We start from the raw sequence: 166,807 nt of genomic DNA on the forward strand, positions 1-166,807 counted from the left end.
CCGCAGAAGCCGCACAACGAGGACGAGGTGTACGTCATCGTCAGCGGCCGGGCGTCGATCACGGTAGGGCTGGAGACGACGCAGGTGGGGCGGGGCAGTGTGGTGTACGTCCCGGCCGGTGTGCCGCACAAGTTCCACCACATCACCGAGGACCTGCGGGTGCTGGTGGTGTTCTCTCCGCCCGAGAGCTGACCCCGGCCGCGAAGCCGCCCTGGATCCGTCAGACCCTAGGGGAAGGATCAGGGGAGAGCGAGGGGCGCGGAGCCCCCGCCGGCCGCCCCTGCGCGCCTAGCATCGAAGACGTCAAGGTCCACAGATCCGGCGGCGCAGAGAGACGAGGCAGGGACGATGGCGGTGAAGGAGCTTCTGGTGGGGCTGCCGTGGTGGGTGAAGTGGGTTGCCATACCCCTCATCGCGGTGCTGGTCTTCGGTGGCCTGATCGCGAGCGCGGTCGTCATGCTGGTCGGGCTGCTGTTCAAGGTGCTGGTGTTCGTCGCGCTCGTCGGCGGACTGATCTACGTCGTACGGAAGTTCACGTCGTCCTCGTCATCCTCGTCGTCCCGCAGCGACTGGTGACGGCGGCGGTCTTCCCCCGCCCCTTCCCGTATCCGGCCACCTGCCCGGGTGTTAGCCCGGGCGGGGGAACGGCCCCCGCGAAACCCCGCCCCGGCAGGAGGCTGCCCATAGAGTGGCAGCCTTCCTCGGCGACACGGCGCGGCTGTGCAGAATCGTCGCAGCAAGATCGAGTCGCCCGCAGTACCAGAAAACTCACTCCTTGTGATCCTCTAGTCCCTCCAGGACGATGACGATTAAACCAAGAGGGCGTTGTTCACCACTGCTTCATCCACTGCGGGGTACATGATGCGCGAGTCGGTTCAGGCCGAGGTCCTGATGAGTTTCATCGTTTCCGAGGAGCTCTGCTTCAGGATTCCGGTCGAGCTCGGGTACGAGACGAAGGATCCCTTCGCGGTCCGGATGACCTTCCACCTGCCCGGGGACGCCCCGGTGACCTGGGCGTTCGGACGCGAGCTGCTGCTCGACGGGATCAACGCACCGAGCGGCGAGGGAGACGTCCACATCACGCCGACCGGGCCGGAGGACCTGTCGGACGTCAGCATCCGCTTGCAGGTCGGCGCCGACCGGGCGCTCTTCCGCGCGAGCGCGCCACCGCTGGTGGCGTTCCTGGACCGCACCGACAAGCTGGTGCCCCTGGGGCAGGAGCTCACGCTCGGTGACTTCGAGCAGGACCTGGAGGATGCGCTCGGCCGGATCCTCGCCGAGGAGAACGCCGGCTGACCCTCCAGGGCCGGTCACCTCTTGCGCCGGCGGCCCCGGCCGCCCCGGCCCGTCGTGGCCGCCGCGGCGGCGGGCCCCGTCCCTCCGGCGGTGCCCGGCCGGTCGGCGGAGACGACGAGCGCGGCCAGCGCGGTGGTGACCGGCACCGAGGCGACCAGCCCGATCGAGCCGACCAGCGTCCGTACGATCTCCTGGGCCACGATCTCGCTGTTGGCGACCGTCCCCACGCTGCTCTGCGCGATGGAGAAGAGCAGCAGCAGCGGGAGCGCCGCGCCCGCGTACGCCAGCACCAGCGTGTTGACCACCGAGGCGATGTGGTCGCGGCCGATGCGGATACCGGCCCGGTACAGCGCCCGCGGGCCCATCGACGGGTCCGCCTGGTGCAGTTCCCACACGGCTGACGTCTGGGTCACCGTCACATCGTCGAGCACGCCCAGCGAACCGATGATCACGCCGGCCAGCAGAAGACCGGACATGTCGATGTTCGGGTAGAGCCCGTGGATCAGGCCGGTGTAGTCGTCGGTGTTGCCGGTGAGCGACGCCCAGCCGATGAAAGCGGAGCCCAGCAGGCCGATCAGCAGCAGTGAGATGAGCGTGCCCAGCACCGCCACCGATGTCCGCGCGGTCAGGCCGTGGCACAGGTAGAGCGCCATCAGCATGATCGCGCTCGACCCCACCACCGCGACGACCAGTGGGTTGGACCCCTGCAGGATCGCCGGGAGGATGAAGAGCGTCAGGACGAGGAAGCTCAAGGCGAGGGCGGTCAGCGCCATCAGACCGCGCATCCGGCCGACGGCCACCACCGCCAGCGCGAAGACGCCGGCGAGCAGCGCCACCGGGATCCTGCGGTCCACGTCCGTGACGGAGTACTGCAGATCGCGGGGGGCGTCGGGCGCGTACGCCACCACGACGCCCTGGCCTTCGTCCAGTTGGCGGGGCGAGTCCGGCTGGACCACCTCGACGAACGTGCGGCCCTTGTCCTCGCCCGTGGTGACCTCGACCGTCGCCTTCGCGCACTTGCCCTGCTGGGCGTTGACCGCCTCGCGCCCCTGGGGTGTCGTCGTGTCACCGGTCGGTGGGACCTGAGCGGCGTTCACGTCCTTGCAGTCCACCCGCTCGACGCGGACGACCGTGCCTTGCTCGGTCTGCCGGTCGAAGCCCACACCGGTGCGTTCGTGGGCCGGGGCGCCGCCTGGCCACAAGATGGCGAGACCGACGACGACCGCCGTGGCGAAGGGGATCAGTACGGCCGCGATGACCTTGCGCAGATGCCGGGAGACCGGCGCGGCAGGGCCGTGGCTGTGCGCATGGCCGTGCGCATGACCGAGTGCGTGCCGGTCCGGCTCAGGTGTCTCGTGCGAGGAAGTCACGGACCGATCATCGCAAGAACGTGGGGCCCCCTCTGTTCAGCGCGGCCGCAAGGACGCTAGCGTGGTGACACCTTTGCACACGCGGGAGCTCGGAGCACCGGGCTGAGAGGGCGCTGATCTCCGTACGAGACGTACGGGAAACGCTGCGTCGACCGCCGAACCTGTTACCGGGTAATGCCGGCGTAGGGAGTAGGTCACGATGACCGTTCAGGACGCACGCACGCCTGCCTCGAACCAGAACGACGAGGCCGGGAAGTCCATCGGATGGCACAAGGGGTACCTCGAGGGCTCGCGCCCCGACCTCCGTGTGCCGGTCCGCAAGGTGCACCTCACCAACGGCAAGGACGTGACGCTGTACGACACGTCAGGGCCGTACACCGATCCGAATGTCGAGACCGACGTACGCCGCGGCCTGCCACCGCTGCGGGAGAACTGGATCATCGGGCGCGGCGACACCGAGGAGTACGCCGGCCGCCCGGTGCGCCCCGAGGACGACGGGATCAAGCACACCTCGCCGCGCGGCGGGCTGCGCAACCTCGACGCCGTCTTCCCGGGCCGTCCGCGCCAGCCCCGCCGGGGCCGTGACGGACAGGCGGTGACGCAGCTCGCGTACGCCCGCCGTGGCGAGATCACGCCGGAGATGGAGTACGTCGCGATCCGCGAGAACGTATCCCCGGAGGTCGTCCGCGAGGAGATCGCGGCGGGCCGCGCGGTGCTGCCGGCGAACGTCAACCACCCGGAGATCGAGCCGATGATCATCGGCAAGCGGTTCCTGGTGAAGGTCAACGCCAACATCGGCAACTCCGCGGTCACCTCGTCCATCGAGGAGGAGGTGGAGAAGATGACCTGGGCCACCCGCTGGGGTGCCGACACGGTCATGGACCTCTCCACCGGCCGCAACATCCACACCACCCGCGAGTGGGTGCTGCGCAACTCGCCCGTCCCGATCGGCACCGTGCCGCTCTACCAGGCGCTGGAGAAGGTCGACGGCAGGGCCGAGGAACTGACCTGGGACATCTACAAGGACACGGTCATCGAGCAGGCCGAGCAGGGCGTCGACTACATGACCGTCCACGCCGGCGTGCTCCTGCGGTACGTGCCGCTGACGGCGCGCCGCAAGACCGGCATCGTCTCACGCGGCGGCTCCATCATGGCCGCGTGGTGCCTGGCGCACCACAAGGAGTCGTTCCTGTACGAGAACTTCGAGGAGCTCTGCGAGATCCTCGCCGCGTACGACGTGACGTTCTCGCTCGGTGACGGCCTGCGGCCCGGCTCGATCGCGGACGCCAACGACGAGGCGCAGTTCGCGGAGCTGCGGACGCTCGGCGAGCTGAACCAGATCGCCAAGCGGCACAACGTCCAGACGATGATCGAGGGCCCGGGCCATGTCCCGATGCACAAGATCAAGGAGAACATCGACCTCCAGCAGGAGATCTGCGAGGAGGCGCCGTTCTACACGCTCGGCCCGCTGACCACCGACGTGGCGCCCGCCTACGACCACATCACCTCGGGTATCGGCGCCGCGATGATCGCCTGGTGGGGCACCGCGATGCTCTGCTACGTCACGCCGAAGGAGCACCTCGGCCTTCCGAACCGGGACGACGTGAAGACCGGTGTCATCACGTACAAGATCGCCGCGCACGCGGCGGACCTGGCCAAGGGGCACCCGGGCGCGCAGGAGTGGGACGACGCGCTGTCGGACGCGCGGTTCGAGTTCCGGTGGGAGGACCAGTTCAACCTGGCCCTCGACCCGGACACGGCGCGGGAGTTCCACGACGAGACGCTGCCCGCCGAGCCGGCGAAGACCGCGCACTTCTGCTCGATGTGCGGTCCGAAGTTCTGCTCGATGAAGATCTCGCAGGACATCCGGCGGGAGCACGGCGGGGATCTCAAGCAGGACGAGATCGAGGCGGGGATGGCGGAGAAGTCGGCGGAGTTCGCCGCCGCCGGGAACCGGGTCTACCTGCCGCTGGCGGACTGACACCGCGGACCCGCTCACGCGGGTGCGAACGGATGTTTCACGTGAAACACACGCCCCGGTGCACCGGTCATTCCGACCGGTGCTCGGGGCCGCCGAAGTCCCGGCTCCCGAACTCCGGCCCGGCGAAGTCGGGGCTGGTGAAGTCCGGGCTGGTGAAGGCCGGCCGCGACGCCGAACCGCCCTCGCTCGGGCTGGAGAAGTCCGGCCCGCTGTAACCGACCTTCGGGATCCGCCCGAGCGGGCGCGGCGGGACGCCGGAGGTCGGGTCGGCGCTCGGGTCGGCCAGGGCGTCGCGCAGGAACGGCAAGATGCCCCGCTCCAGGAGGGCATGCCGCCATGCCTCTCGCGCCCGGCCGATCTCGTCCGGCAGTTCACCTCCGGGCTCCTGGGCGGACACCTGCGTCGAGCTGTTGCGCAGGGCCGTGACCAGCAGGCCGACGGCGGCGACCAGAATGCCGAGCGCCGTGACGCCGGCGAAGAACCACCCGGCGGTGAGCAGCGGCTTCGCGAACGACGGCGCCGGGTCGAGGGCCATGAGCAGATAGCCGACGAGCAGGAAGATGAGCGCGGCGGTGCCGGCGAGCACCGGTGCGAGCACGGTGACGACGACACCGAGCCCGGCGCCCGGGCCGTCCGCCGACTCGTCGTCGGAGCCGGACAGCAGGGAGTCGATGGCGGACAGGCGCGTGGGCGTACGCGACTCCTCGCGCACCTTCACGAAGTGGTCGTACTCGGCGGCGGCGGCCGCGGTGATGAGCGCCGTCGCGTTCAGGGCCATGGTGCGCAGCTGTTCGGCGTTCAGCCGCTGCCCGATCGCGGCGAGTTCCGGACGTTCGTGCGCGTTGCGCAGTGCCTCGTCGAGGAGGCGCTCGTACTCGGAGCGGTCCTCGGTCAGCAGGTGCGGAGCGCTGTTCATGTGCATCCCCCGATGCTCCGTAGGGCCGGTTTGCCCGCGTAGAACGGGCAGTTGGGCGGAAACGGAGGAGAGCCTGCTACGGATAACCCGATGGTAGAGCGGTTATGGCGGGGGGTGACAGAGGAATTCCGGAAAACGCTGGTCCGGCTCGGGACGAGTTATGGCTCAGTTGTACAAGGGGAGCTGAACGACCAGCAGCTTTCCGGCCATGGTCACCCCGCCGTCCATGGCGATCGCGAGCCCGTCCGCGTACACGTGCGGCCCCTCGACGGACGGGCCGCCGCCGTCCTCGCCGTCCTCGGAGCCGACTTCCCCGAGCAGGTACGGGATCGGGCTGTGGCCGTGGACGATGCGCTGTCCGCCGTAGGCCGCCAGCAGCTCGCGTACGGCCATGGGGCCGCCCTCGTCCCGGAAGGCGAAGCGCTTGGTGAGCTTGCGGAACAGGTCCCAGCACTCGTCGGCGTCGTTGCGGGTGAGGATCTCGTGGACGGTGTCGTTGACGTCCTCGATGGTGGAGCCGTACTCCAGGTAGGCGGTGGTGTCGGAGTGGAGCAGCAGGTGGCCGTCCTCCTCGACGATCGCGTCCAGCCGGGACATCCACTGGAGGTGGACGTCCTGGAGCCGGTCCATGTCGCTCTTCTGGCCGCCGTTGAGGAGCCAGGCGGCCTGGAAGGTGGCGGTGCCCGCGCCGGAGTTGACCGGGGTGTCGCCGAACCGCTTGGCGCCGATCAGCAGCAGCTCGTGGTTGCCCATCAGGGCCTTGCAGTAGCCGCCGGCAGCCGCGGCCTCGGCGGACAGCCGCATGACGAGGTCGATGACGCCGATGCCGTCGGGGCCCCGGTCGGTGAAGTCGCCGAGGAACCAGAGGCGGGCGTTGCCCGCGGACCAGTGCCCGTCGGCGTCGATGAGCCCCTGCTCGCGCAGCGCGGCGATCAGCTCGTCGAGGTACCCGTGGACGTCTCCGACCACGTACAGCGGGCCGGGGCCCGGGACGGGGGCGGGGGCCTGCTCGGGGAGGGGGGCCGGAGCCGGCGGCGGGGCGGTGGCGACCTGCACGGTGTCGCCTCGGTTGATCACCGGGAGGTCGCGCTCGGTGGGCGTGTACCCCTCCGGGAACTCCCCCTCCGGGAACGCGTTGCCGGGGTGCCCGGCGTGACCCTGCACCGGCACCTGCGCGTACGGCGGCACGCGGAAGTCACGCAACGTCGCCGTCCGCACCACGGGTCCTTGACCGGCCCCCTGAGTCATCGACCCCTCCACCACCGTCGCGACGCCCTACACCTGGCAGACCGGCCTGGTCGGGGCGGCCCGCGGTGTCGTCCGCCCATCATAGGAATGAGGCCCCAGCTGTGTGACGCACCAGGGGTGGTGAATCCGGGTCCACCCCTGAGCTACTGACTGTTTCGCCCCAATTGGGAAGATCTGCCCCTGGTCTTGGCGCGGGGCGGGTCCGCGTTCACTCCTGGGAGGGCGATCGGGGAGGGCTGACAGTCGTACGGGTGGAGCGCCGCTGGGACGACGTCCGCACGATCAGCTCGGTCGGTATGACCTGCTCGACCGGGCGGTCGGAGTCGATGCCCTCGATGGCGTCGATGAGGAGCTGGACGACCGCGGTGCCGATCCGGCGCGGCTTGAGGGAGAGCGTGGTGACGGGCGGCTCGGTGGCGGCGTACACGGTGGACTCGCTGCAGCACACCAGGAGCAGGTCGTCGGGGACGCGCAGTCCGTAGCGCCGCGCCGCCGCGAGCAGGTCGGTGCCGTTGGGGTCGAAGAGGCCGTAGACGGCGTCGGGGCGGTCCGGGCGGGCGAGCAGCCGGTCGGCCGCGACGGCGCCGGCGCACGGATCGTGGGCCGGGTACGCCTCGTAGACGGGGTCCTGTCCGACCCGCTCGCACCAGTTGAGGTACGCGGTAGTGGAGAGCCGGGTGTAGGTGTCGGTGCTGGTGCCGGTGAGCAGGCCGATCCGGCGGGCGCCGGCGGCGGCGAGGTGGTCGAGCAGGTCGAGGACGGCGGCTTCGTGGTCGTTGTCGACCCAGGCGGTCACCGGGAGGGTGCCCGCGGGGCGGCCGTCGGAGACGACGGGCAGGCCCTGGCGGACGAGCTCGGTGACGACCGGGTCGTGGTCGGAGGGGTCGATGACGACGGTGCCGTCGAGGGCGACGTTCGACCAGACGTCATGGCGGGAGGTGGCGGGCAGGATGACCAGGGCGTAGCCGCGGGCGAGCGCGGCGGAGGTGGCGGCCCTGGCCATCTCGGCGAAGTACGCGAATTCGGTGAAGGTGAAAGGTTCATCCCCGTAGGTCGTCACGGTCAGGCCGATGAGGCCGGACTTGCCGGTACGGAGCGTGCGGGCCGCGGCGGACGGGCGGTAACCCAGTCGCTCGGCGACCTCGCGGACATGGCGGCGGGTGGCGTCCGGGAGCCGGCCCTTGCCGTTGAGCGCGTCGGAGACAGTCGTGATGGAGACCCCGGCTGCGGCGGCCACGTCCCGGATGCCCGCTCGCCCCTGCCGGCTTCCCCGGGTCTGTGCCCGGCTCACCTGGTGCTTCCCTGCTGCTGTCATGGCGAGCCGATAGTAGGGCGAGGGGGGCCGGTTGAGCCGGTCGCATATTCACCCGTTGACAGGGACGTTTCTGCATGGTCTGGACCCCCCAACACCCTTGGAAACCAAGGCTGTTCGGCGGATAGGCATGGCTCCGCAACTTATCGGTGGGTACGAGCCTGCCACATGCCCGACGTCGGGGGGAGGGCTCAACTCACCACTACGGGGGATGCGCGCCACGGCGTGAGCCACCGGCGCACGCCACCCCGTCGAGCGCCCCCCGGGCTTCCTCCGCGTCTCCCTCCCCCTCTCCGCCCGTGTGTCACGACGGGTTGTCCACAGGGCATTCGCAGGGCGGCGGAATCCTCATAAGGTGAGCAGTATTGGCGGTACGGACGGTCGAGGAGGATCACGGTGAGCGAGACGAGCGGGACGAGCGGCGCGAGCGGTACGGGCCCGATGCTGCGGGCCGCGCTGGACGACATCCCCACCTACAAGCCGGGCAAGCCCGCCGCGGCGCCCGTCCCTGGTGGCCCGGTCGCGTACAAGCTGTCCTCGAACGAGAACCCGTACCCCCCGCTGCCCGGCGTGATGGAGGCCGCGGTCGCCGCCGCGTCCGGTTTCAACCGCTACCCGGACGCGACGTGCGCCGGCCTGATGGCCGAGATCTCCGAGCGGTTCGGGGTGCCCGTGTCCCACCTGGCGACGGGCACCGGCTCGGTGGGCGTGGCCCAGCAGCTGGTGCAGGCGACCGCCGGCCCGGGCGACGAGGTGATGTACGCGTGGCGCTCCTTCGAGGCGTACCCGATCATCACCCGGATCAGCGGTGCCACGCCGGTGCAGGTCCCGCTCACCGACGGCGATGTGCACGACCTGGACGCGATGGCGGAAGCGATCACCGACCGGACGCGGCTGATCTTCGTCTGCAACCCCAACAACCCCACCGGCACGGTGGTGCGGCGGGCGGAGCTGGAGCGGTTCCTGGACCGGGTGCCGTCCGGTGTGCTGGTGGTGCTGGACGAGGCGTACCGCGAGTTCATCCGCGACAGCGACGTGCCCGACGGGATCGAGCTCTACCGCGACCGGCCGAACGTCTGCGTGCTGCGGACGTTCTCGAAGGCGTACGGCCTGGCCGGGCTGCGGGTGGGCTTCGCCATCGCCCACGAGCCGGTCGCCACGGCCCTGCGCAAGACGGCGCTGCCCTTCTGCGTCAGCCAGCTGGCGCAGGACGCGGCGGTGGCCTCGCTGCGCGCCGAGGACGAGCTGCTGGGGCGGGTGGGCTCGCTGGTGTGCGAGCGCACGCGGGTGTACGAGGGGCTCGTGGCCCAGGGGTGGACGGTGCCCGAGACGCAGGCGAACTTCGTCTGGCTGCGCCTGGGTGAGGCGACCGTGGCCTTCGCGGAGGCCTGCGACGAGGCGGGCGTGGTCGTGCGGCCGTTCCCCGGCGAGGGTGTGCGGGTGACGATCGGCGAGAGCGAGGGGAACGACATCTTCCTGCGGGTGGCGGAGTCGTTCCGCAAGGAGCGGTTCTGACGGAACCGGAGGCGGAGGCCGCGGGCTAGTCGCGGACTAGTCGCCGGCGAGCTCGACGCGGATCGGGTCGCCGTCGCGGACGGTGGCGAGGACGCGCGGGTCGCCGTCGAGGCTGCCGAGCAGGTTGCACGGGCTCGCGAGGCGGCATTCGTCGCCGCGCGAGATCGGCGTGGGCCCGTACGGGAGGGCCAGCGCGTCGCCGTCGGTCCAGAAGGCGACGGTGCCCGGCTCCACGACCTGGCGGGCGTCGGGCTCCCGAGACGCGGAGACGGGAGTGTCGAAGTAGACCTCCTCGCCCCAGGTGCGGGCGGTGGAGGTGATTGGGAGGACCCCTGCGAGCGCCTTGCTCGTAGGGGTTTCTTCGATGGTCGCGGTGGTGTGGCCGGCGGGCCAGGAGATGCGGATCTTCATACCTGGAAATTCAACAATATGTTGAAGTTCTAGGGAAGGGGTACCCCCGGGTGCGGCTACGGATTTCGTTTGAGTCATAATTGCTTGTGATTGTGAACGCATTCACAAGCTCGCCTGGTTCCTCCCAAGATCCACCGGAATCAGAGGGCGGGTGAGGGCGCAAGACCGTAGATGCAAGGCCGTAAGGAGAAGATGTCGTGGACCTGGCTCTGGCGCCAGAGACCCTGGCGCGGTGGCAGTTCGGTATCACTACCGTCTACCACTTTCTCTTCGTTCCGCTGACGATCTCCCTCGCCGCCCTCACCGCCGGTCTTCAGACCGCCTGGGTGCGGACCGAGAAGGAGAAGTACCTCAGGGCGACGAAGTTCTGGGGGAAGCTCTTCCTGATCAATATCGCGATGGGTGTCGTCACCGGCATCGTGCAGGAGTTCCAGTTCGGCATGAACTGGTCCGACTACTCGCGGTTCGTCGGTGACGTCTTCGGCGCGCCGCTCGCCTTCGAGGCGCTGATCGCGTTCTTCTTCGAGTCGACCTTCATCGGCCTGTGGATCTTCGGCTGGGACAAGCTGCCCAAGCGGATCCACCTGGCCTGCATATGGATGGTCTCGATCGGCACGATCCTGTCCGCGTACTTCATCCTGGCGGCCAACTCCTGGATGCAGCACCCCGTCGGGTACAAGATCAACGAGGCCACCGGGCGGGCCGAGCTCACCGACTTCTGGCTGGTGCTCACCCAGAACACCACCCTCACCCAGGTCTTCCACACCATGTCCGCGGCCTTCCTCACCGGCGGCGCGTTCATGGTCGGCATCGCCGCCTTCCACCTGGCCCGCAAGAAGCACGTGCCGGTGATGCGCACCTCGCTGCGCCTGGGCCTGGTCACCGTCGTCCTCGGCGGCATGCTCACCGCGATCAGCGGTGACTTCCTCGGCAAGGTCATGTACGAGCAGCAGCCGATGAAGATGGCCGCGGCCGAGGCCCTGTGGGACGGCGAGAGCCCGGCCCCCTTCTCGGTCTTCGCGTACGGAGACGTCGACAAGGGCCACAACAAGGTCGCCATCGAGGTCCCGGGCCTGCTGTCCTTCCTCGCGCACAGCGACTTCGAGTCGTACGTCCCCGGGATCAACGACACCCAGAAGGCGCTCCAGGAGAAGTACGGGCCCGGCGACTACCGGCCCAATATCCCCGTCGCCTACTGGGGCTTCCGCTGGATGATCGGCTTCGGCATGGCGTCCTTCTCGCTCGGCCTCCTCGGGCTGTGGCTGACCCGGAAGCGGTTCCTGCTGCCCGAGCGGCTGCGGACCGGTGACGACCAGGTGCCGAACCTGGTGCTCTTCCGCAAGCCGCTGAGCGCCAAGTTCGCCAAGCTGTACTGGCTCGTCGCCCTGTGGACGCTGGCCTTCCCGCTGATCGCCAACTCCTGGGGCTGGATCTTCACCGAGATGGGCCGCCAGCCCTGGGCGGTGTACGGCGTGCTGCGCACCCGTGACGCCGTCTCCCCCGGTGTCTCCCAGGCCGAGATCCTCATTTCGATGATCGTCTTCACCGCGCTGTACGCGGTGCTCGCCGTGGTCGAGGTGAAGCTGCTGGTCAAGTACGTCAAGGCCGGGCCGCCCGAGCTCACCGAGTCCGACCTGAACCCGCCCACGAAGATCGGCGGCCACGACCGGGGCGCCGGTCAGGACGCCGACCGGCCGATGGCCTTCTCGTACTGATGGCCCTTCACTCAAGGACTGGGAGCTGAGGCATGGAACTCCACGACGTCTGGTTCGTCGTCATCGCCGTCCTGTGGACGGGCTACTTCTTCCTGGAGGGATTCGACTTCGGAGTCGGTGTCCTCACCAAGCTGCTCGCCCGCAACCGGGTCGAGAAGCGGGTGCTGATCAACACCATCGGGCCCGTCTGGGACGGCAACGAGGTGTGGCTGCTCACCGCCGCCGGCGCGACCTTCGCCGCCTTCCCGGACTGGTACGCCACGCTCTTCTCCGGCTTCTACCTGCCGCTGCTGCTCATCCTGGTGTGCCTGATCGTGCGCGGTGTCGCCTTCGAGTACCGCGCCAAGCGGCCCGAGGAGCGGTGGCAGCACAACTGGGAGCAGGCGATCTTCTGGACCTCGCTGATCCCCGCGTTCCTGTGGGGCGTGGCCTTCGGGAACATCGTGCGCGGCGTGAAGATCGACGCCACCAAGGAGTACGTGGGCACGCTCGCGGACCTGTTCAACCCGTACGCTCTTCTGGGCGGGCTCGTCACCCTGACCCTGTTCACCTTCCACGGCACGGTCTTCACCGCGCTGAAGACGGTGGGGGACATCCGGGTGCGGGCACGCAAGCTGGCACTGACGCTCGGGCTGATCACCGCCGCCCTCGTCCTCGCCTTCCTGAGCTGGACACAGGTCGCGCGGGGCGACGGGGCGAGCCTGGTGGTGATGGTCGTCGCCGTGGTGTCGCTCATCGGTGCGGTCGTGACCATCAAGGCGGGGCGCGAGGGCTGGTCGTTCGCGTTGTCCGGCGTCACGATCGCGGCCGCGGTCGCGATGCTCTTCCTGACCCTCTTCCCGAACGTCATGCCGTCCTCGCTGGACCCCCGGTGGAGCCTCACGGTCACCAACGCGGCGTCCAGCCCGTACACGCTCAAGATCATGAGCTGGTGTGCGGCGATCGCCACGCCGCTGGTGCTGCTGTACCAGGGCTGGACGTACTGGGTGTTCCGCAAGCGCATCGGTACGCAGCACATCGCCGACGCCGCTCACTAGTGATGCCGCTCATCCAGTAGGGGATGTTTCACGTGAAACCGATCGACCCGCGCCTGCTCCGGTACGCCCGTGCCACCCGCCTCTTCCTGGCGGCGGTGGTGGTGCTCGGTCTGCTCGGCGCGGGTCTGGTCGTCGCCCAGGCGATGCTCATCGCCGAGGTGGTGGTGGGCGCCTTCCAGCAGGGGCTGGATGCGTCCGACCTGGCGACGCCGATGCTGCTGCTGGCGGCGGTCGCGGTGGGGCGGGGGCTCGTGTCATGGCTGACCGAGCTCGCCGCCCACCGGGCCAGCGCGGCGGTCAAGTCCGAGCTGCGGGGGCGGCTGCTGGAGCGTGCGGCCGAGCTGGGGCCGGGCTGGCTGAGCGGGCAGCGGGTCGGGTCGCTGGTGGCCCTGGCCACCCGGGGCGTGGACGCCCTCGACGACTACTTCGCCCGGTACCTGCCGCAGCTGGGGCTGGCCGTGGTGGTGCCGGTGGCAGTCCTCGCGCGGATCGTCACCGAGGACTGGGTGTCGGCGGCGATCATCGTGGGGACGCTGCCGCTGATCCCCGTCTTCATGGTGCTCATCGGATGGGCCACCCAGGCCCGGATGGACCGGCAGTGGAAGCTCCTGTCGAGGCTGTCCGGGCACTTCCTGGACGTGGTGGCGGGGCTGCCGACCCTGAAGGTCTTCGGGCGCGCGAAGGCGCAGGCCGAGTCGATCCGGGCGATCACCTCGGAGTACCGGCAGGCGACCGTGCGGACCCTGCGGATCGCCTTCCTGTCGTCGTTCGCCCTGGAGCTGCTGTCGACGCTGTCGGTGGCGCTGGTGGCCGTCGGCGTCGGCATGCGGCTGGTCCACGGGGACCTGGATCTGTACACGGGTCTCGTGATCCTGGTGCTGGCGCCCGAGGCGTACCTGCCGCTGCGGCAGGTCGGGGCGCAGTACCACGCGGCGGCGGAGGGGCTCGCGGCCGCGGAGGAGATCTTCGACGTCCTGGAGACCCCGGTGCGGGCGGGCGGCACCGGTGCCGTGCCCGCCGGGCCGGTGCGCCTGGAGCTGGACGCCGTGACCGTACGCCACGCCGGGCGCGCCGAGCCCTCGCTCGACGCGGCCTCCCTGGTCGTGGAGGAGGGCGAGACCGTGGCCCTGGTCGGGCCGAGCGGAGTGGGGAAGTCGACGCTGCTCGATGTGGTGCTGGGCTTCGCGGAGCCGGCGGCCGACGGTGGCCGCGTGCTGGTCGGGGGCGTCGAGCTCGGGTCGCTGGACCTGGAGCGGTGGCGGGAGCAGGTGGCGTGGGTGCCGCAGCGGCCGTACCTGTTCGCCGGGACCATCGCGGAGAACGTGCGCCTGGCCCGGCCGGACGCGGACGACGCGGCGGTCGCGCGGGCGCTGCGGGACGCGGGGGCGGCGGAGTTCGTCGACGCGTTGCCGGCGGGGCCCGGGACCGTGCTGGGCGAGGACGGCGCCGGGCTGTCGGCGGGACAGCGGCAGCGGCTGGCGCTGGCGCGGGCGTTCCTGGCCGACCGGCCCGTGCTGTTGCTCGACGAGCCGACGGCGGCGCTGGACGGGGAGACCGAGGCGGGGGTGGTGGCCGCGGTGAGGCGGCTGGTGGCGGGGCGGACGGTGCTGTTGGTGGTGCATCGGCCGGCGCTGCTGGAGGTGGCGGATCGGGTGGTGGCGCTGCGGGGCTCTTCCCCCGCCCCTCCCCTTCCCGGAACCGGGGCTCCGCCCCGGACCCCGGGGCAGGAGTTGTTCGTGGGGGCTGACGCCCCCACGGCCTCGGGCGCGGGCGCTGCGCGCCGCGCGGAGGTGGAACCTGCTGATGCGAGCGCGGGTGCCGAGGCTTCCGCCCGCGTGGGCGCGAAGTCTGCGGGTGCGCCGGCTTCAGGCGCAGGAGCGGCCGCCGGGCCGGGTGCTGCCGCGTTGCGGTGGGTGCGGGAGTTGGCGGGGGAGTGGCGTGCGCGGTTGTGGGTGGCGTTGGGGTTGGGGAGCCTGGCCCTGGGGTCGGCCGTCGGGCTCATGGGGGTGTCCGGGTGGCTCATCTCGCGGGCCTCGGAGCAGCCGCCCGTGCTGTACCTGATGGTGGCCGTGACGGCGACTCGGGCGTTCGGGATCGGCCGGGCCGTGTTCCGGTACGCCGAGCGGCTCGTGGCGCACGACACCGTGCTGCGGGTGCTCGCCGAGGTCAGGGTCGCCGTGTACCGCAGGCTGGAGCGGATCGCGCCCGCCGGGCTGCGTACGGCCCGCCGGGGTGACCTGCTGTCGAGGCTCGTCTCCGACGTGGACTCCCTCCAGGACTACTGGCTCCGGTGGCTGCTGCCCGCCGGGTCCGCCGTGGTCGTCGGCGCCGGGGCCGTCGGCTTCACGGCGTGGCTGCTGCCCGAGGCGGGAGCCGTCCTGGCGGCCGGGCTCCTCCTCGCGGGGGTGGGTGTGCCGCTGGTCAGCGGGGCGACCGCCCGGCGGGCCGAGGGCCGGCTCGCGCCCGCGCGTGGTGCCCTGGCCGTGGCCGCCGTCGACCTGCTGCGCGGCTGCGCGGAGCTCACGGTGGCCGGAGCCCTCAAGGGGCGTGCGGACCGGGTGCGTGAGGCCGACGCCGCGCTGACGCGCATCGCGTCGCGGCAGGCGTCCGCCACCGCGCTGGGCGGCGGGCTTTCCGCGCTGCTCACCGGGGTGACGGTGGCGGCGGCCGCGCTCGTGGGTGTGCAGGCGGTACGGGACGGCCGGCTCGACGGCGTGTCCCTCGCCGTCGTCGTCCTCGTCCCGCTCGCCGCGTTCGAGGCAGTCATCGGGCTTCCGCTCGCCGTCCAGTACCGCCAGCGCGTCCGGCGCGGCGCCGAGCGGGTGTACGAGGTGCTCGACGCCCCCGTCCCCGTACGGGAGCCGGAACGGCCGGCGGCGGCACCCGAGGGACCCTTCCCGGTGGAGGTGCGCGGGCTTTCCGCACGGTACGCCGGGCAGGAGCGGGACGCCCTCGCCGACTTCGACCTGCGGCTGGAGGCCGGCCGGCGGGTCGCCGTCGTCGGCGCGTCCGGGGCGGGCAAGACCACCGTCGCGCAGGTGCTGCTGCGGTTCCTGGACGCGCGCTCGGGCACGTACCGGATCGGCGGCGTGGACGCGGGCGCGCTCGACGGCGACGACGTGCGCCGCATGGTCGGGCTGTGCGCCCAGGACGCCCACATCTTCGACAGCACCATCCGGGAGAACCTGCGCCTGGCCCGTCCGGGCGCGAGCGACGACGCGTTGCGCCGCGCGCTGGACCGGGCCCGGCTGCTGGAGTGGGCCGACGCGCTGCCGGACGGCCTGGACACGCTCGTCGGCGAGCACGGCGCCCGGCTCTCGGGCGGTCAGCGCCAGCGGCTCGCGCTCGCCCGCGCGCTGCTGGCCGACTTCCCCGTGCTCGTGCTGGACGAGCCCGCCGAGCACCTGGACCTGGCCACCGCCGACGCGCTCACCGACGATCTGCTGCGCGCCACCGAGGGCCGTACGACCGTGCTGATCACGCACCGGCTGCACGGCCTGGAGGCGGTCGACGAGGTCGTCGTCCTGGAGGGCGGCCGGATCGTGCAGCGGGGCCCGTACGCCGAACTGGCCGCCAACGAGGGGCCGCTGCGGCGCATGCGGGAGCGGGAGCAGGCCGCCGATGTCCTGCACGCGGCGGCACGCGCCTGACTTTCGCTCCTAAAAGGGACTTATTACGCTCAAGTCCATGACGGATCCTCGCGTGCCGCGGTTGCTGGAGGCGATGCGGTCCGTCGGCACCGGGCTGGAGCCGGACGCCACCCTGGAGCGGATCTGCCGGACCGCCGCCGAGCTCGCCGGCGCGCGTTACGCCGCGCTCCGGGTGCTCGACGAGGAAGGCGGGGGCGGGGTGTCCGCCTCCGTCACGTACAGCGTCCCGGATGGCGTGCCGGACGGTTCCCCGCCGGCGCACCCGCCGACGCGGAGCTTCGTCCGGGCTCCGGTCCGCGTCCAGGGCGAGGCCTTCGGCACCCTGTACCTGGCGGGAAAGCGGGGCGGCGGCGAGTTCAGCACATCCGACCTGCGCATGGTGCGGGTCCTGGCCGCCGAAGCGGGGATCGCGATCGGCAACGCCCGGCTCTACGAGGCCGCCCGCCGGCGCGAGCGGTGGATCGACGGATCGGTCGCCGTCACCACGGCGCTGCTGTCGGGCGGGGACACCGACGACGCGCTCACGGTCGTCGCCGAACAGGCCCGGCGGCTCGCCGAAGCCGCCGCCGGAGTCGTGCTGCTGCCGGCGGATGAGGGTCTGGAGATCGTCGCCGTCGACTCCGACGACCCCGAGGCCGGCAAGGCGCTGGGCGTGGTCGTCCCGCGCGCGAGCCCGGTCGTGGAGCGGCTCTTGGCCGGGGAGGCCGTGTACGTCGGGGACGCGGCGGGCGACCCGCGCATGCGGGAGGTGAACGCCGCTCTGGCACGGCCGTACGGGCCCGGCATGCTGTTGCCGCTGTGGAGCGGCGGCCGGGTGCTCGGCGCGCTCGCCATCCCGCGCGCGCCCGGTGCCCGCCCGTTCACCGGGGCGGAGCGCGCGCTGGCGGCGCGGTTCGCCTCCCAGGCCGCGCTGGCGCTGATGGTGGCGGAGGCGCAGCGGGACCGGGAGCGGCTCGCGGTGTACGAGGACCGGGACAGGATCGCCCGTGACCTGCACGACCTGGTCATCCAGCGGCTCTTCGCGACGGGGATGACGCTGGAGAGCGTCCAGCGAGGCTCGGCGGTGCCCGCCGTCCGGGACGGTGTGGCGAAGGCCGTGGAGGAGCTGGACACGACCATCCAGGAGGTGCGTACCGCCGTCTTCGCGCTCCAGCAGGGGCCGGGCGAGGCACCGGCGGGGCTGGGCACGCGCGTGCTGCGGGAGATCAACATGGCGGCCGTACCGCTCGGCTTCAAGCCCTCGTACCGCTTCGTCGGTCCGGTGGACGCGGCGGTCGGCGAGCTGACCGGCAAGAACCTCGTCGCCGCGCTGCGCGAGGCGCTGTCCAACGCCTTCCGGCACGCGCGGGCGCGGCGGATCGAGGTGGTCGTGGACGCGACCGCGCGGCTGGCGGACGGCACCGAGGGCGTACGGCTGACCGTCGCCGACGACGGGGTGGGCGTCCCGGAGGGCGGGCGGCGCAGCGGCCTGCGGAACCTGGCCCGGCGGGCGGAGTCGCTGGGCGGGTCCAGCCGCCTCGAACCGGGCCTGGGAGCGGGCGGCGCCGGTACGACGGTGGTGTGGGAAGCACCGCTGTAGGCACCGCGGTAGCGCCCGCCGTAGTGCGCTGCCGTAGGCGCACTGCTGTACGTCGGTGAGGGGGCGTAGTAGGCCGGCCGGGCGTAGGGGCGTAGGCCGGACGGCGGTACGGGGCCCTTCGGGTCCACGAGAACCGGCGGGCACGGCGTCACCATCCCTGCATGGTTCTCCGTCCCCGCGCGTCCGCCGGCCGGCCGTTGCTCGTGCTGGTGGTGGCCGTGCTGGTCCTGCTGCCGCCGCCCCCGCAGGCCGCCGGGCACGAGCGGCACGACGGCCCCGTCGCCGTGGGGGCCGAGGTGGCGCGGTTGTACGACGAGGCGGGGCGGGCCACCGACGCGTACGAGCAGGGCAGGCGCGCGGCCGCCGCGCAGCGGGCGACGGCCGCCCGGCTCCAGGAGGAGCTCGGCGAGAAGCGGCGTGAGGTGGCGCTCCTGTACGACCGGGTGGGCGAGGTCGCCCGGGTGCAGTACCGCACGGGCGGCTCCCTCGCGATGACCGCGCGGTTGCTGCTGGCCGACGACCCGAACGAGGTGATGAGGGCGCAGCGGCTCGCCGGACAGGCGGCCCGGTCCGTCAACCGGCTCATGGAGCAGGCCCGCACGGCGGAACGCCGCCTGACGGTCGCCGAGCAGAACGCGCGGGCGGCGTGGCACGCGCTGGACCTGCGCACCTCCCGGCTGGCGGCGATCAAGCGGGGCATCGAGGCCCGGCTGGTGAGCGCCCAGCAGCGGCTGCACGCCGAGGCGCAGCGCAGTGTGGCGACAGGGCGGTGCCGGGGCACGGTACGGATCGGCCGGCGCGACGGAAAGGCTCCCGGAGGTCGCGGAGCGGGCGGCAGGGGCCCCGCCTGGGTGGCCCCGGTGACGGACTACCGGCTGTCGGCCCGGTTCGACAGCGCGGGCGGGCGCTGGTCCCACCGGCACACGGGCCAGGACTTCGCGGTGGACCTCGGCGCACCGGTGCGGTCGATCGGCGCGGGGCGGGTGCAGTCGGTGTCGTGCGGGGGCGCCTTCGGGATCGAGGTGGTCGTACGGCACGAGAACGGCTGGTACTCGCAGTACGCGCACCTGTCCGCGCCCGGCGTGGGCAAGGGCGAGCGGGTGCGGACGGGGCAGTGGATCGGGCAGGCGGGCACCACGGGCAACTCGACGGGGCCGCACCTGCACTTCGAGGTACGGCTCACTCCGCAGTACGGCTCCGCCGTCGACCCGGTGCGCTGGCTGCGCGAGCACGGGGTGCGGCTGCGCGAGTGAGCCCGGGCGAGGGGGTCAGGCGCCCGCGAGGATGGACTCGATGACGACGGCGACGCCGTCCTCGTTGTTGGCGACGGTACGGCCGGAGGCGGCGGCGACGACGTCCGGGTGGGCGTTGCCCATCGCGTACGAGCGGCCCGCCCACGTCAGCATCTCGATGTCGTTGGGCATGTCGCCGAACGCGACGACCTCGTCGGCGGAGATGCCGCGCTCGGCGCAGCACAGGGCGAGGGTGCTGGCCTTGGAGACGCCGAGGCCGCTGACCTCCAGCAGCGCGGTGGTGCTGGAGCGGGTGATGGCGGCGCGGTCGCCGGCGGCGGCGCGGGCGAGGGCGAGGAAGCCGTCCGGGGTGAGTTCGTCGTGGTGGGCGAGCATCTTCAGTATGGGAGCGCCGGTGCCGGGCTCGTCCTCGTGCAGCAGCTTCTCCACCTCGGCGACGGTGGCGCCCGCGTCGATGAAGACGGGGGTGTACTGCGGCTCGTGGTGGAAGCCGGTGGTGAGCTCGACCGCGAACGCCGTGCCGGGCGCCTCCCTGCGCAGGGCCTGGACGACGTGGAGGGCGGCGTCCCGCCCCAGGGGGCGGACCTTCAGGAGCCTGCCGCCGGCGTGGAGGTCGACGACGGCCGCGCCGTTGGCGCAGATCGCCAGGCCGTGGCCGTGGACGTGGTCGGCGACGACGTCCATCCAGCGAGCCTGCCGGCCGGTGACGAAGAAGACCTCGATCCCCGCCTCCTCGGCGGCGGCGAGGGCCGCGACCGTACGGTCGGAAACGGACTTGTCGTCGCGCAGAAGCGTGCCGTCCAGGTCGGTGGCGATCAGGCGGGGACGTCTGTGAGCCGTCGGCCGCAGTCGGGGAGAGGTCGCTGAGGAGGTCACCGTTCCATTGTCCCGTACCGGATGCACGGTCGTGCAGGCATATGCACATGTGAGCCACCGGGATTGGCCGAGAGTGACCGGATGGTGACAGGTGTTCGGGAGGGGGAGCGCCCGCACGCCACGGTCGGCGGGGTTGTCGGTGGTGCCGCGTAGGGTCGTCGTATGCGTCTGAGTACCGTGATCCTTCCCTACCACCGATGGCACGAAGGCGGCCGCGACGCGTGGCTGCGGGCCGAGCAGCTCGGTTTCCACGCGGCGTACACCTACGACCACCTGTCCTGGCGGGTGCCGTTCCGCGACGGTCCCTGGTTCGGCGCGATACCGACGCTGACCGCGGCGGCCGGCGCGACCGAGCGGATACGGCTCGGCACGCTGGTCACCTCGCCGAACTTCCGGCACCCGGTCACCCTCGCCAAGGAGCTGATCACCCTCGACGACCTCTCCGGCGGCCGGGTCACGCTCGGCATCGGCGCGGGCGGCATCGGGTTCGACGCGACGGCGCTCGGGCAGGAGGCGTGGTCCCCGCGTGAGCGCGCCGACCGGTTCGGGGAGTTCCTGCCGCTGCTGGACCGGCTGCTGAGCGAGGACACCGTCACGCATGAGGGCCGGTTCTACTCGGCGCGCGAGGCGCAGAACATCCCCGGGTGCGTGCAGCGGCCCCGGCTGCCGTTCGCCGTGGCGGCGACCGGACCGCGCGGGCTGAAGCTCGCGGCGCGGCACGGACAGGCCTGGGTGACGACCGGTGACCCCAAGGTGTCGGAGACGGGCACGCCCGAGGAGTCGCGGGAGGCGATACGCGGGCAGCTGGAGCGGCTCGCCAAGGCGTGCGCGGATGTCGGGCGCGAGCCGGCGGAGCTGGACAAGGTCCTGCTGACCGGGTTCACACCGGAGGGCAGCGCGGTGTTGGAGTCGGTCGACGCCTTCGTGGACTTCGCGGGGCGCCACCGGGAGCTGGGCTTCACCGAGATCGTCCTCCACACGCCGATCCCGGGCACCCGGTTCGCCGCCGACCCGGCGGTCTTCGAGCGCATCGCGGCCGAGGCGCCCGCGCAGCTGGGCTGACGCGCATCCCGGATGACGCAAATCCCGGATGACGCGCATCCCGGCTGACCCGCCCCAAGGCCGATCAGCCGGGGAAGCGCAGGTACGCGGGGGGCACGGCGTCGGTGAGCCAGACGCCGTTGGCCGTCACGTGGAAGACATGGCCGTCGCGCGCCATGGCCCCGGCGTCCACGGCGAGGACGACGGGCCGGCCGCGCCGGGCTCCTACGCGCGTGGCGGTCTCCCGGTCCGGCGACAGGTGGACGTGGTGCCGGGCCATGGGGCGCAGGCCCTCGGCACGGATCGCGGGCAGGGCGCGGGCGACCGTGCCGTGGTAGAGGTACGCGGGCGGAGTCGCCGGCGGCAGGTCGAGGTCGACGTCGACCGTGTGGCCCTGGTTGGCGCGGATCCGGTCGTGCTCGGTGTCGATCGTGAAGCGCTGCTTGTCGTTGACGGCGACGACGTGCTCCAGCTCGGCCCGGCTGATCCGCACGCCGTGTTCGGCGGCCGCCCGCAACAGGTCGTCGATCGCGACCCAGCCGTGCGGGTCGAGGGTGAGGCCGATCCTGTCGGGTTGGTGGCGCAGGTGCTTCGACAGGTACTTCGACACCTTCACGGTGCGCCTGTCGTCCATGCCGCTCGTCGCGTTCATGCGCGCAGCGTGTCAGGGATCACGCATGTCTTGCCATAGAAATTACGGTCGGTAGGTTTGGTCCACAGCCAACCCCGGTTATCCACAGAGGAATTGACGAATCTGTGGACAACCAACCCCGTCCGTCAGGGTATTTGATCAACTTCACGGCTCTTGCCGTGGTGTGACGCGAGGGCGTCCAACGTCCGTGCCCGAACCTCCCGTTCGGCCGCCGCCGCGATGAAGGCCGAAGCGTTCTCGGGGCCGACGAGCCGGTGGACGGCGCGAATCGTGTCGGCGGGAAGAGGCACCGCCCTCGACTCGACGTCCTGCGGGAGCGAGGCCTCCGGCGCGAGGTGCTGCTGGAGGTGCCGGGTGGCGAACGTCCGCATGGCACGAGCCAGTTCGGCGTCGACCGTCTGCTGGGCGAGCGGGCGCAGCCGCCGCACCAGCGTCGCCGCCTCCGCCGCGTCCGCGTCCGTCGGCGGCCGGTGCTCCAGGTACCGCGCGAAGACGTGCTCCGTGGTGAACTCCAGGAAGCGGTGCGCTATGTGCTCCACCTGGCCGCGAAGTTCCCTCAGGTGCCCGGCGATTGCCAGCAGCGGGACCCCGGCGGCGTACAACTCGGCCGCCACGGCGAGCTCCTGGGGGCTCGGGACGAGGAACTCGTCGTCGCGCCCCGGGACGCGTTCGAGCACGCCGAGCTCGATCGCCTCCTCCACGGCCCGCTCGTCCGGCGTGCCGCCGAAGGCGGCGTCCAGCTCGGCGCGCGTGATGCGGTCCGCCTTCTCGTCGGTCCACGGGCCGTTCACCTCCGCGACCAGCCCCAGCACCCCGCCGAGGCCCCGGCCCGCGTCCCACGCCTCCAGGAGCTCCTTGATGGAGGCGAGAGTGTAGCCGCGGTCCAGCAGGTCGGCGATCTGCCGGAGCCGGGTCAGGTGGGCTTCGCCGTAGACGTTGGACCGCCCGCGCCGCTCCGGCTTTGGCAGCAGCCCCCGGTCCTGGTAGGCGCGGATGGTGCGGACCGTGGCACCGCTGCGATGCGCCAGATCCTCGATCCGGTACTCGATCCGGTACTCGGCCCGGTTCTCGGCCGGGTTCTCGGTCCGCTCGTCCACACCCGCTCCCTGCCTGCCTGCGGTCCCGACACCCGGGCATCCGTGCGAGGGATCGTACGTCCCCACCCGGCCTACACCGGGGGCTTCACCCTGGCCAGCGCCCGCAGCGCGCGGGGCGCGAGGCGGGACAGGAGGTGGGCGCCCCTGGCCTCCGGGGTGACCGGCACCACCGCCTGGTTCCCGGCGACGGCGCGCAGGATCGCGTCGGCCACCTTCTCCGGCGGGTAGTTGCGCAGCCCGTACAGCCTGGCCGTCCTCTTCTGCCGGCGCTTCTCCTCGTCCTCCGACACCCCGGCGAAGCGCGCGGTGGCGGTGATGTTGGTGTTCACGATGCCCGGGCAGATCGCCGTGACCCCGATGCCCTGCCCGGCCAGCTCGGCGCGCAGGCACGCGCTGAGCATCAGCACCGCTGCCTTGGAGGCGCTGTACGCGGGCAGCTCCCGGGAGGGCTGGAAGGCGGCCGCCGACGCGATGTTGACGATGTGGCCGCCCTGGCCCCGCTCGGCCATCTGCCCGCCGAACAGCCGGCAGCCGTGGATGACACCCCACAGATTGACGTCGAGGACCTTTTTCCAGTCCTCGCTCGTCGTGTCGAAGAAGGAACCGGCCATGCCGATCCCGGCGTTGTTCACGAGCACGTCCACGACGCCGTACTCGGCGGCGACCTTCTCGGCGAGCTTCTCCATGGCCTGCTCGTCGCTCACGTCCGCCACCTCCGCCCAGGCCTGCGGCGCCCCGATCAGCCGTGCCAGTTCGGCCGTGCGCGCCGCGCCTTCCGCGTCCCGGTCGACCGCCACCACCCGCGCGCCCGCCTCGGCGAACGCGAAGGCGGTGGCCCGCCCGATGCCGCCCGCCGCGCCGGTGACCAGCACCAGCTGCCCGCCGAACCGGTCGGCGTACGGCCGCCCGGAGGCCACCGGGCCGGGCAGCTCGGCGCCCTGGTCCCGCTCCTCGTGGGCCGTCACGAACTCGGTGATCCAGGCGGCCAGCTGGTCGGGCCGGGTCCGCGGCACCCAGTGCTTCGCGGGCAGGGTGCGCCGCACCAGCCGCGGGACCCACGCGCCGAGGTCGTCGTAGAGCCGCTCCGACAGGAACACGTCACCGGTCGGCACGATCAGCTGCACGGGCGCGTGGGCGTACGCGTCGGAGCGCGGGTGCCGCAAGCGGGACCGGACGTTGTCCCGGTACAGCCAGGCGCCGTGCGCCGCGTCCGAGGGCAGGGACGCGGTCGGATAGCCGGTGTCCGGCAGCTTCTCGACGCGGCGCAGGAGCGCCGGCCACCGCTTGCCGAGCGGCCCGCGCCAGGCCAGCTCCGGCAGCTTGGGCGTGTGCAGCAGGTAGACGTACCAGGACTTGGCACCCTGACCGAGGAGGTGGCCGATCCTGCGCGGAGTGGGCCGGGCCATGCGCTGCTTGATCCAGTGCCCGAAGTGGTCCAGGGACGGGCCGGACATCGAGGTGAAGGAGGCGATCCGGCCCTCGGTGCGCTTCACCGTGACGAACTCCCACGACTGCACCGAGCCCCAGTCGTGCCCGACCAGGTGCACCGGCCGGTCCGGGCTGACCGCGTCCACGACGGCCAGGAAGTCGTCCGTCAGCTTCTCCAGCGTGAACCCGCCGCGCAGCGGCTTGGGCGCGCTCGACCGGCCGTGGCCGCGTACGTCGTACAGCACCACGTGGAAGTCGCCGGCGAGCCGGGACGCGACCTCGGACCACACCTCCTTGGAGTCCGGGTAGCCGTGGACGAGCACGACCGTCGGCCGTGAGGCGTCCCCCAGCTCGGCGACGCACAGCTCGATCCCGCCCGTACGAATCCGGCGCTCGCGCGCGTCCAGCGACGTCATCACACACCCTCCGCCCAGCGCCGCACGTGCGGCAGATCGTCGTCCAGCCAGAACGCGCTCTCCTCCGGGTCCCGCGAGTCCGTGACCACCAGGAGCTCCTCGAACTTCGCGCCCGTGCCCCGGAAGCCGAGGTGCGGCTCGACCGCCCACAGCCCCGGCCGCGGCGGGTGGTCGGAGAAGGCGTACGGCGACCACAGCGGCGACCAGCCCTCGCGGTGGCCGTGCAGGGCGTCGCTCGCCAGCCCCTTCAGCGCCTGCGTACCGAAGCCGAAGAGCGTCGGCGACCAGCGGCGCTGCGCGACCCGGTCGACCTTGTGGGCGATCACGCCGAAGGGATAGGCGCGGTGCCGGTTGGCGTACCCCTGCCGCACCATGAGCCGGTCGACGTCCTCGTAGATCTCCCGCAGGGGGCGCCGCTCCCGCACCTCGCGCAGGATCAGCTCCCGGTGCTCGCGCAGGTCGGCCAGGAGCTTGTCGTGGACCGGGTTGAGGCCGAGGCAGCCCGAGTAGCCGATGTCGGCGGTGAAGCCCTTGTACACCGGCGCCATGTCGAGGATGAACGGCATCCCCGGCTCCAGCCGCCGGTTCGTCGGGAAGAACTGCAGCGGTATCCGGAAGTTCACGAACGCCGTGCGGTCGCCGAACCAGGCGAAGGGGAGGTGGAACCAGTCCCGCACGCCCCGCTCGCGCAGCCACGCGCGCTGCATCCGCGCCGCCTCGCGCTCGGTCACGCCGGGCGTGAGCCGCGCGGCGACCGCCTCGGCGCACTCGTACGCCAGGCGCTGCACTTCCCTGAAGCCGCGCAGCTCCGCGCCGCGTTCGACTGCCACTACCGACGTCATGCCACCGTCCGTCCCGTGTGTGCGGTGCTGGATGCGCGCTACGCGTCCGTAACGTGACACTGATGAATGTGACAATGCCCGACGGCTGCGTCAAGGGTCGTGCACCGCCTGTGGAAAACCCCGACCCGGACCCCACCCGGACCCGACCCGTGCCCGACCCGGACCCGGCCCGTAAGCGACCTCCCGACGGGCTCCCCTACGGGCCCGTACGCCTTGAGTCGGACACCGATCCAGCCGCCAGGTCTGACGCCCGCTGTGGTGTCCGCCACTACCGTCGAAGCGTGACTGTGATCGCGACCGAAAGCCTCAGCAAGCGGTTCCCCAGGGTGACCGCTCTCGACCGGCTCTCCCTGGACATCGGGCCCGGTGTGACCGGACTGGTGGGTGCCAACGGAGCCGGCAAGTCCACCATGATCAAGATCCTGCTGGGCCTGTCCCCCGCCACCGAGGGCCGCGCCGAGGTCCTCGGCCTCGACGTCGCCACCAGCGGCGCCGCCATCCGCGAGCAGGTCGGCTACATGCCCGAGCACGACTGCCTGCCGCCCGACGTCTCGGCCACCGAGTTCGTCGTGCACATGGCCCGCATGTCCGGCCTGCCGCCCACCGCCGCCCGCGAGCGCACCGCCGACACCCTGCGCCACGTCGGCCTGTACGAGGAGCGCTACCGCCCCATCGGCGGCTACTCCACCGGCATGAAGCAGCGCGTGAAGCTCGCCCAGGCCCTCGTCCACGACCCGAAACTGGTCCTGCTCGACGAGCCGACCAACGGCCTGGACCCGGTCGGCCGCGACGAGATGCTCGGCCTGATCCGCCGCGTGTACACCGACTTCGGCATCTCGGTCCTGGTCACCTCCCACCTCCTCGGCGAGCTGGAACGCACGTGTGACCACGTCGTCGTCATCGACGGCGGCCGGCTGCTGCGCTCCAGCTCCACCAGCGACTTCACCCAGGTCACCACCACCCTCGCGGTCGAGGTCACCGACTCCGACACGCACCCCGACGGCACGGCGGCGCTGCGCGCGGCGCTCACGGCCGCCGGAATCAGCCTCCACGCGCGCGTGGAGGACGGCCTGCCGGGCGCCGGGCACATCCTGCTCCTGGAGGCGACCGGCGAGGAGACGTACGACATCGTGCGCGACACCGTCGCCGAGCTCGGCCTCGGCCTCGTACGGATGGAACAGCGCCGCCACCACATCGCCGAGGTGTTCCGGCCGGAGACCGCCAAGGCCCCGTCCCTGGAGGCGCAGCCCCGATGAGCACCGAGACCCAGAACCAGAACCCGTCCCAGACCCAGACCCAGATCCACAACATCGGCTACCGCGGCTACGACGGGCCGCGCCTCGGCCGGGCGTACGCGCGCCGCTCGCTCTTCTCGCAGTCGCTGCGCGGCGCGTACGGACTCGGCCGCAGCGCCAAGTCCAAGGTCCTGCCGATGATCCTCTTCGCGGTGATGTGCATCCCGGCGCTGGTCGTCGTCGCCGTGGCCGTCGCCACCAAGATGACGCAACTCCCCATGGAGTACACCCGGTACGCGATCTTCACGCAGGCGCTCATCGGGCTCTATCTGGCCGCCCAGGCGCCCCAGTCCGTCTCCCGCGACCTGCGGTTCAAGACCGTACCGCTGTACTTCTCCCGCCCGATCGAGCGCGTCGACTATGTGCTCGCCAAGTACGGCGCGATGGCGTCGGCGCTGTTCATCCTCACCGCCTCGCCGCTGCTCATCCTCTACATCGGGTCTCTGCTGGCGAAGATGGACTTCGCCGATCAGACCAAGGGCTTCGCACAGGGGTTGGTCTCCGTGGCGCTGCTGTCCCTGCTCTTCGGCGGCATCGGGCTCGTCCTGGCCGCGCTGACCCCGCGCCGCGGCTTCGGCGTCGCCGCCGTCATCGCCGCCCTCACCATCTCGTACGGAGCCGTCTCCACGCTCCAGGCGATCGCCTGGGGCACGGACTCCCTGGACGCCATCCCGTGGCTGGGCCTGTTCTCGCCCATCACCCTCGTCGACGGCGTACAGACCGCCTTCCTCGGTGCCACGTCGTCCTTCCCCGCCGAGGCGGGGCCGGGCGCCGGTGCCGGCGTGGTGTACCTGCTGGTCGTCCTCGCGCTCATCGCTGGTTCGTACGGCGTCCTGATGCGCCGCTACCGAAAGGCCGGGCTGTGACAACGCTCCACATCGACCACGCTTCCCGCTGGTTCGGCAATGTCGTGGCCGTCAACGACGTCAGCATGACCATCGGGCCGGGGGTGACCGGACTGCTCGGCCCGAACGGCGCCGGCAAGTCCACCCTGATCAACATGATGGGCGGCTTCCTCGCCCCCTCCACCGGATCGGTCACCCTCGACGGGGAGCAGATCTGGCGCAACGAGTCCGTCTACCGCCGGATCGGCGTCGTACCGGAGCGGGAGGCGATGTACGACTTCCTCACCGGCCGCGAATTCGTCGTCGCCAACGCCGAGTTGCACGGCCTGGGCGCGGCCGAGGCCCAGAAGGCCCTGGCCACGGTGGAGATGGAGTACGCACAGGACCGCAAGATCGCGACGTACAGCAAGGGCATGCGGCAGCGCGTGAAGATGGCCTCGGCCCTCGTCCACGAGCCGTCGGTGCTGCTGCTGGACGAGCCGTTCAACGGCATGGACCCGCGCCAGCGCATGCAACTCATGGAGCTGCTGCGGCGAATGGGCGCCGAGGGGCGCACGGTCCTGTTCTCCTCGCACATCCTGGAGGAGGTCGAGCAGCTCGCCTCCCACATCGAGGTCATCGTCGCCGGACGGCACGCCGCGAGCGGCGACTTCCGACGCATCCGCCGCCTGATGACGGACCGCCCGCACCGCTACCTGGTCCGCTCCAGCGACGACCGCGCGCTCGCGGCCGCGCTGATCGCCGACCCGTCCACCGCCGGCATCGAGGTGGACACGGCGGAAGGCGCCCTGCACATCCAGGCGGTGGACTTCGGCCGGTTCACGGAACTGCTGCCGAAGGTCGCCCGCGCGCACTCCATCCGGCTGCTGACGGTCTCGCCCTCGGACGAGTCCCTCGAGTCGGTCTTCTCGTACCTCGTCACGGCCTGAAGGGAGCCTCACGACCATGTACGACCCCACTGTCGCCCGGCTCACCTACCGGGCCCTGCTCGGCCGCCGCCGGGCCGCGATCCTCTTCGTGCTGCCCGCGCTGCTGCTGCTCATCGCGGCCGCCGTCCGCACCTTCAACGGCGCCGACGACCAGATCGCCGCCGACGTCCTGGGCGGGTTCGCGCTCGCCACCATGGTGCCGCTGATCGGCGTCATCGCCGGAACCGGCGCGATCGGGCCGGAGATCGACGACGGCTCGATCGTCTACCTGCTCGCCAAGCCGGTGAAGCGGCCCACCATCATCTTCACCAAGCTCATCGTGGCCATCGCCGTGACCATGGTCTTCTCGGCCGTGCCGACGTTCCTCGCCGGGCTGATCCTCAACGGCAACGGCGGGCAGGTGGCGGTCGCGTACACCGTCGCCGCGCTCGTCGCCTCGATCGCGTACAGCGCGCTCTTCCTGCTCCTCGGCACGGTCAGCCGCCACGCGGTGGTCATCGGGCTCGTGTACGCGCTGCTGTGGGAGGCGCTGTTCGGCTCGCTGATCGCCGGGGCGCGCACGCTGAGCGTCCAGCAGTGGGCGCTCGCCGTGGCCGAGGAGGTCAGCGGCGCGGGGCTCATCGCCTCGGACGTCGCCCTGCCGGTGGCGACGGTGCTGCTGGCCGGGGTGACGGTGGCGGCGACGTGGTACGCCGGGCAGAAGCTGCGGACGCTCACCCTGGCCGGGGAGGAGTAGGGCGTACGTCTCAACGGCGGGTGGCCGCTTCTCCCCGGGATTACTGTGGGGCCGAACGACTCGCACGCACTCACAACCTGGGGAGCAAGCCATGTCAGACCGCTTCGACGTCGTCGTACTCGGAGCAGGCCCCGGCGGATACGTCGCCGCCATCCGCGCCGCCCAGCTGGGCAAGCGGGTCGCGGTGGTCGAGGAGAAGTACTGGGGCGGTGTCTGCCTGAACGTCGGCTGCATCCCCACCAAGGCGCTGCTGCGCAACGCCGAGCTGGCGCACCTCTTCACGCACGAGGCGAAGACGTACGGCATCAAGGTGGACGGCGAGGTGTCCTTCGACTACGGCGAGGCGTTCCGGCGCAGCCGCACGGTCGCCGACGGCCGGGTCAAGGGCGTCCACTTCCTGATGAAGAAGAACAAGATCACCGAGTTCGGCGGCCGGGGCACCTTCCTGGACGCGAACACGATGCAGGTCGCGCTGACCGACGGCACCACGACCACGATCTCGTTCGACCACTGCATCATCGCGACCGGCGCCACCCCGCGCCTGCTGCCGGGCACGCGCCGCAGCGAGCGGGTCGTGACGTACGAGGAGCAGATCCTCAGCGACGAGCTGCCGCGCTCGATCGTGATCGCGGGTGCCGGCGCGATCGGCATCGAGTTCGCGTACGTGCTCCACAACTACGGCGTGAAGGTCACCATCGTCGAGTTCCTCGACCGGATCGCGCCGTTGGAGGACAAGGACGTCTCGGCGGAGCTGGCGAAGCAGTACCGCAAGCTCGGCATCGACGTCCTGACCTCCACGCGGGTCGAGTCGATCGACGAGTCGGGCCCGCAGGTACGGGTCACCGTGACCGGCAAGGACGGCAAGCAGCAGGTCCTGGAGGCCGACAAGGTGCTCCAGGCGATCGGCTTCGCTCCGAACGTCGAGGGGTACGGCCTGGAGAACACGGGCGTGCAGCTCACCGAGCGCGGCGCGATCGACGTCGACGGGCGCTCGCGCACGTCGGTGCCGCACATCTACGCGATCGGCGACGTGACGGCGAAGCTGATGCTCGCGCACACCGCCGAGGCGATGGGTGTCGTGGCGGCCGAGACCATCGCGGGCGCGGAGACGATGGAGCTCGACTACCCGATGATCCCGCGCGCCACGTACTGCCAGCCGCAGATCGCCAGCTTCGGCTGGACGGAGGAGCAGGCGCGGGAGAAGGGCTTCGACGTCAAGGTCGCGAAGTTCCCCTTCATGGCGAACGGCAAGGCGCACGGGCTGGGCGACACCACCGGTTTCGTGAAGCTGATCAGCGACGCGAAGTACGGCGAGATCATCGGCGCCCACCTGATCGGGCCGGACGTCACGGAGCTGCTGCCCGAGCTGACGCTGGCGCAGCAGTGGGACCTGACGGTCCACGAGGTGGCGCGCAACGTCCACGCGCACCCGACGCTGGGCGAGGCGGTCAAGGAGGCCGTGCACGGCCTCGCGGGCCACATGATCAACTTCTGACCCCCTAGGGATCCCGCGGCGTCACCGGTGGTTAATCCGGTGGCGCCGCGGCGCGTGCGCGGGGGACATTGGTGGGGCAGGCCACCGAGACCGGGGGCGGCCGCTTCGAGCGCGCGTCCCGCGATGCGGGCCGCGCGGGCCGCCCCCTCCCGGGGTTCCGTTCGCCTCAGGCGCCGGCGCCGGCCAGCAGCGCTTCCAGCGTCACCGCGATGCCGTCCGCCTCGTTCGAGGCGGTGATCTCGTCGGCCACGGCCTTGAGGTCCTCGTGGGCGTTGGCCATGGCGACGCCGTGCGCGGCCCAGGCGAACATCGGGATGTCGTTCGGCATGTCGCCGAACGCGATCGTGTCCGCGGCCTTCACGCCCAGGCGGCGGGCCGCCAGGGAGAGACCGGTCGCCTTGCTGAGGCCCAGGGGGAGGATCTCCACCACGCCGGGGCCCGCCATGACGACGTCGACCAGACCGCCGACCGTCTCGCGGGCGGCGCGGGCGAGGTCGTCGTCGTCGAGCTCCGGGTGCTGGATGTAGACCTTGGTCAGCGGGGCCGACCAGACCTCGGTCGGGTCGTCGTAGGCGACGTACGGCAGCGGGCCCTCCTGGACGCGGTAGCCGGGGCCGACGAGGACCTCGCCGTCGAGGCCGTCACGGCTCGCGGCGAGCGCCAGGGGGCCGACCTCCGCCTCCAGCTTGGAGAGGGCGAGGCCCGCGAGCTGGCGGTCGAGGGTCACGGAGGTCAGCAGGCGGTGCTCGCCGGCGTGGTAGACCTGCGCGCCCTGGCCGCACACCGCGAGACCGTCGTAGCCGAGGTCGTCCAGTATGTGGCGGGTCCACGGCACGGCCCGCCCGGTCACGACGATGTGCGCGGCGCCCGCCGCCGTCACGGCGGCGAGCGCGTCGCGCGTACGGGCCGAGATCGACTCGTCGGAGCGCAGCAGCGTCCCGTCGAGGTCGGTCGCGACGAGTTTGTACGGGAAGCCGTACGGACGGGAGGTCACTTGGCGACCGGCTCCAGGATCTCGCGGCCGCCGAGGTACGGGCGGAGGACCTCCGGCACCCGCACGGAGCCGTCCGCGAGCTGGTGGTTCTCCAGGAGGGCGACGATGGTGCGCGGGACCGCGCACAGCGTGCCGTTCAGGGTCGCCAGCGGCTGGACCTTCTTGCCGTCGCGCATGCGCACGGACAGGCGGCGCGCCTGGAAGCCGTCGCAGTTGGACGCGGACGTCAGCTCGCGGTACTTGCCCTGCGTCGGGATCCACGCCTCGCAGTCGTACTTGCGCGAGGCGGAGGCGCCCAGGTCACCGGTGGCGACGTCGATCACCTGGAACGGCAGCTCCAGCGAGGTCAGCCACTGCTTCTCCCACTCCAGGAGCCGCTTGTGCTCGGCCTCGGCGTCCTCGGGCGCGACGTACGAGAACATCTCGACCTTGTCGAACTGGTGCACGCGGAAGATGCCGCGCGTGTCCTTGCCGTACGTGCCGGCCTCGCGGCGGAAGCACGGCGAGAAGCCGGCGTAGCGCAGCGGCAGCTTGTCGGCGTTGATGATCTCGTCCATGTGGTACGCGGCGAGGGGCACCTCGGACGTACCCACGAGGTAGTAGTCGTCCTTCTCCAGGTGGTACACGTTCTCGGCGGCCTGGCCGAGGAAGCCGGTGCCCTCCATGGCGCGCGGCCGCACCAGCGCCGGCGTCAGCATCGGGGTGAAGCCGGCCGCCGTCGCCTGCGCGATCGCGGCGTTGACGAGGGCGAGCTCCAGCAGGGCGCCGACGCCCGTCAGGTAGTAGAAGCGCGAGCCGGAGACCTTCGCGCCGCGCTCGACGTCGATGGCGCCGAGCGCCTCGCCGAGCTCCAGGTGGTCCTTGGGCGCGAAGCCCTCGGCGCCGAAGTCGCGGATCGTGCCGTGCGTCTCCAGGACGACGAAGTCCTCCTCGCCGCCGACGGGCACGTCGGGGTGGACGAGGTTGCCGAGCCGGAGGAGGAGCCGGCGGGTCTCCTCGTCGGCCTCGTTCTGCTCGGCCTCGGCGGCCTTGACGTCCGTCTTGAGCTGCTCGGCCTTCGACAGGAGCTCGGCGCGCTCCTCGGGGGAGGCCTTGGGGATCAGCTTGCCGAGCGCCCTCTGCTCGGAGCGGAGTTCGTCGAAGCGGACGCCGGACGACCTGCGCCGCTCATCGGCGGAGAGCAGGGCGTCGACGAGGCCGACGTCCTCTCCACGGGCGCGCTGGGAGGCGCGAACACGGTCGGGGTCCTCACGGAGCAGGCGAAGGTCAATCACCCCCCCAGGCTACCGTCGCGTGCTCGTGCCACCCCACCCGATATCGCCGGAATGAAACAACGCGGGGGGTGGGTGACGGGCGATAAAGGCGGATTTCCTTCTCCGGAAGGGGCGATTCCCGGAACGGGTCCGGAGGGCGGAGGCGTCACGCGGCCGTGCGGGGGCGGGTGTTGTCCACAGGGAGGTGTCCGCATGCTGAGTTATCCACAGACTGTGCGGAAGTTCTGTGGACTCAGGAAAAGATCACGGCGAATGCCGCAATCGGACCACAGGATTCCTTGGTCAAACCCCGTTCCAGCACTCATTCGAGTGGGAATTCCACCCCCTAAGGGGGTGATCAAGGGAATGAGGGTGACGAGGGGCGACATGGCACCCCGTGGGGGTACCTGGGGGCACCTACGGCGACTGGGGCGATTTGTCGACGTTGTCGGTGTGTGTCGGCTTGGCTGTGTCGACTTGTCCCCAGGTCGAGAAGCAGCCCTGTGGATAACTTTTGACGGCGTGAGGCGGCGTGAGGCGGCGTGAGGCGATGCGAGGCCGCCCGAGACGGCCCATGCCTCAGGCCCGGCCGTCCAAGCAGCGGGCCAGCCAGTCCGAGGCGGCCGTGAAGTCGTGGTCGGACGTCCCGGGACGCAGGGCGGCCACCTCCTCGGGAGTCATGCCCGCGCGGGGGTACGACCCCAGGAACCGCACCTTCGGGCAGATGCGCTTCAGGCCCATCAGCGCCTCGCCGACCCGCCGGTCCGCGATGTGGCCCTCGGCGTCGATGGCGAAGCAGTAGTTGCCGATGCCGGCGCCGGTCGGGCGCGACTGGATGAGCATCAGGTTCACGCCCCGTACCGCGAACTCCTGGAGCAGCTCCAGCAGCGCGCCCGGGTGGTCGTCGCCCAGCCAGATGACGATCGACGTCTTGTCGGCGCCCGTCGGCGCGGCGGGCCGGCCGGGGCGGCCCACGAGCACGAACCGCGTCTCCGCGTTCTCGGCGTCGTGGATCTCGGTGACCAGGGCTTCCAGCCCGTACGTCGCCGCCGCGAAGGCGCCCGCGAAGGCGGCGTCGTACCGGCCCTCCTGCACCAGCCGCGCCCCGTCCGCGTTGGAGGCGGCCGACTCCCACACCGCCTCCGGCAGATGGGCCCGCAGCCAGTTGCGCACCTGCGGCTGGGCCACCGGGTGCCCGGTCACCGTCTTGACGTCGGACAGCTTCGTGCCGGGTCGCACCAGCAGCGCGAACGCGATCGGCAGCAGCACCTCGCGGTAGATCATCAGCGGCTCGCCCGCCGCGAGCTCGTCGAGGGTCGCGGTCACCCCGCCCTCCACCGAGTTCTCGATTGGTACGAGCGCGGCGGCGGCCTCCCCGTTGCGCACGGCGTCCAGGGCCGCCGGTACGGAGACCATCGGCACGAGCTCCCGGGTGGCGGCTTCCGGGAGCGTACGCAGGGCTGCTTCGGTGAAGGTGCCCTCGGGACCGAGATACGTATAGCGCGTGGCCGACATACCGTCACCATAGTCCGCTCGGCCGAGTGCGCCGCGAGGGTGCTGGAGGACTAGCCCTCCAGCAGCCCCTGCCCCACGTACTCCCCCTCGGCCGGGCCGCCCGGGACCGCGTACAGGCCGCTGGACTCGTGGCGGATGAAGGGCGACAGCGCGTCCCCGCGGTCCAGCTTGCGCTGCACCGGGACGAAGCCGGTCTGCGGATCGGCCTGCCAGGCGATGAACAGCAGCCCGGCGTCCGGTGTCCCGTCCGGGCCGATCCCGTCGTGGAAGGAGAACGGGCGCCGCAGCATCGCCGCGCCGCCGTTCTGCTCGGGCGCGGAGATGCGGGCGTGGGCGTTGTCCGGGATGACCAGCTTGCCGTCCGGCCCGGTCTTGTCGAGGTCGAGTTCGGTGGTCTCGCTCCCGCCCGTCAGCGGGGCTCCATCCGCCTTCCGGCGCCCGATGACCCGCTCCTGCCGGGCCAGGGGCAGCTTCTCCCAGTCGTCCAGCAGCATCCGGATGCGGCGGACGACGGCGTACGAACCGCCCGCCATCCACGGCTGGGGGCCGCCCTCCGGGACGAAGACCCGCTCGTCGAAGTCCGGGTCGGACGGCTTCGGGTTCCCGGTGCCGTCGACCTGGCCCATCAGGTTGCGGGCGGTCATCGGGTGGGCGGTGGCGCCGGGTGAGCGGTTGAAGCCGTTCATCTGCCAGCGCGCCTTCGCGGCCGCGCCCGTCTCCCGCTGGATCACGCGCAGCGCGTGGAAGGCGACGAGCGCGTCGTCGGCGCCTATCTGCACCCACAGGTCGCCGTTCGACCGCTTCGGGTCCAGCCGGTCGGAGGAGAAGGCGGGCAGCGGGTCCAGCTCCGCCGGGCGCCGCGCCGCCAGCCCCGTACGGTCGAAGAAGGACGCGCCGAAGCCGAAGGTGACGGTCAGGGAGCAGGGCCCCGCGTCCAGGGCCACGCCGCTGTCCCCGGCGCCCACCGGCTCGCCCGCCATCAGCAGCTCGGCCGCCGCCGACCAGCGGCGCATCAGCGCGGCCGCCTCCCTGCGCCCCGCGCCCGGTGCCAGGTCGAAGGCGACCAGGTGGCCGCGCGCCTGCAGCGGCTGGACGATGCCCGCCTGGTGCGCGCCCCGGAACGGCACGGCGGTCCGGCCCACCGCCGCGAGCGGCGTGCCCGGCTCGGCGCCCGATGTGGCGGCGTACGCGGCGGCGCCGCCGGCCGCGCCGAGCACCAGCCCGGTCGCGCCGGCCGCCCCGACGGTGCCGAGCAGCCGGCGCCTCGAAAGTTCCAGGTGGTCGTTCACGGTCAGCCGATCTTCACGTTCTTGTCGATGGTCGTCTGGTCGATGTCCGAGGTGCGGACGGTGACCTGGAGCCGCCACTCGCCGGGCATCGGGATCTGTACGCCCTCGGCGCTCCAGTGTCCCGCCGCGATCCGGTCCGGCGTGACGGGCAGCGGGCCGATCTGCTGGGCCTCCAGGGTGAAGGACACCTTCAGCTCGGGTACGTCGAGGGGCCGGCCGTTCGCGCCGTCCACGAAGACGTGCAGGGCGTTCGCACCGGAACGGGCGGGCGTGAGGCTGAGCCGTACGGTGCCCTTTCCGTTGGCGCCGCCCGTGTCGAAGGGCAGCCTCAGATCGACGGGCCGGTTCGGTACGGGGGTGGACGCCGCCGACTGCGTACGGCCCGCCTCCTCCTCCGTACGGCCCGGCTCGGTCGTCGTCAGTACGGTGGTGACGGCGAGCAGGACGACGGCGATGGCCGCCTCGGCGAGGACGGAGCGGCGCAGCCCCGCGCGCCCGGGATCGGCGTCACGCGACCGCTTGGCGCGGGCGGCCGCCACGGCGGCCCGCTGGCGGGCGAGCTGCGCTGCCCGCTCGCCGTCCTCCGGGACGGTGACCGGCTGCTCCTCTTCCTCCTCGGGCAGGGCGGCCGGCGCCTCCGTCAGCCGCTCCGTCCAGCGGCGCGAGGTCCACGCGACCCCGACGAGCACGCCGACCAGCGCGACCTTGACCAGCAGCAGCCGCCCGTACGAGGTGCCGGTCAGCGCCGACCAGGAGCCGACCTGCCGCCACGACTGGTAGATCCCGGTCGCGGCCAGGACCACCACGGACCCGAACGCGATCCGCGAGAACCGCCGTACCGCCTCCCGCTCGATCGACGGGTCGCGGTACAGCGTGACGAGCAGTGCGGCGAGCCCGCCCAGCCAGGCGGCCATCGCCAGCAGGTGCAGGACGTCGACGGGCATCGCGATGCCCGGCTGGAGCCCGGCGGAGGCGTGCTCGGAGAGCGCCCAGGTGCCCGCGATGCCGGCGGCGATCACCGTGCCGCCGATCGCGAGCCCGAAGGTCAGGTCCTTCGTCTCCGCCTCGTCCTCGCGCCGCGTGTACGCGCCGAAGAGCACCGCCACGAAGAGCGCCGCCGCGCCGAGCAGCAGCAGCCGCGAGACGAGCGCCGCGCCCGTCTTGGTCTCCAGGACGGAGCCGAGCGCCGCCAGGTCGAAGGCGTCGCCGAGCGTCCCCGACGCCGTGTACGGCGCGCGCAGCAGCAACAGCGCGAGCGTGGCGGCGGTCAGCGTCACCCAGCCGCGTACGACGAGCCGCTGCAGCGGACGCAGGGACGCGCCGCGCGGCCAGCAGGCCAGGATGAAGGCGGCGCCACCCGCCAGCAGGATGAAACCGGCGTACGAGACATAGCGAGCGATGTCATACAGGATGCCGACGGCGCCGCCGCCCGCCTCCTGCTGCGGCAGCGCGACGCTTGTCTCCGACGGCGCTCCGATGGAGAAGGTGAACGCGCCGGCGATCGGATGGCTGTCGGCGGAGACGGCGCGCCAGGCGACGGTGTACGTGCCGTTCGGCAGTCCGGCGTGCAGGTCGACGCCGTACCTGACGACCGCTCCGGTGCTCAGGTCGCGCAGCTTCTTGGTGTCGGCGCGCTTGCCGCTCGGTTCGAGCACCCGGATCGAGTCGTCGTCCATGGCGACCTGCTCGGAGAAGGTGAGCGTGACGCCCTTGGGCGCGGTGGCGACCACCGCCCCGTCCTTCGGGTCGCTCCCGGTCAGCGCCGCGTGCGCGGACGCGGGCGCCGCGCCGGTGAACAGCGCGCCGAGCAGCACGGCCGCGACGAGCAGCAGCCGGGACAACCCGCGCGGCCGGGACAGGGCGGTGGTGGCTGTCATGGTGGTGTGTCCCCCGGATCCCTAGTGGTGCGCCGGATTGTGGTTGGCCGCTTCCACCGGGAGGTCCACCGTGATCGGGCCGGACCTCTCGAAGTGCAGCTCGACGGCGACCTTGTCGCCCTGCTTCGGCTCCTGCTTGATGTCCATGAACATGAGGTGGTTGCCGCCGCGTTCGAGGCGGAGCTCGCCGTTCGCGGGGATGTCGAAGGACGCCACCCGCTTCATCTTCTGGTCCTTCACCTCATGGATCTGGACGTCGTCGGAGAGCGGGCTGGTGACGGAGGTCAGCTTGTCCGCCCCGGTGCCGCTGTTGCCGATGGTGAGGAAGCCGGCGGCCATGTCGCCGACGGGCTGCGGCATGAAGGCACCGCTGACCTTCAGCTCCGGCTTCTCCTCGACGTATGGGGTGGAGCAGCCGCCGAGGGTGAGGGCCACCGCCAGGGATATGACGGCGGCCACGGCGGTACGGGGCCGGGTCGCGGCGCTTGCGGCGCTCACGGGGTCTCCCCCTTGATGATCTTCGGCAGGTCCTTGGCGTACTCCTGCCACGTGGTGTTCTCGCCGTACAGGACGTAGCCCTGGTCGGTCGTGGGGGAGAAGGCGACGACCTGCGCGCCGTGCATGGAGACGACCGAGCCGTCCTTCTCCTTCTTCGGCGGGTCGATGCCGATGCCGAGCTGGCGCGCGCCCGCCTGGATGGTCGGGAAGTCGCCGGTGAGCCCGGTGAAGGACGGGTCACCGGCGCCGGGCAGCCACTTGGCGAGCTCGGCGACGGTGTCCCGCTCGGGGTCGGTGGTGACGAAGACGACCTGGAGCTTGTCCTGGTCCGCCTTGGGGAGCTTCTTCTTGGCGAGGGCGATGTTGCTCATCGTCATCGGGCACACGTCGGGGCAGTGCGTGTAGCCGAAGTAGATCAGCGTCGGCTTGCCCTTGGTGCGCTCGCGCAGGTCGTACGGCTGCCCCTTGGTGTCCGTGAGGACGAGGTTCGGCTTGGTGAACGGCCGGTCGAGGACGGTCGCGGCCTTCTGCTGCGACTGCCCGCCGGAGACGACGACGGGCCCGTTGGCGGACGGGTCGGACTCGTCGCCTCCGCCGGAGGCGCAGCCGCCGGCGAGGGCGAGCGCCGCCACGCCGGCGACCGCCGCGATGAGCGGGGTGCGCCGGCGAGGACGGGCCTGCACGTCGGACTTCTGGAGGTGCATCAGGTTCTCTCTCGGGAGGTGCGGGCGTGGTGGGCCGCGCCGTCAGGCCGACACGTCGGTACGGCGCCGCCCGGCCAGGACGCCGAAGGCGACACCGGCGGCACCGACCAGGATGCCGACGATGCCCAGGACCCGGGCGGTGGTGTCGGAGGAGCCGGCGGAGTCGGCGTCGGAGGCCTTCGTCTCCGTGCCGTGGCCCTTCGCCTTCTCGTCGTCGGAGGCCTCGGCGGCCGCGCCGCCCCCGTGGTGGTCGTCCGTCGCGGCGGACAGCTTCAGGACGGGCGCGGGGGTCTCCGGCTCGGCGGCGCCTTCCTTCGGCTCCTCGATCCAGCGGACAACCTCGTTGTTGTCGTACGTCTGGAGGGCCTTGAAGACGAGCCGGTCGGTGTTCTCGGGGAGCCGGCCCATCGAGACCGTGAACTGCTGGAACTCGCCGGGCGCGATCTTCGAGCCGGCCGCGGTCCAGGTGATCTTCGTGGCGGCCTCGGTGATCTTCTTGCCGTGCACCTCCAGCGGCGTGGCCAGCTTGGTCTTGGTGACCTCGGCCTTCCAGCCCGGGACGGGCTGCGTCGACACGGAGGCCAGCGGGTACGCGGCGGGGAGGGAGACCTCCAGCTTCACGGTCGAGGCGTTGTCGCGCTCGTTCGGGACCTTGAAGCTGACGGTGGCGTACCCGCCCTTCGCCGCCTCGCCCTGCGGCTGCACGCTGACGTGCGCGAAGGCGGTGCCGGAGAGCAGGACGACGGAGGAGACGGCGACGCCGGCGGCGAGGGCGACACGGGACACGGCGGACCGGGACACGTTCGTACGCGAAACGTTCATGGGGGACACACTCCACATGCGGTGAGAGGTAGGCGGCGTGCGCGCGGGCGCGCACCACGGCCCGCTCCCGTCGAGTGGGCCGTGTCAGGCTGCGAGGACGCAGGTGGATACGGCCGGGGGGCCGCGCCTGATCACCGTGTGGAGAAGTGCTTCCGCCGCGGCGGGCACCGGCCGGTCGCCGTCGGTACGCGGCGGACGCGACCCGCCCGCGGGCAGCGCGGGCAGCCCGGAGACCAGGGCGCGTACGAGGACGAGGGCGGCGCGCAGGCCCCGTACGAGGGCCGCGTCGGCGACCTCGGCGGCGCCGTGCGCGGAGAGCCGGGCGAGCTTCAGCAGCGCGAGGTCACCGCGGCGCAGCAGCCAGCCGGTCACCAGGGCCGCCAGCAGGTGGCCGAGGACCATGGGCAGGCTGGGCCACAGCCCGGCGGCGGGCTCGGCGGCATGGCCGACGTATCCCGCGTGCCCCGTGTGCGCCGCGGCGGCGGTCGCCGGGTCGATGCCGGCCAGGGTGACGATCCGCCGGGCGTCGGCGGGGCTGAGCGAGGAGGCTCCGGCTCCGCACACCAGCTTGGCGGCGGTCCGGATGAGCGCCTCGTCCGCCTGGGCTCCGCCGAGCGCGAGGTGCCGGCCCTGTCCGAGCCCGAAGAGCGTGTGGAGCGCCAGCTGCCCGCCCGCCAGCGAGGCCGCGATCACGGGCAGGGACCGCTGCCGCCCGGCGAAGGGCGCGACGGCGGCGAAGACGCCGGCGAACCCGACGGCCAGCGTCCACCACGGGACGGCCGCGCAGGCGGCGAGCGCGTGCCCCACCCCGGACAGCACGACGCAGACCGCGGCGAACACCGCGGCCCTCAGCAGCCGTGGCGCGGCGGGAAGGGCAGACATGGCCGGGCCATCATCGCACCGCGCCCCGCGCGCCCACACGGCAGGTCCGGAAGATTCCCTTTGCGACATACAACGGCGTACGGGCTACGCACATCCGCCGAATGAGGGTTTGCGCGTCAACGCGGCGCTTACGACCGACAAGTGGGGGCAATACGAATCGATATGTCGAGCCGCAGCCAGGAGGCTGGAGCATGAGCATCTGGTGGTCTCTCCACTTGCGGCGCGAGGCTGCGAGCGTGCCGCTCGCCCGTCGCCTCCTCCTGGGCACCATGGAAACCGCGGGCGTCGATCCGGAGATCTCGTACGACCTGTCGCTCGCGCTCAGCGAAGCCTGCGCGAACGCGGTCGAGCACGGCTGCGGGGACGGCTCCGCCGAGTACCGGGTGACCGCGTATCTGGACGGCGAGAAGTGCCGCATCGAGGTGGCCGACTCGGGCCCGGGCTTCCCCGCGGGTCCCCTGCGCCCGCCCCGCAGGGCGACCCCGGAGGCCGAGCACGGCCGGGGCCTGAGCCTCATCGAGGAGCTGGCGGACCACGTCCACATCGGGAACAGATCGGGACGGGGCGGCGCGGTCGTGAGCTTCGACAAGATCATCAAGTGGAAGCCGGACGCGCCGCTGGTGGCGTCCTGACCTGCCTGGACCGACCGGCCGGCGAACGGCCCCCGGCCGGTCAGGACGCCAGGCTCAGCCCTGGAGCTCCGCCATCCACGCCTCGACCTCGTCCGAGCGGCGCGGCAGCGCGGCGGAGAGGTTCCGGTTGCCGTCCTCCGTGACGAGGATGTCGTCCTCGATCCGGACGCCGATGCCGCGGTACTCCTCCGGCACCGTCAGGTCGTCGGCCTGGAAGTACAGGCCCGGCTCGACGGTCAGGCACATGCCCGGCTCCAGCACGCCGTCGACGTACGTCTCCGTCCGCGCGACCGCGCAGTCGTGGACGTCCATGCCGAGCATGTGGCCGGTGCCGTGCAGGGTCCAGCGGCGCTGGAGGCCCAGCTCCAGGACGCGCTCGACCGGGCCCTCGACCAGGCCCCACTCGACGAGCCGCTCCGCGAGCACGCGCTGCGCCGCGTCGTGGAAGTCGCGGTACTTGGCGCCCGGCTTCACCGCCGCGATGCCGGCCTCCTGGGCCTCGTACACGGCGTCGTAGATCTTCCGCTGGAGGTCGGTGAAGCGGCCGCTGACGGGCAGCGTGCGCGTGACGTCCGCGGTGTAGAAGGTGGTCGTTTCCACACCGGCGTCGAGCAGCAGCAGGTCGCCCGCGCGCACGGGGCCGTCGTTGCGCACCCAGTGCAGCGTGGTGGCGTGCGGGCCGGATGCGCAGATGGAGCCGTAGCCGACGTCGTTGCCCTCGACGCGGGCGCGCAGGAAGAAGGTCCCCTCGATGTACCGCTCGCTGGTCGCCTGCGCCTTGTCCAGGACGCGTACGACGTCCTCGAAGCCGCGTGCGGTCGACGCGCAGGCGCGCTCCAGCTCGCCGATCTCGAAGGCGTCCTTCACCAGGCGAGCCTCGGAGAGGTAGCCGCGCAGCTCCTCGTCGCGCTCGGCGGTGACCTTGTCGGTCAGGGCCGCCTCGATGCCGGCGTCGTGCCCGCGCACGACGCGCACCGGGCCGGTGGCCTCCTTGAGGGCGGCCGCCAGCTCGCGGACGTCCTTGGCGGGGATGCCGAGCCGCCGCTCGGCCTCGGTCAGCGAGTGCCGGCGGCCGACCCACAGCTCGCCCTGGCCGTCCAGCCAGAACTCGCCGTTCTCGCGGTTGGAGCGGGGCAGCAGGTAGAGCGTCGCGTCGTGGCCCCCACCGCGCCTCGGCTCCAGCACGAGCACGCTGTCGTGGGTGTCGTCGCCGGTGAGGTACGCGTACTCGGTCGACGGCCGGAAGGCGTACTCGGTGTCGTTGGACCGCGTCTTCAGGTTGCCCGAGGGGATGACGAGGCGTTCGCCGGGGAAGTGCCGCGAGAGCGCGGCACGCCGCTCGGCGGTCCGGTCGGCCTGGGGGATCGGCTCCAGGTCACGCAGCTCGGTGTCGGCCCAGCCGCTCCGCATGTTCTCGGCGAGCTCGTCGGACACGCCCGGGTACAGTCCGTTCTTCCGCTGCTTGATGGGCTCTTGGGCCTCTTCCGGGGTCTCCGGGGTGAGCTCTTCGGCCACGGTCCGCCTCCTGTTGTACGACGCTGAACTATCCCCATCGTACGGTTGTGCGCAGGCCGCCCCCAGGGCCGTAAGTCACCCGTGCGGATCAGTCGAAACGGGCCGCCAGCAGCACCACGTCCTCCGCCTCCCCGCCCTCCTCGGGCAGCAGCGTCCGCAGCACGTGGTCGGCGATCGCCCCCGGGTCGGCCCGGTCGGCCCTCGGTACGGACGCGGCCGCGGCGTGCAGCCGCGCGAAAGCCCGGTCCATGGACTCGGCTTCGCCGGACTCGCCGGTGCGCCGCAGCAGGCCGTCCGTGTAGAGGAGCACGGTCTCGCCGGGCTCGACGGTGATCTCCACGCTCGGTGCCTCCCAGCAGGCGAGCATGCCCAGCGGCGCGGAGAGCGAGGTCTCGACGTACTCGGTGCGCCGCTCGCCCACGATCAGCGGCGGCGTGTGCCCGGCCCCGGCCAGCAGGAGCTTCCTCAGCGCGGGCTCGGCGTACGCGAACAGCGCGGTGGCGGAGCGGGCCGGCTCGGTCAGCCGCAGCAGCAGCTCCAGGTCGGAGAGGACGGCGACGGGGTCCTCGCCCTCCATCACGGCGTACGCCCGCAGGGAGGCGCGCAGCCGCCCGGTCGCGGCCAGGGCGCTCGGCCCGGTGCCGGAGACGGAGCCGACGGCCAGGCCTAGGCCGCCCTCGGGCAGGGGCAGCGCGTCGTACCACTCGCCGCCGCCGCGGGCGGAGGTGCGGCGCCGGGCGGCGAGCCGGACGCCCGGGACGCGCGGGAGCCGGCTGGGCAGCAGCTCCTCGGTGAGGGTGGCCACGGTGGCGCGGGCGCGTTCCAGTTCGAGGAGGCGGGCGAGGTGCTCGGAGGCGTGCCGGCCGTAGAGGCCGACGAGGTGGCGGGCGCGCTCGGGCGGTTCGGCGGGCTCGTCGTAGAGCCAGACGGCGGCGCCGAGCTTCCCGGCGGCCTGGGTGGCGAGCGGGACGGCGTAGCTGGCGGCGAAGCCGAGGCGGGCGGCGACCTCGCGGTGGCGGGGGTCGAGGTCCTCCTCGCCGAGCAGGTCGGGCACGGCGACCGGGTCCGGCGGCCGCCCGTCGGGCAGGCCCTCCAGGATGCGGCCGTACGAGGTGGCGCTGCGCGGCACGGTTTCGATGGTGCCGAGGTCGGCGTGGGCGAGGCCGAGCCCGACGGTGGTGGCGGGGCCGAGGCCGTCGGCCGGCTCGAGGACGGCCATGCCGCGGCGGGCGCCGACGAGGGCGGCACCGGCGCGGAGCAGTTCGTGCAGGGCGTCGTCGAGGGTGGCGGTGCGGGTGAGCCGCTCGGTGAGCTCGTGGAGGGTGGTGAGGTCGGAGACCCAGCCCGCCAGGCGGTCCTGGATCAGCGCGGCGGGCGCGGGGCCGGGCGGCGGGCCCGTGGCCGCGCCGGGGGCGGTCGGCGGGGGCGGGATGCCCGGCAGGGAGGGCGTCGCAGTGTGCGCGGGGGCGGGGACCGTTGGATCGATTCCAGCCACTTTCGGCACGTGAGGGGCGCTCATGGCAGCCGGCTTTCCGGCTGGTGCGTTTCGCTCAATAGCATCGCAAACCCCCATGTCATTCTGCGCCGCTATCACTGCAACCACATGTACACGCAGAAGTAAGGGGATGTCCAGCATTGTCCCGGCGGGACGCGCGGTGTTCACCGACGTATTTACAAGAGGCCGAACTTGGCTCAAAAATGCCCCCTGTGGGCGGCTTTTGCGGTCGACTGAGCCCGTTCGAAAGGGGCCCTGCCCGGGACCCGAGTCGGGGGACGACGGTCCGGGCCGAGCGTCATTCCGAGCGGGCTGGGTACGTAAACGGTGACGGCCAAGGGCAGTTGGGGCGGGCTCGGAACCTTCGAGGGAAGCCCTGGCGTCCTTACCACCAGAGGCCTCACCCCGTCCCCGAGTGCGGGGCGGAGCCGAACGGGGCGGCGGCGAGCGCCATGAGCGTGCCACCCCTCGCCACGCGCGAAACGGACGACAGCCCACGGGACGACGGCCCGGGGGGATGACAGCCCCCGCTCGGCCCCCAGCGGTGTTGCTTGCCGCAGGCGAAGAGGGGCCGGCGTATGCCACCGGCAGGAGCACCAGGCCGGGTGGCGCGACAACGGCTCGTACGCACGGTGAAGAAACGCTCACGTGCTGTCACGCACGCACGACGCACGACGCACGCACGCACGTGATGATGTGGACCTCGGCGTTCAACGGAAAGGAACGAGCGCTCATGCGCGAGATCCTCGGAAGGCGACGCAGGCTCCGGTTCCGGCGCAAGAGGAGGCCTGCCCACGTGGACGCGGCGCTGCTGTACGCCACCGAATGGCGCTGGCCCGTACTCCCCGGCGTGGGACTCGCGGCGGCCGGCGGACGCGGTGAGCGGCAGCGCGGCCGCGCCTGCGCCTGCCCGGACCCCGAGTGCGTCGTACCCGGCGCACACCCCTTCGACCCGGAGCTCCTCGCGGCCTCCACGGACGCGCGCATGGTGCGCTGGTGGTGGGCGAACCGCCCCGACGCCCCGGTCGTGCTCGCCACCGGGGGCCGCGCGCCGTGCGCGCTGAGCCTGCCCGCGGTCGCGGGGGCGCGCGCCCTGGCGGCGCTGGACGCGATGGGCATCCGGCTCGGCCCGGTGGTGGCGACACCCACGCGGTGGTCGCTGCTGGTCGCCCCGTACACGCTCGAACAGCTCGGTGAGCTGCTCTACGCCAAGGACCGGGTGCCGAGCTCGCTGCGCTTCCACGGGGAGGGCGGCTATCTGCTGCTGCCGCCGTCCGACACCGGGACGGGCCAGGTGCGCTGGGAGCGGGCCCCGCTCGCCGGGTCGGCGACGCCGTGGCTGCCGGACGTCGAGGCGGTGGTGGACGCGCTGGTCGAGGCGAGCACGAGCACGCCCGACGGCGGAAGCCGGCTGCGGTACTGACCCACGGGACCGGATGGCTTCACTCGTACGGGTGCGAGCCGGGCCCAGTTGTACGGGAATCGGGTGCGCGGCCCGCCGGGCGGCCGCCGTCCGTCGATATCGTCGGCGTTCGTCGGCGCACCGTCGAGAAGGGGCCGCCATGAATCTCCGTACGATCGGGATCGGGGCCGTCGTGGTGTTCGCCGCGTCGCTGCCGCTGGCGGCGTCCGCGGGCCCGGCCGGGTCTCCGGACCCCGGCTCCTCCGGCTCCTCCGGCTCATCCGCGCGCGGCGGAGCGGCCGTACGGGGTGCCACCGCGCGGTGCGGCCCCGAGCTGGTCTCGCCGGACGGCGTGGAGGCCCAGACGTGCGTCCTCGCCGAGGGGCGCGAGACGTGGGCGCGGACGTACTACCGCAATGCGACGGGCGGCGAACTGGCGGCGGTGCTGGCGCTGATGGGGCCGGGCGGCCGCACTCTGCAAACGCATTGCGCGGTGCCGGCGGACGATGAGCCGGGCGCGTGCGAGACGCCGAGGGCGCCGCGGCGGGGAATGCCCGGCGAATACGCGGCGGTGGCAGAGTTCGCGGCGAGCGGTGACGCGGAGACGAGTCCGCTGCTGCTGCGATCGGGGAGCGCGGTGGCCAACTCGCCCGCGCGGCCCGCCGGTTGACGCGACCGGCGACGGAGAAGCGGAAGGCTGCATTCCGCAGAAAGTGAAGCGCCCGGTCGCTGGCGACGGGGGATGCACCAGCGACCGGGCTTCCAGCACCGTAACAAGAGATCGGCTGTTCGCAAATTCGATCTCTCTTATTCGGTCAGGTATTTACCCGCGATAGAGGAAATTGTGGCGGAGGTCACCGACCGGTCGGGATGGGGCGGCCGGCCGCCCGCCGTTCAGCTCAGCGTCACCTGGCGGTTGGTGAGACCACCGCGCGCCCGGCGCTCCTCCGGGCTCAGCGGCGCGTCCACCGCGAGCGCCCCCGCCAGCCGCTCGGCGAACTCGGCGGCCGGCTGCTCGCACTCCTTCGCCCCCATCGCGCTCGGCAGGTCCCACACCGGGACCACCAGGCCGTGCGCGCGGAACGAACCCACCAGGCGGGTGTCTTCGCCCAGCGAGGACGTACCGGCGGCGTGCAGCCGGGCGAGCGCGTCGAGGAGCTGCTCCTCGGGGTGCGGCATGACCCAGCGCAGGTGGTTCTTCTCGGGCGTCTCGCACCAGTAGGCCGCGTCCACGCCGGAGAGCCGGACCGTGGGGATGGCGGCGGCGTTGGCCCGCTCCAGGGACGCGGCCACCTCGGGCGACGCGCTCTGCTCGGAGTCCGGCACCCAGAACTCGAAGCCCGTGTGGACGGCCGGCTCGAAGGAAGCGTCCGGATCCAGCAGGTCCTGGAGGCGCGGACCTTCGGCCGAAACCCTCTGTGCGGCGACCGGCGTGCCCGGCTGGGCGGCCAGCGCGCGCTGGAGGGTGTCGGCGAGGTCCCGGCTCAGGTCACCGGAGGAGGTGTCGTTCTGCAGCGCGAGGAGCACCGAGCCGTCGTCGCGGCGCAGCGCCGGCCACGCCATGGGCAGGACGGTCGCGAGCGTCACGGACGGCACGCCCTCCGGCAGCCCGCCCTTGAGGTGCAGCGCGGCGGTCGCGGCCGGGACCAGCTCGCGCAGGGCGACCCAGTCGCACTCGCCGGGCAGTCCCTCGAAGGGCCGCTGGACGAGCTCGGTCACCGCGTGCGCGGCGGCGCGGCCGTGGCAGGCCTTGTAACGGCGCCCGGAACCGCACGGGCAGGGCTCGCGGGCCCCGACGACCGGAATCTCCCCATCGGTCAGCTGAGCCTGTGGCTTCCCGGCCTTGGTCTGGGGTCGCTTCTTGCCCATGGTGTGGCTTCTCCCGTGGTGGCGGTGCGGCAGTGCTGTGTCGGCCGCGAGCCTAGCCGCATGCGGCGGCGGGGAGGCTCAGCGACCGACTCGTCCGCCGACCGCGGCGTCCACAGGGGTACGGGATCAGAGCTACGGGGTCAGAGCTACGGCTCACAGTGGGTCGTACGCCTCGTACGCGTCCAGGAAATCGAAACCGGGTCCGGTCGTCGCGGTGGCCGGCCCGGTGACGCGCGTAGCGAAGTCGTCGCGGCGATGCCCTTCCGTAAGCAGGACCCACACGGTGACCTCGCCGGCTGCGCCGTCGCGTACGCCCCAGTCCTGGGCGAGGGCGCTGATGATGTTCAGCCCGCGGCCGCCGCGCGCGGTGACCGAGGGCGTGGCCGGAACCGGCCGGGTGGGACCACCCCCGTCCGTCACCTCGACCGTCAGCGCACCGCTCGCGTCGACTCGCCAGGCGGCGAGGACGTCACCGTCCCCGACCTCCCGCCGGTCGAGCGGCCTGCCGTGCCGGCAGGAGTTGCTGAGAAGTTCGGATAGGACGAGTACGGCGTCGTCGACGACCGATTCGGACATCCCGCTGCGGCGCAGTTCCCGCCGCATCCGGTGTCGCGCCTCACCCACGCCCGCAGGGCCATGGGGCACGGCCATGCTCGACGACGTGGGCACTTCCTGTGCCACCACCAACGCCACCCCCGAGACCTCCTTCGCCCCACGCCACGTTGTGGATGCCCCAATGGCCTGGACCGGAAACCGGCCAGTCCGGATACGGTGACGCACTCGACACGCGCGCCTACGGCCCGAACGCGCCGGAGCACTCCCCGTAACGGGAGTGGCTGCCGTTACAGCCGGCCCAGCTGGGACAGCACCTGCTTCGGGCGGTTGGTGATGATCGCCTCCACGCCGAGCGCCACGCACAGCTCGACGTCCTGCGGCTCGTCCACCGTCCAGACGTGGACACGGTTCCCGGCGCGGTGGAGCCGCGAGATGTACGCGGGGTTGTTGCGCAGGATCCGGATGGACGGCCCGGCGATCCGCGAACCGGCCGGCAGCCGCCCGTCGCGCACCCGGGGCGACAGGAACTGCATCAGGTACACGGTCGGCAGGGCGGGCGCGGCCGCCGCGACCCGCTGCAGCGAGCGGGCGGAGAAGCTCATGACCCGTACGGGAGAGGTCGTGCCCGGCCGGGGCTGGGTCAGCCCGAAGCGGCGGAGCAGCTCGATCAGCCGCTCCTCGACCTGGCCGGCCCAGCGGGTGGGGTGCTTGGTCTCGATGGCCAGCTCGATGGGGCGGCCGGCGTCGGCGACCAGCTCCAGGAGCCGCTCGAGGGTGAGGACGGAGGTGAACTGGGGGTCGCGCCAGTCCGGGCTCTCCTCCATGTCCTTCCAGGCGCCGAAGTCGAGGGCGGCGAGGTCGGCTAGCTCGAGGGCGGAGACGGCGCCGCGGCCGTTGGAGACCCGGTTGACGCGGCGGTCGTGGACGCAGACGAGGTGGCCGTCGGCGGTGAGCCGCACATCGCACTCGAGGGCGTCCGCACCGTCCTCGATGGCCTTGATGTACGCGGCGAGCGTGTGCTCCGGTGCGTCCTCGGAGGCGCCTCGGTGAGCGACGACCTGGATCGGGGGCTGCTGCCGTGCGTGGGTCACCGCGTCATGGTGCCAGATGGTGCCGGACGCCGGGCGGGTGCCCGATTCGCCCTAAGTAAAGGAGGGGGGCGCAACACACAGGTCCGGCTTACAGTGGCCTGACGGCCTGTGGGAAAAGCTGACTGGAACCCTGGAACCCTTGCCCGAAGACGACGTGGAAACCGAGGAGACCGAGCTGTGAGCACCGAGAACGAGGGCACCGCGTCCACACCTCCCGTGCCGCCGTCCCCGCCCTCCCCGCCTTCCCCGCCTGCCGCGCCTTCCGCGCCTTCCGCGTCCACGCCCTCCGACCCGGCGCCCGCGTCGGCCGCGACGGAGACCACCACCGCCGTGCCCGCCGGGGGCGCCCCCCTGCCCCCGCCGCCGCCCGCCCCGCCCGCCTCGCCCACCACCGGCGGCTGGGGCTCCCTGGTACCGCCGGCCCCCGCCCCGGCAGCGCGGTCGGGCCGGGGCGGCCGGGGCGGCCTGGTCGCGGCCGTGCTGGTGGCGGCCCTGGTGGCGGGCGGTGTCGGCGGAGGCATCGGTTACTGGGCGGCGGAGCGCAACGACAGCTCCGTCACCTCCACCACCGTCGCCGCCGGTGACGCGCCCGCCTTCAAGCGGGACCCGGGCACGGTCGCCGCGGTGGCGAACAAGGCGCTGCCGAGCGTCGTGACCATCGAGGCCAAGTCCGGCGGCTCTGACGGCGAGGGCGGCACGGGCACCGGCTTCGTGTACGACAAGGAAGGCCACATCCTCACCAACAACCACGTGGTCGCCTCGGCGGCGGAGGGCGGCACGGTCTCCGCGACGTTCTCGAACGGCAAGAAGTACGACGCCGAGGTCGTCGGCCGCGCCCAGGGCTACGACGTGGCGGTCCTCAAGCTCAAGAACGCCCCCTCCGGCCTGACCCCGCTCCCCCTCGGCAACTCCGACCAGGTGGCGGTCGGCGACTCGACGATCGCGATTGGCGCGCCCTTCGGCCTGTCCAACACGGTCACGACGGGCATCATCAGCGCCAAGAACCGCCCGGTCGCCTCCGGCGACGGCTCCAGCGGCAAGAACTCGTACATGAGCGCCCTGCAGACCGACGCCTCGATCAACCCGGGCAACTCCGGCGGCCCGCTCCTGGACGCCCGCGGCGCGGTGATCGGCATCAACTCCGCGATCCAGTCCCCGGGCAGCGGCGGCCTCGGCTCCTCCCAGGCGGGCTCGGTCGGCCTCGGCTTCGCGATCCCCGTCAACCAGGCCAAGAACGTCGCCGAACAGCTCATCAAGACCGGCCGCCCGGTCTACCCGGTCATCGGCGCGACCGTGAACATGACGGACGAGGGCGAGGGCGCCACCATCGCCGAACAGGGCGCCGGCGGCACCCCCGCGGTCACTCCGGGCGGCCCGGCGGCGAAGGCGGGCCTGAAGCCGGGCGACGTGATCACCAAGTTCGGCAACCGCGTGATCGACAGCGGCCCCACCCTGATCAGCGAGATCTGGACCCACAAGCCGGGCGACACGATCCCGCTGACGTACCAGCGCGGCGGCAAGGAGACCACGGTCCAGGTCACCCTCGGCGAACGCGAGGGCGACAGCTGACACCTCACCACCCAACCCCCGTCAGCCGGTAGGCTGTAGCCGGCTCCGCAGCCGCTTACCGGCGGCTGGGGCGGAGCATGGTGGGTTGCCCGAGCGGCCTAAGGGAACGGTCTTGAAAACCGTCGTGGCAGCGATGTCACCGTGGGTTCAAATCCCACACCCACCGCCAGCTCAGAGATGTAGCAGGTCAGAGGGCGGGCCCCCACCGAGGGGGCCCGCCCTCTGCGTTCACCCTGTCTCACCCTGGCGCACCCGTATCCCGGCTCTGACCAGTGCGTGTGGGCCAGCTGTGGGCCAGGATTCGGCCCTACTCCTCCGCCCGGAGACCCTGCTCGATCAGGCGGTTGGCGGCTGCCGACCCGCCCTTGAGGATCTTGGCGTAGAAGCGGTAGAGCACCGCCAGACTGTGGCCTGCTCGGTACGCGGCTTCCACGGGGTCCACGCCCGACTTGATCCACAACGAGATGCCGGCATGGCGCAGGGCGTACGGCACCTCAGCGAGCTTCGTCCCCACTTCCGCCGGGGCGAGCACGGCTTCCCGCGCCGCTTCCCAGAGGTCGCAGTACTCCGTCGACGCGACGCGCCCACCCTGTGCGGCGCGGAACAGCCGTCCGTCCGGCGCCACCCCGAATCTCGCGATGTGGGAGCGCACCATCCGCACGAACACAGGAGGGATCGGCACACCCCGGACGGCGTTCCGCGCACGGTGCTTAAGGCCACGCTCATCGTGGGACTTTCCGCTGTCGGTCCATCCCGCACCGACCTCCGGGTGGCTCTCCGACACCAGGACTTCCCCCCACGCGTCCGGCTCGCTCTCCGGAGGAAGGACGAAGTCGGTGTCCCGCAGTGCCGCGGCTTCCCCAGGGCGCGTAGCCGCGTAGTAGATGCTCCCGAAGAAGGTCTCCAGGTGCTCGCCTCGCGGACCCTGCTGCGCGACACCGGCGATCAACTCGCGTGCGAGGCGCGGTCCGGGGACGAACCGGAAGTCCACTTCGTCGGAGGTAGTGGGGGCGGCCCAGTCGACCGCGAGGAAGGGGTGGCGTGTGAGCAGCGCCCGCTCCTCGACGGCGTAGCGGAAGGCGTTGCTCAGCACCATGCGCTTTCGCTTTGCCGTGTTCTCCGCCGCAGGCTTGCCGTTCAGCAGCTTGGAGAGGGCGGCGAGCGCGGCGCGTACGTGCTCGGGCCGCGCGGCTTCCTCCACCTTCATAGAGTGCTCAGCCACCCACGCGAGGGCACGCTGAACGTCGCTGGGCGGCTCCTCGGCGTCGCAGCGCGACACGAGCTCCCCGTCCGGACTTTCCGCCGCGCGGAAGGCCCACTGATACAGGGCGGCGCGCAACACCCTGGCGTCCGGGCGCCTGCTCTTCGCGGTCACCAGGACGGGAGTGACGACCGCGAGCGACTCCGCGATGCTCGCTCGATGCTTCGCCGCCGCTCCCGGCCACTTCATCAGCGCGTACGCCTTCGCGTGTTCGTACCACGTTGGCATGGCGAGCGCGGCGAGTTCCTTCGCCGGTAGCCCGGTCTCCTCGTCGAACTGCTGGCCCTCCCGCAGCGCCGCCATGAGCTGGGATCGGCGACCATCTGCCTGCGGCTTGAGGGCGTAGCTCTTCGAGTGCGGCTGGGAGCCGACGCGCCACCGGAGCTCCCACGGCTTCGGGCGGCCGGCGCGCTGCCGGATGGACCAGATGACAACGTCGTAGGTGAGCATGTCTCTCCAATGAGGGAGGGTGCCCGCCGTGTGGCGGGCACCCTCGGTCTGAGCAGATCAGGCGGCGGTTTCCTCGCAGGCGGCAAGCCACGCGTCCAAGTCGTGCTGCCGGACGCGGAGCTGCCCGTTCGGCAGCTTGATGAGGCGCGGGCCCTGGCCACGGGCCCGCATCCGGTAGAAAGCGGCCCGGCTCATGCCGAGCTCCGTCAGCACTTCGGGGAGCTTGAGCATCTGGGAACGTGCCATCTGGGAGTGACCTCCGAAAGGTGGAGTGACATCGGCTCCGGGCGTCTCGGACGTCGTGTGTGTCCGAGGTGAGGATTTCTGCGTCACTGCGTCATCAGCGTCACTCGGCGCGCTGACCTGCGGGTTTGAGTGACGCAGAGGGTTGCGGGCTGCGTCACTGGTGACGCAGCAGTCCGTCATGGGGTGACGCAGGTGACGCAAGGTGACGCAGAGATTTGAGGTCTGCGTCACCCCTGTTTGTGCAGCTCAGGCACCGTTTTTGGGCTCGTAGTGACGCAGGTGACGCAGCGTCTTCCTACTTAGGAAAAAAGAGGGCCCTGTGCCTGTTGTTGCGCGCCTTCGAGCGTGAGAAAGGGGCCGCAGAGCGGCACGCCTTTTGAGCGGCGGCAAGCCGCCGAAGAGCAAGAGGAGCACCGCGCGCCGCCGGGCGGGGTGCTCCTCTTGCTTGTGCGGAGGCCCGTGCGGCGCGGGGTCTAGAACATCTGCTGCGGCTCGCCCTGCGGGGGCTTGGGCCGGGCCATTTCGATGTAGCGGGCGGTGTTGCTCCGGCCCCAGTCGATGAGGACGCCGCGGGCGGCGAGGACGGGCTGGAGGCGCTTGAGGCGGTCGGAGAGGATTTTGCCGGTGGTGGGCCAGCCCTTGGGCAGGGGCCGGAACTCTCCCTCGCCGGTGTAGAGCTGGGTCAGACCGTGCAGCCACTCGGCGGACGTCATCCGGACCTCGGTGCCGGGCTCGATGTCGGCGGCGCGCTTCAGGACGGTCTGGGCGAGGAGGTCGCCCTCGATGACGTCGTCGTTGAGGTCGTCCAGGCTGGCCCGGTAGGCGTCCAGGGCGCCGAAGTTCTTGGCGGCGTCGAGCTGCGCACACAGGTGGGCGAAGTCGGCCATCCGCAGGTCGGTGGGGATGTCGGCCTGGGTCGCACGGACCTCGACGGCCAGGTCGAGCACGGACCCGAGGATCACGGGCAAGTCGCGTGCGAACTCCGCCCACAGCTCCGCCTCGGTCCGCCGTACGCGGGGGCGTTCCAGGCGGAGGGGGAGGAGGCGCTCGGCAAGGTCCGGGCGGATGACGCCGACGTCGATACCGGTCAGCAGCATGGGGCGGCGGTAGCGGGCGCGGACGACGTCGCCGTCGGTGAACAGGGCCCGCTTGATGTTCTCGGCGCCGGTGACGATGCAGCACATCAGGTCGGACAGGTCCGGGCCGAGGTGGGAGAGGTTGTCCAGACCGGTGACCCATCCGGCCGCGACGGCCGTGATGAGGTTCTCCTCGTCCTTCGGCGCGCGGCGCAGGTCGCCGCTCATGCCTTCGATGATCCGCACGAGCATCTTGCCCGCGGTGGACTTGCCCGCGCCCTGGGGGCCGGTGAGGAACGGGGCGGGGACGGGGGCGTCGGGGCCGAGGCAGCCGATCAGCCACGCGAGGGCCAGGGACTCGGCGCGGGCGTCGGAGAAGTTGCACAGCCGCATCAGCAGGTCGATGCCCTTGCCGTCGGTGTCCTTGACCGGCAGCGGGAGTTCGCCGGTGAGCTGGGTGCGGCGCCAGCAGACCTCGCGCGGGTCGGGGGTGAGGATGTCCCAGCCGGTGGGGTGGATGCGGATGGACTTGCCGTCGTCGCGCCCGAGGTCGAGCCAGGTGGCGCCGTCGAATCCGGGGGCGACGCGGATGTGGACGGGCTGGACGTCCTCGGTGAGCGCGAGTGCTTCGATCAAGTCGAGTGCCTCCTTCAAGGCGGTTCCGTTGAAGACGCCGAGCCCGTCCTTGAACAGGCCGACCATGAGTTCCTGGCGGTGGCTGCCGGTCGTGCCCTGGGAGCGGATCGGGCGGGCGACGGGGTGCCCGTTGCGCTGGGCGTAGACGGTTCCGTCGACGGTGCGGAAGTACCGGAAATGCTGCTGGGCGTAGTCGGTGATGATCTCGCGGGCCGGGTTCTTCTCGTCCTCGGACATCTCACATCCCCAAGGCGGCATGGGCGTTGGACCAGGCCGTCGTGCAGTGCCGCAGGGACTCCCCCTTGGCCTGCGCGGCGGCGAACAGCCGCTCCATGTGCGCCTCGGTCAGGCAGCCACACCGACCGTGGGCCGACAGCACCGCCAGGAACGTCCCGTACACCGTGTTGTGGACCGCGCTGGTGGCGTCGGCGATGCGCTGCTCCGCCATGGCGATACCGCGCTCCAGATACGCGGGCGAGCGATGCGGGCACTTCCCGCCCCCGGCCAGCGCGGGCACCATGGTCGGCATCGGCCGGACGGTGGACGGCTTCTTCTCGACCAAGGCCCGGACGACCGACGGTAGCGCCGCCATGTGTCCGGTGCCGGGACCGACCCAGCGGACGTAGGACATCGTGGACTTGATGTCCACACCCGCTCGCACACCGTTGGCGGACTGCATCGTTCCCCGGTAGATCCAGTGCTCCCCCCGCGTCGTCGCCACGGTCCGGGTGGGCGGCAGAGTGGTGCGGGCCCACGCCATCGCGTCGGCGTCGTCCAAGTCCACCACGGTCACCCCGGCATCCCCAGGGTGGTAGGCGACGGCCCCCGCACGGCGCCAGACGGCCGCCCAGGGGGCGGAGGACAGCACGGCGGGGTCGGTGGTGGCGGCGGCCCATCCGTGGCACGGGCGGGGGCACTGGCACGGTCCGGGGGTCTTCATGTTCGGCCGGCCGCCGCAGCGGTTGTCGCGGCAGTTGGAGCAGTTTCCGAACGGGCGCTTGTCGGCGCTCAGCGGCAGTACCGGCAGGCCGCTGGCGGCGAGGGTGAGCGCGCTGTCTCGCCGGACCGGGGTGGCATGGGTCATGCTGGGTGTCTCCAGTTCTCTGAGTGGTGCTGGACGAGGGCGGCCCCGGGTCTTGGCGGATTCAGGGGGCCGCCCTTGGCGTTGTTAGAAGGGCGGTTCGTTGCTGTGGCCGGTGGCCCACGGGTCGACGTGCGGCTGGTGGCGGCGCGGGAGTCGCGGCAGGGGTAGGAGGAGCCAGGAGCGGTTCTCATCCCAGCAGGGGCACGGGTCCCACTCCGTCCCGGCGTACTCGCCGGTCTCGTAGTCGCCGTAGTCCCGGTTGTGTCCTCCCTCGCCGCCGCAGTCGCGGCAGTCGGGGCGGGGCGTGTCGGTGAGGGTCAGGGCCTTGCGGGGCCAGTTCGTGACGCGCAGGCGCAGGCGCAGCATGGTTCTCCTTCAGGCCGCGTCGCGGGTGCGCGAGGGCAGGAGCGGGCGGTTGATGTGCCGGTGGGTGACGTGCACGTGGTGGCCGCGGGTGTGCAGCGCGATGGCGAGGAGTTCGGCGACGACGACGGAGCGGTGCCGGCCGCCGTAGCAGTGGACGTGCACGTCGATCTGCTGCTCGCCGCCGGTGGCGCGGTGCTCGATGTCGGCGAGGGCGGAGTCGAGCAGGTCGTGAGCCCCGGGCGTGGTGAGGACGTAGGCGGCCACGTCGGGGTGCAGTCCGGTGAGTGTGGCGCGCACGGCGGGGTCGTCGGGCGGGTTGTGCAGGGTGGTGGTGTCGACGACGACCGGGTCGGGGGCGGTGGGGCTGTCGTGGTGTCCGGTGCCGTAGGAGGTGATCCGGATGGTGGCCATGGTGGCTGCTCCTCAGCGGTTGTTGATGGTGCCGCCTGCGCGGCCGAACAGGCCGGTGGCGGTGATGTTCTGGGTGATGTGCGTCGTCCCGCCCGTGCCGGTGCCGCTGCTGCCGACGGTGCGGCGGGCGGTGCGGATGAGGACGGGGACGGCGATGACAGCGGCGACGACGAGGGCGGCGGCGGACCACAGGGCGTGGCTCATGGCGATGAGTCCCGGGGCGGCGTAGGAGAGTCCGATGCCGGCGGCGGCGATCCCGCCGCCGACGGTGGGGGCGAGCAGTGCGGTGGTCTTGGCCCACGCGGGGATCGGCTGCGCGGGCGTAACCGGAATCTGCGGCGGAGGCGCCGTGTGGGTGTAGGCGAGGGTCCGCACGCCGTTGGGGAGGGTGACCCAGTCGACCCCGGGCGGGATCTCCGCCGGGAGGATCACCGGCCGGTTGGCGGTGGCCGGCGGCTGGGTCCACGGGTGCGGGGTGGTGATCTCGTACGCGGTCGGCTCGTGCACAAGGTGCCCCTTTCAGCGCTTCGGGCAGCACCCCGCTGGTGGGGTGCTGCCCGGTGGCCTGCTTGTCGTGTCGCTTGTCGTCTGGCTTGTCGTGCGGCTTGTCGCTTGTCTTGTCTTGTCGCTTGTCGCCTTGCAGGTCACAAGCCGTTTCCGGCCCTCGGCGAAGCACCTGACGACCTCCTTGGCGGGTGTGCACGACAGGCGACAAGTAGCGTGCGGCGCAGCAATGACCTCGTTACGCTTCGCTCGTCAACGGCAGTGCTGCCGTTGTCTGGTGGGGGGGTTGAGAAGTGAAGTCCAGTCCGCGTGTTCGGTTGGTGGGGAACGTCGTTGCGGCTGCCCTTTGGGTGGTGGCTGGCTACGTGATGGCGACGGAGGACCCTGTTGTCGACAGCAGCTGGTTCTTGTGGGTTGTCGGACTTGGCGTGGCGATCGGGTTCCTGAGCGCGTTGCGGGGGGTGTACCTGGCGCACCAGGAGCAGGCATCTGCGCGATGACGCCTAGCTGGGGGCGTGGCGGTGGTGGACGTAGCGGGTCTTGGTGCCGGTCCCGATCCGTACCGCGGTGCCGTCGTCGGCCCACTCCTTGAGCCACCCGACGACGGTCTGTCGGCTGGTGCCGTGCCGCTCGGCGAGCGCGCGGGCGATCGCCGATGCGCCGGTCCCGTCGGATCCGGCGGCGAGCAGCACGGCGAGCGCGGCCTGACGGGCCTCGCTGTCGGTCTGCTCGATCCGGAACGCGGACAGGTTCAGCCCGGGACGTTCCTCGCGCCCCTCCCGCTCGTCGGGGTTGGGCTCGGTGGTGGTGCCGAACTCGGCGTCGATCTGTGCCATGAACCGGGCGGCGAGGGCGTCCTCGTCGCTCACCGGCGCGGCCGGTGCGGGGGCATCGCGCAGGGCGGACAGGTTCAGGCCCCCCGGTCGGGCGGACCGGTCCTCGGCGGCCGGGACGGTGGGCTGCTCGGCGGCGGGGGTGCCGTCGCGCATCCATGCGGTGCGGGTGGTGTCCCAGCGGCGGGCGTAGTCGGGGCCGGCCGCCTTTGCGGACGGCTCGTCGAGCCGGGGGTGCAGCGTGCTGGTGGCGCGGACGATGTCGGCGATCTGGTTGGGCTTGATGCGCCACGACTTGAACAGGCCCGGCGCCGTTTCGGGGGTGCCGATGAACCCGGCGCCCTTGTAGGGGGCCTGCTCCGGCTTCAGTCCCTGGGAGCTCTGGAAGATCTTGGCGAGGTCCATGCCCTCGACCTCGCCGCCGGTCAGGCACACGCGGGCCTTGGCCTCACGGCGGATCATCAGGTTGCCGAGCACGGAGCCGGTGGCGCCGAGCGCGGTCAGGACGGTGCGGATGCCCATGGCGCGCATGAGCCGGATGACCTCCAGGATCTTCGCGGCGAGCTTGCGCATCTTCGGGTCGTTGCTGGCCAGGATCTCCGCGCCCTCGTCGATCAGGATCATGATCTGCGGAATCTGCGCGGAGATGGGAAGCAGGTCGGTGTTCGCCTTCGCCATGAGCTCCTGATACGCGACCTTGCGGTGCTTCCCGACCTTGAGCGCGGTGTCCAGCATCAGCTCGGCCTCTTCCGGGGTGGAGGCGAGCCAGTCGATCCCGGGGCGGGTCTCGCCGTGCGGGTTGCCCTCACCGTCGAACGCGGGGCGGATCCAGGGCAGGCCGGCCGATCCGGCGTTGAGGTCGATGACCCAGCTCAGGATGTCCGTGGCGCGGGAGAATCCGGCGAGGACGTCATGGACCATGTTGGTCTTGCCGGACCCCGTAGGGCCCACGATGAGCGCGCACTGCTCGCGCAGGTAGACCGGGACTTCCCGCCCATCCGAGCGCACCCCCCACGGCAGGCCCGTGTGAATCGACAGGGGCCCGTAGTCGGTCGGGTAGGGGATCTCACCGGCGAGCACGTTCACGGTGGACACGTCGATGAGGACGCGGCCCTGGTGGATGCCGGGGGTGGCGGCCACGGTGCAGCCGTGCGGCAGGCGGGCGTCGGCCGACAGGCGGGCGGATTCCTTGGCGATTTGGTTGTAGGTGGTCCCGCCAGGAAGCTCGGCGTCGATGGTGAAGCCGGTGCCGGTGGGCCACTTCTCGATCGCCAGGACCGTGAGGGTGACGCCGCAGACCCGCTGGACGCGGTCGACCCACTCGGCAGCGAGGGTGCGGCGCTCCGCCTGGAGTTCGGCGGCGACCTGCCGGTCGGCCAGCGCGATGAGCTCCAGCTCGCGGGCGTCCTCGTAGAGGCTGGTGGAGCGGGCGGCGGTCCCGATGCCGACGCCGAGGACGGCGAGCGAGCCGAGCGCGGTCCACGTGAGGGGGCCGGTGGTCATGGCCCAGGTGGTCCATCCGGCGCCGAGCAGCCACGAGGACGCTCGGAGGGTGAGGGTGCGGGCGGAGAGGCGTTCGCGGAGGGTGGAGATGGTGTGGCCGATGGCGCCGGCGGTGCCGACGGCGAGGGCCCAGGCGGGCGGCATGCCGGTGGCGGCGCCGGTGGTCGCGAGGGCGAGGGCGCCGGTGGTGGCGGACAGGGCGCCGGTCACGGGTCCGTGACCGGCGCTCCAGTCCCACACCGGCCCCGTGGTGGTGGGGTTGTCGGTGGTGGTGGCCATGATCAGACGTTCCAGCCCTTCTCGGCCTGAATGCCGTTGCGGGGGTCTTCGTGGCGGGCGATGTCGTGGTCGTGGACCTGCCGGAACAGCGGCCCTACCTGCTCGGAGGAGTCGACGGCGCGCATCAGGGCGCCGTAGATCTCGTCGAACGCGGCGGCGATGTCCTTCTCCAGAGGGAACTCGCTGTCGGACCGCTCGGCCAGGATCTTGAACGTCTCCGCGACGTGGTTCAGGGCGTTGGGCAGGTTGTCGACCATGGACAGGATCTCCATGGCCGTCTCGGGCTCGTAGGTGCGGGCCGCGTTCTCCATCTCGGCGGCGGCCTCTTCGAACTTGAATCCGGACACGTTCACGACCTCCACAGGAGACGACGGGGTGGCAGGGGTGAGGAACGAGGGACGCTCGGCGGTGTCGCCGATGGGCTGCTGCTCGTCGGCGAGGTCGGCGTCGATCGCGGCCTCGGCGGCGGCCTGCCGCTCGCGGATCGCCGCGTCACGGGCGGCCTGTTGCTCCTCGGCGGTGCGCATCAGCCGCCGGTACAGGCGCCGGCCGGGGTGCTGCAACGCCTTGATGCCGAGCTTGCGCCCGAGCGGTGTGGTGAGCAGTCCGAGCGCACCGACCGGGGCCGCGGCGAGGGCGGCGAGCAGGCGGCGGCCCTGCTTGCGGGCAGCGGACTTCCACAACGCCCGCCGGGCATCCTTGCGGACGGCCTTCTTCGCCGCCCTGGCCTGCTTCGCGGTCAGGGCGGTGCGGATCTTCTGGCGGGCCCCGTCGACCGCACGCGCGGCCGACCGATCCCGCGCCGTACGCGCCCGCTGCACCGCAGCGTCCCGACCGGCCCGGACCTTCCCGCCCAGCCACGAACGGCCGTTGCTGGTACGGCGGTTGGCCGATGCGCCGGCGGAACGGCCACCCCCCGCGGTGGGGAGAGAGGAGCGGGGCGAGGGGGTGTTGCGGCGGGTGTCGGCGACCGCCCGGCGGTTGTGCACACCCTGTGCCCGCCGCTCCGCTCGCGGCGTCGACCCCGAACCGGGGGCGGTACGGGCCGACTGCCGCAGGGCCTTGACCTGACCGATCCGGCTCTTCGGCTGCGTCCGCGCGGTCGAAGGGGACGTTCCGGCGGAGCCGGTACGGGCCTTGGGCGTCCGGGACGAGCCTGAGCCGCCCTTGGCCCCGGCCGCACGGTGGCCGCCAGAGCTGCGGGAGCCGGTCGTGGTCTGCCGGGACGGACGCGGGGTCGGGACCTTCTTCGCACCGGCTCGGCTGGTGGTCTTGGCGGTGCGGTTGCGTACGCCGCGGCGGGCCAAGGCGGCGCCGCCGACGAGGGCGGCACCGGCCAGCGCCACGGCGGCACCGGGCGGACCGGCCACAAGCGCGGCGGCAGCGACCCCGCTCACGGTGGTGTTCACACCGGTGGTCGCCAGCGGCACCACGGGCCAGCCGCCCGGGGTGTGCTCCACCTTCGGAGCGTCCTTCACCAGCTGCTCGGCGACCGGCGACGGGGGCGGAGAGATGGGCGGGGCCGGCGGCGGGGCAGTGGTGCCCACTACCGGCTCCGTGCTGATGTCCGTCATCCTTGCTACCTCCCTTAGGGGAGATCAGGGGCCCGACCAAAGCTGTGGAAGGTTGATGGTCGGGCCCTGCCAGATGTGCAGGTCAGAGAGTGTTCGGCTCCAGGCAGAAGAAGACGACCGTCCCGCTCTGCAGCGACGGATAGGCGCGGATCGCGTGCTGGCGGATGGCCTCGTAGGCGTCGAACCGGGACGCCCCGGAGGGCGGCGTGTACGTGCCGCTGACGGTGCCCTCTCCCCGCCCGTCGGACAGGGTCATCACGTACATGTAGGAGCCCTGCGGCTGGCCGTATGCCATGGGATTCCTCCAGTTCAGGCAGCGAGCTGGGTGGGGGCGTCCGCGCACGGGACGCACATGCCGAGCGAGACCGGGATGCGGTAGCCCGCGTCCCGGCCGCACTCCGGGCACACCCGACGGGCGGCGTTCGCCCGCGCAAGGGCGGCCCGCCGGGCAGCGGTCATGGGCCGGACCGGTTTGGCCAGGTCGACCCGGTACAGGTAGGCGACGAGCGGCCCCCGCCGGCGGCGGGGCCGCTCCACCTGGGCGGCGACGTCCTGACCCCCCGGGCGCAGCCCTCGCGCGCGGAGCTGCCGGAACGTCGCCAACCCGTCCGGGGCGCACCGCCACCGGTAGATCGGGATCACTGAGCAGCCCCTTCCAGAGCACGGGTCGGGGTGTTGTCGCGGAGTTCCTGGTAGCGGGTGGAGACCCAGCCGACGGACCAGCCGCACAGCTCCGCGGCCTGCCGCACCGGCAGCCCGGCGTGGAACGCGGCGGTCACGGTCTGGCGGGCGCGATCTTCGGGGAACTTCTCGGTCGCGGGGCCGGCGGCGAGGAGAGCGGCGCGTTCACGCTCGGCCCGGGCCTCGCGCTCGCGCTGTTCACGCAGGGCGGCTTCCTCGCGTTCGCGGCGCTGCCGCTCGCGCTCCTGGGCGGCCTGCCGTTCACGGGCGAGACGCTGCTGTTCACGGTCGCGCTCAGCTTGTTCACGGGCCCGCTGCTGTTGTTCACGCTCACGCTCGGCGCGTTCACGGGCCTCTCGCTCCGCCCGCTCGGCGGCCTCGGCCCGCTCCCGCTCCTCGCGCCGTGCCCGCTCCTCCCGCTCGACCTGTTCACGGAGCAGGGCGGCTTCGTGCTCGCGCTGTTCACGGGCCATCCGGGCCTCGAACTCCCACTGCTCGCGCATCCGCTTCTCGGCGGCTTCCGCCCGCTCGGCGGCGGCCCGCTCCCGCTCCTGCCGCTCGGATCGTTCACGGTCTTTCAGGGCGGTGAGCGCGTTCGTGATGGCGCGGCGGTAGGCGAGACCGGTCTCTGCCGTGACGATGAGCAGGAGCGGCGCCACGGCGTGCACTGCGACTCCGACCAGGTCTTTCTTCAGGGCGGAGTCCGCCACGTTCAGGGCGAGCGTCATGCCGCCGGTCATCCACCGCAGCGCGATGGGCCACCGACCGCCGTGCCCGCCGAGCCGGGCCAGGACCGAATCGAGGCGGACCACGATCACGACCGCCGCGTCCACCACCAGGGGCAAGATCGGCGCTGTCCAGTCCCAGCCGTCTGCCGTGTGGTCCCGCATGAGCGGTGTCACGGTGAGGACCGAGTAGAGCATCGCGCCGCCCACGATCAGCCACGTGCCGACCGACAGGGCCCGCTCTGCTGAACGGATCTGAACGTCGTTCACGCGGGCACCTCCACCCGTGAACGCGTCTCCTCCACGGCGGGGACAGTGCCGAAACCGGTCAGGTGCAGCTCGGCACCGGCGTAGTCGACGTGAACACCCAGGACGCAGGTCCGGCCATCGCCGTGAACGTGGTGGGCCACGTTCAGCGGCTCGATGCCCAGCGCCTCCCGCCACGCCTCGAAGGCGCCGAGGTCGTTGTGGAACGACAGCTCCAGCCGCTCCGGGTAGACGGTGGAGAGGGATACGCACGGCGCCGGCAGGTGCGGGTAGTCGACGCTCAGCAGACGCAGCGCGAGCAGGGGGGCGCCCATGTCGCCGAGGATCGTGGCGTTCATGCCGCCCCGCCCGTCGTCTCCGTGGCGCGGTTGGTCAGGTTCCGGCGCTCGGCCAGGACCCGGTTGCGGGCCCGGCGGATGCGCCGCTCGTCCAGCACCGTGGCCGGACGGTCGAGCAGGTCGATCTCCACGTCGAGCAGGTCGATCTCCGCCTCGATCAGCGGCATCTCCAGCTCGATCACGTCCAGCTCCGCCGCCGACGGCTCACCGTCGAACGCCAGGGCCTCGGACGTGGCCGGGAGTGTGATGATGGACCGCATTGGGTCGGCTCCTTCCAGAGAGGAACGGCCCGAACGAGGTCCCGGAGTAGCCGCTCCGGGACCTCTCGCCGTTTGGAACCATCCGGCTCCCCTCGGCCCCGCCCGTACGGCACCCCGCGAAGGGACCGGACGGGCGGGGGAGGCAACCGGCCGCAGCCGACGGCTGCGGAGGAGTTGAGCGCGCGGACCTTCGCCGCGCCAGCCGCCTTATCGGAGGAGGCGGCGACCTCGTCACGCTGTTGAGTTCTCAAGCACCAGTCGCTTCCTTCGAGCCGTTTCACGGGCCCTCCGGGCGTCGGGGGCAGGCCAAAGAAGACCCTCCCTGCACCCACTGTCCTAGGACTGCGGGTGCTTGAGAAGACAATGGCGCACAGTCCCAGGACTGTTAACAGTCCTGGGACTGTGTTTGACTGGACTCATCGAGAGGAGTTGCGCGTGGCACCCAAGTGGCGCGAGTTGGCAGACAAGCTGGCTGAGCAGATCAGGAGCGGCCAGTACGCCCCTGGCCAGCAGCTTCCGCACATCCGAGACCTGGTGGAGGCCGGTGAGGGCTCGAAGTCCACGGTCCATGCGGCGTACAAGGCTCTGGAGGCAGAAGGCCTCGTGACCTCATCGCGTGGTCACGGCACCGTCGTACGACAGAAAGCCCCGCTGAAGCGGCTGGGGATCGCTCGTTACGACAAGGCCAAATGGCGTGATGGCGATGAAGTAGCGTTCATCGCCGACCGCGTCGCGTCAGGCCGGTCGTACCGCCGTAACGAGCAGACGCAGACGGTCAGCCGCGTGCCTGCGCCGCCGCTCGTCGCAGCAGCGCACGGCTTGCCCGAAGGCGCTGACGTGTACGCGAGGGCTCGTCTCGTGAAAGAGGGAGACCAGCCGACGCACACCCTCACCAGCTACTACCGACCCGAACACGTCGAGGGAACCCGCCTGGTGGACCCGACTCCGGGACCGGCCGGCCGGGGTGGCGGCTTCCGGGTGCTCTACGACGCCGGATACGAGATCGACCGCATGCGCGAGGAGCTGTTCGCGAGAGCCGCCACCTCGGAGGAAGCGGCGCTTCTCCAGCTGGCGCCCGGCGAGTGGGTGGTAGAGCTGCACCGCACCACCTACACCGCCGACGGGACCGTGGTTGAGTTCGCCATCGGCATCCACGCCGCGACTCGGTTCGCGTGGGCGTACGACTTCAAGGTGCCCGATTCAGCGAAAGACCAGGAGGGGCAGTGACCTCGGCACAGAACTGGTCCGATGCCCAACGGCTGTGGGACTTCCAGCAGATGCACCACGAGCCGCGCCCGTGCTCAGTCGGCATCGGTCTCGGCAGCCACGACCTTGGGGTCGCGGACACCGCGGTCGACCTGTACCGGCGCGGCATGATGCCGCTCATCGTGTTCACGGGTGCCACGAGCCGCACGACCCGCGATCGCATGCCGCGCGGCGAGGCCGAGCACTACCGGGAGCGCGCCCTGGAACTGGGCGTCCCGGCCGAGGCCGTGCTCGTGGAGCCGAACGCTCGCAACACCGGCGAGAACATCCGGTTCTCCCGTTCCCTGCTCGAAGAGCGCGGGCTGGACGTGTCTTCGGTGCTGTTGGTCAGTAAGCCGTACGAGGAACGCCGGGCATACGCCACCGCTCGCAAGCTGTGGCCGGAGGTGGAGGTCGTGAGCGCGTCCACGCAGATGACGCTGCACGAGTACGTGGAGGCCATCCAAGACGCCCGCCTTGTGATCGACATGCTCGTTGGCGCCCACCAACGGCTTCTGGTCTACCCGGACCAGGGGTTCACGATCCGGCAAGAGGTCCCCGAGGCCGTGACGGCGGCGTATGAGCGCCTCTGCGCGGCTGGGTTCACCAGTCGCCTTGTCGGTGGCCAAGCGGAAGCTTCCTGAGGCGCTCCCTGGACGGCCGCGGGCCATGTGCGGGCAGCGAAGACGCCAGGCATAGCGCTCCTGAGGACCGCCCGTTGTCCGAGGCGGTGGAACTTTCCCTACTTCATCAAGGCCCGCGCACGGCGCGGGAGCGCGCCGCCTCGGCGGCGCGGCCACTGTCTTCGCCCGGCCTGGCCGCGCCAGGCGGCGCGCCGCGTGCTGCGGGCGAAGGGCGGAAACCCGCTGTGGCTGGGGCGGTCGGCTCCACGGCTTTAGGCAGCCACCATGGGGCGAGCCTCGAAGATCAAGGCCCCAACGTCGTGCTTTACCGGACAGGTCCACAGACTGCCCGACGCGCCGGAAGCTTACGGGGCTACGATCTCTCGCCCCATGGCAGCTCCCGCCCAAAGCCGCTCCACCGACCTGGGAGGTTATGCATACGAGCGGCTACGTTGCTGCCGAATCGGTGTCACCAGATCTTTCATCATCGGATTCAAGTGAGTTAATAAGGCGGAGGATTTCTCTTTCTGACATCCCTGTTGCGTCAATATGAATATTGCGATCCTTGCCCTTGATTGAGATCGAGACTGTCCTGTTTCGATTCTCTCTAATCTTCCGTAGAGCGACGATAACAGACGCAAAAGCGGCGGCAGCGGTAACTCCGCTCAGGGAAATTGCAAGGGTCTCGAAGATCACTTTTGCCTCAACTCCGCACGGATAATGCTCATGCCGCTGGCCAGGAAGCTGACGATGAACATGGTTGTCGACCATGTCGCGATGAATTCCTGATCAACTTTAGACTTCTCATCAGCGAGTGCCGTTAGGTACCCGAACCAGAGGGTGGTGAAGATGGCTAGCGCAGTGTTCAGGCATGCCAGGGCTGTCGTGAGCCACTCTTTGGCCGCCCCTTTGGCCCAGAGATCCCCAGCGGCTGCGGCGGCCATCCCAGTCGTAATGATCAGAAGCTCGCCCTTCCCTGCCACCTCCGCGTAAGTTACTGCCTCTCCTTTTGTACTCTTGAAAACGAAGGCTGCACAGAGCGGGAGGAGTGAAAGAACGACAGAGAATGAGAACCAGAGCATTGCCCTGATGATGGCCCTTTCCCAAGGGGGTGTGGTTAACTCATGCTCCGCTTGGGTCGCAACTAGTGTCGTATCGCTGGATCTGGCGTCTTCCGTGCTGGAAGTTTGCGCAGCCTCGGCTGCCGTATGGGCGTCTGTCATGTTCTTCCAGGATCATGGAGAGGGCCCGTTGAGCAGGCTCACGGAGCGCCCCTTCTTCGCGTGCGAGCTTTCACGGTCTCCACGCAACAGCGACGGGGCTGCCCATGTCCGTATCTGCCGAGCCGCCTGTCTGTCCGCACAACATCACCAGAGCCAACCGGTCCCCAATTGAGACTAATCGGGCTTAACTCGTTCGCCGCTCACAGCGTCAAGGAACACATCGGGCTCCTGGGCATCGGACTTCACGCCGACCATCCAGACCGGTCGCCAATGACTTCCGATCTTCTGTGCCAGCAGCACGGTGGCTTCGGCCTCTGCACCGGTCTCTTTCTCTGCCAGTCGCATGGCGTCTTCCTGGCTGATTTCGGTTGCAGGCAGCACGGGGTCGGGCACGGGCTTAGAGGCGAACCCCATCATGCGTCCGCTTGAGGTAATGGTGATGTCCAGCCGCATCGGCATCATCACGGCGTTCTTGTATCGCCGGTACGTCAGCACGTATACCTTGGCATTACCTTCGCCGACCCCCTCAATGGTCTCGCGACTGCTGGCCACGCTGTCGGGGAACCACTTCTGAGCAAATCTCTTGCCGATCGCGCGAACCTGGTTCTCTGACAGTTCGCCATCCTCCACCTTCTCATCGGTGGTCCATGCTCGTTCCAGTGTCCGGTCAGGCCACCAGCCGGTCACCTCTCCGCGGTTGGTGGTCATGGTGATCCGCGTCCGGCTGCCGCTCTTGTCCATAACCGTCGTCGTCGCCTTCGTGCCCACGCCGAATACGTCTGTGATGGCTCCTGTCATCCATTCGTCTGACCCGTCCAGGGACTGCATATACGTATCCCGCCGGTTCTCTGTGGCGACAACATCAACGGGGTGGACTGACGAGTGGAAAAGTCCTGCTAGGGCTGCCGTGCCGACTACGGCGAGGCAACCAGCCCAGCACACATCCCTCAGGAGGCCTTCAATTCGCTTCTCGTGGAGCCACAGCCACACTGCTCCGGCACAGGCCCCAAGTAGCGCTCCCGACGCGTTGGCAGCGATATCCGTGAAGCTGCACGATCGCCCCAGAGCGCCAGTCGCCTGGATGAGTTCCACTGTCCCGCTACACAGCATCGAGGCGGCAGCGACTGTGACGGGACGGTGGAAGACAAGTACTGCCAGCAGTGATGTCGGAATGAACAAGGCGATATTGAGCAGTGCGCTGGAGGAGGTGAGCATATGAGCCGGCGAGCCCATGTCGCACATGTTGTCCATGGCCGAGCCTGCGTTACCAGGCAGAAGGGTGACTGCTAGGACGCCGGAAAGAGAAGCGGCAAACAGGCTGGGGATGACTACCGGCCGTTGCCGGGCCTTGGCTATGAGCGCTGTGGGCACGGCGAACAGGGTTGCCATTATGAAGAAGGATGGCAAGAGGCCCGAAACGGCCCGAATTGACGCTTCGATCATCAGGGTCGGCCTTACGATGCAAGACCGGGGGCGCATGGCACACGCGCCCCCGACCGAGTGGGTGCAGGATTAGCAGAAGGTCACGGTGGGGGTGGTGTACTTCCCCGAGGAAGCGATCAGGTAGCCGGTCGCCTTGCAGTCCGGAGCGTACTTCGCCTTGGACAGTCCACCCCAAGACTTTGACTTGGTCTGACCCGCCGATATCGACATCGCGTCAGTCTTGAAGATTGCCTCCGAGGTCCAGAGAGCCAGCTGGATGCTGGTCGTGCTGCCACCCGTCTTCTTGTACTGGGTGACGGAGTAGAAGAGGCTGCCGTTTCCGCTCACGGTGGCGCCATCCTGTGCTTCGAAGTAGAGCGTGCCGTTGGACAGGCTGGTGCTCGTCGAGGCGGCGAAGGCCGTGTTGCCGACAAGAACAAGCGTTGCGGTCATTGCTGCTGTGGCTATGGCGCGTATGTACATGATGGTGTGCCCTTCTCTTCGCTGCGTCCCCCCTAGGTCAAACCCCCTAGTCCTCGGCAGCGAGTAGGGACGTTATGTGGTCGCCTCGTCCGCCACTGAGATTTACGCACAGAGTGTGGCGGAAAATGATCTAGAGAAGCCAGCCTACTCAGGACGAACAGGGCGGCGGGTGTGTCCCTCGGTGACACACCACACTCCAGCCAGTACTTCACGGAGCCTCTAGCCACCCTCAGGTGAGACGGACCCGCGAGGCCCGGCACGCCGCAACACCGACGCAGTGACCAACCGCATCTGAACACCCCCAGCTCAGGGCCGACGTCCAAACGCATCAAGCTGCCGCTGGGCATACATACGAGCGACATGCCTTCTGTCTACAAACTGGGTTGGCGTGAAAACGCCTAAGACGGCGTCTCACGTGGTGGTCTCGCCCGCTGCAGGGCCGTGGACGCTCAGGGCGGGGCCGGTCTGGCAGGCTGGCCAGCTGAGCCGGCCGTTCACCATGGCCGGGAGAGACGTGGGCATCTCGTCGGTACCCAGGCGGACTCCAGGGCTGCGAGCGTGGCTCCCCGGTCAGTCCAGACGAGGATCTCGCCGACGTAGGCGCCGGACGGGTCATGGACGTGACCGTCTACGGGCACGAGCGCTTCCGGCAGTGCTGCATGCTCGCAAGGTTCCCGGACCTGTAGGTCGGCGCTTACGGAATCGGACCCCCAGACGGCGATCACCTCTGTGCGGTCCAACTGGTACACCCGCGCCGGACTGCACCCTCACCGGTCGGGTCCGAGCTGGGGGAGGCCATGCGCTTTCGTGGGAAGTCGATCCGCAGGAAGATCGTGGCGTTGCTGCTCGTGCCGCTCGTCTCCCTCCCCTTCGACGTCGGCTACATCGTCGAAAAAGTCGGCTACCTCGGCTCACCGGAGTTTCCCGCCTGGACCGCATCCGGGGTGTGGTGTCGGCTGCACCGCGTGGTCCGGTCTGCTGGTGCGAGAGCAGTCCAGCGATGGCTCTGACGGTATCGGTCATGTGCTCGCGGCGGCCGTGGGTGGCGAGCAAGGGTCCGCCAGTCAGGTGGGTGATGCCGTGCTCGACGCAGATGCGGCGCGAGGAGTGGTCCTTCATCGGCCATCTCGGTGCGAGAGGCAGACCGGGATCGACGGCTCCGAGTTCCGGGTACGCTGCCCAGCCGCGGGGCGCAAGGGCCGGGGGAAGCTCATTTTCGGCAAGAGCAAGTAGAAGGCTGTCCCGTCGTTCGCTGACCGCTGTTCTGCCGAGGCAGTCGGGTAGGCAACCCTGATGTCGGAGCGCCGTTCCTCCACCCTCAGGAGGTGGGGTCCGCCGCGCCCCTACAACTTGAGGCGGAGCCCGGTTCGGGACCTGCGGGCGATCCTGCGGGGTAGTACCCGAACCTAGCGTGGACCCATGACCGCGACCGCCGGCCCCGTCTGCACCGGAGCCTCCACCGCCGCCACCGGATACCCGTCGTTCTCCTCGTACGTACGGGCCCGGGGCCCCGTGCTGCTGCGCACCGCGCGGTCGCTGACCGCGAACCCGAACGACGCCGAGGACCTGCTGCAGACCGCGCTCACCAAGACGTACGTCGCGTGGGAGCGCATCGAGGACCATCGCGCCCTCGACGGCTACGTGCGCCGCGCCCTCATCAACACCCGTACGTCGCAGTGGCGCAAGCGCAGGGTCGAGGAGTTCGCCTGCGACGAGCTGCCGGAGCCGCACGGGCTGCCCGAGCCCGACCCGGCCGAGCAGCAGGCGCTGCGCGACGCGATGTGGCGGGCGGTGGTGAGGCTGCCCGACCGCCAGCGGGCGATGGTGGTGCTCCGGTACTACGAGGACCTCAGCGAGGCGCAGACTGCCGAGGTGCTCGGGGTGTCGGTCGGCACCGTCAAGAGTGCCGTCTCGCGGGCGCTGGGCAAGCTCCGCGAGGACCCGGAGCTGTCGCCCGTACGGTGAGCCCCGCCGGATCTTCTACCGCCGAGTAGCTCCCGGGTAGTGACATACCGCGTGGTATGTGCGCAGAATCTGCACACCCTTAACGCCACGTTGCGCCCAACGGGAGGACGCCGTGCTGAGCACCATGCAGGACGTACCGCTGACGGTGACCCGCATCCTGCACCACGGGATGACGATCCACGGAGCGTCGCAGATCACCACCTGGACCGGCGATCCCGCCGCGCCGCACCGCCGCAGCTTCGCGGAGGCCGGTGCGCGCGCCGCCCGGCTGGCGGGCGCCCTGCGGGACGAGCTCGGCGTCACGGGCGACGAGCGCATTGCCACTCTGATGTGGAACAACTCCGAGCACATCGAGGCATACCTGGCGATTCCCTCCATGGGAGCCGTCCTCCACACCCTCAACCTGCGGCTGCCCGCCGAGCAACTGGTCTGGATCGTCAACCACGCCGAAGACCGCGTCGTCATCGTCAACGGCAGCCTGCTCCCGCTCCTCGCCCCGCTGCTCCCGCACCTCCCCACGGTCGAGCACGTCGTCGTCGCCGGCCCCGGCGACCGCTCCCTCCTCGACGGCGCGGCGCCCCGGGTCCACGACTACGAGGAGCTGCTCGCGGACCGCCCCGACACCTTCGACTGGCCCGAGCTGGACGAGCGGGCCGCCGCCGTCATGTGCTACACCTCCGGCACCACCGGCGACCCCAAGGGCGTCGTGTACTCCCACCGCTCCGTCTACCTGCACTCCATGCAGGTCAACATGACGGAGTCCATGGGCCTCACCAACAAGGACACGACTCTGGTCGTAGTGCCCCAATTCCACGTAAATGCGTGGGGTTTGCCCCATGCGACCTTCATGACCGGCGTCAACATGCTGATGCCCGACCGCTTCCTCCAGCCCGCCCCGCTCGCCGAGATGATCGAGCGCGAGAAGCCCACGCACGCCGCCGCCGTCCCCACCATCTGGCAGGGCCTGCTCGCCGAGGTCACCGCCCGCCCCCGCGACCTCTCCTCCATGGCCCGCGTGACCATCGGCGGCGCCGCCTGCCCGCCCGCCCTCATGGAGGCGTACGACAAGCTCGGCGTACGCCTCTGCCAGAACTGGGGCATGACGGAGACCTCGCCCCTCGGCACCACGGCGAACCCGCCGGCCGGCCTCTCCGCCGAGGAGGAGTGGCCGTACCGCGTCACCCAGGGCCGCTTCCCGGCCGGCGTCGAGGCCCGGCTCGTCGGCCCCGGCGGCGACATCCTGCCCTGGGACGGCACGTCGGCGGGGGAGCTGGAGGTACGCGGGCCCTGGATCGCGGGCGCGTACTACGGCGGCCCGTCCGGCGAACCGCTCCGCCCGGAGGACAAGTTCAGCGCGGACGGCTGGCTGAAGACCGGTGACGTCGGGGTCATCAGCCCGGAGGGCTTCCTCACGCTCACCGACCGCGCCAAGGACGTCATCAAGTCGGGCGGCGAGTGGATCTCGTCGGTCGAGCTGGAGAACGCCCTCATGGCCCACCCGGAGATCGCCGAGGCGGCCGTCGTCGCCGTACCGGACGAGAAGTGGGGCGAGCGCCCGCTGGCGACGGTGGTCCTGAAGGACGGCGCGAGCGCGGACTACGCGGCGCTGCGCGCCTTCCTCGCCGACGAGATGGCGATCGCCAAGTGGCAGCTGCCGGAGCGGTGGGCGACGGTCCCGGCGGTCCCGAAGACGAGTGTCGGGAAGTTCGACAAGAAGGTCATCCGCCGCCAGTACGCGGCCGGGGAGCTGGACGTCACCGAGCTCTGACCGGGCCCTGACGGGGTGCCCCGCGCAGGGGCACCCCGACTAGTTCGTACCGATCTTCGCCAGCAGGTCCACGATCCGCGACTGCACCTCGGGGCTCGTCGAGCGCTCCGCGAGGAACAGCACCGTCTCGCCGGAGGCCAGCTTCGGCAGCTCGGCCTCGTCCAGACCGGCCGAGGTGTAGACGACCAGCGGGGTGCGGTTCAGCTGCCCGTTCGCGCGCAGCCAGTCGATGATCCCGGCACGCCGGCGACGTACCTGCATCAGGTCCATTACCACCAGGTTCGGCCGCATCTGCGCGGCGAGCGTGACCGCGTCGGTGTCGGCGTCCGCCCGGGCCACCTGCATCCCGCGCCGTTCCAGCGCCGCCGTCAGCGCGAGCGCGATCTCCTCGTGCTGCTCGATCAGCAGGACGCGCGACGGATGCTGTTCGCTGTCGCGCGGAGCAAGGGCCTTGAGCAGTACGGCCGGATCGGCGCCGTACGCCGCCTCCCGCGTCGCCTGCCCGAGCCCTGCGGCGAGCAGCACTGGCACCTCGGCCGCCACCGCCGCCTGGCGCAGCGACTGCAGGGCCGTGCGCGTGATCGGCCCGGTCAGCGGGTCCACGAACAGCGCCGCCGGGAACGCGGCGATCTGCGCGTCGACCTCCTCGCGCGAGTGCACGATCACCGGCCGGTAGCCGCGCTCGCTCAGCGCCTCCTGCGTGGAGACGTCCGGCGCGGGCCAGACCAGCAGCCGACGCGGGTTGTCCAGCGGTTCGGGCGGCAACTCGTCGTCGACGGGCTGCGGGACGGGCTGGTTGGCCACCTCGACCGCGCCACCAGGGCCGTCGAGCGGCTCGGGGCCCTCGTCCGCGTTCGCGTCGGGCGCTCCTATCTCGTAGGCGCGGCCCTCGGCGGGCGGGGACAGCAACGGCTGCGGCTGGGCCTGCGGCTGCGGCTGCGGGGGTACGGGGCGTTCGCCCTCCGGGGGCGGCGTCGCCAGCTTGCGGCGGCGCCCGGACGGAGTGGCGGGGGTGGCGGGGGTGGCGGCGGGCTGGGCGTTGGCCTGCGGCGGGGCGATCTGCTGCGCGAACGGCACGCCCTGCCCGAGCGTGCGCACGCTGAACGCGCGCCCCTGCGTCGAGCTGCCGCTGTCCTCACCGGCAGCACCGGCAGCACCGGCAGCACCGGCAGCACCGGCAGGGCCGGAAGCACCGGTCGGTGCCTCCGGCGGCAGCGGTACGGAACCGGTGCCGGTGCCGGTCCCAGTGCCGGCCCCCGTCCCCGTTCCCGTCCCGGAGGCCGTCTCCGGCACCGCGCGGCGCCGACCCGACGGCGCGGGCGCCGGGGGCTGCACCGGGTGCGGCTGCGGCGGCGTGTGGTCGGCGTCCGGTGCGGTCCGTACGGGCGCGGCGGCGTCGACGTCGGCGGCGTCGCGCACCGCGTCGTGGCGGCCTTCGTCGTGGGCGCGGCGGTCCGCCTGGGCGGGCGGCAGCGCGAACGCCGTGCGCGCGCCCTCGGGCGGCGTCGCCGGACGCTCCTGCGCGGTGCCGAGCGCCCGCCGGGCACGGCGCCCGGTCGGAGCGGCCTGCGGGGCCTGCGGGTGCTGAGCGGGCTGGGCGCCGCCGGGCGCGGGCAGGGCCGCGAGCCCCGCCGCCGGGACCGGCGCCGCCTCCACGGGCACGCCCTGCGGCGGCACGGTCTGCCCGCGCGCCGCGCGTCCCTGGGCGCTCTCGGCGGCCGTCATGACCGCGCCCTCGGCCGGGGCCTCGGCCTCCGCCGGGCTCGGCTTCCCGCGCCGGCGCCCGGTCGGCTGCCCGGCCACCGGATCCTCGGCGTGCACCGGACTCTCGAGGAACGCGTCCGTCGAAGCGCGCCGAGCCCGCCGCCGCCCGCCGCCGGAGGTACCGCCCCCGGAGGTGTCACCGGACTGCTGAGCCGGCAGGACGGGCGCGGGCGCGAGCGCGGGCGCCGGACCGGCCGGCGCGGTCTCGGCCCCGGCCCCGGCCCCGGCCTCAGCCTCCGCCGTAGCCTCGGCTTCGGCGGGTTCGGCCTCCGCAGGGCCCGCCTCCGCGGGTTCGGGCCGCGCGATCGCCAGCGCCGACGACGTCGGCTTCACCGCCCCGGCTCCGGCCCCCAGCGGCACCTCCAGCACGTAGGCGTGGCCGCTCATCCCCGGCACGTCGTGCGTCTGGAGCACACCGCCGTGCGCCCGTACGATCCCGCGCACGATCGGCTCGTGGACCGGGTCGCCCCCGGCGTACGGCCCGCGCACCTCGATGCGTACGACATCACCGCGCTGGGCGGCGGCCACGACGATCGTCGAGTCGACGTACCCCCCGCCCGCGCCCGGGGCGACGCGGGCCTTGCCGGTGGAGTCGACCCCGGCCACGTCCGCGATCAGGTGCGCGAGCGCCGTGGAGATGCGGACGCCGTCGACCTCGGCCTCGATGGGCGGCGCGTGCACGGCGAACTGCACGCGCCCGGGGCCGATCAGCTCCACCGCGCCCTCGACACCGGCCGCGACGACCGCGTCGAGCAGCGCCTTGTCCTTGCGCAGCTCCTCGTCGCCGACGTCCAGCCGCTGGTAGCCCAGCACGTTGTCGACCAGGGTCGTCATCCGGGCGTACCCGGCGGCCAGGTGGTGCAGGATCTGGTTGGCTTCCGGCCACAGCTGCCCGGCCGGATCGGCGGCGAGCGTGCCCAGCTCGGTGCGCAGCTCCTCCAGCGGCCCGCGCAGCGACTCGCCGAGCACGGCGGCCAGCTGGGCGTGGCGGGCGGCCAGCGCCGCGTACCGCTCCTCGCGCCGCTCGACCTCGACGGAGAGCCGCTCGCTGAGATTGGCCATTTCGGTGGCGTGCTTCTCGGTCAGCTCGGTGACCTCGGCCGTGTGCTGCTCGACGAGCTCCTCGTACGGCCGCCGGTCGGTGAAGGTCATCACCGCGCCGACGAGCTGGTCCCCGTCCCGCACCGGCGCCGTCGTCAGGTCCACTGGCACCGGCGAACCGTCCTTCGCCCACACCACCTGGCCGCGCACCCGGTGCTTGCGCCCGGAGCGGAGCGTGTCGGCGAGCGGCGACTCGTCGTACGGGAACGGCTCGCCGTCCGCGCGCGAGTGCAGCATCAGCGGGTGCAGCTCCTTGCCGCCCAGGTCGCTGGCGCGCCAGCCGAGGATCTGCGCGGCGGCCGGGTTGACGAGCACGATCCGCCCGTCGGTGTCCGTGCCGACGACGCCCTCGGAAGCGGCGCGCAGGATCATCTCGGTCTGGCGCTGCGAACGGGCCAGCTCGGCCTCGGTGTCGACGGTCCCGGACAGGTCGCGGACGACGAGCATGAGCAGCTCGTCGCCCGTGTACGGCCGCGGGTTCGCGCCGTACGAGTCGTACGCCTCGCGTCCGTCCTCGAGGTTCGCGCTGGTGACCTCGACCGGGAACTCGCTCCCGTCCGTACGCCGCGCGATCATGCGGGCGGGCTTGGTCCGTCCGCGCGCGTCGGCGGCCTCGGGACGGCGCATGGAGCCGGGGATGAGCCGGGAGTCGAAGGCGGGCAGCAGATCCAGCAACCCGCGCCCCACCAGCGCGGTCCCCGGGGTCTCGAACATCTCCAGGGCGATGGTGTTGGCGTTGACGACCGTGCCGTTCGCGTTGACGAGCACGAGCCCGTCCGGCAGCGCGTCGAGTATGGCTGCGAGGCGAGCAGCGCCTCGGGATGGCCTGCTGCTCACGACGACGCTTCCTCCCACTGACCTACTGCCACCCCCCGGGCCGGGGCCTGTCACTGGAGGGAGTCTAAAGGCAGGCGCGACGGGCGCGGCGGAGGTTCTGTGCGGGTTCCGGCCAGGACCGGCACGATTGTCGCCCCTATATCGGCCTTATGCGCCGTCGCCCTTATGCGCCGGGCTTCGGCAGTACGGGCTCGAGGGCGTCCCACCGCTGGATCTCGCAGCCGTCGGTCCGCTGGAAGTGGGCGTCGACCTTCTGGCCGTGCCAGGTCCCGGTGATGTGCGCGGTCGCGTCACCGCCGTGCTGCATGGTGCACAGCTGGTTCTTGCCGACGGGGGCGAACGGGTCCTTGCCCTCCTGCGACAGCTCCTCCAGCCGGTCGCAGGAGCCCTGCACCTTGGGGTGGGTGCCGCTGGCGGTGCGCGCCCCGCACTCCAGCTCGAAGGTGCCGTCCAGCGCGGCGTTCCCGGAGTCGGCCACGGTGACGGTGAGCTTGTCGGTCGCCGCCGCGAGCAGCGGCACCGTCGGCAGCTCGGGGACCAGGGGCCCGGTCGTACCGGCCAGCGCGGCGGGCGCGGCGGCGCCGAGGGCGGCGAGGGACGCGGCGGTGGTGAGGACGAGACGGCGCAGCATACGAACTCCAGGGGTACGGAACCACGAGACCGTCGGGACGCCCGGCCCACGGCACCCGGAGGTCCGGAAGCCCTGGCATCCCTCACGTCACTAACGCTCCACCACACCGCGCGTTGCGCAACCCGTAAGCCTTTGCTCTGCGCCCTGCGCGCCTAGTACCGTGGGGAGCGATTGGTGACACCCCCCTGGGCTGTGTCATCATCTGCACGCACGCACCACTCGCGCTCGCGCGGGTGTGCAGCTATGGAGGCGTCGCCTAGTCCGGTCTATGGCGCCGCACTGCTAATGCGGTTTGGGCCTTAAAGCCCATCGAGGGTTCAAATCCCTCCGCCTCCGCCAGCTCCACCCGAAGCCCCGGCCCCACGGCCGGGGCTTCGGCCGTTCCCGGGGCTTGATCACCGCGCGGCGACCGGCGCGCGACCGGTTCACCCGATCGCCTGCCGGCCGGCTCACCCGATCGCCTCCGGCCGGGTGGCCGCGGGGAGTGCCCGCGCGGCCCTCTTCTGCCGCGATCCGGGGCGCCCGGACCCCTGATCTGCGACCCCGTGGATCTTGGGGCGGGGTGATTTGCCCAGGTCAGAGGCGGTTTGGACAATGGATTTCGCGTCACGGCGCAGGTCATGTAATGTTGTTCCCGCAACGCCGACCGGGAAGAAAAACCCGGGAAGCACAAGCACTCGTAGCTTAACGGATAGAGCATCTGACTACGGATCAGAAGGTTGCAGGTTCGAATCCTGCCGAGTGCACAGCAGGCAAGAGGCCCCGGAGAGATCCGGGGCCTCTTGCGTTGTCGGGGTGTACAGCAGCGAAGTACAGCAACCGGGTGTCAGCCGGTCCCGCCCATCGCTTCGGACAGTTTCCCGAGCGCATCGCGCACGTCGGCGTCGCTCGCCTCCGTGTACGCCTCCATGGTCATCGCGAGCTGCGAGTGCCGGAGGATCCGCTGCGCGCGCTGCGCCGACGCTCGCCCCTCCTGGCGGGATGGACCCAAGGGCATGAGTGGAGCCCCAACGGCCCGCGGGTCCATATGTCACCGACATGGCTCCGGCGGGGGCGCTCCGTCTCCGGGGGAGCGGCCCGTACGCGGGTGCCGGCTGGTGGGCCACGGGGTCGCGCGGCTTCATGCCCAGCCACCGAACGCCCCTCTTAAGATCAAAGTCATGACGAGCCCCTTGGCACCCGACGATCACATCGGCAATCTAGAGGGCTTTAGCGCGTTTCTGGCCCGACTTCGCGCCGACCATGCAGCTAACGGCCAGCAGTGGGAACGCGACGCTGGACAGCTTCCTGGAAGCTTTGGAGGCGTGGGTCAAGGACTCTCCGGGGTGGTACCGGGACTTCGGGCACGAGATGTCTAGCGAAAGTGACCACTGGACGTTCTTTGCCCGTGCCCTGACCGCCGCCCGGATCTACGAATAGCTTTCCTCCGCCGATCCTGCTAGAGCTACGGATCGGAAGATTGCAGTCGAATCCTGCCGAATGGACACAGGCGAGAGGCACCCGGAGAGATCCTGGACCTCTTGTGTTGTTGGGCGTACAGCAGCGAAGTGCAGCAACCGCGCGTCAGCCAGTCGCACCGATCACTTCGGCCAGTTGCCCGAGCGCATGACGTACGTCGGCGTCGCTTGCCTCCGCGTACACCCCCATGGCGATCGCGAGCTGCGAGTGCCGCAGGATGCGCTGCGCCACCTTCGGGCGGACGCCGAGGACGACGAGCGGCGCGCCGGCTGGCCTGCCGGACTCTCCGGGCCGCGACCGGCCTCGACAGGCCGACGATGCCCTCGCAGGCCACAACGGGTTCGGCCTATATCGCCCAGGCTTCGAAAATGCCCCACTTCCGGCCGATGAAGAGCGCTGCCGAAGCAGGAACCAGCAAGCACATGCCGATGCCGCCGAGCACATATGGCGCCACTCGCATCACTTTCGGGAAGTGGCCATTGGGTCGAGGCTTGCGCGCAGTAGCGAAGCGCCGGATGAACAGAGCGGCACTCAACATGAGCAGGAATGAGCCGGCAATCTGCAGCGCCATCAAACCGCATGCAACAAGGAAAAGCAGCAAGTACGAGAGCAGTACTCCCACGACTACCCTCACTTACTCGGATTTCGGTATGAATCAGAATCCGGTCGGTCGGCTTTCCTTGCTGTCGGCTGCAACCGCGCGCAAGGCGGACAGTAGGATCAGGGCCTGGAGCGCGTCAACCCGTGCAGCTGACGCGTGCCCGATGCGGGGCATCTGGCGTTGTGCGGGGCCAAACGTGCTACCGCCACCAATCACCCACGCCCGCGAGAGCTCGGCCCAAGTAGTCCTTCAGTCCTCCGGCCGCCCATACACGGCTGTCGGTTTCGTGGTCCCAGACGAATATGTCCGGGCGCTCGGGCGTCAGGACGAAGGCGAACTGGTCGCCGCCGCCGTTGTCGCCGAAGAAGAGCAGTGGATCGAAGGGCATGTAGAGGTCCGGGAAAGCGTCCGGGGACCAGAAGAGCAGGTTCTGCTCCACGATCCGGTCCAGGGGCCAGACGACGTCCGTTCCGTGTGGACCGGTGATCCCGTCCGTTTCGCTCAGCAGCGCGATCAGCCGCGGTGGCAGGCTCCGCCCCAGGCGCCGCTCCGCCTCGGCCAGGGCCGGCGGCTCGACGGGTGGCCGGAACCGGGCGTCGGGCAGGGATGCGGCAGCGGCTTCCTTCCACATGGGGCGCAGCCTAAGGGAGGGGTGTGACAGCTCCGGCGGTTAGGTTGGCCGGCATGCGAAGTGATCAGCTGCCCTCCCAGGTCCTGCGTGTCGCCGCCGCGCAGGCGTGCCCCGTCGCCGGGGATGTCGAGGCGAATGCCGCGGTCGTCGCGGACATGGTGCGGGAGGCCGCCGGGAGCGGGGCGCGGGTGGTGGTGTTTCCGGAGAAGTTTCTGACCGGGTACGAGCCCGGGCTGATCGCCGCCGAGCCGGAGCGGTGCGCCGTGCAGGGGGAGGACGGGCGGCTGGAGCCGGTGCGGGAGGCCTGTCGGGACGCTGGGGTCGTGGGGGTGGTGGGGGCCGCCGTGTACGAGGCGGGGGAGCTGTACGTGTCGGCGCTCGTCCTGGACGACCAGGGGCGGCTCGCCGGGCGGTACGACAAGCAGACGCTGTTCGCCGGGGAGCGGGAGGTGTACCGGCAGGGGGCGGCCGGGTGCACGGTCGAGGTGGACGGGTGGCGGCTCGGGATCGGGGTCTGTTACGACTCCGGGTTCCCGGAGCACGCCAGGGCCGCCGCGCTCGACGGATGTCACGCGTACGTCGTGGGGGCGCTGTTCGGGGTCGGGAACGGGTACCACGAGTCGCGCATGTGGTTTCCGGCCAGGGCGTTCGACAACACCATGTACACGGTGCTCGCCAACCACGTGGGAGTGACGGGCGGCTGGCACACCTGCGGCGGCAGCGGAGTGTGGGGGCCCGACGGGCGGCTGGTGGCCGAGGCCGGGCCCGAGAAGCGGGAGATCGTCGTGGCGGACCTCGATCCGGAGATGCTGCGCGAGGCGCGGGAGGCGCGCCCCGTGCTGCGGGACCTGCACGACACCGGGTCGGCGCCGCGCCTGCGGTACCGGGGGTGACCAGGGCCGTCGGGCTGCGGTGGCAGGAGCGCCGGCCCGTGCTGGTGTGGGAGCGGGGGCGGGTCAGTCCGCTGTCGTACGGGCGCGAGATCGGTTTCCGGGCCGTCGGGGAGCGGCGGTGCGTGGGGGCGCGCGGGCGGCCGTGCGTCGTGGGGGCCGTCGTGGCCGGGCGCAGTACCGGGGGCCGCTGCGCCGAATGCGCGCGCCTGGACCGGGCGCACTCCGTGGCGGCGGACACCGCGGTGGAGGACCCGAGGACGTACCGCGTGTACCTCGCCTGGTTCGGGCCCGGCATGGTCAAGGTCGGCATCACCGCGGAGGAGCGGGGCGACGCGCGGCTGCTGGAGCAGGGGGCCGTGGCGTACACCTGGCTCGGGCGCGGGCCGTTGATGGCGGCGCGGCGGACCGAGGAGGTGCTCGGTACGGCGCTGGGGGTGCCCGACCGCATCCCGTACGCCGCCAAGCGCGCCGCGCGCGTACGGCTGCCGGACGCGGCCGACCGGGCGGCGGAGGTGGTGGCGCTGTACCGGCGGGCCGCGGGGGTGCCCGGCTGGGGCGAGACGCTGGAACGGGCGGCCGAGCCGCGGGTCGTCGACCACGCGGAGGTGTTCAACCTGGGTCGGGTGGACGCCGTGGACGGCGTCGTCAGCGAGCTCGTCGCCGGAGGGAGCGTGCGCGGGGCCGTCGTCGCCGTAGCGGGGCCGGACCTGCATCTCCTCACGGGCGACGGGCGCCGCGTGGTGCTCGACACCCGGCTGATCAGTGGGTGGGACCTCGTGCCGGGCGACGGCGAGGACGACGTCACGATGCCCGTCGTACGGACGCCGCGAGGGGAGCAGGGCGGGCTGTTCTGAGGACGTACCGCTCAGGAGCTTTCTCAGGGAAATCACAGGGACGGGCAAGGTTCCTCTCAGGCGTGGTCGCGATCGTGGACTCATGCCTACCGAGACCGGACTTAGGGTCCTCGTCGTCGACGACGAGGCATCGCTCACCGAGCTGCTGTCCACCGCCCTGCGGTACGAGGGGTGGGAAGTGCGCTGTGCCGGGGACGGCGTCGGGGCGGTACGGGCCGCCCGGGAGTTCCGGCCCGACGCCGTCGTGCTGGACGTGACGCTGTCCGACAGGGAAGGGAGCGAAGGGAGGGAGGGGACGGCCGTGGCCGGCGGCTTGCGGCGCGAACTTCCCGGCGTGCCCGTGCTGTTCCTGATACCGCCGAGAGACGCGGCCGGGGCGGCGGTGGAGCGGATCGCGGGGCTCACGGCCGGCGCGGGCGACCAGGTGACGAAGCCCTTCGGCATCGAGGACGTCGTGGCGCGGCTGCGCGCGCTGACCCGGCGCTCGGGCGCCGCGCGCCGCTCGCGGCTCGTCGTCGGGGACCTGGTCCTGGACGAGGACAGCCGCGAGGTGTCGCGCGGCGGGCAGGCCATCCACCTGACGGGCACCGAGTTCGAGTTGCTGCGCTACCTGATGCGCAATCCGCGGCGCGTGTTGGGCAAGGCGCAGATCCTCGACCGGGTCTGGAGCTACGACTTCCGGGGACACGCCAACGTCGTGGAGCTCTACATCTCCTACCTGCGCAAGAAGATCGACGCCGGGCGCCCGCCGATGATCCACACCCGGCGGGGGGCGGGATACCTCATCAAGCCGGCGGCCGACCCGGGGGCGGACCCGGCCGACCCGGGGGCGTAAATCGTTGTACGCCGTATAGGAGCGGCTTGTACGGTGCACCGGAAGCCCCTCCCATACACCGTACAAGGAGCACTCGCGATGACGGCGACAAGCGCCGATCCCCTCTCTACCGCACCGCCCACCGGCGGCGGCCACCCGCAGCGCTGGCTGATCCTCGGCGTCATCTGCCTGGCCCAGCTCACCGTGCTGCTCGACAACACCGTCCTCAACGTCGCGATCCCCTCCCTCACCAACGAGCTCGACGCCTCGACCTCCGACGTGCAGTGGATGATCAACGCGTACTCCCTCGTCCAGTCCGGCCTGCTCCTCACCGCCGGAAACGCCGCCGACCGCTACGGCCGCAAGAAGATGCTCCTCATCGGCCTCGCCCTCTTCGGGGTGGGCTCGCTCGCCGCCGGGCTCGCGCAGTCGTCCGCGCAGCTGATCGCCGCCCGCGCGGGCATGGGCGTCGGCGGCGCGCTGCTGATGACCACGACCCTCGCCGTCGTCGTGCAGATCTTCGACGAGGGCGAGCGGGTCAAGGCCATCGCCCTGTGGTCGACGGTCAGTTCGCTCGGCTTCGCCGCCGGGCCGCTGCTCGGCGGGTTCATGCTCGACCACTTCTGGTGGGGTGCGATCTTCCTCGTGAACATCCCGGTCGCGGTCCTCGGGCTCGCCGCCGTCGCCGCGCTCGTACCGGAGTCGAAGCACAAGCAGGGCGACCGGCCCGATGTGCTCGGTGCCGTGCTGTCCACCATCGGCATGACCGCGATCGTGTACGGGATCATCGCCGGGCCCGAGCACGGCTGGGCCTCCGGCCGCGTCCTGGCCGCCGCCGGGCTCGGCGCGGTCGTCCTGGGCGTCTTCGCGGTGTGGGAGCTGCGCACCCCGCACCCCATGCTCGACATGCACTTCTTCCGCAACCAGCGCTTCGTCGGCGCCATCGCGGGCGCGATCCTCGTCGCCTTCGGCATGACCGGCTCGCTCTTCCTGCTGACGCAGCACCTGCAGTTCGTCCTCGGGTACGGGCCGCTCGACGCGGGCCTGCGGACCGCGCCGCTCGCGCTGACCATCGTCGTCCTCAACCTGACCGGCGTCGGCGCCCGGCTGCTGTCGAAGCTCGGTACGCCGGTGACCATCGCGCTCGGCATGGCCATGGTCGCGGCCGGGCTCGCCGCGATCGCCGTCCTGGGCGGGGCGCACGGGTACGGCGGCATGCTGCTCGGGCTCGTGGTCATGGGCGCGGGCGTCGCGGTGTCCATGCCCGCCATGGCCAACGCCATCATGAGCGCGATACCGCCCGAGAAGGCGGGCGTGGGCGCCGGCATCAACGGCACGCTCGGCGAGTTCGGCAACGGGCTCGGCGTCGCCGTCCTCGGAGCCGTCCTCAACGCGCGGTTCACGTCGGCGGTCGCCGTGGCGGGCGTCACGGGCGTCACGGCGGTCTCGCTCCCGGCGGCGCTCGCGGCGGCCGACGGGCCGGCCGACCGGGCGCGCGTCGCGGACGCGTTCGCCGCCAGCCTGGAGACCAGCCAGCTGGTGGGTGCGGCAGCGGTGCTGGCCGGCGGCCTGCTGGCGGCGGTGCTGCTGCACCGAGCCGAACGGGACCGGGCATAGCATCAAGGCCCGGAGACCGAGGAGGGGAACGCCCATGGTGTCGGCAGCCGACCGCGCGAAGCACCCGGCCCGTGCGAGCGTGTGGCTGGAGGGCGGCAGGACCGCGCGGGCGGCCGGGCGCAAGGCGGCCCGCAAGGCCGAGACCGAGCAGCCCTCCGGGCTCGACCGGGACCGCATCACGGCCGCGGCGGTCCGGCTGCTGGACGCCGAGGGCCTCGCGAAGTTCTCCATGCGGCGGCTCGCGGCGGAGCTGAACGTCACGGCGATGTCGGTCTACTGGTACGTCGACACCAAGGACGACCTGCTGGAGCTCGCGATCGACGCGGTCTTCGGCGAGCTGGAGCTCCCCGACCCGGCCGCCGGCGAGGACTGGCGCGGCGAGCTGCGCGCCCTCGCCGCCGGCTACCGCGCCCTGCTGGTCCGCCACCCCTGGGTGTCGCCGCTGGTCGGCCGGTTCCTCAACATCGGCCCGCACTCGACCGCCTTCGCCCTCCGCGTCCAGCGCGTCATCGGCAACACCGGCCTGCCCGCGTACGCCCAGACGGGCGCGACGCAGGCGGTCTTCCAATTCGTGTACGGATTCGGCACAGTCGAGGGCCAGTTCATGCAGCGGTGCGCGAGCGCGGGCATGAGCCAGGACGAGTACTACCGCGAGGCGCTGGCCGTCATCCAGGAACAGCCCGGCCTGGAGGAGGACTTCCGGCGGGCCACCGAGCTGATGGAGGCCCGCGGCGGCGACACCGTCGACGAGATGCGCGAACGCGACTTCGACTTCGCGCTCAAGCTCCTGATCGCCGGCATCGAGGCGATGACCGCCACGCCCGGCACCCAGGGCTAGCCCCAGCCCCAGCCCCAGCCCCAGTCCTAGGCCTGGGGCAGCTGCTCGCCGCGTACCGCCTGGATGTCGAGCTCCACCCGCACCGTCGTGCCGATCGCCGCGATGCCCGCCTGCACCACCTGGTTGTAGTTCATCGCGAAGTCCTCGCGCCGCAGCTCCGCCGTCGCGTGGAAGGCCGCGCGCGTACCGCCCCACGGGTCCGGCCCCGTCCCCAGGTACGTCAGTGACAGGTCCACCTCGCGGACGATGCCGCGCAGGGTGAGGGAGCCGTGGACGGTCCAGCGGTCCGGGCCCGCCGGGGTCAGGCCGTGGCTGCGGTAGGTGATCTCCGGGTACGTCTCCACGTCGAGGAAGTCGGGCGATTTCAGGTGCTTGTCGCGCAGGCCGTTGCCCGTGTCGATGGAGGCCGCCGAGATCACCGCGTCCACGCGTGACGCCGCCAGGTCCGGCGCGATCTCGACACGGCCGCCGAAGTCGGTGAAGCGGCCGTGCACGCTGGAGATGCCCAGGTGCTGCGCCACCGCGCCGACCGACGAATGCGCCGGGTCCAGGGTCCAGGCACCCGGAGGCGGCAGCTCCACGCCGCCCGCGCGGGCCAGGACCACCGTGCCGAGCTCCGCCCGGCCGTGCCCGGCGACCAGCGCGGTGCGCGCGGCCGGGGCGTAGCCGAGCGCCGTGACCACCACGGTGTACGGGCCCGGCGCGAGCGGCTCCTGAGAGACGACGGCTCCGTCCGGGTCGGCGTCGGCCCGCAGCACCTGGGCGCCCGTCATGTCGGTCACGGTCACCACCGCGTGCTGGACCGGCCAGCCGTCGCGGGTGCGTACGTGTGCGTGCAATGGCATGCGGTTTCTCTCCTCGTACGAAAAGCGGGGCGGCAGGCCGTCCCCTGCCTGCCGCCCCCTTCATCGGGTGTCTCCGCTCGATCCACCCGAGCTGTGGGTCACTCGCCGGGGTGGGCGAGCTCTATGTCATGGCCGTCGAGGCCGCGGCCGGTCACGGTGAGCGCGCCGGCCACCGGCGGGTAGCCGGTCGCGATGAGCGTGTACTCGCCCGCGTTCAGGTCGGCGAAGCCGTACGCGCCGTCCTCGCCGGTCGTCGCCGTGGCGACGACGTTCCCGGCCGCGTCGACGAGCGTCACGCGCGCGTCGGCCAGCGGACGGCGGTCCGCCCCGGCCCGTACGGTGCCCTGCAGCCGGGCGCCCGCCTCCAGCAGCGCCTCGACCCGGGTCACGCCCTGGCCGCCGATCTCGGCCGGCAGGGCGAGCGGCCGGTAGCCGTCGGCGTTCACCGCCACGGTCACCGTGCCGGGCACCAGCTCGCCGAAGGCGAAGGAGCCGTCCTGCGCCGACGTACCCGAGGCGAGGACGTCGCCGCGTACGTCGGTGACGATGACCATCGCGCCCTCGACGGGCTCCCCGCCCTCGGCCGCCCGGACCGCTCCGGCGAGGCCGCTCGTACCGGAGAGCAGAATGTCGTGGGCCAGCGGGTCCTCGCCGACGACGACCGTGGACGCCTGCGGCTGGTAGCCGTCGGCGGAGGCGATCAGGACGTACGAGCCGGAGCCCGGCGCCTCGAGGGCGTACGTGCCGTCGGCGTGGGCGACCGAGCGGCCCAGCTGCCGGCCTCCGAGGGAGATGAGGGTGACGGCGGCGCGGGCGACGGCCGTGCCGTCGGCGGTGCGGACGGTCCCGGTGACGGGGGTGCCGCCGGTGGTGGCCGCGGCCGCCGGGGCAGCGTCCGCCTCGGGCGCCGGAGCCACAGCAGTGGTCGCAGCGGCCGGCTCGGGCGCCGGCGTCGCGTTGCTCTTCAGGGCGACCTCCTTGATGAACAGGGTCACGAGGAACGCGATGAGCGCGAAGGGCGCCGCGTAGAGGAAGACGTCGCCGACGCCGTGTCCGTACGCGCTCTCCATGACCGTGCGGATGGGGGCGGGCAGCGCGTCCAGGTCCGGGATGCCGCCGCCGCCCGTGCCGCCGTGGCCGAGGGCCGCGGCCTTGGGGCCGAGGTCGGCGAGGCCGTCCTCGACGTAGTGGGTGACCCGGTTGGCCATGACCGCGCCCAGCGCGGAGACGCCGACCGCACCGCCCAGCGAGCGGAAGAAGGTGACCATGGACGACGCGGAGCCGAGGTCCGCCGGGGCGACCTGGTTCTGGGTGCACAGGACGAGGTTCTGCATCATCATGCCGATGCCGAGGCCCATGACGGCCATGAAGACGCCGATGTGCCAGTACTCGGTGTCGTACCGGATGGTGCCCAGCAGGCCGAGGCCCGCCGTCACCAGCACACCGCCGCTGACCAGCCACGCCTTCCAGCGTCCGGTCCGCGTGATGATCCAGCCCGAGACGGTCGACGACACGAACAGGCCGGCGATCATCGGGATGGTCATGACGCCGGACATCGTCGGCGACTTGTCGCGCGCCAGCTGGAAGTACTGGCTGAAGAAGACCGTGCCCGCGAACATCGCGACGCCGACGAAGAGCGAGGCGAGCGAGGCGAGCGCGATGGTGCGGTTGCGGAACAGCCGCAGCGGGATGATCGGCTCGCTCGCGCGGGACTCGACGAAGAGGAAGACCGCGCCGAGGACGACCGAGCCGGCGACCATGACGTACGTCTGCCACGACAGCCAGTCGTACTTGTCACCGGCGAAGGTGACCCAGACCAGCAGCAGCGAGACCGCCGCGCTGATGAAGAGGGCGCCCGCCCAGTCGACCTTGACCTGCCGCTTCACCACCGGCAGCTTCAGCGTCTTCTGGAGCACGATGAGCGCGATGACGGCGAAGGGCACGCCGACGTAGAAGCACCAGCGCCAGCCGAGCCAGTCCGTGTCGGTGATCACGCCGCCGAGCAGCGGGCCGCCGACGGTCGCGACGGCGAAGGTGGCGCCGAGGTAGCCGCTGTAACGGCCGCGCTCCCGCGGGGAGATCATCGCGGCCATGATGATCTGGGCGAGGGCGGTCAGGCCGCCGACGCCGATGCCCTGGACGACGCGGCAGGCGATGAGCATGCCGGTGTTCTGGGACAGACCGGCCACGACCGAGCCCGCCACGTAGATGACGAGGGCGAGCTGCACCAGCAGCTTCTTGGAGAAGAGGTCGGCGAGCTTCCCCCACAGCGGCGTGGTGGCGGTCATCGACAGCAGGGCCGCCGTGACGACCCAGGTGTACGCGCTCTGGCCGCCGCCGAGGTCGGAGATGATCTCCGGCAGGGCGTTGGAGACGATCGTCGAGGACAGGATGGCGACGAACATGCCGAGCAGCAGCCCGGACAGCGCCTCCATGATCTGCCGGTGCGTCATGGGCGTGCCGTCGCCGCCACCGTCTCGGGTCTTGGCGTGGTGGCCGCCCCGCACACCGGGTGGTGTGGTCGTAGCCATGAACTTCCTTACGCTTGTGTACGAGTGGCGTGGGGCCGGCAGTCTCCGAAGGAGCTCCGGAGGCGGGCCAGCATCGCGTTGAGCTGTCCGACCTCGTCGTCGGACCAGTCCTTGAGGTGGTGGGCGAACAGGTCCGCCGACCGTCGGCCGAGGTCGTCGAGCAGCTCCTTGCCCGGGCCCGTCAGCCGCAGGATGCGGGAGCGCCGGTCGCCCGGGTCGGGCAGCCGCTCGATCCAGCCGCGGTCGGCGACGTGGGCCACATGGCGGCTGGTCACCGACATGTCGACGGCGAGCAGCTCGGCCAGGCGGCTCATCCGCATCTCTCCGTACCGGTCGAGCAGCGCCAGGACGGCGGCGGAGCCGGCGGGGCACTCGGCGGGCAGGAGCCGTGAGAGTCCGCGCTTGACCGCGCCGATGGCGCTCAGTTGCCGGGCCAGTTCCTCGTACTGACTCCACTCGGCCATGGGCAGGCACCCCCGAACATCTTGTTGCTTAGAGCAACCATAAACAAGGTTGGTTGCTACAGGCAAACTAAAAAGGGGCGAAGGCGCCTAAAGTCCTGGCAAAGGCGAGCGGGTGCCGCATGGACGCCGGGCGGAGGGCGGGCGGAGGTTGGGGGCGGGCCTCCGGTTCGCTAGGGTCCTGCCCCATGGCACACAACCCCCACGCCCCGCAGGGCCCCGACGGCAACTACGACCCCGCGGGCTCCACTCAGATGTTCCGCGCCTTCGTCGACGAGGGCGCGCCGCAGCGGCAGCAGCCGGCGGCGGCCGCGACCTCCTCCGGCCCCCGGGTCGGCCTGATCGCCGGCGTCGTGGCGGTCGTGGTGATCGTCGCGGCGGTGGCCTGGCTGGCGCTGGCCTGATCCGCGTACCCATACGCATGGAGAAGGGGGCTCACCGGTGCGCTCGGCACCGGTGAGCCCCCTTCGACGTGGGGAGAGGGGCGGCTCAGTCGGAGATGAGGCCCTCGCGCAGCTGCGCCAGCGTGCGCGTCAGCAGCCGCGAGACGTGCATCTGCGAGATGCCGACCTCCTCGCCGATCTGCGACTGCGTCATGTTGGCGAAGAAGCGCAGCATGATGATCTGCCGCTCGCGGGGCGGGAGTTTGGCGAGGAGCGGCTTGAGCGACTCGCGGTACTCGACGCCCTCCAGGGCGGTGTCCTCGTACCCGAGGCGGTCCGCGAGGGAGCCCTCGCCGCCGTCGTCCTCCGGGGACGGGGAGTCCAGCGAGGAGGCCGTGTAGGCGTTGCCGACCGCGAGGCCGTCGACCACGTCCTCCTCCGATACGCCGAGCACGGCGGCCAGTTCGGGGACGGTCGGGGAGCGGTCGAGCTTCTGCGCCAGCTCGTCGCTCGCCTTCGTCAGCGCCAGGCGCAGCTCCTGGAGCCGGCGCGGTACGCGCACGGACCACGAGGTGTCGCGGAAGAAGCGCTTGATCTCGCCGACGACGGTCGGCATCGCGAACGTCGGGAACTCCACGCCGCGTTCGCAGTCGAACCGGTCGATCGCCTTGATCAGGCCGATCGTGCCGACCTGGACGATGTCCTCCATCGGCTCGTTGCGGCTGCGGAAGCGGGCGGCGGCGTAGCGCACGAGCGGCAGGTTCAGCTCGATGAGCGTGTCCCGGACGTAGGTGCGTTCGGGGCTGTCCTGGCCGAGGACGGCGAGCCGCTGGAACAGGGAGCGGGACAGCGTGCGGGTGTCGATGGCCTCCGGCGCGCTCGTGGCGTGCGAGACGGCGGCGAGCTCCGCGACCTCGGCGACCTCGGCGGCGTCGGCGACCTCCGCGGCCGACTGCGGGGCGTCCGGGATGCCGGTGATCTCTGCGATCTCGGCGATCCCGACCTGTGCGGGCACCGACGCGAGCTCGGGCACGGACATGAGCTCCGGCACGGGCGTGAGCGTGAGCACCTTCGAGCTGCCCTGTTCTGCGGACATGCCACCCCCTTGAGGTCGCGGACGGTCGCGTGGGCCGCGACCATCGGAGGAACGCAGCCTCCACCTGAATACCGGAGCCGAGACTGCGGCAAACGCGGTTCCAGCAGAATGTCACATGTCGGCAACACGCTGTAGTGACTTGTCGACAAGATGGGGGCAAATCTGCGCAGGAAACAGGGGGTGTGCGGCTTTTCCGCCGCCTGAAGTGGGGCTGAAAGGGTCTACCCGTTTCAGCTACGCCTCGATCCTGTTTGCGGATCTCAATCGGGCGAAGCTCCGTGCGAGGAGCCTTGACACGTGCATCTGCGAGACGCCGAGCTCCTGGCTGATCTGGGACTGCGTCAGGTTGCTGTAGTACCGGAGCATCAGGATCCGCTGCTCGCGCTCGGGCAGTTGTACGAGCAGATGGCGTACGAGATCGCGGTGCTCGACGCCCGCCAGCGCGGGGTCCTCGTACCCGAGCCGGTCCAGCAGCCCCGGCAGCCCGTCGCCCTCCTGGGCGGCCTCCAGCGAGGTGGCGTGGTACGAGCGCCCGGCCTCGATGCAGGAGAGGACCTCCTCCTCGGAGATCTTCAGCCGCTCGGCGATCTCGGCGGTCGTCGGCGAGCGCCCGTGAGCGGTCGTCAGGTCCTCGGTCGCGCCGTTCACCTGCACCCACAGCTCGTGCAGCCGGCGCGGGACGTGGACGGTGCGTACGTTGTCGCGGAAGTACCGCTTGATCTCGCCGACGACGGTCGGCATCGCGAAGGTCGGGAACTGCACGCCCCGGTCCGGGTCGAAGCGGTCGATCGCGTTGATCAGTCCAATGGTGCCGACCTGGACGACGTCCTCCATGGGCTCGTTGCGGGAGCGGAAGCGGGCGGCGGCGTACCGCACCAGGGGGAGGTTCGCCTCGATGAGCGCCCCGCGGACCCGGTTGTGCTCCGGTGTGCCGGGCTGCAACTCCTTCAGCTGGGCGAAGAGCACCTGGGTGAGCGCGCGGGTGTCGGCGGCCCGCCCCGACGGCCGGGGGCGGGGCTCGGACTCGTTGGACTCGTTCTGGGGCGGCACCTGGTGAGGCGTCGTACTGGCCGGCACGTTCACGCCACCCCTTCGCGATCAAGTACGGTCAACTGATCCGTCAAAAGCGGTCATAGCATCACAAGACATGTCCACTGTGTGCAAGCACCCGCTAACGCCGTGTTGAGCGCGCGTGGGGGCATACAGCAAGCCCCGCACCGGAAGTGACCGGTGCGGGGCTCGATGGATCAGGGGATCAGGGGAGGCGGGGGTCCGAGGCTGAGGCCTGACTGGGGCCCGACTGAGGCGGGGCTGACGCGGGACTGAGGCGGGCTCAGAACTCGTAGTCGGCGATCACCCAGGTGGCGAACTCGCGCCACTGGCCGGCGGCCGCCTGGTGGGCCGGGTGCTCGATGTACCGCTTCAGCGCGTCCGTGTCCTCGACCGCCGAGTTGATGGCGTAGTCGTACGCGATCGGCCGGTCGGTGATGTTCCAGGCGCACTCCCAGAACTTCAGCTCGGGGATGAGCCCGCCGAGCTCCTCGAACGCCTTTACGGCCTCGACCACGCGCGGCTCGTCGCGCTGCACACCGTCGTTGAGCTTGAAGAGGACCAGGTGGCGGATCACAGCGGACTCCTACTTGATGAGCTCGGTCATGAAGTCGCCGACACCTTGGGCGGCGCTCGAAATGCCTTCGAACCCTACCTTCACGAGTTCGCCCGAGCGCTCGGGGGAGTTGATGATCGAGTACAGCACGAAGACGACGAGGATGTAGAGCGTAACCTTCTTCGCATGCGCCATCGGCCCGGTCTCCCCCGTCTTCCCCTGTGATCGTTTCTGGTGATCGCCCCAGTGGTCGCGTGAGTCTAACCGAGCGCATGACGAAGGGCCCCGGCGCGTCCTGCGCACGAGGCCCTTCACAAGAGAGCGGTAGCGGAGGGATTTGAACCCTCGGTGACTTGCGCCACACTCGCTTTCGAGGCGAGCTCCTTCGGCCGCTCGGACACGCTACCGAGAGAGAGCTTAGCCCAAGGGTGCCGGTTCGCTGAAATCGATAGTCGCGATCGTCGTCAGCGATCCGTCGGCGACCCGTCAGCGATCGCGGAAGAAGCGCGTCAGCAGCTCCGAGCACTCGTCCGCCAGCACCCCGTGGACCACTTCGGGCCGGTGGTTGAGCCGTCGGTCGCGTACGAGGTCCCAGAGCGAGCCGACCGCGCCGGCCTTCTCGTCCAGCGCCCCGAACACCACCCGCTCCACGCGCGACTGCACCAGCGCGCCGGCGCACATCACGCACGGCTCCAGCGTGACGACGAGCGTGCACCCGGGCAGCCGCCACTCTCCGACCCGCTCGGCGGCCCGGCGCAGCGCCACCACCTCGGCGTGCGCCGTCGGATCGCCGGTCAGCTCGCGCTCGTTGTGCCCTGCGGCGAGCTCCGTGCCGTCCGGGGACAGCACGACCGCGCCGACCGGCACATCGCCGGCCAGCGCGGCGCGCTCGGCCTCCTCCAGCGCCCGGCGCATCGCGCTGCGCCAGGGATCCCGTACGGGATCGGGGCCGTGGTCGGGAAGGGTGGTCATGGTCGTCCCGGGGCCCGCGGGGTCCGCGGGGTGGTGCGGGTGCCGCACTAGCGGACCGCCTCCAGGACCTCCGCGGCGCCGAGCGCGTCCGCGATGTCGGACATCGCGTCGGTCCCGAGCTTCAGCAGCTCCTTCTCCGACATGCCCAGATCGTCCAGGATCAGCAGGTCGCCGAGCGGCTCGGCCGGCACGGTCTCGCCCGCGGGCTCCGTTTCCTCCTCGTCCTCGTCCTCGGCCGGTTCGCCGTCCTCGGTGCCGTCGAGGTCCAGCTCGTCCAGGTCGGGGGTGTCGTCGTCCAGGTCGTCGCCGAGCAGTTCCTTGGTGAGGATCTCCCCGTACGAGGAGCGGGCGGCGGCGGCGCCGTCCGAGACGAAGATGCGAGGGTCGTCCTCACCCTCCACGCGGACGATGCCGAACCATGCGTCCTCCTGCTCGATGAAGACGAGCACTGTGTCGTCGTCCACCGAGGCCTCGCGGGCAAGCTCGGTCAGATCCGACAAGGTCTCCACATCGTCGAGCTCTGTGTCGCTCGCTTCCCACCCGTCTTCGGTGCGCGCGAGCAGTGCGGCGAAGTACACCGTGACTCTCCCACTGATCAGAGGTGTGACGATCGGGCGGCACGCTCCAGAATGCCCCGCCCACTCGGCATCGTGGCAGATGCGAGGGCTTCAGGAGAGGTGTTCCGCTCTTGCGTCGTGCACCAGTCTGAGCCCGATCGCCGGTCCGTGTCACCAGGCATCACCGGGCATCACCAGCGGAAGGTCCGCATCCGCATCGCCTGGCGCATCCTGGCGGCCCTGGCGCGGCGCGGCTGGACGCGGTCGCGCAGGGCCTTGGCCTCGTGCAGTTCGCGGAGGAACTGGGCGCGGCGGCGGCGTCGCTCGGCGTCGGTCTCGCCCTTGCTCTCGCGTCCGTCCGGGTGTCCGTTCCCGCGTCCGTCCGGGGCGTCGGGCTGTTCCGGTCCTTCCGGCTCTTCCGGGTCCGGCATCGCGACCACCACCCCCAGGTGTCTGACGTCCTGACCTCCCCACCTTCCCTCCACGGACGGGGTTGATGCCAGTGCGGGCTACTGTGGAGTCCATGCGGATCCACGTCGTCGACCACCCGCTGGTGGCGCACAAACTCACCACGCTGCGCGACAAGCGCACCGACTCCCCGACCTTCCGGCGGCTCGCCGACGAGCTGGTCACCCTGCTCGCGTACGAGGCCACCCGGGACGTGCGCACGGAGCAGGTCGACATCGAGACCCCCGTGACCCGGACGACCGGCGTGAAGCTGTCGAGCCCGAAGCCGCTGGTCGTGCCGATCCTCCGGGCCGGTCTTGGCATGCTCGACGGCATGGTGCGGCTGCTGCCCACCGCCGAGGTCGGCTTCCTCGGCATGATCCGCAACGAGGAGACGCTGGAGGCGTCGACGTACGCCACCCGGATGCCGGAGGACCTCTCCGGCCGCCAGGTGTACGTCCTCGACCCCATGCTGGCCACCGGCGGCACGCTGGTCGCCGCGATCCGGGAGCTGATCAAGCGCGGCGCCGACGATGTGACGGCGGTCGTGCTGCTGGCGGCGCCGGAGGGCGTCGAGGTGATGGAGCGCGAGCTGGCGGGCACGCCGGTCACCGTCGTCACGGCCTCGGTCGACGAGCGGCTCAACGAGCACGGCTACATCGTGCCGGGCCTCGGCGACGCCGGGGACCGCATGTACGGCACCGCCGACTGACGTCCACCGACGTCCGGACCCCGGCTCGTCCGTCGTACGGACCCCTGGCTCGTCCCGGTCCTAGGTCGGGCAGCCGGAGGGGGCCGGGGCGGGGCGGGACAGGGCGGTGAGCGCGGCGGTGGCGTCCTGCGGGGGCGTCAGCGCCGTGAACGCCGTGCCGATGATGAGGTCGACGTCCGCCGTCTGGCGGGCGTCCGTCTTCAGCGCCGCGCCCTTCAGCTGCGTACCGAGGACCGGGAAGGCGCCCTTGGTGGCGTCCGCGGCGCCCAGCAGGAGGCCCGCGCCCGGCACCTTCTTGTCGTACGCCGCCGGTGCGTTGCCCACCTTGCCGATGGCGAACCCCCGCTTCTTCAGCTCGTCGGCGGTCGTCTTGGCGAGGCCCGCGCGCGGGGTCGCGTTGTAGACGTTCACCGTGATCTGGGCCGGCTGGAGCGGGACCCGCACCACCGCGGCGGGGCTCTTGCGCGGCTTGCAGGCGGCGCCGGCGGCCGTGGTGCGCTTCGTGCCGCCGGGGCCGGAGCCACCGCCGCCGAAGACGTCGATGAGCTGGAGCGTCCCCCAGCCGGCCAGGCCGAGGGTGACCACCGCGGCGACCGCCGCGAGCACGATCCGGCGGCGGCGACGGGGGCGGCGCATGCGCGGGTAGGCGTTACCCGTGATGCGGTACTTTCCGCCCATACCCGGGGGAGTGAGCATGCTCATGGGCGCAGCGTAATGCGGCCCGGTGACTATGCCTACTAAACGATCAACCGATGCGGCCGGATGGGTGTGATTGCCCCCGAAAGGCTGAGGGCCCCGCCGCCTTTCGGGCGCAGCAGGATCAGTCCAGCTCCAGCACGCGCGCGTGCAGGACCTGCCGTTGCTGGAGGGCCGCGCGTACGGCGCGGTGCAGTCCGTCCTCGAGGTAGAGGTCGCCCTGCCACTTCACGACGTGCGCGAAGAGGTCGCCGTAGAACGTCGAGTCCTCGGCGAGGAGCGTCTCCAGGTCCAGCTGGCCCTTGGTGGTCACCAGCTGGTCGAGGCGGACCGGGCGCGGCGCGACGTCCGCCCACGCGCGGGTGGATTCCCGGCCGTGGTCGGGGTACGGCCGCCCGTTACCGATGCGCTTGAAGATCACACGGAAAGCCTACCGGGCGAGCGGTGCCGGGCGCAGCCACGTGGGGCCGATGTGGTGCCGAAAATCGAGTGCCGAAAGAACGGGTGCCGAAAAAACGGGTGCCGACAAAACGGGTGCCGACAAAACGGGTGCCGACAAAACGGGTGCCGACAAAACGAGCCCCCGCGCGGACGCGGGGGCTCGTCGGCTGGAGCCGATGGAGGTTACTCCGTCACCTCGTGATCGTGGTCCTCGTGCAGGCCGCCGCCGCTGCCCGCGTCGCCGTCGGTCGGGACGGACTCGACCGGCTTGCGCAGCGAGCTGAGGTCGTGGGCGTACGTACCCACGCTGTGGGCGATGACGTCGATGTTCGCGTCGAACGCCGCCATGCTGATGTTGTCGATGTCGTCGCACGCGGCGTGGTAGCAGGCGTCGTACGCGACCCCCGCCGTGCCGCCGAACTTCTCGGCCTGCTTGGCGGTCTTGGTGCCCTCGGCGCCCGTGAACGTACCGCCGGAGGGGATGCCGACCGCGATGAACGGGCCGTAGTCGGAGCGGCCGGTGAAGTCGGTGCCCTCGTGCGGCAGGCCGCGCGCGTCCATGAACGTGGTGATGTCGCGCTCGATCTGCGCCGAGCCGGTCGGGCCGGCGGGCGCGCCGACGGCGTCGGAGTTGTCGCCGTCGTACACGAACAGGCCGTAGTTCGGCGAGGCGATCATGTCGAAGTTCAGGTAGAGCTTGATCTCCTTGCGGTCGAGCTCGCTGAGCTGCTCGACGTAGTGCTCGGAGCCGAGCAGGCCGTTCTCCTCGGCCGACCACCAGGCGAAGCGCACCTTGTTGGTGGTGCGGTCCTTCTCCTTGGACTTGGCGAACTTCAGGGCGACGTCGAGCAGGCCGGCGGAGCCGGAGCCGTTGTCGTTGATGCCGGGGCCGGCCGTCACGGAGTCGAGGTGGGCGCCGAGCATCACGGTGTTGGCGGCGTTGCCGCGCTGCGTCTCGGCGATGACGTTGTTGGTGGAGCGCGTCTCGCGGAGCTGGCGGATCTCGAAGTTCACCTCCACCGGCCCGGCCGCGGCGTCGGCGGCGAGCTTCTCGCCGTCCGCCTTGGTGATGCCGCCGGTCGGGATCTTGCCCACGGCCGGGTCGCCGAGGGTGCCGGACATGGCGCCCTCGGTGTTGTTGTAGATGATCGCGCCGACCGCGCCGGCGGCGGCGGCCTGGGACTGCTTGTCGGCGAAGGTGCAGCCGCCGCGCTTGATCAGGGCGATCTTTCCGGTGAAGGTGCCGGTCGCATAGTCGGTGGCCTCACAGCCGGGCGTCGTGTCGGTCGCCGGGGCCGGGACGGCGGCCACAGCCGCCTTGAGGCCGCCGACGGGCGTGGACGCGGTGTACGTCATCGCCTTGATGTCGATGGCGCGGGGCGAGGGCGAGACGACCGCGAGCTTCTCGGCCTGGGTCTCGGTGTAGACGAAGTCGAACTTCTGGTACTCGACCTGGTATCCGGCCTTCTTCAGCTGCTGGTACACGTACGCCGCCGAGGCGTCGTGCCCGAGCGAGCCGGCGGCGCGGTGGCCCCCGGCCGAGTCGGCTATGCGCTGGAACATCTCCAGGTGCTTGTAGGCGTCCTTGGCTGACGCCTCCCTGACCAGCTTCTTGGAGAGCTTGGCGGCGTCCTTGGCGGCGCCGGCGCCCGCGTCGGGCGTGAGGCGGCCGGCGGAAGCGGGGGAGGCGGAGGCCAGCAGGAGCGGGGTCGCGAGTGCGGCTGCGGCCAGAGTGGCCACGGCTCTGCGATGGGTTGCGTTCACAGAGGTCCTTCCCGGTGCGAACGAGGTTGAAGGGAAGCTAGCGATCTCCGCCCCGTCTGTGAACAGATGTGCCACAACTCACGGGTTATTCCGTACGATTCGCTGCGGAACATGTCACTCCGCCTCTGAACTTCCGGCGGCCTCGGAGCTCTTGGCGCTCTTCGCGGTCTTGGCGCTCTTCGCGGTCTTGGCCGCGCGCTTCGCCTCCTGCTTGTACGCGCGGACCTTGGCGAGCGACTCCGGCCCGGTGATGTCGGCGGCCGAACGGTACGAGCCCTCCTCGCCGTACGCCCCCGCCGCCTCCCGCCACCCCTCGGGCCGTACGCCGTACTGCTTGCCGAGCAGCGCCAGGAAGATCTGCGCCTTCTGCTTGCCGAACCCGGGCAGCGCGAGCAGCCGGTCGAGCAGCTCCCGGCCGGTGGCGGCGTCCGACCAGACAGCGCTCGCGTCACCGCCGTACTCCTCCACCAGGTACTGGCACAGCTGCTGCACGCGCTTGGCCATCGAGCCGGGGTAGCGGTGCACGGCCGGCTTGGCGGACAGCAGCGCGACGAACTCCTCCGGGTCGTACGCGGCGATCTCGTGCGCGTCGAGGTCGTCGGCGCCCAGCCGTTGGGCGATCGTGTACGGGCCGGAGAACGCCCACTCCATGGGCACCTGCTGGTCGAGCAGCATCCCGACGAGTGCGGCGAGGGGGCTGCGGGCCAGCAGGGCGTCGGGCTCCGGCTGCTGGGCGAGGCGGATGGTGGTCGTCATGGCCCGATGATCGCGCCCGGGCGTGGCGGCCGCACGGCGGGGGCGGCTTACGGCGTACGCCGTACGGGCGAGCGTTCGGTCCCGTAGTACGTCAGGAACATGTCGACACCGCTCGCGAGGAGCCGTTCGGTCAGGTCCTCGTCGAGGTCGGCGCCGTACTGGCCGAACACCATGTGCGGGAAGACCAGCAGCGCGTACAGCTGGACCACCGCCGCCTCCAGGTCCGGGACGGCGAGCCGGCCCCGGTCGGCCAGCGTGCGCAGGGCGTCGGCGACGGCGGGGTGGTGGCCCGCCGGGCCGTGGGTGCGCCAGGCCTCGCCGAGCTGGGGGAAGCGGTGGAGCTCGGTCGCGACGAGGGTGCGCAGGGCGGCGACGTCCTGGTTGGCGCGGACGGCGTGGACCCAGCCGCGCGCGGCGTCGAGGAAGGCGGCGCGCAGGTCGCCGGCGTCCTCGGTGTCGGCCAGCCGGGCGAGGGCGGCGGAGGAGTCGTCGTCGAGGGTCTCGTCGAGCGCGCCCGCGATGACGGCGGTGAAGAGCGCTTCCTTGCTGCCGAAGTGGTTGTAGACGGTCACCTTGGACACGCCCGCCTCGGCGGCGATGGCGTCCATGCCGACGCCGAAGCCCTCGCGCAGGAAGAGCGCGCGGGCGGCCTCGACGATGGCCTGCCGCTTGCGGGCGGCGCGCGGGCCGGTGGGGGGCTGCTTCGCGCCGGGCTGCTTTGCCTCGGGCTTCGTCTTGGGCTGCTTCGCCTGGGGCTGCTTCGCGTCGGGTGCGGGTGGCATGCGGTGAGGCTAGCACCGGGAACTGTACGACCAAGTTCACCTGAACTGTTGAGTTCAGATGAACCGAACCGTACAGTTCAGTTCATGACGCATGCCTGCTCCCCCTCACTCACCGCCGCGCTGCCCCACCCCCGCCGCTGGGCCGCCCTCGCGCTGATCTGCCTCGCGCAGTTCATGCTGATCCTCGACGTCACCGTCGTGAACGTCGCCCTCCCCGACATGGCCGCCGACCTGCGCCTGGACCGTACGACCCTGACCTGGGTCGTCACCGCGTACACGCTGTGCTTCGGCGGCCTCATGCTGCTCGGCGGACGGCTCGCCGACGTGCTCGGCGCCCGCCGCACGCTCCTCGCCGGGCTGGCGCTCTTCACCGCCGCGTCGCTGGTCACCGGGCTCGCGGAGAGCGCGGCGACGCTGATCGGCGGGCGCGTCGCGCAGGGCGTCGGCGCGGCCGTGCTCTCGCCCGCCGCGCTGTCCCTCGTCACCACCGCCTTCCACGGCGCCGAGCGGAACAAGGCGCTCGGCGTGTGGGCGGCGATCGGCGGCACCGGCTCCGCCGCCGGGGTGCTGCTCGGCGGCGCCCTGACGGACGGGCCGGGCTGGCCGTGGGTCTTCTACGTCAACGTCCCTGTCGGCCTCGCGCTGCTGGTGGCGCTGCCCGCCGTCGTACCGCCGAGCCCGGCCCGGCCCGCGCGGGTGGACGTGCCGGGCGCCCTGCTCGTCACCGCCGGTACCGGCGCCCTGATCTACGGCCTGGTCGAGGCGGGCGACTCCGGCTGGGGCGCGGCCGCCACGCTGGTGCCGCTGCTCGGGGCGCTCGTGCTGTACGGGGCGTTCGCCGCGGTCGAGCGGGCGAGCCGGGCGCCGCTGATGGACCTGCGCATGTTCGGGCGGCGCCCGGTGGTCGCGGGCGCGTTCCTGATGCTGGTCGCGACCGCGCTGCTGATCGGGTTCTTCTTCCTCGGCTCGGTCTACCTCCAGCACGTGCGGGGCTTCAGCGCCCTGCGCACCGGGCTCGTCTTCCTGCCGGTCGCCCTCGCCACCGGGCTGGGCGCGCACCTCGGGTCGCGGCTGGTGGGGCGGCTCGGCAGCAGGCCGACGGCGGTCGCCGGACTGCTGGTCGCCGCCGCCGGGTGCGTACCGCTGACCTGGCTCGGCGACCGTCCGAGCGTGTACGCGGGGCTGCTGCCGGGGCTGGTCGTCGCGTCGTCCGGCATCGGGGCCGTCTTCGTCACCGCCACGGCCACGGCACTCGCGCTGACGGACCCTCACAAGGCCGGGCTGGCGTCGGGCGTCGTCAACACCTTCCACGAGGTGGGCGGTTCGGTCGGGGTCGCGGTGCTGTCGACCGTCGCGGCGGCGGGCATCGGGGGCGGTGCGGTGAGCGGTGCGGTGAGCGGTGCGGTGAGCGGTGCGGTGAGCGGTGCGGCGGGTGGTGCGGGGGGCGGTGCGGCAGGCGGCTTCGCCACCGCGTTCGCCGTCTGCGCGGCGGTGGGCGCGGCGAGCGCGGCCGTCGCCCTCGTCCTCGTACCGCGTGCGAAACCGCGGATGACGGGCGTACACGCGCACTGACGGCCGTGGGGGAAGCCCATGGCCGGCGGGGGCTCAGATGTCGCGGCCGCTCTCCAGGATGGGCCGGATGACGACCGGATAGTCGGGCGAGCCCTCGGGCACGGGGCACTGCGCGATGCGCGCGGCGATCTCGGTGACGCGGTCGAGGCTGTCGCAGTCGAGCACCCAGTAGCCGGCGATCAGCGTCTCGGTCCGGTCGTACGGGGCGTCGGCGACCACCGGACGCCCGTCCTCGCCCGCCGTGACGAAGCGGGTGGGGCGGGCTCGGCCAGCCCCTGGCCGTCCAGCATCTCGCCCGAGCGGGCGAGGCCCTCGTTGATCTTCTCCATGAAGGCGAACATCGCCTGTACGTCGTCCTCGCTCCAGGCGGGATACCGCTCGGAGGCCTTGCCGTTCATCGCGTCGTAGTCGGCCTGCGAGCCCTGCACCATGACCAGGTACTTCATGTCGTCGCTCCTCGGATGCGGTGCCGCCCCCTCAGGGCCACTCTCACAGGGAAGCCTGGCTCCTGCGAGCGCAGCATGTGACATGAGTCACAGAGAAATCGCAGACACTGTGGGCAACTGCCCCTGTTGCCCTTCTATGTCGGCCGACGGCGGCGCGTCCGGCCGGAAAAGCCAAGGGAATTGAGCTTCCCGCGCCTTTATCGCGGTCATACGATCACCCCATCGTCGGCCGCGTTGCGTGAGCTCCACCCCGCCGTGGCCGCTCCCACTCTTTCGGACCCAGAAAAGGGCTCTAGTGAAGATCCGACGCATTCTCGCAACGGCCGTCGCCGCTGCCGTGACGACGCCCGTCGTGATGCTGTCCGTCACCCCCGCGTACGCCGACACCAAGCCGACGGCGTCGCAGTCCCAGGACTCCAAGGCCGCCCAGGCATCGAAGGCCTCCAAGGCTTCCATCGAGGAGCTGGAGAAGGCCGCCGCCGAGGCGCGGAAGGCGTACGACGCGGCTGTCGTCGCGGAGAAGGCCGCCTACGCCGCCCTGGAGGCGGCGCTGTCCGACACCGCCCCGCACGCCGTCGCCGCCAAGGCCGCCGCGAAGGAGGCGGCGGACGCCGCCGCCGCGCAGACCGCCGCCGACGAGGCGCTCGCCGCCGCGAAGGCCAAGCAGCAGGCGCTGCCCGCGGACGCCACGGACGAGGAGAAGGCCGCCGCGCAGAAGGCCGTCGACGACGCCGAGGCCGTGGCCAAGGCCGCCGCGGAGGCCAAGACGGCCGCCGACACCAAGGCCGCGGACGCCCGCAAGGCGGAGAGCGACGCCCACGTCGCCGCCTTCCGCGCCTACGGCCAGGCCCAGAAGGCCTCCGCCGACGCCCTCAAGGCGAAGGAGGCCGCCGACAAGGCGCTCGCCGACGCCAAGGCGGAGGAGGGCGACGAGGGTGACGAAGGCGACGACGAGGACCTGGGCGACTGCGTCCCCGAGCCGAAGCTCACCACCGTGGTGACCGGTCTGCCGTCCAAGGTCGTCGCCGGTACGACGGTGAACTTCACCCTGCGCGTCACCAACGGCACCGACAAGACGATGGACGAGGTGGACCCGCTCGTCGGCGTCCACGCCATGGACAAGGCCGACTTCGAGTCGATCGACGACCTGCTGCGGCTGCAGTGGTCCTCCGCCACGTCCCCCGCGTGGAAGACCGTCGACGGTTTCGACGTCCTCGACACCATCAGCCCGCTGAAGGCCGGCGCCCACGCCGACATCAAGCTGCGCCTGACCGTCGACGCCAAGGCCCCGGCCGGCGACGGCATCGCCCTGGCCGCCGGTGACTACTACAACGACGACACCTGCGGGTACACCCCGGAGCTTCAGGAGTACCCCTTCACGATCGCCCCCGCGGGCACCAAGCCGGGCAAGGTCGACGACGCCAAGCCCGGCGGCACCACCCCGCGCACCCCGGCCACGACGCCGCAGGGCGTGACGTCCACCCAGCCGGTGACCGCCGCCACGGGCAGCCTCGCCAAGACCGGCTCCTCCTCGGCCGTGCCGCAGATCGCCCTCGCGGGCGGCGTCGCGGTGGCCCTGGGCGCCGGCGCGATGATCATCGTCCGCCGCCGCAAGGCCGACGCGAACGGCTGAGCCGCACGCGTACCAGCTGAACCCCCGGCGGGGGGCCGGATCTCTCCGGCCCCCGCCGGTCTTTTGCCGTGGGGCTCACGCGGTTTCCAGCCGGGCCGCGAGCCCGTCGAGGAGCGCTTCGAGCCCGTGGAAAGCGGCGGTCCGGCCCTCTGCGCCGGCCGAGGAAACCGAACGGTTATGCGACGTTGTTGAACTTGGAACCCTCGCCCGCGTACAGCGACGTCGACTGACGGCTGAAGACCGCGGTGGTGGAGCCCGTCGAGCGGTAGACGTACGTGCCGCCAGCCCCGTACGCGATCAGGTCCGGGCGCCCGTCGCTGTCGACGTCACCGGCGCCGACGAGCTGGGTGAAGGCGCCCCAGCCGCCGCCGATCCGCACGCGGGTGGAGAAGCCGCCGCGGCCGTTGCCCTGGTACAGCCAGAGGACGCCGGCGGTGTCGCGGGCGACCAGATCCCCGGCGGCCGTACCGGCGATGTTCCCGACGGCGGTGAGCTGGTTGTAGACGCCCCAACCGCTGCCGACCCGCACGCGGGTGGCAAAGGGGGCGGTGGCGGAGCCCGTGCCCTTGTAGAACCACAGCACGCCGGCGGTGTCCGTGGCGAGGAGGTCGGTGCGGCCGTCGCCATTGAGGTCCGAGCCGCCGGTGAGCTTGTTGTAGACGCCCCAGCCGCTGCCGACGCGGGCGCGGGTCGCGAAGGTCCCGTCGCCCTTGCCGAGGTAGTGCCAGAGCACACCGGAGCCGTCGAGGGCGATGAGGTCGCCGACCTCGTTCCCCGCGAGGTTGCCGACGGCCTCGATCTGCTTGTACGTCTGCCAGCCTGCGCCGACCCGAGTGCGCTGAGCGGGCTTGACCAGGCCGTTGACCGGCCGGTCCAGCAGGTCGTCGCGCCACAGCACGCCGGCGGCGTCCCGGGCGAGGACGTCGGTGGAGCCGTTATGGGTGTAGTCGTGCGGGTTGTCCGTCCGGGCGACCGCCATGAGGAAGCCCTCGTAGGCGGGCTCGCCGATGCCGTCGAGCGGCGTCGCCTCGGCCTCCACCGCGTACGTGCCGTTCGGCGCGTCCACGCCGCCGATGATGCCGTCCCAGGTGTAGCTGAAGAGGGTCCCGGTGGCCGGGGCGTCCACGCGCTTCTGGAACTCCTTGCCCGTGGTGACGTGCGTGAGCGTGACGTCCAGGTAGGCGTCGCGGCGCGACAGCGTCCAGCCCAGCGTCACCTTGCCGCCGGTCTTGTCGAGGTACGCCACCTCGGGGATGTGGACCTGCTCGATCTCCACACCGGCGGCGACGGGGCTCCCGCTTGCCGCCACCTTGGTGACCGTCGGGGCGCCGTCCGCTCCGGCCGCGATCCGGAACAGCCCCTCGCCGTCGGCGGCCCGCGCGCCGTGTACCACCGCGCTGCCGTCGCCCGTGGCCATCGACGCGGAGCCGGAGTCCAGGAGGTCGCGGATCTCGCCGGTGGTGAGGGAGACGGCCTTGACCGGCGTCGTGGGGTTGCCGTAGACCAGCCAGTCGCCCACGAGCGAGGTGTACCACTCGTCGGTGTGGCGGCCCAGGACGGTCCGCTTCACCTCGCCCGACACGCGGTCGACGGACCGGATGAGCCCGCCGGTGCCGGACTCGTACTCGTACCAGGTCACGTGCGAACCGGAGAACGCAAGACCGCCGTAGCCGATCCCGGACTCCGCGGCTGCGTACGTCGCGGTCACCGTCCCGGCCGCCACGTCGACCAGCGCCCGGCCGCCGGTCCGCGCGCCCGCCGGACCCGTCTCGTACCCGACCAGAACGGAACCGTCCTGGACCCTCGAGCCGAAGAAATCGGTGGCGTCCGCGGGCAGCCCAGCCACCTTGCGGGTGGTCGTCGTGGCGCCGTCCTTGTTCACGACGTGCAGCTCCGCCGTGCCGTCGTCCTTCGTCAGCTGCGCGAGGACACTCGTCGGGCTCAGCACGGCCACGTAGTTGCCGTTCAGCGCGCCGAGGTCGATGTCGACGCCCGGGGCGGAGGGATCGGCCATGTTCCGCAGGGTGAGCGAACGCATCTGAGCGGACCAGCCGTCGTCGCCGAGGACGAGCACGTCACCGGCCCCCATGGTCCAACCGCCGTCCTCGGGCTCCTGGAGCGGCGTCGAGGCGCCGCCGTCGTACGGCGTCCAGAGCAGCTTCCGGGTGCCGTCCTGCGCGAACGAGTAGGTGAGGAATCCGGAGGTGCCCACACCTCCGAGGTCGGTGCCCTCCGGGTAGACGGGAAGGGCGTCGGCCGCCTCGGCCGAGCCGGAGCCGGAGAAGGAGCCCGGGAAGGAGCCCGGAGTGGCGGCGAAGGCGGCCGGGGCCGCGGCCAGCGTGCCGGCGCCGAGGGCCGTGACGGCAAGGACGGCCGTGACGGCCGTGGCCAGACGGGTGCCGGTGGAGCGGACCTGCAAGGTGAACCCCCATGAGAAGAGATCGGGCACGGAAGTGCCGTGCAGGATCAGACTCATGATCGGGCCGAGCGGTTGTACGGGAGCTGAGACGGAAACCGGGACGGACACGTCGAAGGGCCCCACCGCAAGCGGTGGGGCCCTTCGACATCGTGCCCGGTGAGGCACTGGCGGAGGATACGAGATTCGAACTCGTGAGGGGTTGCCCCCAACACGCTTTCCAAGCGTGCGCCCTAGGCCTCTAGGCGAATCCTCCGCCGCAAACAATACAAGACGTTGAGGAGTGCTCGCGAACCCGATCCCGAGGCCCTCCCGGAGGGGCGCCCGGGGTGGACCGAGGGCCCGTGGGATCGGGTACGCTGGGCGCAGCCCCTCACGTGGCGCTATCTGACTGAACTCCCCCAGGGCCGGAAGGCAGCAAGGGTAGGTCGGCTCTGGCGGGTGCGTGGGGGGCGCTTGCGTGTGCGGATCCTCGCCTTCGCGGGGCGGGTCGGTTGTCGGTGGGGCCCGATATCGTCGTAAGGGTGTCGTCCCTTGCGCTGTACCGCCGCTATCGTCCCGAGAGTTTCGCCGAGGTCATCGGGCAGGAGCATGTCACTGACCCGCTGCAGCAGGCCCTGCGGAACAACCGGGTCAATCACGCGTACCTGTTCAGCGGGCCGCGGGGATGCGGCAAGACCACCAGTGCGCGCATCCTCGCCCGGTGTCTGAACTGCGAGCAGGGGCCCACGCCCACGCCCTGCGGCGAGTGCCAGTCCTGCCGGGACCTCGCGCGGAACGGGCCGGGGTCGATCGACGTCATCGAGATCGACGCCGCCTCGCACGGTGGCGTGGACGACGCCCGTGACCTGCGGGAAAAGGCCTTCTTCGGCCCGGCGAGCAGCCGGTACAAGATCTACATCATCGACGAGGCCCACATGGTCACCCCGGCGGGCTTCAACGCCCTGCTGAAGGTGGTCGAGGAGCCTCCGGAGCACCTCAAGTTCATCTTCGCGACGACCGAGCCCGAGAAGGTCATCGGGACGATCCGCTCGCGTACGCACCACTATCCGTTCCGGCTCGTACCGCCCGGCACCCTGCGGGACTATCTCGCCGAGGTGTGCGGCAAGGAGCAGATCCCCGTCGAGGACGGCGTCCTGCCGCTGGTCGTGCGGGCCGGGGCCGGGTCGGTGCGTGACTCGATGTCCGTCATGGACCAGCTGCTGGCCGGGGCCACCGAGGAGGGTGTGACGTATGCCATGGCGACGGCCCTCCTCGGCTACACCGACGCCTCGCTCCTCGACGCGGTCGTGGACGCCTTCGCGTCCGGGGACGGCGCGGCGGCGTTCGAGATCGTGGACCGGGTCATCGAGGGCGGCAACGACCCGCGCCGGTTCGTCGCCGACCTGCTGGAGCGGCTGCGCGACCTGGTGATCCTGGCCGCCGTGCCGGACGCCGCCGAGAAGGGGCTCATCGACGGACCCGCCGACGTGGTCGAGCGCATGCAGGCGCAGGCCTCCGTCTTCGGGGCCGCCGAGCTCAGCCGCGCGGCCGACATCGTCAACACCGGGCTGACCGAGATGCGCGGTGCCACCTCGCCGCGGCTGCAGCTGGAGCTGATCTGCGCGCGCGTGCTGCTGCCCGCCGCGTTCAGCGACGAGCGCGCGATGATGGCCCGGCTCGACCGGCTGGAGCGGGGCTCCGTCGTTCCCGCGACCGCCTTCCAGCCGGGCGGACCGGGGCCCGCCATGGGGTACGTGCCCGGCCCCGAGGCCCACGTGCAGGCCGCGCCGGTCGCCCCCGTCCCCCCGGGCGGAGGGCCCGCCGCCGCCCGCGCGGCGGTACGCGGGGACGCCCCCGCGCCCGCCGCACCTCCGGCTCCCGCCCTCGCTCCCGCTCCCGCCCCCTCCCCCGCTCCCGCGCCCGTCGAGCCGGAGCACGCCCCCGCCCCGCAGCCCCCCGCCGAGGCCCGCCCCGGCGCCTGGCCCTCCGCCGCGGCCCCCGGCTCCCGGGAGTCCGGCGCGCGGCCCGGCGCCTGGCCGACCGCCTCCGCGCCCGGTTCGCAGGGCGAGGCCCGGCGCCCCGGCGGCTGGCCCACGGCTCAGGCGGCCCAGCCGCAGCCCGAGGCCCCTGCCCCGGCCGCCGCCGCCCCAGGGGTTCCGGCTCCCGCACCCGTCGGCACGGCCCAGGGCGCCGCCCAGGTGCGGAACATGTGGCCCGACATCCTCGAAGCGGTCAAGAACCGCCGCCGCTTCACCTGGATCCTCCTGAGTCAGAACGCCCAGGTCGCCGGGTTCGACGGCACCACCCTCCAGCTCGGGTTCCTCAACGCCGGAGCCCGGGACAACTTCGCGAGCAGCGGCAGCGAGGAGGTGCTCAAGCAGGCGCTCGCCGAGCAGTTCCACGTCCAGTGGAAGATCGAGGCGATCATCGACCCGTCGGGCGGCTCCGCGCCCCCGCCGGCGTACGGCGGCGGAAGTGGCGGTGGCGGTGGAGGCGGTGGCTACGGCGGCCGCCCGTCCCAGGCGCCGGGCCCCGCCGCGCCCGCACCGCAGGCCTCCGCCCCCCGCCCCGTCCAGCAGTCGCCGCAGGCCCCGGTAGCGGGGACCGGAGCGCCCGCGCCTCAGGGCCGGGCCTCCTCGCCCCCGCCGCAGCAGGCCGCGCCCTCGTCCGCGCCGCGGTCGGTCGCGCCCGAGGACGACATGCCGGAGGACGACGATCCCGACCTCGTCGACTCGGCCCTCTCCGGTCACGAACTGATCGTCCGCGAGCTCGGCGCCACCGTGGTGGAGGAATATACGAACGAGTAGGGGAGGGTGGCTCGGCATCCCGCACAAGGGGTACCCGCCCCCGCGGGCTACCCTGGCTGGCGTGAAGGTCCTCGTCATCGGCGGCGGCGCCCGCGAACACGCCCTGTGCCGCTCCCTCTCCCTCGATCCCGACGTCACCGCTCTGCACTGCGCGCCCGGCAACGCCGGAATCGCGGAGGTCGCCGAGCTCCATCAGGTGGACGCCCTCGACGGCGCCGCCGTCGCCCGCCTCGCCACCGGCCTGGCGGCCGACCTGGTCGTCGTCGGCCCGGAGGCGCCGCTCGTCGCCGGCGTCGCCGACGCCGTACGGGCGGCCGGCATCCCCTGCTTCGGCCCCTCCAAGGAGGCCGCCCAGCTGGAGGGCTCCAAGGCGTTCGCCAAGGACGTGATGGCCGCCGCGGGTGTGCCCACGGCCCGTTCGTACGTCTGCACCACGCCCGACGAGATCGACACGGCGCTCGACGCCTTCGGCGCTCCGTACGTCGTCAAGGACGACGGCCTCGCGGCGGGCAAGGGCGTCGTCGTGACCGACGACATCGAGCAGGCCCGCGCGCACGCGCTCTCCTGCGACCGCGTCGTCATCGAGGAGTACCTCGACGGCCCCGAGGTCTCCCTCTTCGCGATCACCGACGGCCGCACCGTCCTGCCGCTCACCCCGGCGCAGGACTTCAAGCGCGCCCTCGACGGCGACGAGGGCCCGAACACCGGCGGCATGGGCGCGTACTCGCCGCTGCCCTGGGCCGACCCCAAGCTGGTCGACGACGTCATGGCGACCGTCCTCCAGCCCACCGTCGACGAGCTGCGCCGCCGCGGCACGCCCTTCAGCGGGCTGCTGTACGCGGGGCTCGCCATCACCTCGCGCGGCGTCCGGGTCATCGAGTTCAACGCCCGCTTCGGCGACCCCGAGACGCAGGTCGTGCTCGCCCGCCTCAAGACGCCGCTCGCGGGCGTCCTGCTGAACGCCGCCAAGGGCACCCTCGACGCCGAGCCGCCGCTGAACTGGCGCGACGACGCCGCCGTCACCGTGGTCGTCGCCGCGCACAACTACCCCGGAACGCCGCGTACCGGCGATGTGATCGAGGGCCTGGACGAGGTCGCGGCCGAGGACGCGCCGCACGCGTACGTCCTGCACGCCGGGACCAAGCGGGACGGGGACGCCGTCGAGAGCGCCGGTGGGCGGGTGCTGTCGGTCACCGCGACCGGCAAGGACCTCGCGCAGGCGCGCGAGCGGGCGTACGCGGCGGTCGGTCGCATCCGTCTGGAGGGCGCGCAGCACCGTACGGACATCGCACGCAAGGCCGCCGAACACCCGGCCGGGCAGTAGCCCGGGAGTAACCGCGCAGTGAACCCCGGGACGGCCCGAACCGTCCACACCTTTGCCCAAAGCCATTCCATCGAGTGACGGCGGGGCTATCCGGATGACGCCTGCCGACACCCCAACTAGGGTGCCGCGCAGGCGTTCCGGCACTTGGCCCACCGACATTGCGATGTCAGTGGCGGGTGCCACAGTGGGGGAATGAGCAACGCCACCGCAGGGCAGTCCGCCGCAGGGCAGGAGGGGGTGACGTACGGCCATGTCCATGTCCGATGCCGGAATGGGTGAGGAGCGGGGTGCGCGGGCCGCACGCGCCCGTGCCCTCGCCGTGCTGCGCCTGCGCGGCCGGGCCGTGGCCGTCGCGCTGCTGCCCGCGGCGCTCGCGGTCGTCCTGTGGTCCGGGGCCGCCACCGGGCACCTGGCCGGCGGCGGCTGGGACGCGGTGCGCTGGGTGGTGACGGCCGTCGCGGTGATCGTGCTGCTCGCGGCCGTGGCCGTCGGCGCCGTGATCGCCCGGGCCCGGCCCGCCCTGAGCCCGACGGTGGAGATCGCGGAGGAGTCGGCGCCCGATCTGTACCGGATGGTCGAGGACCTGGCCGCCCGGCTGGACGTGCCCGTGCCGTCGGCGATAGCGCTGACCCCCGACTGCGACAGCTGGCTCGAGGACCGCACGCACCGGGCGCACGGCATACCCGCCGCCCACCGCCAGGGCAACCGCCAGGGCGCGGCCCCCGTCCTCGTCATCGGCTCGCCGTTCCTGTGGTGGATGCGCGTGGCCGAGCTGCGGGCGGTGCTGGCGCCGGTCGTGGCCGGTACGGGGCCGTCGGCGCACCCCGACATAGCCGCGGCACGCCGTTTCGTACGGGGCCTGGACGCGGCCGTCGCGGTCGCGGCCCGGCCGGGGCTCGATCCGGTACGGAGGGCGGGGGCGCGGTTCGTGGGGGCGGTCGCCCGGCTGCTGCTGCGGGGCTGTCAGGCGCATGTCGCGGAGATGGAGCGCGGGGTCGCGGCCGCCGCGTCCGAGCGCGCACAGGCTGTGGACTACGGCCTGCGGATCGTCGCCCAGGAGCAGGTCGGGCTCGCGTACGCGGGCTGGGACCGGCTGCTGACGCGGGTCGCGCTGCCCGCCTGGCGCATGGGCCGCTGGCCGTGCCGGCTGGACGCGGGCGTGGTCTCCGCGCTCACCGAGCTGTCCCGGCGCGACCGGCTCGCGGAGGGGTTCGCCTCCCGGCTGGGCGAGCGGCCCGCGTGCGACCTGCTGGAGGAGCCCGGGCTCGTCGACGAGGCCGCCTCGCTGCTCGCCGCCCGCCTCTTCCATGGCGGTCCCGCGGTGCCGGGCCCCGACTGGGCCCCGGTGGACTGGCAGCAGTATCCGGACGAGGTCGTCGACCGGAAATGGCGCACCGAGGCGGCCCGCCTGCACCGCGCCCTGGACGGCCTGGGCGTCCGCCGCGGCGCCACCGAGCCCTCGCTGGCGCGCGTCCTCGACCACCTGACGGCCCCGCAGACCGCCGATCCCCTGGCGGAGGCCATCACCGCGGCCCTCGCCGCCGAGGAGACCGCGCCTCAGTCGCCTCCTGCACCGCAAGAACCCCAAGCGTCTCCTGCGCCCGACGCCGCAGCCGCGTGGCCGGATCACGCCGGTGCTGCGGGACCGGACGACTCACCGCTCCCCTCCGGTGGCGCGGCGGACGCCGGCCCCGAGGCCCCGGCCCTCGGCGGCGCACAGGCTCCGGATTGGCCCGCCGACAGGTCCGCCGAGGAGCCCACAGCCGCCGCACCCGCCGGACCCGCCGCGGCCACCGAGCCCGCCGCACCCGCTCTCGCGCCCGCCCTCTCCGCCTCCGCCGAGCTCGCGCTCGGCTGGCCCGGGGCAGGCGGCGAACAGCTGCCGCTGTTCCCGCTCCAGCCGCCCCGCAGCGGCCGTGAGCTGCTCGTCGATCACGTCACGGCCATGGTCTGCTGCGCCGCCGTCGACACGGCGGGTGCCGCGCCCGGACTCGACTGGCTGGACGGGCCCGCCCTGCTCGTCGAAGGCAAGCGGCGTGCCGACCTCGCCGGACCGGTCCTCACGCTCGTCGAGGACGCCGACCCCGAGCCCCTGCGCGCCTGGCTCGCCGCCGTCGGCGTACGCCCCGAAAAGCCCGTCCGCCTCGCCTGACGACGGCGGCCACGGCACCCACTGCCGCACCCACTGCGGCCCCCACCGCCGCACCAGAGGCCGTGCCGAGGCCGGACCCCGGCGCCCGGAACACCCCCCTACGACCGGAATGCCGTGCTCCGTTCCCGCCAATTAACGACGAACGGTGACGGACTGCGTGCGGTATGTGATGTGCTGGGGATCGGCACTGACAGCCACCGCACCAGCGGTGCACGAATCGATCATCGGACCACGGGGGAATCAAGGGAGGGGCGCAACATGGGGGCGGAACAGATTCGGCGGTGGGAATCGGGAGCGCTCGCCCACGCCGTGACCGATCCGTTCGGTCAGGGCCCGCTGCCCTGGCTGCGCGGCAGCGAGCAGTACATCGGGGACACCGGCCAGGTCGTCCCCTGGTACGCCGACCCCGCCCTCGCGCGCGGCGGCCACGGCGGACCGCGCTCCGCCGACGACGTACACCGCCAGATCAAGGGCTTCGCCTCCACCGGTGCCGTCGCACCCGGCGAGGCGATCGACTTCCACATCACCGTGGACCCGCCCCAGCCGTTCTCGGTCGACATCTATCGCATCGGGCACTACGCCGGTGACGGCGCCTCGAAAATCATCACCAGCCCGCGCCTGCCCGGCATCGTCCAGCCCGACCCGCTCACCGCCGACCGCACGGTCTCCTGCCACCACTGGTGGCTCTCCTGGCGCCTCCAGGTGCCCTCGTACTGGTCGGTCGGCGCGTACGTCGCCGTCCTGACCACCGTCGACGGCCGCTACCGCTCCCACATCCCCTTCACGGTCCGCGATCAGCACCCCGCCGACCTGCTCCTGCTCCTCCCCGACATCACCTGGCAGGCCTACAACCTCTACCCCGAGGACGGCCGCACCGGCGCCAGCCTCTACCACGCCTGGGACGAGGACGGCCGCCTGCTCGGCGAGGAGGACGCGGCGACGACGGTCTCCTTCGACCGCCCGTACGCCGGGGCCGGGCTCCCGCTCCACGTGGGCCACGCCTACGACTTCATCCGCTGGGCCGAGCGGTACGGCTACGACCTCGCCTACGCCGACGCCCGCGACCTGCACGCCGGCCGCGTCGACCCGACCCGCTACCGCGGCCTGGTCTTCCCGGGCCACGACGAGTACTGGTCGGTCCCCATGCGCCGTACCGTCGAGTCCGCCCGCGACCACGGCACCTCGCTCGTCTTCCTCTCCGCCAACACCATGTACTGGCAGGTCGAGCTCGGCCCGTCCCCCTCCGGAGTCCCCGACCGCCTCCTCACCTGCCGAAAACGCCGCGGCCCGGGCAAACCGGCCCTCTGGCGCGAGGTCGACCGTCCCGAGCAGCAGCTCCTCGGCATCCAGTACGCGGGCCACGTCCCCGAGCCGCACCCCATGGTGGTGCGCAACGCCGACCACTGGCTCTGGGAGGCCACCGGCGCCGGAGAGGGCGACGAGCTGCCGGGCCTGGTCGCCGGCGAGGCCGACCGCTACTTCCCGCGCACCGCCCTCCCCGAGCACCAGCGCCGCATCCTGCTCGCCCACTCCCCCTACCGCGACAGGGACGACTCCCTGCGCCACCAGGAGACATCCCTCTACCGCGCCCCCTCCGGCGCCCTCGTCTTCGCCTCCGGCACGTTCGCCTGGTCACCCGCCCTGGACCGCCCGGGTCATGTCGACCTCCGCATCCAGCGCGCCACGGCCAACCTCCTGGACCGCATCTGCAAACGGGACTAAACAGCCCCCTGAACCCCCTGGCCGAGGCCGGCGCCTCCGCATGCGGGACAATCGGAGCGTTGGGACCAAACCACGGGGAGGAACCGTGTCCGGATTCGTAGAAAAGCCCGAGCCAGTCGAGGTTCCGGGCCTGGTACACCTGCACACCGGCAAGGTGCGCGACCTGTACCAGAACGAGGCGGGCGACCTCGTCATGGTCGCCAGCGACCGCATCTCCGCGTACGACTGGGTGCTCCCCACCGAGATCCCGGACAAGGGCCGCGTCCTCACCCAGCTGTCGCTGTGGTGGTTCGACCAGCTCGCCGACCTGATCCCGAACCACGTGCTGTCGACCGAGCTCCCCGCCGGCGCCCCCGCCGACTGGGCCGGCCGCACCCTGGTCTGCACCTCCCTGCGCATGATCCCCGTCGAGTGCGTGGCCCGCGGCTACCTCACCGGCTCGGGCCTCACCGAGTACGTCGAGAGCCGCACGGTCTGCGGCCTCGCGCTCCCCGAGGGCCTCAGCGACGGCTCCGAGCTCCCCGCGCCGATCTTCACGCCCGCCACCAAGGCGGCCGTCGGCGACCACGACGAGAACGTGTCGTACGAGGAGGTCGCCCGCCAGGTCGGCGCGGAGACCGCCGCCCAGCTGCGCCAGACGACGCTCGCCGTCTACTCCCGCGCCCGCGACATCGCCCGCGACCGGGGCATCATCCTCGCCGACACCAAGTTCGAGTTCGGCCACGACGCGAACGGCGGCCTGGTCCTCGCCGACGAGGTCCTGACCCCGGACTCCTCCCGCTTCTGGCCGGCCGACACCTGGGAGCCGGGCCACGCCCAGCCCTCGTACGACAAGCAGTACGTACGCGACTGGCTGACCTCCCCGGCCTCCGGCTGGGACCGCACGAGCGAGCGCCCGCCCCCCGCGCTTCCGGCGGAGGTCGTGGCGGCGACGCGCGGCAAGTACGTCGAGGCGTACGAGCGGCTGACCGGCACCACCTGGGCGTGAGCACGCGAAAGCCCCCGGCCGACCGGCCGGGGGCTTTCACTGTTCTCACTGGAGCGGACGACGAGGCTCGAACTCGCGACCTCAACCTTGGCAAGGTTGCGCTCTACCAACTGAGCTACGTCCGCATGCGCTGTCGCGCGGAACCACTATACCCAACCTCGCTCGCGCGCGAGACGCACCGCCGTATGACGGTTCTCGGCACCCAGTTTCGACGCGGCGGAGGAGAGGTAGTTCCGTACGGTCCCCGGCGACAGCGACGCCCGCTCCGCGATCTCCGCGACCGGCGCCCCGTCCGCCGCGAGCTCCAGCACCTCGGCCTCCCGCGCGGTCAGCGGCGAGTCCCCGGCGGAGATCGCGTCGGCCGCCAACTCCGGGTCCACGTAACGGTGTCCCGCGTGGACGGCACGGATGATCTCGGCGAGCCGCTGGGCGCTGACGGTCTTCGGCACGAAGCCGCGCACACCCGCCGCGAGCGCCCGCTTCAGGTGCCCCGGGCGGCCGTGACTCGTCACGATCATGGTCCGGCAGGCCGGGAGCTCGGTCCGCAGCGATGTGGCGACCTTCACACCGTCGGCGCCCGGCATCTGGAGGTCCAGCACCGCCACGTCGGGCCGGTGGGCCCGCGCCATGGCGAGCGCCTCGGGGCCGGAGGCCGCCTCGGCGACGACCACGAGATCGTCCTCCAGCCCGAGCAGCGCGGCCAGCGCGCCCCGGATCAGGTGCTCGTCGTCGGCGAGCAGCACGCGCACGGGCGACCCCATCGGTATCCCTGTCCCTGTCACGGCGAGGGCACCTCCTCGGCGGCTTCGGCCCCGGTGGGCACCCCCGCGTCCGCGACCGCCGGGACCCGGGCCGTCACCCGGAACCGGCCGCCCCGCACCCAGCCGGCGTCCAGCGTGCCGTCCAGCGCCGCGAGCCGCTCCCGGAGCCCCGCAAGGCCCGAGCCGACCCCCGAGCCGGCACCCGGAATGGCTCCCGGTCCCGTCCCCGGCCCCGTCCCCGCCCCGTCGTTCTCGACCACCAGCACCGCGCACCCCTCCTCCGCGCGCACCACCACCGTGCAGTGGCGCGCGTCCCCGTGCCGCAGCACGTTCGTCGTGGCCTCCCGTACGACCCACGCCAGCGCCGACTGCGCCCGCGCCGGAAGCACCGGGAGCTCCGTCGCCGCCGCTTCGACCCGGCACACGATCCCGGCCGCCGCCAACACGCTCCGCGCGCCGTCCAGTTCGGTGTGCAGGTCCGCCTCGCGGTAGCCGCGCACCACGTCCCGCACCTCCCGCTGGGAGTCCTGCGCGATCCGCTGGACCTCCGCCATCTGCTCCACCGCGTGCTCGGTCACGCCCCGCCGCGCCAACTGCACCGCCAGCTCGCTCTTGAGCGCGATCACCGCCAGGTTGCGCCCCATCACGTCGTGCAGGTCCCGCCCGAAGCGCAGCCGCTCCTCCGCCACCGCCAGCCGGGCCTGGAGCTCGCGCGCCGCGTCGAGCTCCCACACCGCGCGCAGCAGCCACCCCGAGAAGCCGCTGGTGAAGGCCAGCAGCAGCCCCCCGATCGCGCTCCCGACCGAGAAGCCGACGACGTCCGGGAGCGGCATCCCGAGCGCGGACGAGACGAGTCCGGCGCCGACGGCGGCCGCCAGCACCAGGTACAGCATGTGCCGGACCTTCGTCAGCCCCAGCACCACGCCGCCGATGCCGAAGCCCAGCATCCCCACCACCAGATACGCGGCGGCCCCCACGTCGTCCAGCGCGCCGAACCGCCGCAGCGCCAACCCACCCGCGGCGAGCAGGCACGACGCCACCCCGTGCGCCACCATCAGCCGGTACGGGCGCGCCCGCCGCCCCACGGTCCAGTCGAAGGCCCGCGAGGCGAGCACCCCGCCCAGTGCGGAATGCCCGCACACCAGCAGGAACAGCCACCCGCCCAGTGGCTGCGGCGCCCCTCCCAGCACCCCCAGCCCGATCGACAGCACCTCGATCACCGCGAAGGCGTGGTACGACCAACGGGTGTAGAGCTCGACCTTCTCCGGATTGCTGCGCCGGCTCCACCACCCTGTCAGCCTCATGTCTCCTCGCCCCCCTCAGCGACGCGGCTCCCAGCGGAACCACCGCCGCACAGCAAACACCGAGACGGCGATCCAGACCAGCGCGGTGGCGGCCGCACCGGCGAGCTCGCCCGCGTCGCCGCCGCCCAGCCATCCGGCGCGTACGAGCGTCATCACGCCGGTGAGCGGCAGCAGTTCGCACACCGAGGCCACCTTCTCCGGGAAGACCTCCAGCGGCAGGAAGAGCCCGGACCCGATCGACGACACCACGAACAGCGGCATCGTCGTGATCTGCGCGCTCTCCACGGTCCTGGTGAACCCGGCCGTCGCCGCCGCCAGCCCCGTCAGCAGCACCACCCCCAACACCGTGCCGAGCACCAGCAGATCGGGCCGCTGCGGGGCCCGTACGTCGAGGAACGCCGTCCCCGCCGCCACCATCAGCGCGCACTGCGCCACCGCGAGCACCGCCGCCGGCAGCGCGGTCCCGGCCAGGATCTCCCGGTCCGACGCCTCGCCCGTGCGCAGCCTCTTGAGCACCAGTTCCTCGCGCCGCGCCACGTACGCCGAGACGAGGTTCAGATACACGACGAGCAGCAGCGCCATCACGATGCCGCCGCTCAGCGAGGCTTCGAGCGCGCTCATGCCGGTCTTCTCCAGGCCGACCTGGTCGAGCGAGCTGCGCATGAAGCCGACCATGAGCAGCGGCATGCCGAGCGCGACGAAGAGGGCGTACCGGTTGCGTACGAGGAGGGTCAGCTCGGCGCAGCCCAGCGCGCCCATGCGATCGGTCATCGTGGTCATGTCACGCACCTACCTTCTCCGCGGAAGCGACGCTCTGGGAGGCATCCTGCGAGGCGTCTTGCGAGGCGTTCTGGGAAGCGATCTCGAGGAAGGCCTCTTCGAGCGAGGCCGACCGGGCGTCCAGCCCCTCCAGCCGTACGTCGTGCTCCCGCGCCCACAGCAGCAGTTCGCCGAGCGCGTCCTGCAAGGCGTGCGTCCGGATCTCGACGCGGCGCCCGTCGGCGGCCGCGAGCAGGGACAGCGGGAGCCGCCCGGCGGGCACGCCGTGGGGCAGGACGAAGCGGATGCGGGCCGGGCGGGAGGCGGTGACCTCCGCCGGGGTGCCGGCCGTCACGATCCGCCCCTGGTGCAGGATCGCCAGCCGGTCCGCCAGCGTCTCCGCCTCCTCCAGGTAGTGCGTGGTCAGCAGCACGGTCGTGCCGTCTTCGCGGAGGGCCCGCACCAACTCCCAGGTGTCGCGGCGCCCTTCGGCGTCGAGTCCGGTCGTCGGCTCGTCCAGGAACAGCACCTCGGGCCGCCCGAGCAGGGCCAGCGCGAGGTCCAGCCGCCGCCGCTCACCGCCCGACAGCTGCTTGACGCGCACACGGGAGCGGGCGGACAGGCCCACCATCTCCAGCGCCTCCCCGGCGGGCCGGGCCCCGCTGGTGCAGCCCGACCACATCCGTACGGTCTCGGCGACTGTCAGGTCGGAGGGGAAGCCGCCTTCCTGGAGCATCATGCCGATCCGGGGCCGTACGGCGGGCCGTTCGCGGTAGGGGTCGTGGCCGAGGACCCGCACCCGGCCGCCGCTCGGGGCGGCGAGGCCCTCCAGTAGCTCGACGGTGGAGGTCTTGCCGGCGCCGTTCGTCCCGAGCAGGGCGAAGATCTCACCGCGCGCCACGGAGAAGGTGATCCCCTTCACAGCATCGAAGCCGTCGGCGTACCGGCGTTGGAGGTCCGCCGCCTCAATCACGTGGGTGGTCATGCCTCAAGGCTGTCGCCGCCGGGCGCGCGCGGTCAGGCCGTGCTGTCACCGGTCCTCGATGACAAATGTCATCCGGCCGGGCCCTGGGCCGATATACGCCGAAGGCCCCGGTCGTGATGACCGGGGCCTTCGTACTCTGAGCGGACGACGAGATTCGAACTCGCGACCCTCACCTTGGCAAGGTGATGCTCTACCAACTGAGCCACGTCCGCAGTGCTCCCGACCGGCTTTCACCGGGCGGTGCGAACACCACTGTACCTGATCCACCGAAGTGGTTGGTAAGCGATGTAGAGCGGGTGACAGGAATCGCACACTGCGCCTTCCCCCTGGAAGGGGGATGTTCTACTACTGAACTACACCCGCACGCTCCGTGAGGTGGGGCCTTTCCGGCCTTGCCCCTCGGCGTGATCCAGACTCTAGCGGATCACCCCGGGTGTCGCGCAAGTCGAAGATCGTCGGGCGGCCTCAGCCGGCCTCGCGGAAGGCCTCGTACACCCGCTTGGGGATCCGGCCCCGGGCCGGCACGTCCATCTTGTGGGCCTGCGCCCAGGCGCGTACGGCCGCCGGGTCGGGTTCGAGGGAGGTGTGCGTGTACGAGGCGGAGCGCGCGGCCCTCGCCTTGCCCGCGCCCCCCGTTCCCGCACCGGCTCCGCCGCCGCCGGAGCGCTTGCGGCCGGCCGCGACGTAGGGGGCGAGCGCCTTGCGCAGTTTCTTTGCGTTGGCTGCATTGAGGTCGATCTCGTACGTCTTACCGTCGAGGCCGAACATGACCGTTTCCGTCGCTTCGCCTCCGTCGATGTCGTCGAAGAGCGTGACCACTACGCGCTGAGCCACGGATATCGGTCCTTTCCTGCGGTATCGCCGCGCTGACGTGCGGAGATACCGACTTTACGGCTGTTGAGAGGCAATGCCGCTTTCCTCTGGTTTCCTTTGTACAGCGAAAGGCGTCACATTGTGAAGCCCAGCCAATTGCATCAGCGTGTTGGCCGCAATGTCGTGGACGTTTCTTTTCCGGGATTTTTCCGCGCTGATGTGTCGGCGTTGTGAGGGCGGCGGAGGGCGTGCCGGAGCGGCGCGCTTGTAGGGTCCTCCAGACTTCTACCCGCGTAGAATTTGGAGACAGGTACGCTGAGGGAACCGCCCACGCAACACACCACCGGGAGTGCCAGTGGCACGCGTCGTAGTCGACGTCATGCTCAAGCCGGAGATCCTCGACCCGCAGGGACAGGCGGTGCAGCGTGCACTGCCCCGCCTCGGTTTCGACGGGATCGCCGACGTCCGCCAGGGAAAGCGCTTCGAGCTCGAAGTGGAGGGGCCGGTCGATGACGCCGCCCTCGCCCGCATCCACGAGATGGCCGAAACCTTCCTCGCCAACACCGTCATCGAGGACTTCGTCGTAAAGGTGGAGTCGTGACCTCTCGTATTGGAGTCGTCACTTTCCCCGGCACGCTCGACGACCGGGACGCGTTGCGCGCCGCCCGGCTCGCGGGCGCCGAGCCCGTTTCCCTCTGGCACCGCGACAAGGACCTCAAGCAGGTCGACGCGGTCGTTCTCGCGGGCGGCTTCAGTTACGGCGACTATCTGCGCGCCGGAGCCATCTCGCGGTTCTCGCCGGTGATGGAGACGATCATCGAGCAGGCGAAGGCCGGTATGCCGGTCCTGGGAATCTGCAACGGCTTCCAGATCCTCACCGAGTCGCACCTGCTGCCGGGCGCGATGCTGCGCAACAACCACCTGCACTTCATCTGCCGCGACCAGAAGCTGCGGGTGGAGAACGCCGGGACGGCCTGGACCAGCGACTACACCGAGGGCCAGGAGATCTCCGTGCCCCTCAAGAACATCGACGGCCGGTACGTCGCCGACGAGCGCGTGCTCGACGAGCTGGAAGCCGAGGGCCGGGTCGCCTTCCGCTACCTGGACGGGAACCCCAACGGCTCGCTGCGCGACATCGCCGGCATCACCAACGCCGCCGGGAACGTCGTGGGCCTCATGCCGCACCCCGAGCACGCCGTGGAGCCGCTGGTCGGCACCGGCCGTACCGACGGCCTCGGTTTCTTCACCTCGATCCTCAAGAAGTTGGTCAGCGCCTCATGACCCTCGACACCGTCAAGCACGCCGGCGAGACGCCGGACGTCGAGCAGCCGTGGGCCGAGCTCGGCCTGAAGCAGGACGAGTACGAGCGCATCCGCGAGATCCTCGGGCGGCGGCCGACCGGCGCCGAGCTCGCCATGTACTCCGTCATGTGGTCCGAGCACTGCTCGTACAAGAGCAGCAAGGTGCACCTGAAGCAGTTCGGCGAGAAGGCCCCCGAGAACGACGCCCTGCTCGTCGGCATCGGCGAGAACGCGGGCGTCGTGGACGTCGGCCAGGGGTACGCGGTGACCTTCAAGGTCGAGTCGCACAACCACCCCTCGTACATCGAGCCCTACCAGGGCGCGGCCACCGGCGTCGGCGGCATCGTCCGCGACATCCTCGCCATGGGCGCCCGCCCGGTGGCGGTCGTCGACCCGCTGCGCTTCGGCGCGGCGGACCACCCCGACACCAAGCGCGTCCTGCCGGGCGTCGTCGCGGGCATCGGCGGCTACGGCAACTGCCTGGGCCTGCCGAACATCGGCGGCGAGGTCGTCTTCGATCCCTGCTACCAGGGCAACCCGCTGGTCAACGCCGGCTGCATCGGCGTGATGAAGCACGAGGACATCCACCTCGCGAAGGCGTCCGGCCCCGGCAACAAGGTCATCCTGTACGGCGCCCGGACGGGCGGCGACGGCATCGGCGGCGTGTCCGTGCTGGCCTCGGAGACCTTCGACGACACGAAGCCGACCAAGCGCCCGGCGGTCCAGGTCGGCGACCCGTTCCAGGAGAAGCTCCTCATCGAGTGCACCCTTGAGATCTTCAAGGAGAAGCTCGTCGCGGGCATCCAGGACCTCGGTGGCGCGGGCCTGTCCTGCGCGACCAGCGAGCTCGCCTCCGCCGGCTCCGGCGGCATGCGCGTCGAGCTGGACACCGTGCCGCTGCGCGACTCCTCGCTCTCGCCGGAGGAGATCCTCATGAGCGAGTCGCAGGAACGCATGTGCGCGATCGTCGAGCCGCGGCACGTCGACCGCTTCATGGAGATCTGCGAGAAGTGGGACGTCATCGCCACCGTCATCGGTGAGGTGACGGACGGCGAGCGGCTGGAGATCTTCTGGCACGGCGAGCAGATCGTGGACGTGCCGCCGCGCACGGTCGCGCACGAGGGCCCGGTCTACCACCGGCCGTACGCGCGCCCCGAGTGGCAGGACGCCCTCCAGGCCGACGATGCCAACAAGCTGCCCCGGCCGTCCTCCGCCGACGAGCTGCGCGAGCAGGTCCTCCGGCTGGTCGCGCACCCGAACCAGGCCTCCAAGGCGTGGGTCACCGACCAGTACGACCGCTTCGTGCAGGGCAACACCGTCCTCGCGCAGCCCGAGGACTCCGGCATGATCCGCATCGACGAGGAGACCAACCTCGGCGTCGCGATCGCCACGGACGGCAACGGCCGGTACGCCAAGCTCGACCCGTACACGGGCGCGCAGCTGGCGCTGGCGGAGGCGTACCGCAACGTCGCCGCCTCGGGCGCCAAGCCGCTCGCCATCTCCGACTGCCTGAACTTCGGCTCGCCGGAGGACCCGGGCGTCATGTGGCAGTTCGCCGAGGCCACGCGCGGTCTGGCGGACGGCTGCCGGCAGCTGGGTACGCCGGTGACGGGCGGCAACGTCTCCCTCTACAACCAGACCGGTGACGTGGCCATCCACCCGACGCCCGTGGTCGCGGTGCTCGGCGTGATCGACGACGTCACACGCCGCACGCCGATCGCCTTCGCGGAGGAGGGCCAGCTCCTCTACCTGCTGGGTGACACGCGTGAGGAGTTCGGCGGCTCGGCGTGGTCCGAGGTCGTGCACGGCCACCTGGGCGGCCTGCCGCCGGCGGTGGACCTGGACCGGGAGAAGCTGCTGGGCGAGATCCTGATCTCGGCGTCCCGCGACGGCATGATCGACGCGGCGCACGACCTGTCCGACGGCGGCCTGATCCAAGCGGTCGTCGAGTCCTGCCTGCGCGGCGGGAAGGGGGCGCGGCTGATCGTCCCGGACGGCCTGGACGCCTTCACCTTCCTGTTCAGCGAGTCGGCCGGCCGTGCGGTCGTGGCCGTCCCGCGCAGCGAGGAGCTCCGCTTCACGGACATGTGCGGCGCGCGGGGGCTGCCCGCGACGCGCATCGGTGTGGTGGACGGCGACGAGGTCGACGTCCAGGGCGAGTTCAGCATCCCGCTGAGCGAGCTCCGCACGGCGCACGAGGCGACGATCCCGGGCCTGCTGGCCTGAGCCTGCCGGCCTTCCAACCTGCCGGCCTGACGTTCGCCGCGTCCGAAGCCCCCGACCGGACCCCCTGAGGGTTCCGGTCGGGGGCTTCGTCGTGTCCGGGCGCGTGCGGAAATTCCGCACGCCCAAGCCCTTGCACGGGATTACGTAATTACGTAACAATGGACGGTATGGAGCTGGAGGAACGCCTCACCGCGCTCGAACGGCGGCTCGCCGCCCTCGAGCGCACCGACCCGCCGTCACCACGACCGCCGCACGAGAGCGACTTCTGGGCCCTGGAGGGGCTCAAGGCGCAGCTCGCGGAGGCGGGCGCGCCTGATGGCGGGGTGCTGTTCACCGGGGCCATACGGCTGCCGACGGGGGAGCAGTACGAGTGGCAGGACGGCGCCCTGACCGAGCGCCAGCTGGGGGAGGACTGGACGGAGGCGGCCGAGTCCTTCGCGGCGCTGGGCCATCCGATACGGCTCCGGCTGCTGCGCGAGATCGTCGGGGGCCGGCGTACCGCCGCCGAGCTGGCCCTCCTGGAGGAGATCGGCACGACCGGCCAGATCTACCACCACCTGCGCCAACTCACCGGCGCCGGCTGGCTGCACACCGCCGGACGCGGCCGCTACGAGGTCCCGGCGGGCCGCGTGGTGCCGCTGCTGGTGGCGCTGGCCGCGGCGCGACCGTAACCGACCATGACCATCGGGGGATCAACCATGTCCGTACGCACCCGCAGGGGGGCCGCGACGCTCGCGCGCCTGCTGTGGCTCGCCTTCATCGTCCAGGCGCTGGCGTCGATCTGGGTGCCGCTTCCGTACAACTACTGGCTGGGATGGCTGCCGGCCGTCGCGGCCATCGCCCTCCGCGTCGGCCTGAACCGCGCGGAGACGGGCCGCCTCGCCGCCGAGGGCCGCGAGGCGGTCGAGGTCGACCCGCCCGTGACCGGCACCTGGACCGCGCTGAACAGCCCCGCCGACAAGGTGCCCAGCCACGGCACCCACCAGCTAGGCCAGACGTACGCCATCGACATCGTCGCCGAGTCCGGGCAGCGCCCCCGCCCGGGGTTCGCCTGGCTGTGGCCCGTCGCCCGGGCCAACCGCGACTTCCCGGCCTTCGGGGAGCCGCTGCTCGCGGTGGCAGCCGGGACGGTGGTGCACGCCGAGGACGGCCAGCGCGACCACCTGAGCCGTACCTCCCTGCCCGCGCTCCTGTACTTCATAGTGGTCGAGGGCCTGTTCCGCTCCCTGGGCGGCGCCCGCCGCATCGTGGGCAATCACCTGGTGCTGGACCTCGGCGACGGTACGTACGCGGTCTACGCGCACCTGCGGCGCGGCTCGCTCGCGGTCCGCGCGGGCGACCGGGTCACCGCGGGGCAGGAGCTCGCCCGCTGCGGGAACTCCGGCAACTCCACCGAGCCGCACCTCCACTTCCAGCTCATGGACGGTCCCGACGCGCGCACCGCGCGGGGTGTGCCCTGGACCTGGCGGGGCGTGGGCGTGCCCAAAAACGGCGAGGCCTTCACCGTCGGCCCTGAACTAACCTCGGCCCATGCCAACTGCCAAGAAGCGCACCCGTAGTTACGACCCCGCCAAGACCCGCGCCGCCGTCCTCGCGCAGTTCGGCCACGTCCGGGACGCGGTCCTCACCCTCACGCCCGAGCAGCTCGCCCTGCCGACCCGGCTCGGGGAGTGGACCGTACGGGAGCTCGCCGCACACATCAGCATGGGGCTGGGCTCCCTGATCCGGGGCGTGGCGGCGCCCGAGCCCGCGAGCCGCGATCTGGAGCTGACGGAGTGGGCGCCCGCCACCCGGCAGTACGCCGAGGACGTCGACGCGGCCGCGCGTGAGATCGCCGAGGCGGCGGCGGTCGACCCGGCCGGGCTCGCGGCGCTGTACGAGGAGACCGGGCGGAACCTCGCGGACGCGCTGGCGGCGGCCCCGGACGAGCGGCTGATCGAGACGCGGTTCGGCGGGGTGCGCCTCGCGGACTTCCTGGTGACCCGCACCGTCGAGCTGGTCGTCCACACCGACGACCTCAACGACGCCACCGGACTCGCCGTCCCGTTCGACCGTCAGGCCCTGGCCGCCTGCACCCGGCTGCTCGCCGACGCGCTCGCGGTGAAGGCCCCCGGCGGTTCGGTGGAGGTGCGGGTGCCTCCGTACGCGGTGGTGCAGTGTGTCGAGGGCCCCCGGCACACCCGGGGCACCCCGCCGAACGTCGTGGAGACCGACCCGCTGACCTGGATCCGCCTGGCCACGGGCCGTACGACCTGGCAGGAGGCCCTCTCCGCCGCCCAGGTGAGCGCCAGTGGCGAGCGCGCGGACCTGGCGGCGCTGCTGCCGCTCCTGGGCTGAGCAGGGGCGTCGGCGGTGGAGGGCGCCGGAGCGGAACCGGTCCGGGGCCTGGCCCGTCCCAGAGTCATGCCGACCACGCACAAGCACCACCTCACCGCGTCAGCCGCGCTCGTCGCGCTCCTCGCCCTCACCGCCTGCGGCACCGAACCGGGGTCCGGCGCGAGTGACGGCGGCGGCTCCGGGCGTCCGGACGTGCCGGTCACCGGCGTGCACTGGGCCGTCGACAGCGTCACCGTCGACGGCCGCGAGCACACCGCCCCGGCCCGGGCGCACGTCCAGGTCGACGCCAAGGGCAAGGTCACGGGCAACTACGGCTGCAACCACTTCAACGCCAGGGCCGACATCGACGGTGACACCATCACCATCAGCGACCCCGGCATGACCGAGATGGCCTGCGAGGGGAGCGTCCAGAGCTTCGAGGACGCCCTGAGGTCCGCGCTCGACGGGCCGCTCAAGGCCGCGCTCGACAAGGGCCGGCTGACCCTCACCACCGACCGGGGCGACACCGTGGTGCTGTCCGAGCGGCGCCCGGCGCCGCTCACCGGCACCACCTGGACCGTCGAGTCCCTCACCTCGGGCCAGGCGGTCTCCTCGCTGCCGGCCGGCGCCGAGGGCAAGGCCCATTTCGTCGTGACGGAGGACGGCGGCAAGAGCGAGGGCAAGGTGCGCGGCAAGGAGGGCTCCATCCGCGGCAACCTGGGCTGCAACAGCTTCACCGCGACCGTCACCACCGAGGGCCAGGCGATCACTTTCGGCCGCGTGACCTCCACCCGGAAGCTCTGCCCCGGACCCGCGATGGACGTCGAACGCGCCCTGCTCAAGGTGATGGAAGGGACGGCCACGTACACGATCGACCACCGCACCCTGACCCTCACCGCCGCCGACGGCACGGGCTTCGCCGCCCGGGCGAGCGAGAAGTAGCTCCGGGCCGACTGCGGAGCCGACTGCGAGGTCCGTCACACCCCCTGCGCCGCGCCATCCGGCAAAGCCCGCTGGTCAGCGCGGTGCCCGCCGAAACCCCGGGCTCCGCTTCGGGTCGGCGGCCCCTTCACCAATTCGGACCAGTGGTCGATCTCGCCTACACTCGGAGGCGTGCCACGTGGTGACGGTCGACTCAATCACGATCTGCTTCCCGGCGAAAAAGGCCCCCAGGACGCTTGTGGCGTCTTCGGTGTCTGGGCTCCGGGTGAAGAGGTCGCAAAGCTCACGTACTTCGGGCTCTACGCCCTCCAGCATCGGGGCCAGGAATCCGCGGGAATCGCGGTCAGCAACGGCTCCCAGATCCTCGTCTTCAAGGACATGGGCCTGGTCTCCCAGGTCTTCGACGAGACCTCCCTCGGCTCCCTCCAGGGCCACATCGCGGTCGGACACGCCCGCTACTCGACCACCGGTGCCTCCGTGTGGGAGAACGCGCAGCCGACCTTCCGGGCCACCGCCCACGGCTCCATCGCGCTCGGCCACAACGGCAACCTGGTGAACACGGCGCAGCTCGCCGAGATGGTCGCCGACCTCCCCAAGATGGACGGCCGCGCCACGCAGGTGGCCGCCACCAACGACACCGACCTCGTCACCGCGCTGCTCGCCGGCCAGGTCGACGACGACGGCAAGCCGCTGACCATCGAGGAAGCCGCCGCCAAGGTGCTCCCCGAGGTCCGGGGCGCCTTCTCGCTCGTCTTCATGGACGAGGGCACCCTCTACGCCGCCCGCGACCCGCAGGGCATCCGCCCGCTGGTCCTCGGCCGCCTGGAGCGGGGCTGGGTCGTCGCCTCCGAGTCCGCCGCCCTCGACATCTGCGGTGCGGCATACGTCCGCGAGGTCGAGCCGGGCGAGATGATCGCCATCGACGAGAACGGCATCCGCACCTCACGATTCGCAGAAGCGAAGCCCAAGGGCTGTGTCTTCGAGTACGTCTACCTGGCGCGCCCCGACACCGACATCGCCGGCCGGAACGTCTACCTCTCCCGCGTGGAGATGGGCCGACGCCTCGCCAAGGAAGCCCCGGTCGACGCCGACCTGGTCATAGCGACCCCGGAGTCCGGCACCCCCGCCGCCATCGGTTACGCGGAGGCCAGTGGCATCCCCTTCGGCGCGGGCCTGGTCAAGAACGCCTACGTCGGCCGGACCTTCATCCAGCCGTCGCAGACCATCCGCCAGCTGGGCATCCGCCTGAAGCTGAACCCGCTGAAGGAAGTCATCAAGGGCAAGCGCCTGGTGGTCGTCGACGACTCGATCGTCCGCGGCAACACCCAGCGCGCACTCGTCCGGATGCTCCGCGAGGCGGGCGCCGCCGAGGTCCACATCCGGATCTCGTCGCCGCCGGTGAAGTGGCCCTGCTTCTTCGGCATCGACTTCGCCACCCGCGCGGAGCTGATCGCCAACGGCATGTCGGTCGAGGAGATCGGCACGTCGCTGGGCGCCGACTCCCTCTCGTACATCTCCATCGACGCCATGATCGAGGCCACCACCATCCCGAAGCAGAAGCTCTGCCGCGCCTGCTTCGACGGTGAGTACCCGATGGAGCTGCCGGACCCCGAGCTGCTCGGCAAGCAGCTGCTGGAGACCGAGCTGGCCGCCGGCCCCGCCGCCACGGCCGCGGCCGATGCGCTCCGCCGCCTGTAACAGCACCCCGCAATCCCTGCAGTACGACACGAAAGCTCTCACAGTCATGTCTGAGACTGAGACCACCGGTGCCAGCTACGCAGCCGCGGGCGTCGACATCGAAGCGGGCGACCGCGCCGTCGAGCTGATGAAGGAGTGGGTGAAGAAGACGCAGCGCCCCGAGGTTCTCGGCGGCCTGGGCGGCTTCGCCGGCCTCTTCGACGCCTCCGCCCTCAAGCGCTACGAGCGACCGCTCCTCGCCTCCGCCACCGACGGCGTCGGCACGAAGGTCGACATCGCCCGCCAGATGGGCGTGTACGACACGATCGGCCACGACCTGGTCGCGATGGTCATGGACGACATCGTCGTCTGCGGCGCCGAGCCGCTCTTCATGACCGACTACATCTGCGTCGGCAAGGTGCACCCCGAGCGGGTCGCCGCCATCGTCAAGGGCATCGCCGAAGGCTGCGTCCTGGCCGGCTGCGCCCTGGTCGGCGGCGAGACCGCCGAGCACCCCGGCCTGCTGGGCCCGGACGACTTCGACGTCGCGGGCGCCGGTACGGGCGTGGTCGAGGCGGACCGGCTGCTCGGCCCCGATCGCATCCGTACGGGTGACGCCGTCATCGCCATGGCGTCCTCCGGCCTTCACTCCAACGGGTACTCGCTCGTACGCCATGTGCTCTTCGACCGCGCGGGCATGAGCCTGGACCAGCGGGTCGAGGAGCTTGGCCGGACGCTCGGCGAGGAGCTGCTGGAGCCCACCAAGATCTACTCGCTGGACTGCCTCGCGCTCACCCGCACCACCGAGGTGCACGCCTTCAGCCACATCACCGGTGGCGGTCTCGCCGCCAACCTGGCCCGGGTGATCCCGGACGCGCTGCACGCCACGGTGGACCGCGCGACCTGGACGCCGGACCCGATCTTCGACCTGGTCGGCAAGGCCGGGCAGGTGGAGCGGCTGGAGCTGGAGAAGACGCTGAACATGGGCGTCGGCATGATGGCCGTCGTCCCCGCCGACTCCGTCGACGTGGCGCTGACCACCCTGGCGGACCGGGGCGTCGACGCCTGGGTCGCCGGCGAGATCACCGACCGCGGTGACCGCGCGACCGGCGCCGAGCTGGTTGGGGAGTACGCCACGGCCTGACGGCGGCACGGCTGGGGACCGGCGACTCCCTCGGGAGGGAATCGCCGGTCAGCCGAGACGTCTCAGACGGCGGACAGCACAGAACCCGGTCCGGGACAGGGTCCCGGACCGGGTGAAGAAGAGTGCAGGCGTCAAGCGCCGCGACGCTGGGACGACGGACCGGACTCTTCGTCCTCGTCATCGTCGTCGTTGTACAACTCCGCGTAGCGGGCGTACGGGTCGTCTTCCTCGTCGTCGTCCTCGAACGGCTCGCCGTTCGGTGGCTGACTCGAAGATGCGCCCAGCTCGCTGGCCAGGCGTGCGAGGTCCGTCCCACCGCTGTTGTACTTCAGCTGGCGGGCGACCTTCGTCTGCTTGGCCTTGGCCCGGCCGCGCCCCATGGCTCGACCCCCTCGGTGACGGGGCTCGACGGCCCCAGAGTCTTGACACGCGTTCATGATTCGGAACGGGCTCTCCGTGGAGAGACCGGCCCGTAGGGCTTCAACGGTACCTGCTTCCGCCGCCATACGGTACGTCGCCCGCACGAGGCGCCTCGGAGCCGGACCGACGAGGTGCCCTGTCCTCGCTGGTCAGCTGCGATTTTAACCTCTTCGTGGCGGGCGACCCGCCGACCGGCGTGAGTCTTGTCTCTCTCCGGTCCTCCCGGCGAGCGGGCTCACGCCCCGTCGGCGGGGCACCCCTGTCAACTCACATGAACGCGGGAATTCCGGCCTTACCGGCGGCGTGCCTCGGCCATCCGCTGCTCGGCGATCCGGTCGGCCGCCGCGGCCGGCGGAATGCCGTCTTCCTTCGCACGTGCGAATATTGCCAGCGTGGTGTCGAAGATCTTCGTGGCCTTCGCCTTGCACCGGTCGAAGTCGAAGCCGTGCAGCTCGTCGGCGACCTGGATCACGCCGCCCGCGTTGACGACGTAGTCCGGCGCGTAGAGGATCCCGCGGTCGGCGAGGTCCTTCTCGACGCCGGGGTGCGCGAGCTGGTTGTTGGCCGCGCCGCACACCACCTTCGCCGTCAGGGCGGGCACGGTGTCGTCGTTGAGCGCACCGCCGAGCGCGCACGGCGCGTAGATGTCCAGGCCCTCGGTACGGATCAGCGCGTCCGTGTCCGCGACCACGGTGACCTGCGGGAACTTGTCGGTGACGCGACGCAGCGACTCCGCGCGCACGTCCGTGATGACGACCTCGGCGCCGTCCTCCAGCAGGTGCTCGACCAGGTAGTGGCCGACCTTGCCGACGCCCGCGACGCCGACCTTGCGGCCGCGCAGCGTCGGGTCGCCCCACAGGTGCTGGGCGGAGGCGCGCATGCCCTGGAAGACGCCGAAGGCGGTGAGGACGGAGGAGTCACCGGCGCCGCCGTTCTCGGGGGAGCGGCCGGTGGTCCAGCGGCACTCCCGCGCGACGACGTCCATGTCGGCCACGTAGGTGCCGACGTCGCAGGCCGTGACGTACCGGCCGCCGAGCGAGGCGACGAACCGGCCGTACGCCAGCAGCAGCTGCTCGGTCTTGATCTTCTCCGGGTCGCCGATGATCACGGCCTTGCCGCCGCCGTGCTCCAGACCGGCCATGGCGTTCTTGTACGACATCCCCCGGGAGAGGTTGAGCGCGTCGGCGACGGCCTCGGCCTCGGAGGCGTACGGGTAGAAACGGGTACCGCCGAGGGCCGGGCCCAGGGCGGTCGAGTGGAGGGCGATGACGGCCTTGAGGCCGGTGGCACGGTCCTGACAGATCACGACTTGTTCGTGGCCCCCCTGCTCCGAGTGGAACAGGGTGTGCAGGACGCCGTCGGTCACATCGGTCACGGTGGTGACTCCCAAGTACGAAGCGGCGAAGGAGGCCCCCCGGCGGGTGGGGGAGGGCCTTGACGGCAAGAGAGTAAGTCCTACCTGTGCGTAGAGGGGACCCAGTGCCGAGGATCACCCCCTCCCGGAGTACTGGCGTGGAAGGATTTGCGACATGCCAGCGGTCACTTCGGTCCTCGTCCCGTACGCCTCCTACCTGCGCGTGTACGAGCCGTTGGCGGCCTTCCCGGAGCCGGAGCGGGGCCATTGGGCCCACTACGCGCGCCGTGTCGCCGACGGGACCGCCCCGACGGCGCAGGACGAGCTGCGCCGCTCGCTGGCCGGGCTCGTGGGCACGCCGCCGGTTCCGGTGCCGGTGCACGAGAGTGCCGACGCCTTCGTGGTGGAGGTGGACGGCGTGGTGTGCGTGTGCCCGTGGCGCACGCGGATGCGCGGGTGGCTGGCGCTGGAGGAGCTGCCGGGCCTGCTGCCGGCGGTGGTCCTGGACGCGGCGCTGCCGCCGGTGGTGCGCGGGCAGGCGGAGGCCGACCACGAGCGGTGGCGCGAGCAGAACCCGGACGCGCGGCCGTGGATCCGCACCTCGGTGTGGCAGGTGCCGGTGCGCTGGTTCGCGCTCTTCTCCGACGAGGAGCGGGAGTACGCGGCGGCCGCCGGCCCGGACAAGGCGCCGGTGCTGCGCTACCGGACGCCGATGGTGCAGGCGCGGCGGCGGGTGGCGCGGGCGCTGAAGACCCTGCGCGAGTCGATCGACGAGGGCCCGCTGATCGAGGGTCTGGTGGACGTGGGGCGGTGGCTGGAGGAGTTCCACCCGCGCTCGCTGGTGGAGCTCGACTACGGCGGGCTGGTGCACGCCCTCTCCGCCGAGCAGCTCGCCTCGGACCGGTCGGCGGCGGATGTGGCCGAGGGCATCGCGGCGCTGCGGGCCGACGACGCGGCCGGCGCGGGTGCGGCGTACGAGCGGCTGATGGAGCGGTGGCGGTCGGTGCGGGACCGGCAGTTCGCCAACTGAGATGATCTCGGCCGACCGGTCGTGCGGGCCGATCGGGCCCTAGGTCCCGATCCGGGCCTTTGTGTCAAGCGTGACGGACAGCACTAACCGGGCTCTTGCGCCCATCACCCGACCTCATGCCAAAATAGGACAAGGAGTCCGGGAGGGGCTCCTTCCGTCCAAGTGTGGGCGGAAGGCTAAGCATTGCACGCTATGGGGGGTCTGGTGGCTCCTGATCGCTCTGTGACTGATCGTCACTGTGACGTGACTGTCCGTTATGGCATGGTCCATCGGCTTCCGTCGCTGATGAACACCTGAGAGGGCAATTCCGTCGGTTTGGCCGAACGTGGCTGGACAGATGGTGTAGTTGTAGTGCCGAGGACAAGCCGTTCGTCCTATAACCGACTCGGCTCGCGTCCGCCATTTCGGGCAACGCGGGTCAAGGTGCAGAATTTAGAGGAAAGAACCGAGAAGGTTCGGTTCTCCCGAGGAGGCCGCTCATGACCGCTCGCACCCCTGATGCCGAGCCGCTGCTGACCCCCGCTGAGGTTGCCACGATGTTCCGCGTGGACCCGAAGACGGTGACCCGCTGGGCGAAGGCGGGCAAGCTCACGTCCATCCGCACCCTGGGTGGACACCGTCGGTACCGCGAGGCAGAGGTCCGCGCACTGCTGGCGGGCATTCCGCAGCAGCGCAGCGAGGCCTGATACACCCCGAACACCCCGCTGAACCGGGCATTTCCGGATCCCCCAACCCGGTCCGCCCACCCATGGCTCCACCGACGGCTGCCCGCCCCAACGGGCCTTCGTCATCGATCGCGCTGGACTCCGCCGGGTCCAGCGCGATCTTTTTATGCCCGCGCAGGGGCCCGGTGGGGGTCGGCGGAGGTCGGCTCCGCGACCCCTCCCGACTGGTGCAATTGCACATATTAAATGGGGCCGTTGTAGGCAGGGCGTAAGCTGAGCAGTTTTCAAAACAGGTTTCGTGACTCGCGTCACACGGCGGAGAGCTCCGGGAAGGGGTCTTCGGTGCCTCCGTCCGGGCCGTTCCCGCCGTCGTCCGGGGCCTCCATGGCGAGCCGCTGGAGGCGGCGGCAGACGACGCAGCGGGGGGTGACGTGCCGGTAGCCGGAAGCGGCCGCCAGATGGGCGCGGAGCAGCGCGCGGGTCTCGTGCCTGACCGGCCGGTCCGGCAGATCGGGCCGGCCCGGCCTGACCGGTGTGCTGGGCATCCGCGTCACCTCCGCCGAAGGGCCCCGTACCCCTTGTTGCTTGGGTACCCCCGGCAGATGCCGCCGTCAAGACGACGAAAAGGCCCGGATCCTGAGGATCCGGGCCTTCTTCGTACTGCTTACTGCGGTCCTGACGGGATTTGAACCCGCGGCCTCCACCTTGACAGGGTGGCGAGCACTCCAAACTGCTCCACAGGACCAGGTTTCGCAGCCGGTTGAGTTCTGCGCTTGGCTGCGAGAGAGACTGTACAGCAGGTCACGGGGTGCGGTCGAACTCACTCAAGGCGACGCCCCCGTCACTACGGCGCGGCCGCGTCGATCGCCTTCACGATGCGCTTGTCGGAGACCGGGTAGGCGGTGCCCAGGGCGTGGGCGAAGTAGCTGACGCGCAGCTCCTCGATCATCCAGCGGATGTCCCGCACCTCCTGCGGCACCGGGCGGCCCTTGGGCAGCTGCTCCAGCAGCCAGGCGTACTCGTCCTGCATCTCGTGGACCTTCTCCATGCGCGTGGTGTCGCGCTGGACGGCCGTCGGCATCTGCTGGAGCCGCCGGTCCACCGCCACGAGATAGCGCATCAGGTCCGGCAGGCGCCGCAGGCCCGTCTTCGTCACGAAGCCGGCCGGCACGAGGGCCGCCAGCTGCCCCCGTACGTCCTGGACGTTCCTCACCAGGACCAGGCTGTTCGTGGCCTTCAGGCGCCGCTCGCAGGACTGCCAGGCGGCCAGGATCTGCTGCACCTGGGCCACCGTGCGGATGGTCAGCTCGACGAGGTCGGCGCGGACCTTGTCGTACAGCTTGCGGAAGGACTCCTCGTCCCACGCCGGCCCGCCGTGGTCGGCGATCAGCCGGTCGGCCGCCGCGGTCGCGCAGTCCTCGAAGAGTGCCTGCACCGAGCCGTGCGGATTGCGGGACAGGGCGAGCTTCTGCTGGTTCGTCAGCTTGTCGGCCGCGAACTTCGCCGGGTTCACCGGGATGTTCAGCATGATGAGCCTGCGCGTGCCGCGCCACATCGCCTGCTCCTGCTCGGCCTCCGTGTCGAAGAGCCGTACGGAGACGGTGTCGCCCGCGTCGACGAGCGCCGGGTACGCCTTGACCGGCTGGCCGGCGCGCCGCGTCTCGAAGACCTTCACCAGCGTGCCGATCGTCCAGTCCGTCAGGCCCGTGCGCTCCAGGGACTGCCCGGAGCCCGAGGGGCCCGCCGTGGCGGCCGCGGCGGCCTGGGAGAGGGCCTGACGGGCCTTCGGGCGCAGCTGGAGCTTCAGGGTCTCCAGGTCCTTGTCCTCGGCGAGCTTGCGGCGCCGCTCGTCGACGATCCGGAAGGTGATCTTCAGGTGGTCGGGCACCCTCGACCAGTCGAAGTCGTCGGCGTCGACCGGGACGCCCACCATCCGCTGGAGCCCGCGGGCGAGCGCCACGTCCAGCGGCTCCTCCAGCGGGACCGCCGTGTCCAGGAACCGCTTCGCGAAGTTCGGCGCGGGCACGTAGTTGCGGCGGATCGGCTTCGGCAGGGAGCGGATCAGCTCCGTGACGACCTCCTCGCGCAGGCCCGGGATCTGCCAGTCGAAGCCCTCGTCCGTCACCTGGTTCAGCACCTGGAGCGGGATGTGCACGGTCACGCCGTCCGCGTCAGCCCCCGGCTCGAACTGGTACGTCACACGGAACTTCAGCGCGCCCTGCCGCCACGAGTCGGGGTAGTCGGCCTTGGTGACCGCGCCCGCCTTCTCGTTGATGAGCATCTCGCGCTCGAAGTCGAGCAGGTCCGGCGCCTCGCGCCGCTTGTGCTTCCACCACGAGTCGAAGTGCGCGCCCGACACCACGTGCTCGGGCACCCGCTGGTCGTAGAAGTCGAAGAGCGTCTCGTCGTCCACGAGGATGTCGCGGCGCCGGGCGCGGTGCTCCAGCTCCTCGACCTCGGTCAGCAGCTTGCGGTTGTCCGCGAAGAACTTGTGGTGCGTGCGCCAGTCGCCCTCCACCAGCGCGTGGCGGATGAACAGCTCCCGGCTGGTCTCGGGGTCGATCCGGCCGTAGTGGACCTTCCGCTGCGCCACGATCGGCACGCCGTACAGCGTGACCTTCTCGTACGCCATCACCGCCGCCTGGTCCTTCTCCCAGTGCGGCTCGGAGTACGTGCGCTTGAGCAGGTGCTCCGCCAGCGGCTCGATCCACTCGGGCTCGATCTTCGCGTTGACCCGCGCCCACAGCCGGGAGGTCTCCACCAGCTCGGCGGACATCACGAACCGCGGCGGCTTCTTGAAGAGCGCGGAGCCGGGGAAGATCGCGAACTTGGCGCTGCGGGCACCCAGGTACTCGTTCTTCGCGCCCTCCTTCACGTCCTTCATCCCGATGTGGGAGAGGAGGCCGGCGAGCAGCGAGACGTGGACGCGGTCCTCGGGGGCGTCCTCGTCGTTGAGGTGGATGCCCATCTGCTTCGCGACCGTACGCAACTGCGTATAGATGTCCTGCCATTCGCGAATGCGCAGGTAGTTGAGGTACTCCGACTTGCACATCCGGCGGAACGCCGACGACGACAGCGCCTTCTGCTGCTCGCGGATGTAGCGCCAGAGGTTGAGGAAGGCGAGGAAGTCGGACGTCTCGTCCTTGAAGCGAGCGTGCTGCTGGTCGGCCTGGGCCTGCTTCTCCGCCGGGCGCTCGCGCGGGTCCTGGATGGAGAGCGCCGCCGCGATCACCATGACCTCGCGCACGCAGCCGTTCTTGTCCGCCTCCAGGACCATGCGGGCCAGACGCGGGTCCACCGGCAGCTGGGCGAGCTTGCGGCCCTGCTGGGTGAGCCGCTTCTTCGGGTCCTTCTGCGCCGGGTCGATGGCGCCGAGCTCCTGGAGGAGCTGCACGCCGTCGCGGATGTTGCGGTGGTCCGGCGGGTCGATGAAGGGGAACTTCTCGATGTCGCCGAGGCCCGCCGCCGTCATCTGGAGGATGACCGACGCCAGGTTCGTACGGAGGATCTCGGCGTCCGTGAACTCGGGGCGGGCGAGGAAGTCGTCCTCGGAGTACAGCCGGATGCAGATGCCGTCGGACGTACGGCCGCAGCGGCCCTTGCGCTGGTTGGCGCTGGCCTGGCTGACCGGCTCGATCGGCAGGCGCTGCACCTTCGTGCGGTGGCTGTAGCGGGAGATGCGGGCGGTGCCGGGATCGATGACGTACTTGATGCCGGGGACGGTCAGGGACGTCTCGGCGACGTTCGTGGCGAGGACGATCCGGCGGCCCGGGTGCGCCTGGAAGACGCGGTGCTGCTCGGCGTGCGAGAGGCGGGCGTAGAGGGGGAGGACCTCGGTGTTGCGCAGCTTCTTCTTCACGAGCGCGTCCGCCGTGTCGCGGATCTCGCGCTCACCGGAGAGGAAGACCAGGATGTCGCCGGGGCCCTCCGCCTGGAGCTCGTCGACCGCGTCGCAGATCGCGGTGATCTGGTCGCGGTCGGAGTCCTCGGAGTCCTCTTCGAGGAGGGGGCGGTAGCGGACCTCCACCGGATACGTACGGCCGGAGACCTCGACGATCGGCGCGTCGCCGAAGTGGCGGGAGAAGCGCTCCGGGTCGATGGTCGCGGAGGTGATCACGACCTTGAGGTCGGGGCGCTTGGGGAGCAGCTGGGCGAGGTAGCCGAGCAGGAAGTCGATGTTGAGGCTGCGCTCGTGGGCCTCGTCGATGATGATCGTGTCGTACGCGCGCAGCTCGCGGTCCGTCTGGATCTCGGCGAGCAGGATGCCGTCCGTCATCAGCTTGACGAAGGTCGCGTCCGGGTTCACCTGGTCCGTGAAGCGGACCTTCCAGCCGACCGCCTCGCCCAGCGGGGTCTTCAGCTCGTCGGCGACGCGCTCGGCGACCGTGCGGGCGGCGAGGCGGCGGGGCTGCGTGTGGCCGATCATGCCGCGCACGCCGCGCCCCAGCTCCATGCAGATCTTGGGGATCTGGGTCGTCTTGCCGGAGCCCGTCTCACCGGCGACGATCACGACCTGGTGGTCGCGTATCGCCTCCAGGATCTCGTCCTTCTTCTGGCTGACCGGCAGCTGTTCGGGGTACGTGATCTCCGGCATGCGCGCCGCCCGCTCGGCCGTTCGGGCGGCGGCTTTGGTGGCCTCGGCGGCGATCTCGTCCAGTACGGCCTGACGGGCCTCGGGCTTGCGGATGCGGCGGGACCCTTCGAGACGGCGGCCCAGCCGGTGCGCGTCGCGCAGCGAGACCTGGGCCAGCAGGGTCTGGAGGTCGGCGAGGGAAGTAGACATACCTGCTCCAGGATCTCACTCGCGGCGACGGAGTGGCGAACCGATTTCCCCGTACCATTTCCGGCGAGTCGACGATCTTGGGTCATGGAAGGGCGGTCCGCATGCGTTTCACCGGCGGCCGGTGGCGGTGGTGCCGTGTGGCGGCCGCCGTGCTGGTGCTGGTGGCGGCGCTGTTCCCGCTCTGCGGGTCCGGGGCCGCGGACGGCTCGCACGATGTGGTGGCCGCGGCCGCCGGCCAGGGGCCCTCGTGCGACCCCCTGGCCCGGGCGGGCGGGCTGGAACCGGCCGTTCCGCCGCGCTCGGTGACGGCGGACTGCCTGCCGTCCGCGCCGCACACCGACCCACGGGTGCCCCTGTGGCACGGTGATCCGGTTCCGGCGGGCGTCCGGCCGGAGCGGGCGCCGCCGTGGGCGGCGGGGCCGACGCCGGTGGAGCTGTCGATCCTGCGCGTATAGCCGCCGGCGCGTGCGTACGTACGCACGTCGTGCCGCCGGTTTTTCCCTTCCTCGTGCTCAGGAGTCGCTCCACCATGTCCAAGAAGTCGAAGACCAAGCCGTATCTGATCGGCGCGGGGGTCGCCGTCGTCGCCACGCTGGCCGGCCTCGCCTCGTACACCGCGACCAGGCCCGGCCCCCCTGCGGTCGTCGAACAGCAGGCCGAACAGCAGGTCGCCGCCTATCCCGAGCTGGAGAAGTACGCCCGGCGCGACGCCGCGGACCCCCTGGCCCTAGGGCGCGCCGACGCGCCCGTCGTGATGATCGAGTACGCCGACTTCGCGTGCGGCTACTGCGGGAAGTTCGCCCGCGACATCGAGCCCGCGCTGATCGAGAAGTACGTCGAGGCCGGGGTGCTGCGCATCGAGTGGCGCAACTTCCCCATCTTCGGCGAGGAGTCCGAGCGCGTGGCGCGCGCGTCGTGGGCGGCGGGGCAGCAGGGGCGGTTCTGGCCGTTCCACCGGGCCGCGTACGCCGACGGCGCGAAGGAGCGGGGCTTCGCCAAGGACCGGCTGCTCGCGCTGGCGCGGGAGGCGGGCGTGCCGGACCTCGACCGGTTCGGGCGGGACGTCGACAGCGCGGCGGCGCGGGCGGCCGTGGCGGCGGACCAGGAGCAGGGGTGGTCGCTGGGTGCCACCTCGACCCCGTCCTTCCTGGTGAACGGGCGGCCGATCGCGGGTGCGCAGCCTATGGAGACGTTCGCGAGCGCAATCGAGTCCGCTCGGCGCGAGGCGGCGAAGTGACGGGTATCGGGTACCTGGCCGCCCTGCTGGGCGGGCTGCTCGCGCTGCTGAGCCCGTGCAGCGCCCTGCTGCTGCCGGCGTTCTTCGCGTACTCGATCGACAGCCCGGGCCGGCTGCTCGCCCGTACCGGGATCTTCTACGCGGGCCTCGCCACCACCCTCGTCCCGCTGGGCGCCGCCGGGTCCGTCGCGGGCCGGCTCTTCTACGGGCACCGGGACCTGCTGGTGTCCGTGGGCGGCTGGCTGATCGTCGCGCTGGGCGTGGCGCAGGCGGTGGGCCTGGGCTTCGCCTCGCGGCGCCTCGCCGAGGTCAGCGGCCGTATCCGCCCGGTCTCGGCGGTGTCGGTGTACGCGCTGGGCCTGGTGTACGGCCTGGCGGGCTTCTGCGCGGGGCCGATCCTGGGCAGCGTCCTGACGGTCGCGGCGCTCGGCGGCAATCCGGTCTACGGGGGCCTGCTGCTGGCGGTGTACGCCCTCGGCATGGCGGTGCCGCTGTTCCTGCTGGCCGTGTTCTGGGAGCGCTGGGACCTGGGGCGGCGCGCCTGGCTCCGGGGGCGGGCGCTGCGCGTGGGCCGCTTCGACCTGCACAGCACGTCGGTGCTGTCGGGCTTGTTCTTCGTCGCGCTGGGCGTGCTGTTCCTGGCCTTCGACGGCACGACGGCCCTGCCGGGCCTCCTGTCGGTGGACGAGTCGTACGCCTTGGAGACCCGCGTCGCGGCGCTGGGCCGCGCGGTGCCCGACTGGGCGCTGCTGCTGGGCGCGGTGGCGGTGGCGGCGGTGGTGCTGGGGGCGCGGGGGTGGCGCCACCGGCGGGGTGCGTGAGGTTCCGCCCTGGGCGGGGGGCCTGGGTGTGGTGGGGGCGGCGCCCCCACTGCCTCCCGGTCCCGGTCCCGGTCCCGGTCCCGGTCCCGGAGAGGGAACGGCGAAGGCCCCGTCCTGGGACGGGGCCTTCGTGGTGGTGGCTGGGGCCGGGGTCGAACCGGCGACCTTCCGCTTTTCAGGCGGACGCTCGTACCAACTGAGCTACCCAGCCACGCGGCTCTTGCGAGCCGCAGCGGTCCTGACGGGATTTGAACCCGCGGCCTCCACCTTGACAGGGTGGCGAGCACTCCAAACTGCTCCACAGGACCAAGCATTGTGCGAGCTCTAGTCTCGCACACGGTAATGCGTGCCCCCAACGGGATTCGAACCCGTGCTACCGCCTTGAAAGGGCGGCGTCCTGGGCCACTAGACGATGAGGGCTGATGGCCCGCCTGGGCGCTTCATCAGCGCGTCGGGGACGTGAGAAGCATATGGGATGGGGGGACGGTTCGCCAAAACGCTTTATCGGGAGCGGCTGGGCGAGGGGCCGGCGGGCGGTGTGGGGGACGGGCTGGGGGCGGGGGCGTCCGGGCGGTTCTCCTCCGGGAGGTGGCGGCTGACCTCGGCCGTCGTCAGGCCCAGGCCGCCCAGGGTGATCTCGTCCCACGCCTGGAGGTGCCGGGTGTCCCGGTCCAGGTAGAGGACGGAGGCGTGGACCTTCTCGGGCTCGTCCCGCTCCAGGGCGCGCAGGCCGCCACCGCCCGTGGAGCCCTCGATCTTGAGGCGGGTGCCGTCCGGGAGGAGCTTGGTCACGCGGCGGTGGACGTGTCCCGCCAGCACGAGGGGCACCTCGCCGTCGGTCTCCTGCGCGGCCACGGGGTTGTGGGCGACCGCGATGTCCACGGGCGTGCCCGCCTGCCGCTGCCGGCTCAGCGCGTCCGCCAGCTGGGCGCCCGCCGCGCGTTCGGCGTCGTCACCCGCCGGGGCGACGGAGCGGTCCGGCGTGAACTGGGGGTCGCCCGTGCCGGCCACCCGGAGGCCAGCGACCGTGACGGCGCGGCCCTGGTCGAGGACGTGGACGTTGTCGAGGTTCTCCAGGTAGCGCTGGGTGGCCTGGGAGTCGTGGTTGCCGCGTACCCAGACGTACGGCGCGCCGAGGTCGCTGATGGGGTCGAGGAAGCCGTTCTCGGCGGCGGTGCCGTGGTCCATGGTGTCGCCGGAGTCGATGATCACGTCGATCCGGTACTGCTCGACGAGCGAGCGGATGATCTCCCAGGCGGCCGGGTTGAGGTGGATGTCGGAGACGTGCAGGACCCGCATGGTCGCCGGGTCCGGCTGGTAGGTCGGGAGCGTGGAGGTCGCCTCGTACAGCTTGGTCACGTTGGTGACGAGCCGAGCCAACTCCTTCTGGTACACGTCGAATTCGCTGACGATCGAGCGGGCGTTGCCGACGACGGAGGGGGCGGAGGAGAGGAGTCCGGAGAACTTGGGTTCGAGGACGGACTTCGGGTTCCAGGTGGCGAAGGCCGAGGCGCCCGAGGCGGCCAGCAGGGCCAGCGCCAGGCCCCCGGCAGCCACCGCGCGGCGCGGGCGGCGGTAGACGGCGAGGCCGAGGGCGGTGGCGCCCGTGACGACGGCGACGCAGGAGCGCAGCGCCAGCTCGCGCGTGCCGTCCGTGACGTCCTGGGTGATCTCGTCCTGGAGCCCGGCGAGCCGCTCGGGGTGTTTGACCAGGGCCTGGGCGCGTACGGGGTCGAGCTGCTCGACGTCCACGTCGAGGCGGATGGGCGCGTGGTGCGAGTCGAGCGTGAGCGCGCCGAGCGGCGAGACGTTGATCTTCGTACCGCCGGAGAGGGACGGGCGCAGGGTCATGCTCGTGTCCATCGGCCCGACGGGCGTGCGGACGCTGCCGACGACCAGGAGTCCCAGCCAGGCACCGAACAGGACGACGGTGATCAGGCCGGCGGCGCGTGCGTACGGGTGCGGGGCGTGGACCAGGGCGGGCGTGGGGCCGGTGTGGCGCGAGCGGTAGTGGCGGCGGAGGCGGTCGTAGGCGGTGCGAAGAGCGGCTGGGGCGACCATGGCCGCCGTATGCCCGGGCGCGCGGGCGGCTATGCCCGTACGTCCGTGTCATCCGTGACAATGGCCGGGTGCTGGAGATGACGCGCGAGGAGTTCGAGGAACTGGTCGCCGAGGCGTTGGACAGGATCCCGCCGGAGCTGACGCGGCTGATGGACAACGTCGCGGTGTTCGTGGAGGACGAGCCGTCGTCCGACGACCCCGATCTGCTGGGGCTGTACGAGGGGACTCCACTGACCGACCGGGGCGAGTGGTACGCGGGCGTGCTGCCGGACCGGATCACGATCTACCGGGGGCCGACGCTGCGGATGTGCGACTCGCGCGAGGACGTGGTCGCGGAGACCGAGGTCACGGTGGTGCACGAGATCGCCCACCACTTCGGGATCGACGACGAGCGGCTGCACGAGCTGGGCTACGGCTGACGGCGGCGAGGGCGGCTTGCGGGGGCCGGGGGCACGGCCCCCGCTTTCGGGCGTGTCCTTGACGGGCGTGGGGAGTTGGGCAGGGAAACCCTGACCCGTGCCTGTGGAGGTGCCCGCGTGCGCCAGTTGCCCGCCCCCGTCCGATGGGCCGTGACCGCACTGGCGGTCGCGGCCTCCGCAGGCTCGCTCAGCGGCTGCATGAGCGTGTCCGACGAGAGCGCCAAGCCCGTGCCGTCCGGCTCGGCCGGGCCCTCGGGCGCGGCGGCGGCGGCCGACGTGGACGGCGGTGCGGCCGCCGGACCGGGCGCCCGGCACGCGGGGCGCGCCGAGGGCCTCGGCCCGGACGGGAAGCCCGGCGCGGCGGAGGAGGGCGGCGAGGCCGGCGCCTCCGCGGAGCCGAGCGCCTCGGCGGCGCCGTCGGCCAAGCCGTCCGCGGGCTCCCCCGGCGACGGCGACCGGCCGGGACGGCCCCACGACCCCACGCCTCCGGCCGGCGGGCCCGGCGGCGAGGGCGGCGGCCCGGGGGGCTCGGGCGGGCCCGGTGGCGGGGACGCCTCGCCCAGCCAGGCGCCGACGCCGCCCGCGCCCACCCCGGCGGACCCCACGCCCACGCCGGCCGACCCGCCCACGGACCCGGGTCCGGGCCCGAAGCCGTCCGACTCGCCGTCCGCGTCGCCGGCGGCGGACACGACGCGCACGCAGGCGCTGGGGGCGCCGGACTGGCCGGCCGAGCCGCACGCATCGCCGCAGGTCGCACCCGCCTGAGACGGGTCGGTTTGCGTTGGGTGGGGGTAGGTGCGTATGGTGGTAGATCGTTTGATCCCATTTCCCATTTGCCCGGCGCCGACAGAAGCGCGCCGCGTGTGGCGCGTACTCCCAGCCGTGGCTGACCGCATCGAGGCGGTCGAATTGCGAAACACGGAGTTGACGGGCGCGTGCCGAGACTCCGGAAGGTTTCGCATTTCGCATGTCCATTTTCAGTTCTGACCACGCTGTCCTGCCCGAGGCCGACGAGGCGCTGGTCGAGGCCGTAGAGGCCGTCGAGACCGACGCCATCGCGGACGTCGTCGCCGACGACGAGCCGACCATCACCTTCGCGGACCTCGGTCTGCCCGAGGGCGTCGTCCGCAAGCTCGCGCAGAACGGCGTGACCACGCCCTTCCCGATCCAGGCCGCGACCATCCCGGACGCCCTGGCCGGCAAGGACATCCTCGGCCGCGGCCGCACCGGCTCCGGCAAGACCCTCTCCTTCGGTCTGCCGCTGCTCGCCACCCTGGCCGGCGGCCACACCGACAAGAAGAAGCCCCGCGGCGTCATCCTCACCCCCACCCGTGAGCTTGCGATGCAGGTCGCGGACGCCCTCCAGCCGTACGGCGACGTGCTCGGCCTGAAGATGAAGGTCGTCTGCGGCGGTACGTCCATGGGCAACCAGATCTACGCGCTGGAGCGCGGCGTCGACGTCCTCGTCGCCACCCCGGGCCGCCTGCGCGACGTCATCAACCGCGGCGCCTGCTCGCTGGAGGCCGTCCAGGTCGCGGTCCTCGACGAGGCCGACCAGATGGCCGACCTGGGCTTCCTGCCCGAGGTCACCGAGCTGCTCGACCAGGTCCCGGCCGGCGGTCAGCGCCTGCTCTTCTCCGCCACGATGGAGAACGAGATCGCCACGCTGGTCAAGCGCTACCTCACGGACCCGGTCGTCCACGAGGTCGACAGCGCCCAGGGCAACGTCACGACCATGACGCACCACGTCCTCGTCGTGAAGCCGAAGGACAAGGCGCCGGTCACCGCCGCGATCGCCGCCCGCAAGGGCCGCACCATCATCTTCGTCCGCACCCAGCTGGGCGCCGACCGCATCGCGGAGCAGCTGCGCGAGGCGGGCGTGAAGGCCGACGCGCTCCACGGCGGCATGACGCAGGGCGCGCGTACCCGCACCCTCGCCGACTTCAAGGACGGTTACGTCAACGCGCTCGTCGCCACCGACGTCGCCGCCCGCGGTATCCACGTCGACGGCATCGACCTGGTCCTGAACGTGGACCCGGCCGGTGACCACAAGGACTACCTGCACCGTTCGGGTCGTACGGCCCGTGCGGGCAAGTCCGGCGTGGTGGTCTCGCTGGCCCTGCCGCACCAGCGGCGCCAGATCTTCCGCCTGATGGAGGACGCGGGCGTCGACGCCTCGCGCCACATCGTCGGCGGTGCCGGCGCCTTCGACCCGGAGGTCGCCGAGATCACCGGCGCCCGGTCCCTGACCGAGGTGCAGGCCGACTCCGCGAACAACGCCGCCAAGCAGGCCGAGCGCGAGGTCGCCGAGCTCACCAAGCAGCTGGAGCGCGTGCAGCGCCGCGCCGCCGAGCTGCGCGAGGAGGCCGACCGCCTGGTGGCCCGCGCCGCGCGCGAGCGCGGTGAGGACCCCGAGGCCGCCGTCGCCGAGGTGACGGAGGCCGCGGAGGCCGAGCTCGCCGAGGTGGCCGCCGCCCTCTCCGTACCGGAGCAGCCGCGCGACGAGCGCCGCGACCGTGACGACCGCCGCGACGACCGCCGTGACGACCGTCGCGAGGGTGGCTTCCAGCGCCGGGACGACCGGGGCAACTTCCAGCGCCGCGACCGTGACGACCGCGGTGACCGTGGTGGGTTCAACCGGGACCGTGACGACCGTGGTGGCCGTTCCTTCGAGCGCCGCGACAACGACCGTCCGTCGGGTGGTTTCCGTCGGGACAACGACCGTCCGTCGGGTGGTTTCCGCCGGGACAACGACCGTCCGTCGGGTGGTTTCCGTCGGGACAACGACCGTCCCTCCAGCGGTGGCTTCCGCCGGGACAACGACCGTCCGTCGGGTGGTTTCCGCCGCGACCGTGACGACCGTGGTGGGTTCAACCGGGACCGTGACGACCGTGGTGGCCGTTCCTTCGAGCGCCGCGACAACGACCGTCCGTCGGGTGGTTTCCGTCGGGACAACGACCGTCCCTCCAGCGGTGGCTTCCGTCGCGACGACCGCCCCTCCGGCGGCCACCGTGGCAGCGACCGCCCGTTCAACCGCGACCGTCGCGACGACCGTCCGTCCAGCGGTGGCTTCCGCCGCGACAACGACCGTCCGTCCAGCGGCGGCTTCCGCCGCGACGACAAGCCGCGCTGGAAGCGCAACGGCTGATCCGTACCTGTGAGACGGACGGGCCCGTACAGCACTCCGGTGCCGTATGGGCCCGTTCCGCGTCGCGGGGGAGGGCCGATACTCGATCGGCTCCCCGACGCGGGGGGACTATGCTCGGCATGACGCTCCGCGCCCGGGCTATGCTGCGGGTCACGGGCCGTTAGCTCAATTGGCAGAGCAGCGGACTTTTAATCCGTTGGTTGTGGGTTCGAGTCCCACACGGCCTACTGCGCCCCTCGGGGCCCGGAACCCTCGCTGACCTCGTGTCAGCGGGGGTTCTCCGTTGTGTGGGCGGCCATCCGGGGCCGTTATCCGGGCGGCAGCGCCCGGCACAGCGCCTCCAGCGCCGCGCCGTAGGCGTGGTCCGGCGGGGTGGCGTAGCCGACGACCAGGCCGTCGCGGTGCGGCATCGTGGCCGAGGGGTGGCGGAAGGCGGCGAGGCCGTCGAGGGCGATGCCCTGCCAGGTGGCCGCCTTCACCGTGGAGGCCTCCGTGCCCGGCGGGAGGCGCAGCACGGCGTGGAGGCCGGCCGCGATGCCGGTGGGCTCGATGTGCGGGGCGCGGTCGGCGAGGGCGGCGACCAGCCGGTCGCGGCGGCGCCGGTAGCGCTGGCGCATGTGGCGGATGTGGCGGTCGTACGCGCCCGACGCGAGGAAGTCCGCGAGCGTGAGCTGGTCCAGGACGCTCGCCCACGCCTCCCGCTCGCCCTTGGCGGTGAGGACCGGCTCGACGAGGTGCTCGGGCAGGACCATCCAGCCGAGCCGTACCGCGGGGGACAGGCTCTTGCTGACCGACCCGAGGTAGAGGACGCGGGCCGGGTCGAGGCCCTGGACGGCGCCGACCGGTTCGCGGTCGTAGCGGAACTCGCCGTCGTAGTCGTCCTCCAGGACCAGACCGCCGCGTCCGCGTGCCCAGTCGACCGCGGCGGCGCGGCGGGCGGGGTGGAGCGGGCCGCCGGTGGGGAACTGGTGCGCGGGGGTGAGCAGGACCGCCCGTGCGCCGCCGGTGAGGGAGGCCAGTTCCTCGGTCCGGGCACCGTCCTCGTCGAGACCGAGCGGAACGGTCCGGACGCCCGCTGCCTGGAGGAGGGAGCGGTGGAAACCGAGCCCGTACGACTCGACGGCGAGCGGCCCGCGCAGGACGCCGCCGCCGAACAGCAGCCGCAGCGCGTGCGCGAAGCCGGAGCAGACGACGATGCGCTCCGGGTCGGTGTACACGCCGCGCGCGCGTGCCAGGTAGGCGGCGAGCGCGGTGCGCAGCTCGATACGGCCCTGGGGATCGCCGGGGCCGAAGGCTTCGTTCGGGGCGGCGTTCAGGGCGCGGCGGGCGGAGGTGAGCCAGGCGGCGCGGGGGAAAGAGGAGGCGTCGGGGGTGCCCTGCCGCAGGTCGTGCCGGGGCGCGGGGGCGGGGAGCGCCGGGGACTTCTTCGGAACGCGGGGCGGCTTCGCGGGCGCGGCGCGTTCGGCGACCCGGGTTCCGGAGCCCTGGCGGGCGGTGAGCCAGCCCTCGGCGACAAGCTCGGCGTACGCGTCGGCGACCGTGTTGCGGGCCAGGCCCAGGTCGGCGGCGAGCGAGCGGTACGGCGGCAGGCGTGTACCGGGGGCGAGCCGGCCGCCGCGTACGGCGTCGCGCAGGGCGGTGAGGAGCGCGGCGCGGCGGCTGCCCGTACGGGACAGCTCCAGGTGGAGGTCGGCGCCGATGCGTTCGGCCGCTTCGGCCCAGGAGCCGGCCCGTGAACCGAGCTGTGAATCGACCTGGGAATTGACCTGTGATTCCGGCATGGAAATGCACCCTACAGAGGGTCTTTCAGGCCCGTAGATTCATGGACATGACGACGACGCACACGCACACGGGCACCGTTTCCCGGATCAACTTCGCGAAGGCCGCTCCCCAGGCGTTCAAGGCCCTGATCGGCTTCGACGCCGCCGCCCGCCAGGGCCTGGACCCCGCCCTGGTCGAGCTTGTACAGATCCGTTCCTCCCAGCTCAACGGCTGCGCGTACTGCCTGCACATGCACACCACCGACGCGCGCAAGGCCGGGGAGAGCGAGGAGCGGCTGCACATGGTCGCCGTCTGGCGCGACGCGGCGCGCTTCTTCACCGAGCGGGAACGGGCCGCGCTCGCGCTGACCGAGGCCGTCACGCTGGTCGCGGCGGAGGGCGTGCCGGACGACGTATACGCGCGCGCGGCCGCCCAGTTCGAGGAGGGCGAGCTCGGGCGGCTGCTCGCGCTGATCTTCACCATCAACACCTGGAACCGCATCGCCCTCAGCACGGCGAAGGTGCCGGGCGAGTAATTGGTGTTGATCTTGCTCCGCATGGCGTAGGGTGGTGTTTACCGACGCGGGGTGGAGCAGCTCGGTAGCTCGCTGGGCTCATAACCCAGAGGTCGCAGGTTCAAATCCTGTCCCCGCTACTGATGACGACGAAGACCCGGTGCCACAAGGCACCGGGTCTTCGTCGTCATGTCGTGCGTGTGCTGCATGTCCTGCGTGGTCGCCCGGTCGGCCGATGGCGGGGCATCCTGCGGCGCGGCTCCGGTCGGTGTGAGCGGGGCCCGCCTACCGTCCGTAACCGTGGGTGACAACGGCGACAGGACCTGGGGTCGGAGCGCGCGACGCGCGAAGGTACGCCGCTTCCTCCGGGTGGTGCCCGTACTGATGATCGTCGGCGGGGTGGTGTTCGACCTGCTGACGCCGCCCCGGTTCACGGCCGTGCCGCTGTTCACCGCCGCCCCGCTCGTCGCCGCGCCGTTCTTCACCGTACGGATCACCCTGGTGGCCGGGGCCGCCGCCGTCCTGGCGCTGGTCGGGCTGCGCCTCCACAGCGGCACGCTGGACGAGGCCCCGTCGATCACGGAGCTCGTCACCCTGATCACGGTCTCGGCGTTCGCGCTGATGATCAACCGGGTCGTGCGGCGCAGCGGCGAGCGGCTCGCCTCCGCCCGTGGCATCGCCGAATCCGCGCAGCGCGCCGTGCTCCCGACGCCGGCCGAGCGGATCGGTGGCCTTCGGGTGGCGGCGCGGTACGAGGCGGCGCAGGCGGACGCGTTCATCGGGGGCGATCTCTACGCCGTGCAGGACACGCCCTACGGGGTGCGGCTGGTGGTCGGGGACGTCCGCGGGAAGGGGATGGGCGCGGTCGAGGCGGTGGCGGTCGTGCTGGGCGCGTTCCGGGAGGCGGCCGAGCAGGAGAGCTCGCTGGAGGGGGTGTCGCAGCGGCTGGAGCGGGCGCTCGCGCGGGAGGGGACCCGGCGCGACGGGCTCGACGCCTTCGAGGGCTTCACCACCGCCGTACTGGCCGAGGTGGCGCGCGGCGAGGCGGTGGTGCGGATCGTCAACCGCGGCCATCCCGAGCCGCTGGTGCTGTACGCCGACGGGGGCCTGGAGCGGCTGGAGCCGACCGAGCCCGCGCTGCCGCTGGGGATGGCGGACCTGGGGCCGTGGCCCGACCGCGCGGACGAGGTGCCGTTCCCGCCCGGGGCGACGCTGCTCTTCTACACGGACGGGCTTTCCGAGGCGCGGGACGCGAGCGGTGCCTTCTACGACCCGGCGGAGCGGCTGGCGGGGCGGAGCTTCGCGAGGCCGGGGGAGCTGCTGGACGCCCTGGTCGAGGACGTACGGCGGCATACGGGGGGCGGGGGGACGACCGACGACCTCGCGCTGCTGGCGGTGAGCAAGCCTCAGGGGTAGCGGGCCGGGGCGGCGGGAGCATCCGGGGCGGCCGGGCACGGAGGGTGATCGGTGTGGAGCCCTCCGCATAACATTTGACTAACCGTCAGAAAGTGTGGTGGGGCACACGGGGTGTGAGGGGTAGTCAACTTGGCTGCCTATGCCCGTTTGTGAGGCGGTATGCCGGGGGCTACGTGGTTAATGATCAGTAGGAACGGCTTGGAATCACGACCCCGCGTCTATTAACGTTCGATAACGCAGCGCGGTCGTCCCAGCCGACGCAAGAGCGACGGCACCGTGCGCGCGCGCCGAATTCCGCAAGGGAACCGGGGAACCACCACCTTGGGGTGAATCGGGCCGCATCGCCGGCCTGAAGGAGACCTTCCTGCTCCGAACCCGTCAGCTAACCCGGTAGGCGAGAAGGAAGGAAAGGAGTGCGCCCCCGTGGCGTCCAACAGGCCTGCCCCCGAAGCGCCGTCTGCTCCATCGGCCTCCCCGGCCGCCCCCGCCTCCCCGGCCCCCCACTTCGTCGACTCCTTCGGCCCGGGCCCCGGTTCCGGTGCGCCCGCGGAGGGCCAGTGGGAGGAGTGGAACCCCACCGAGGACACCGTCCGTCCCGTCCGTGGCCGCCACCGCGTGGTCAAGCAGCGCGGCGGGCTGGCCCGTAGCTCCACGGTCCTGGGCGTGGGCGTCATCGCGGCCGTCGGTGCCGGAGGGATGGCCACCGCGCAGGACAAGCCGGCGGTCTCCATATCCCTGCCCGACCTGTCCGGCGCGATAGCCGACAGCCTTCCGGACGCCGAGTCCATGCCGGGCATCGGCTCCCTGATCTCCGACGACGGTGCCGACGACGGTTCCGGCGGCGCCTCCGCGGACGCCCGGCTGACCGCCGCCGCGCCGCTGACCGCCGGGTCCCTCGCCGCCGACGACGGCCCCGCCGGGGACCGGGCCGAAGGCGGCGCGAGCGCCGGCGAGGCCCTGCGGGCGCGCATCCTCCAGCAGGCCGAGCAGCAGCAGGCGTCCGCGGACGCGGCGGCGAAGCTCGCGGCCGAGAAGGAGGCCGCCGAGCAGGCGGCCGCGCTGGCCAAGTCCCAGCAGACCGCCGCCGAGAAGGAGGCGGCCGCCGAGGCGAAGGCGAAGGCCGAAGCGGCGGCGAAGGCCGAGGCGGAGGCCGCGGCCAAGGCGGAGGCCGAGCGGCTGGCCAAGCTCGCCGGCAGCTACGCGCTGCCGACCTCCTCGTACACCATCACCTCCACCTACGGCCAGGCCGGCACCATGTGGTCCTCCGGCTACCACACCGGCCTCGACCTCGCGGCTCCCACGGGCACCCCGGCCAAGGCCGTGCACGGCGGCACCATCAAGTCGGCCGGCTGGTCCGGCTCGTACGGCTACCGGATCGTCCTGGAGCTGGAGGACGGCACCGAGGTCTGGTACTGCCACCTCTCCTCGATGACGGTGGGCGCGGGGCAGAAGGTCGCCACCGGCGAGACCATCGGGCGCGTCGGCGCCACCGGCAACGTGACCGGGCCGCACCTGCACCTGGAGGTCCACACGGCGGGCGGCGGCGGAGTGGACCCGCTGGCGTGGCTCCGCGGCAAGGGCCTGACCGTCTGAACCGTCTGACGGACTGACCGTCCGACGGCCCGCAGACTCCGGTGGCCCTGGCGTTCCACCCCCCGACGCCAGGGCCGCCGGTTCCTTCGCCCCATGGGCGGATGCCCGGAATACACCACCTCGGGTGGGGTGTTGAGGTATCGCATGACCTCACTTCCCCTTCGCAGGCTGGGTACGTCCGACCTCCACGTCTTCCCCCTCGGCCTCGGCGGCAACGTCTTCGGCTGGACCGCCGACGCCATGCAGTCCTTCGCCGTCCTCGACGCGTACACGGCAGCCGGCGGCAACTTCGTCGACACCGCCGACACCTACTCGTCGTGGGCCCCCGGCCACCAGGGCGGCGAGTCCGAGACGGTCATCGGTGACTGGATGGCCGCCCGGGGCAACCGGTCCGACGTCATCGTCGCCACCAAGGTCGGCGGCCACCCCCAGTACAAGGGGATCGGCGCCACCACCATCAAGGCCGCGGCCGAGCAGTCGCTGCGCCGCCTGCGGACCGACTACATCGACCTGTACTACACCCACGTCGACGACCCGGCCGTTCCGGTCGAGGAGTTCGTCTCCGCGCTGGACCAGCTGGTGAGGGAGGGCAAGGTGCGGGCCGTCGCCGCCTCCAACATCTCCGCCGAGCGGCTCCAGGAGGCGCTGGACTTCTCCGCGCGCGAGGGCCTCGCCTCCTACGTCGCGCTCCAGCCGCACTACAGCCTCGTCTCGCGCGACACCTACGAGGGCGCCCTGCGCGATACCGCCGAGCGGGCGGGGCTGTCGGCCGTGCCGTACTGGGCGCTGGCCTCCGGGTTCCTCACCGGCAAGTACCGGCCGGGCACGCAGGTCGACAGCGCGCGGGCCGAGGGCGCCGCCAAGCACCTCGCGACCGAGCGGGGCCGCGAGGTCCTCGCCGCGCTCGACACCATCGCCGGGGCGCGGGGGATCGAGGTCTCGAGCGTCGCGCTGGCGTGGCTGGCCGCGCAGCCGACCGTCGCCGCGCCGCTCGCCTCCGCCCGCACGGTCGAGCAGCTGCCCCCGCTGCTCGCGTCCGCGGAGCTGGCGCTCACGGCGGACGAGCTCGCCTTGCTGACGGCCGCGTCCGCGTAGCGGTGGTCAGGCTCGGCCCCCCCCCGGGGGGCGTCAGGCCCGGTACGGGTTGTAGCCGTCGTAGTCCCGGTGCGGAGGCGGCACCCACACCCGGCCCGTCGCGCGCGCCGCGTACGTCAGGGCCGGGCCCGCCAGCGCCTTGCGCTGCCACAGGTGGTGCAGCAGCTCCTGCTCCCGCGCGAGGAAGTCCGGACCCGCCGCACCCCGGCGGGCCCGGTGGCGCAGGAACGCCAGCGACGTCGCGAACGCCTCGTACTCGCCCACCGCCCGCGCCGCCCCCGGGCCGAAGGTGCGGGCCGCGTACGCGCGTGCCAGGCCGCGCGCCCGCATCGACGACAGTGCGAGCGGTTCGGTGGGCGAGAGCCAGCCGGCCGCCGCGTACGCGGGCAGCTCGCCGGATATGGTGCGCAGCTCGCGCTGGCGCGTCCAGATCACCAGCCACGTCATCAGCCCGAAGGCGGGCACCATGAACGCCCCGTAGACCGCGTAGAACCCCCAGGGCCCGAAGAACGACACCGAGCCGTTCCACATCGCGTGCACGCTCATCGCCAGCAGGAGCCCGAGCAGGGGCAGCGCGATGCGGCGCACGCGCTTGCGGCGCGCGCTGACGGCGGCGATGCCGAAGCCCAGGCCGGTGAAGACCGTGAACAGCGGGTGCGCGAAGGGCGACATCACGATCCGTACGAAGAAGGTCGCGGCCGTGACCGAGGCGAAGCCCGACGCCCCGAGCTGCTGGTCCTCCCCGAAGGCGTTCCCCAGGTAGAGGATGTTCTCGGTGAAGGCGAAGCCGGTCGCCGTGAAGCCCGCTGTCACGACGCCGTCGACCATCCCCGTGAACTCCCGTCTGCGGAAGAGGAACAGGAGCAGTACGGCGACGGCCTTCGCGGTCTCCTCCACCACGGGCGCTATGACCGTCGCGCCGATCGTGTCGGCGGCCGTCGGATCGGCGGTGGCGGTGGCTATCCAGCGGTGCGCGAAGGTGTTCGCGATGATGGCGACGAGCGCGGCGGCGAAGGCGCCCCAGGAGAAGGCGAAGATCATGTTCCGCCAGGGGGCCGGTTCCACCCGGTCCAGCCACCGGAACGCCGCCAGGAGCAGCGGCACCGGCAGCAGGGCGAGGCCGAGGCCCACGAGGAAGCCTTCCGTACCCGTCTGCTCCCGCACCAGCGCCAGGATCACCAACGCGCACAGCGCGAGCACGGTGAACACCGACCCCAGCCGCACCACCCGGCTGCGCCACAGGCGCCGCGGCTTGTAGCGCCAGCGGGCGCGCTCGGGCACGGCGTCGAACGACGGCTCGGGGTCGTACGCCGGGACGGCCGGGTGCGCTGCTTGCGGCGCGTGTGCCGGTTGCGCCGCGTGTGCCGGGGGCTGCGGGGACGAGTGGGTCACACAACGACCCTAACGAGGACCACTGACAGCCCGCGATGAGTTAGTTACGCCTGAGGGTCGGCCTGCGAGTCCGCGTGCGGGTCGGCCTGAGCAGCCGCGTGTTCGGCCCGCTCGGACAGCTCCGCCCGCTCGGCCCGTCGGAACAGCAGGTCGTGCACCACATGCCCCTTGTCCAGTCCCTGTCCCTCGAACCGGGTCAGCGGCCGGAAGGCGGGCCGGGGCGCGTAGCCCCCGTCGGCCTGGGTGTTCTCGAAGTCCGGGTGGGCGCTCAGCACGTCCAGCATCTGCTCGGCGTACGGCTCCCAGTCGGTCGCGCAGTGCAGCACGGCCCCGGGCTTCATGCGGGACGCGGCGAGGGTCAGGAACTCGGGCTGGATCAGCCGCCGCTTGTGGTGCCGCTTCTTGGGCCAGGGGTCCGGGAAGTACACGCGTACGCCGTCGAGGGCGTCGGGCGCCAGCATCTCGCGCAGCAGGATGATCGCGTCACCGTTGGCCACGCGTACGTTCGTCAGGCCGGCCCGGTCCGCGAGGGCGAGCAGATTGCCCTGGCCGGGGGTGTGCACGTCGACCGCGAGGATGCCGGTCGACGGGTCGTCGGCGGCCATCTGCGCGGTCGCCTCGCCCATGCCGAAGCCGATCTCCAGCACGACGGGCAGTCCACCGAACAGTTCGTCCAGGTCGAGCACCCGCTGTCCGTCGATGTCCAGCCCCCACCGGCTCCACAGCCGTCGCAGGGCGTCGGCCTGCCCGGGCGTGACGCGACTGCGCCGGGGCTGGAAGCTGCGGATCCGCCGCTCGAAGTGCGACCCGGCGGGATCGGGCGCGGGACCTTCGGGGAAGCGGGGCTCGCCCTTGGGCCGGAAGGACACGGCGGTTTCCACGGCGGATTCACGGATCTCAGACACAATGCCCCGATTCTACGGCCCCGGCCCCGAGGGACGGCAGGGCCGAAGGCCCCCACGGTCCTGGCCGCGGGGAACGGGGCTACCGCAGCTGCGCCAGCGCGCGCCGCGCCACCTCCCGGCCGATCGGCAGGGAGGCGGTCGCCGCCGGCGACGGGGCGTTCAGCACGTGGACCGTGCGCGGCGCCTCCTGGATCAGGAAGTCGTCGACCAGCGTGCCGTCGCGCAGGACCGCCTGCGCCCGGACGCCCGCCGGGGCCCGGCGCAGGTCGCCGGGGCCGATCGCGGGCAGCAGGCGCCGCACCGCCTCGGTGAAGGCGCGCTTCGACGCCGACCGGCGCAGCTCGCCGGCGCCGTACCGCCAGTGGCGGCGGGCGATGTGCCAGGAGCCGGGCCACGTCAGCGTCCCGGCCAGGTCGCGCGAGCGCACCGTGGACCAGCCGTACCCCTCGCGGGCCAGTGCCGGCACGGCGTTCGGCCCGACGTGGACGCCGCCGTCGATGCCCCGGGTCAGATGCACCCCGAGGAACGGGAAGGCCGGGTCCGGCACCGGATACACCAGGCCGCGCACCAGCTCCGGGCGGACCAGTTCGTAGTACTCGCCGCGGAACGGGACGATCCGCACGCCCGGCTCGTCGCCCGCCAGCCGCGCGACCCGGTCGCAGTGCAGGCCCGCGCAGTTCACCAGGGACCGCGCGCGGACGATGTCCCCGGCGGCCGTGCGGACGGCGACACCCCAGGGGCGCCGGTCGACGGCGGTCACCTCCGCGCCGTACCGGACGTCCGCGCCGGAGGACTCCGCCAGCTGGGCCGCCACCGCGCCGTAGTCGCACACGCCCGTCGTGCCGACGTGGATGGCGGCGAGGCCCCGCACCCGGGGCTCGTACTCGCTGATCTGCGCCGGGCCCAGCTCCCGGACCGGAATGCCGTTCTCCCGGCCCCGCTGGACCAGCGCGTGCAGCCGGGGCAGCTCGTCGCGCTCGGTGGCGACGATCAGCTTGCCCGTGACCTCGTACGGCAGGCCGTACTCGGCGCAGAACTTCACCATCTCGGCCGCGCCGCGCACCGCGTACCGCGCCTTGAGCGAGCCGGGGCGGTAGTAGATGCCGCTGTGGATCACGCCGCTGTTGCGCCCGGTCTGGTGGCGGGCGGGACCGGTCTCCTTCTCCAGCACCACCACACGCGTCCCGGGCGCGGCGCGCGTGAGGGCGTACGCCGTCGACAAGCCGACGATCCCGCCGCCGATCACGAGCACGTCACAGTCGTATTTGCCGTCGCCGTACGCGGACACCGTGCCACCTCCCACCCCAGATAGTGCACTGGCCCACTGACAATGCGCCCAAACCTGGGGAGGCGAAGGTCACGCCGGGGTCATCAGCAGCGGCCGGGCCCGCTCGCGCAGCTCCACCACCCGGGGCTCGTCGCCGTACGGCTCCAGCCGGTGCAGCAGGTCCCGTACGTACTCGGTCGTACGGGCCGACGATATGCGCCCGGCCACCTCCACCGCGCGCGTGCCCGCCGCGCACGCCGCGTCCAGGTTCCCCGACTCCAGCTCGGCGACCGCGCTCACCACCAGCCGCAGGCCGTGCGAGCGGACGTACTCCTCCGTGGGCCGGGACAGGGCCTGCTCGGTGAACCTGCGCACCTGACGCGGCGCCTTCAGGTCGCGGTAGCACTCGGCGGCGTCCGCGCAGAACCGGTCGTACGAGTAGAAGCCCAGCCACGTCGGGTCCGCGTCGCCCTCCCGTGACCGCTCCAGCCACCCCTCCGCCGCCTTGAGCGCCGCCCCGGCCGCCGCCGCGTCGCCCGCCTTGGCGTGCGCCCGCGCCTCCACCAGCCGGAAGAACGACATGGTCCGGGCCGTCGCGAGCCCCCGGTTGCGCTCCAGCGCCGCCTGCGCCAGGTCCACGCCCTCGTCGGCGAAGCCCCGGTAGGTGGCCTGCAGCGACATCGACGCCAGCACGTACCCGCCGAGCGGCACGTCCGCCGCCGCCCGCGCGAGCCGCAGCGCCTGGATGTAGTACCGCTGGGCCGCCTCCTGCTGGCCCGTGTCGAACGCCATCCAGCCCGCCAGCCGCGTCAGCTCCGCGGTCGCCCCGAACAGCGCCCGGCCGACCTCGTCCGAGTACGAGCCCAGCAGCAGCGGCGCGGCGTCGACCCGCAGGCACTCCGGCACCATCGACGAGCGCCAGTCCCCGCCGCCGTACTTGGAGTCCCAGCGGCGCGCGTCCTCCGCCGCCTCGCGCAGCTTGGCGACATCGCTGTGGCCCACGCGCACCTGCCCGGTCCCGTCCGGCCCGTCGCCCGGCGGCACCGACCGCTCCACCGACGAGTCGGCGGGGGTGATCAGCCAGCGGGACGCGGGCGTCGCGTACGCGCTCACCGCGAAGGAGCCGGCCAGCGACTGCCAGATCCCGCCGCCGCCCGCCCGCCGCCCGGCCAGATCCAGCCGGTACAGCTCGGTCGCCGACTTCACCGCCTCGCCGACGTCGCGCGGGAAGGCGAGACCGACCTCCGGCGCCGGGTCGGCGTCCGCCAGGCCGATCTCGTGCAGCGGCACGGGACGACCGAGCTTCTGCCCGATCGCGGCCGCGATCAGGTGCGGCGCGGCGCCCTGCGGCACCATGCCCTTCGACACCCACCTGGCCACCGACGTCTTGTCGTAGCGCAGCGTCAGACCGCGCTGCGCCCCGAGGTCGTTGACCCGCCGGGCCAGGCCGGCGTTGCTGATTCCCGCGAGGGCGAGAACGGTGCCGAGCTTCTCGTTCGGCCCGCGTTGCTCCCTGGACATGCGCCACCCCTCGACACCCAGACGGCCGCCGCACGCCAGGCATAGGCGCGCGGCATTCGTAAACCCAGCGTAGTTCGACGGATCCCGACCGTTAAGAGGCAGTGTTCCGTATGGCGAGATTGTTGTGCGTACGGGCGGATGGCGAGGAGCGTGCGGTGTTCCGGACGCGCGCCCGCGACCCCGCCCCCATGCTCCGGCCGTGTGGCCGTGCGCCCGCCCGTGCGCTCTGGCCCTGCTCGGAGGGTGAGGACTTCCATAGGGCCTGCGTGGGTCGGCCCGCTGCGTACTGGAACCAGTGGGCTGGGGGACACCGCCGCCTCATTCCCCGCGGGCGGCGGACCGGTCCGGGAGGCGAAGGGCGCCTCCCGGGCCGTCGATCCGTAGTGAGCCGTGCGTACGGAACCGTACGTAGGGAGCCATGCGCACGGACCTCCGTACGGATCCGATGTCGTGCGTACGGATCCGGTCCGAAGCCGGTACCGGGTCTGTACGGATGCGGACCAGATTGGCTGGATGATGCCCGTCGTCGAGTCGGCCGAACCATCGTCGGAACCGTCGTCCCCACCGTCGTCATAACCATTGTCATATCGCCCATGCCAGGGGCGCGTTCCTTTTCCCGGGCGCGCGCCTGGGAGCCCTCCTGTGCGCCGTTGTCGTGGCAGCATGTCCTCATCGAATGCTGATGTTGTCCACAGGCGGTGGAGGCGGCGATGCGGTGGCTGGTGGGGTGGAGCAGTATCGCCGCGAGCTTCGGTACGGCGGGTGCGGTAGGAGGGGACGACGACGGACGCACCGTGCACCCCGTCGGCGCCCAACTGCTGTGGGGTGACCCGGATCCGCTGTGGGCGGTGGGCGACTGGCGCCCCGACGAGGTGCGGATCATCACCGTCGACCCCTGTACGCGCCTTGCCGTGCTGGGCTGTTGCGCCGCCAGCGACGAGCAGCTCAGGGTCGGGCTGTTCGCGGCGCGCGGCGGCGCCATGCGCCACCTCACCGCGTGGCCGGGAAGCTACACCGCCGTCGTGCAGACCGGGCGGCGCATCATCGTCGCCGGCGACCTGGCAGGGGCGCGCCCGGTGTTCCACACCCCGTGGGCCAACGGCACGGCGTACGCGACCGCCGCCCTGCCGCTCGCCGACCTCATCGAGGCACAGCTCGACATCGGCCACCTGGCGGCGCTCCTCGCCTGCCCCGAAACGCCCGAGGCGCTGCGCGACTCCACGCCGTACGCCGGGGTGAAGCGGGTCCCGCCCGGACACGCGCTCGTGTTGCGCGAGGGCTCCCGCGAGATCACCGGCTACGAACCGGTCGCCTCGCTCGCCGTCGAGGGCCCCCGCATCGACCCGGACCGCGCCGTGGAAGGCGTACGGGAAGCGCTGGTCGAGGCGGTACGGGCCCGGCTCACGGCACCCCGGCACGCCCCCGAAACCCCGCTGCCCGACCCGGGGCCCGTGCCCGGCATGGGGCCCGCCGAACGGCGCGCCGCGCGCGGGGCGCCCGCTCCGGGCATCGGCGCCGACCTGTCGGGCGGCAGCGCGTCCAGCACCCTGGCGCTGCTCGCGGCGGGGCTGCCCGGCGCGCCCGGCACGATCCTCGGACACGGCACGGGCGCCGGGGAGCGGCTGCTCGCCGTCACCTTCAACGACCTGGCCACGGGCGGCCACGACGACGAACTGGAACGGGCCCGGCTCATCGCCGAGAACCCCCGCCTCCACCACGTGGTGGTCGCCGCGGGCGAAGAGGCCCTGCCGTACCTGGAGTTGGAAGGTCCCCTGACCGACGAACCGGGCCCCTCCCTGGTGGCCGCCGCACGGCACCGGCGGCGCCTCGCCGCGGGCAGCGCCGACCACTTCACCGGGCACGGCGCCCGCCAGGTCCTGGACGCCCATCCCGCGCGCCTCGCCGACCTGTTGCTGGACCGCAGACGCCGGCACCTGCTGCGGCCGGTCACCGCGCTCGCCAAGGCCGCCGGGCCCTCGGCGGGCTCCCTGCTGGTGCCGCTGACCGTCTACCGCGCGGCGCGCAAACTGGCCCGTACGCCCTACCGCGCAGGCCTGGAGTCCGCCGCCGACGGGCTGCTCGCGGCGAACCGGACCGCGTCGGCCGTGACGGGACCTCTGGACGCCTCCCTCTCCGCGCTGGCCTGGTCCCGGCCGGGGCCCGCCGCGCGCTGGCTCACCGGCGAGGCGCTCGCTGAAGTATCGGTTCGCCTGGGGCAGGCGGCGACCCGCCCGACGTCCGTCCAGCGGCCGGGCGAGGCACGCGCGCGTGCGGCCCTGGCGCGGCACGCGGCGGACCACCGCATCCTGGAGCAGGCCGCCGAGATCCGCAGCCAGCGGCTGCACGCCCCCTTCCTGGACAACCAGGTCGTACGGGCCTGCCGCGACCTTCCCGAGTCGCTGCGCGTCCAGCCCGGCGCCCGGGCCGCGATCCTGCGCGCCGTGCTCGCGGGCGCCGGTATCCGCGATCTCCCGCCCGGCTGGGGCGCGCCCTCCCACGCGCCGTCGGCCGCCGCCACGCGCGCGGGGCTGCGCCTCGCCCTGCCGCAGCTGATGGCCCTCTTCGAGGCACCGCTGCTCGCGGACGCGGGCCTGATCGAGGCCCGGGTCGTCCGCAAGGCGCTGCGCGCCGCCTCCGAGGGCGAAGCGCTGCCCCTGGACGGCCTCGCCGACCTGGTCTCCACGGAGTTGTGGCTGCGCCGCCTGATCGCCCGCCGCGGTACCTGCTGGACCGGTACGGCGGCGCCCCGGCAACGCGCGGTGGCGGCGGGGGTTCCGCCGCGGCCGACACTGCGGTCGTGACGTGACGCGGCATGGCGTGACCTGGTCGGGCCCGACCGTCAGCCGCAGCTGATCCGCGACTCGGCCCAGTCGACCGGGGCCACCGCGCCGAGGGGCGTGCCGGGGTCCGGCTCGACGACGAGCCGGATGGTGCGGTGCCCGGCGATGGGCACGCGCGCGGACACCGCCGCGTCGCCGCCACGCACCACCGGCGACCGCCACAGCCGCACGCCCCCGTCCCCGTACACGGAGAACCGCGCCGCGCCCCGGCCCAGCGCCATGTCGTCGACGCCGACGAAGGCGTCGTACGTCGAGCAGCGGCGGTTGAGGTCGATGGCGACGGACGACCGCGCGTGCACGGTCACGCCGTGGCCGTACCGCTTGCCGCCGATCGACATGCCCCAGCGCTGCCACAGCCAGCTCGACTCGAGCAGCCGCACCTCGGGGCGGGTGTGGTCGCCGTAGAGGCTGTAGTGCAGCGTGTTGACCTGGTACGTGGTGGACGCGGGCGGCGGAGGGGGTGTCGGCTTCGGTTTCGGGGGTGGGGTCGGCTTCGGGGCCGGGGGTGCGGGTTTCGCCGGTGTGGGTGTCGGCGTCGGTGGTGGCGTACGGACCGGCGCCGGGGGCGGGCTGGGCGTGGGCGTCGGCGTGGGTGCCGGGGACGGAATCGGGGTCGGCTTCGCGGGGGCGGGCCGGGGCGCAGGCTCCTCGCGCGGGACGACCGGTTCCGCCTTCGGGGGCCTCGCCTGCGGCTGCGGCGCCGGCTTCGGGTCGCCCGACAGCGCCCAGACCAGCCCCGCGGTCGCCGCGACGGCCAACGCGGCCCCGATCCCGGCCTTCGCCGGAGCCCCGAGCCCCTCGGCGGCGGCCCCACCGACGGCTCCGCCGGCCCCGGCTCCCGCCCCGGCTCCCGCGCGGGCTCCCGCGCCGGTGGCCGCCGCCGCGGCTCCGGCCGCGCCCGCCGCCCCCGCCGCGCCGCCGGCCGCCACGACGCCGGCCGCCTTGAGGGACGCCCCGGCGGCGAACCAGCCGATGACGGCGACCGGCAGCAGCGCGGGGATCCCGGCGTTGACCTGCTCCAGCTCCCCCGCGGCCACGCGGCACTTCGCGCACTCCTCCAGGTGCCCACGCAGCCCCCGCTCGGCGCGCATCCGCAGCCCGCCCCGGGCGTACGCCCCCAGCCGGTCGGCGTACCGCGCGCAGTCACCGCCGGACGTGAGCGCCCGGCTCACGTGCGCCTGGAGGTAGGCCTGCTTGAGCCCTTCGCGGGCGCGGCTGGCCAGCACCGCCGTGGCGTTGGGGGTCAGCCCGAAGAGCGGCGCCACCTCGCTCGGTGACTCCTCCTCGACCGTCGTGTGCCACAGCACCGCCTGCCACCGCTCGGGCAGCGAACGGAACGCCCGCATGGCGAGCGAGCGCTCCGCCTCCTGCATCGCCCGCACGTCCGCACCGAGTTCGAGGGTGTCCTCCTCGGACACCTCCGCCGTACGCGCCGCCTGGGCGGCGAACAGCGCGAAGTCCTCGACGAGCTGCTCCCGCTTGGCGGTCTTCGTCCAGGCTGCCGCGACCCGCCGCACGGTCGTGAGCAGGTACGCCCGCACGGCGTGCTCCGGCCCCGCGCCCCCGCGCACGGCCTGGAGCGTCCGCGCGAACACCTCGGCGGTGAGGTCGTCGGCCGTGTGCCCGTCCCGGCAGCACGTGCGGGCGTACCGCCGCACCGCCTCGGCGTGGCGGCGGAACAACTCCTCGTACGCGCCGTCGTCGCCGGAGCGCATGCGCCGTACCAGCTCGACGTCCGACGGGGGAAGCTCGATCGGCGGAGGCAGCACGGACTCGGAAGCCTGGGAGGCCTCGGCGGATCCGGACCCCCCGGCGGACCCGCCGACGCGCTGCGCGGGCACACTCGCGCCGGCGTCCGCGCCGGCCACCCTGCCGCTCGGCGGCTCGTCGCGACCCTCACCGCTCATGGCGGAAGCCCCCGTACCACTGCTCGAACCCGAATAACCGGGCAAGCGTGCCACAGGGCCCGGCCCTGTCCGGGCCGTTGGCCCGTTGACCACTCATCCGGGGAACCGGCCCGAATCGGCGCACGAGCCCTCACCCGTTCGGGTGCGGCGCGGGTGCGGATTCGGGCGCCCGCCGCTACGCGGGCCGGGAGCGGAGCCCCTCCAGCAGGATGTCCAGGAGCCGTGCCGACGCCGCGCTCTGCTGGGCGGCGTCCGGCAGCGAGGGCGCCGCCGTCGCGATGACCAGCAGGACGTCGGCCACGGTCACGTCACCGCGCAGCTCGCCCGCCTCACGCGCCCGCTCGACGAGCCGGCCCACGACCTCCAGCAGCTCCGCCGCGCCCGGGTCGTCCAGCTCCGCCACCGGCACCGCGCGCTGGTGCGGAACCCGCGAGTCGCCGAGCTCACCGAGGTCACCGAGCTCTCCCAGCCCGCCGAGGTCACGCGGCCCACCGAGCCCGTCGGCCTGGGGCGCGTCGTCCACGCCCACCCGCAGCACGTGCGGCGGCAGCAGCCGCCCGGCGCCCGAGGCCACCGACGTACGCAGGAAGCGGGAGAGCGCCGACCAGGGGTCCTCCTCCTGGCCCAGCGCCGCGCGCGCCTGCTCGGTCAGCCGGGCGGTCTCCTCCTCGGCTATGCGGCGCACCAGCACGTCCTTGCTCGGGAAGCGCCGGTAGACCGTGCCGACGCCGACCCTGGCCCGGCGTGCCACGTCCTCCATCGGCGCCCCGTACCCGAGCTCGCCGAACACCTCGCGGGCCGCCCGCAGGACGTGCTCCAGATTGCGCTGCGCGTCCACGCGCAGCGGCGCCGTACGACCGGTCGAGCCGGCCAGGGAGCCCCCGCCCGTCATGGCGCTCCCGCCGGTCACCGAGCGCCCGTCGGCCATCGCCCGTACGGTCCCGTCAGCCGACGACGACGTGACGACGGCCTGCAAATGCGAATCCTGAACATGCATGTGTTCCCCCGGTTATGACGTCTCCCCCCGGAGACTCCCCGCCCTGACGATCGGGGGCCGAACCCCTTGCTCAGGTCACGCGCAACGACCCGGACACCCCGACGACATACGAACATAGTTGAGTCGGGGTCAATTCAGAAGGGGCAGTTCCGTCCGGTGCGCCCCCCGATCGGAGCAAGGACCGGAACACTCCCGATTCCGGCCCCCCACACGACCCCGCCCCCACCCGCGCCGCCTCCCCTGACCTGCGCACCTTCCGGCCCGCCCGGCGCCCGCACCCCGCCGCGGCGCTCCGCGCCCGCCGCGTTCACCGGTCATACAAGTTGTCGGGCCTGTGGACAAACCCCGGCCCCCGTTGCGTCATGGGATGGTGACCGAACCTGTGCGCATTCTCGTTGTCGGCGGTGGCTACGTCGGGATGTACACCGCGCTGCACCTCCAGCGGCACCTCAAGGACCGGCTGAGAAGCGGCACGGCCCGGATCACCGTGGTCACGCCCGACCCGTACATGACGTACCAGCCCTTCCTCCCCGAGGCGGCGGCCGGCAACATCTCGCCCCGCCACGTCGTGGTCCCGCTCCGCCGCGTCCTCGACCGGTGCCAGATCCTCATCGGCGAGGCCACGGCCGTCGACCACGCCAAGCGCACCGCGACCGTCACCACCCTCGCCACCGAGGAGGAGGGCGCGGGCCCGGTCGAGATCTCTTACGACGAGCTGGTCATCGCGCCCGGCTCCATCTCGCGTGCCCTTCCGGTCCCGGGCCTCGCCGACTACGGCATCGGCTTCAAGACCGTCGAAGAGGCGATCGGCCTGCGCAACCACGTCATCGAGCAGATGGACATCGCCTCCTCCACCCGCGACCCCGCCATCCGCGACGCGGCCCTCACCTTCGTCTTCGTCGGCGGCGGCTACGCCGGCGTGGAGGCCCTCGGCGAGCTGGAGGACATGGCCCGCTACACCGCGCGGTACTACCACAACATCAAGCCGGAGGACCTGAAGTGGGTCCTCGTCGAGGCGACGAACCGCATCCTCCCGGAGGTCGGCGAGGACATGGGCCGGTACACCGTCCGCGAGCTGCGCGCCCGCAACATCGACGTACGGCTCGAAACCCGCCTCGAATCGTGTGAGGGCCGCGTCGCCGTCCTCAGCGACGGCACCCGTTTCCCCACCCGTACGGTCGTGTGGACGGCGGGCGTCAAGCCCGCACCCGTCCTCGCCGCGACGGACCTGCCCCGCAACGAACGCGGCCGCCTCTCCTGCACCCCGTTCCTCACCGTCAAGGGCGTCGAACACGCCTGGGCGGCCGGGGACGCGGCGGCCGTACCGGACGTCACGGCCGAGGAGGAGGGCAGGGAGTGCGCCCCCAACGCCCAGCACGCCGTACGCCAGGCCAAGGCCCTCGCCGAGAACCTCGCCGCCTCCCTCCAGGGCCGGCCGCTCAAGCCGTACGCCCACAAGTACGCCGGCTCCGTCGCCTCCCTCGGCCTGCACAAGGGCGTGGCGCACGTCTACGGCCGCAAGCTCAAGGGCTACCCCGCCTGGTTCATGCACCGCGCCTACCACCTCAGCCGCGTGCCGACGTTCAACCGCAAGGCACGCGTGCTGGCCGAGTGGACGCTGGCCGGGCTGTTCAAGCGCGAGATCGTCTCCCTCGGATCGCTGGAACACCCGCGTGCCGAGTTCGAACTCGCCGCCGGGCCACCGCCGCCCGACCCCGACGAGGTCGCCGAGGGCGGAACCGCGGACGGCGCGCCGAAGTCCGACTGACGTACGGCACGTCCCGCAGGCACCACACGTACCGCACGTACTGGCTGACGCAACGGCCGACGCCATTGTCAGTGCGCTCGGTCACACTGGACGTGTGACCATAGGTGGGCTCACACCTGCACAGAGTGACCCAGCGACCCAGCACGGCACCGACACCACGAGGCATACAGATCCGTGAACTTCACCCGTTGGAGCGCCCGGCTCCCCGGTACGCAACGCCGCGCCGCCGCGCGCGGCACCGACCCTGGGGTCGCGCCGGCGCAGCGCGGGGACGGCTCGGTCCCCGCCGCGCGCGGAGAGTCGGGCACGGGTGAGCCCGGCCGCCGACCGGAGCCCCTGCCCGACGGCGTTCCCGCCCTGGAGGACTTCTCCGTACGGGAGATCCTCAGCCGCCTGCCCGGCCTGGTCGCCGTCGCGTACGGACCCGAACACCGCATCGCGTACGTCAACGACGCCTATGCCACCGCCTTCGGCCACCGCGCCCCCGGCACCACCCTCGCGGCCGGCTGCCCGGAGCTCGCCGAGCTGGGCCTGCTGCCGCTCATGGACCAGGTGCTGCGCAGCGGGAAGCCCCGTACGGTCAAGTCGCGCCGCACGCACGGCGGTTCGTACACGGTCACCTGCCTCCCCGTCGACACGCCCGGCCACGAGGGCGGCGGGGTCCTGGTCCACGCCGCCGACGTCACCGACCACGCCGACGCCGCGGCCCGGCTCCGCGCCAGCGAGCGCCGCCACCGCGAGACCGCCGTCACCCTCCAGCGCTCCCTCCTCCCGCAGGAGCTGGAGCAGCCCGACGACCTGCGCGTCGCCGCCACGTACCAGCCGGGAGGCACGGACGCGGCGGTCGGCGGCGACTGGTACGACGTGATCACCCTGGGCGCCGGCCGCACCGCCCTGGTCATCGGCGATGTGATGGGCCGCGGTGTGCGCGCGGCGGCCGTCATGGGCCAGCTGCGCACGGCCGTACGCGCGTACGCCCGCCTCGACCTGCCGCCCCACGAGGTGCTCCAGCTCCTCGACGGACTCGCCTCCGAGATCGACGCCAGCCAGATCGCCACCTGCGTCTACGCGGTCCACGACCCCAACGAGGGCCGTCTCGTCTACGCCTCCGCCGGGCACCTCCCCATCCTCGTCAGAGACGAGGACGGCACCGTACGCCGCGCCGACGAGCCGACCGGACCGCCGCTCGGCACCGGCGGCTGGCTGCACACCTCCGGAACCATCGCCCTCCCGCCCGGCTCCACCGCCGTCCTCTACACCGACGGCCTGGTCGAGCGGCGCCGCGAGGACATCGACGAAGGCGTCGCCGCCCTGGAGCGCGCCCTCTCCGGCGCCACCGGCAGCCCCCAGGTCGTCTGCGACCGCCTGCTGCGCTCCCTCGGCGTCACCGCGGAGCACGACGACGACGTCGCCGTCCTGGTCCTCCAGCACCCGACCCGTACGGGCCCGGACGCGGAGCTGTTCCACAACGCCGCGCTCGACCTGCTCGGCGGCGTGGAAGCGGCGCCCCGCGCGCGAGCCTTCGCCTCCGGGGTGCTCTCCAGCTGGCGCTTCCCGGTCGAGCTGCGCGACCTGGGGGTGCTCGCCACCAGCGAGCTGGTCGCGAACTCCCTCCAGCACGGCACCCCGCCGATGCGCCTTCGACTCCGCCGCACCGACCGCCGCCTGATCATCGAGGTGACGGACGGGGACGACCACCTGCCGCGCCGCCGCCGCGCCGAAACGGAGGACGAGGCGGGTCGTGGCATCTCGATCATCGCCACGATCGCCTCGTCCTGGGGCAGCCGCCGCACGCCGGGAGGCGGCAAGGCGGTCTGGTGCGAGTTCGCGCTGCCGGGTTAGACGGCGGCCTCCACCGCTTGCCCGGGCTTGTGCCGGGCGACCACCCGGGACTTCGCCACGAGGTACGGGTGGTCCTGCGCCGGGGTGAGCTTCTTGCCCAGCCGCAGGGCCAGCACGGTGATGCCCAGCGAGAAGAGCACGAAGGTCACGATGTACGGGCCGTGCAGCGCGGCCCCCATGGGCCCGCCCACGGCCGGGCCGACGGCCAGCGCGAGCTGCTTGACCAGCGCGAAAGCCGAGTTGTACTGCCCGACCATCGACTCCGGCGCCAGGTCGGCCACCAGCGGCGCCACGGTCGGCGACAGCATCGCCTCGCCGAGACCGAAGAGGCCGTACGTCGTGATGAACGCGGCCGTCGCCATCGTCTGGCTGCCGTGCCCGAGCCCGGCGTACCCCGCGAAGAGCCACGCCACGGTCCAGATCAGCCCGACGGCCGCGATCATGCGCGTCCGCCGGCGCCGCTCCACGAAGCGCAGCACCAGGAACTGGGCGACCACGATGACCGCCGTGTTCGCGGCCAGGGCCAGGCCGAGCGCCGACGGCTCGATCCCGGCGGCCTCCGTGCCGTACGCCGCGAGGCCCGACTCGAACTGCCCGTAGCAGGCGAAGAACAGCACGAACCCCAGTACGCACAGCTGCACCATGGCCCGGTGCCCGAGCAGCGCCCGTACGCCGCCGCCCTCGGTCTGCGGCCGCGCGTCCGCGATCGACGGCGTACGCGGCATCCGTACGGTCGCGGCGATCGCGGCCAGCACCAGGAACATCGCCGCCTCGATGGAGAACAGCAGCAGGAAGCTGTCCGGACGGCTCTCGTCGACGAGCTGCCCGCCGATCAGGCCGCCGATGCCGAGCCCGAGGTTCTGCAGGAAGAACTGCACGGCGAACGCGCGTGTGCGCGTCGACGTGGAGGAGCACCACACGATCATCGTCGCGAGCGCGGGCTGCATCACGGCCGTACCGGCACCCAGCAGGGCGGCGGCCAGTACGACGGTGGGCACGCTGCCGGCCAGGCCCATGCCCAGCGCCCCGACGGCGGCCAGCAGCGCGGCGCCGACCAGCACGGGAAGCGGCCCGCGACGGTCGATGGCCCGCCCGGTGAAGGGCAGCACGACGAGTGCGGCCATGGCGAAGACGGCCAGCACGACACCCGCCGTGCCGGCGCCCAGGTTCCGCACCTGAGCCACATACACATAGAGATACGGAACGGTGAACCCGAGCCCGAACGCACTCAGCACGTTCCCTGCCTGGATCCGGCGCATCGCAGCGCCCATCGCCTTGGACACACTCACCTACTTCGGTTCGCGAGGTCTTACCTCGGAAGACTTCAACACTAAAGTTCGATCCTTAACTCTACACAGGGAAGGACTTCAACGCCAAGCCGTGCCATGGGATACTCCGGTCATGTCCGCAACGCAGGAGCCGACCCTCGACGAACAGATCGCCGCCTACCAGCGCGAATTCCGCGACCTCGACCCCCAGGTCGAGAAGGTGGTCTCGGCGCTGGGCCGGTTGAACCGCCGCATGAACGTGGCGTACGGCCGCCAGGTCGCCGAGCTCGGCATCAGCAACGCCGAGTGGGAGGTCCTCAAGCACCTCGTCCTCTCCGGCGCCCCGTACCGCCTGGGCCCCGGCGACCTCGCCAAGCGGCTCGGCCTCACACCGGCGGCCATGACGCACCGCATCGACCGCATGGCGGCCGACGGCCTGGTCACGCGGGACCGCGACGAGACCAACCGGGTGCGCGTCATCGTCGAGCTGACGGACGAGGGCCGCGCCAAGTGGCTGGAGGCGATGCGCATGGCGACCGCCTTCGAGGAGGAGCTCCTCCAGGACCTGTCGAGCGAGGAGCGCGGCGTGCTGGGGGAGCTCCTGATCCGCGTCCTGCGGCGGGTCGAGCACGCCCAGCCGGACGCGGGCGGCCGGCTGACCGACCTCGAGTAGAGGTCACTTGACACACCCCTGGCCGATCCGTAGGGTTCTTCGAGTTGTCACGGAGCCGGAACGGTTCTGCGACAGCCGATCCCGCCGCGAACGCGGCAACCAAACCCAGCACGATCTCCCGAACGGGACGCATTTTCGGCATGCCGAAATGCATTTCGAAAGACTCGATTATGAGCCGCCCGGGAAATCCGCTAGAGTTTGAAACGTCGGAACGGCCCAACGGGTCGGGAAGACAATCCCGCTGACTGGGAATCAGGCCCGAAAGGATCTGATAGAGTCGGAACCGCCGGAAAGGGAAACGCGAGAGCGAAGAACGGCCCGGCAGCCCGCTCCAGCGGGTGGCGGAAACGGAAAACGGATCTGCTAAGCTGGAAACACGAAAGACCGAAGGGAAGCGCCCGGAGGAAAGCCCGAGAGGGTGAGTACAAAGGAAGCGTCCGTTCCTTGAGAACTCAACAGCGTGCCAAAAATCAACGCCAGATTAGTTGATACCCCGTCCATCTTCGGATGGCGAGGTTCCTTTGAAAAGTCCTTCCATTTGGAAGGCACACAGCGAGGACGCTGTGTGCGATCGGGATTATTCCTCCTGGTCGCACCGCTCTCGTGGTGTCGTCCCGATTACGGGAAAACAT

146 protein-coding genes, 14 tRNA genes, 1 other RNA gene, 1 pseudogene and 2 riboswitches (1 of these 164 cut by a window edge) are annotated in these 166,807 nt (G+C 71.9%); of the genes and pseudogenes, 70 read left to right on the top strand and 92 right to left on the bottom strand.

The window, feature by feature from the left end:
* The 3 genes from ABZX67_RS00775 to ABZX67_RS00785 form a co-directional block, all read left to right on the top strand.
* A protein-coding gene (locus ABZX67_RS00775; RefSeq protein ID WP_355352293.1) for a cupin domain-containing protein crosses the window boundary here: on the top strand, positions 1-192 show its 3' portion. Its footprint begins 126 nt before the window's first position; only the last 192 of its 318 coding nucleotides appear in the window; its start codon lies beyond the left edge, outside the window; its stop codon occupies positions 190-192.
* A 162-nt stretch (positions 193-354) separates the two neighbouring features.
* Entirely contained in the window at positions 355-576 is a 222-nt protein-coding gene (locus ABZX67_RS00780; protein WP_355352296.1) for a DUF5326 family protein, read from the top strand.
* A 285-nt stretch (positions 577-861) separates the two neighbouring features.
* Positions 862-1,296 carry an SsgA family sporulation/cell division regulator gene (locus ABZX67_RS00785; protein WP_355352717.1) on the top strand — a complete coding sequence of 145 codons (435 nt, stop codon included), beginning with the start codon at positions 862-864 and terminating at the stop codon, positions 1,294-1,296.
* 14 nt (positions 1,297-1,310) lie between these two features.
* Here ABZX67_RS00785 and ABZX67_RS00790 read toward each other — a convergent pair whose 3' ends face one another.
* Entirely contained in the window at positions 1,311-2,666 is a 1,356-nt protein-coding gene (locus tag ABZX67_RS00790) for a YibE/F family protein (protein ID WP_355352299.1), read from the bottom strand.
* Between the two features lie 71 nt (positions 2,667-2,737).
* Positions 2,738-2,872, top strand: a riboswitch (TPP riboswitch).
* On the opposite strand from ABZX67_RS00790, the gene thiC reads away from it, so the two are divergent.
* Complete coding sequence (thiC, locus tag ABZX67_RS00795; RefSeq protein ID WP_355352302.1) at positions 2,866-4,647, top strand: phosphomethylpyrimidine synthase ThiC; 1,782 nt, start codon at positions 2,866-2,868, stop codon at positions 4,645-4,647. It overlaps the preceding riboswitch by 7 nt.
* 67 nt (positions 4,648-4,714) lie before the next feature.
* Here the strand turns inward: thiC and ABZX67_RS00800 are convergent, their stop codons facing one another.
* From ABZX67_RS00800 to ABZX67_RS00810, 3 genes are all read right to left on the bottom strand, one after another.
* Positions 4,715-5,569 carry a hypothetical protein gene (locus ABZX67_RS00800; RefSeq protein WP_355352305.1) on the bottom strand — a complete coding sequence of 285 codons (855 nt, stop codon included), beginning with the start codon at positions 5,567-5,569 and terminating at the stop codon, positions 4,715-4,717.
* Between the two features lie 159 nt (positions 5,570-5,728).
* Complete coding sequence (locus ABZX67_RS00805) at positions 5,729-6,811, bottom strand: metallophosphoesterase (RefSeq protein WP_355352308.1); 1,083 nt, start codon at positions 6,809-6,811, stop codon at positions 5,729-5,731.
* Positions 6,812-7,019: 208 nt separating this feature from the next.
* On the bottom strand, positions 7,020-8,126 hold the full coding sequence (locus ABZX67_RS00810) for a LacI family DNA-binding transcriptional regulator (protein ID WP_355352310.1): 1,107 nt from the start codon (positions 8,124-8,126) through the stop codon (positions 7,020-7,022).
* Between the two features lie 438 nt (positions 8,127-8,564).
* Here ABZX67_RS00810 and hisC point away from each other — a divergent pair, with 438 nt between their 5' ends.
* Entirely contained in the window at positions 8,565-9,638 is a 1,074-nt protein-coding gene (gene hisC / locus ABZX67_RS00815) for a histidinol-phosphate transaminase (RefSeq protein WP_355352720.1), read from the top strand.
* Positions 9,639-9,674: 36 nt separating this feature from the next.
* On the opposite strand, the gene ABZX67_RS00820 is transcribed toward hisC, so the two are convergent.
* Positions 9,675-10,049 carry a cyclophilin-like fold protein gene (locus ABZX67_RS00820; protein ID WP_355352313.1) on the bottom strand — a complete coding sequence of 125 codons (375 nt, stop codon included), beginning with the start codon at positions 10,047-10,049 and terminating at the stop codon, positions 9,675-9,677.
* Between the two features lie 197 nt (positions 10,050-10,246).
* On the opposite strand from ABZX67_RS00820, the gene ABZX67_RS00825 reads away from it, so the two are divergent.
* The 5 genes from ABZX67_RS00825 (at position 10,247) to ABZX67_RS00845 (ending at position 19,283) form a co-directional block, all read left to right on the top strand.
* On the top strand, positions 10,247-11,764 hold the full coding sequence (locus ABZX67_RS00825) for a cytochrome ubiquinol oxidase subunit I (protein WP_355352316.1): 1,518 nt from the start codon (positions 10,247-10,249) through the stop codon (positions 11,762-11,764).
* A gap of 32 nt (positions 11,765-11,796) precedes the next feature.
* On the top strand, positions 11,797-12,801 hold the full coding sequence (cydB, locus tag ABZX67_RS00830) for a cytochrome d ubiquinol oxidase subunit II (protein ID WP_355352318.1): 1,005 nt from the start codon (positions 11,797-11,799) through the stop codon (positions 12,799-12,801).
* A 32-nt stretch (positions 12,802-12,833) separates the two neighbouring features.
* Positions 12,834-16,451: a thiol reductant ABC exporter subunit CydD gene (gene cydD, locus ABZX67_RS00835; RefSeq protein WP_355352321.1), complete on the top strand. Its 3,618-nt coding sequence runs from the start codon at positions 12,834-12,836 to the stop codon at positions 16,449-16,451.
* A gap of 37 nt (positions 16,452-16,488) precedes the next feature.
* Positions 16,489-18,030, top strand: coding sequence for a GAF domain-containing protein (locus tag ABZX67_RS00840; protein ID WP_355352324.1), 1,542 nt, complete (start codon positions 16,489-16,491; stop codon positions 18,028-18,030).
* Positions 18,031-18,191: 161 nt separating this feature from the next.
* Positions 18,192-19,283, top strand: coding sequence for a M23 family metallopeptidase (locus ABZX67_RS00845; protein WP_355352327.1), 1,092 nt, complete (start codon positions 18,192-18,194; stop codon positions 19,281-19,283).
* Between the two features lie 15 nt (positions 19,284-19,298).
* Here ABZX67_RS00845 and ABZX67_RS00850 read toward each other — a convergent pair whose 3' ends face one another.
* Positions 19,299-20,159, bottom strand: coding sequence for an HAD family hydrolase (locus ABZX67_RS00850; RefSeq protein ID WP_355352330.1), 861 nt, complete (start codon positions 20,157-20,159; stop codon positions 19,299-19,301).
* Between the two features lie 162 nt (positions 20,160-20,321).
* Between ABZX67_RS00850 and ABZX67_RS00855 the strand changes: the two genes are divergently transcribed.
* Complete coding sequence (locus ABZX67_RS00855; protein WP_355352333.1) at positions 20,322-21,221, top strand: LLM class flavin-dependent oxidoreductase; 900 nt, start codon at positions 20,322-20,324, stop codon at positions 21,219-21,221.
* A gap of 64 nt (positions 21,222-21,285) precedes the next feature.
* On the opposite strand, the gene ABZX67_RS00860 is transcribed toward ABZX67_RS00855, so the two are convergent.
* The 4 genes from ABZX67_RS00860 to ABZX67_RS00875 form a co-directional block, all read right to left on the bottom strand.
* Positions 21,286-21,834 (bottom strand): RNA 2'-phosphotransferase, encoded by a 549-nt coding sequence (locus tag ABZX67_RS00860; protein ID WP_355352723.1) that lies wholly within the window; start codon positions 21,832-21,834, stop codon positions 21,286-21,288.
* A gap of 143 nt (positions 21,835-21,977) precedes the next feature.
* Entirely contained in the window at positions 21,978-22,949 is a 972-nt protein-coding gene (locus ABZX67_RS00865) for a MerR family transcriptional regulator (RefSeq protein WP_355352335.1), read from the bottom strand.
* Positions 22,950-23,020: 71 nt separating this feature from the next.
* Positions 23,021-24,793, bottom strand: coding sequence for an SDR family oxidoreductase (locus ABZX67_RS00870; RefSeq protein WP_355352338.1), 1,773 nt, complete (start codon positions 24,791-24,793; stop codon positions 23,021-23,023).
* Positions 24,793-25,635 carry a M24 family metallopeptidase gene (locus ABZX67_RS00875; protein ID WP_355352341.1) on the bottom strand — a complete coding sequence of 281 codons (843 nt, stop codon included), beginning with the start codon at positions 25,633-25,635 and terminating at the stop codon, positions 24,793-24,795. The genes ABZX67_RS00870 and ABZX67_RS00875 overlap by 1 nt, the downstream gene beginning before the upstream one ends.
* Positions 25,636-25,922: 287 nt before the next feature.
* On the opposite strand from ABZX67_RS00875, the gene ABZX67_RS00880 reads away from it, so the two are divergent.
* The 5 genes from ABZX67_RS00880 to lpdA all read left to right on the top strand — a co-directional run bounded on the left by ABZX67_RS00880 (position 25,923) and on the right by lpdA (position 30,935).
* On the top strand, positions 25,923-26,891 hold the full coding sequence (locus ABZX67_RS00880; RefSeq protein ID WP_355352726.1) for an ABC transporter ATP-binding protein: 969 nt from the start codon (positions 25,923-25,925) through the stop codon (positions 26,889-26,891).
* Entirely contained in the window at positions 26,888-27,796 is a 909-nt protein-coding gene (locus ABZX67_RS00885; protein ID WP_355352344.1) for an ABC transporter permease, read from the top strand. Before ABZX67_RS00880 ends, ABZX67_RS00885 begins: the two co-directional genes overlap by 4 nt.
* Complete coding sequence (locus tag ABZX67_RS00890; RefSeq protein ID WP_355352347.1) at positions 27,793-28,704, top strand: ABC transporter ATP-binding protein; 912 nt, start codon at positions 27,793-27,795, stop codon at positions 28,702-28,704. The genes ABZX67_RS00885 and ABZX67_RS00890 overlap by 4 nt, the downstream gene beginning before the upstream one ends.
* 16 nt (positions 28,705-28,720) lie before the next feature.
* Entirely contained in the window at positions 28,721-29,440 is a 720-nt protein-coding gene (locus ABZX67_RS00895) for an ABC transporter permease (protein WP_355352350.1), read from the top strand.
* A gap of 91 nt (positions 29,441-29,531) precedes the next feature.
* Complete coding sequence (gene lpdA, locus ABZX67_RS00900) at positions 29,532-30,935, top strand: dihydrolipoyl dehydrogenase (protein WP_355352353.1); 1,404 nt, start codon at positions 29,532-29,534, stop codon at positions 30,933-30,935.
* Between the two features lie 166 nt (positions 30,936-31,101).
* On the opposite strand, the gene ABZX67_RS00905 is transcribed toward lpdA, so the two are convergent.
* The 9 genes from ABZX67_RS00905 to ABZX67_RS00945 all read right to left on the bottom strand — a co-directional run bounded on the left by ABZX67_RS00905 (position 31,102) and on the right by ABZX67_RS00945 (position 40,769).
* Positions 31,102-31,929, bottom strand: coding sequence for an HAD family hydrolase (locus ABZX67_RS00905; protein WP_355352356.1), 828 nt, complete (start codon positions 31,927-31,929; stop codon positions 31,102-31,104).
* A complete protein-coding gene (serS, locus tag ABZX67_RS00910) occupies positions 31,926-33,203 on the bottom strand; it encodes a serine--tRNA ligase (RefSeq protein WP_355352358.1) in 1,278 nt (425 codons plus the stop codon). Before serS ends, ABZX67_RS00905 begins: the two co-directional genes overlap by 4 nt.
* 558 nt (positions 33,204-33,761) lie before the next feature.
* Complete coding sequence (gene pheA, locus ABZX67_RS00915) at positions 33,762-34,697, bottom strand: prephenate dehydratase (protein WP_355352361.1); 936 nt, start codon at positions 34,695-34,697, stop codon at positions 33,762-33,764.
* 50 nt (positions 34,698-34,747) lie between these two features.
* On the bottom strand, positions 34,748-35,986 hold the full coding sequence (gene efeB / locus ABZX67_RS00920; RefSeq protein WP_355352364.1) for an iron uptake transporter deferrochelatase/peroxidase subunit: 1,239 nt from the start codon (positions 35,984-35,986) through the stop codon (positions 34,748-34,750).
* Between the two features lie 2 nt (positions 35,987-35,988).
* Positions 35,989-37,863 carry a copper resistance protein CopC gene (locus tag ABZX67_RS00925; RefSeq protein WP_355352367.1) on the bottom strand — a complete coding sequence of 625 codons (1,875 nt, stop codon included), beginning with the start codon at positions 37,861-37,863 and terminating at the stop codon, positions 35,989-35,991.
* Between the two features lie 21 nt (positions 37,864-37,884).
* Positions 37,885-38,361, bottom strand: a complete 477-nt coding sequence (locus ABZX67_RS00930; RefSeq protein ID WP_355352370.1) for a copper chaperone PCu(A)C — start codon at positions 38,359-38,361, stop codon at positions 37,885-37,887.
* Complete coding sequence (locus tag ABZX67_RS00935) at positions 38,358-39,065, bottom strand: SCO family protein (RefSeq protein WP_355352373.1); 708 nt, start codon at positions 39,063-39,065, stop codon at positions 38,358-38,360. Before ABZX67_RS00935 ends, ABZX67_RS00930 begins: the two co-directional genes overlap by 4 nt.
* 42 nt (positions 39,066-39,107) lie before the next feature.
* Positions 39,108-39,887 (bottom strand): YcnI family protein, encoded by a 780-nt coding sequence (locus ABZX67_RS00940; protein ID WP_355352376.1) that lies wholly within the window; start codon positions 39,885-39,887, stop codon positions 39,108-39,110.
* An 84-nt stretch (positions 39,888-39,971) separates the two neighbouring features.
* Positions 39,972-40,769, bottom strand: a complete 798-nt coding sequence (locus tag ABZX67_RS00945) for a hypothetical protein (RefSeq protein ID WP_355352379.1) — start codon at positions 40,767-40,769, stop codon at positions 39,972-39,974.
* A gap of 191 nt (positions 40,770-40,960) precedes the next feature.
* On the opposite strand from ABZX67_RS00945, the gene ABZX67_RS00950 reads away from it, so the two are divergent.
* On the top strand, positions 40,961-41,401 hold the full coding sequence (locus ABZX67_RS00950; RefSeq protein ID WP_355352382.1) for an ATP-binding protein: 441 nt from the start codon (positions 40,961-40,963) through the stop codon (positions 41,399-41,401).
* Positions 41,402-41,455: 54 nt separating this feature from the next.
* Here the strand turns inward: ABZX67_RS00950 and ABZX67_RS00955 are convergent, their stop codons facing one another.
* Both ABZX67_RS00955 and ABZX67_RS00960 read right to left on the bottom strand, forming a co-directional pair.
* On the bottom strand, positions 41,456-42,916 hold the full coding sequence (locus tag ABZX67_RS00955) for an aminopeptidase P family protein (RefSeq protein WP_355352385.1): 1,461 nt from the start codon (positions 42,914-42,916) through the stop codon (positions 41,456-41,458).
* Positions 42,917-43,004: 88 nt separating this feature from the next.
* Positions 43,005-44,552: a PP2C family protein-serine/threonine phosphatase gene (locus ABZX67_RS00960; RefSeq protein ID WP_355352388.1), complete on the bottom strand. Its 1,548-nt coding sequence runs from the start codon at positions 44,550-44,552 to the stop codon at positions 43,005-43,007.
* Positions 44,553-45,144: 592 nt separating this feature from the next.
* Between ABZX67_RS00960 and ABZX67_RS00965 the strand changes: the two genes are divergently transcribed.
* Positions 45,145-45,834, top strand: a complete 690-nt coding sequence (locus ABZX67_RS00965; RefSeq protein ID WP_355352391.1) for a bifunctional DNA primase/polymerase — start codon at positions 45,145-45,147, stop codon at positions 45,832-45,834.
* A 139-nt stretch (positions 45,835-45,973) separates the two neighbouring features.
* On the top strand, positions 45,974-46,483 hold the full coding sequence (locus ABZX67_RS00970; RefSeq protein ID WP_355352394.1) for a hypothetical protein: 510 nt from the start codon (positions 45,974-45,976) through the stop codon (positions 46,481-46,483).
* Between the two features lie 224 nt (positions 46,484-46,707).
* Here ABZX67_RS00970 and ABZX67_RS00975 read toward each other — a convergent pair whose 3' ends face one another.
* The 3 genes from ABZX67_RS00975 to ABZX67_RS00985 form a co-directional block, all read right to left on the bottom strand.
* Entirely contained in the window at positions 46,708-47,682 is a 975-nt protein-coding gene (locus ABZX67_RS00975; RefSeq protein ID WP_355352397.1) for a DUF5926 family protein, read from the bottom strand.
* A gap of 153 nt (positions 47,683-47,835) precedes the next feature.
* The gene (locus ABZX67_RS00980) at positions 47,836-48,462 is read right to left on the bottom strand and encodes an ATP-binding protein (RefSeq protein WP_355352400.1); all 627 of its coding nucleotides are present in this window, start codon (positions 48,460-48,462) and stop codon (positions 47,836-47,838) included.
* 62 nt (positions 48,463-48,524) lie between these two features.
* A complete protein-coding gene (locus ABZX67_RS00985; RefSeq protein ID WP_355352403.1) occupies positions 48,525-49,328 on the bottom strand; it encodes a glycerophosphodiester phosphodiesterase in 804 nt (267 codons plus the stop codon).
* A gap of 177 nt (positions 49,329-49,505) precedes the next feature.
* On the opposite strand from ABZX67_RS00985, the gene ABZX67_RS00990 reads away from it, so the two are divergent.
* Positions 49,506-50,897: a trypsin-like peptidase domain-containing protein gene (locus ABZX67_RS00990; protein WP_355352407.1), complete on the top strand. Its 1,392-nt coding sequence runs from the start codon at positions 49,506-49,508 to the stop codon at positions 50,895-50,897.
* Positions 50,898-50,976: 79 nt separating this feature from the next.
* Positions 50,977-51,066: transfer RNA gene (locus tag ABZX67_RS00995), tRNA-Ser, on the top strand.
* Between the two features lie 138 nt (positions 51,067-51,204).
* On the opposite strand, the gene ABZX67_RS01000 is transcribed toward ABZX67_RS00995, so the two are convergent.
* The 14 genes from ABZX67_RS01000 to ABZX67_RS01065 form a co-directional block, all read right to left on the bottom strand.
* On the bottom strand, positions 51,205-52,608 hold the full coding sequence (locus tag ABZX67_RS01000; RefSeq protein ID WP_355352410.1) for a site-specific integrase: 1,404 nt from the start codon (positions 52,606-52,608) through the stop codon (positions 51,205-51,207).
* A 57-nt stretch (positions 52,609-52,665) separates the two neighbouring features.
* Positions 52,666-52,854, bottom strand: a complete 189-nt coding sequence (locus tag ABZX67_RS01005) for a helix-turn-helix domain-containing protein (RefSeq protein ID WP_355352413.1) — start codon at positions 52,852-52,854, stop codon at positions 52,666-52,668.
* 473 nt (positions 52,855-53,327) lie between these two features.
* Positions 53,328-54,803: an ATP-binding protein gene (locus tag ABZX67_RS01010; protein WP_355352416.1), complete on the bottom strand. Its 1,476-nt coding sequence runs from the start codon at positions 54,801-54,803 to the stop codon at positions 53,328-53,330.
* Between the two features lies 1 nt (position 54,804).
* Positions 54,805-55,650: a bifunctional DNA primase/polymerase gene (locus ABZX67_RS01015; protein ID WP_355352419.1), complete on the bottom strand. Its 846-nt coding sequence runs from the start codon at positions 55,648-55,650 to the stop codon at positions 54,805-54,807.
* A gap of 84 nt (positions 55,651-55,734) precedes the next feature.
* Positions 55,735-56,016 (bottom strand): hypothetical protein, encoded by a 282-nt coding sequence (locus tag ABZX67_RS01020; protein ID WP_355352422.1) that lies wholly within the window; start codon positions 56,014-56,016, stop codon positions 55,735-55,737.
* A 9-nt stretch (positions 56,017-56,025) separates the two neighbouring features.
* Positions 56,026-56,427 carry an RNase adapter RapZ gene (locus ABZX67_RS01025; RefSeq protein WP_355352425.1) on the bottom strand — a complete coding sequence of 134 codons (402 nt, stop codon included), beginning with the start codon at positions 56,425-56,427 and terminating at the stop codon, positions 56,026-56,028.
* Between the two features lie 12 nt (positions 56,428-56,439).
* Positions 56,440-56,934, bottom strand: a complete 495-nt coding sequence (locus ABZX67_RS01030; RefSeq protein ID WP_355352428.1) for a hypothetical protein — start codon at positions 56,932-56,934, stop codon at positions 56,440-56,442.
* Between the two features lie 500 nt (positions 56,935-57,434).
* Entirely contained in the window at positions 57,435-59,546 is a 2,112-nt protein-coding gene (locus ABZX67_RS01035) for a hypothetical protein (RefSeq protein ID WP_355352431.1), read from the bottom strand.
* 2 nt (positions 59,547-59,548) lie between these two features.
* On the bottom strand, positions 59,549-61,120 hold the full coding sequence (locus tag ABZX67_RS01040) for a hypothetical protein (RefSeq protein WP_355352434.1): 1,572 nt from the start codon (positions 61,118-61,120) through the stop codon (positions 59,549-59,551).
* Positions 61,121-61,202: 82 nt separating this feature from the next.
* The gene (locus tag ABZX67_RS01045) at positions 61,203-61,415 is read right to left on the bottom strand and encodes a hypothetical protein (protein WP_355352437.1); all 213 of its coding nucleotides are present in this window, start codon (positions 61,413-61,415) and stop codon (positions 61,203-61,205) included.
* Positions 61,416-61,429: 14 nt separating this feature from the next.
* The gene (locus tag ABZX67_RS01050) at positions 61,430-61,762 is read right to left on the bottom strand and encodes an RRQRL motif-containing zinc-binding protein (RefSeq protein WP_355352439.1); all 333 of its coding nucleotides are present in this window, start codon (positions 61,760-61,762) and stop codon (positions 61,430-61,432) included.
* Complete coding sequence (locus ABZX67_RS01055) at positions 61,759-62,796, bottom strand: DUF2637 domain-containing protein (RefSeq protein WP_355352442.1); 1,038 nt, start codon at positions 62,794-62,796, stop codon at positions 61,759-61,761. Before ABZX67_RS01055 ends, ABZX67_RS01050 begins: the two co-directional genes overlap by 4 nt.
* Entirely contained in the window at positions 62,793-63,131 is a 339-nt protein-coding gene (locus tag ABZX67_RS01060; RefSeq protein ID WP_355352445.1) for a hypothetical protein, read from the bottom strand. Before ABZX67_RS01060 ends, ABZX67_RS01055 begins: the two co-directional genes overlap by 4 nt.
* Positions 63,128-63,391, bottom strand: a complete 264-nt coding sequence (locus ABZX67_RS01065; RefSeq protein WP_355352448.1) for a DUF6284 family protein — start codon at positions 63,389-63,391, stop codon at positions 63,128-63,130. Before ABZX67_RS01065 ends, ABZX67_RS01060 begins: the two co-directional genes overlap by 4 nt.
* Before the next feature lie 435 nt (positions 63,392-63,826).
* Here ABZX67_RS01065 and ABZX67_RS01070 point away from each other — a divergent pair, with 435 nt between their 5' ends.
* A complete protein-coding gene (locus ABZX67_RS01070) occupies positions 63,827-64,618 on the top strand; it encodes a GntR family transcriptional regulator (protein WP_355352451.1) in 792 nt (263 codons plus the stop codon).
* Positions 64,615-65,280: a YdcF family protein gene (locus ABZX67_RS01075; RefSeq protein WP_355352454.1), complete on the top strand. Its 666-nt coding sequence runs from the start codon at positions 64,615-64,617 to the stop codon at positions 65,278-65,280. Before ABZX67_RS01070 ends, ABZX67_RS01075 begins: the two co-directional genes overlap by 4 nt.
* A gap of 426 nt (positions 65,281-65,706) precedes the next feature.
* Here the strand turns inward: ABZX67_RS01075 and ABZX67_RS01080 are convergent, their stop codons facing one another.
* The 4 genes from ABZX67_RS01080 to ABZX67_RS01095 form a co-directional block, all read right to left on the bottom strand.
* Positions 65,707-65,955 (bottom strand): hypothetical protein, encoded by a 249-nt coding sequence (locus tag ABZX67_RS01080; protein WP_355352457.1) that lies wholly within the window; start codon positions 65,953-65,955, stop codon positions 65,707-65,709.
* Positions 65,952-66,482: a hypothetical protein gene (locus ABZX67_RS01085; protein ID WP_355352460.1), complete on the bottom strand. Its 531-nt coding sequence runs from the start codon at positions 66,480-66,482 to the stop codon at positions 65,952-65,954. The genes ABZX67_RS01080 and ABZX67_RS01085 overlap by 4 nt, the downstream gene beginning before the upstream one ends.
* Before the next feature lie 174 nt (positions 66,483-66,656).
* Positions 66,657-67,871, bottom strand: a complete 1,215-nt coding sequence (locus ABZX67_RS01090; RefSeq protein WP_355352463.1) for a VanZ family protein — start codon at positions 67,869-67,871, stop codon at positions 66,657-66,659.
* Positions 67,872-67,994: 123 nt separating this feature from the next.
* Entirely contained in the window at positions 67,995-68,357 is a 363-nt protein-coding gene (locus ABZX67_RS01095; RefSeq protein ID WP_355352466.1) for a hypothetical protein, read from the bottom strand.
* 827 nt (positions 68,358-69,184) lie between these two features.
* Between ABZX67_RS01095 and ABZX67_RS01100 the strand changes: the two genes are divergently transcribed.
* The 3 genes from ABZX67_RS01100 (at position 69,185) to ABZX67_RS01110 (ending at position 72,120) form a co-directional block, all read left to right on the top strand.
* Positions 69,185-69,397, top strand: a complete 213-nt coding sequence (locus tag ABZX67_RS01100; RefSeq protein WP_355352469.1) for a hypothetical protein — start codon at positions 69,185-69,187, stop codon at positions 69,395-69,397.
* Between the two features lie 409 nt (positions 69,398-69,806).
* Positions 69,807-70,352: a SigE family RNA polymerase sigma factor gene (locus ABZX67_RS01105; protein ID WP_355352472.1), complete on the top strand. Its 546-nt coding sequence runs from the start codon at positions 69,807-69,809 to the stop codon at positions 70,350-70,352.
* Between the two features lie 112 nt (positions 70,353-70,464).
* Positions 70,465-72,120, top strand: coding sequence for a long-chain fatty acid--CoA ligase (locus ABZX67_RS01110; RefSeq protein ID WP_355352475.1), 1,656 nt, complete (start codon positions 70,465-70,467; stop codon positions 72,118-72,120).
* A 39-nt stretch (positions 72,121-72,159) separates the two neighbouring features.
* Here ABZX67_RS01110 and ABZX67_RS01115 read toward each other — a convergent pair whose 3' ends face one another.
* Together ABZX67_RS01115 and ABZX67_RS01120 are read right to left on the bottom strand one after the other, a co-directional pair.
* On the bottom strand, positions 72,160-75,822 hold the full coding sequence (locus tag ABZX67_RS01115; RefSeq protein WP_355352478.1) for a PAS domain-containing protein: 3,663 nt from the start codon (positions 75,820-75,822) through the stop codon (positions 72,160-72,162).
* Between the two features lie 163 nt (positions 75,823-75,985).
* Positions 75,986-76,453 carry an SSI family serine proteinase inhibitor gene (locus ABZX67_RS01120; RefSeq protein ID WP_355352481.1) on the bottom strand — a complete coding sequence of 156 codons (468 nt, stop codon included), beginning with the start codon at positions 76,451-76,453 and terminating at the stop codon, positions 75,986-75,988.
* A 245-nt stretch (positions 76,454-76,698) separates the two neighbouring features.
* Between ABZX67_RS01120 and ABZX67_RS01125 the strand changes: the two genes are divergently transcribed.
* Positions 76,699-76,792, top strand: a tRNA-Ser gene (locus ABZX67_RS01125).
* Between the two features lie 334 nt (positions 76,793-77,126).
* Positions 77,127-77,199, top strand: a tRNA-Arg gene (locus ABZX67_RS01130).
* A gap of 80 nt (positions 77,200-77,279) precedes the next feature.
* Here ABZX67_RS01130 and ABZX67_RS01135 read toward each other — a convergent pair.
* From ABZX67_RS01135 to ABZX67_RS01150, 4 genes are all read right to left on the bottom strand, one after another.
* A complete protein-coding gene (locus ABZX67_RS01135) occupies positions 77,280-77,450 on the bottom strand; it encodes a hypothetical protein (protein ID WP_355352484.1) in 171 nt (56 codons plus the stop codon).
* A 566-nt stretch (positions 77,451-78,016) separates the two neighbouring features.
* Entirely contained in the window at positions 78,017-78,142 is a 126-nt protein-coding gene (locus ABZX67_RS01140) for a hypothetical protein (protein ID WP_355352487.1), read from the bottom strand.
* 115 nt (positions 78,143-78,257) lie between these two features.
* Positions 78,258-78,482: a hypothetical protein gene (locus ABZX67_RS01145; RefSeq protein ID WP_355352490.1), complete on the bottom strand. Its 225-nt coding sequence runs from the start codon at positions 78,480-78,482 to the stop codon at positions 78,258-78,260.
* Positions 78,483-78,711: 229 nt separating this feature from the next.
* On the bottom strand, positions 78,712-79,143 hold the full coding sequence (locus ABZX67_RS01150) for an SMI1/KNR4 family protein (RefSeq protein ID WP_355352493.1): 432 nt from the start codon (positions 79,141-79,143) through the stop codon (positions 78,712-78,714).
* 53 nt (positions 79,144-79,196) lie between these two features.
* Between ABZX67_RS01150 and ABZX67_RS01155 the strand changes: the two genes are divergently transcribed.
* The 5 genes from ABZX67_RS01155 to ABZX67_RS01175 all read left to right on the top strand — a co-directional run bounded on the left by ABZX67_RS01155 (position 79,197) and on the right by ABZX67_RS01175 (position 84,159).
* Positions 79,197-80,036 (top strand): carbon-nitrogen hydrolase family protein, encoded by an 840-nt coding sequence (locus ABZX67_RS01155; RefSeq protein WP_355352496.1) that lies wholly within the window; start codon positions 79,197-79,199, stop codon positions 80,034-80,036.
* Positions 80,033-80,890, top strand: a complete 858-nt coding sequence (locus ABZX67_RS01160; protein WP_355352499.1) for a DUF2797 domain-containing protein — start codon at positions 80,033-80,035, stop codon at positions 80,888-80,890. Before ABZX67_RS01155 ends, ABZX67_RS01160 begins: the two co-directional genes overlap by 4 nt.
* Before the next feature lie 82 nt (positions 80,891-80,972).
* A complete protein-coding gene (locus ABZX67_RS01165; RefSeq protein WP_355352502.1) occupies positions 80,973-81,725 on the top strand; it encodes a response regulator transcription factor in 753 nt (250 codons plus the stop codon).
* 78 nt (positions 81,726-81,803) lie between these two features.
* Positions 81,804-83,321, top strand: a complete 1,518-nt coding sequence (locus ABZX67_RS01170; protein ID WP_355352505.1) for an MFS transporter — start codon at positions 81,804-81,806, stop codon at positions 83,319-83,321.
* Positions 83,322-83,355: 34 nt separating this feature from the next.
* Positions 83,356-84,159 (top strand): TetR/AcrR family transcriptional regulator, encoded by an 804-nt coding sequence (locus tag ABZX67_RS01175; protein WP_355352508.1) that lies wholly within the window; start codon positions 83,356-83,358, stop codon positions 84,157-84,159.
* Positions 84,160-84,185: 26 nt separating this feature from the next.
* Here the strand turns inward: ABZX67_RS01175 and ABZX67_RS01180 are convergent, their stop codons facing one another.
* The 3 genes from ABZX67_RS01180 to ABZX67_RS01190 all read right to left on the bottom strand — a co-directional run bounded on the left by ABZX67_RS01180 (position 84,186) and on the right by ABZX67_RS01190 (position 87,999).
* Positions 84,186-85,004 (bottom strand): YceI family protein, encoded by an 819-nt coding sequence (locus tag ABZX67_RS01180; RefSeq protein WP_355352511.1) that lies wholly within the window; start codon positions 85,002-85,004, stop codon positions 84,186-84,188.
* A 98-nt stretch (positions 85,005-85,102) separates the two neighbouring features.
* Positions 85,103-87,535 (bottom strand): MFS transporter, encoded by a 2,433-nt coding sequence (locus ABZX67_RS01185; RefSeq protein ID WP_355352514.1) that lies wholly within the window; start codon positions 87,533-87,535, stop codon positions 85,103-85,105.
* Positions 87,536-87,543: 8 nt separating this feature from the next.
* On the bottom strand, positions 87,544-87,999 hold the full coding sequence (locus tag ABZX67_RS01190; protein ID WP_355352517.1) for a MarR family transcriptional regulator: 456 nt from the start codon (positions 87,997-87,999) through the stop codon (positions 87,544-87,546).
* Positions 88,000-88,184: 185 nt separating this feature from the next.
* Between ABZX67_RS01190 and ABZX67_RS01195 the strand changes: the two genes are divergently transcribed.
* Positions 88,185-88,400 carry a hypothetical protein gene (locus tag ABZX67_RS01195; protein WP_355352520.1) on the top strand — a complete coding sequence of 72 codons (216 nt, stop codon included), beginning with the start codon at positions 88,185-88,187 and terminating at the stop codon, positions 88,398-88,400.
* A gap of 85 nt (positions 88,401-88,485) precedes the next feature.
* Here the strand turns inward: ABZX67_RS01195 and ABZX67_RS01200 are convergent, their stop codons facing one another.
* The 8 genes from ABZX67_RS01200 to ABZX67_RS01235 all read right to left on the bottom strand — a co-directional run bounded on the left by ABZX67_RS01200 (position 88,486) and on the right by ABZX67_RS01235 (position 93,041).
* Positions 88,486-89,475 (bottom strand): RNA polymerase sigma factor SigF, encoded by a 990-nt coding sequence (locus ABZX67_RS01200; protein WP_355352523.1) that lies wholly within the window; start codon positions 89,473-89,475, stop codon positions 88,486-88,488.
* A 234-nt stretch (positions 89,476-89,709) separates the two neighbouring features.
* On the bottom strand, positions 89,710-90,525 hold the full coding sequence (locus tag ABZX67_RS01205; RefSeq protein ID WP_355352729.1) for an RNA polymerase sigma factor SigF: 816 nt from the start codon (positions 90,523-90,525) through the stop codon (positions 89,710-89,712).
* A gap of 283 nt (positions 90,526-90,808) precedes the next feature.
* Complete coding sequence (locus ABZX67_RS01210; RefSeq protein WP_355352526.1) at positions 90,809-91,102, bottom strand: Dabb family protein; 294 nt, start codon at positions 91,100-91,102, stop codon at positions 90,809-90,811.
* A gap of 9 nt (positions 91,103-91,111) precedes the next feature.
* Positions 91,112-91,276, bottom strand: a complete 165-nt coding sequence (locus tag ABZX67_RS01215) for a hypothetical protein (RefSeq protein WP_355352529.1) — start codon at positions 91,274-91,276, stop codon at positions 91,112-91,114.
* A gap of 127 nt (positions 91,277-91,403) precedes the next feature.
* Positions 91,404-91,488 (bottom strand) — tRNA-Ser (locus ABZX67_RS01220).
* 79 nt (positions 91,489-91,567) lie between these two features.
* Entirely contained in the window at positions 91,568-92,053 is a 486-nt protein-coding gene (tadA, locus tag ABZX67_RS01225) for a tRNA adenosine(34) deaminase TadA (RefSeq protein ID WP_355352532.1), read from the bottom strand.
* Between the two features lie 47 nt (positions 92,054-92,100).
* Positions 92,101-92,631 (bottom strand): hypothetical protein, encoded by a 531-nt coding sequence (locus tag ABZX67_RS01230; protein ID WP_355352535.1) that lies wholly within the window; start codon positions 92,629-92,631, stop codon positions 92,101-92,103.
* Positions 92,632-92,801: 170 nt separating this feature from the next.
* Positions 92,802-93,041, bottom strand: a complete 240-nt coding sequence (locus ABZX67_RS01235; RefSeq protein ID WP_355352538.1) for a hypothetical protein — start codon at positions 93,039-93,041, stop codon at positions 92,802-92,804.
* 92 nt (positions 93,042-93,133) lie between these two features.
* Between ABZX67_RS01235 and upp the strand changes: the two genes are divergently transcribed.
* Positions 93,134-93,769: a uracil phosphoribosyltransferase gene (gene upp, locus ABZX67_RS01240; protein WP_355352541.1), complete on the top strand. Its 636-nt coding sequence runs from the start codon at positions 93,134-93,136 to the stop codon at positions 93,767-93,769.
* 60 nt (positions 93,770-93,829) lie between these two features.
* Here upp and ABZX67_RS01245 read toward each other — a convergent pair whose 3' ends face one another.
* The 5 genes from ABZX67_RS01245 to ABZX67_RS01265 form a co-directional block, all read right to left on the bottom strand.
* On the bottom strand, positions 93,830-94,471 hold the full coding sequence (locus ABZX67_RS01245) for a LytR C-terminal domain-containing protein (RefSeq protein WP_355352544.1): 642 nt from the start codon (positions 94,469-94,471) through the stop codon (positions 93,830-93,832).
* Between the two features lie 118 nt (positions 94,472-94,589).
* A complete protein-coding gene (locus ABZX67_RS01250; protein ID WP_289921192.1) occupies positions 94,590-94,886 on the bottom strand; it encodes a type II toxin-antitoxin system VapB family antitoxin in 297 nt (98 codons plus the stop codon).
* A gap of 203 nt (positions 94,887-95,089) precedes the next feature.
* Complete coding sequence (locus ABZX67_RS01255; RefSeq protein ID WP_355352547.1) at positions 95,090-96,646, bottom strand: M28 family metallopeptidase; 1,557 nt, start codon at positions 96,644-96,646, stop codon at positions 95,090-95,092.
* Between the two features lie 138 nt (positions 96,647-96,784).
* The gene (locus tag ABZX67_RS01260; RefSeq protein ID WP_355352550.1) at positions 96,785-97,426 is read right to left on the bottom strand and encodes an HhH-GPD-type base excision DNA repair protein; all 642 of its coding nucleotides are present in this window, start codon (positions 97,424-97,426) and stop codon (positions 96,785-96,787) included.
* Positions 97,427-97,473: 47 nt separating this feature from the next.
* Positions 97,474-98,208 carry a TetR/AcrR family transcriptional regulator gene (locus tag ABZX67_RS01265; RefSeq protein ID WP_355352553.1) on the bottom strand — a complete coding sequence of 245 codons (735 nt, stop codon included), beginning with the start codon at positions 98,206-98,208 and terminating at the stop codon, positions 97,474-97,476.
* Between the two features lie 84 nt (positions 98,209-98,292).
* Here ABZX67_RS01265 and ABZX67_RS01270 point away from each other — a divergent pair, with 84 nt between their 5' ends.
* On the top strand, positions 98,293-99,780 hold the full coding sequence (locus ABZX67_RS01270; RefSeq protein ID WP_355352556.1) for a DHA2 family efflux MFS transporter permease subunit: 1,488 nt from the start codon (positions 98,293-98,295) through the stop codon (positions 99,778-99,780).
* A gap of 33 nt (positions 99,781-99,813) precedes the next feature.
* On the opposite strand, the pseudogene ABZX67_RS01275 reads toward ABZX67_RS01270, so the two are convergent.
* Positions 99,814-100,226: pseudogene (locus ABZX67_RS01275) on the bottom strand (YciI family protein).
* Between the two features lie 337 nt (positions 100,227-100,563).
* Here ABZX67_RS01275 and ABZX67_RS01280 point away from each other — a divergent pair.
* Entirely contained in the window at positions 100,564-101,859 is a 1,296-nt protein-coding gene (locus ABZX67_RS01280; protein ID WP_355352559.1) for an LPXTG cell wall anchor domain-containing protein, read from the top strand.
* A 175-nt stretch (positions 101,860-102,034) separates the two neighbouring features.
* Here ABZX67_RS01280 and ABZX67_RS01285 read toward each other — a convergent pair whose 3' ends face one another.
* Positions 102,035-104,335, bottom strand: a complete 2,301-nt coding sequence (locus ABZX67_RS01285; RefSeq protein WP_355352562.1) for a VCBS repeat-containing protein — start codon at positions 104,333-104,335, stop codon at positions 102,035-102,037.
* 108 nt (positions 104,336-104,443) lie between these two features.
* A tRNA-Ser gene (locus ABZX67_RS01290) sits at positions 104,444-104,531 on the bottom strand.
* 108 nt (positions 104,532-104,639) lie between these two features.
* Between ABZX67_RS01290 and ffs the strand changes: the two genes are divergently transcribed.
* The 6 genes from ffs (at position 104,640) to ABZX67_RS01320 (ending at position 113,250) form a co-directional block, all read left to right on the top strand.
* Positions 104,640-104,738, top strand: an RNA gene (gene ffs, locus ABZX67_RS01295) — signal recognition particle sRNA small type.
* A gap of 61 nt (positions 104,739-104,799) precedes the next feature.
* Positions 104,800-107,064: a DNA polymerase III subunit gamma and tau gene (locus tag ABZX67_RS01300; protein ID WP_355352565.1), complete on the top strand. Its 2,265-nt coding sequence runs from the start codon at positions 104,800-104,802 to the stop codon at positions 107,062-107,064.
* Positions 107,065-107,125: 61 nt separating this feature from the next.
* Complete coding sequence (gene purD / locus ABZX67_RS01305) at positions 107,126-108,388, top strand: phosphoribosylamine--glycine ligase (protein WP_355352568.1); 1,263 nt, start codon at positions 107,126-107,128, stop codon at positions 108,386-108,388.
* A gap of 256 nt (positions 108,389-108,644) precedes the next feature.
* Entirely contained in the window at positions 108,645-110,540 is a 1,896-nt protein-coding gene (locus ABZX67_RS01310) for a hypothetical protein (RefSeq protein ID WP_355352571.1), read from the top strand.
* Positions 110,541-110,798: 258 nt separating this feature from the next.
* Positions 110,799-112,262, top strand: coding sequence for a N,N-dimethylformamidase beta subunit family domain-containing protein (locus ABZX67_RS01315; protein WP_355352574.1), 1,464 nt, complete (start codon positions 110,799-110,801; stop codon positions 112,260-112,262).
* 85 nt (positions 112,263-112,347) lie between these two features.
* Positions 112,348-113,250: a phosphoribosylaminoimidazolesuccinocarboxamide synthase gene (locus tag ABZX67_RS01320; protein WP_355352577.1), complete on the top strand. Its 903-nt coding sequence runs from the start codon at positions 112,348-112,350 to the stop codon at positions 113,248-113,250.
* 49 nt (positions 113,251-113,299) lie between these two features.
* Here ABZX67_RS01320 and ABZX67_RS01325 read toward each other — a convergent pair.
* From ABZX67_RS01325 to ABZX67_RS01360, 8 genes are all read right to left on the bottom strand, one after another.
* Positions 113,300-113,375: transfer RNA gene (locus ABZX67_RS01325), tRNA-Gly, on the bottom strand.
* Between the two features lie 21 nt (positions 113,376-113,396).
* Positions 113,397-114,011, bottom strand: coding sequence for a response regulator transcription factor (locus tag ABZX67_RS01330; protein WP_355352580.1), 615 nt, complete (start codon positions 114,009-114,011; stop codon positions 113,397-113,399).
* Positions 114,012-114,028: 17 nt separating this feature from the next.
* On the bottom strand, positions 114,029-115,315 hold the full coding sequence (locus ABZX67_RS01335; RefSeq protein ID WP_355352583.1) for a histidine kinase: 1,287 nt from the start codon (positions 115,313-115,315) through the stop codon (positions 114,029-114,031).
* Between the two features lie 15 nt (positions 115,316-115,330).
* Positions 115,331-116,095 (bottom strand): ABC transporter permease, encoded by a 765-nt coding sequence (locus ABZX67_RS01340; protein ID WP_355352586.1) that lies wholly within the window; start codon positions 116,093-116,095, stop codon positions 115,331-115,333.
* Between the two features lies 1 nt (position 116,096).
* Positions 116,097-117,059, bottom strand: coding sequence for an ABC transporter ATP-binding protein (locus ABZX67_RS01345; RefSeq protein WP_355352589.1), 963 nt, complete (start codon positions 117,057-117,059; stop codon positions 116,097-116,099).
* A 139-nt stretch (positions 117,060-117,198) separates the two neighbouring features.
* Positions 117,199-117,271: transfer RNA gene (locus ABZX67_RS01350), tRNA-Gly, on the bottom strand.
* 79 nt (positions 117,272-117,350) lie between these two features.
* Positions 117,351-117,422 (bottom strand) — tRNA-Gly (locus ABZX67_RS01355).
* Positions 117,423-117,524: 102 nt separating this feature from the next.
* Positions 117,525-117,893, bottom strand: a complete 369-nt coding sequence (locus ABZX67_RS01360; RefSeq protein WP_355352592.1) for an Lsr2 family protein — start codon at positions 117,891-117,893, stop codon at positions 117,525-117,527.
* A 334-nt stretch (positions 117,894-118,227) separates the two neighbouring features.
* Here ABZX67_RS01360 and purS point away from each other — a divergent pair, with 334 nt between their 5' ends.
* The 9 genes from purS (at position 118,228) to purM (ending at position 127,478) form a co-directional block, all read left to right on the top strand.
* A complete protein-coding gene (gene purS / locus ABZX67_RS01365) occupies positions 118,228-118,473 on the top strand; it encodes a phosphoribosylformylglycinamidine synthase subunit PurS (RefSeq protein WP_215092426.1) in 246 nt (81 codons plus the stop codon).
* Positions 118,470-119,153: a phosphoribosylformylglycinamidine synthase subunit PurQ gene (gene purQ / locus ABZX67_RS01370; RefSeq protein WP_355352597.1), complete on the top strand. Its 684-nt coding sequence runs from the start codon at positions 118,470-118,472 to the stop codon at positions 119,151-119,153. The genes purS and purQ overlap by 4 nt, the downstream gene beginning before the upstream one ends.
* On the top strand, positions 119,150-121,399 hold the full coding sequence (gene purL, locus ABZX67_RS01375; protein ID WP_355352600.1) for a phosphoribosylformylglycinamidine synthase subunit PurL: 2,250 nt from the start codon (positions 119,150-119,152) through the stop codon (positions 121,397-121,399). Before purQ ends, purL begins: the two co-directional genes overlap by 4 nt.
* A 167-nt stretch (positions 121,400-121,566) precedes the next feature.
* The gene (locus ABZX67_RS01380) at positions 121,567-122,070 is read left to right on the top strand and encodes a winged helix-turn-helix domain-containing protein (RefSeq protein WP_355352603.1); all 504 of its coding nucleotides are present in this window, start codon (positions 121,567-121,569) and stop codon (positions 122,068-122,070) included.
* A 27-nt stretch (positions 122,071-122,097) separates the two neighbouring features.
* Positions 122,098-122,958 (top strand): M23 family metallopeptidase, encoded by an 861-nt coding sequence (locus tag ABZX67_RS01385; protein WP_355352606.1) that lies wholly within the window; start codon positions 122,098-122,100, stop codon positions 122,956-122,958.
* The gene (locus ABZX67_RS01390) at positions 122,930-123,736 is read left to right on the top strand and encodes a sterol carrier family protein (protein ID WP_355352609.1); all 807 of its coding nucleotides are present in this window, start codon (positions 122,930-122,932) and stop codon (positions 123,734-123,736) included. Before ABZX67_RS01385 ends, ABZX67_RS01390 begins: the two co-directional genes overlap by 29 nt.
* Positions 123,737-123,802: 66 nt before the next feature.
* Complete coding sequence (locus ABZX67_RS01395; protein ID WP_355352612.1) at positions 123,803-124,657, top strand: META domain-containing protein; 855 nt, start codon at positions 123,803-123,805, stop codon at positions 124,655-124,657.
* A 171-nt stretch (positions 124,658-124,828) separates the two neighbouring features.
* Positions 124,829-126,355, top strand: a complete 1,527-nt coding sequence (gene purF, locus ABZX67_RS01400; RefSeq protein ID WP_355352615.1) for an amidophosphoribosyltransferase — start codon at positions 124,829-124,831, stop codon at positions 126,353-126,355.
* A gap of 46 nt (positions 126,356-126,401) precedes the next feature.
* Positions 126,402-127,478 (top strand): phosphoribosylformylglycinamidine cyclo-ligase, encoded by a 1,077-nt coding sequence (gene purM / locus ABZX67_RS01405; protein WP_355352618.1) that lies wholly within the window; start codon positions 126,402-126,404, stop codon positions 127,476-127,478.
* A gap of 131 nt (positions 127,479-127,609) precedes the next feature.
* Here purM and ABZX67_RS01410 read toward each other — a convergent pair whose 3' ends face one another.
* Together ABZX67_RS01410 and ABZX67_RS01415 are read right to left on the bottom strand one after the other, a co-directional pair.
* Positions 127,610-127,858 (bottom strand): DUF3073 domain-containing protein, encoded by a 249-nt coding sequence (locus tag ABZX67_RS01410; protein ID WP_355352621.1) that lies wholly within the window; start codon positions 127,856-127,858, stop codon positions 127,610-127,612.
* A 332-nt stretch (positions 127,859-128,190) separates the two neighbouring features.
* Entirely contained in the window at positions 128,191-129,273 is a 1,083-nt protein-coding gene (locus ABZX67_RS01415) for a Glu/Leu/Phe/Val dehydrogenase dimerization domain-containing protein (RefSeq protein WP_355352624.1), read from the bottom strand.
* A 154-nt stretch (positions 129,274-129,427) separates the two neighbouring features.
* Here ABZX67_RS01415 and ABZX67_RS01420 point away from each other — a divergent pair, with 154 nt between their 5' ends.
* Both ABZX67_RS01420 and bldC read left to right on the top strand, forming a co-directional pair.
* Complete coding sequence (locus tag ABZX67_RS01420; protein WP_355352627.1) at positions 129,428-130,282, top strand: hypothetical protein; 855 nt, start codon at positions 129,428-129,430, stop codon at positions 130,280-130,282.
* 479 nt (positions 130,283-130,761) lie between these two features.
* Entirely contained in the window at positions 130,762-130,968 is a 207-nt protein-coding gene (bldC, locus tag ABZX67_RS01425; protein WP_003949541.1) for a developmental transcriptional regulator BldC, read from the top strand.
* Between the two features lie 287 nt (positions 130,969-131,255).
* Here bldC and ABZX67_RS01430 read toward each other — a convergent pair whose 3' ends face one another.
* From ABZX67_RS01430 to hrpA, 3 genes are all read right to left on the bottom strand, one after another.
* Entirely contained in the window at positions 131,256-131,492 is a 237-nt protein-coding gene (locus ABZX67_RS01430) for a DUF6274 family protein (protein WP_355352630.1), read from the bottom strand.
* Between the two features lie 125 nt (positions 131,493-131,617).
* Positions 131,618-131,692: transfer RNA gene (locus ABZX67_RS01435), tRNA-Asp, on the bottom strand.
* A gap of 99 nt (positions 131,693-131,791) precedes the next feature.
* On the bottom strand, positions 131,792-135,730 hold the full coding sequence (gene hrpA, locus ABZX67_RS01440; protein WP_355352633.1) for an ATP-dependent RNA helicase HrpA: 3,939 nt from the start codon (positions 135,728-135,730) through the stop codon (positions 131,792-131,794).
* A 101-nt stretch (positions 135,731-135,831) separates the two neighbouring features.
* Here hrpA and ABZX67_RS01445 point away from each other — a divergent pair, with 101 nt between their 5' ends.
* The 3 genes from ABZX67_RS01445 (at position 135,832) to ABZX67_RS01455 (ending at position 137,788) form a co-directional block, all read left to right on the top strand.
* A complete protein-coding gene (locus ABZX67_RS01445; protein WP_355352636.1) occupies positions 135,832-136,185 on the top strand; it encodes a hypothetical protein in 354 nt (117 codons plus the stop codon).
* 74 nt (positions 136,186-136,259) lie between these two features.
* A complete protein-coding gene (locus ABZX67_RS01450) occupies positions 136,260-136,967 on the top strand; it encodes a DsbA family protein (RefSeq protein WP_355352639.1) in 708 nt (235 codons plus the stop codon).
* Entirely contained in the window at positions 136,964-137,788 is an 825-nt protein-coding gene (locus ABZX67_RS01455) for a cytochrome c biogenesis CcdA family protein (protein ID WP_355352642.1), read from the top strand. The genes ABZX67_RS01450 and ABZX67_RS01455 overlap by 4 nt, the downstream gene beginning before the upstream one ends.
* Before the next feature lie 134 nt (positions 137,789-137,922).
* On the opposite strand, the gene ABZX67_RS01460 is transcribed toward ABZX67_RS01455, so the two are convergent.
* The 4 genes from ABZX67_RS01460 to ABZX67_RS01475 form a co-directional block, all read right to left on the bottom strand.
* Positions 137,923-137,999 (bottom strand) — tRNA-Phe (locus ABZX67_RS01460).
* Positions 138,000-138,021: 22 nt separating this feature from the next.
* Positions 138,022-138,096, bottom strand: a tRNA-Asp gene (locus tag ABZX67_RS01465).
* Positions 138,097-138,135: 39 nt separating this feature from the next.
* Positions 138,136-138,208, bottom strand: a tRNA-Glu gene (locus ABZX67_RS01470).
* 81 nt (positions 138,209-138,289) lie between these two features.
* On the bottom strand, positions 138,290-139,849 hold the full coding sequence (locus ABZX67_RS01475; protein WP_355352645.1) for a metallophosphoesterase: 1,560 nt from the start codon (positions 139,847-139,849) through the stop codon (positions 138,290-138,292).
* A 68-nt stretch (positions 139,850-139,917) separates the two neighbouring features.
* Between ABZX67_RS01475 and ABZX67_RS01480 the strand changes: the two genes are divergently transcribed.
* From ABZX67_RS01480 to ABZX67_RS01495, 4 genes are all read left to right on the top strand, one after another.
* Positions 139,918-140,268: a metallopeptidase family protein gene (locus tag ABZX67_RS01480; RefSeq protein ID WP_355352648.1), complete on the top strand. Its 351-nt coding sequence runs from the start codon at positions 139,918-139,920 to the stop codon at positions 140,266-140,268.
* A gap of 117 nt (positions 140,269-140,385) precedes the next feature.
* On the top strand, positions 140,386-141,033 hold the full coding sequence (locus ABZX67_RS01485; RefSeq protein ID WP_355352651.1) for a hypothetical protein: 648 nt from the start codon (positions 140,386-140,388) through the stop codon (positions 141,031-141,033).
* A gap of 202 nt (positions 141,034-141,235) precedes the next feature.
* Positions 141,236-143,416: a DEAD/DEAH box helicase gene (locus ABZX67_RS01490; protein WP_355352654.1), complete on the top strand. Its 2,181-nt coding sequence runs from the start codon at positions 141,236-141,238 to the stop codon at positions 143,414-143,416.
* A gap of 154 nt (positions 143,417-143,570) precedes the next feature.
* Positions 143,571-143,643 (top strand) — tRNA-Lys (locus tag ABZX67_RS01495).
* Positions 143,644-143,724: 81 nt separating this feature from the next.
* On the opposite strand, the gene ABZX67_RS01500 is transcribed toward ABZX67_RS01495, so the two are convergent.
* A complete protein-coding gene (locus ABZX67_RS01500; protein WP_355352657.1) occupies positions 143,725-145,197 on the bottom strand; it encodes a PLP-dependent aminotransferase family protein in 1,473 nt (490 codons plus the stop codon).
* A gap of 47 nt (positions 145,198-145,244) precedes the next feature.
* Here ABZX67_RS01500 and ABZX67_RS01505 point away from each other — a divergent pair, with 47 nt between their 5' ends.
* The 5 genes from ABZX67_RS01505 to ABZX67_RS01525 all read left to right on the top strand — a co-directional run bounded on the left by ABZX67_RS01505 (position 145,245) and on the right by ABZX67_RS01525 (position 149,795).
* A complete protein-coding gene (locus tag ABZX67_RS01505; RefSeq protein WP_355352660.1) occupies positions 145,245-145,712 on the top strand; it encodes a carboxymuconolactone decarboxylase family protein in 468 nt (155 codons plus the stop codon).
* A gap of 45 nt (positions 145,713-145,757) precedes the next feature.
* Positions 145,758-145,831, top strand: a tRNA-Met gene (locus ABZX67_RS01510).
* A gap of 244 nt (positions 145,832-146,075) precedes the next feature.
* Entirely contained in the window at positions 146,076-147,107 is a 1,032-nt protein-coding gene (locus ABZX67_RS01515; protein WP_355352732.1) for a PP2C family protein-serine/threonine phosphatase, read from the top strand.
* Between the two features lie 275 nt (positions 147,108-147,382).
* Positions 147,383-147,519: riboswitch (cyclic di-AMP (ydaO/yuaA leader) on the top strand.
* Between the two features lie 11 nt (positions 147,520-147,530).
* Positions 147,531-148,700 (top strand): M23 family metallopeptidase, encoded by a 1,170-nt coding sequence (locus ABZX67_RS01520; RefSeq protein WP_355352663.1) that lies wholly within the window; start codon positions 147,531-147,533, stop codon positions 148,698-148,700.
* A 144-nt stretch (positions 148,701-148,844) separates the two neighbouring features.
* Positions 148,845-149,795, top strand: coding sequence for an aldo/keto reductase (locus ABZX67_RS01525; RefSeq protein WP_355352666.1), 951 nt, complete (start codon positions 148,845-148,847; stop codon positions 149,793-149,795).
* 33 nt (positions 149,796-149,828) lie between these two features.
* On the opposite strand, the gene ABZX67_RS01530 is transcribed toward ABZX67_RS01525, so the two are convergent.
* The 4 genes from ABZX67_RS01530 to ABZX67_RS01545 form a co-directional block, all read right to left on the bottom strand.
* Positions 149,829-151,187 (bottom strand): PrsW family intramembrane metalloprotease, encoded by a 1,359-nt coding sequence (locus tag ABZX67_RS01530; protein WP_355352669.1) that lies wholly within the window; start codon positions 151,185-151,187, stop codon positions 149,829-149,831.
* A 44-nt stretch (positions 151,188-151,231) separates the two neighbouring features.
* The gene (gene trmB / locus ABZX67_RS01535) at positions 151,232-152,092 is read right to left on the bottom strand and encodes a tRNA (guanosine(46)-N7)-methyltransferase TrmB (protein ID WP_355352672.1); all 861 of its coding nucleotides are present in this window, start codon (positions 152,090-152,092) and stop codon (positions 151,232-151,234) included.
* A 79-nt stretch (positions 152,093-152,171) separates the two neighbouring features.
* On the bottom strand, positions 152,172-153,380 hold the full coding sequence (gene lhgO, locus ABZX67_RS01540; RefSeq protein ID WP_355352675.1) for an L-2-hydroxyglutarate oxidase: 1,209 nt from the start codon (positions 153,378-153,380) through the stop codon (positions 152,172-152,174).
* 69 nt (positions 153,381-153,449) lie between these two features.
* Complete coding sequence (locus ABZX67_RS01545) at positions 153,450-154,880, bottom strand: MFS transporter (protein WP_355352678.1); 1,431 nt, start codon at positions 154,878-154,880, stop codon at positions 153,450-153,452.
* Between the two features lie 710 nt (positions 154,881-155,590).
* Here ABZX67_RS01545 and ABZX67_RS01550 point away from each other — a divergent pair.
* A complete protein-coding gene (locus ABZX67_RS01550; RefSeq protein WP_355352681.1) occupies positions 155,591-157,681 on the top strand; it encodes an asparagine synthase-related protein in 2,091 nt (696 codons plus the stop codon).
* A 38-nt stretch (positions 157,682-157,719) separates the two neighbouring features.
* Here the strand turns inward: ABZX67_RS01550 and ABZX67_RS01555 are convergent, their stop codons facing one another.
* Together ABZX67_RS01555 and ABZX67_RS01560 are read right to left on the bottom strand one after the other, a co-directional pair.
* Complete coding sequence (locus ABZX67_RS01555) at positions 157,720-159,627, bottom strand: sigma-70 family RNA polymerase sigma factor (protein WP_355352684.1); 1,908 nt, start codon at positions 159,625-159,627, stop codon at positions 157,720-157,722.
* Between the two features lie 175 nt (positions 159,628-159,802).
* The gene (locus ABZX67_RS01560; RefSeq protein WP_355352687.1) at positions 159,803-160,624 is read right to left on the bottom strand and encodes a helix-turn-helix domain-containing protein; all 822 of its coding nucleotides are present in this window, start codon (positions 160,622-160,624) and stop codon (positions 159,803-159,805) included.
* A gap of 367 nt (positions 160,625-160,991) precedes the next feature.
* Between ABZX67_RS01560 and ABZX67_RS01565 the strand changes: the two genes are divergently transcribed.
* Both ABZX67_RS01565 and ABZX67_RS01570 read left to right on the top strand, forming a co-directional pair.
* Positions 160,992-162,392, top strand: a complete 1,401-nt coding sequence (locus tag ABZX67_RS01565) for an NAD(P)/FAD-dependent oxidoreductase (RefSeq protein ID WP_355352690.1) — start codon at positions 160,992-160,994, stop codon at positions 162,390-162,392.
* A 174-nt stretch (positions 162,393-162,566) separates the two neighbouring features.
* Entirely contained in the window at positions 162,567-164,234 is a 1,668-nt protein-coding gene (locus ABZX67_RS01570) for a SpoIIE family protein phosphatase (protein WP_355352693.1), read from the top strand.
* Here ABZX67_RS01570 and ABZX67_RS01575 read toward each other — a convergent pair.
* Complete coding sequence (locus tag ABZX67_RS01575; RefSeq protein WP_355352735.1) at positions 164,231-165,505, bottom strand: MFS transporter; 1,275 nt, start codon at positions 165,503-165,505, stop codon at positions 164,231-164,233. The genes ABZX67_RS01570 and ABZX67_RS01575 overlap by 4 nt on opposite strands.
* 130 nt (positions 165,506-165,635) lie before the next feature.
* Between ABZX67_RS01575 and ABZX67_RS01580 the strand changes: the two genes are divergently transcribed.
* Entirely contained in the window at positions 165,636-166,175 is a 540-nt protein-coding gene (locus tag ABZX67_RS01580; protein WP_355352696.1) for a MarR family transcriptional regulator, read from the top strand.
* The last annotated feature ends 632 nt before the right edge of the window (positions 166,176-166,807 follow it).

The organism is Streptomyces sp. NPDC003036 (assembly GCF_040611175.1).
Lineage (GTDB): Bacteria > Actinomycetota > Actinomycetes > Streptomycetales > Streptomycetaceae > Streptomyces.

What these genes read in the sequence shown, in the direction of transcription:
- ABZX67_RS01040 (WP_355352434.1), bottom strand. Translation starts at nt 61,120, where the DNA reads ATGACGGACATCAGCACGGAGCCGGTAGTGGGCACCACTGCCCCGCCG.
- ABZX67_RS01135 (WP_355352484.1), bottom strand. Translation starts at nt 77,450, where the DNA reads ATGCCCTTGGGTCCATCCCGCCAGGAGGGGCGAGCGTCGGCGCAGCGC.
- ABZX67_RS01180 (WP_355352511.1), bottom strand. Translation starts at nt 85,004, where the DNA reads ATGCCATTGCACGCACACGTACGCACCCGCGACGGCTGGCCGGTCCAG.
- ABZX67_RS01580 (WP_355352696.1), top strand. Translation starts at nt 165,636, where the DNA reads ATGTCCGCAACGCAGGAGCCGACCCTCGACGAACAGATCGCCGCCTAC.
- ABZX67_RS01045 (WP_355352437.1), bottom strand. Translation starts at nt 61,415, where the DNA reads ATGGCATACGGCCAGCCGCAGGGCTCCTACATGTACGTGATGACCCTG.
- ABZX67_RS01010 (WP_355352416.1), bottom strand. Translation starts at nt 54,803, where the DNA reads ATGTCCGAGGACGAGAAGAACCCGGCCCGCGAGATCATCACCGACTAC.
- ABZX67_RS01550 (WP_355352681.1), top strand. Translation starts at nt 155,591, where the DNA reads ATGCGGTGGCTGGTGGGGTGGAGCAGTATCGCCGCGAGCTTCGGTACG.
- ABZX67_RS01060 (WP_355352445.1), bottom strand. Translation starts at nt 63,131, where the DNA reads ATGAACGCCACGATCCTCGGCGACATGGGCGCCCCCCTGCTCGCGCTG.
- ABZX67_RS00935 (WP_355352373.1), bottom strand. Translation starts at nt 39,065, where the DNA reads ATGCACCTCCAGAAGTCCGACGTGCAGGCCCGTCCTCGCCGGCGCACC.
- ABZX67_RS01025 (WP_355352425.1), bottom strand. Translation starts at nt 56,427, where the DNA reads ATGGCCACCATCCGGATCACCTCCTACGGCACCGGACACCACGACAGC.
- ABZX67_RS01100 (WP_355352469.1), top strand. Translation starts at nt 69,185, where the DNA reads ATGCGCTTTCGTGGGAAGTCGATCCGCAGGAAGATCGTGGCGTTGCTG.
- ABZX67_RS01555 (WP_355352684.1), bottom strand. Translation starts at nt 159,627, where the DNA reads ATGAGCGGTGAGGGTCGCGACGAGCCGCCGAGCGGCAGGGTGGCCGGC.
- ABZX67_RS01315 (WP_355352574.1), top strand. Translation starts at nt 110,799, where the DNA reads ATGGGGGCGGAACAGATTCGGCGGTGGGAATCGGGAGCGCTCGCCCAC.
- ABZX67_RS01410 (WP_355352621.1), bottom strand. Translation starts at nt 127,858, where the DNA reads ATGGGGCGCGGCCGGGCCAAGGCCAAGCAGACGAAGGTCGCCCGCCAG.
- ABZX67_RS01265 (WP_355352553.1), bottom strand. Translation starts at nt 98,208, where the DNA reads ATGCCACCCGCACCCGACGCGAAGCAGCCCCAGGCGAAGCAGCCCAAG.
- ABZX67_RS01500 (WP_355352657.1), bottom strand. Translation starts at nt 145,197, where the DNA reads ATGCCGGAATCACAGGTCAATTCCCAGGTCGATTCACAGCTCGGTTCA.
- ABZX67_RS01035 (WP_355352431.1), bottom strand. Translation starts at nt 59,546, where the DNA reads ATGGCCACCACCACCGACAACCCCACCACCACGGGGCCGGTGTGGGAC.
- ABZX67_RS01515 (WP_355352732.1), top strand. Translation starts at nt 146,076, where the DNA reads ATGATCGTCGGCGGGGTGGTGTTCGACCTGCTGACGCCGCCCCGGTTC.
- upp (WP_355352541.1), top strand. Translation starts at nt 93,134, where the DNA reads ATGCGGATCCACGTCGTCGACCACCCGCTGGTGGCGCACAAACTCACC.
- thiC (WP_355352302.1), top strand. Translation starts at nt 2,866, where the DNA reads ATGACCGTTCAGGACGCACGCACGCCTGCCTCGAACCAGAACGACGAG.
- ABZX67_RS00860 (WP_355352723.1), bottom strand. Translation starts at nt 21,834, where the DNA reads ATGGACGACAGGCGCACCGTGAAGGTGTCGAAGTACCTGTCGAAGCAC.
- ABZX67_RS01185 (WP_355352514.1), bottom strand. Translation starts at nt 87,535, where the DNA reads ATGGCTACGACCACACCACCCGGTGTGCGGGGCGGCCACCACGCCAAG.
- tadA (WP_355352532.1), bottom strand. Translation starts at nt 92,053, where the DNA reads ATGACCACCCTTCCCGACCACGGCCCCGATCCCGTACGGGATCCCTGG.
- ABZX67_RS01450 (WP_355352639.1), top strand. Translation starts at nt 136,260, where the DNA reads ATGTCCAAGAAGTCGAAGACCAAGCCGTATCTGATCGGCGCGGGGGTC.
- ABZX67_RS00800 (WP_355352305.1), bottom strand. Translation starts at nt 5,569, where the DNA reads ATGCACATGAACAGCGCTCCGCACCTGCTGACCGAGGACCGCTCCGAG.
- ABZX67_RS00875 (WP_355352341.1), bottom strand. Translation starts at nt 25,635, where the DNA reads ATGACGTCGGTAGTGGCAGTCGAACGCGGCGCGGAGCTGCGCGGCTTC.
- bldC (WP_003949541.1), top strand. Translation starts at nt 130,762, where the DNA reads ATGACCGCTCGCACCCCTGATGCCGAGCCGCTGCTGACCCCCGCTGAG.
- ABZX67_RS01015 (WP_355352419.1), bottom strand. Translation starts at nt 55,650, where the DNA reads ATGACCCATGCCACCCCGGTCCGGCGAGACAGCGCGCTCACCCTCGCC.
- ABZX67_RS01190 (WP_355352517.1), bottom strand. Translation starts at nt 87,999, where the DNA reads ATGGCCGAGTGGAGTCAGTACGAGGAACTGGCCCGGCAACTGAGCGCC.
- ABZX67_RS01490 (WP_355352654.1), top strand. Translation starts at nt 141,236, where the DNA reads ATGTCCATTTTCAGTTCTGACCACGCTGTCCTGCCCGAGGCCGACGAG.
- ABZX67_RS01525 (WP_355352666.1), top strand. Translation starts at nt 148,845, where the DNA reads ATGACCTCACTTCCCCTTCGCAGGCTGGGTACGTCCGACCTCCACGTC.
- ABZX67_RS01270 (WP_355352556.1), top strand. Translation starts at nt 98,293, where the DNA reads ATGACGCATGCCTGCTCCCCCTCACTCACCGCCGCGCTGCCCCACCCC.
- ABZX67_RS01200 (WP_355352523.1), bottom strand. Translation starts at nt 89,475, where the DNA reads ATGTCCGCAGAACAGGGCAGCTCGAAGGTGCTCACGCTCACGCCCGTG.
- ABZX67_RS01215 (WP_355352529.1), bottom strand. Translation starts at nt 91,276, where the DNA reads ATGGCGCATGCGAAGAAGGTTACGCTCTACATCCTCGTCGTCTTCGTG.
- ABZX67_RS00925 (WP_355352367.1), bottom strand. Translation starts at nt 37,863, where the DNA reads ATGACAGCCACCACCGCCCTGTCCCGGCCGCGCGGGTTGTCCCGGCTG.
- ABZX67_RS01195 (WP_355352520.1), top strand. Translation starts at nt 88,185, where the DNA reads ATGGCACACAACCCCCACGCCCCGCAGGGCCCCGACGGCAACTACGAC.
- purL (WP_355352600.1), top strand. Translation starts at nt 119,150, where the DNA reads ATGACCCTCGACACCGTCAAGCACGCCGGCGAGACGCCGGACGTCGAG.
- ABZX67_RS01065 (WP_355352448.1), bottom strand. Translation starts at nt 63,391, where the DNA reads ATGCGGTCCATCATCACACTCCCGGCCACGTCCGAGGCCCTGGCGTTC.
- lpdA (WP_355352353.1), top strand. Translation starts at nt 29,532, where the DNA reads ATGTCAGACCGCTTCGACGTCGTCGTACTCGGAGCAGGCCCCGGCGGA.
- ABZX67_RS01395 (WP_355352612.1), top strand. Translation starts at nt 123,803, where the DNA reads ATGCCGACCACGCACAAGCACCACCTCACCGCGTCAGCCGCGCTCGTC.
- ABZX67_RS00855 (WP_355352333.1), top strand. Translation starts at nt 20,322, where the DNA reads ATGCGTCTGAGTACCGTGATCCTTCCCTACCACCGATGGCACGAAGGC.
- ABZX67_RS01545 (WP_355352678.1), bottom strand. Translation starts at nt 154,880, where the DNA reads ATGTCCAGGGAGCAACGCGGGCCGAACGAGAAGCTCGGCACCGTTCTC.
- ABZX67_RS01310 (WP_355352571.1), top strand. Translation starts at nt 108,645, where the DNA reads ATGTCCGATGCCGGAATGGGTGAGGAGCGGGGTGCGCGGGCCGCACGC.
- ABZX67_RS01170 (WP_355352505.1), top strand. Translation starts at nt 81,804, where the DNA reads ATGACGGCGACAAGCGCCGATCCCCTCTCTACCGCACCGCCCACCGGC.
- ABZX67_RS01335 (WP_355352583.1), bottom strand. Translation starts at nt 115,315, where the DNA reads ATGAGGCTGACAGGGTGGTGGAGCCGGCGCAGCAATCCGGAGAAGGTC.
- ABZX67_RS00820 (WP_355352313.1), bottom strand. Translation starts at nt 10,049, where the DNA reads ATGAAGATCCGCATCTCCTGGCCCGCCGGCCACACCACCGCGACCATC.
- ABZX67_RS01285 (WP_355352562.1), bottom strand. Translation starts at nt 104,335, where the DNA reads ATGAGTCTGATCCTGCACGGCACTTCCGTGCCCGATCTCTTCTCATGG.
- ABZX67_RS01155 (WP_355352496.1), top strand. Translation starts at nt 79,197, where the DNA reads ATGCGAAGTGATCAGCTGCCCTCCCAGGTCCTGCGTGTCGCCGCCGCG.
- ABZX67_RS01095 (WP_355352466.1), bottom strand. Translation starts at nt 68,357, where the DNA reads ATGACCGCAACGCTTGTTCTTGTCGGCAACACGGCCTTCGCCGCCTCG.
- ABZX67_RS01390 (WP_355352609.1), top strand. Translation starts at nt 122,930, where the DNA reads ATGCCAACTGCCAAGAAGCGCACCCGTAGTTACGACCCCGCCAAGACC.
- ABZX67_RS00895 (WP_355352350.1), top strand. Translation starts at nt 28,721, where the DNA reads ATGTACGACCCCACTGTCGCCCGGCTCACCTACCGGGCCCTGCTCGGC.
- ABZX67_RS00885 (WP_355352344.1), top strand. Translation starts at nt 26,888, where the DNA reads ATGAGCACCGAGACCCAGAACCAGAACCCGTCCCAGACCCAGACCCAG.
- pheA (WP_355352361.1), bottom strand. Translation starts at nt 34,697, where the DNA reads ATGTCGGCCACGCGCTATACGTATCTCGGTCCCGAGGGCACCTTCACC.
- ABZX67_RS00970 (WP_355352394.1), top strand. Translation starts at nt 45,974, where the DNA reads ATGAATCTCCGTACGATCGGGATCGGGGCCGTCGTGGTGTTCGCCGCG.
- ABZX67_RS01005 (WP_355352413.1), bottom strand. Translation starts at nt 52,854, where the DNA reads ATGGCACGTTCCCAGATGCTCAAGCTCCCCGAAGTGCTGACGGAGCTC.
- ABZX67_RS00945 (WP_355352379.1), bottom strand. Translation starts at nt 40,769, where the DNA reads ATGTCTGCCCTTCCCGCCGCGCCACGGCTGCTGAGGGCCGCGGTGTTC.
- ABZX67_RS00950 (WP_355352382.1), top strand. Translation starts at nt 40,961, where the DNA reads ATGAGCATCTGGTGGTCTCTCCACTTGCGGCGCGAGGCTGCGAGCGTG.
- ABZX67_RS01260 (WP_355352550.1), bottom strand. Translation starts at nt 97,426, where the DNA reads ATGACGACCACCATCCGCCTCGCCCAGCAGCCGGAGCCCGACGCCCTG.
- hrpA (WP_355352633.1), bottom strand. Translation starts at nt 135,730, where the DNA reads ATGTCTACTTCCCTCGCCGACCTCCAGACCCTGCTGGCCCAGGTCTCG.
- ABZX67_RS01020 (WP_355352422.1), bottom strand. Translation starts at nt 56,016, where the DNA reads ATGCTGCGCCTGCGCCTGCGCGTCACGAACTGGCCCCGCAAGGCCCTG.
- ABZX67_RS01340 (WP_355352586.1), bottom strand. Translation starts at nt 116,095, where the DNA reads ATGACCACGATGACCGATCGCATGGGCGCGCTGGGCTGCGCCGAGCTG.
- ABZX67_RS01560 (WP_355352687.1), bottom strand. Translation starts at nt 160,624, where the DNA reads ATGCATGTTCAGGATTCGCATTTGCAGGCCGTCGTCACGTCGTCGTCG.
- ABZX67_RS00965 (WP_355352391.1), top strand. Translation starts at nt 45,145, where the DNA reads ATGCGCGAGATCCTCGGAAGGCGACGCAGGCTCCGGTTCCGGCGCAAG.
- ABZX67_RS01090 (WP_355352463.1), bottom strand. Translation starts at nt 67,871, where the DNA reads ATGGCAACCCTGTTCGCCGTGCCCACAGCGCTCATAGCCAAGGCCCGG.
- ABZX67_RS01380 (WP_355352603.1), top strand. Translation starts at nt 121,567, where the DNA reads ATGGAGCTGGAGGAACGCCTCACCGCGCTCGAACGGCGGCTCGCCGCC.
- cydB (WP_355352318.1), top strand. Translation starts at nt 11,797, where the DNA reads ATGGAACTCCACGACGTCTGGTTCGTCGTCATCGCCGTCCTGTGGACG.
- ABZX67_RS01575 (WP_355352735.1), bottom strand. Translation starts at nt 165,505, where the DNA reads ATGGGCGCTGCGATGCGCCGGATCCAGGCAGGGAACGTGCTGAGTGCG.
- ABZX67_RS01505 (WP_355352660.1), top strand. Translation starts at nt 145,245, where the DNA reads ATGACGACGACGCACACGCACACGGGCACCGTTTCCCGGATCAACTTC.
- ABZX67_RS01385 (WP_355352606.1), top strand. Translation starts at nt 122,098, where the DNA reads ATGTCCGTACGCACCCGCAGGGGGGCCGCGACGCTCGCGCGCCTGCTG.
- ABZX67_RS01145 (WP_355352490.1), bottom strand. Translation starts at nt 78,482, where the DNA reads ATGGCGCTGCAGATTGCCGGCTCATTCCTGCTCATGTTGAGTGCCGCT.
- ABZX67_RS00940 (WP_355352376.1), bottom strand. Translation starts at nt 39,887, where the DNA reads ATGAACGTTTCGCGTACGAACGTGTCCCGGTCCGCCGTGTCCCGTGTC.
- ABZX67_RS00845 (WP_355352327.1), top strand. Translation starts at nt 18,192, where the DNA reads ATGGTTCTCCGTCCCCGCGCGTCCGCCGGCCGGCCGTTGCTCGTGCTG.
- ABZX67_RS01235 (WP_355352538.1), bottom strand. Translation starts at nt 93,041, where the DNA reads ATGCCGGACCCGGAAGAGCCGGAAGGACCGGAACAGCCCGACGCCCCG.
- ABZX67_RS01430 (WP_355352630.1), bottom strand. Translation starts at nt 131,492, where the DNA reads ATGCCCAGCACACCGGTCAGGCCGGGCCGGCCCGATCTGCCGGACCGG.
- ABZX67_RS01165 (WP_355352502.1), top strand. Translation starts at nt 80,973, where the DNA reads ATGCCTACCGAGACCGGACTTAGGGTCCTCGTCGTCGACGACGAGGCA.
- ABZX67_RS01565 (WP_355352690.1), top strand. Translation starts at nt 160,992, where the DNA reads ATGGTGACCGAACCTGTGCGCATTCTCGTTGTCGGCGGTGGCTACGTC.
- ABZX67_RS01330 (WP_355352580.1), bottom strand. Translation starts at nt 114,011, where the DNA reads ATGGGGTCGCCCGTGCGCGTGCTGCTCGCCGACGACGAGCACCTGATC.
- ABZX67_RS01475 (WP_355352645.1), bottom strand. Translation starts at nt 139,849, where the DNA reads ATGGTCGCCCCAGCCGCTCTTCGCACCGCCTACGACCGCCTCCGCCGC.
- hisC (WP_355352720.1), top strand. Translation starts at nt 8,565, where the DNA reads ATGCTGCGGGCCGCGCTGGACGACATCCCCACCTACAAGCCGGGCAAG.
- ABZX67_RS01175 (WP_355352508.1), top strand. Translation starts at nt 83,356, where the DNA reads ATGGTGTCGGCAGCCGACCGCGCGAAGCACCCGGCCCGTGCGAGCGTG.
- ABZX67_RS01150 (WP_355352493.1), bottom strand. Translation starts at nt 79,143, where the DNA reads ATGTGGAAGGAAGCCGCTGCCGCATCCCTGCCCGACGCCCGGTTCCGG.
- purM (WP_355352618.1), top strand. Translation starts at nt 126,402, where the DNA reads ATGTCTGAGACTGAGACCACCGGTGCCAGCTACGCAGCCGCGGGCGTC.
- ABZX67_RS01445 (WP_355352636.1), top strand. Translation starts at nt 135,832, where the DNA reads ATGCGTTTCACCGGCGGCCGGTGGCGGTGGTGCCGTGTGGCGGCCGCC.
- ABZX67_RS00870 (WP_355352338.1), bottom strand. Translation starts at nt 24,793, where the DNA reads ATGACGTCGCTGGACGCGCGCGAGCGCCGGATTCGTACGGGCGGGATC.
- ABZX67_RS00960 (WP_355352388.1), bottom strand. Translation starts at nt 44,552, where the DNA reads ATGCTGGACATCCCCTTACTTCTGCGTGTACATGTGGTTGCAGTGATA.
- ABZX67_RS00975 (WP_355352397.1), bottom strand. Translation starts at nt 47,682, where the DNA reads ATGGGCAAGAAGCGACCCCAGACCAAGGCCGGGAAGCCACAGGCTCAG.
- ABZX67_RS00810 (WP_355352310.1), bottom strand. Translation starts at nt 8,126, where the DNA reads ATGACAGCAGCAGGGAAGCACCAGGTGAGCCGGGCACAGACCCGGGGA.
- ABZX67_RS00840 (WP_355352324.1), top strand. Translation starts at nt 16,489, where the DNA reads ATGACGGATCCTCGCGTGCCGCGGTTGCTGGAGGCGATGCGGTCCGTC.
- ABZX67_RS01420 (WP_355352627.1), top strand. Translation starts at nt 129,428, where the DNA reads ATGCCAGCGGTCACTTCGGTCCTCGTCCCGTACGCCTCCTACCTGCGC.
- ABZX67_RS01000 (WP_355352410.1), bottom strand. Translation starts at nt 52,608, where the DNA reads ATGCTCACCTACGACGTTGTCATCTGGTCCATCCGGCAGCGCGCCGGC.
- ABZX67_RS01245 (WP_355352544.1), bottom strand. Translation starts at nt 94,471, where the DNA reads ATGAGCATGCTCACTCCCCCGGGTATGGGCGGAAAGTACCGCATCACG.
- ABZX67_RS01105 (WP_355352472.1), top strand. Translation starts at nt 69,807, where the DNA reads ATGACCGCGACCGCCGGCCCCGTCTGCACCGGAGCCTCCACCGCCGCC.
- ABZX67_RS01345 (WP_355352589.1), bottom strand. Translation starts at nt 117,059, where the DNA reads ATGACCACCCACGTGATTGAGGCGGCGGACCTCCAACGCCGGTACGCC.
- ABZX67_RS01085 (WP_355352460.1), bottom strand. Translation starts at nt 66,482, where the DNA reads ATGACAGACGCCCATACGGCAGCCGAGGCTGCGCAAACTTCCAGCACG.
- ABZX67_RS00805 (WP_355352308.1), bottom strand. Translation starts at nt 6,811, where the DNA reads ATGACTCAGGGGGCCGGTCAAGGACCCGTGGTGCGGACGGCGACGTTG.
- ABZX67_RS00785 (WP_355352717.1), top strand. Translation starts at nt 862, where the DNA reads ATGCGCGAGTCGGTTCAGGCCGAGGTCCTGATGAGTTTCATCGTTTCC.
- ABZX67_RS01120 (WP_355352481.1), bottom strand. Translation starts at nt 76,453, where the DNA reads ATGCTGCGCCGTCTCGTCCTCACCACCGCCGCGTCCCTCGCCGCCCTC.